This is a genomic window from Actinacidiphila rubida (assembly GCF_900110255.1).
In the GTDB taxonomy this organism is placed as follows: Bacteria; Actinomycetota; Actinomycetes; order Streptomycetales; family Streptomycetaceae; genus Actinacidiphila; species Actinacidiphila rubida.
The window spans coordinates 57,672-287,428 of sequence record NZ_FODD01000005.1 but is presented as its reverse complement, the minus strand read 5'-3'; the positions used below and the strand labels follow the sequence as shown (position 1 = coordinate 287,428).

Sequence of the window (229,757 nt, the reverse complement as noted above, 5' to 3'; positions counted from 1 at the left end):
CCTTCAGGGCCGCGGCCTTGGGCGCCGGCCAGCGCAGCAGGCGGCCCATGTGCTCCATCACCGCAAGGCTGACGTCGCGGTAGACCCGGATCTCGCTCATCGCGCACTCGCGCAGGATCCGCTGGATGGTGCGTCCGTGGCCGAGCGCCGCGAACCGCAGCAACTCCTCGTGGCAGTAGGCGAGATGGTTGTCCTCGTCCCGCGCGATGGCCCGGACCGCCTTGCCGATCTCCGGATGGTCGCCGAAGTGCTTGAGCAGCAGCGCCATCTGCTCCGACGCGCGCTGCTCGGTCACCCTGCTGTGCGACAGGTACGTGACGATGTCGGCCTCGGTCAGCGGGGTCTCCTGGCGCAGCCGGGTGTGGGCCAGGCCGATGCCGTTGCGCTCCAGCAGCATCGTGTAGTCCGTCTCCGGCGGCACCGGCACCGCCTCCACGCCGCGCTTGCGCATCAGCGCGGTGAAGATCCGGCCGTGCTTGTCCTCGTCCGCGCCGTGGCGGGCGATCTTGGGCGCGAGCGCGCGCTGCGACTCGGGCACGAGAGCGGAGATCCTGCCGTTCTCCCAGCCGCCCTGGGACTCGCCGCTCGCGGCGATCGAGCAGAAGAGCCGGAAGGACTCGTCGTCGTCGAGGATCTCCGTGAACAGGCTGCGGGGAGACAGCATCGCGTGGCTCCTTAGATCTGCCGCCGAGAGCACCGCCGGGGGCGCCGCCGAGACGGAACGGGTCGTCAACGAGTCAAGGTCGACCGCCGGATGGTCGCAACCGGGGGTGGCGGCGACTGCGCCGATCGGGGGAACGGGAATACCCCCCGGGGGTATAGGGTTGACGCGTGAGTACGGAGCGCTTGTCGACGAGGCGGAGGGGCGCCATGGAGACCACGGAACACACGCACGACGCGCACGGGCACGTTCACGCGGGGCACGGCGCCGGCCGGCACGGCGGTGCGAGCTGGCGCATGGCGGCGCACGCCACCCTGCACTGCCTCACCGGCTGTGCGATCGGCGAGGTGCTCGGCCTGGTCATCGGCACGGCGGCCGGGCTGCACAACGGCCCGACCGTCGCGCTCTCCATCGCGCTGGCCTTCGCGTTCGGCTACGCCCTGACCATGCGGGGTGTCCTCCGGACGGGTCTGTCGGCCCGGCAGGCCCTCAAGGTCGCGCTGGCCGCGGACACCGTCTCCATCGCGGTGATGGAGCTGATCGACAACACGGTGATCGTCGGCATCCCCGGAGCGATGGACGCGGGGCTGGCCGACGCGCTCTTCTGGAGCTCGCTGGCGGGGTCGCTCGCGCTGGCGTTCCTGGCCACCACCCCAGTCAACCGCTGGATGATGGCCCGCGGCCGCGGCGTCGCACACTCCCACTGACGGGGCCCCCGGCCTTGCCCGGCCGTCCACCGGCCGGTGGGTGGGTTCGGCCTCCGGGGTACCACGCGCTGCGCGCTGCCGTCTGCGGGTCTCGTCTCGGCCACGGCGGCAGGGCGGACGGGAACGGCGCCCCGGGGGCAGCCCGAGCCCCGCAGGGACGCGAGGAACTGCGCGAGCAACCACGCACCGGGCGGAGCACGGCGTCGGCGGCCCGGGAGCAACCCGGAAGCCGAGCCCGGGGACGTCAGCGCGCGGCCCTGCAACGCAGGCAAGGCCGCACGCTCTCTATGCTCCGTCGCATGAAGCTCTTTCGGTCGGACGACCGGACTGACGACCGCAGGAAGCGGACAACAGGCCCCTCCCTGATCGAGGCGCGGGCCGACTTGTGGGCGGGACGATACGCGGACGCGGAGGCAGGAGCGCGAGGAGTGCTCTCGGCCGCGCCGCGGTCTCGGAAGGAGACGGCCGGCGCCCTGTCCCTCACCGCAGCGGCCGTCAACGCCCAGGGACGCCACGTCGAGGCGCTCGCCGTCTTCGACGAGGCAGTGCCGTTCTTCGAGAAGGTCTTCGGCGCCAAGAGCGCGGAAACGCTGGCGCTGCGCTGCAACCGGGGCCAGGTTCTGGCCGTCCTATCACGACATACAGAGTGCGAACGGGAATGTGCGGACGTCGCCCGCACGGCGGCCCAAGGCAGAAGCCCGGCCATGTCCCTCATAGTGACCGCCGCGCAGAACGGGGTGGTCTACGCGCTCAATGGGCAAGGCCGTCACCGGGAGGCCGAGGCACTGGCCCGTGACACCCTTGCCGGCCCGGTCAGGCCCGGTCGCGCCGGGGTCGATCGGCTCGCCCTGGTGCTCCTCCTCGGCCTGGCCCGCAGCCTGAACGGTCAGGAGCGCTACGACGAGGCCCTCGCGGTGGCGGAGCGGGCCGACGAGCTGCGCCGCACGCTCACCGAGGACCTGCGCCGACCGGAATCCGGCACGGTCGAACTCATCATGGGCAACGCCTTCTTGGGGCTGGGCCGCACCGCCGACGCCCACGCCGCCGCTTCCGCGGCCCACGACGCCTGCCTGGCCACGTTCGGCCCCGAACACCACCGCACCGTCGAGGCGCAGACACTCCTCGCCCGGCTCACCACCACCTGACCAGCCACGCCCCCGGGCGCCGGGTCCTTGGGGTGAGGGGGTGGGGAGGAAGCGCTCCCCGCAGGAAATGTGCGCTCCCCTGGACACGGATACGTCAGCAGCCGCGATTCCACATCTCCGAGCAGACGCTCCCGGACCGCCCCGCCCCCCTACCGACGGCACGAAAACCAGGGGCGCGGGGTCCCCCAGCCTTCGGCCGGGAGGTGCCCCCAACGCGACCAGCCACGACGGCGCGGCACACGCCGGAACAGCCCCGGGGGCACCCCGGAAGGCGGCCCGGGACGTCAGCGCGCAGCGACCCCGCGGACCTGGAGGTTGTCCAGGAGTTCGGCGGTGGCGGCGGCGACCGCCGCCACCGCCGCGTCGAACGCCTCCTTGTTGTGCGCGGCGGGCGCGCGGAACCCGGAGATCTTGCGGACGTACTGCAACGCGGCAGCCGTGATGTCCTCGTCGTGGACTTCCGGCGTCATCGGCGGGCGCAGAGTCTTGATGCTTCGGCACATGTGACCAGTGTGGCGCGAGGTCTTGGCGAGCGGGGCCCGCAGTGCTTGAATACTCCGCATTGGTTAGGAACCTTTCCTAACGCAGCACTGAGCCTGAGCTCCCGCAGTTCCCGCAGTGGCCGTGTGACCGACGGCCGGAAACGGAGACGCACGTGCACTCTTCCCCCCACGCCCCCCGTACGCACCGGCGCCGCCCCTCCCGGCGGATAGCCGTGATCGCCGCGGCCGGCGTCCTCGCCGCCGGCGGCGGCTCGCTCGCCCTGGCCGGCACCGGCAACGCCGCGCCCGCCCCCCACACCTCCACCGCCGTCGCGCCGAAGGCGTCCGGCGCGGGCCTCGCCGACCCGCACAAGAAGGAGATCGCGATGGAGCTCGTCTCCTCCGCGGAGAACTCCTCGCTGGACTGGAAGGCGCAGTACAAGTACATCGAGGACATCGGCGACGGCCGCGGCTACACCGCCGGCATCATCGGCTTCTGCTCCGGCACCGGCGACATGCTCGAACTCGTCCAGCACTACACGGACATGGAGCCGGGCAACGGCCTCGCGAAGTACCTTCCCGCGCTGGAGAACGTCAACGGCTCGGACTCGCACTCCGGCCTCGGCAGCGCCTTCGTGAGCGCGTGGAAGACCGCCGCCAAGGACACCGTCTTCCAGCAGGCCCAGAACGACGAGCGCGACTCCGTCTACTTCAACCCCTCCGTGAACCAGGCCAAGTCCGACGGCCTCGGCACGCTGGGCCAGTTCATCTACTACGACGCCATCGTGATGCACGGCCCCGGCGACGACCCGGTGAGCTTCGGCGGCATCCGCAAGACCGCGATGAAGAAGGCCAAGACCCCGGCGCAGGGCGGCAACGAGACCACCTACCTCAACGCCTTCCTCGACGCCCGCAAGGCCGCGATGAAGACCGAGGACGCGCACGACGACACCAGCCGCGTCGACACCGAGCAGCGCGTGTTCCTCAACGCGGGCAACCTCAACCTCGACCCGCCGCTGAAGTGGAAGACCTACGGCGACTCGTACCAGATCCTGACCCTGCCGTAACGCACCGCGAGCCACCCGCGAGGAGGGCCCGCCGCCGCAGCCTGGGGGCGCGGCGGCGGGCCCTCGGTCTACCCTGGCCCCAGCAGACGTGTACGGATGTGTCAGGGGGAGCAGGCCGATGAGCGGCTGGATGTGGTGGTTGATCGCCCTTTTCGCGGTGGGCGGGTTCTCGTCGGTGACGGAGACGGTCCGCGGGGCGTTCCGTACCCGGCACAAGCACAAGATGCAGGTCCTGGAGGCCCAGCGCGAGGAGCGCCGGGCACTGGACGCGGCCAACCGCCCGCCCGAGCCGGTGTGCGGCTGCACCCACCACCTCGCCAAGCACGACAAGCAGGGCAAGTGCCACGAGGTCGTCGAGGTGCCGTCGGCGTGGGACGCCGACCGCAAGCCGATCCGCTTCGAGCCCGGCACCTGCAACTGCCAGCAGTACGTGGGCCCGCAGCCGCTCAGCAGCGTCTACGCCGACGAGATCACTGACCTCTGAGGGCGGCGGGAGTGGCCTCCCCGGCCCACCCGACGAACGCGGACCACGCGTCCGGCGTGAACGCCAGCGCCGGACCCGCCGGGTCCTTCGAGTCCCGCACGTGGACGGTGCCGGGGCAGGTGGCTATCTCGACGCACTGACCGCCGTTGTCGCCGCTGTAGCTCGACTTGCGCCAGGCGATGGCGACTTCGACGCACTGCCCGCCACTGTCACCGCTGTACGAGCTCTTGCGCCAGTCCAGCTGGGCCAGGTCAACGTTCATCGCTCTCCTAGCAGTTGCTCAATGAGATCCAGCGACGCGCTGGGCGGCAGAGCCTGCGCGCGGATGATCCCATATTTTAGATCGAGCTCGCGGACGCGCTTTCGATGCGTGTGGAGACGGCTCACATCCTGAACTTCGACGTAGCCGACCCGTCGTCCGTCTTCGGTCTCCATGAGAGAGAACGCTCCGTTCAAGCCAGCATGCTCTGCACAGTTGGTGGGCATGATCTGGATCTCCGCGAGACTTTCGCGGCCTACGTCCAGCAGATGTTGCCACTGCGCCTGGATCATTGCCGGGTTGGCGAACGAGCGCCTTAATGCCGCCTCCTCCAAGACGAAGCTCATGTCCGGCAGCGGGTTCCGCTCGAAGATGTCCTGCCGAGCCAGCCTGGAGAGAACCTGCTGCTCGATGACGTCACCGCGCGTCCGCGGCCTTCGCATCCGCAGCACCGTCCGGGCGTAATCCTCCGTCTGCAGAAGCCCGTTGATGACCTGCGTGTCGTACGCGTGCAACTCCACCGCCCGACTTTCGTACTTCCGCGCGTCGCGGAAGAACTTGGGGAAGCCCGCGCGTTCGACCTGCTCCTTCATGGCGACGAGGACGCCTCCGGCGTCTAAGACCTCGTCGGCGCGGTCGATGACGTCCGGCTGCATCACGCGGCGGCCGATCTCGATCGAACCGATCTGGCTCTCGCTGTAGTTGAGCGCGGAGCCCAGTTCCGCCTTCGACAGGCCGCGCCGGACGCGCAGCGCCTGGACCTGGCGGCCGAAGCTGCGGAGCAGTCCGTTCGTGGAGTCGTCGTCCAACTCCATGTCGTCGTCCTCTTCGGGCTCTCCGGCCAGCCGACCCTCTTCCGTCATGCCGTCCCCACCTCGTCGTGGTTCGGGACGACGCCAACCACACACGGCACGTGCCCGGTTGACGACCGTCCGTGGTCGTTCCTGATCGCCAGGCTAGAGCGGGGGACGGGAGGTGTGCGGGTATACCAGAGGAAAATGCACGCGTGATTGTTTCGCCTGGGGCCGGTGGGTGCTGCCGCGAACCGTCAACTGGCCCTTCAGGGGCGGTAGATGCACTCGGCGAGCGTGGCGTGCTTCTTCCAGCCGAGCGTCTCGTACAGCGCGCGGCCCGCGTCCGTCGCGACGAGGATCCCCGTACCGGCGCCGCGGTCGACGGCCTGGTCGGCGAGCGTGCGCATCACCACGCGGCCCAGGCCGAGGCGGCGGTGGGCCTCCTCGGTCACCACCTGGTCCACCACGGCGGCGTCTCCGACGATCGCGGCCTGTCCCCGGGCCGCCGGCCGGCCCGCCGCGTCCCGCACCCGGACGTGGACGACGCCGTCGCGGTGGTCGACGGCCACGGCGTAACCCCCGGGCGTGCGGGGCGCGGTGGGCGTCAGGTCGGTGGCCATCAGATGGCCGGTGCGGTCCCACGCCACGGCCCAGTCCGGCGGCATCCAGGCCTCGATGCCCCCGGGCTCGGCGGGCATCTTCATCCACGTCCGCGGGGCGGTGACGGAGGCGGCCGCGCGGCGGACCAGGGACTCCTCGGTCTCCGGGAGGACGTGGCGTCCCACTTCGGCGGGGTTGCCGGCCACGTCGACGTAGAGCCCCCACGGCTTCTCGACCGGAGGCGGTGTCCGCCGCGACACCGCCCAGCCCGCCACCCACGTCCTGACCGCGTGCGCCAGCATCGCGTCCCCCCGTCGCACGTGCCGCATCCACGGCTGAGTAATAGTCACAATAGCATTTCGAGTATTACCTCGTCGCCAGTGAGTAAAACACCCCTACACCAAGAGCCTCTTACGCGAAGGCGCCGCGCCGGCTCCGGCGTCACGGGTGGGAGATATGTTGTCGATGCGCCGGGGGGTTCCGTGCGCTGCCACGGCAGCAGATGCCGCCGTCCTGTGGGGGGACAGCACCATGCCCAGACAGTCGCGTGCCCTGAGACTCACGGCCGCCTGCGCGGTCACCGCGGCCCTGGCCGCCGGCACCCTCGCGGGAGCCGGAAACGCGAGTGCCGCGTCACCGTTCCTCCCGTACGTTCGCGACCAGACGCTGGGCCCCGGATACAGCTCAGAGGTGACCGGCGGCGCGGGCGGCATCGCCGACGGCACCGCGGTCTACGTGTTCAGCAAGAACCCCCTGACCGACGCCACGTGGGCCGGCGGCGGCCTGCCGACCGGTCTGAGTGCGTCGATCTCCGGCACCACCTGCACGGCGTACTCGGGAACGCCGGGCGTCTACACCTGCCCGGTCACCGAGGACAACCCGCTGGACTCACCGAGCGTCAAGGCCGCCACCAGCGCCGCGAACCACACCACCGCGTACGTCGGCGCCGCATACGCAGCACGCGGCACCAGCCTGGCCACTGCGATCAAGGCAGCGGAGATGGCCGGCACGGCCGCACCCTCGGAAGACGGGCAGACCGCGGCCGTCATCACCGTCCTGACGCCGGACGAGGTCGCCAAGAGCACCGTCCAACTCACCACCCCGGACGTGCCGCTGAGCTCGTCGACGGTGCACACGGTGCACGTTCACGCCGCCGATCCCGCGCACCTGGACGTGACCCTCGAACCCAGCCTCGACGAACGGTGGATGGACCAGAACGAGGTGGACGTCGACGTGACGGCGGTCGACGGCGGCCCGGCCGGGGCCTGCACCCACACCACCGGGTCATTGGGCGGGGCGTGGTGCGACCTGCCCGCGGGCGACTACACCATCACGTACACGCTCACCTCGGGGCCCGACGTCGAGGCGTGGAAGCTCGTCGCGGACGCCACGCTCCAGGTGGTCGACTACGGCAGCAGCAACCCCGAGACGACCAGCACCTTCCAGGTCCTCAGCCCGACCCCGGTGACCGAGCGCTACCGCATCTTCGGGCGGGCCTCGGCGGGAGACGTGCACTTTTACGACGGCACGGGAACGGCGACCACCCCGTTCCGCCCCGCTGACTACTTCCAGGACGGCTGGCAGAACTACAACGCCGCCACCGCGCTGTCCGCGGTCACCGAGCACGGCACCGGTGACGCCGTCGCCCGGGACACCGGCGGCACCCTCTGGTACTACCGCGGGACCGGCACCCACTACTGGGACATCTACCAGCCGCGCGACAAGGTCGGCGCGGGCTGGAACATCTACACCAGCATCGTCGGCGCGCGGGACCTGAGCGGTGACGGACGGGCGGACCTCGTCGCCCGCGACACCTCCGGCACGCTGTGGCTGTACAAGGGCACGTCCAGCACCACCGCGCAGTTCGCGACCCGCACGAAGATCGGCGCGGGCTGGAACATCTACAAGACGCTGACCGGGGCCGGTGACCTGACGGGTGACGGCAAGGCCGATCTCCTCGCCACCGACACCTCCGGCGTCCTGTGGCTGTACAAGGGCACCGGCAACGCGGCCGCCCCCTACGCGGCTCGGGTCAAGGTCGGCACCGGCTGGAACATCTACACCGTGCTGCTCGCGCCCGGCGATCTCTCCTCCGACGGGAAGACGGACCTCGTCGCGCGCGACTCCGCCGGCACGCTGTGGCTGTACCAGGGGACCGGCAACGCCACCACCCCGTACTCGGCGCGCACCAAGATCGGCGCCGGCTGGAACACCTACAACCTGATGTTCTGACCCGAACACGACGGCGGGCCGCACCTTTTCTGCTGGGGTGCGGCCCGCCGCGCGTCCGGCGCGGCCTACCGGCGCCAGGGCGCCGAGGCCTGCTCCTGCAGGAGCGCGGTGATCTGGTTGACGTCGTTGAAGATGCTGAGGAACGCGTCGAGGCTGGGGCTGCTCGCGCCGTTGACGCCGACGAAGAAGGTCAGCAGACGGCCGTCGTCGGTCTTCAGGTAGCCGGCCTCGTTCTGGGCGGCGACTTCGAGCTGCTGGTTGAGCAGGTCGTCGCCGATGATGGTGCCGGGCTTGGCGAACACCTTGCCCTTGGCCGGGCAGTCGGTGGTGCAGGAGATGGCGTTGGAGCCGTTGACGCCGAGGATCGGCAGCAGCAGCCGGAAGTCCGTGGCGCGCGGGGTGCGCAGCCAGTAGTCGAGGATCTCGACGAGGGCGCGCGGGGTGATCCGGTCGGCCGCCGTGCCGCCGCGGCCGTCGGAGAGCTGGAACTGGCCCGGGTCGATGTCCGCGACGCGTGCGAGGAAGTCACGCTCGACCGGGAACGCGTCGAAGCAGTTCCTGCTGCCGATCTCGACGGCCATGTTGCACAGGGCCAGGTTGGCGCCGAGGTTGTGGCTGACCTTGAGGATCAGCTTGGCGTACTGGCTGTACGGCGGGGAGACGTACGCGGCCACGCGCGGGTCGCCGCCGTAGGAGGCGGGCAGCCGGTTCTGCGGGTTGGGGCCGGTGGGCGGGGCCGTGACGGTGACGCCGGCGCGGGCCAGCGCCTCGATCAGCGCGGTGCGGGCGAAGGCGTTGGGGTCCTGGATCGGGGAGACCTTCAGCAGCGGCTGCGCGCCGGCCGCGATGGTGCCGGAGAGGTGGATCTTCGTGCCGTCGGGCGAGGTGGTCACGGTGATGGCGGTGGTCCCGCCGCTCGCGACGGTGCGCACGCCGGAGGTGACCTGGTAGGGCGCGACCTGGGGCCGCCAGAACAGCTTGGCCGGCCGTCCGGGCGTGGTCGGGGTGCTGAGCAGGTCGATGAGGTTGTCGTTGAGGATCATCGGCACGGGCTGCGGGCTCAGCGCCGGGGGTGTGAACAGCCGCGGGTCGATGATCACGTTGCCGTCCACTCGGCGGATGCCGGAGGCGCGGATCTGCGCGGCGATCCGGTTGATGCCGGCGAGCGGGTTCTCGGGGGTGAGGGTGGCGCCGGGGAGCGCGGCCTCGGTGTGGTCGATGTCGGTGTAGTCGACCGTGCCGTCGGGCCTGGTCCTTCCGCCCATGGTGAGGTCGCCCTGCGCGACCAGCGCGAGGTCGCCGTGCAGCGTCGGGCCGGTGCGGTGGCCGGTCGCCCGCACGGGGGTGGTGAAGCGGTGGTTCCAGCCCAGGGTGGTGAGGGCGGTGGAGATCGTGGCGAGCTTGGTGGTCGAACCCGGGATGAAGTACTGGTCCGCGAACTGGGAGTGGATGACCCTGCCGCCGACCGGGTCCGACTCCAGCACGCCCCACTGCGCGTGCTCGTAGCCGGGCTTGTGCATGATCGCCTCGATGGCGGGCCCGAGATCGTCGTCGTGCGCGGCGGCCGGCGGTCCGGCGGCGGCCGTGCCCGCGAGGGCCAGGAGGGTCGTTCCGGCAGCGGCCCAGGCGCACAGCCGGGCACGGGTCATCAGTCGCATACGTTCCGCCGCATCTGGAGTCCAGGATTCCCGGGTCGAAGGAGCCGGCGCGCGGGACCCGGCTCGCACGAGCCGGGTCCCGCCAGGCGCTTCTGGCCGCATCGTAAGGACGCGAACCGGGCATATGGGGTGATCGGATGACGCCCCGTCAGTCCCGGCGGCGAACTTCATCCGGGCGGCCGAGCAGCGGCTCCCCCGGGCGCCGGTGGCGTCCGGGGGACGCACGGCGGGTCCGGCACGGGGGCGGGGGGGGGTCAGACGGTGACGGGTTCCCAGACGGGGAGCCACACGTCGTTGGCGGCGCCGCCCGCGACGCAGTCGTACTGGATGAGCGCGTTGCCCACCCCGACGCCGCCCGCGACATTGAGGCACTTCCCGCTGGACTTGGCGACGACCTGGTAGCCGATGCCGGTGGGGACGAACTTCCACAGCTCGTTGTCGGAGCTGCCGCAGGTGTACTGGATGACCGGGGTGCCGTTGGCGCTGCCGCCGCCCTGGACGTTGATGCACTTGCCGCTGTCGACCGACTTGAACCGGTAGTAGCCGCCGAGCGCCGAGTCCGCCTCCCAGCGCTCGTTGGCCGTGCCGCTCCACGGGTACTGGATGATCGGCGCGCCGTCGGCCTTCGACGCACCGCGCACGTTCGCCAGCTGCCCCGGGTCGCTCGCCAGCCGCAGCGTGAGCTGCTGGGCGATGACCGCGCGCGGCGCCGCACCGGCGGCGCTGTCGGCGGCGGCCGGGCTGAACGAGCCCGACGCCATCGCCCCGCCGAGGGCGACGGCCCCCAGCCCCATCGCGAAACGCTTGGACGTCCTCATGCGCATTCCTCCGAGTCTCATGACTGTGTACCGCACATGCCGGAGCCATATGCGGTCGGACGAGCACAGAGAGTAGTCATGCCTGGTGGGCGGGAGCCGCCGTGGCGCCCGGCGCATTCGGGTGGTTCCGGCGGTTCACCGGCCGCCCGCCCGGCCGCCCGGTCATGCCGCGCGCTCCCGAGGGTGGCGAGAGGCGGCCGGCCGGATCTTGAAACGGCGGGCGGGCCGGTGAGACGGTGGGCCCCATGGATCTTGGGCTGGAGGGGAAGGCCGCGTTCGTGACCGGCGGCAGCCACGGAATCGGGCTGGCGATCGCCGAGGCGCTGGTGGCCGAGGGCGCGCGGGTCGTGGTGTGCGGGCGGGACGCGGAACGCCTCGCGAAGTGCGGGGTGCTGGGCGTCCAGGCGGACGTGCAGGACCCGGAGCAGCTCGGGCGCGCCGTGGACGAGGCGGCCGAGCGGCTCGGCGGGCTCGACCTGCTGGTGGCGAACGCCGGCGGGTCGTTCGGCGGCGGGCTGCTGGAGTCGACACCGCAGGACTGGGCCGACACGTTCGCGCTGAACGCCGGACACGCCGCCCACGCGATCCGCCGGGCCGTGCCGCACTTCGAACAAGGCGGCGGCGGCGCCGCGTTGATCATCGCGTCGATCACCGGGTGGAAGCCGGGCCCGCGTTCGTCGTACGCGGTGGCGAAGGCCGCGGAGATCCACCTGGCGGCCACGCTGGCCCAGGAGTTGGGGCCGCGGAACATCCGCGTCAACGCGCTGAGCCCGGGGTCGGTGGAGTTCGAGGGCGGCGGCTGGGCCTGGGTCCGCGACAACCGCCCCGAGGACTTCGCCCGTTTCACCCGCGAGGACTTCCCCCGCGGCCGCCTGGTCACCCTCCAGGAGGTCGCCGACACGGCCTGCTTCGTCCTCTCCCCCCGGGCGAGCGGCATCAGCGGCACCAACGTCTGCGTCGACGCCGCCCAGGACCACCCGAGTTCGGGCCGCTTCTTCCCGTAGGCCGGACGCCGGCGGCCTGCCCGGCCGCGCGGTCAGCCGCCGTCAGCCGCCGTCAGCCGCCGTCAGCCGCGGCGGACGATCAGGACGGTCATGTCGTCGGCGTGGTCGACGCCCGCGGCCGCGGTGAGGACGCGGTCGGCGGTGTGCTCGGCGTCCAGGCCGTCGCGCAGGGCGCCCGCGGCCAGGGTCCCGGCCCGGGCGAGCCCGTCCTCCAGGGTGAGTCCCGGGCCCTCGACCAGGCCGTCGGTGACCATCACCAGCGCGGCGTCCTCGTCCAGGGTGAAGGTCTCCTCGCCGTACTCGGCGTCGGGCAGGATGCCCAGGACCGGGCCTCCCGGCAGCACGTGCACGGTGTGGCTGCCGTCCTGGCGCACCTGGAGCAGGGGCACGTGCCCGGCGCTGGTGCCGGTGACGCGCCCGGTGCGCGGATCGATCCGCAGCATGGTGCAGCTGGCGAAGCGCGGGTCGTCGCGGGCGACCAGCAGCTGGTTGGTGCGCGTCAGCACGGTCCCCGGATCGCCTTCCCGGTCCGCGATGGCGCGCATCGACAGCTGCACCTGCCCCATGAACGCGGCGGCGTCCACGTCGTGGCCCTGGACGTCGCCGATCTCCAGGGCGACGGTGCCGTCCGCCAACTCGAAGGCGTCGTACCAGTCCCCGCCGATGTCCAGGCCGAACTGGCTCGGCCGGTAGCGGGCGGCGACCTCCAGGCCGGCGAGGTGCTCGGGGAGTTCGGGGAGCATGGCCCGCTGCAGCGCCACCGACAGCTGGACCCGCGCGTGCTGCAGCCTGATGCGCCGCAGCGCCTGGCCGGCCAGGTCCGCCAGCGTGCCGATGACCGTCCGCTCGCCCTGGGACGGCAGGCGCCCACCGTCGTAGGCCATCAGGAAGGCGCCCAGCGGCGGGTTGCCCGCCTCGCCGAGCGGGGTGATCGAGAAGGCGTAGCCGGCGCCGAGCCGGGTGAGTTCGGGCAGTTCGGCCGCGCGCGGCCACCTGCGGGTGAAGTCCCGCAGGTCGGCGATGAACAGCGAGCGACCGGTGCGGATCGCCTCGGGCACGGGACTCGGATCGTCCAGCGGCATGCCGTCGAGGAGATCGACCTCGAGCAGTCCGATCCCGGCATCGCTGGAGATGCTCAGGCGGTCCTCGTCGACCAGGGCGAGCAGCGAGCCGGCCGCGCCGAAAGCGGCCGCGAGCCGGGTCAGCACCACCTGCCGCAACTGCTGCTCGGTCCCCGCCGTGATCAGCGCGGAGGAGAACTCGGCCACTTCCGCGGACCGTTGCCGCTCGGCGAGCAGGGCCGCCTGCCGGCGCTCCTTGCGCCGGACCTCCTTGGTGTCGTCGCGGACCACCCCGAACGTGGCCTCGGGTCCGCCGTACCCGAGCCGGGTCCGGCGGGTCTGCACGGCCAGTTGGTGCCAGCCGTCGTGCTCGGTGCGATAGCGCACCCGCTCCCATGAGGACCGGGCCGTGGGCGTCCCCATCAGCCGCAGCAGCGTGTCCCGGTCGTCGGGTTCCACGGCCGCCGCCATGCTCGCCAGGGACATCGTCGGATCAGGGAAGAGGGCGCCCACGCCCGGTTCGCCGCCGAGCCACTCCAGGGTGGCGTCGGCGGAGGAGTACATCCACAGGCCGACGTGGGCGGCCGCCGCGGCCAGCCGGAACGGGATCAGCAGGCTCGCCATGTCCTTGTGGGTGTCCAGCGCGTGCACCCACACCCGGCGGCTGCCGTCCTCGCCGACCCGCACCCGCCGCGCCTCGATCAGCTCGACCAGGGACGCGCTGGGCGCCCCGGGGAAGTCCAGCACCCTCATCGCCACCGTCTTCTCGGTGACCGCGTGCGCGACCAGGCTCCTGGCCGACATCCGCTGGCCCTCCGGCCACAGCTCGCCGAAGCGCTGCCCGAGGCACTGCTCCTGCGAACGGCCCAGCGCCTCGGCCATCGCGTCGTTCAGGCCGACCACCGAACCGTCCGTCGTCAGCACGGCGGCCGGGCCCGCACCTGCGAGGAGTTCCTGCGAGGTCTCCATCCGCGCCTCCCGGGCGCCGCCGGGCGGCGGCCCTGTCCCTCCATGGTCGCGCATGCCCCGCACATCCTCAGCGCGGGAGCGCGCCGCCTCAGCGCGGGAGCGCGTGCCGCCTCAGCGCGGGAACGGCCCCCGCGAGGCGTCCGCACCCGCGTCCGGCGCCCTGCCCGCGTCCGGCCCGATGGGCTCGGGGGCCGTCCAGCTGCGGAGGAGGGCGAGGGCCTCCTCGCTCGCCGAGCCGGGTTCGACGTTGTAGACGCACAGGGTCTGCTCGGAGTCGCCGGGGACCTGGAAGGACTCGTAGTGGAAGTGGATCTCCCCGACGACCGGGTGCACGTAGTGCTTCGCGCCGTGGGTGCGGCGCAGCACCCGGTGGTCGTTCCACCAGCGCGAGAACTCCGGTGACTGGAGGGTGAGTTCGCCGACGAGGTCGGCGAGCTGGCGGTCGCCCGGGTAGCGGCCTGCCTCCAGCCGCAGCATGGCGACGGTCTCCCCGGCGATCTTCTCCCAGTCGCCCACCGTCTCGCGGGCCCGCGGGTCGAGCAGCAGGTAGCGCGCCAGGTTGCGCCGGTTCGCCGGCAGCGCGTCGAAGTCGGTGAGCACGGCCTTCGCCAGCTGGTTGGCGGCCAGCACGTCGCAGCGCCGCCCGGTGATGAACGCCGGCACGTGGCTGAGGGTGTCCAGCATCAGGTACAGGCCCGGCCGGACCCGCTGCGGCCGGGCTGGCGCGCGCCGCGCGGACTGGGGGCCCGGGATCAGCAGGTCCGTGAGGTGCTCGCGCTCGGACGCGTCGAGCTGGAGCGTGGTGCACAGGGCCTCCACGACCTCCGTCGACGGATGGCCGGCGCGCCCCTGTTCCAGGCGCGTGTAGTACTCGGTGCTCACCCCGGCGAGCCGGGCCACCTCGTCCCGGCGCAGTCCGGGCACGCGGCGCACCCGTCCGTCGGCGTCCAGCCCCGCCTGGTCCGGGGTGATCGCGGCACGTCGGGAGCGGAGGAAGTCGGCGATCTCCTTGCTGCGGTCCACCCCTCCAGTGTGGCGACCCCGCGGCGGGCTGTCCTCCGCGAAAGTGGCCCTGCCAGTACCAGCCCGAGGGGGGCCAGTTATGGCGTCCTGACGGGGCCTCCCGCCTGGTGTGCTGGAAAGGTGCCCGGGGCTGCCCGGCGGCACATCGGCTTCCTCGTCCGGAAGGTGCACTCCATGTCCACGCAGAACTCCGCTCAGCCGCTCCAGGGCCGCGTCGCGGTCATCACCGGTGCCTCCAGCGGCATCGGCGAGGCGTCCGCAGAGAAGCTGGCCGCGCTCGGCGCGCACGTCTACGTCCTGGCCCGGCGGGCCGACCGGCTGGCCGACCTGGTCGCCCGCATCGAGAAGGACGGCGGCAGCGCCACCGCGGTCACCGCCGACGTGACCGACACGGCGGCCCTGCAGGCGGCCGCCGACCAGGTGGCGGCCGAGCACGGCGGCGCCGACCTGCTGCTCAACAACGCCGGCGTCATGCTGCCCGCGCCCGTCGAGGAGCTGGCCACCGACCAGTGGCAGCACCAGATCGACCTGAACATCACCGGCCTGATGAACACCGTCGGCGCGTTCGTCCCGCAGCTGGTGAAGGCCGGGACCGAGCGCGGCGTCGCCGACCTGATCAACACCTCGTCGATCGCGGCCCAGAACATCTTCCCCAACTTCGCGGTCTACTCCGGCACCAAGGCGTTCGTCACGCACCTGTCCCGCCACCTGCGCGTGGAGCTGGGCCCGAAGAACGTCCGCGTCTCGGCGATCGAGCCGGGCATCGTCGGCACCGAGCTGCAGGACCACGTCACCGACCAGGGCGCCATCGACTGGCTGGAAGGCTCCAAGGGCGTCATCGAGTGGCTCACGCCGGGCGACGTCGCCGACACGATCGGCTTCCTCGCGTCGCTGCCGCCGCGCGCGAACCTCCAGCAGGTCACGATCATGCCGACGGCCCAGCCGTCCTGACCGGGAGGGCCGGCCCGCCCGACGGGACCGTTCAGCCCTCCTGGCTCTCCGGTCCCTCCTGGCTCTCCTGGACCGGCTGCCGGGCCGACGGCAGCCGGACGCGGAACGTCGCGCCCCTGCCGGGCAGCGTGTCCAGCTCGACGTGGCCGTGATGCGCGGTGACCAGCGCGGCCACGATCGACAGGCCGAGGCCCGCACCGCCGCCCCGGTGGCGGCTGCGCGAGGCGTCGACGCGGTAGAAGCGCTCGAAGACCCGGGCGGCCTGCTCGGGCGTGAGACCCGGACCGCTGTCGGCCACCTCCAGCACGCCGTGGCCGTCGCGGGTGCCGACGCCGATCCGCACCGCCGTGCCCGGCGGGGTGTGGGCGACGGCGTTGCCGACGAGGTTGGCCACGACCTGGCGCAGCCGCGCCTCGTCCCCGAGGACGTGCGCCGGCCCCGGCACCGTGCCCGGTCCGCCGGGTCCGGTGAGGACGACCGTGCGGGTCGGGTCCAGCGCGGTGGTGTCGTGCAGCGCGTCGACGGCGAGGGTGCGCAGGTCCATCGGCGCCACCTGCACCGGCCGCTGCTCGTCCATCCTCACCAGGGTCAGCAGGTCCTCGACGATGCCGCCCAGGCGCACCGCCTCGTTCTCGATCCGCGCCATGGTGCGCTTCACGTCGGCCTCGTCGGCCAGCGCGCCCATCCGGTACAGCTCGGCGAAGCCGCGGATGCCGGCCAGCGGGGTGCGCAGCTCGTGGCTGGCGTCGGCGACGAACCGCCGCATCTGCCCCTCGGACTCCGCGCGGGCCGCGAACGCCGACTCGATCTGCGCGAGCATGCTGTTGAGCGCGGTGGACAGCCGGCCCGGCTCGGTGCGCGGCGACGCCTCCGGCATGCGGTGGGACAGCGGGCGGCCGGCGGCGATCTCGGCGGCCGTCTCCTCGATCCGGCGCAGCGGCCGCAGCCCGGCCCGCACCGCGAACCAGCCCGCGACGCCCAGCAGCACCACCACCAGCCCGCCGATCAGCAGGAACGCGGTGCTGAGCCGGTTCGAGGTGGTCGACACGTCGTCCAGCGACGCGGCGACCACCACGCCGGCCGGCGGGGCCTGGCCCGCCTGGACGACGGCGTTGCCGCCGCCGGACCGCCGGGCGTCACCCCCGGCCGGGACGATCAGCACCCGCCAGCTCCCGCCGCCGTGGTCGCTGGCCACGTCGAACGGCTTGTTCAGGTGCGCCCGCAGTGCGTCGGCGTCCATCGTCGGCCACAGCGGCTGCGGGTCGTTGGCGGCGACGGGCTGCCGGAACTGCTCGGAGATCGTGCCGTCGGACGCCGCGAACGCCACCACGTACTGGCTGGGCAGCCAGGCGCGGGCACCGCTGCCGCCGGGCCGTCCGGACCGCGGCGGGGGTGTGCCCTCGGTGTCCAGGCGCTGCGCGAGCGGGCGGCCGAAGCGCTCCATCTGCTGGTCGACGCGGCTGACCATCTGGTTGCGCACCGACCCCAGCACCACGGTGTCGCTGACCGCGAGGCCCAGCAGCACCAGCGCGAGGGACAGCAGCACCAGCCGGGAGCGCAGCGACAGCGCGGACGGGCGCAGGGCCCGCGCCGCGCGCAGGAACCGCCGCACGCGCGGATCGCGGGGGAACCGGGTCGGGCGAGGGGGCCGCACGCCGGATCAGCCCTGTGCGGGCGCGGGACGGCGCAGCACGTAGCCGACGCCCCGCACGGTGTGGATGAGCTTGGGCGCGCCGGCCGTCCCGGAGTCGACCTTGCGCCGCACGTAGGAGATGTACGACTCGACGATGCTCAGGTCGCCACCGAAGTCGTACGCCCACACGTGGTCGAGGATCTGCAGCTTGGAGACCACCCGGTCGGCGTTGGTCATCAGGTAGGCGAGCAGCTTGAACTCGGTCGGGGACAGCGACACCTGGCGGCCGCCGCGCGTCACCTGGTGGCCGACCGGATCGAGCTCCAGGTCGCCGGCGACCAGCCGGCCGTCGCCCGTGGGCCCGCCGGTGCGGCGCAGGATCGCCCGGATCCTGGCGATCAGCTCCTCCAGGCTGAACGGCTTCGTCACGTAGTCGTCGCCGCCGGCCGTCAGGCCGCTGATCTTGTCCTCCACGCCGTCCTTGGCGGTGAGGAAGAGCACCGGCAGCCGGTCGTCGGGCCCCGCGCCCGGGCGGCCGAGCGGGCCGGTCTCCTCGCGCAGCCGCCTGACGACGGCGAAGCCCGTCATGTCCGGCAGCATCACGTCCAGCACCACCAGGTCGGGCCGCTCGCGGGCGACCGCGGCGAGCGCGTCGGCGCCGGTCGCCGCCGACACCACCTTGAAACCGACGAACCGCAGGGACGCGGAGAGCAGTTCGCGGATGTTGGGTTCGTCGTCGACGACCAGCAGGCTGGCCTCGGGCGTGTTCATGGCGTCCTCCTGGCCTGCGAGGGGCGGCCGGTGCTGCGGGTGCGGTACGGCGGGGGGGGGGGGGGGGGGGTGGGGGGATCGGGGGGGGCGGAACGGGGTGCGCGGGGGTCCCGACCACCGGTCGGGGCCCCCGCTGCGCACGGTACGGCCTGTTGCTGTGAAGCCCGGAGGTGTCAGTTCCCGCCGGTGCCGCCCGCGCCCCCGCCGCCGAAGCCCCCGAACCCGCCGAAGCCGGTGGCGGCGCCCTGGGTGACGGTGGTCGCGGCGATGTCGCCGTTCGAACCCGCGTCGCCGCGGACGGTCACGCTCTGGCCCGGCTGCAGGTCGGAGACCTTGCCGTCCTTGTTCTCCGTGACCTTGGTGGACTTGCCGGTGGTGACCTTGACGATGTTGCCCTGGGCGTCGGTGACGTAGATCGTGTTGCCGTCGACCAGCTTGACCGTGCCGACGGTCACCCCGGAACCGCCCGCGCCGCCCGGCAGTCCGGTGCCGCCGCCGGCGCCCGGGGCCGCGCCCGTCCCCGCGCCCGTCCCTGTGCCCGCCCCGGTCCGGCCCGTGCCCCCACCGCCGAAACCGCCGTAGCCGCCGAAGGTCCGGCCGGTGCCGGTGCCGCCGGCGGTGCGGTTCCCGGCGGCCGCCGGGAAGGAGCCGCGGCCGGTGCCCGACGAGCCGTTCAGGTGGTTCTTCTCCACCAGCGCGCCGCCCGCGAACGCGGCCGCCGCGACGACGCACGCCGACAGCACCAGCGTCATCCACGGCAGCTTGCGCCGCGGCGGTGCGGCCAGTTCCGCCGAGATGTCCCGGCTGTCCGGCGGCTCCGCGAGGACGTCCTCGGGCCGCTGGGCCGGCACCCCGCCCGGGCCGTGCACGATCTCGCCGGGCCCCTCGAAGATCTCGATCGTGCCGGGTTCCGGGACCAGCAGATCCGTGTCGGCGGCTGCCTTGACCAGCTCGCCTCGGCGTCGCGCCATCTCCGCTTCTCCCTTGTCCGTCTGTCGCGTCTGTCGCTTGTGCTGCTGCATGTCGGTCGGCGTTCTCACTCGTGCCGCAGGGCCTCGATGGGCCGCAGGCTCGCCGCGCGGTTGGCCGGGTAGCTGCCGAAGAACAGGCCGATGGCGACCGCGATGACGAACGCCCACACCACCGACTGCGGGATGACCACGGGGGTGATGCCGACGATGGTGAACCGCGAACCGACCAGCCCGCCGACCACCCCCAGCCCGCCGCCGACCAGGGACAGCAGCGTCGACTCGGCGAGGAACTGCCCGAGGATGACGCCCTTGGGCGCGCCGATCGCCTTGCGGATGCCGATCTCCCGGGTCCGCTCGGTGACCGTGACGAGCATGATGTTGGTGATGCCGATCCCGCCGACGAGCAGCGAGATCGCGGCGACCGCGCCCAGCAGCACGGTGAACGTCTTGTTCGTGGACGCCTGGGTGGTCAGCAGGGACGCCTGGCTGCTCACCCGGAAGTCCAGCGCGCTGGAGTCCTTGATGCCGTGCTGGGACATCAGCACCGTGGTGATCTCGTTCTGCGCGGGCGTGGTGGCGTCCGCGGACTTCGCCTCGACGAGGATCTGGCTGATCGGGCCGAAGCCGGTGAAGGCGTTCTGCACGGTCGGCAGCGGCGCGATCACCGTGTCGTCCGGGTCCTGGAAGCCGGTGCCGCCCTTGGTCTCCAGCACGCCGACGACGGTGAACGGGGTGCCGCCGACGACGATCTTCCTGCCGACCGGGCTCGCCGTCCCGAACAGGTCCGTGGCCGTGGTCGAGCCGATCACCGCCACCTTGCGGGAGTTGAGCACGTCGTCGGCGCTGAAGTAGTCGCCCTTGGCGACCTTGCTGTTGGACGCCTTGAAGTACGCCGGGTAGGTGCCGACGACCTGGTTCACGCTGTGCGAGGTCCCGTCGTACAGCGCCGTCTGCGACGTGGTCACCTCGGGCGCCACCGACTCGACGTCGGGCGCCGAGGCCGGATCGGCCAGCGCCCGCGCGTCGTCCACGGTCAGCGGCTTGGTGCTGGTCGCGGTGGACTGGCCGCCGAAGCCGCCGCCGGAGGACACCGTCAGGGCGTTGGTGCCGAGCTTCTCGATGGAGTCCTTGACCGCCTGCGACGAGCCGTTGCCGACCGCCAGCAGGATGATCACCGCGGCCACGCCGATGAGCACGCCGAGCATGGTCAGGCCCGAGCGGACCTTGTTCGCGGCCAGCCCCCCGACGGCGAACCGCAGGGTCTCGAAGGGGTTCATGGTCAGGAGCCTCCGCTCGTCAGGGCGTGCGGGGCATGGGCCGCGAACACCGCGGGGTCGCTCAGCGCGGGCGGCGGTCCGTCCACCGGTGCCTGCCGGACGTCCGCGACGACCTGGCCGTCGACGAGCCGCAGCACGCGCTTGGCATGCCGGGCCACCTCGTCCTCGTGGGTGATCAGGACGACGGTGCGGCCGGACGCGTTGAGCCGGTCGATGATCGCCAGCACGTCCTCGGTGCTGTGGCTGTCGAGGTTGCCGGTCGGCTCGTCGGCGAGCAGCATCGCCGGCGCGGTGACCAGCGCGCGGGCCACCGCCACGCGCTGCTGCTGGCCGCCGGACAGCTCGTTGGGCCGGTGGTCGACGCGGTCGCCGAGGCCGACCAGCTCCAGCGCGGCCCGGGCCCGGCGGCGCCGCTCGGCGGCCTTCACCCCGGCGTAGGCGAGCGGGAGCTCCACCTGGGCCAGCGCGGTCGTGCGCGGCACCAGGTTGAACGACTGGAAGACGAAGCCGATCTTGCGGTTGCGGACCAGCGACAGCTGGTGCTCGTCGAGCCCGCCGACGTCGATGCCGTCCAGCAGGTAGCGGCCGGAGGTGGGGACGTCGAGGCAGCCGAGGATGTTCATCAGGGTGGACTTGCCGGAGCCGGAGCTGCCCATGACGGCGACCATGTCGCCCTGCTCGACCACCAGGTCCACGCCGGGCGAGACGCCGGTGACCGGGTCCACCTCGCCGCCGAGCGCGCGCACGGTCGCGTCGCCGTGCCCGTACGTCTTCAGCAGCGACCGCACCTCGATCACCGGGGAGGGGCCCCAGGGGCTCTCCTCCGCGGCGGCCGTGACGGGATCGCCGACCCGGTGGCCGCCGGTCCCGTCACGGCCCAGCCGCCCCCTCAGGAGCTGCTTCATCGCCCGGCACCCCCGCCGCCGAAGCCGCGGGCGCCGGTGCCGCCGAATCCCCTGCCGCCGCCGGTGCCGAGGCCGCCGGGGAACGACCCGCTCGGGAAGCCGCCGTTGCCGGACGAGGCGACCGTCGGGATCTGCACCTGCTGGCCCTCGGTCAGGCCGCTGGTGATCTGGTCCGTGCTGTCGCCCTCGACGCCGACGGTGACGTCGGTGCGGGTGGTGGAGCCGTCCTTGCCGACGACCAGCACCGTGCGGCTCGCGCCGGTCCCGGAGACCGCGGCGGTCGGCACGCTCAGCGCGCCGGACGCCTCACCGGTGACGACCTGGATGCTCGCGCTCAGCCCGGTCCGCAGATTCGCGGTGCTGCTGGTGATGGTCAGCGTCGCCTCGTACTGCACGGCGCTGCCCGACGAGCCCGACCCGCCACCCGAGCCGGAGCCGCTGCTCACCGGCAGCGAACTGATCGACAGGACCTTCGCGTTGAGGCTGGTGCCGGACTCGGCGTTCAGCGAGACGGTGGCCGCCTGGCCGGCCTTGATCTTCAGCGCGTCGGTCTCCGAGAAGTCCGCCTTGACCTGCATCCCCGTGGGGTTCGTCAGGACGATGAAGCCGGACGGCGTGGAGGAGGACGAGGACGACGAGGACGACGACGAGGAGCTGTTCGCGCCGGACCCGCCGGACGAGCCGCCGGAGCCGCTGCCCGAGCCCGACGTGCCGGAGACTGTGTCGCCCTTCGCGGAGGACACCGAGGCGACCGTGCCGCCCACCGGGGCGGTCAGCGTGCAGCCGTCGACCGCGCGCTGCGCGGCGTCGACCGCGTTCTGCGCCTGGGTCAGCTGCGCCTGGGCCTGCGCGAGCTGCGCCGGGTCCACGGTCGGGGTGGGGCTCGGGGTGGGCGTCGCGGCGGCGCCGCGGCCGCCGGAGGAGCTGCTGGAGCCGGAGGAACCGGTGGAGGCGGGCACCTCGCCCTCCTCGACCTTCGTCAGGTTCGCCTGCGCGGAGGTCAGCGACGCCTCGTCCTCCTGCAGCGTCTCCTTCGCCTGCGTCGGGTCGACCTTGGCCAGCACCTGGCCCTTCTTCACCGTGTCACCGGGCTTGACGTAGACCTCGGTGAGCGTGCCGCCGGTCGTGAAGTTCAGGCCGGCGTCGCTCGGCGAGGTCAGCGAGCCCGAGCCGGACACGGTGGCCAGCACGGTGCCCTTGGTGACGGTCGCCACCCGCGCGGTGCCGCTGCCCGCCGAGGACTTGCTGTCGCCGCTGTGCACGGCCGCGTAGGCACCGCCGGCGCCCGCGAGGACCACCACGCCGAGCACCGAGTTGATCAGGACGGCCCTGCGCCGCCGTGGAAGCACCTTCATGCCGCGCATACTCGCCGCCCAGGCCTTTGATCCCCTGGGAGAAACCTGGGAGTTCGCTGGGAGCCGGAACACCCCGTGCGCCGCCCCGACACCGGGAAAACCGCCCCAATCCCGGCGAACCACCCCGCCGACCGGTGCCCGGCGGGTGACCGAGGGTGGCGTTTCCCCGGGAACTCACAGGCCGGTCCCCGACAGTCCCCACGTGGGTGCGGTTCAGTCCCATGCGTCGCCTGTGTGTCCGCCGTGCCCCGCGCGGGCCCGCCGGCGCCACCGCCCGCGCCGCAGCCCCGGCCGCGACGCCCTGCCAGAGGAGACCTTCGGCCATGACCAGGACCCCCACCAGGCCTTCCGCCGCGCTGCGCGCGGGTGTGTCCGTCGCCGCGCTCGCCGCGTCCGGGGCGCTGCTGCTCACCGCCTGCTCCTCGTCGTCCGGCTCGTCCGCCGACGCCAAGCCCTCCGGCTCGGCGTCCGGATCCCCGGCGTCGTCCAAGAACGGTGCCGCGTCCATGGAGGCGTACCGGCAGTGCCTCCAGCAGCACGGCGTCAACCTGCCGTCCTTCCAGGGCCGTTCACCCGGCCAGGGCCGTCCCAGCGGTGCGCCCAGCGGCCGCCCGAGCGGCGGCTTCGGCGGCCGGGGCGGCGGCGGCTTCCCCGGTTTCGGCGGCGCCTCCGCCGACCCCGCCACCCAGAAGGCGCTCGACGCGTGCAAGTCGCTGCGGCCGCAGTTCAACGGCCGGGGTGGCGCGGGCGGCGGCAGCAGCGCGTTCCAGGCGTTCGCCAGCTGCCTGAAGGACCACGGCGTCACCCTCCCCACCGCGTCCCCGGGCGCGACCAACCGCCCGGGCGGCGGCTTCGGCGCCCTCCGCGGCATCAACACCGCCGACCCCAAGACCGCCAAGGCCTACGACACCTGCAAGGCCCTCCTCCCCCAGCGCCCCTCGGGGGGCCCCTCGGGGAACCCGAGCCCGTCCGCGACGGCGTGAGGGCGGGGCGTGAGCGCCGCGGGACGGGGCCGGGGCGGCCCCGGGGAGGTTGTCCGTGGCGGGGTGGACGTTCGAGATCACGGGTGATTGGTGCGGGTTGAGGGTTGCGACTGGGCGTGATCGGTGCGGGCACTCCGCGGAGTGAACGCCCTGGCCCTTTTTTGCCGGCCTCTCGCCTCCGGGCCCTTGGACCCGGTGTCGACACTCGACCGTGCTCGACCCGCTCGTTCCTCACGGGCCTCCGCGCGCTCTCCCTTTCGACACCGGCGGGCCCTTCGGCTCGATGCCTACACCGGCGCACCCGGAGTCGTCGGTGCGGCTCCCCCGCCTACCCCAAGGCGCCCCGTGGAGTGGACCGGGGTGCCCGGGAAAGCTTGGGCGAACGGGATACCCCGGCCCGTTTTTGTAGCGGCCGAGCCAAAGGGCGCGCCGGTGTCGAAAGGGAGAACACGCGCAGGGAGCGAGGTACGAGCGACCGAGCATGATCGACCGTCGACACCGGGTACAAGCGCCCGGAGGCGAGGCCGCGGCATAAAAGGTATTAAGGGAAGGTGACCAGGCGGCGCAGGCGGCGGAGTGAGCGCGCCGAGCGCGACGGCCCGCCCGCGCGCCAGTACGGCGGCGTGCGAGCCCTGCTGAACGTGCGCAGCCTGGCCGGCCGGGTCTTCCTGCTGGAGATCGCGATCGTGGTCCTGCTGGTCGGCGTCGGGGCGGCCGCGCTGGCGCTGCAGTCGAATTCGGCCAACACCAACGACGCGCGGCGGGTGACCCGGGCCGTCGCCGAGTCCTTCGCGCACGCGCCGGGACTGATCCCGGCCATCAACAGCCCCGATCCGTCGAAGGTGCTGCAGCCGGAGACCGAGGCGATCCGCGGCCAGACCGGCGTGGACGCGCTCAACGTGTTCAACTCCGACAGCGTCCAGCTGACGTCCCCGGAGCCGTCGCAGATCGGGAAGGTCTACCACCAGCCCGACTACGTGCGGACCACCGTCGTCCCGCAGCTGCTGGAGGGCAACGCCGTCACGTTCACGGTGAAGGACGGGGGCGCCAACGCGATCGCGACGTCCGTCCCCGTGGTCGACACCGACGGGACGGTCGTGGGCGTGGTGACGGCGAACATCACCGTGCAGCGGGTGCACAGCATCGGCGGCAACCTGCCGCTGATGTTCGGCGGCGCGGCCGCCGCGGTGGCGCTGGCCGCCGCCGGAACCGCGCTGGTGGCGCGGCGGCTGCTGCGGCAGACCCGCGGACTGGGCCCGGCCGACATCACGCGGATGTACGAGCACAACGACGCGGTGCTGCACGCCGTCCGCGAGGGTGTCCTGGTGCTCGGCACCGACGGCCGGGTGGAGCTGGCCAACGACGAGGCCAAGCGGGTGCTCGGCCTGCCCGCCGACGTGGAACGCCGGCCGGTGTCGGAGCTGGGCCTGGACGACCACACCGTGGAGCTGCTGACGTCCGACGAGCCCGTGACGGACGCCGTGCACCGGGCCGGCGACCGCATGCTGGTGGTGAACAAGCGACCGACCGCGCCCTACGGCGGCTTCCCCGGCAGCGTGGTGACGCTGCGCGACTCCACCGAGCTGTACGCGCTCACCGGCCGCGTCGAGGTCGCCCGGCAGCGGCTGCAGCTGCTCTACGAGGCGGGCGTGGGTATCGGCACCACGCTCGACATGACCACCACCTCGCGGGAGCTCGCGCAGGTGGCGGTGCCGCGTTTCGCCGAGATCGTATCGGTGGACCTGCTGGAGGCGGTGGCCCGCGGCGAGGAGCCGGAGGCCGGCGGGCGGCGGCTGGTGCGCACCGCGCTGGCGGGGGCGGACGAGGGCTCGCCGATGCACGGGACCGGCTCGTCCCTCACCCTGGACCCGTCGACCCCGCAGGCGCGGAGCCTGGACAGCGGCACCCCGTTCCTGGTCGACGACCTGCCCGGCACACGCGACTGGCGGGCTCTGGACCCGCCGAACGCGGCGCGGATCGTGGACATGGGGATGCACTCGATGCTCGCGGTGCCGCTGCGGGCCCGCGGGGTGGTGCTGGGCCTGGCCGGGTTCTGGCGCGGCGCGGACTCGGCGCCGTTCGACCGGGACGACGTGACGTTCGCGGAGGAGCTGGCCGCCCGCGCGGCGGTGAGCATCGACAACGCGCGCCGCTACACCCGTGAGCACAACATGGCCACCAGCCTGCAGCGCAGCCTGCTGCCCAGCACCCTGCCCGAGCACACGGCCCTGGACGTCGCGTTCCGCTACCTGCCCGCGCACGCCGGGGTCGGCGGCGACTGGTTCGACGTGATCGCGCTGCCGGGGTTCAGGACCGCCCTGGTCGTCGGGGACGTCGTCGGCCACGGCATCACGGCCGCGGTCGCCATGGGCCGGCTGCGCACCGCCGTGCACAACTTCGCCGCCCTCGACCTGCCGCCCGACGAGGTGGTGGGCCGTCTCGGCGAGCTGGTCTCCCGGCTGGACAACGAGGCCAGCGGCACCGAGATCACCGGCTCCACCTGCCTGTACGCGGTGTACGACCCGGTGGACGGCACGTGCGTGTTCGCGCTGGCCGGGCATCCCGCACCGGCGCTGGTGTCCCCGGACGGGACCGTGGCGTTCCCGGAGCTCGCCGTCTCGGTGCCGCTGGGCGTCGAGGGCCACCCCGTGCGCACCACGGAGCTGGTGCTGGAGGAGGGCTCGCGGCTGGTGCTGTTCACCAACGGCCTGGTGGAGAGCCGCGAGATGGATCTGGGCACGGGCCTGGCGCGGCTGCGCGCGGTGCTGGCGGAGGACACCCGGCGCGGGCCCGACGAGATCTGCCAGGCCGTGACGGACGAGATGCTGGCGTCGCGGCCCGCCGACGACGTGGCGCTGCTGGCGGCGCGGACCCGGCTGCTCGAGGCGGACCAGGTCGCGGAGTGGGACGTGGAGCCGGTGCCGTCGGCGGTGGCGCCGATCCGCGCGGCCTGCGGCCGGCAGCTGGAGGAGTGGGGCCTGGCCGAGATCGGCTTCACCACCGAGCTGATCCTCAGCGAGCTGATCACCAACGCGATCCGGCACGGCAGCCCGCCGATCCGGGTCCGGCTGCTGCGGGCCGGCACGCTGGTGTGCGAGGTGTCGGACGGCAGCAGCACCTCGCCGCACCTGCGGTGGGCGGCCACCACCGACGAGGGCGGCCGCGGCATCTTCCTCGTCTCGCAGCTCGCCCACCGCTGGGGGACCCGCTACACCAACGACGGCAAGGTCATCTGGTCCGAGCAGGAGCTGCACCCCGCGCCCGGGGACCTCGGCCCCGGCCTCGCCGACACGCTGATGGAGGCCGAGGACCTCTAGGGCCTGTCGTGCGGCTCTCCGCGGCGTCGCGGCGATCCCCACGACAGACCCTCGGCGGCGCGCGACCGGCCCCGGGCGCGGGGAGTCACCAGGCGAACGCCTCGGGGGACGGGCCGGGGCCGGGGAAGATCTCGTCGAGGCCGTCGAGCAGTTCCGCGGACAGCGTCAGCTCCGCGGCGCGCAGCGCCGACTCCAGGTGCGCGGCGGTGCGCGGGCCGACGATCGGGCCGGTCACGCCGGGCCGGGTCAGCAGCCAGGCGAGGGCCACCTCGCCGGGCTCCAGGCCGTGCTTGGCGACCAGGTCCTCGTACGCCTCGACCTTGGCGCGCATCACCGGATCGGCCAGGCCCCTGGCGGACCGGCCGGCGGAGCTGCGCGAGCCGCCGCCCTCCCGCTCCTTGCGCAGCGCCCCGCCGAGCAGCCCCTGGTGCAGCGGCGACCAGGGGATCACGCCCAGGCCGTACGCCTGCGCGGCCGGGACGACGTCCATCTCGGCGCGCCGCTCCGCGAGGTTGTACAGGCACTGCTCGCTGACCAGGCCGACCATGCCGCGCCGGGCGGCGGCCTCGTTGGCCTGGGCGAGGTGCCAGCCGGCGAAGTTGCTGGACGCGGCGTAGAGGACCTTGCCCTGGCGGATCAGGACGTCGACGGCCTGCCAGATCTCCTCCCACGGCGTCGCCCGGTCGACGTGGTGGAACTGGTAGATGTCGATGTGGTCGGTGTTCAGCCGGCGCAGGCTCGCCTCGACCTCACGGCGGATGTTGAGGGCGCTGAGCTTCTCGTGGTTGGGCCAGGACGTCTCGTACCAGGCGCGGCCGTCGTTGGTCATGTTGCCGTACAGCTTGGTGGCGAGCACGACCTTGTCGCGGCGGCCGCCGCCCTGCGCGAACCAGCGGCCGAGGATCTCCTCGGTGAGGCCCTTGTGCCCGTCCCGCCCGTAGATGTTGGCGGTGTCGAAGAAGTTGACGCCGGCGGCGAGCGCCGCGTCCATGATCGCGTGGCTGCCGGCTTCGTCGGTCTCGGACCCGAAGTTCATCGTGCCCAGCACGATGCGGCCGACCGAGAGCCCGGTGCGTCCGAGCTGCGTGTACTCCATGCCCGCCAGCGAACACCTTGGAGTGCACTCGATGGCAAGGGGGCGGGGGCCGCCACATCCGGCGGTTTGGCCTTCCGAGGTCGGGTTATCCGTCCGGTATGAGTCATTCGTGCACCAACGGAGGTGAGCAGCCGTGGCGCAGGTGAACGGGCGGGTCAACGGCCACGCCAACGGCCACACCAAGGCCGGTGAGCGGTCGATCGGCACCCTGGTGAAACAGGGCTCGGAACAGCTGTCGACGCTGGTGCGGCAGGAGATGAAGCTCGCGCAGGCCGAGCTGACGCACAAGGGCAAGCGGGCGGGGATCGGCGGCGGCCTGTTCGGCGGAGCCGCACTGCTCGCCTTCTTCGGCCTCGCGTCCCTGGTCGCCGCGGCGATCGCCGCGATAGCGATGCCGCTGCCGCTGTGGGCCGCGGCCCTCATCGTGGGCGGCGGCCTGCTGCTCTGCGGCGGCCTGCTGGCCCTCGCCGGCCGCTTCGAGGTCAAGCGCGCGGTGCCGCCGATGCCCGAGGAGACGGTCGGCAGCATCCAGGACGACCTGGCGACGATCAAGGAAAGGGCGAAGCGATGAGTCGTGCGGAGCACCACACCGACCCCGCGCTGGCCGAGCTGGAACGGCAGATCGCCGAGACCCGCGAGCAGCTCGGCCAGACCGTCGAGGAGCTGGCCGCCAAGGTCGACGTGCCGGGCCGTGCCAAGGCGAAGGCGTCCGAGACGGCGGCGCGTTTCCGCGCGAGCGCGCAGCAGGCGGAGGACCGGACGAGGTCCCGTGCGATGCACGCCGCGGACCGCGTCAAGCACGGCGTCGCGCGCGGCGGCGGCCGGCACCGGGCCGACGACGCGGCGCCGGCGGCGCCCGGTGACGACGGATCCGGCGCGCATCTCGCGACGGACGTGGGCGCCGCACCGGCGGCGGATTCCCACGCGCCCCACGCCGCCCACGACAAGGAGCGCCTTGCCTACGGTGCGGCCGCGGTCGGCCTGACCGCGGCCACCGCCGGCGCCGCGGTCTGGGCCTCCCGCCACCCCTGACCCCCCTCGCGGCGCGACGGGGACGCGGAGGAGTGCGGGCGGTATCGCGCGAGCCGGAGCGGCGGCTACCTTCGGAGGATGAGTGACGCACGCATCATGAGGGTGAAGCCGGAACCGGGTTCGTACGCCTGGACGTTCGGAGGAGCGGAGCCCCTCGCGCGCGTCGCGCCCGGCACCGTGCTCGACCTGTTCACGGAGGACTGCTTCGCGGGACGGGTGCGCTCGGAGAAGGACCTCGTCTCCGAGGTCTGCGAGTTCCCGTTCCTGAACCCGCAGACGGGGCCGTTCCACGTGGACGGCGCGGAACCGGGCGACACCGTCGCCGTGCACTTCGTCTCCGTCGAACCGGCCCGCGACTGGGCCGCCTCCACCACCGTCCCCCTCTTCGGCGCGCTCACCTCGACGCACACCACGGCGACGCTGCAGCCGCCGCTGCCCGAGGTGGTGTGGATGTGGGAGCTGGACCGCGAGCGCCGCACCTGCGCGTTCACCACGCGCGAGGGCGGCGTCCGGATCGAGCTGCCGATGGACCCGATGCACGGCACCGTCGGGGTGGCGCCGGCCAACCTGGAGGTGCGCTCCGCGCTCGTGCCCGACGCGCACGGCGGCAACATGGACACCCCGGAGATGCGCGCCGGCACCACCTGCTACCTGGGCGTGAACGTCGAGGGCGCGCTGCTGAGCCTGGGCGACGGGCACGCCCGGCAGGGCGAGGGCGAGACGTGCGGGGTCGCCGTGGAGTGCGCGATGAACACCGTCGTGATCGTCGAGCTCCTCAAGGGCGTCGCCACCCCGTGGCCGCGCCTGGAGTCGGACACCCACATCATCACCACCGGCTCGGCGCGCCCGCTGGAGGACGCCTTCCGGATCGCCCAGCTGGACATGGTGCGCTGGCTGCAGCGGGACTACGGGCTCGCGGAACTCGACGCCTACCAGTTCCTCACGCAGGCGGGCGAGTCGCCGCTGGCCAACGTCTGCGACACCAACTACACGGCGGTGTCGAAGATCCGCAAGGACTGGCTGCCGCCCGGCACGCCGCACCGCGACCTGCACCGCAGCCTCCGGGAGCGGGCCGCCGCGCTGGGTGACCTGCGGCACCGGTGAACGCCGTCCCGGGCCGAAGGGATACGGTCGGCGGGTGACGACCTTCAGCGACAGCCACGCCGAACTGCCGGGCGCCGACGGCCCGTACGCCACCACCGAGGCGGACCCGCACGAGGTGGGCCGGGTGCGCACCGAGTACGCCCCCGCCCACGACGGCGACCCGGACCCGGGCGAGATCGTGTGGACCTGGGTGCCCTTCGAGGAGAACGACGGCCGGGGCAAGGACCGTCCGGTCCTGGTGGTGGCCCGCGAGGCCCAGGGGACGCTGCTCGCCGTGCAGTTGTCGAGCAAGCGGCACGACCACGACCGCGAGTGGGTCGCCATCGGCGCCGGCCCCTGGGACCGCGAGGGCCGCGACTCCTGGGTCGCCCTGGACCGGGTGATGCGGCTGCACGAGCAGGGCATGCGGCGCGAGGCGTGCGCGCTCGACCGCGGACGGTTCAACCTGGTGGTCAACCGCTTGAAGGAGCTGTACCGCTGGTCGTGAACGCGGCCGTGAATGCGGCCGTGAACGCGGACCGGTGACCGGCCTGGGAAGGCGGGTCACCGGTCACGGGCACGTGTGGGTGCGTCAGGCGTCGGCGGACGCGGAGTCCTTCGTCTCGGACTTCTCGTCGGACTTCGCGTCGGGCGTCGTCTCGGCCTCCTCGTCGGACTTCTCGCCGGCCTTCGCCTCGGACGTCTCGTCCTCGGGCCCGGCCTGCTCCTCGGAGCCGGCTTCGGCGGCCTCGGCGGACGGCTCGTCCGGCTCCTCGGCCGCCTCGGGCTTCTCGTCGTCGAACCGCACGTCCAGGACGGCGTCGAGCTCGGCGCTCCACTGCTTGAGCGTCGACCGCGACGGGGCCTCGACGTCGCACTGGAACCAGCGGCGGGCGGACGTGTAGACCGTCACGCCGAACCGCTTGCCGAAGCGCGGCGAGTCGACCTCGACCGCCCCGATCTCGTCCCAGCCGAACTCGGCGGTCTCGCCGTCGAGGGTGAAGGTGACGCCGTGCCGGTCCGCGATGATCGCGGCACGGCGGTCGGACGCCTCGAAGACGGGCTTGCCGTCGTCGACATCCTCCTCGGCGTCCTCCTCGGCATCGACCTCATCGGCGGCGGCGTCCTCGGCGTCGGCGTCCTCGACCGCTTCCGCGTCGTCCGCCGTCTCGTCGCGGTCCGCGGCCGCGGCCGCCTCCGCGGGCTCGTCGACGGCCGCCGGCTCGGGCTTCCGCCCGGCGGACCCGCGCAGGGCGGCCGGGACGGCGTCCCCGGCGGCCTCTGGCGCGTTCCCGGACGTACCGGGCGCGTCGGGCTGCGGCGGGACGATGCCGGAGAAGAAGGCCGGGTCCGTCCCGGCGGCGGGCGTCGTCGGTGTCACGTTCTGACCTATGGGCTGCTCCACGGCCAGCAGTATGGCCGACGAAGCTGTGCCGGCAACCGTCGCACGGCGACCGAACGCCGTCCGATACCGAGTTGTGCCGTTACGGCGGGGGGGATCGGGCGGTCCTCCCGCGTGGCGGATACCCGGGCGGGGTATCGTCGGGTTGCGCTCGCGCTCTCACACGGCCCGGGCGGTGAGGCGAGCGGAGAGGCCGGGCGATGACGGGTGGCAGCGCACACCGCGCCGGCCGGCTCGCCCTGTGGGCGCTGCTGCTCGGCCTGTTCCTGATGCACGGCTCGCCCTCCGCGGCCGCCGAGGGCTGCCACGGCGCCGCGTACAGCCCGCGCCCGGCCGCGGCCATGGCGATGCCCGCGCACGCCGCGCCGGGCCCGCACGCGGCCGTCAGGCCCGTCTCCCCCGCGGCCTCGGCCGGGCCCGCGCACTCCGGCGGCACGTGCACCGCGACACCCGCACGCGGGCGGACCGCGCCCGCCGCGGCAGGCACCGCGGCGGGCCCGCCCGTGCCCGCGCCCGCGGCGGCACCCGGGCCCGCCCCGGGTCCCGAGCGGCGCGGACCCCCGGGCGGCGGGCGGGAGTTGCTGCTCAGGGTGTCGGTCGCGCGCAGGTGAGGGCGCCGCCCCGCGGCCACGGCCGCGGGCCCGCGTCCCGCTCACCCGCGCGCCTCCGGGGCGCGCCTCTCACGAAAGCGACCCCCATGCACCGTTCGTCCTCACGCGCCGCCCTGCGCATGCTCGGCGCCGCGACCACCCTGGCCGCCCTGCTCACCGCCTGCGGCTCCGGCACCTCCGGCGGCTCCGCGCACTCCGGGCATGCGGCGACGCCCGGCATGACGCACACCGCCACCGCCGGGTCCGCACCCGTCACGTCACCCGTCACGTCACCCTCGGGAGCGTCCTCGGGGTCGTCCTCGATGTCGGGGATGCCCGGCATGGGCGACATGCCGGGGATGAAGGGCGGCAGCCACGACGAGGGCCTGAGCGACACCCGCGACGGCTACCGCCTGGCGTCCGCCACGGCCACCCTGCCCGCCGGGATCCCCGTGCGGTACCGCTTCCACGTCACCGGCCCGGGCGCGGCGCCCGTCACGGACTTCGCCGTCGACCAGACCGAGCGCCTGCACCTCTACGCGGTCCGCACGGACCTGACGGGCTTCCAGCACGTCCACCCCGCGATGGCCGCGGACGGCGGCTGGACCGCGGACCTGGCCGCGCTGACACCCGGCCGGTGGCGGCTCTACGCGTCGTTCACCCCGGCCTCCGGCCCGGGCGCGGGACAGGACTTCGTGCTGTCCCGCACGGTGACCGTGCCCGGCCGGGCGGCGTCCGTGCCGCTGCCCGCGGCGGCGCCGGCGGTCGCGGTCGACGGCTACACCGTCACCGTCGCCGGCGATCCGGCCGGCGGGGCGGCCCGGCCGCTGACCGTGCGCTTCACCCGCGGCGGCGTGCCGGTCACCGGCCTGGAGCCGTACCTGGGCACCTACGCGCACCTGACGGCGTTCCACGCGGGCGATCTGGCGTTCGCCCACCTCCACCCGGCGACGCCCGTGAACGGCGCCCACGGCGGCCCGCAGCTGGCGTTCCACGCGGAGCTGGCGAAGGCCGGCGACTGGCGGCTGTTCCTGCAGTTCCGGGCCGGGGGCACGCTGCACACCGCCGCGGTGACGCTGCACGTCGGCTGACGCCGGCTCACCGCGGCCTCCGGGTGCCGTCCGGCGCCGGCCCCGCGCGCCTCAGTCCGAGGCGGCGGGGCCGGCGCCCAGCAGGCGGCGCAGCAGCGACTCGTCGTCGGGGTGCAGGTCGTCCACGAAGCGCAGCAGGACGGTCGCGCGGTCCGGCTCGCCGTCCAGCGTCTGCCGCATCCGCCGCGCGGCCAGGCCGGCCGGGTCCGTGACCGGCGCGTACGCGTAGGCGCGGCCGCGCGGGGTGCGGACGAGTACACCTTTGGTGTAGAGGCGTGAGAGGGTCGTCACGACGGTGCTGTAGGCGAGGTCCTCCGGGAGGCGGGCCATCACCTCGGCAGGTGTGAGCGGCCCGGCGGCCGACTGCAGGACGTCCAGCACCTCGGCACCCAGCACGCCGTTGGCCTTACGGCGGGGCGGGATGCCGTCGGCGGTGCGCGGTGCGTCCGACGTCACGGCTTGGCCTCTCCTCCACCTGTCGTCTAGAGTCCCGTAGAACTTCTACGCGACTGTAGACGGACTGTCATCCACGAGTGTGCCACACGGCCCACCCGCTTCACCGCCCGCCGGAAGCCCGGGACGGGCGCCGAACTCCCGGGACGGACGCATTGAGCGCGATCAGCATCGGACAGGCGGCGGTGCTCGGTGTGGTCGAAGGTGTGACCGAGTTCCTGCCGGTCTCGTCCACCGGCCACCTCAAGATCACCGAGGGGCTGATGAACATCCCGGTGGACGACAAGGCGGTCGTCGGCTTCACCGCGGTGATCCAGGTCGGGGCGATCGGTGCGGTCCTCGTCTACTTCTTCAAGGACATCGCGCGGATCGTCAGCGCGTTCGCCCGCGGTCTGGCGGACAAGGAGCAGCGGTACCACCACGACTACAAGTTCGCGTGGTGGGTGATCTACGCGACGATCCCGATCGTGGTGGTCGGCCTGGCGGCCAAGCCCCTGATCGACGGGGCGCTGGCCTCGCTGTGGGTGGTCGCCGCGTCCCTGATCGTCGGCAGCGGCTTCATGTGGGCCGCCGACCAGATGGGCCGCCACAAGCGCGGTGAGGACGACACCGACATCAAGGACGCGATGATCGTCGGCGCCTCCCAGATCCTGGCGCTGCTCTTCCCCGGCTTCTCCCGTTCCGGCGCGACCATCTCCACCGCCCTGATCCGCGACCTGGACCGCCTGGCCGCGACCCGGCTGTCGTTCTTCCTCGGCATCCCCGCGCTCACCGGCGCCGGCCTGTACGAGCTGAAGGACGCGCTGGGCACCGGCGCCGGCGCCGGGCCGCTGCTGGTCGGCACGGTCATCTCGTTCGTCGTCGCCTACGCCTCCATCGCGTGGCTGCTGAAGTTCGTGGCGAACCACTCGCTCAACGCCTTCGTGGGCTACCGCATCCTGATCGGCGTCGCCCTCATGGGCATGCTGGCCACCGGCGTCCTGTCGGCCTGACGCCCCCGGCGGGTCGCCCGCCGGCACGCCCGCCCGCGCCTAGCCTGGGCGCATGGAGAACATGAGCCAGGCGGAGTGGATGGCGTTCGCCCTCGAAGGGACCCGCACCGGAAAGGTCGCGGTCACGCGGAAGGACGGGCGCCCGCACGTGACGCCCACCTGGTTCGTGCTCGACGACACCGACCCCGAGGACGTCCGGGTCGTGCTCAACACCGGCCGCGACTCCCTCAAGGGCCGCGCCCTGCGCCGCGACCCGCACTTCGCGCTGTGCGTCGACGACCAGCGGCCCCCGTACTCGTATGTGCTGCTGGAGTGCACCGCGGAACTCGTCGAGGACGTGGAGCAGATGAAGCCCTGGGCGGTCAGGATCGGCACCCGCTACATGGGGCAGGAGCGCGGCCCGGAGATCGGCGCGCGCAACGCCGTCCCCGGCGAGTACCTGGTCCGCGGCCGCATCGACCGCGTCACCGCGCACCGCGACGTGACCGGCTGACCGCCCCCGCCGCGCGCGGCGGCGGGGCTCAGCCGTAGGACAGCTTGGAGCAGGGGTTCGTGGCGGCGCTGCGGGCCTGCTGCGTGACGGTCTTGGGCAGGGCCTTGGGCGTGCCGGCGGCGGACTTGGCGAAGTCCTGGCCGACCACCAGGTTGATGCCGGTGATGTTCAGCGGCACCAGCTGGGCGCCGGGGAAGAGCTGGGCCAGGGAGCGCGCGTCGGCCGCGTGGGACGCGCCGTACTCGATGCGGGTCGTGGCGTGGTCCTGCGAGCGGGCCGTGGTCACCTGCGGCACCGTGAAGTGGTCGGCCTTGATCCGGTCCGCCGCCTTGCCGCCGAGCCCGTCGGTGAGCGTGCCGTTGTAGACGTCGACCGAGACCCCGGTGCCGTCGACCGTCGGGGCCGGGGTGGGCTTGGGCTGCACCTTGCCGGAGGCGTTGACGCCGTCCAGGGTGCGGTCGGCCCGCAGCTCGGCGAACAGGTCGTCGACGTCCGGGTGGACCAGGTCGATGCGCGCGCCGGCGTACTTCCACGGGGCGGTGACGAACTGGATGTTCTTCAGGTCGATGTTCTTCAGCGACATCCCGAACGACATCAGCTTCGCGGGGCTGCCCAGCCCCGGGTCGACGGTCAGCGACTTGGTAGCCGCGTCCGCCAGCGGCAGCAGCGTCGTCGGGTTCATTCCCTGGCCCTTGATCTTGGAGATCAGGGCGGACAGGAACGCCTGCTGGCGCATCATGCGGCCGACGTCGGAGTTGTCGCCGATGCCGTGCCGCACCCGCACGTAGTCCAGGGCCTTCTGCCCGGACAGGTTCTGCATCCCGGCCTTGAGCACGACCTTGCCCTGGTGGCCGAGGTTGGGGTTCATGTCCCCCTGGTACAGCGTGTTCGGCACGCAGACGTCGACGCCGTTGACGGCGGACGTCATGGCCGCGAAGCCGGCGAAGTCCACGACCATCGTGTGGTCGACCCGCAGGCCGGTCAGCTTCTCGATGGTGTTCTGGGTGCAGGCGGGGTTGCCCTTCTCCGTGTCGCCCACGGAGAACGCCGAGTTGAACATCGCCTTCGGCTGGTCCGGTGACCATCTGCCGCTGGGGAGCAGGCACGGCGGTATGTCCACCATCGAGTCGCGGGGTATGGAGATGCCCACCGCGTGCTTGTGGTCGGGATACACGTGCAACAGGATCGTGGTGTCCGAGCGGCCGATCGGGCCGGCCGCGGACCCGCCGAGCTTGCCGTTCTCGCCGGAGCGGGTGTCGGAGCCGATCAGCAGGACGTTCACCGGCTTGTCGCCGTTGGCGTCGGCCCGGGCCTGGGCAGGGCGGTTCTTGCTCAGCCCGGCCGAGTCGAACGTGGAGATGTTGGCGTTCAGCTTCAGATAGACCGCGCCGGCCGCGCCGACGACGAGCACCACGAGTGACACCGCGATCGCGATGATCCAGCGCTTGCGGCTCCGCTTGCGCTTCACCCCACGAACGCCCATTTCCACACCTTCGGTCCGGAGGCCCGCCCCATACGGCGAAGCCCCAACGTCTATCACTGGAAAGCCGGGGGAATGTATGACTCCAGTCACACGTGAACCCCGGTGCGGTCCCCTACCGCCCGGCGGGTGACCGTACCCGCGGAAATTCGGGATGCACAAAATGTGAGATGGCCGACGCGGCAAAAGCCCTTTCCGGCAGGTGCCGAAAAGGGCCCGGGCGGGCGGGACTCAGCTCTCGGTGGGCTCCTGCGCCAGGGCCTCGTCCAGGGTGGGGAACGGGCGGAAGACACCGTCGAGGCCGGTCATCGCGAGCAGCTTGCCGGTCGGCCGGTGGTCGCAGGCCATCCGGAGGCGGCCGCCCCGGTCCAGCACCCGGCGCCGGGCGCGCAGCAGCAGCGACAGCCCGAAGCAGTCGATGAAGTCCAGGCCGCACAGGTCGATGACCACCACCAGCGGCGCGGGCCACAGCGCGGCGGCCGACAGGTGCTCCTCGACGTCGTCGGCGGCGCCCAGGTCGATCTCGCCGGACAGCTCCACCACGGTGATCTCCTGCACCCGGTAGCTGCGCGCGTACGGCGTCGGCGGCGGGATGCTCTCGCCCAACCGGCGGGCGTACTCCGGCCGCTGCTCCCCGTCGTGGTGCACCGCACGTCCCCCTCGTACCGTCGGCCCCGCACGTGACCTGCAGTAACCGTAGGGGAAACGCAGCGTCACGCGGGAGGGTGCCCGGGGCATCAGGGGGCGATATTCACCCCGCGGGGTGAAGATCGCCTTCCGCTCGTGCGGTGCCTCCGCTCGCGCGGTCCGCGCTCACAGCTCCCGCTGGAAGGCGTGCAGCCAGTCCAGGGAGTCCGCGGGGTCGAGCGCCATCCGGTCCAGCGCGTCCATGGCCTTGGTGTACTCCACGACCTCGTCGTGCTTGTCGATGTAGAGCGCGCCGGTCAGCTGCTCCAGGTAGACGAGGTCGGGCAGGTCGGACTCGGGGAAGCTCAGCAGGGTGAAGGCGCCGCCGCCGGCGGGGTGCCCGCCGGTCGCGAACGGCAGGATGCGCACGTCGACGTTGGGCGCCTCCGCGGTCTCCAGGATGTGCCGGACCTGCTCGCGCATCAGGGCCGGGCCGCCGAACGGCCGGCGCAGCGCGCCCTCGTCCATCACCGCGACGAAGTGCGGCGCCCGCTCGGACACCAGGAGCTTCTGCCGCTCCAGGCGCAGCCCCACGCGCCGCTCCACCCAGGCCTCGGCGCCCTCGGGGTGGCCCAGCCTGATCACCGACCGGATGTACTCCTCGGTCTGCAGCAGGCCGTGCACGAACTGCACCTCGAAGGTGCGGATCAGGGCCGCGGACTCCTCCAGGCCGACGTACGTCTGGAACCAGGTCGGCATGACCTCGCCGTAACCGTGCCACCAGCCGGCCGCGTTGGCCTCGCGCACCAGGCCGAGCAGCGCCTGCCGCTCGGGCTCCTCGGTGACGCCGTAGAGCGTCAGCAGGTCGGCGACGTCACGCTCCTTGAAGGAGACCCGGCCCAGCTCCATGCGGCTGATCTTCGACTCGGAGGCCCGGATCGAGTAGCCCGCGTCCTCCCGGGAGATGCCCCGGGACTCGCGCAGCCTCCGCAGCTGCGCGCCGAGCAGCATCCGCCGCACGATGGAGCCGCCTCCCGGCTGCCCTGCGCTCATAGGTCACGCTCCGCCCTTGGTTCATCAGCAGTCTGCCACTAATGGACTGCGCGCAGTACCCATTCGGTCACTCTCCATCGACACGTGCATCAATTCCTTGCAGATGCACGTGCAGACGCTCTTGCAACACGGGGTGCTGATCCATGAGCATGGTGGTCGTGCAGATACCTCGGGGGCTCGCATGAGGGCAGAGGCAACAGCTGTGCTGGAACCGTTATGGCAGGGCGTGCTCGCACCGGAGCGGCTCGCCGCGGCCAACGGGGCCACCTGTGAGCTGCCGGCGGCTCTGGAGTCGGTGCGCGAGGCGCGCCGCTTCACCCGCGCGACCCTGCAGCGCTGGGACCTGACCCCGCTGCGCGACTCCATCGAACTGGTCTCGTCGGAACTGGTGACCAACGCACTGCGCTACGCGGTTCCCGTCGGCGCGCCCGGAGCGCCGGTACGGCTGAGCCTGGTCCGCTGGACCTCCCGCGTGGTGTGCGCGGTGCGCGACCCCAGCACGGTGGCGCCCGTGACCAAGGACGCCGACTACGTCGCCGAGACCGGCCGCGGACTGCACCTGGTCGACTCGTTCAGCGAGAACTGGGGCTGGCACCCGCTCAGCGGCGCCGGCAAGGTCGTCTGGGCGCTGTTCCTCGCGCCCGGCCCGCGCTGAACCGGCCGGGCCCCCTGCCGCGGATCGGTTCCGCAGCGCGCCGGATCAGCGTTCGGCGAGATGGTCGAACTCGCCGGCCTTCACCCCGATGATCATCGACTCGATCTCCGCTTTCGTGTATATCAGCGCGGGACCGTCCGGAAAGCGCGAATTGCGCACCGCGACCTCGCCGCCCGGCAGTGCGGCGAACTCCATGCACGTGCCATTGGCATTGCTGTGACGGCTCTTCTGCCAGACGACCCCATCGAGGTCTTCCGCCGACATTCCATTGTGCGTCCGGCGCATCAGTCACTCCCCATAAGTGCCGTGTCTGGTACGGGAGATGATAACTCGAAGGAAGAGCACGTGCATATGCACGTGCATGTGCACGTGCAGTCACTCCGCGTGATCCGCGGGCCCTGGTTCAGCGGGTGGTCACCGGCCCGAAAACCAGCCGGGCGCTCCCGTGCGGTCGGATACGATATTGACGGTCCGTAGAGGAATTCTTCACTCCGTGCAACGAATTGGGAGCAGCCTGCAATGGCTCGTCACCTCATCACCTCAGCCCTGCCCTATATCAACGGGATCAAGCACCTGGGCAACATGGTGGGGTCCATGCTCCCGGCGGATGTCTACTCCCGGTACCTGCGGCAGCGCGGCCACGACGTGCTCTACATCTGCGCCACGGACGAGCACGGCACCCCCGCGGAACTGGCCGCCAAGGAGGCCGGGCTGCCGGTCGACGTCTTCTGCGCGCAGGCGCACGACGCCCAGAAGGCGATCTACGACGGGTTCGAGCTGTCCTTCGACCACTTCGGCCGCAGCTCCTCGGCGGAGAACCGGGACATCACCCAGCACTTCGCCCGGCGGCTGCACGCCAACGGGTTCATCGAGGAGCGCGCGATCCGGCAGGTCTACTCCCTGACCGACGAGCGCTTCCTGCCCGACCGCTACATCGTCGGCACCTGCCCGCACTGCGGGTACGACAAGGCGCGCGGCGACCAGTGCGAGAACTGCACCCGCGTGCTCGACCCGACCGACCTCATCGAACCGCGGTCGGCGATCAGCGGGAGCACCGCGCTGGAAGTCAGGGAGACCAAGCACCTGTTCCTCCTGCAGTCGAAGCTGGCGGGCGAGGTCGAGTCCTGGATCGACGCCAACAGCGCGGACTGGCCGACGCTCGCGTCGTCCATCGCCCGCAAGTGGCTGACCGAAGGGCTCAAGGACCGGGCGATCACCCGCGACCTCGAATGGGGCGTCCCCGTCCCCGCCGACACCTGGCCCGAACTGGCCGCCGAGGGCAAGGTCTTCTACGTCTGGTTCGACGCTCCGGTCGAGTACATCGGTTCCACGAAGGAATGGGCGGACGCCGCGCAGGGCACCGATGCGGCGAACCGGGACTGGAAGTCCTGGTGGTACGAGGCCGACGCCGGTGAGAACCCCGTCCGCTACACGCAGTTCATGGCCAAGGACAACGTCCCCTTCCACACCGTGATGTTCCCGGCAACCGAGCTGGGCACCCGCGAGCCGTGGAAGAAGGTCGACTACGTCAAGGCCTTCAACTGGCTGAACTACTATGGCGGGAAGTTCTCCACCTCGCAGCGCCGCGGCATCTTCACCGACGCCGCGCTGGAACTCCTGCCGGCCGACTACTGGCGCTACTTCCTGATCGCCAACGCGCCGGAGTCCGACGACACCTCGTTCACCTGGGAGCTCTTCGCGTCCTCGGTGAACAAGGACCTGGCCGACACCCTCGGCAACTTCGTCAACCGCGTGCTGTCCTTCTCCCGCAAGCGGTTCGGCGACGACGTCCCGGCGGGCGCGCCGGCCGGCGAGGCGGAGGCGAAGCTCGGCGAGCAGATCGCCGGCCTGCTCACGGAGTACGAGTCGCACCTGGACACCCTCCAGTTCCGCAAGGCGGCGCAGGCGCTGCGCGCACTGTGGAGCGCGGGCAACTCCTACCTGGAGGAGAAGGCCCCCTGGATGGAGATCAAGACCGACCCCGAGGGCGCCGCGCTCACCCTGCGCACGGCGATGAACCTCATCCACCTCTACGCGATCGTGTCCGAGCCGTTCATCCCGTCCTCGGCGAAGGCCATGCGCGGCGCGTTCGCGCTGGCGTCGGACGACGCCGCGTGGGTGACCGCGGACGAGGCCCGCTCGCTGGCGTCGGTGCCGGCCGGCACGCCGTTCACCGTCCCGCCGGTGCTGTTCGCGAAGATCACCGACGAGGACCTGGCCGGCTACGTCGAGCGCTTCGGCGGCGACGACCAGGCCGCCTGACCCTCCGCGCGCCTCCTGCCGGCCCCGGCTCCCCGGGGCCGGCAGCGGCGTCTTGGAGGGTCTGCGCGGCCTCAGCGGGCCAGGGACGCGGCGTCACCCATCACCACGACGGGGTGCCGCGCCGGATCCAGGTCGCGCAGCAGGGTCCGCATCGCCTCGGGCGGCAGGCTCACGCAGCCCTCGGTCGGGCCGCCGTGGTCCACGTGCAGCCAGATGCCGCCGCCGCGGGACTGCCCGAGCGGGCGCGTCCAGTCGCGCGGGGACGTCCCCGGCTGGCGGTTGTAGTTGATGGCGATGACGTAGTCGAAGGCGCCCCTGAGGGGTTCGCCGTCGACGCCGGTCCCGTGGACGGTGAAGCCGATCGGCGCGTGGTCGTAGGTGAGCCGGGTGCCGGGGTCGGCCAGCCGGCCGCCGGCGTCGGTGAGGCCGAAGACGCCGACGGGACTGCGCAGGTCACCGGTGTGGTGGTCCGCGGTCCAGCCGTGGGCGGCGTTGTGCGCGGTCCACACCGGGCCCGCGGGCACCCAGCCCGCCTCCGGGTCGTGCCGGAAGAGGGTGACCTTCGCCGTCGTGGCGTCGCGCCCTGCACCCGTGACCAGCACCGCCTGCTGGGCGTCCGCGGGGATACCGGCGAGGGTCCGCGGGCCGACGCCGGGCAGCCCGGCGGGCTGCGGCACGGGCGCCTGCTTGCCGGCCCCGCCGACCTGCGGCGGCACGGTCCCCAGCGGCGCGACCTCGGAGACCCGGGACGGCTGCGCGCCGGAGGCGTCGCCGCCGCATCCGGTCAGCAGGGTGGACGCGGCGAGTGCGGCGAGGACGGCGGCGGCCGCGGGCAGGGTCACTCGGCGGGCTGTGCGCATGTTCGGAGAACGGCCTTTCACGAGGAAGGTCACGGCTGGGTCGGAGTCGGGGTGAACGCCGCCGCCCAGGGCGGCGGGCCGGACGCCCTCACGCGGCGTACGGAGGCGTGCGGGGGCGAACGGAGGGGAACGCGGTCAGGGGGCTCAGGACGGCACGAGGGCCGTGGACAGCACGGCCCGCACGCGGGCCTCCTGGGCGGGGCGCGGGTGCGCCATGCAGGCGGTCGCGGCGACCATCACGGGGGAGTCCGCGGCGCCGAGGATCACCGTGCCCAGCTGCTCGGTGCCGCCGACCGTGCGGCAGGCGGTCAGCACCGGCTGGACGCTGACGGCCGTGACGCCGGTGGTGTCGGCGGTCCCGCGCAGCTTGCCGGTCAGCCCCTTGCTGGAGACGAGGGAGAACTGCACCAGGACGCCGTCGTCCGCGAGGGTGCGGTCCAGCGGCGTGCAGAAGTCGTCGAGCTGGTGCTCGCAGCCGCCCTGGGGCAGGCCGAGGGACTGCGTGGAGACGTAGGCCCGGGTCGAGCCGACCGCGGAGAGCGCGACCCAGTCCGACGGCAGCACCAGCCGCAGGCCCGCGAGGTTGTCGAAGGGCATCAGGTCGTAGCCGGGCGGCACCGTCGGGAGGGGCGGTGAGGTGGCGGAGGCGCTGCCCGAGGCGGGCGGGGCCAGGCTGGCCGAGGCCTGCGGGCGGCCGCCGTCCCGGTCGCCGGCGCCGGGCAGCAGCAGTCCGGCCGCCGCGATCGCGACCACCGCGGTGACGGACACCCCGGCGGCCCGGCGCCTTCTGCGCCGCCGCACCCGTTCCCGTACGCTCTCCAGCCGCTGGGCGGGCGCGGGCAGTTGGGGCACCGCGCGCTCCAGCAGCACACGCAGCTCGTGCTCCGCGGCCTCGGCGGTGGTGCCGGGGCCCGGGCCCGGGCACAGGTCGTCGTGGTCAGTCACCGAGACCACCTCCGTCCGCGGCCACGGCGGCCGGCAGCCGGTCGCGCAGCGAGTGCAGCGCCTTCGACGCCTGGCTCTTGACCGTGCCCTCCGAGCAGCGCAGCACCTCGGCCGTCTCGGCGACGCTCAGGTCCTCGAAGTAGCGCAGCACCACGACCGCGCGCTGCCGCACCGGCAGCGCGCGGATCGCCGCGGCCAGGGCCTGCTCCAGGTCGACCTCCGCGAACGGGTCGTCCGGGCCGGCCAGGTCCGGCAGTTCGCCGTGCGGCAGCTCGCCCCGCCAGCGGCGGCGCCACCACGAGGCGTGGGTGTGCACCAGGGCCTTGCGGGCGTAGGCCTCCGGGTTCTCCCCGGCTATCCGGGGCCATTTGGGCCAGATCCTGGCCAGCACGGTCTGCAGCAGGTCCTCGGCGAGGTGCGCGTCGCCCGTGAGGAGCCAGGCGACGCGCAGGAGCCTGGGGCCCCTGGCCGCAACCCACTCCTCGAACCCGGGTTCGCTCACCGTGTGTCCTCTCCACACCCGTTGAACCCCGTGACCCCCCATGCGGGTTGCCCTACCCCGAAAACTTCTTCGCACGGCAGCACGAAAGGGGGCACCCGCCGTGGGTGCCCCCTTTCAGGTGCGTCGGGTCAGGACTTCTGCGGCGGCTTGCGCAGCGAGATGTGCAGCTCCCGCAGACGGGCCTCGGTGACCTCCGACGGCGCGCCCATCAGCAGGTCCTGGGCGTTCTGGTTCAGCGGGAAGGCGATCGTCTCGCGGATGTTGGGCTCGTCCGCGAGCAGCATGACCATGCGGTCCACGCCCGGGGCGATGCCGCCGTGCGGCGGGGCGCCGTAGTGGAACGCGCGCAGCATGCCGCCGAACTCGGCCTCCACGGTGGCCCGGTCGTACCCGGCGATCTCGAACGCCTTGTACATCACGTCGGGTTCGTGGTTCCTGATCGCGCCGGACGACAGCTCAATGCCGTTGCAGACGATGTCGTACTGCCAGGCCAGGATGTCCAGCGGGTCCTTGGTCAGCAGCGCGTCCAGGCCGCCCTGCGGCATCGAGAACGGGTTGTGCGAGAACTCGATCTGCCCGGTGTCCTCGTTGCGCTCGAACATCGGGAAGTCCACGATCCAGCAGAACCGGAAGACGTCCTCGTCGAACTGCCCGGCGCGCTTGGCCGCCTCGACCCGGACCGGGCCCATGATCTTCGAGACCTCGTCGAACTCGCCTGCGCCGAAGAAGATCGCGGTGCCCGGCTTGGCGCCGACCGCGCCCAGCAGCGCGGCGACGTCCTGCTCGGTGAGGAACTTGGCGATCGGGCCGGTCAGCGCGTTCCCGTCGCCGACGCGCACCCAGGCCAGGCCCTGCGCGCCGAGCGAGACCGCGTACTCGCCGAGCGAGTCGAAGAACTTGCGCGGCTGGTCGGCGGTGTCGTGCACGGCCAGCGCCCGCACGTGCTTGCCGGCGAACGCCTTGAAGCCCGAGTCCGCGAACACCGCGGAGACGTCGACGAGTTCCAGCGAGGTGCGCAGGTCCGGCTTGTCGTTGCCGTACTTCAGCATCGCCTCGCGGAACGGGATCCGCGGGAACGGCGAGGTCACCGTGCGGCCGTTGCCGAACTCGGTGAACAGGTCGGTCATGACCTTCTCGATGACGCCGAAGACGTCCTCCTGCTCGACGAAGCTCATCTCGACGTCGAGCTGGTAGAACTCGCCGGGCGAGCGGTCGGCGCGGGAGTCCTCGTCGCGGAAGCACGGCGCGATCTGGAAGTAGCGGTCGAAGCCGGAGATCATCAGCAGCTGCTTGAACTGCTGCGGCGCCTGCGGCAGCGCGTAGAACTTCCCGGCGTGCACGCGGGAGGGCACCAGGAAGTCGCGGGCGCCCTCGGGCGAGGTGGCCGACAGGATCGGGGTGGCCATCTCGTTGAAGCCGAGCGCGGTCATCTCGCGGCGCAGGAAGGCGATGACCTGCGTGCGCAGCATGATGTTGCGGTGCATGCGCTGGCGGCGCAGGTCGAGGAAGCGGTTGGTGAGCCGCATCTCCTCGTTGGCGTTGTCCTCCGGGAAGACCGGGAACGGCAGCTGGTCGGCGGCGCCGAGCACCTCGATGCCCGTCACCTCGACCTCGACCTCGCCGGTCGGCAGCTCCGGGTTGACGTTCTCGGCGGAACGGGCCAGCACCCGGCCGTCCACCCGCAGCACCGACTCCTTGGACTGCCCGGCGAGCTGGTCGTAGACCGGCGAGCCGGGGTGCACGACGAGCTGGGTGAAGCCGTAGTGGTCCCGCAGGTCGACGAAGAGGATGCCGCCCAGATCGCGGCGATTGTGCAGCCAGCCGGACAGGCGGACGTCGGAGTCGACGTCGGTGGCGCGCAGCTCTCCGCAGGTGTGGGACCGGTACCGGTGCATCGTTCGTCCAAGTCGGGTCGTCGCGATAGAGGGGGAACCCGCACAGCCTACCGGCGTGACGGGTCCCTCCCCCATCTGGATCGCTTGACCCAAATCTCACCTCTCCCCATAAACTGGGCAAATGCGCACCGAGGACGTCCTCGCCGCCGTCGGTCACGGACTGTGGCAGTGGGACGAGTCCACCGGCACGGTCACGGTCGACGGGCGCGCGGCCCGGCTGCTCGGGCTGTCCGGCGGCCCCGCCACGCACCGCTCGTCCGAGGTCCGCGCCTGCCTGCATCCCGCCGACTACGTGGCCCTGGCCGGCGCGGTCTCGCTGGCCACGGCCGAGGGCACGGTGGCCGAGTCGATGCTGCGCGTGGTCGGCGACGACGGCACCGTGCACCGCACCGTGCGCGCCCGGCTGCGCCCGCAGGGCCCGCTGCTCAGCGGCACCCTGCACGAGGTGCGCCACCGCGCGCAGCGCGGCGCCGCACCGGCCGGCGACTGGCGGCGGTCCCGTGAGGCGTTCCTGCTGGACGCCGGCCGGGCGCTCGCCGAGGCCGACTCCACCGCGGAGGTGCTGCGGGTCGCCGCCGGCCTGTCCATGCCCGGCTTCTCGCCCGACGGCCACGCCGTCTTCGGGGTCGAGGGCGACCGGCTGTCGCTGATCGGCCACCACGGCCAGGAGGTGCTGGACACCGCCCTGCTGGACGTGTCGCTGGAGGCCGAGTACCCCGCCGCGATGGTGGTCCGCACCGGTCAGGCGGTGTACGTGCACTCGCCCGAGGCGTACCAGGAGCGCTTCCCGTACAGCTGGCCGATGGTCAAGCCGTACGGCCGCACCTCGTGGGCGTACCTGCCGCTGGTCGTCGCCGGCTCCACGATCGGCGCGTGGATGGCCGCGTTCCGCGAGCCGGTGGAGTTCACCCCCGACGAGCGGTCGGTGCTCACCACCGTCGCCCGCATGCTGGCCCAGGCCCTGTCCCGCGCCCACCTGCACGAGTCCGAGCGGGCGCTGTCCGACGGCCTGCAGCGGACCATGCTGCCCGCCCGCGAGCCGGAGATCGACGGCATGGCGGTCGCCGCCCGCTACGTGCCGACCGGCGGGGGCCTGCAGGTCGGCGGCGACTGGTACGACGTGATCGACCTGCCGTCCGGCCGCTCCGCGCTCGTCATCGGCGACGTCCAGGGCCACGACGTGCGGGCCGCCGGGATCATGGGCCAGCTGCGGATCGCGCTGCGCGCCTACGCCGCCGAGGGGCACGGCCCCGACGCGGTGCTCTCCCGCGCGTCCCGCTTCCTGGCCGGCCTCGCGGACGAGGCCGCCTGGGACGATGTGCGCTTCGCGACGTGCCTGTACATGGAGGTCGATCCCGCCACCGGCACGCTGGACGTGGCGCGCGCGGGACATCCCGAGCCGACCATCCGGCTGGGCGACGGCACCACGATCCTGCGCCGGACCGCCGGCGGGCTCCCGCTGGGCGTCCGGCCCGACTCCGACTACCCCACGACCCGCCTGGTGCTGGAGCCGGGCGAGGTGCTGCTGCTGTGCACCGACGGCCTGATCGAGACCGGCGGCCACGACATGGACACCGGCTGGCGGCGGCTGGCCGAGGTGATGGAGGCGGGTCCGGCCGAGAAGCTGGAGCAGCTGGCCGACGCCCTCGTGGGCGCCGTGGCGGGCCCCGCGTCCCACCACACCACCGGCCCGCTGGCCGACCGCCGCGAGGACGACATCGCCCTGGTGCTGCTGCGCCGCGACCCCGACGGCCCCACCTGCGCCGTCCCGGTGCGCCGCACCGTGCTCACCGTGCGGCAGAACGACCCGGGCCAGATCCGCTCGGCCCGCCACGACATCGGCGCGATGCTGCACGACTGGTCCTCCGCCGACCAGCGCGAGTCCGCGGTGCTGCTGGTCTCCGAGCTGATCACCAACGTGCTGGTGCACACCGACGAGGACGCGACGCTGGTCGCGCAGGTCACCGGCATGCCGGGCACCCGCAGCCTGCGCGTCGAGGTCGGCGACCGCTCCGACGACATGCCGCACCGCCGCTCCCCCGGCGAGATGGCCTCCTCGGGCCGCGGCCTGCTGCTGATGGAGGAGCTCGCCGACGCGTGGGGCGTGGACCCGCGCGGCGACGGCAAGTCCATCTGGTTCGAGCTGCTGGAGGCGCGGCCGCCGCTGGACGCCGCAGCGGCGGACACCGCGGCCGACACGGCGGGCGCGACGGGCACGGACGCGGGCGGCGGGGCGACCGCGGCCGTCGCGGGCCTGACGAACCTCGACGCCATCGCGGGCTTCGAGGACGCGGACCTGGAGAGCCTGGAGGGCCTGGAGGCACTGGAGAACCTGCTCGACCCCGGGGGCGGCGGGCCCGACGGCGGCCCTGACGGCGAGGCGGACGGCGGCGGGGACGGCGGGGACGATCCCGGGGAGCGGCCGGCCGCGGACCGGTAGCCGACCTGGGGCGGACGGCGGCCGCTGATTGTCAGGAAAGATCGTTCGCTTTACCTTGGCCCCATGCCCCGGGTGCCCCAGGAACACACCGACGCGCGACGCCGGCAGATCCTCGACGCCGCGCGGCGCTGCTTCGCCGCCAACGGCTTCCACGCCACGTCCATGCAGGACCTGCTCGGCGCGATGGGGATCTCGGCCGGTGCCTTCTACCGGTACTTCTCCGGCAAGGACGAGCTGATCACCGCGATCGCCGAGGAGACCATCGCGCGGTCCGCCGAGGACCTGGCGCGCTACTTCGCGCAGGAGCCGCTGCCGCCGCTGCCCGAGCTGCTGTCCGGGGTGCCCAGCGCGCCCATCGCGCCGATGCTGGACGACGAGACGCAGGACGTGCTGCTGCAGATCTGGTCGGAGTCCATGCGCTCACCGCGGCTGCGGGCCAGCATCCAGGTGGGCTTCACCCGCCTGCTGGGCCTGCTGACCGAGCTGATGGGCCGCTACCGCGACCGCGGCGAGCTGCCGCCGGACGCGGACCTCGCGGCCTGCGCCCGCGCGGTGGTCGGCCTGATCCAGGGGTACGTGCTGCAGCGCAGCGTGTTCGACCTCGACGACCCGGCGCCGTTCAGCGACGGCCTGCGCACCCTGCTCACGCCGCGCCCGCCCGCATAGGACGGCGCCCCGGATCGCGGGCCCTGCCCCCGTCCGCCACCGGACCGCGGGCCCGCACGCCGTGCGCCCGCACGCGGCAGGGGCCGGGCACCGCGGTGTGCGGTGCCCGGCCCCTGCGCGGCGGTGCCACGGTGAGGTCAGTGGCCGTACGGCGAGTCCGCCGGGATGGTGCCGAGCCGGCCGGCCTGGAAGTCGTCGAAGGCCTGGGCCAGTTCGGCGTGGGTGTTCATCACGAACGGGCCGTACTGCATCATCGGCTCGCGGATCGGGCGGCCGCCGAGCAGGACCACCTCGAAGTTCGGCGAGCGGGACTCCTGCGACTCGTCGGCGCGGATCGTCAGCGACTCGCCGTTGCCGAAGACCACGGCCTGCCCCATGCGGAACGGCCGGCTCTCCGGGCCCGCGAAGCCGCGGCCGGCCAGGCCGTAGGCGAGGGCGTTGAAGTCGGACCGCCACGGCAGGGTGACCTGCGCGCCGGGGTTGACCGAGACGTGGATCATCGTGATCGGGGTGTGGGTCGCGCCCGGCCCCTGGTGCCCGCCGAGGTCGCCGGCGATCAGCCGGATCAGCGCGCCGCCGTCCTCGGAGGTCAGCAGCTTCAGCCCGCCGGCCCGGATGTCCTGGTACTTCGGCGGCATCATCTTGTCCGCCTTCGGCAGGTTCACCCACAGCTGCAGGCCGTGGAAGAGGCCGCCGCTCATCACCAGGGACTCCGGCGGGGTCTCGATGTGCAGCAGGCCGGACCCGGCGGTCATCCACTGGGTGTCACCGTTGGTGATGGTGCCGCCGCCACCGTGGCTGTCCTGGTGGATGAAGGTGCCGTCCATGATGTACGTGACGGTCTCGAAGCCGCGGTGCGGGTGCCACGGGGTGCCCTTGGGCTCGCCCGGCGCGTACTCCACCTCGCCCATCTGGTCCATCATGATGAACGGGTCGAGGTGCCGGTAGTCGACGCCCGCGAAGGCGCGGCGGACCGGGAATCCCTCTCCTTCGAAACCGGTGGGCGCCGTGGACACGGAGCGCGCGGAACGCGGTGCGGCGTCCGGCTCCGCGGTCACCCGCGGCAGCGCCAGCGGGTTCTCAACGGTCACTGCGGGCATGTGGGGTGCCTCCTTGCGGTGGTGTCTCCATCAAGTTAGTTGAACTCTTAACATCTCGCAAGGCGTAGCCATTCCCTCACGCGTGAGCGCGGTGCGATGGAGAGGAAGTGCAGGGGAAACAGCGAGAGAGCGGAGAGGAAGGGGCGAGGAAGGAGTGGGACGCAGGGGTGCCGCGCGGCAGCGCGTCAGCCGTACATCCGGCGCATGGTGAACTCGACCATCTGCTCGACGGCCTTCGCGTCGAACACCATGCGGTGCTGGCCGTCGATGTCGATCACGAAGCCGTAGCCGGTCGGCAGCAGGTCGAGCACCTCGGCGCCGGTGATCACGAAGTACTTGGACTCCTTGCCGGCGTAACGGCGCAGCTCCTTGAGCGAGCTGAACATCGGGATGACCGGCTGCTGGGTGTCGTGCAGCGCCAGGAAGCCGGGGTTCTCGCCGCGCGGGCAGTAGACCTTGGACGTGGCGAAGACCGCCTGGAAGTCCTCCGCGGACATCGACCCGGTGGTGAAGGCCCGCACCGCGTCGGCCAGCGACGGCGGCGACGGCTCGGGATAGGCCGGTGCGGGCTCCTGGTAGCCGCCACCCATGGGGCCGGGCATGGACGCACCACCCGGGACCGGTCCGCCGGGCCCAGGGTTCACGCTCTGCTCGTAGCCGTACACGGCCCCTAGCCTAACGAAGCCCGGCACCCCCCGGCCGCCGGGCGGCCGGAATCCCGCGGCGGGCGAGGGGACCGTCACATCGGACCGTGAGGGGTTGCGTCTTATTACTGACGGGTAGCATCATTTCGGTACAGCCACTCGTCTTCACTTCTTGATCACCTACCGACCAGTTGTGACAGCAGCAGCGATACGGAGCCGTCGTCATGGGCCACTACAAGTCGAACCTCCGCGACATCGAGTTCAACCTCTTCGAGGTACTCGGCCGCGACCAGCTCTACGGCACGGGTCCGTTCGCGGAGATGGACGTGGAGACCGCGAAGGACATCCTCGGTGAGCTGGCGCGCCTGGCCGAGAACGAACTCGCCGAGTCGTTCGCGGACGCGGACCGCACCCCGCCGGTCTTCGACCCCGACACCAACACCGCGCCGATCCCGGACACCTTCAAGAAGAGCTACCAGGCGTTCATGGACGCCGAGTACTGGCGGCTGGGCCTGCCCGAGGACATCGGCGGCACCACCGCGCCGCGCTCCCTGATCTGGTCCTACGCCGAGCTGGTGCTGGGCTCCAACCCGGCGATCTGGATGTACTCCTCCGGCCCGGCCTTCGCCGGCATCCTCTACGAGGAGGGCACCGAGGAGCAGAAGAGGATCGCCGCGCTGGCCGTCGAGAAGCAGTGGGGCTCCACCATGGTGCTCACCGAGCCGGACGCCGGCTCGGACGTCGGCGCCGGCCGCACCAAGGCCGTGCGTCAGGACGACGGCACCTGGCACATCGAGGGCGTCAAGCGCTTCATCACCTCGGGCGAGCACGACATGTCCGAGAACATCATCCACTACGTGCTGGCCCGCCCCGAGGGCGCCGGACCCGGCACCAAGGGCCTGTCGCTGTTCATGGTCCCGAAGTACGAGTTCGACTTCGAGACCGGCGAACTGGGCGAGCGCAACGGCGTCTACGCCACCAACGTCGAGCACAAGATGGGCCTGAAGGCGTCCAACACGTGCGAGATGACGTTCGGCGACAAGCACCCCGCCAAGGGCTGGCTGATCGGCGAGAAGCACGAAGGCATCCGGCAGATGTTCCGGATCATCGAGTTCGCCCGGATGATGGTCGGCACCAAGGCCATCGCCACCCTGTCCACCGGCTACCTCAACGCGCTGGAGTACGCCAAGGAGCGCGTGCAGGGCACCGACCTGTCGCAGTTCATGGACAAGACCGCGCCCAAGGTCACCATCACCCACCACCCCGACGTGCGCCGCTCGCTGATGACGCAGAAGGCGTACGCCGAGGGCATGCGGGCCCTGGTGCTCTACACCGCCTCCGTCCAGGACGCGATCCAGACCGCCGAGGCCACCGGCGAGGACGCCTCCCGCCTGCACGGCCTCAACGACCTGCTGCTGCCCATCGTCAAGGGCTACGGCTCGGAGAAGTCCTACGAGCAGCTGGCCCAGTCGCTGCAGACCTTCGGCGGCTCCGGCTACCTGCAGGAGTACCCGATCGAGCAGTACATCCGGGACGCCAAGATCGACACCCTCTACGAGGGCACCACGGCGATCCAGGGCCAGGACTACTTCTTCCGCAAGATCGTCCGCGACCAGGGCCAGGCGCTGACCTCGCTCAGCGAGGAGATCAAGAAGTTCCTCGCCGAGGCCGCGGGCGGCGAGCAGCTGGCCGCCGGGCGCGAGCAGCTCGCCAAGGCCGCCGCGGACCTGGAGGCGATCGTCGGCACCATGCTCGCCGACCTCGCCGCCACCGAGAAGGACGTCCGCTCGATCTACAAGGTCGGCCTGAACACCACCCGGCTGCTGCTGGCCTCCGGCGACGTCGTCGTGGCCTACCTGCTGCTGCGCGGCGCGGCCGTCGCCGCGGAGAAGCTGCCCGCCGCCACCGGCAAGGACGCCGCCTTCTACGCCGGCAAGATCGCGGCGGCGACGTTCTTCGCCACGCAGATCCTGCCGGGCGTCGGCGGCCAGCGGGCCCTCGCCGAGGCCGTCACCCTCGACGTGATGGACCTGGACGAGACGGCCTTCTGACCGTTCCGGACCTTCCCCGCCGGGCCCCCGGGCCCCGCGAGCGCACCGCGGCGGGCCGCCGTCCTCGATGACGGCGGCCCGTCGCGCGTGGCCGAAACTAAGCTGGCGGCCATGACTGCTCAGCCGCATGTGTTCGACCGCACCCACACCGACGACCTGGCCGCGTTCGTCCCGTCCGCACCGTCGCCGTACCACGCCGTGGCCGCGGCCGCCGCGCGGCTGGAGAAGGCGGGCTTCCGCCGGCTCGAGGAGACCGACCGCTGGGACGCGTCGGCCGGCGGGAAGTACGTGCTGCGCGGCGGCGCGATCATCGCCTGGTACGTGCCCGCGGGCGCCCGCCCCGAGACGCCCTACCGCGTCGTCGGTGCCCACACCGACTCCCCCAACCTGCGGGTCAAGCCGCTGCCCGACATGGGCTCCGCCGGCTGGCGCCAGATCGCCGTGGAGGTCTACGGCGGCCCGCTGCTCAACAGCTGGCTCGACCGCGACCTGGGCCTGGCCGGCCGGCTGTCGCTGCGCGACGGCTCCACCCGCCTGGTGAACGTCGACCGGCCGCTGCTGCGCGTCGCCCAGCTCGCCGTCCACCTCGACCGCGGCGTCAACGACAACGGCCTCAAGCTCGACAAGCAGCGGCACCTGCAGCCGCTGTGGGGCCTCGGCGACCCCCACGAGGGCGACCTCGTCGCCTTCCTCGCCGACGAGGCCGGCCTGGACGCCGCCGACGTCGTCGGCTGGGACCTGATGGCCCACGACGTCCAGCCGCCCGCCTACCTGGGCCGCGACCGCGAACTGCTCGCCTCCCCGCGGCTGGACAACCTGCTGTCCGTGCACGCCTGCCTGGCCGCCCTCACCGCGGCCGCCGCCGACGGCGACGCGCTGCCGTACATCCCCGTCATGGCCGCCTTCGACCACGAGGAGAACGGCAGCGAGTCCGACACCGGTGCCCAGGGCCCGCTGCTCGGCAACGTCCTGGAACGCTCGGTGCACGCCCGCGGCGGCACCTTCGAGGACCGGCAGCGCGCGCTGGCCGGCACCGTCTGCGTCTCCTCCGACGTCGGCCACGCCGTGCACCCCAACTACCCCGAGCGCCACGACCCCACGCACCACCCGCGGGCCAACGGCGGGCCGATCCTCAAGACCAACGTCAACCAGCGCTACGCCACCGACGCCACCGGCCGCGGCGTCTTCGCCGCCGCGTGCGACCGCGCCGGAGTGCCGTTCCAGCACTTCGTGTCCAGCAACGCGATGCCCTGCGGCACCACCATCGGCCCCATCACCTCCGCGCGGCTCGGCATCACCACCGTCGACGTCGGCGTGCCGATCCTGTCCATGCACTCGGCACGCGAACTGTGCGGCGCCGACGACCCGCACCTGCTGGCGTCCGCGCTGGCCGCCTTCCTCCAGGGCTGAGCCACCGGGCCCGGCTCCGCCGCGCGGGCCCGCGGTCCGGCTCCCGCGTGCCGCCGGTCAGCGGCAGGCGACCACGACGGGGGCCGCGGAGAAGTAGTCGCCGCCCTGCTCGACGTCCCCCACGAACGTCAGACCCTGCCGCGGGGAGCCACCGCCGAGGGCCCGGCTGCATGCCCGCGTCCAGCCGGGGCAGGCGAACCACCGGACCACTGGCGAACTCGACTTCAGGAGGCGGGCCTTGTGGGCATCGGAGGCTGCATCATCCTCATAGCCGTCGGCGCGATCGTCACCTTCGCCACCGACTGGCACATGAAAGGCGTCAACCTCGACCTCGTCGGGGTGATCATGATGGCCGTGGGCGCGATCGGACTCGCCACCTACGTCAGCATCTTCAAGCGGCGCCGCATGCCCCCCACCGCCGACGGCGACGTGCCGCCGGTGGTGGAGGAGCGCTACACCGAGCGCCGCTTCTGACCGGCGGGCGCGGGCGGCGCCGCGGCCGGAGCATCCGCTCGTCCTGCTCCGGCCACGGCGCCGCTCGGCCGCGTCATCCGCCCCGGCCGCGTCATCCGTGCCGGCCGCGTCGGCCCTCGGACGCCTACGCCCCGTCGACCCCCTCAGCGCCTTCAGCCCCTTCAGCCCCTTCATCGATGCCTGCCAGCACCAGCGCCAGGCGCGCCCCGGCACCGTCCACCAGCCGCACCGGCACACCCCAGTCCTGCTGGTGGACGTGGCACGCCGGGTACTCGTTGTCCGGATCGTCGTCGCACGACGCGGCCATCGCCGACACGTGCAGCACGCCCTCCGGCACCGCCGGGTCGAGGACCAGGTCCCGGAACAGGTCCGTGCCCTTGCCCGCGCCGTCCTTCAGCAGCTCCGGCGGCGTCGCGCTGACCAGCAGCCGCGTCGACGGCCCGTACCGCTCGTCCAGCTTCTGACCGGCCGGCGCGGAGAACACCACGTCCAGCCGGAACGGGCCCGGCGCCACGTCCGTGGCCTCCCGCTGCGTCCGGTGCGCGACCGCCTCGACCCGCACCGCCTCCTCCGGCAGGCGCATCCGCGTCAGCCGGTGCGCGGCCGACTCCACGACGACGATGTCGCCGTCCACCACCATCGCGTCCGACGGCTCCCGCAGATCCGTCGCCAGCGTCGACACCTCACCGCTCACCGGGTCGTACCGGCGCAGCGCGTTGTTGTACGTGTCGCTGACCGCCACCGACCCGTCCGGCAGCGCCGTCACGCCCAGCGGATGCTGCAGCAGCGCCTGGCCGGCCGCGCCGTCGCGGTGCCCGAAGTCGAACAGGCCCGTGCCGACCGCCGTCCGCACCACGTAGCCGTCACCGTCCGCCGACCGCTCCGCCCAGCGCAGCGCCGACGTCTCGGAGTCGGCGATCCACAGCCGCGCGCCGTCCGCGGACAGCCCCGACGGCTGCGCGAACCACGCGTCCCCCGCCAGCCCGTCCACCAGACCCTCGTTCGTCGTGCCCGCGGCGACCTCGACCCGCTCCCGCTCCGGGTCGTACGTCCACAGCTGGTGCACGCCCGCCATCGCGACCCACACCCGGTCCTCGAACCAGGCCACGTCCCACGGCGACGACAGGTCCACCTCACGGGCCGGACCCGACGTCGGCGACCCCTGCCACCACTGCCTGCCGGTACCCGCGACCGTCGTCACGCGGCCGGTCTCGACGTCCACCCGGCGCAGCGCGTGGTTCACCGTGTCCGCCACCACGACGCCGCCGTCCGGCAGCAGCGCCAGACCCTGCGGCTCGCTGAACCGCGCGGTCGCCGCGTCGCCGTCCTCCAGGCCGCGCTCACCGGTGCCGATCCGCCGGATCACCGTCTCCCCGTCGGCCGCGAGCTCCACCAGCGCGTGCCGCGTCGAGTCCGACACCAGGTAGTGCCCCGAGCCCGGCAGCACCACCGCCTTGCCCGGGAACCGCAGATCCGTCGCGACCGGCTCCGGCGGCACGTAAGGGCCGTCGCCGCGCCGCAGCGTCCCCTTCGCCGCGTGCTCCTGCTCCAGGCGGGTGACGAGCCGCTCCAGCGCGTGCGCGTGTCCCTCACCCGCGTGCTGGGCCACGACGTAGCCCTCGGGGTCGATCACCACGAGCGTCGGCCACGCCCGCACCGCGTACTGCCGCCACGTCGCCAGCTCCGGGTCGTCCAGCACCGGGTGGTGCACCTCGTACCGCTCGACCGCGTCCACCACGGACTGGTGCTCCGCCTCGTGCACGAACTTCGGCGAGTGCACCCCCACGATCACCACGGTGTCCTGGTGCCGCTCCTCCAGCTCCCGCAGCTCGTCCAGCACGTGCAGGCAGTTCACACAGCAGAAGGTCCAAAAATCGAGGATCACGATGGATCCACGCAGGTCCGCGAGGGTGAGCTGCTTGTCGCCTGTGTTGATCCAGCCGCCCTTGCCGATCAGCTGGGGGGCGCGGACGCGGGCGCGGCGCCGGGACGAGGAGGGTGCGTTCATGCCCTCCAGAGTGCCACCGCCGTGGCGGACTGCGCTGATCAGGGGCCCGGCCGGGTGGGGACGGCGGGGAGGGGGTAGAGGGGGAGGCATGAAGTTCGTGGTGCGGGAGAAGATGTTCGCCATCGGCGACGACTACTGGATCGAGGACGAGGCCGGGAACCGGGCCTTCTACGTGCACGGCAAGGTCCTGCGGGTGCGCGAGACGCTGGAGCTGCAGGACCCGTCGGGTGCCGTGGTCGCCGTCGTGCACAAGAAGCTGCTGAGCCTGCGCGACGCGATGACCGTCGAGCGGGACGGGCAGGTCCTGGTGACCGTGAAGAAGAAGCGGCTGGCGCTGCTGCGCGAGGTCTACCGGGCGGAACTGGCGTCCGGCGAGGAGCTGGAGATCCGCGGCGACCTCATCGACAAGGAGTTCGACATCGAGTACGAGGGGGAGCGGCTGGCCCGCATCTCCCGCAAGTGGTTCAGCGTGCGGGACGCGTACGCCATCGACGTGGAGCGGGAGGACGCGGACGCGGCGATGCTGATCGCGATCGCGGTGTGCGTGGACCGGCTGGTGGCCAAGGAGCACGGCCACGACGATCACTGAACCGACTCAACGGGCCAGGGCGCGCGGGGCGTCCCGGCTTCTCCGTGGCGCGGGGTCAGGGGGTGGGCAGGCCGAGGACGCGGTCGCGCAGGACGGGGAAGTCGGCGCGGGTGGCGGCGACCCTGGCCGGGTCGAGGTCGACGGTGAGGGACTGCTCGCCGGGGCCGGCCTCGGCGAGGATCTCGCCCCACGGGTCGACGGCCATGCTGTGCCCGGCCTGCTCGACGCCGGCGTGGGTGCCCGCGGTGCCGCAGGCGAGCACGTAGCACTGGGACTCCACGGCCCGGGCCTGCACGAGCAGCCGCCAGTGGGCGAGGCGTCGGGCGGGCCAGCCGGCGGGGACGACGAGGATCTCGGCGCCGGCGTCGACGAGCAGCCGGAACTGCTCGGGGAAGCGCAGGTCGTAGCAGGTGGCGAGGCCCAGGACGGCGTGCGGGAGGCGGGGCGCGACGATCTCGCGGCCGGCGGACATCAGCGCGGCCTCGCCCTCGTGGAAGCCGAAGCGGTGGATCTTGCGGTAGGCGGCGTGCAGTTCACCGTCGGGCGAGAACAGCAGCGAGGTGTTGTAGAGGGGTCCGTCGGGGTCCCGTTCGACGATCGAGCCGGCGTGCAGCCACACCCCGGCGTCGCGGGCGGCGGCGGACATGGCCAGGGCGGTCGGGCCGCCGTCGAGGGGTTCGGCCTCGGCCGCGAAGTCGTCGGCGGCGAAGGCGCCGACCGGCCACAGCTCGGGCAGGACGACAAGATCGGCGCCGCTGTGGGAGCGGACGAGCGCGGCCGCGCGCTCCCGCCTGTCGCCGGCCTTCTCCGCCGGGTCGACATCGATCTGGACAAGCGTTGCGCGCACCGGGTCACCGCCCATACGTTGGTCGTCTAGTCGGGCCTACCATCGTCACTCGAAAGCACTGCGTGGGCGCCCGCGCGCAGCGTAACTTAGGCGCCAGCCACCACGACCACGCACCGACCGTCGAGGGGTCCCGTGACCGTCCACAGCCAACTCCAGCCGTACATCGACGCCTGGACCCACTCCATAGAGTCCATCAACGATCTCGTCTCGCCGCTCACCGAGGGCGAGTGGAACCGGCCCACCGAGTGCCCCTACTGGTCGGTGCGGGACGTCGTCTCGCACGTCATCGGTTTCGAGTGCGAACTGCTCGGCGACCCGCGTCCCATCCACACCCTGCCCAGCGACCTGCGGCACATCGACAGCGAGATCGCCCGGTACACCGAGGTGCCGGTCGACACCCGCCGTCACCACACGGCGCCGGAGATGACGGCGGAGCTGGAGTACACGATCATCCGCCGCTCGCGGCAGCTGCGGAACGAGTCGCGGCAGCCCGACGCCGAGGTGCGCGCCATCGGCGGCGGCGAGATCACCCTCGAAGAGCAGCTGTGGGGGCGGGTGTTCGACGTATGGGTGCACGAGCAGGACCTGCGCCGCGCGCTCGACAAGCCGGCGAACCTGGCGTCGGCGGCGGCGGTGCTGTCCCGTGACTACGTGATGCGCGCGCTGCCGAAGCTGATCGCGAAGGACGCGGGGGCCGAGCCGGGTTCCGCGGTGGTGTTCGACGTGCACGGGCCGCTGGAGTTCATGCGGACGGTGCGGGTGAACGCGGAGGGCCGCGGCAGCATCGACTCCGCGGTGTCGCTGGGTCCCGCCGTGACGTTCATCGTGGACTGGGAGACGTTCCTGCGGCTGCTGTGCGGGCGGGTCCGGCCGGCGGCGGTCGCGGACAAGCTGAAGATCGAGGGCGACGCGGAGCTGGCGGACGTGATCCTGTCGCACCTCGCCGTCACCCGCTGACGGTCCGTCACGCGGCGCGGGCCGGGCGGCCGTCGGGACGGCGGCCCGGCCGCCACGGGGAGTGCGGGCCGGCCGGCGACGGGCCGCGGCGCCGCCCACCGGGGCGCGGTGCGGGTGCGGTGCGGGTCAGTCAGTCGGCGACGGGCGCGGGTGCGGTGCGGTGCACGCTCTCCACACGGCTGACGGCGATCCGTTCGCGTTCCAGGCGTTCGGCGCCGCGTCGCAGGCGCAGGATCTGGACGGTGCCCAGCACCTGCAGGACGAACACGCTGCTCCACGCGACGCGGTAGTTGTCGCCGGTGGCGTCCAGGAGGACGCCGATGGCCAGCAGCGTGATCACCGAGGCGGTGAAGCCGCCGATGTTGACGATGCCGGAGGCGGTGCCGAACCGTTCCGGCGGGTTGGCGGGCCGGGCGAAGTCGAAGCCGATCATCGAGCCCGGGCCGCACGCGCCGAGCACCACGCACAGCACGACCAGCAGCCACAGCGGGTCGTGGCCGCCCGGCCAGCCGAGCACGGCGGCCCAGGCGGCGGCGGTCGCGGCGATCACGCCGAGGGTCAGCGGCATCCGCAGCCCGTGGTGGCGGGCGATGAGCTGCCCGAAGAGCATCCCGAAGACCATGTTGGCGACGACGACCAGCGTGAGCAGCCCGCCCGCCGCGCCGCGTGACAGGCCCTGGTCCTCGACGAGGTAGGGCAGGCCCCACAGCAGCAGGAACACCATGCCGGAGAACTGGGTGGTGAAGTGCGTCCACATGCCGAGCCGGGTGCCGGGCTCCCGCCAGGCGGCGGTGATCTGCCGGCGGACGTACGCGGAGCCGGCGTGTTCGGCGGGCGCGGGCTCGTAGCCCTCGGGATGGTCCTTGAGGAAGAGCGCGACGAGCACCAGCACCCCGGCGCCGCCGAGCGCGGTGCCGAGGAAGGTGGGCGTCCATCCGGCGGAGTGCAGCAGCCGGGACAGCGCCACCGTCGAGACGAGGTTGCCGGCGACGCCGAAGAGGGCCGCGCCCTGCGCGACGAGGGGTCCGCGGCGGGCGGGGAACCAGCGCGAGCCGAGCCGCAGCACGCTCACGAACGTCATGGCGTCGCCGCAGCCGAGGACCGCGCGGGCGCCCAGCGCCATCCCGTAGGAGTGGGAGAGGGCGAACGCCAGCTGGCCGGCGGTGAACAGGGTCGCACCGAGCATCAGCACCCTCTTGGTGCCGAGCCGGTCGACCATCAGGCCGACGGGTATCTGCATCCCGGCGTAGACCAGCACCTGGAGGATGGAGAACGAGGAGAGCGCGGACGCGCCGATGTGGAAGCGGGCGGCGGCGTCGATACCGGCGACGCCGAGGCTGGTGCGGTGGACGACGGCGACGAGGTAGACGAGGGTGCCGACGCCCCACACGAAGGCCGCGCGGCGGCCGCCGGGCGGGTCGCCCGGCAGGGCCTTGGCGGTCACGACTCGCCCCGGGCGAGGGTGTTGACCCAGGACACGTGGCGGCCGACGGCCTCGACGGCGGTCTCGACCGCGCCGTCGCGCAGCGCCTGCAGGATCTCGGCGTGCTCGGCGACGTTCTTGGCGACGCGGCTGGGCTCGGCGTGCATCGTCGCGACGCCCATCCGCAGCTGGCGGTCGCGCAGCTGGTCGTAGAGGTGCGCGAGGATGCGGTTGCCGGCGGCGCGGACGATCTCGGCGTGGAAGCCGCGGTCGGCCGCGGCGAACGCGGCCAGGTCGCGTCCGGCGGCATGCACCCGCTGCTCGGCCAGCGACTCCTCCAGCCGCTCGATGAGCCCGGCGGGGACGCCCCCGGCGAACCGGCGGACCGCGTGCTGCTCGACCAGCAGCCGGGTCTCGACGACGTCGGCGATCTCCTGCGCCGACACCGGCAGCACCAGTGCGCCCTTCTTCGGATACAGCTTGAGCAGCCCCTCGGCCTCCAGCCGCAGCAGCGCCTCGCGCACCGGTGTGCGCGACACCCCCACGGCCTCCGCGAGGTCCCCCTCCGTCAGCAGCGTCCCGCCCTCGTAACTGCGGTCCAGCACCCCCGACTTGACGTGCTGGTAGACCCGCTCCGCGGCGGGCGGCGACTTGGCCGCGGGCGCGGCCGCGACAACGGTGGCATCCATGATGCGCACATCATAGATACAACAGATCCCTGCCCGATACACCCTTCCGCCATCCGGACACCCCACCCACCCGCCCCCTCACCGCCCGGCGGGGTCCGGGCAGGGTTTCTGGTGGGGGATCAACCTGGACGGATGGGCGGAAATGCCGAGAATCGGACCGCGTGTCAGGCTGGAGGCGGAGAGAGGAGCCCGGCATGACCACTGCAGATGTTCGTCGGGACGAGCGGGACGGTGATCCGGGGGGCTGGCGCACCGGGTGGACGGTGTTCGCCGGGGTCATGCTGATCTTCAACGGGGCGATGGCGATCCTCCAGGGCGCCGCCGCGATCGGCAAGGACGACGTGTTCGTCTCCACCCGCAACTACGTCTACAAGTTCGACCTCACCGGCTGGGGATGGCTCCACCTCTCCCTGGGGATCGTCGTGGTGCTCGCCGGCTGCGCCCTGTTCACCGGCGCGCTGTGGGCCCGGATCGTCGGCGTCGTACTGGCCGGCTTCTCGATGATCGCCAACTTCCTCTGGCTGCCGCACTATCCGTTCTGGTCGGTGATCATCATCGCCATCGACGCCTTCGTCATCTGGGCCCTGTGCACCGGCGGCGTCCGGCACGGCAGGGGATACGCGCGCTGAACCCGTCCGGCACCGGCCGCACCAGTCGTTCGTCTGAGACCTCGTCGGAGAAGACCCCATGCCCGCCGCGAAGCACACCCCGCCCCCGACCCCCCAGGAGCGCGCCGCGCTCGGCCGCAAGGCCCGCACCGCCGCGCCCCGGTCCAGCCACGCCGAGTTCGTCCCGGCCCGCGACCGTCCCGACGTGGTCGACGTCGTCGAGGAGCAGTCGGCGAACCGCGTGCCGGAACTCGTCCCCATCCGCTACGGGCGGATGACCGAGTCCCCGTTCCGCTTCTACCGCGGCGCGGCCGGCGTCATGGCCATGGACCTCGCCGACACCCCGCGGTCCGGCCTCAGGGCCCAGCTGTGCGGCGACGCCCACCTGCTGAACTTCCGGCTCCTCGCCTCGCCGGAACGCCACCTGATGTTCGACATCAACGACTTCGACGAGACCCTGCCGGGCCCCTGGGAGTGGGATGTCAAACGGCTCTCCGCGAGCCTGGTCATCGCCGCCCGCGCCAACGGCTTCGGCACGAAGGAACGCGCCGGCATCGTCCGCGCCGCCGTCCGCTCCTACCGCGAGCGGATGCGCACCTACGCGGGCATGACCAACCTGGCCGTCTGGTACACCCGGTTCGAGGAGCAGTGGGTGCGCGAGCAGCTCACCGAGAAGGTGGGCGCGCGCGGCCGGCGCCGCTGGACCGAGGCCGCCGAGAAGGCCCGCACCCGCGACAACCTGCAGGCGTTCGGCAAGCTCACCGAGGTCGTCGGGGGCGAGCGCCGGCTGGCCGCCGACCCGCCGCTGATCGTCCCGCTGACCGACCTGCTCGACGACGCCACCCGCGTCCGCCTGGAGGGCCAGCTGACCCGGCTCATCACCCGCTACGGCCGCACCCTCCAGTCCGACCGCCGGGCCCTGCTGCAGCAGTACCGGCCGGTGGGCATGGCCCGCAAGGTCGTCGGCGTGGGCAGCGTCGGCACGCGCTGCTGGATCGTGCTGATGCTCGGCAAGGACGACGAGGACCCGCTGATCCTCCAGGCCAAGGAGGCGGGGCCGTCGGTCCTCGAGCCCTACTGCGGCGCCGGCGGCCACCGCACCGAAGGCGAACGCGTCGTGGCCGGCCAGCGCCTGATGCAGGCGACCAGCGACATCTTCCTCGGCTGGGAGCGGGTCGACGGCCTGGACGGCCGCCGCCGCGACTTCTACGTCCGCCAGCTGCGCGACTGGAAGGGCATCGCCGAACCCCAGCTGATGCTGCCCGAGGGCATGCGCGCGTTCGGCGAACTGTGCGGCGCCACCCTGGCCCGGGCCCACGCGCGGTCCGGCGACCGGATCGCCATCGCCGCGTACCTGGGCGGCGGCGACGTCTTCGACCGCGCCCTCGCGCACTTCGCCGAGCTCTACGCCGACCAGAACGAGAAGGACTTCGACGCCCTGTCCAAGGCGGTCAGGACCGGCCGCGTCAAGGCCGAGTCGGCCTGACCGGATCCCGCGCGGCGGCCCGGAGAAGCCCGCGCCGGCCGGGGCGGCCCGGAGAAGCCCGGAGAAGTCGTACGGGAAGGAGGCCCGCGCCCCGTCCACGGACAGGGTGCGGGCCTCCCGCACGCACGGCACCTCGCGCGCGCTACCCGAGGATGCGGCGCTTCTGCTCCTCGAACTCCGCCTCCGTGAGCACGCCCGACTCCTTGAGATCACCGAGGTCCTTCAGCTGCGCGACCTTGGTGGACATCGCGTCCTCCTGGGTCTGGACCTGCGGCGCGGGCTCGGGCGCCACCTCCTGCTGGTAGCCCTCCTGGGCGGCCCAGCGGCCGGCCTGACGGCGCGATACGCGATTCGACACGGCGGTCGCGGTCCCGGCCACCACGGCCGTCCGCGCGACTCCCCTGAGAAGTCCCGGCATGGCTCAACTCTCCTTCCCGCGCCGGACGGCAGCCCGGCGCCACCCACCAACCCGCCCGCGACCTACGAGGCGGGCTCCAGCGCGTCGATCAGGTCCTGCAGCGGGATGCGGCCGCTCGCCACCATCTGCGCGCCGCTGCGCCGGAGCGCCGCCGCGAACGGCGCGGCCCAGGCGTTCTCGTAGACCAGCACCCCGGCCGAACTCCCCGGCTCGATGACGGACGCGGCCTCGGCCAGGTCGCTCTCGCCGAGCAGGCCCGTCGCGGCGCCCTCGAACACGGCGAGCTCGGGAACCCCGTCCCCGGTCGCGCCGCTGAGCTCCAGCGCCGTCAGCGATCCGTCCAGCTCCTTCTTGACGAACATCAGGTCGATGATCCGGATGATGCCGCGATCGACCAGGTCCACCAGCAGTGGCAGACCCTCACCGGTCATCCGGCTGCCCGGGAACTCGACCACCACGTAGTCGACGGGCCCCATCTCTTCGAGTTCCGTACTCACAGCCCTACCTCCGCTGGCAGTCCGCATGCCTCTACATTCCAGCACCCCCCTCATACCCCCGCATATCATCCTTCACCGGGCACGAACCCGCCTCCCGGCCGGGAACCCGTGGGGTTCCTGAGGCCTCCGGGTAACCTTGCGTGAGCACGCCGACACGAGCACGCGCCTCCGTGCCGGCCCGCCAGCGGGGAGGGGACACGACGATGGGCCACGCACTCGACACGGACCTGCGGCCGGGAGAAACCCTCGTCGCCAACTGCGCGGTGGAGTTCCCGAGCGGCCAGTACAAACGCGTCTGGGGCTTCCGCTCCTTCCGCGACTCCCAGGGCCGCGACATCTCCGCGGAGCTTCCCGGCTGGCCCCCCAGCAGCAAGCCGGCCGAGCCTCCGGCGAAGGGCTCGGCGAAAGGAGTGCTGCTCGCGAGTGCCTGGTTCGCGGGGGAAACCCTCGCAGTCGGGTTGGCGATCGCGGGGCTCGGAGCCCAGACCGCCACGAGCCCGGACCCCGAGGACCGCGACGACTACGCCGTCCTCCGCGCGGACCCCGGCACCCTGGCCCTGCGGGCCCCCTGGCAACTGGACCCCGGCCGCAACGAGGCCACGCCCCGCGTGATCCTCCATGTCACCAACCAGCGCCTGCTGCTCACCGACCCTGCGACCGGCGCACTGCTCTGGGCGATCCGCCGCCAGGACATCGCGTCCATGGACGAACGCGGGACCCTCCTGCGCTTCACCTTCGTGGACGGTTCCTGGATCCGGATCGTGCTGGCCAAGGACAAGGACGCCCTGATCGCGGACAGCGAGAAGTACTACACGACCAAGATGGTGAAGGGTGAGCCGACCCGCGTCTCCCTCACCAGCGAACCGCGTCTCAAGTTCGTCGGCACCCTCAACGAATTCCTCGCCGCTTCACCGTCCGAGTCAGAGTGACGGCTCCATCTGCTCGTCGGCGTCGGCCACTTCGTGGAACTCGATCCCCATGAGCAGGGTGCCCATCATGACGGAGAAGTTCTCCCAGTAGTCCATGGCGGGGGTGTCGAGGGTGAGTACGGCGAGATACGGCCCGGTCGGGAACGGCACGAACGCCTGGAGGCGCCCCATCCGTACTGTCACCGGCTCACCGGTGGCCGTGTACTCGCCGTCATAGGTGACCTCGGTGATCGAGATCCCGGTAACGGCCGGACCGCACGGCAGTTCCACGTAATCGGCTTCGGTGGAATCGGTGCGCGCGAGAATCTCGCGGATGCCGTGCGCGGCGATCTCGGCCGTCGGATGGTTCGACGGCGCGACAGCCAGGGTCAGGGCGCACTGGGCGACCTTGTCCGGCCCGTCGCCGAACAGGCCTATCGCGGCGAAGCTCAACTCCGCGTCGGCCATCATCGTGGTGGCGCCTTCGAACATGGGCGCGACCTGCTGCCACAACTCCGGGCCCGCTTGGGGATACACGGTTTCGACGAGGCCGGCGACGGCCCGCACGCGTGCGTCGCCCTCCGACGTGATGGGCAGTTCGTGGAAGCCCTCGGGAACGTCCACCGAGAAGGGAGGGAACGTCTCGGTCATCCCGGTCCCTCCGACACCACCCACGCAAGGGCTTTCGCCGCGGTCTTGATGTCACCCGCTGCCGCGGGATGGTCCCTGCTGAAGGTCTTCACGTCGTGGTGGATCTCGAAGGCGCCGGGGACCTTCGAGGCGAGCTTGACCGTGCCGTCGATGACCCGGGCCGAGCGCGACAGTCCTTCCAGGGGCTCGTGCCCGAACTTCTTGAGGGCAGCGCTGAGAGACTTGGTGCCCAGGTACTGGAGATCGCGTTCGGCTTGGATGGCGCCCTCGAACGCGGCCCGGCTGCGGCCGGCAAGACCGGTGCCCTTGATGACCACGTTCCACTCATTCGTCAACGGCCCGAAGAAGATGTACTTCTTCGCCTCGACGGCGTCGGCGGTCAGCCGTCCGCCGGCCGTGGTGATCTGTTCGGCTGCCTTCAGCGCCTCCGACTGGCTCAGGACCCTGCCGAACCTCGCGAGCTTCGCGCCCTTGGCGAAGCCCCCGATCCCGGGGAGCACACCGAAGACGTCGAGCCCGATCGTCGTCCAGCTCACGTCCGCGCCCGCCGCCATCGCCACCAGGTGGGTGGCGAGGGTGGCGGCGCCGGAGATGAGGGCGGCGCCGGCGAAGATCGCGCCGATCGGCTCGAAGGGCGCGGTGAAGATGGCGATCGCGGCGAGGATGCCGGTGAGGGCGCTGAGCGCGTCGCCGAGCATCTTGATGAGGTCGGCGTGGTCCTTCACCCAGGCGACGGTGTCGTTCCAGGCGCCTTCCACGGCGTGGGCGATCCGGTGGAAGAGGCCGGGCTTGTCGGGGGCGATGTCGCCGGCCTTGTCGAGTTCGTGGCTGACGGCCTTCGCGGCATGCGTGTAGCGCTGCTGGAGTTCCTCGGCACGGTGGCGCACACCGGCGAGCGCGTCGCCGGCGTCGGAGACCGCCTGCTTCTTCTTCGCGTCGTCGGCCGCCGCGCCGGGCGTCGGGGACGCCTCGGGCCGGGGGTTCGGCAGGCCGGACGGCGGGGCGGGGGTGAGGCCGGCGGCGGCCTTGGCCTGGTCGAGGGTGCCCTGCTTGGCGGCGGCCTCGCGCTCCAGGCCGTCGGCCTCCGCCTGGAATCCCTGAAGTTGCCCGGCCCAGCCGGACAGCGCGGCGGCCGCACGGCCGAACGACGCGTGGGCCTTCCTGATCAGCGGCGTGACGTCGTGGTCGATGTGGGCGACGAACGCGGTGGCCGCCTCGCCCTTCCAGTAACCGGCGTCGATGCGGTCCAGCTCGCCGACGGTCGTGGTCAGCTCGGCGTGCACGTCCTCGATGTCGCGGGCCAGGTCGCGCACCTTGCCGGGGTCGCCCGGCGTGGGGTCGAACCCGAGGTGCGGGAAGGAGCGGATCATCGCCGCACCCCTGCCGTGACCTGCGATGTCCACGGTTCGGCGCGGCCCCCGCCGCACGCGCGTGCTGGTGCGGGCATGCGGAAGCCCGTCGTGATCGTGCCCCCCACGGGTGATCTCCCCCTCGTTCGTTCGAAGCCTTCACACTTCGAGTGAGGAACCCTATGCGTGGCGTAGCACCACGAACAAGTGGCCCCTCGCGCACCAGGCGTTCCGCTTACGGGCGCGCGGGCCATCGTCGCGGGGCCCGGGACGGGCGGGCCTGCACGGGAGGGGTGGGTGCGGCGGGGGGCCGGCCGCGGGCGCCCTCAGGGGTGCATGGTGCCCAGCAGGTTCGCGGTCGAGGTGAGGGTCGACTGGATGGTGGGGGCCAGGCTCGTGGAGGCCAGGCAGAAGCCGAGCAGGACGCACACGACGGCGTGGCTGGGCTTGAGAGCACGGTTGCGCATCAGCATCGCTGCGAGCAGGAGCAGCAGCAGGACGACGGAGACTGAGACGGCCATACGGTCGATGCCAGCACAGATCGGGTCGGGCCCGGCGCCGCCACGCATGGCTGAGGGGCCGGACGTTTGTGCGTCCGGCCCCCCAGTCGTGCCGCCCCTCGGCGGTGGTGGTGCGTCAGGCCCAGGTCAGCAGCCGCTTGGGCTGTTCTAGGACCGCCGCCACGTCCGCCAGTACCTTCGAGCCGAGTTCCCCGTCGACCACGCGGTGGTCGAAGGACAGCGCCAGGGTGGTGACCTGGCGCGGCTTGACCTTGCCCTTGTGGACCCACGGCTGGAGCTTGACCGCGCCGAACGCGAGGATCGCGGACTCGCCGGGGTTGAGGATCGGGGTGCCGGTGTCGACGCCGAACACGCCGACGTTGGTGATGGTGACCGTGCCGCCCTGCATCGCGGCCGGCGACGTCTTGCCCTCACGGGCGGTGCTCACCAACTCGCCGAGTGCGGACGCCAGTTCGGGCAGCGTGCGGTCCTGCGCGTCCTTGATGTTGGGCACGATCAGGCCGCGCGGGGTGGCCGCCGCGATCCCCAGGTTGACGTACGACTTCTGCACGATCTCCTGGTTCGCCTCGTCCCAGGCCGCGTTGACGGCCGGGTTGCGGCGGATCGCGACCAGCAGGGCCTTGGCGACGAGCAGCAGCGGGCTGACCTTGAGGCCGGCGAACGCCGGGTCGGTCTTCAGCTCCTGCACCAGCCGCATCGTCCGCGTGATGTCGAACGTCACGAACTCGGTGACGTGCGGCGCGGTGAACGCGCTGGCGACCATCGCCTGCGCGGTGGCCTTGCGGACGCCCTTGATCGGCGTGCGGACCTCGCGTTCGGCCGCCGACCAGGCGGGGGCCGGCGCGGTGACCGGGGCCTGCCCGGCGACCGGCGGGGCGGCCGCGGCGGGCGCCTGCGCGGGTGCGGCCGCGGCGTGCACGTCGTCGCGGGTCACCACGCCGTTCGGCCCGGTGGGCACCACGGTCGCCAGGTCGATGCCCAGGTCCTTGGCGAGCTTGCGGACCGGCGGCTTGGCCAGCGGCCGCTCGCCGGCCGGCGCGCCCCCGTGCCCGTTCAGCGCGGCGGGAGCGGCGGGGGCAGCGGGGGCAGCGGGCTCGACGGCAGCGGCGGGCGCGGCGGGCGCCTGCCCGGCGGCCGCGGCCTGCTTGCGCGGGCGGCGGGTCGTCGAGGACGGCGCGACGCCGTAGCCGACGAGCACCGCCTGCCGCTTGGGCGCCTCCGGCGCCTCGGCGGGCGCGCTCTCCGCGACCGGGGCGGCGGCCGCGGGTGCCTCCGCGACCAGCTCCTCGGGGCCGCCGTCACCACCGGAGTCGACCACGATGATCGCCGTGCCGACGTCGACGGTCGTGCCCTCCCCGAAGCGGATCTCGCTGATCACACCGTCGTAGGGGATGGGCAGCTCGACGGCCGCCTTGGCCGTCTCGACCTCGCAGATGACCTGCCCGTCGGTGACGGTGTCACCCACGGCCACGTACCACTTGAGGATCTCGGCCTCGGTCAGGCCCTCGCCGACGTCCGGCATGCGGAACTCGCGAAAGCGCTGTGCCTGTGCGGTCATGACTGTCACAACCCTCTCCTCAGAACGCCAGCGCGCGGTCGACGGCGTCCATGACCCGGTCCAGGCCGGGCAGGTACTCCTCCTCCAGGCGGGCCGGCGGGTACGGCGAGTGGAACCCGCCCACACGCAGCACCGGCGCCTCCAGGTGGTAGAAACACCGCTCCGTGATCCGCGCGGCGATCTCGGCGCCCGCGCCGTAGAACACCGGGGCCTCGTGCACCACGACCAGCCGGCCGGTCTTCTCCACCGACGCCTGCACGGTGTCGAAGTCGATCGGCGACATCGAGCGCAGGTCCACGACCTCCAGGCTGCGGCCCTCGTTCGCGGCCGCCGCGGCCGCCTCCAGGCACACCTTGACCATCGGCCCGTACGCGACGAGCGTCAGGTCGGTGCCGGACTGCGCCACGACCGCCTTGTGCAGGTCGCCGGGGACCGCGGACGTGTCGACCTCGCCCTTGTCCCAGTAGCGGCGCTTCGGCTCGAAGAAGATCACCGGGTCGTCGCACTCGATGGCCTGCTGCAGCATCCAGTACGCGTCGTTGGCGTTCGACGGGGAGACCACCTTCAGGCCCGCGACGTGCGCGAACAGCGCCTCCGGGGACTCGCTGTGGTGCTCCACCGCGCCGATGCCTCCGCCGTAGGGGATGCGGACGACGACCGGCAGCTTGACCTTGCCCAGCGAACGGGCGTGCATCTTCGCCAGCTGCGTGACGATCTGGTCGTACGCGGGGAAGACGAAACCGTCGAACTGGATCTCCACCACCGGGCGGTAGCCGCGCAGCGCCAGCCCGATCGCGGTGCCGACGATGCCGGACTCGGCCAGCGGGGTGTCGATGACGCGGTCCTCGCCGAAGTCCTTGTGCAGGCCGTCGGTGATCCGGAACACGCCGCCGAGACGGCCCACGTCCTCACCCATGATGAGGACCTTCGGGTCGGTCTCCAGCGCCTTGCGCAGCGACTCGTTGAGCGCCTTGGCGATCGGCATCTGCGTCATGTCAGTGCCCCTTCCCGGGGACGGAGGCGTTCTCGACGTCCTCGAAGGAGGCCAGGTACTCCGCGAACTGCGCACGCTCCTCGTCGACGAGCGGGTGCCCGTCGGCGTACGCGTTCTCGAACATGGCCATGGGCTCCGGGTTCGGCATGTTCCGCACCCCGTCACGGACCCGCTTGGCCAGGGCGTCGCTCTCCGCGTCGATCTCCGCGTAGAACGCCTCGTCGGCCAGGCCCTCCCTCTCCAGGTACGTCCGCAGCCGCTGGATCGGGTCCTTCGACGCCCACTCCTCGCGCTCCTCGTCGGCGCGGTAGCGGGTCGGGTCGTCGGTCGTGGTGTGCGCGCCCATCCGGTACGTGAACGCCTCGACCAGCATCGGCCCCTGGCCGCTGCGGGCGTGCTCCATGGCCGCCCGCGTCACCGCCAGGACCGCCAGCACGTCGTTGCCGTCGACCCGCACGCCGGGGAAGCCGAAGCCCGCCGCGCGCTGGTAGATCGGCACCCGGGACTGCTTCTCGGTCGGCTCCGAGATCGCCCACTGGTTGTTCTGGCAGAAGAACACCACCGGCGCGTTGTAGACCGCCGCGAAGGTGAACGCCTCCGCCACGTCGCCCTGGCTGGACGCGCCGTCACCGAAGTACGCGATCACCGCGCTGTCCGCGCCGTCCTTGGCCACGCCCATCGCGTACCCGGTCGCGTGCAGCGTCTGCGAGCCGATCACGATCGTGTACAGGTGGAAGTTGTTCTGGTTGGGGTCCCAGCCGCCGTTGTTCACGCCGCGGAACATCCCGAGCAGGTTCAGCGGGTCCACGTCGCGGGTCCACGCCACGCCGTGCTCGCGGTACGTCGGGAAGACGTAGTCGTCCGGGCGGGTCGCCCGCCCCGAACCGATCTGCGCCGCTTCCTGGCCGAGCAGCGAGGCCCACAGGCCCAGCTCGCCCTGCCGCTGGAGAGTGATCGCCTCGCCGTCGAACCGGCGGGTCAGCACCATGTCCCGGTACAGGCCGCGCAGCTCTTCCGGCGTCAGGTCGATGGAGTACTCCGGGTGCTCGACGCGCTCGCCCTCGGGGGTCAGCAGCTGTACGAGCCCGGGCTCGCCCCCACGGCGCTTCGCGCCGCCGCGGGTCGTCCTCCGCGCGGCAGTGCTTTTCACGCTCACGTTCGCTCCTCCGTCTGTCCGGCCCCCGGGATCCGCCGGCGGCCAGCTGGGGTCTCCCCACCGATGGGGTGGGGAAGGCTCTCACCTGGTCCGACATGGCGCACGGGGTGTGTGCGGCACGGCCGGGCCAGGCGCGACAGTGCCCCGGCGACAGCCCGCAAGATAAGACGTTACCCATAAGTTCCGCCCTTGCGCGAAGCCACCCGACCTGCGGTTTTGCTTGGATTTCCTACTAGATTCGCGTTCCCGCAGGCCACCGGGACAATCGCACCGTATCCCGGATGCCGAAACTGCGTAAGAGGCAGCGGGATCACAACGGTGCGAGGCTTGGCCTGTGAGCGAAGTAGGAGATATACGAGTTTTCCTCCTCGACGATCACGAGGTGGTCCGGCGTGGCGTGCACGACCTGCTGTCGGCCGCCGAGGGCGTCCAGATCGTCGGAGAGGCCGGGAACGCCGCCGAGGCACCCGACGCGATACCCGCCACCCACCCCGACGTGGCCGTGGTGGACGTGCGCCAGCCGGGGCCCAGCGGCGTCGAGGTGTGCCGCGAGGTGCGCTCGCACGCGCCGTCCGTGGCCTGCCTGATGCTGACGTCGTTCGCCGACGACGAGGCGCTGTTCGACGCGGTCATGGCCGGCGCGGCCGGCTACGTGCCCAAGGTGATCCGCGGCGACGAGCTGATCCGGGCGGTCCGCGAGGTCGCCGCGGGCCACCGCACGATGGACCCCGCGGACACCGCCAAAGTGATGGAGCGGCTGCGCGGCGGCGGCACCAGGTCGGAGTCCGTACAGGTCCACGACCTGGGACTGAAGGAGCTGACCACCCCCGAGCGGCGGGTCCTGGACCTGATCGGGGAGGGCCTGACCAACCGGCAGATCGGCGAGCGCCTCGGCGAGCGGGAGCGCACCGTCAAGCGGCAGGTCGCCGCGATCCTCGGCAAGCTCGCCATCGAAGGCCACCAGATGCCCTGACCGGCGCCGCCCCCGGCCCGCGGGCGGCCGCGTGCCCCGGCCGACGCCCGGCCCGCAGTCCGCCCGATCCACCGCGAAGGGGCCATACGCGCCCGAACGGGCCGATACACCCCCGAGGGGGTGGCGCGCCACCCCGCCCGAACGGGGCCCGCCGGTGATCTACGCTGAGCCCCGTGACGGGCAGCACGGCGACGGAGCCGGCGGCGCTCAGCACTCTGCTGCGCCGCTACAACGACTTAGGCGACCCGCTGACCTGCGAAGCAGTGCCGCGCGGTCTGCTCAACCGCGGTTGGCGGGTGACGACCTCCCGCGGCCGGTACTTCGTCAAGCAGTACATCGCCGCCGACACCGCCGACCCGGTGGTCATCGGCCGCCAGCACCGCGCCACCAGGCGGCTGGCCCGCCTCGGCCTCCCCGCCGCCGCACCCCTGCCGGACCGCACCGGCGGCACCGTCACCGTCGTCGGCGGCACCGGCTACGCGCTGTTCCCGTGGATCGAGGGCCGCCACCGCGAAGGCACCGAACTCACCGAGGCCCAGTCACGCCGGCTCGGCGCCCTGCTCGGCCGCGTCCACACCGCCCTCGCCCGCGTCCAGCCGCCCCCGCCGCCCGGCCTGCATCCCAGCGCCGACCCCGAACGCACCCACGCCGACATCGGCCGGCTGCTCGCCCTGGTGCGCGCCAACCGGCCCGCCGACAGCCCCGACGCGGCGTTCGACGCGCTCGCCGAGCGCCGCCTGCTGGAACGGCGGGTGCTGCTGCGGGCCCACGCCCACCGCCGCCCGCCGGCCGCGCACGGCCCGGTCAGCGGCTGGGTGCACGGCGACTTCCACCCGCTGAACCTGCTGTACCGCGGCAACGAGCCGGCCGCGATCGTCGACTGGGACCGGCTGAGCGTGCAGCCGCGCGCCGAGGAGGCCGTGCGGGCCGCCGCGATCTTCTTCGTCCACCCCGTCGACGGCTGCCTGGACCTGCCGAAGGTCCGCGCCTACGCGCGCGCCTACCGGCGGGCCAGCGGCGCCACCCGCCACGAGGTCGCCGCCGCCGTGCACCGGGTGTGGTGGGAACGGCTCAACGACTTCTGGATGCTGCACTGGCACTACGGGCGCGCCGACCGCCGCTCCGACCCGCTCTTCCCGGCCGCGTCGGCGCTGGCCGTGTGGTGGACCGAGGAGTTCGCCGCGGTGCGGGAGGCGTTCACGCGCTGAGGGCGGGCGGGGCGCCGGCCCGGCCGGTGAGCCCGTTCCCTGCGGGGGACCGCACGGCGCGCATGCCCGTGCGGCCCCAGGAGAGGTGGCGTACGGCCGGGCCTGACCCGGACCGGCTCGCGACGACTAGTTGCCGCCGCCCGGCTGGGCCGTACCGGTCGCCGGAACCGAGGGGGTGTCCGTCGCAACCGGCGGCGTCGTGGTCGGCGGAGCCTTCGTCGGGGTCGTCGGCGGCGGGGTCGTCGGCGTCGCCTTCGTGGGCGTCGTCGGCGGGGTCGTGGTGGGCGTCGCCTTCGTCGGCGTCGTCGGCGGCGCCGTCGTCGTGTTCGTCGGCGCCGAGTCCGTCGGGCCGGTGCTGACCTGCCCGGTGTCCGTGGGCTGATCGCTCGGCGTGTCCTGCTGCTGCGCGGTGCCCTGCGTCACCGACGGCGGGGTGGTGTCGGCGGGCGTGTTGCCGCCGTGGTGGGTGTGCGTGGCGAAGTAGACGCCCAGCACCACGGCCGCGACCGCCGCGATCGCGAACATCACCGGCTTGATCCAGCGGTTCCCGCCGCGGTCACCGCCGCCCGGCCGCTCGCCGTAGCCGTGCACGTCGTCGCCGCCCGTGCCGCCGATACCGGCCAGCAGCGGCGGGCCGAGCTGCGCGGTGGCACCCGACCGGTCGCCGAGACCGCCGGGCTGCACCCTCGTCGCCGCCGTGCCGGGACCCGGCGCGGCCACACCCGCGACCGGACCGGTGCTCCACGCGCCGTTCGTCCAGCCACCGAGCTGCATCAGCGACTGGTGCGCGTACCCGAGGACGCCCCGGAACTCCTCCGCGCTCTGGAAACGGTCCTCCGGCTGCTTGGCGAGCGCCCGCAGCACCATCCCGTCCAGCTCCGGCGGCACCCGGTCGTTGATCTCCGACGGCAGCCGCGCCTCGTCCTGGACGTGCTGGTACACCACCGACAGCGGGGTCTCCCCGACGAACGGCGGGCGCAGCGTCAGCAGCTCGTACAGCAGGCATCCCGTCGCGTACAGGTCACTGCGGTGGTCGACGGTCTTGCCCAGCGCCTGCTCGGGCGACAGGTACTGCGGGGTGCCCATCACCATGCCGGTCTGCGTCATGGTGCTCGCCGCGCCGTGCAGGGCACGGGCGATGCCGAAGTCCATCACCTTCACGGCACCCGTGGTGGTGATGATCACGTTGGCGGGCTTGATGTCGCGGTGCACGATGCCGTGCTGGTGGCTGTACGCCAGCGCGTCCAGCACGCCCGACACGATCAGCAGCGCCTGGTCCACCGGCGGCGGCGTCGGCCCGCTCAGCAGATCCCGGATGGTGTGGCCCTCGACCAGCTCCATCACGATGTACGGGACCGCGCCGGTCGGCGTCCGGTCCTCGCCCGAGTCGTAGACCGCGACGACCGCGTGGTGGTTCAGGCCCGCCACCGACTGCGCCTCGCGCGTGAAGCGGGCCTTCGCCGTGGGGTCCTCGGCCAGGTCCGTGCGCAGCAGCTTCACCGCGACGATCCGGCCCAGCCGTACGTCCTCGGCGGCGAAGACCTCGGCCATGCCGCCGCGGCCCAGCTTGCCCGTCAGGCGGTAGCGGCCGTCGCCGACCATCGCGCCGACACCCCACTGCCCGGAGGTCTCCGAGGCTCCGGTGCCGGCGGTCGTCTCATTGGGGTCGACCATCAGTCCTCGCCGTCGTTCGTCCCTCGGCCGCTGTGCCGTGGTCTGCTCGTCATCGTCTCTGGTGCGCCACCGTACCGTGTTTCACCGACCGGCCACGGCCCGTCCACAGGCCGGGCAGGATACCCGCAGATGCCGCGGCCTGCGGCGGCCCGCCGGGATGTCGCAGGGACCATGCCGGAACACCTGCTCCCGGCACGCCCGCTCAAACGTTCCGGCGCGTGATCGCGCGGAGCCGCCGTCGCACGCGCCCGCGAAACGTTCCGGAGGAGCTCGCCACCGCGTGTCCGGGCGTTGGCCGAAGCGTCACCGCCCGCACACCTCCCGCCTCCCCGGGCACCGTCTCCGTGCACCGTCCCCGCACCGCTCAGAACGCCCCTCCGAACGCCCCCGCACGCCTCACGGCCGGCCTCCGCCACCGCCGCGCGGCGTGCCGTCACACCCTTGTGCGCGCACGATGCGCATCAGGTGACGAGATGGTCAACGAACTTGACGCCACGGTGCGATCGGCCAGACTTGGCGGGCAAGCTTGGGGGCAGGTCTGTCCCGGATCACCTTTGACGGGGGTAGCGGTACTGATGAGCGGGGATCCCACGCAGGGCGGGTTCACGGGGCGCTCGGTCGGCGGCGGGCGGTACGTACTGCACGACCTGCTGGGCCAGGGCGGCATGGCCTCCGTGCACCTGGCCCATGACACGGTGCTGGACCGGCCGGTGGCCGTCAAGACCCTCCACACCAACCTCGGCAACGAGCAGTCCTTCCGCGAGCGTTTCCGCCGCGAGGCCCAGTCCGTCGCCAAGCTCAACCACACCAACATCGTGTCCGTCTTCGACTCCGGCGAGGACACGATCGACGGCCAGCTCGTGCCGTACATCGTCATGGAGTACGTCGAGGGCAAGCCGCTGGGCGACGAACTGGCCGCCGACATCGCCCAGTTCGGCGCGATGCCCGCCGACAAGGCCCTGAAGATCACCGGCGACGTGCTGGCCGCACTGGCCGTCAGCCACGAAATGGGCCTGGTCCACCGCGACATCAAGCCCGGCAACGTCATGATCACCAAGCGCGGCGTCGTCAAGGTGATGGACTTCGGCATCGCCCGCGCCATGCAGTCCGGCGTCACCTCCATGACGCAGACCGGCATGGTCGTCGGCACCCCCCAGTACCTGTCGCCCGAGCAGGCCCTCGGCCGCGGCGTCGACGAGCGCTCCGACCTGTACTCCGTCGGCTGCATGCTCTTCGAACTGGTCACCGGACGGCTGCCGTTCGACGCGGACTCGCCGCTCGCCATGGCCTACCAGCACGTGCAGGAGACACCGCCCGCACCCTCGTCGTTCAACTCCGCGCTCGGGCCCGGCATCGACGCCGTCGTCGCCCGCGCCCTGCGCAAGAACCCCGCCGAGCGGTTCCCGACCGCCGACGCCATGCACGACGAGACCGACCGGGTGCTGGCCGCCACCGCCCGCAACACCATGCCGCTCATCACCGGCGGCGGCCACGCCACCGGACGCGGCGAAGGCGTCGCCGCCGCCGTGTTCCCGTCCGCCGGCGGAGGCGTGCAGACCCCGCCGCCGCACATCCAGACCCCCTACGCCCCCGCCCCCAGCCCCTACGGGCCGGGCACGCCGTCCACGCCGCCGCCGTCCGCGTACGGCTACCCGCAGCAGGGCCCGCAGACCCCGCCGCCCACGCCCGCGTACAACATGTCGGCGCCCGCCACGCCCCTGCCGCACCAGCGCTCCGGCGGTCCCGGCACCGGCGGTGGGCCCGGCGGCGGCCGCTCCTCCAACATGCCGGTGATCCTCGGCTCGATCATCGCGGCCGCCGCGGTCGTCGTCATCATCGTGATCCTCGTCGCCATGTCCGGTGGCGGCGGGGGCGACAACGCCAACGGCGACCACACCACCCCGCCCGCCACCGCCACCACCACGGCCAGCACCGCGCCCACCGGCAGCAGCGGCGGCGACATCGTCAAGGGCGACCAGAGCCGCACCATCGACGCCGGCCAGTGCACCAACGCCCACAACAACCTGATCAACCCCGACAAGCCAGACGTCATCACGATGCCGAACGTGCAGTTCCTGTACGTCGACTCCGTCGTCGCCTGCTTCAAGGCCGCCGGCTGGTCCTACACGGTCAAGCACGTCGACGAGCAGCAGTGGGGCCAGGGCACCGTCACCGACCAGTCCCCGAAGTACCTGGACGACTACAAGCCCAAGTCCGGCCAGAAGATCACCATCTGGGTGTCCACCGGCAAGGGCGCCAACTGACCCGCCCGCCGAGCCGCCGGTGAATGCCGCGGGCCCCCTCCCGGACGGGAGGGGGCCCGCGGCACGTTCACCGTGCGCCGTGCACAGGGGCCGCCGGGGCGCCGGACCGCCGGGTAGCCGGACCGCCGCCTACAGGTAGGGGCCGCCGGAACGGCCCTGGTGACCGCCCGGCTGCTCCTCGTCCTGCCCGCCCAGCCCCGGCGGCAGCGCGCGGCGCATCTGCTCCAGCTGCGCCCGCGCCGCCATCTGCTGCGCGAACAACGCCGTCTGGATGCCGTGGAACAGCCCCTCCAGCCAGCCCACCAGCTGCGCCTGCGCGATCCGCAACTCCGCCTCGCTGGGCACGCTCTCATTGGTGAACGGCAGCGACAGCCGGTCCAGCTCCTCCACCAGCTCGGGCGCCAGACCCTGCTCCAGCTCCTTCACGGAACTGGCGTGGATCTCCTTCAGACGCACCCGGCTCGCCTCGTCCAGAGGCGCGGCCCGCACCTCTTCCAGGAGCTGCTTGATCATGCTGCCGATCCGCATGACCTTCGCCGGCTGCTCGACCATCTCCGTCACCGGGATCTCACGGGGCTCGTCGCCCTCCCCCGCGGGGGCGCCGCCCAGGGCCATACCGTCCGGCCCGACGACCAGGACCTGCGGATTCTGAGAGTTCTCCGGCGAGCGTTCGTTCATCGGCATCTCCATGTGCCCATTGTCCCGCACCCCCCCTAGCCCTCGGCGCGGCGGGTCACCTGGGGACGGCTCCGCGTGACCGCCGCCGCCAGCAGCATCGCGCCCAGCGGCACGGCCACCAGCAGCAGCGCCAGCGTCGGCCACGGCACGACCACCGGCACGTGCGGCGCCCTCTCCGCCGCGCCCCAGCCGCCGTCGACCGCCGAGTGGTACGCCTTCCAGTCCTGCCGCAGCTGCGCCCGGCGCAACCCCACCGCCGGCAGCACCCCCGCCACCGATCCCAGCAACACACCCATCGCCGCGATCAGCCCGCACTGGAAACCCGACAGCCTGCGCCGCACACCCGGCGCCGCGCCTATCGCCGCCAGCGTCTTCAGATCCGGCTCCGCATCCGCCTGCGCCAGACCCGTCGCGATACCCGCCGCACCCACCGTCACCAGTCCGGCGAAGATCGACAGCGCCAGCAGCACCAGGCTCGCCTTGCTCTCGTAGCCCTTCTCCAGATGTGCCTGCGCATCCGAGCCGAACTGGGCCAGATCGGCGGCCAGCGCCTGCTGCTGCGCCCCCGACGGCATCCGCGACGTCGTGAAGTACGACCCCAGCGGCACCGTGCGGAACCCCGCGGCCACCGCCGCCTTCTCCGGCATCACCACGACCAGCCCGTACGGCACCTTCTCGGCCGCCACGTGCACCGGCACCCTGGTCAACGGGCCCGCCACCGTGTCATCGCCCAGCGTCGCCTTCGACATGTCGGGGATCAGCCCGAACGCGATCGTGCCGTGATCGACGTACCGACGGTCGAACAGCACCGTCTCGCCCCGCGCCAGCGCCCGCTCCGCCGCACCGTCCCTGATGCCCAGCGCGTGCAGCACCGCCGGCCCGCCGACCGTCACCCCGTCCTCGGTGTCCATCGCCGGCTGCACGTACGAGCCCGCGCACCGCCAGTCCGAAGCCAGCGACCGGCGCACCGCCAGGCTCAGCTGCGACGGGTCCGTCGTCCGCTCCGCCGGGCACACGTTCGCCGGCGGCACCCGCAGCTGGAACCCGCCGCAGCCCGCGCCGTCACTGTGCAGATCGCACGTCTTCGGCCCGTACACCAGACGCGACACGTCCACCCGGCCCGACACCGGGAAGTGCTTCTCCACGGCCGCGCGCACCGCGCCCAGCTCCCGGCCCTGCTCGCTGCCGCTGCTGACCGCGTACACGCCCCGCGGCGCCCGCGCCTGGTACGCGTCCCGGTCCTGACGGTCCTGGCTCGCCGCGAACGTCGCGACCGCCACCGTGCCCGCGACCGCCGCCAGCACCGCCGCCACCGCGGGCGCCGTACGGCCCCGGTTGCGCACCGCGTCACGCAACGCCAGCCGCGGCGCCGTCGGCAGCCACCGCCCCAGCCGGCCGAACGCGCCGACCAGCAGCGGCGTCAACGCCACCACGCCCAGCTCCGCGAGGGCGGACCCCGCGCCCACCACCACGACACTGTCGCTGCGCGCCGCCCCCACCACCGCGAGACCCGCGCCCAGACACACCGCGGCCAGCCCTATCACCGGCATCAGCCGGCCCGCCCGCCGCACACCGCGCCGCCCCGTCAACGACGACAGCACGCTCTGCCGAGACGCGTTGACCGCCGGCACCACCGCCGCCAGCAGACCCGTCAGTACCGCCAGGCCCGCGATCGCCAGCAACTCCAGCGGCCGCACCGTCAGACCGCCGAACCGCTTGCCGACGTAGTCCTCCAGCACACCTCGCAGCAGCGCCGTCAGCACCAGGCCCAGCACCGTGCCCACCACGGCCGCGACCACACCGATCACCAGCCCGCCGGACAGCACCACCGCCCGGATGTGCCTGCGGTCACCGCCGTTCGCCCCGATCAGACCCAACTGCCGCCGGGAACGCCGCGCCCCCACCGCGAACGCCGGGCCCGCCAGCAGACACACCTCCAGGATCGCCAGCCCGCCCACCGTCGCCGGCACCGCGAGCGCCGTCGCCTTGGACGTGCTGCTCTGGACACCGCCCCCCGTGCGGCCCGCCGCCCGGTAGAACGGCACGTCCTCGTCCGCCGGGGGATGCAGCAGCACCGCCCGCGAATCGACGATCACACCAAGGGAGTTGGCATGCTCCACCATCGGCCACGAGAACACGCCAGGAACCGACACCAGATACGACGGCGGGCCGCCCCCGCCGTCGTACGACCCGCGGGCCGCCTTCATCGCCGTCGCGTACGCCGCGATGAACGACCCCGGCAGCGCCGTCAGCTGCTCCGTGTCCAACGCATCCGGCAGCTCGTACGCGCCCACGATCCGGTACGTCCGGTCGAAACCGCGCGTCCGCACCAGCGAACCCACGTGCAGACCACTGGACTTCAGGAACGCCCGGGTCGCGATCATCTCGTTCCCCGACCGCGGAAACCGCCCCCGGTCCAGGGTCAGCATCCCCACGGCGATCGGATCGTCCGCCTTCATCTCCCGGACCCATGTGTCCAGCAGACCCGACGGCGTCCTGACCCGCGCATAGGCGCTCTGGTCACTGATCCAGTGCGCACCCGGCGGAAGCGCCACCCGCGGATCGACCTGGTCGGCCGCGATGCCCGCCGCCGACACCGGCCCGTCGTCGCCGCTCTTCTGGTCCGCTGGCATCGACGCACCGTCCACCGGCGACTGCAGCAGCGCGCGGTGACCCATCCCGCCGCTCGTCAGCCGGGCATCCGCGGCACCCATCTCCCGCGTGATCTGCTGCGGCTTCGTCAACTCCGAGCTGCGGATGCTGATGTCGGCCGCACTCACGCCCACGATCGGCAACGCGATCATCGACAGCACCAGCGCACTGCGGCCCTTGTACCGCCACGCGTCCCGCCGCGCGATACGGATCGCCGCCCGCCACGCGTGGAAGCGGCCCGCCTCCGTACCCCCCGTCCGCCCGCTCACGACGCCGCACCCCCGGCCAGCAGCGACTCCGCCGACGAACGCAGCGTCATGTCGACCACCGACCCGTCCCGCAGGAACACCACACGGTCCGCCCATGCCGCGAACCGCGGCTCGTGCGTCACCAGCACCCCCGCCGCGCCCGCGTCACACCGCGACCGCAGCAGCGCCAGCACCGCCTCACCCGTCTCCGAGTCCAGCGCGCCCGTCGGCTCGTCCGCCAGTACCAGCCGCCGATCGCCCACCAGCGCACGGGCGATCGCCACCCGCTGCTGCTGACCGCCGGACACCTCGTCCGGGAACCGGTCGGCGATGTGCCCGAGCCCCATCTCCTCCAGCGCCGTCAGCGCCTCCCTGCGCGCCCGGCGCGCCGACACCCCGTCCAGCTCGCGGGGGAGTGCCACGTTCTCCACCGCCGTCAGGGCCGGGATCAGGTTGTAGTCCTGGAAGACGTAGCCGATGCTGCGCCGCCGCAGCGCCGCGAGTTCCTTACGGCTCGCCGTCGTCAGATCCGTGCCCTCGACCACCACCCGGCCCGCCGTCGGCAGGTCGAGCCCGCCGGCGATCGTCAGCAGCGTCGACTTGCCCGAGCCCGACGGGCCCATCACCGCGACCAGTTCACCGGGAAACACGTCGAGATCGATGCCGCGCAGCGCGTGCACCTCCGTCGCGCCACTGCCGTGCACCCGCGTCAACGACTCCAGCCGCAGCACCGGCTCCACCGCCCGGGACGGCTCGCCGGGCAGGGACAAGGAAGAAGGGGAAGGGGAAGGAGGAGAAGAAGAAGGGGCCGGCGACGACGACCCCGACGCCGACCCCGACGGGAAGGCTGACGCGGAGGCTGACGCGGACCGCGACGCCGCCGCCCCGGCCGTCTCCCCGTCGGCCGGATCCGGCCGGTCGCGGCCGTCGGGCTGGTTGGACTGTGTGCTGGACATCGGAACTGCTCCCCCTGCTCGTGAACTTCTGGCACCGTGACCGGAACCGGGTCGAGCCCCGGCCGGCACGCCGGCGCTCACCGGCGTGCCCCTTACTCCCTCGTGCGCGCCGCCCGGGCGGTGGTCAGCCGCCCGGGCAGCGCGTTCAGCGCCGCTTCCCCGTTCTGCCGGACGCCCCGGCCGCACGGCCGTCCCGTCCGGCCGGGGCGGCCTGCGCCTCTTCCTGCGATCCGGCCTGCGCCTCCGCCGGACTCCCCGCGGATCCGCCCTGCGGCGGCGCGGCGCCCCAGCCCGGACTCGACGCCGCGATCCGCGCGAGCCGCGTCTCGCAGTGGTCGAGCCAGCGGGCCTCGGCCTCCGCCTGGAAGATCATCTGGTCCAGGACCAGTTGCCAGGCGACGTCGTCCCGATCCGGGGCGCTCTCGCCCCGTGTGACGGCGTCCAGCGCCTGGGCCTTCAGCCGCGTGTAGTCCTGCATCGCCTTGATCGTGTGCACCCGCTGCGCCTGGATGACCGCGCGTACGTCCACATCCGGCGCGCCCACGGCCATGGCGAGCTTGATCGCCAGCTCGTTGCGCGGCGGACTCGCCCGGTCGACCGGGCTGGCGTACCAGTGCCGCAGCTCCGAGCGGCCGCCGTCGGTGATCGCGTACAGCGCGTGCCCCGCCTCGTCCTCGCCGGCGGGCACCACGAGGCCGTCCCGCTCCAGGCGGGCCAGTGTGGTGTACACCTGCCCGACGTTCAGCGGCCAGGTGGAACCGGTGCGGGACTCGAACTCGGTGCGGAGCTGGTAGCCGTAACGCGGCCCCCGTTCGAGGAGGGCCAGCAGGCCGTGACGGATCGACATACCGAGTATGTAATACCGAGTATGGTCGCCTCCGCAAGGCCCTCCCGCCCGCCGAGGGTCCACTTCACACGAACGAGTGATCGAATCCGGCTCCGCGATGAACAGCCCCCGCCAGCGGTTATCCCCGTCTCAACCGCAGTCCCAGAAAGCCCAGTCCGAGCCCGACGAGCGCGAGCCCGGCGCCGAGCGGCAGCACCCGCAACGCCCGCCGGGCCGTCCCGTACACCGAGTCCGACTCCGGATCGGGCCGCGGGGACGGCACCGCGACGGGCGGCTGCACCGCTACCGGGCCCGGCCCGGACGGCACGGACGCGAGCGGCGGCTCGTACTCGCCGCGCCCGCTCCGGTACGGCCGCTCGAACAACGAGCCCGCGCGGCCCGGGCGCCGGCCGGGCGGCGCCGTCGCGGACGTCGACGGACGTGCCGCGGGCGGCCGCGGCGCACTCGCGGGCGGCGGCACCGCGGCGCTCGGCCGCGGCGCCCCCGCTTCGGGCCCGCCGCCCGCGGCCTGCTCGGGCTCCTCCGGACGTCCGGGCGCCGGCTCCTCCGGCCCGGGATGCCCGGGCTCCGGACGGTGCGGCGGCCGCGAAGGCCGCGCGGGGAGAGGGGAGGGCCGGGAGGCGGGGTGGGTGGGGCGGGAGGGGGAGGGGGGAGCCCCCGGAGGCGAACTGCCCGCACCGGGACCGGAATCCGTCCCGGCGCTTGAGTCCGAGGCCGGACCCGAGCCCGGCCCCGAGCCCAGACCGGGACCCGAGCCCGCCGGCCTTCCGCCAGGCGGCACGGCCGTGACGCTGCCCGGCAGGGCCGGCAGTGACGGCAGGTCGAGGGACGGAGGGGCCGGGACGAGCACTGGCCGCCGCAGGAAGTCGTCGGGATCGGGGATCGGGGAGGCGCCGGGCGCCGGCGGCGGTTGCTGCGCCGCGCCGGCGGTCGAGCCGCCGAGCACGAGGCAGCACGCGGCGGCGAGGGAGAGGACGGCGACGCGGGCGGCGCTGCGTGCGGTCGACCGTCCCGCCTCCCGGCCGTCGCCCACTGCCCGTCGCACGCGTCCACCTTCCGCCGGGCCGCCGGAATCCGTGGTGACCGTGTGCCCTCACGGTCACATGCGGGGGCAATTCCCGCATCCCGGGCGCCAGATGGGCGAAGGACGCGGGGCGTGGTCGCTCCGCGACTGCGCGCCGTCGCGGACGGCCTTCCCGTCGAAACGCGCTGATCTGGGCGTTCTTACGGTTCGACGACCCGACGACCACATGACCTGATGCTGGGACGAACCGGTGATCCGATCTCCCGACCGTCGGGTGGGCTGACCGTCGGGTGGACCGACGAGCGTACGGACCGACAGAACGACAGAACGACGGACCGACTACCGGGGGATGTACGACCGTACGGTCACACCGCACGACAAGACACACAGTCGCACCGTCACACAGCATGGTGACCCGACGAGCCGAAGATCCGAAAGCCCGACCGGCCGAGGAACGGAAGAGCCGAAGAGCGGACGACCCGAAGTGGTGACCTGCGGACAGTGCGACAGGAGCATGGTCCGACGTTCGGACATGACGACGTACCGGCCGCCGGTCCAGCCCTGGGTCCGGTCGCCCGTCGACGGCCGAGCGGCTCCGGGTCCGGGTCCGGCCGGCATCAGATCCGGGCTGATCCGGAGCTCTGATCCGAGGCCCTGATCCGGGGCCCTGATCCGGACGTCAGAAGGTCAGCAGCACCTTCCCCACGTGGGCGCCTTCCAGCGCGCGGTGGGCCTCGGCGACTTCGGCGATCGGCAGGACGCGGTCGATGACCGGGCGGACCACGCCCGCGTCGATGAGCGGCCACACGTGTTCGCGCACGGCTGCGACGATCGCGGCCTTCTCCTCCAGCGGGCGCGGCCGCAGGGAAGTGGCGGCGACGGCGGCCCGCTTGGTCAGCAGGGTGGCGAGGTTGAGCTCGGCCTTGATGCCGCCCTGCATGCCGATGATGACGAGCCGGCCGTTGACGGCGAGGGCGTCGACGTTCCGCTCCAGGTACTTGGCGCCGATGATGTCGAGGATGACGTCCGGGGTGACGGCGGTGGCGAAGTCCTCGTCGCGGTAGTTGATCAGGATGTCCGCCCCGAGGTCGCGGCAGGCCTCGAGCTTGTCGGCGCTGCCCGCGGTGACGGCGACCTTCGCGCCGACGGCCTTGCCGAGCTGTACGGCCATCGTGCCGATGCCGCTGGCTCCGCCGTGGACCAGCAGCGTCTCGCCGGGGCGCAGGTGGGCGACCATGAAGACGTTGGACCAGACGGTGCTGGTCACCTCGGGGAGCGCGGCGGCCTCGACGAGGTCGACTCCCTTGGGGACGGGCAGGAGTTGTCCGCTGGGCACGGCCACCTTCTGGGCGTAGCCGCCGCCGGCGAGCAGCGCACACACCTCGTCGCCGACCTCCCACCCACTGACGCCGAGGCCGACCTCGATGATCCGGCCCGAGCATTCCAGTCCGGGGTAGGGGGAGGCGCCGGGCGGCGGGTTGTAGAAGCCCTGGCGCTGGAGCAGGTCGGCCCGGTTGACGGCGGTGGCCGCGACCTCGACGACCACCTCGCCCTCGCCGGCCACGGGGTCGGGCACCTCGGCCCAGGTGAGCGCTTCCGGCCCGCCCGGCTGCGGAATCGTGATGGCGTACATGCGGGCGAGGCTACTCCGGCCCGCTCGCGCCCCCCGCGGCGCCGGCGTACCCGCGGCGAAGCGCCGGTCCGGGCCTCCGCTCAGCCCTCCGGCGGCTGGTAGGGCTGGAGGTCGCCGGTGCGCTTGCCGTCGTCGGGGTCGGCGGTGCGGGCCTCGGTGCGCTGGGCGCGCTCCAGATAGTCGCGGACGATCAGTTCGACGGCGTCCTGCGGATTCCTGGTCCCGGTCAGGAGCATGACCTCGATGGCGAGGTGGGCGTCGATGCTGACGTTGACCCGAGCGGCCATGGCGACTCCTCAGCGACAGTGCGGGCTCGTGCGCGGGCGGACGGTGCGGTGCGGTGGCTCGGTGCCGTGGTTCGGTGCGGTGCGGTGGTGCGGTGCCGTACGCAGCACCCGGTGCCATGCCGCCTCGGCGGCCGTGGCGGCGACCGTGGGGTGCCGTAGGCCCACCGCGCACCCCGTCGTCTCCAGGCTGTCGTGTCCAGGCTAGGGAATCCGGGCGGGGTGCGGGCGGGATCGGGCGGGGTCAGCCGCCGCTCCCCCAGGACGGTCCGAGCGCGCCGGTGTCGAGCACGGCCGTCTCGTCGCCGGCGCGGGCGCCGCCGGGCGGGATGACGGCCATGCCGTCGGCGGCCGCGAGCCCGCGGAGCATGGCCGGTCCGGCGAAGTGCAGGGGGCGGGCCGCGGATTCGTCGTCGAAGACGACCGGCACGAGGCGGGTGTCCTGCGGGTGCCCGTGGACGTCCTCGGTGAGCGGTGCCGCGTAGGGGGCCGGTACGGGCCGGCCGCCTAGGGTGCGCAGCAGGGGCGCGACGAGGGTGAGCACGCCGGAGACGGCGGCGAGCGGATTACCGGGGAGTCCGATGAGATGACGATCCTTGCGGCCGTCGGCTCCCGACGTTCCGCTCGGCAGGGCGGCGAGGAGCATCGGGTGTCCGGGGCGTACGGCCACGCCGTCGACCAGCAGGCGCGCGCCGATGGCCGCGAGCACGGGGTGGACGTGGTCGACGGGACCGCTGGCCGTGCCGCCGGTGGTGACGACGAGGTCGGCGCCGCTCGTGGTGACGGCGTCGTGGAGCGCGCCGGCGTCGTCCACGAGGCGTCGCACGTCCGTCACGTCGGCGCCGAGGGCTCGCAGCCAGGACGGCAGCATGGGGCCGAGCGCGTCGCGGACCCGGCCGGAGCGGGGCAGGCCGTGGTCGAGCAGTTCGTCGCCGAGGACGAGGAGTTCGACGCGCGGCCGGGCGGTGACGACCAGGTCGTCGTATCCCGCCGCGGCGGCCAGGCCCAGCACGGTGGGCGTGACGAGGGTGCCGGTGGGCAGCAGTTCGTCGCCGCCGCGGCACTCCTGACCACGATGCCGGATCTCCTGGCCGGGGCCGGGGGCGAGGTGTGGGGCCCGCGGCTGCAGCCAGGTCCCGTCGGTGCGTTCCTCCGTGCGGCCGTGTTCGCTGCGCAGGACGGCGGTGGTGCCGGGGGGCAGCGCGGTGCCGGTGGCGACGCGGAGGGCGTGGCCGCCGTGCAGCGCTCCCCGGTGCCGCTGGCCGGCCAGCACCTGGCCCTTCACCAGCCAGGGGCCGGGCCCGGCGACGGCCCATCCGTCCATGGCCGAGGAGTCGAAGGACGGCAGGTCCGTGAGGGCGACGAGGCCGCGGGCGAGCGACCTGCCCAGTGCCTGCTCCCCCAGCGGCACGGCCTGCGGCGCGAGGCGGCGGCCGGCCTGGCGCGCGAGGCGCCGCGCGTCGGGCCACGGTGTGGCGGGGTGGGCGTGGGGATCGCGGGCCTCCCGCCGGGCAGGGGGTGGGCCGGGTGACGTGGTGGAGGGCGCGGACGTCGTCGGTGTCGTGCCGGGCCGCGGGCGCGCGGGGGTCGCGCCGGACACACCGGTGCCGCGGGCGGCCGGGGGAGTGGCGCCCGGATTGCGGGGGTCCTGGACGGTGGCGCGCCGCTCGTCGTTCGGCGACATCTCGTTCAGCGACATCGCCACGTCGACGGGGTCGACGGGGTCGGCGGTGGTGGCCCGCCGGGACGGGTCCGCGTGTCCGCCCTGCCAGGTGGGCGGACGGTCGTCGCGGCCGGCCCCGAACAGCACGGCCAGCGGGTCGGACGCGTCGCGCCGCCCGGCGGCGGCCCGGGGCGTGGGTGCGGCCGCGGCTGCCGGTTCGGGGGCGGGTTCGGTACGGGCGGGTTCGGTGCCGGGCGCGGGGCGCGGTGGGTGCGCGGGCGCCGGGCGGGCGGCGGCGCGTGGCCTCGCGGGGGCGGCGGGCTCGTGGCCGAGGGCGACGGCCAGCGGGTCGTTCGGTGGCGGCCCGGCGGGCTCGCCGTGCGTGTCCCCCGCGTCCCGCGCGGCGCGGCGGCGGGGCTCGTTGGCCAGCGCGAGGGCGTCGTCGAGTGCGCGGTCGGCCGCGTCACCGCCGGGGCGGCTCATCTGGCGGCGTCCGCGGCGTCCGCGGCATCCACCGCGTGCTCGGCGTTCGTGACGGGGCCGGGGTCCGTGACGGTCGGCGCGTGCGCGGCGGGGCCGTCGGGGCGGCCGGGCTGCTCGTCGGCCCAGCGCTGGGCCAGGGCGGCGGCCTTGGCGGCGGCTTCGCGTACGGCGTCCGGGCCGCCGCCCGCGTGCGCGGCGGCGTACCCGACGAGGAACGTGGTCAGCGGCGCCGCCGGGCGGGCGACGCCGTGCGCGGCGTCACGGGCCAGGTCGAGCAGGACGCGGGTGTCCACATCGAGGTCGATGCCGAGTTCGGTCTTGGCTGCGGCGATCCATTCGTCCAACACATGCCTATGGTCGCCGATCCGGGCGCCCGTGGAGGAGAGGCTCACGACGGGGTTCCACCGTCCAGCCGGGCGCGGGCGGCCGCGACGTCCTCCCAGGTGTCGCAGTCGAACGATGCGTCGCCGGTCGGGTCGGCGATCCGGTGGAGGTCGAGTTCGCGGGTGAGCAGGCGCAGCGGCAGGCCGGTGAGGTGGCCGTGTTCGGCCCGGAGCAGGGCGAGTTCGCGGTTCAGCGGCTCGGCGCGGTACGCGGCGGCGAGCGGCTGGTCGCGGCCGCCGGCGTCCGTGAGCAGCACTCCTTCCCGGTCGCCGGTGAGGGCGTCGACCAGGGCGGACGTGGTGGCGGTGGTGAGGAACGGCAGGTCGGCGGCGAGGACGAGGACGGCGGTGGCGCCGTCGTCGAGGGCGGCGAGGCCCGCGGCGAGTGCGGGCAGGGGCCCGCCGCCCGGCGGGTCCTCGCGGGTCCACCGCACCGGCCGGACGGTGGGACGGCGCGGCCCCACCACGACGGTCGTGCGCGCGTCGTCGCAGGCCGCGAGGACACGGTCGAGCAGCATCCGCCCGCCGATGGGCAGCGCGGGCTTGTCCGTGCCGCCGAGCCGGCGCGCGGCGCCGCCCGCCAGGACCAGCGCGTCGTAGCTCCTCGTCATGCCGCGAAGTATCCCTCCGCCACGTTGCGCTCTCGTAGGCACCGGCTCACCGCGGGCCTGCGCCCGTGGTGAGCCGCGGCCGGCCACGGTGCGACCCCGCCGGCCCGGTGACGATCCGCTCCCCCGCCACCCCTGCTCGCACTGGGGCACCCCCGGCAGTGCACCTGGCACCGTCCTCCCGGCGGGCCCGGGAAACGGGTCCGCCGGGAAGCCCGTCCACCGGGAAGCGGCTGCGCCGGAAAGCGGGTCCGCCGGGAGGTGGTGCCGGTGTCAGAGCGTGGCGAGGAGCAGCGCCGGGGTTTCGACGCAGTCGGCGACGAAGCGGAGGAAGCCGCCGGCGGTGCCGCCGTCGCAGACGCGGTGGTCGAAGGTGAAGGAGAGCTGGACGACCTGCCGGACGGCCAACTCGCCCTGGTGGACCCAGGGCTTGGGCGTGATCCTGCCGACTCCGAGCATGGCGGCCTCGGGGTGGTTGATGATCGGGGTGGAGCCGTCCACTCCGAACACTCCGTAGTTGTTGAGGGTGAACGTGCCTCCGGTGAGGTCGGCGGGGGTGAGCGTGGCGCCGCGTGCGGCGTCGGTGAGCCGGCGGATCTCCGTCGCCAGCTCGGCCGTGCTCCTGGCCTGGGCGTCGCGGACCACGGGGACGACGAGACCGCGGTCGGTCTGGGCGGCGAAGCCGAGGTGCACGGCGGGGAGCCGTACGATCTCGCCGCGTTCGGTGTCCACGGTGGCGTTCAGCTCGGGGTACCGGGCGAGCGCGGCCGTCGTGATGCGGGCGAGCAGCGCGAGGACCGGGACGGTGTCGCGTCCGGCCGCGGTGAGCGCGGTGTTCATGGCCGTGCGGGCGGCGAGCAGTTCGGTGGCGTCGGCGTCGACCCAGCAGGTGGCGTCGGGGATCTCCCGGCGGCTCCGGGTGAGCTTGTCCGCGACGGCGCCGCGTATGCCGCGCAGAGGGACGCGCTCGGCGCCGTTGACGGGTGCCGGGGCCGAAGTCGCCGGCACCGCGGTGGTGGGGCCCGCGGTCAGGGCGCGCTCGACGTCCGACCGCAGGATGAGCCCTTCCGGACCGGACCCTGTCAGCGCCCGCAGGTCCAGGTCGTGTTCGCGGGCCAGGCGCCGGACCAGGGGCGAGATGACCGCGACGGGCCCGTCGGCGACGCCCGCCACGGGAGCGGCGGGGGCAGCGGGTGCGGCCGCCCGGGCCGGCTGTTCCGTGGCGGGTGCCGGCGCGAGGGGTGCCGTTGCCGCGGCCATGGCGGCGGCCGGGGCATGGGGGGCCGCCGCGGGGTGCCCGGCCGCGGCGCTGACCGCGCGGACGCGGTTGCGGCGGCGGGCGGTGGCGGCTCCGGTGCCGTAGCCGACGAGGACGTTGCCCGAGCCCTCGTCGGACGCGGTGTCCGTGCCGGAACCGGTGCCGGTGCCGTCCGTTCCGCTGCCGGAGCCGACGGCGACGGTCACCAAGGGGCGGCCGACCGCGAGGGTCTCGCCCTCTGCCCCGAACCGTGCGGTGACGACGCCGCCGTAGGGGCAGGGGACCTCCACCACGGCCTTCGCGGTCTCGACCTCGACGACCGGCTGGTCGACGGCGACGACCTCGCCGACCTCGACCATCCAGCGGACGATCTCCGCCTCGGTCAGGCCCTCGCCCAGGTCGGGCAGGGTGAACTCCTTGACGACCGCCATCACGCCTCTTCCCACTGCAGGCGGCCCACGGCGTCGAGGATCCGGTCGACTCCGGGCAGGTGATGGCGTTCGAGCATCGGCGGCGGGTAAGGGATGTCGAATCCGGCGACACGCAGGACCGGCGCCTCCAGGTGGTGGAAGCAGCGTTCGGTGATTCGTGCGGCTATCTCGGCACCGGCGCCGCCGAAGCCTGACGACTCGTGGACGACGACGGCGCGGCCCGTGCCGCGGACCACGGCGGCGACCGTCTCCTCGTCGAAGGGGACGAGGCTGCGCAGGTCGACCACCCCGAGGTCCCAGCCCTCCTCCTTGGCGGCCTCGGCGGCCTCAAGGCACACGGGCAGGGAGGGGCCGTAGGTGATGAGGGTGGCGGTGCGTCCGGGGCGGCGCACGACGGCCCGGCCGATGGGCTCGACCTCGGCGGGCTCCTGCGGGGACCACGGGGACTTCGACCAGTAGAGCCGCTTGGGTTCGAGGAAGACCACCGGGTCGTCGGAGGCGATGGCGGCCCGCAGCAGTCCGTAGGCGTCCTCGACGGTCGCGGGGGTGACGACGTGGAGGCCGGGGGTGTGCAGGTAGTACGCCTCGGAGGAGTCGCTGTGGTGCTCGACGCCGCCGATGCCGCCGCCGTAGGGGATGCGGATCGTCAGCGGCAGCGGCATGGCGCCGCGGGTGCGGTTGCGCATGCGGGCGACGTGGCTGACGAGCTGTTCGAACGCCGGGTAGGCGAACGCGTCGAACTGCATCTCCACCACGGGCCGCAGCCCGTACATGGCCATGCCGACGGCGGTGCCGAGGATGCCGGCCTCGGCCAGCGGGGTGTCGGTGCAGCGGTCCTCGCCGAACTCCTTGGTGAGCCCGTCGGTGATGCGGAAGACCCCGCCGAGGGCGCCGACGTCCTCTCCGAGGATGTGGACGGCCGGGTCGGCGGCCAGGGAGTCGCGCAGCGCCTGGTTGAGGGCCTGCGCCATGGTGGCGGGTTTGCGGGCGGGCGTGCCGGTGCGCCCGGGCGCGTGGGTGGCGGTGGTCATGACTGCCGCTCCGCTTCCAGTTCGGCCCGCAGCTGCGCCTGCTGTTCACGCAGTTGGGGTGTGGGCTCGGCGTAGACGTGGGCGAACAGGTCCATGGGGTCGAGCTGCGGGTCGGTGTGCATCCGCTCGCGCAGGGACGCGGCCATCTCCTCGGCGTCGGCGGCGGTGCCGCTGCGCAGGGCGTCGTCGAGCAGCCCGCGGGAGGTGAGTTCGCGTTCGAGCAGGTCGATCGGGTCGTGGCCGCGCCAGGGGGTGATCTCGGCCTCGTCGCGGTAGCGGGTGGCGTCGTCGGCGTTGGTGTGGGCCTCGATCCGGTAGGTGACGGCCTCGACGAGGGTGGGGCCGCCGCCGGTGCGGGCGCGTTCGACGGCTTCGGTGAGGACCTGGTGCATGGCGGCGGCGTCGTTGCCGTCGACCAGGCGGCCGGGCATGCCGTAGCCGACGGCCTTGTGGGCGAGCGTCGGGGCGGCGGTCTGCTTGGCCAGGGGCACGGAGATGGCGAAGCCGTTGTTCTGCACGAGGAAGACCACCGGGGCCTGCCAGACGGCCGCGAAGTTCAGCGCCTCGTGGAAGTCGCCCTCGCTGGTGCCGCCGTCGCCGACCATGGCCAGGGCCACCACGTCGTCACCGCTGAGCCGCGCGGCGTGCGCGAGGCCGACGGCGTGCGGCAGCTGGGTGGCCAGCGGGGTGCTCAGCGGCGCCACGCGGTGGGTGTGCGGGTCGTAGCCGGTGTGCCAGTCGCCGCGCAGCAGGGTGAGGGCCTCCACGGGGTCGACGCCTCGGGCGACGACGGCGAGGGTGTCGCGGTAGCTGGGGAACAGCCAGTCCTGGGGCTGCAGCGCGAGGGCGGCGGCGATCTCGCACGCCTCCTGGCCGGTGCTGGACGGGTAGACGGCGAGCCGGCCCTGTTTGGTCAGAGCGGTGGCCTGCGCGTTGTACCGGCGGCCGCGGACCAGTTGCCCGTACAGCGCGCGGAGCAGGGCGGGGTCGAGTGCGGCGGCTTCGGGGGTGCCCAGCAGCCGGTAGGGCTCCGGGTCGGGCAGCAGCGGCGCGGCGTCGGTGCGGGGGCGCCAAGCAGGGGTGTCCAGCACGGTCATCGCGAGCACCTCCTTGTGATCGGCGACCGGGGTCGGGTCGGGTGCGAGCGGGTCTCGCTCTCCCAACCGATTGTTCGGTCGCCGGAGGCATTTTGGCTACGGGGTGGTTCCGCCTGTGGACAAACGGTTCTGCACAGCCTGAGATGGAGCCAGTACGTCCATGGTAGGGAGCCCCGGGGGGATGGCGAGAGAACAGATGGCCGAAGAAGAACCGCCGGTCCGGCCGCTGGACCCGATCGACCGCACGATCCTGCGGCTGCTGCAGGAGGACGGGCGGGCGTCGATCCGGTCCGTGGCGGAGCGCGTGCACGTGTCACGGGCGAACGCGTACGCCCGCATCAACCGGCTCATCGACGACGGTGTGATCCGAGGCTTCACAGCACGAGTGGACCACGAGCGGGCGGGTCACGGCGCGTCGGCGTACATCACGCTCAAGATCGTCCAGAACTCGTGGCGGACGGTCCGCGAGAAGCTCGTCACCCTTCCGGGGGTCGTGCACATCGCGCTCGTGAGCGGCGATTTCGACGTGCTGCTGCTGGTCCACACCGTCGACAACCGCAGCCTGCGGGAGCTGGTGCTGACCAGGCTGCAGGCCATCGAGGAAGTGCTGAGCAGCCGGACACTGCTGGTCTTCGAGGAGACGGACCTGGTCGTCGGGGACTGACGGGGCCGAGCGGCCGCCGGGGCGGGGCGGGGCGGGCCCCGCGGTCCCGCGTCGGGCGCAGGCCCGGGCGGGTCAGCTGCCGTACTTCTTCAGGAAGTCCTTGACCTTGGTGTAGTTGGTCTCGTCGTTCAGCATGCTCACGCCGTGGTTGGTGCCGTCGACGATGGTGAGGTCGTTCTCCTTGGCCTTCTTCGTGTCCTTGTGGAGTTGCCTGGCCGCGTCGGCGAAGTCGGAGTCCAGGTCGGAGGCCATGTAGAAGACCGGCATCGCCAGCTTCGGCACGACCGAGGCGGCGTCCAGGGTGCCGTAGGAGAGGGGCGCGGACAGCGACACGACCGCGTCGACGGGCGGCGTGATGGATCCCGCGGCCTCCAGGACGGCGGTGGCGCCCTTGGAGGCGCCGACCAGCAGCACCTTCGCGGCGCCCTTGGAGCGCGCGTAGCGCACCGCGGCGGTCACCTCGTTGACGTCGTCCCCGGCCGAGTCGACGGCGACGACCCGGTAGCCGTCCTGAGCCAGCTCCATGGCGTGCGGCACCCACTGGCAGACGTCGCCGTCGGCCTGGTGGGTGAGGACGAGGGCGGTGTGGCCGGTGCCGGCGGTGAACGCCTCGACGTCCTGGCCGCTGGCGCTCCGGAAGGTCACCGAGCCGGTCCTGGCCTGTTCGGGTGACAGGCAGCCGAAGTTGTCGGCGGTGGCGGTCGGGGTGGCGGCGGCGGTGGGCCTGGCGTCGCCCCCGCCTCCGCCGCAGCCGGCGAGCAGCAGGAACGACACGGCCACCCCGGCGGCGGCGACGGCGCGGACCGGGGTCCTGGCGGGCAGGCGGAGTCGTACGGATGAGCGAGCCGTCAGCATGGCCGGATCCTGTCGGTGTTGACCACTCGCGGTCAATGGTCTGGACCGCAGCGTCGACGGACGTCCAGGTCAGCGCGGCGCGCGTCTACGCACGCAGTCCGTCGAAAGCGAGACGCACGACGGCGTCGACGACCTGATCCGCGCCCTCGGCACCCCGGCCGTCCGGGCGGTACCACTCCACCAGCGAGTTGATCATTCCGAACAGCAGCCGTGTGGCCAGCCTGGCTTCGACGTCGGCCCGCAGATCGCCTTCCGCTACCGCGTCCTTGAGCAGTTCCGACACCCGCTGGTCGAACTCCCTGCGCCGCTCCATCGCCCGCCGCTCCGTCGGGGTGTTGCCGCGGACCCGGAGCAGCAGCGTGACGTAGGGAAGTTCGTCCATGAGCACCTCGGTCGTACGCCGGGTGACGTACTCCAGCCGGAGCACCGCGCGGCCGTCCCGGGCGCCGCGCTCGTCGAGGATGCCGAACAGCCCCTCCAGTGCGCGGCCCACGGCCCGCTGCAGCAGTTCCTCCTTGCCGCGCACATGGTGGTAGATCGAGGACTTGGAGATGCCCGCGGCGCGCGAGAGGTGCTCCATGGAGGTGCCGTCGTACCCCCGCTCGTTGAAGACCTGGACGGCCACGGCGAGCAGTGACTCCGGCGTATAGGTGTCGCGCTTGGACATGGTCATGAGGAGATCACACCTTGGCCGGCGGCCGCACGCCGCCTCAGTTCCGCACCCGGTGCGTAGCGTCCGGTGGGGTACCAGGCGTGCAGCCCGTCGAGCACGTCCCGCACATAGGTGGCGGTCAGCAGCTCTCCCCACTCCACGGGGCCGAGGGGGTAGTTGACGCCCAGCCGCATCGCGGTGTCGACGTCCTGCGCGGACGCCACCTCCTTGGCGACGGCGTCCAGCGCGAGGTCGACCAGCAGCGCGACGGTGCGGGCGACGACCATCCCGGGCACGTCCCTGATGACGCTGACCTGCTTGCCCATGGCCTGGAAGAGGCCGGTGGCCTGGGCGACGGCCTCCGCGCGCACGCCCGCCGAGGGCGCGACACCGATCCGCGAGGCCGTGCGGTAGTCCAGCGCCAGGTCGAACTGGATCGCCGGCTCCCCCGGCAGGCGCCCGTCGGCCAGGTGCAGTGACGTTCCGCCGGGCAGCACGAACGCACCGCGCGAGCCCGCCGCCCCCGGCTCCCCGCGCACCTCGATCCCGGCCGCCTCGGCCAGCTCGGCGAGGACGCGGGCCGGCCCGAGGTCACCGCGCAGCGTGACGTGCGCCGGGACGGCCGCGGGCTCCGCGGTGTGCGGCTCCGGCGCCGGGTCGGCCGGCCCCGCGCCGTGCTCGTACGGGAACCAGCCCCGGCCGCTCTTGCGGCCCAGGCGCCCGGCCTCGACCAGGCGGCGCTGGGCCAGCGACGGCGTGAACTTCGGGTCGTGGAAGAACGCCTCCCACACCGAGCGGGTGACGGCCTCGTTGACGTCCTGGCCGATCAGGTCCATCAGCGCGAACGGGCCCATGGCGAAGCCGCCGCTCTCGCGGAGCAGCGCGTCGATGGTGGCGGGGTCGGCCGCACGCTCCTCGTAGACGCGCAGCGCCTCGGCGTAGAAGGGGCGGGCCACGCGGTTGACCAGGAAGCCCGGGGTGTCGGTGCAGCGCACCGGCGTCTTGCCCCAGGCGGCGGCGGTGTCGAAGGCGTCGGCCACGGCCTGGGGGTCGCCGGCCGCCCCCGCGACGACCTCGACCAGCGGGAGCAGCGGCGCCGGGTTGAAGAAGTGCAGGCCCACCAGGCGGCCGGGGAGCCGCAGGCCGCCGGCGACGGCCGTGACCGACAGGGACGAGGTGTTGGTCGCCAGCAGGCAGCCGTCGCCGACGACGGCCTCGAGCTCCGCGAACAGCTGCCGCTTGACGGCCAGGTCCTCCACGACGGCCTCCACGACCAGCGCGCAACCGGCCAGATCCGCGACGCCCTCCACCGGCAGCAGCCGGCCCAGCGCGGCCTTGTGGTCGGTCGGGCTCATCCGTCCCTTGGCCACGAGCCGGTCGAGCCGGCCGCCGACACCGTCCGCGGCGGCCTGGGCGCGCCCGGGCTGCGCGTCGTGGAGCAGGACGCGGTGGCCCGCGAGCAGCGCGACCTGCGCGATCCCCTGGCCCATGGTCCCGGCGCCGACGACGGCCACGGTGGTGGTGCTGTCAAGTGCGGTCACGGTTGATCGACTCCCTGCCGATTCAGGTCCCGGTGCCCCGGCTGCGCTCAGCCGGGCTCAGGAGTGTCCCGAAGTTGTCCACAGGCCGGGATGGTTCCCCTTGTCCCGACCGAACATTCGGTTAATCTATCGGTGTCTCAGCCACTCAGCCCAGCTCGACGAGGAGTTGGTCCCATGCCAGCCGAACTGTCCACCGTGCTGCTGGTCGAGCGCCACCGCGGCACCCTCGACAAGGCGCTGGAGGCCGTCAGGACCCGCGCCTACTGGTCTCCCTACCCCGAGCACCCCAAGGCGTACGCGGACGCCGACGAGGGCCGCGCCGCGTTCGAGGCGCTGCTCGGCCACCGGTTCCCCCTGGAGCAGCCCGGCACCGACGAGTGGACGGACGGCGAGCACTCGCCGTACGGCCTGGAGCTGGGCGTGGAGTACCCGCACCCGGACGTGGAGGTGCTGCTGCCCGCGATGCGCGCCGGGATGGCGGCGTGGCGCGACGCCGGGCCCGAGGCCCGCGCGCTGGTCTGCCTGGAGATCCTGGCCAGGATCAACGCCCGCACCCACGAGTTCGCCCACGCGGTCATGCACACCAGCGGCCAGGCGTTCACCATGTCCTTCCAGGCGGGCGGGCCGCACGCGCAGGACCGCGGCCTGGAGGCAGTGGCCTACGCCTACGTCGAGCAGGTCCGCACACCCGAGTCCGCCGACTGGGTCAAACCCCAGGGCAAGCGGGACCCGCTGAGCCTGCGCAAGGCCTTCACCGCCGTGCCGCGCGGCATCGGCCTGGTCATCGGCTGCAACACGTTCCCGACGTGGAACGGCTACCCCGGCCTGTTCGCCTCCCTGGCCACCGGCAACGCGGTACTGGTCAAGCCGCACCCGCGGGCGGTGCTGCCGCTGGCGCTCACCGTCGCCGTGGCCCGCGACGTGCTGGCCGAGGCCGGCTTCTCGCCGGACCTGGTGTGCCTGGCCGCCGAGAAGCCCGGCGAGGGCCTGGCCAAGACGCTGGCGCTGCGTCCCGAGGTCAAGGTCATCGACTACACCGGCTCCACCGCCTTCGGCGACTGGCTGGAGGCCAACGCCCGGCAGGCGCAGGTGTACACCGAGAAGGCCGGCGTGAACACGGTGGTGATCGACTCCACGGACGACTACCGCGGGATGCTCTCCAACCTGGCGTTCTCACTGTCCCTGTACAGCGGCCAGATGTGCACCACCCCGCAGAACCTGCTGATCCCCCGCGACGGCATCACCACCGAGTCCGGGCCGCGCACCTATGACGAGGTGGTCGCCGACATCGCCGGCGCCGTCGAAGGTCTGCTCGGTGACGACGCCCGTGCCAACGCCCTGCTGGGCGCGCTGGTGAACCCCGAGGTCAAGGCGCGGCTGGACGCGGCGCCGGGCATCGGCGAGGTGGCGCTGGCCTCCCGCGCCGTCACCCACCCCGAGTTCCCCGACGCCGTGGTGCGCACGCCCGCGCTGCTCAAGCTCGACAGCGCCAAGCCCGAGGCCGAGGCGGCGTTCATGGTGGAGTGCTTCGGACCGGTCTCCTTCGCGGTGGCCGTCGACTCCACCGACGCCGCCCTGGCGCTGCTGCGCCGCACGATCCGGGAGAAGGGCGCCATGACGGTCGCCGCCTACACCACCTCGCCCGAGGTGGAGCGCCAGGTGGAGGAGGTGTGCTGGGAGGAGTGCGCCCAGCTCTCGCTGAACCTGACCGGCGGGGTGTACGTCAACCAGACGGCGGCGTTCTCCGACTTCCACGGCTCGGGCGGCAACCCGGCGGCGAACGCGGCGCTGTGCGACGGCGCGTTCGTGGCCAGCCGTTTCCGGATGGTGGAGGTACGCAGGCCCGCCTGAGCCGCCGGCCCTCCGCAACTCCCCGCCGCCCGCGCCGCGGCGCTGTGCCGCTCGCCGCGGCTCAGTGCCCGGCGGGCCGCGGGACGCGGGGGGACGCGGAGGTCGCCGACCAGTGGAAGAGGGCCATGCCCACGCTGGTGGCGAGGTTGTAGCTGGACACCTGGTCCCGCATCGGCAGCGCCACCAGCGCGTCCGCCCGGCCGCGCAGTTCGTCGGAGACACCGTGCCGCTCGGAGCCGAAGACGATCAGCGCGTCGTCGGGCAGCGCAGTGGCGCGGATGTCCCGCCCCTCGGGGTCGAGGACGTACAGCGGGCCCGGCGGCAGCGCCGCGGCGTCCTGTCGCTCGACGGCGGTCGCGAAGTGCAGGCCGGCTCCGGCGCGCACGGCGTTGGGGTGCCAGGGGTCGAGGTCGCCGGTGGTGACGACGCCGGACGCCGCGAACCCCGCGGCCAGCCGGACCACCGCGCCCACGTTCCCCAGGTTGCGGGGGCTGTCCAGGACGATCACCGGTGCCAGGCGGGGCCGCAGGGACAGCGCCGCGAGGTTCGCGTCGCGGCCGGGGCGGGCGGCGAGCGCGGCGACGGCGGTCGGGTGCACGCGCGCCATCAGGTCGCGCAGCACCCCGGCGGGCACCTGCACCAGGAGGTCGGCCAGCGGCCCGGCCAGGTCGGGCGCGAGGTCGGCGGCCAGCCGCAGCGTGGCCGCCTTGTCCCCGCACAGCGCGACGTGCACGTCGGCGCCGAAGCGCAGCGCGTGCTTGAGGGCGTGGAAGCCGTCGAGCAGCACCGCGTCCGGGCCGGCCGCATGCCAGCGGCGCACGGCCCGTTCGGCCTCGCCCTGGTGTTCCGGTGCGGGTGCCGCTGCTGCCGCGTCGTCGTCCATGGCGTCACCCTACGGGCCGCAACCCGCGGCCCCCGGCCCGTCGTCGGTCAGGTGACGGCGGTGCTCGGCGGCGTCGGTCCGGCAGCCGGTTCCGCCGCCGCTCCGGACGCCTGGCCCGGCGTCAGTGTCTCGGCCGGGTCGGGCGTGCGCGGACGGATCACCGCGGCGGCGGGCGTGCGCCGCGGCCGTACCGCGCGCCCGATCTCCTGACCGGCCCAGCGCAGGAACCCGGTCGGCAGGAAGACGGCGTCGGCGGCGATCATCGCCAGCGAGAAGAACGGCAGCCCGAGCACGATCGCGATCGACGCGTGCTCGACCATCATCCCGGCCAGCAGCACGTTCTTCACCCGGCGGTTGAACAGGGTGAAGGGGAAGGCGACCTGCACGATGACCGTGCCGTAGGTGATGAGCATGACCATCACGTCGTTGCCGGCCAGGGCGTGCGACAGCGCCGGCCAGGGCGTGAAGTCGTCCAGGTGCAGCGGGTAGTACAGCGCGGTGCCGTCCTCCCAGCGGCTGCCCTGGATCTTGTACCAGCCGGCCGTGGAGTAGATCAGGCACACCTCGGCGACGATCACGAGCATCGCGCCGTTGTGGACGATGTCGCCGAGGACCTCCATCAGCGTCTTCGGCTCGCCCGGCGCGTAGCGGCGCACCGCCCACCACAGGGCCTGCCCCAGCCAGCACAGCCAGAAGATCACGGCCCAGCCGGTGCTGAGCTTGCCGGCGGCCGACGCGGCGACGAGCGCCGCCCCCAGCACCGCCCACAGGGCGATGCCGACCGGGTCGACACCGGAACCGTCGCGGACGGACCGGACGCCGGAACCGGGGCCGGTGCCGGATTCGGAGGCGGCGACGGAGTCGGCGTCCGAGCCGGCGTCCGAGCCGGCATCGGCGGCGGCGTCGGTGTCGTGCTGCCGGGCCGCCCTGCGCGCCGCGAGCCGCCGGTCGAGCGACCAGACCTGCCCGCAGCGGGTGAAGGCGAGGTAGATGGCCATGATGTGGATGACGTTGTCGCCGCCGTCGCCCACGAAGATGCTGCGGTTCTGCAGCGACAGCACGCCGACCATGAACAGGAGCGACGAGGTGCGGGTGCGGTAGCCGAGCATGAGCGTCGCCGAGGAGACGACCGCGACGGCGTAGACCAGCTCGAACCAGCCGCGGCTGTCACTCCACATCAGCACGCTGAAGGCGTGGTTGCTGGACAGCAGCCGCTTGGCGAGGTCGAAGCCCCAGGGGCCGTTCGGCCCGTAGAGCTCCTGGCGGTGCGGGAACTCGCGCAGCAGGAAGAGCATCCACGTCAGGCCGAAGCCGATCCGCACGATCGCGCTCTGGTACGGCGCGACGGCGCTGCCGGTGACGCGCCGCAGGCCGCGGGTCAGGGCCCGGTCGAAGCCGGCGCCCAGCGAGGCGAACGGCGAGGGGACGGACTCGGCGCCGGTCCCGCCGCCCGCCCCGCCCGCTGCCGGCGGCGCGGTCGCGGGGGCCGTGCGGTCGGCGTCGGGGAGGTGGGCGCCTCCCACGAGGGGGCTGCCGGAGGTGCTCACGAGGACTTCTCCTGCCCGGTCGAGGCGGTGTCGACGGCCCACCACGGAAGCTGCCGGTACTGCGTGCTGGTGCTGCCGGCGGCCGCCCCCGGCTGGGGGACCGGGGTGGTCGCGGCCCGCGCCTGGATCCGGACGACCTGCCCGCCGTTGATCGTCGGCCCGAAGCGGCGCTCGATGATCCGCAGCAGGTACGTGCTGCTGAGGTCACTCCGGTCGCCGGCGGTGGCCTTCTCGGACGTGTCGTGCGTGTCGCTGTAGAACGACCAGGCGCGGCGCAGCTCGTTCTGCTGCGTGTGGCTGGGCAGCGGGTCGTGCCGCATGGCGGCGATGTCCATGCCGGTCAGGTCGACCCAGCCGGTGGTCTCGGTCCCGCCGCCGGGCTTGCGCACCTCGGTGCGGGCCTGGATGTGGATGTTCTGCTGCAGGGGATCGGGAGCGAACAGCTTCCAGTTCTGCTCGAACTCCGGATAGATGTAGTCGTTGACCGCGGTCGCGTGCTGCTTGCTCAGCGTGTTCGACGGTGCGACGTGCAGGAACACCATCGCGAGGTGGTACGCCGCGGCCACCGCCACCGCGCCGAGCGTCACGGCCACGGCTATTCGCGCCGGCAGGGACAGCCCTGCCACCCGCGACGGCGGCCCCTCCAGCGAGTCCATCGTCCCTCCGCTCTCCCCTTGCGTTGCGCACGATCGGCCGCGCACCCGGTCCGGCTCTGGTCGTGTGCCGCCCCGGGCGGACGCCCGGCTGCCGCCAGCACGCTACCGACGACGGGCTCCGGCGGCTGACCTTACCGAGTTATCCACAGCCTCTGGAATGGCTTGACACCCCATCTCCCGCCATCGACCATGGAAGCAACCGAACGATCGGTCGGTTGACCGTCCAGTAATCGACTACCGGTCGGCGGCGAGCCGACCGCAGGCCGGCAGCAAGCCGGCTGGGAGAGCACGAGGGGCAGCCCGGCCCGGTGCGCGCCACACTGCGCACAGAACCGGGCGATCCGGGCGAACCGTCCGCTGGGGCCGCGCGTGCGGCGCCCGCGGACGCTCCACCGGACAGGCACACGACGGACGACACGACGCACGAGCGGACCGACGAGAGAGGGAGGGCCCGATGACGACCACGGCAGAGCCGGGCGCGGCACCCGCGCAGGCGGGGCCGGACCAGGACGCCCTGGACGCCCTGCTGGCGGAGTTCGACGCCGCGGTGGCGGCGGACAGCAGGATCGAGCCCCGGGACTGGATGCCGGACGCCTACCGGGCCACCCTGGTCCGCCAGATGGCGCAGCACGCCCACTCCGAGATCATCGGCATGCAGCCGGAGGCGAACTGGATCACCCGCGCGCCCTCACTGCGCCGCAAGGCGATCCTGATGGCCAAGGTGCAGGACGAGGCGGGCCACGGCCTGTACCTGTACTCGGCCACCGAGACCCTCGGCGTCAGCCGGGACGACCTGCTGGACAAACTGCACGCGGGGCGCCAGCGCTACTCCTCGATCTTCAACTACCCCACCCTCACCTGGGCGGATGTCGGCGCGATCGGGTGGCTGGTGGACGGCGCCGCGATCACCAACCAGGTCCCGCTGTGCCGCTGCTCCTACGGGCCGTACGCCCGCGCGATGGTGCGGATCTGCAAGGAGGAGTCCTTCCACCAGCGACAGGGCTACGAGCTGCTGCTCGCCCTGAGCCGCGGCACCGCCGCGCAGCACGCGATGGCGCAGGACGCGGTGAACCGCTGGTGGTGGCCGTCCCTGATGATGTTCGGCCCGCCCGACGACGCGTCGGCGCACTCCGCCCAGTCCATGGCGTGGAAGATCAAGCGCCACTCCAACGACGAGCTGCGGCAGCGCTTCGTGGACATATGCGTCCCCCAGGCCGAGGTCCTCGGGCTCACCCTCCCGGACCCGGACCTGCGCTGGAACGAGGAGCGCGGCGCCCACGACTACGGCGTCATCGACTGGAGCGAGTTCCAGGAGGTGCTGCGGGGCAACGGCCCGTGCAACGAGCAGCGCCTGGAGCGCCGCCGCACCGCGCACGACAACGGCACCTGGGTACGGGACGCGGCCGCCGCCTACGCGGCCAAGCACAGGAAGGCACAGGCATGACAGAGCAGGCAGGGGAGCCGGCGGAGTCGGCCACGGGCGGTCAGTGGCCGCTGTGGGAGGTCTTCGTCCGCAGCCGGCGCGGGCTGAGCCACAGCCACGCGGGCAGCCTGCACGCCCCGGACGCGCAGATGGCCCTGCGCAACGCCCGCGACCTGTACACGCGGCGGGCCGAGGGCGTCTCGATCTGGGTCGTGCCCTCCGCGGCCGTCACCGCCTCCTCCCCCGACGAGAAGGACCCGTTCTTCGAGCCGGCGGGCGACAAGGCCTACCGCCACCCGACGTTCTACGAGATCCCGGAAGGGGTGAAGCACCTGTGACCGCCACCGAGCAGACGACGACCGGCCCCGGCACGTCCGAGCGGACGGCGTCCGGGCACGCGCCGGCGGCCGCGGGGGCCGCTACCGCGGGAACCTCCCCGGCAGCGGGCGCGGCGGAGCTGTCCGGGGCGGCCCGGGCCGCGGCCCGGGCGCTGGGCGACGACGCGCTGGTCCTCGCCCAGCGGCTGGGGGAGTGGGCGGGCGACGCACCGGTGCTGGAGGAGGACGTCGCCCTCACGAACATCGCGCTCGACCTGCTCGGCCAGGCACGCACCCTGCTGTCGATGACCGGCGACGAGGACGAGCTGGCGTATCTCCGCGAGGAGCACGAGTTCCACAACGTGCAGCTGGTGGAGCAGCCCAACGGGGACTTCGCGGTCACCATCGCCCGGCAGCTGTACTTCTCCGTCTACCAGGAGCTGCTGTACGCGGCGCTGGCCGCGCGGGGCGGGGAGCTGGCGCCGCTGGCGGCCAAGGCCGTCAAGGAGGTCGCCTACCACCGGGACCACGCCGAGCAGTGGACGCTGCGGCTCGGCGACGGCACCGAGGAGAGCCACCGCCGGATGCAGCAGGCCCTGGACGGGCTGTGGCGCCACACCGGCGAGCTCTTCGCACCGCTCGACGGCCTCGGGGTGGACCTGCCCGCGCTGCACGAGGAGTGGCGGGAGCGGGTTGCGGCCGTGGTGGAGCGCGCGACACTGACCCTGCCGCAGGGGCCGGACCGCACGCCGTGGGCGGCGGGCGCCGGCCGGCAGGGCGTGCACACCGAGTCCTTCGGGCGGCTGCTGGCGGAGATGCAGTATCTGCACCGCGCACACCCGGGGGCGTCATGGTGACCGTCCGCACCTCACCCGGCCCCGCCCTCGCCCCGGGTGAACTCAGCTCGCTGGAAGAGGAGTTGCTGCGTCTGGCCGGTGAGGTGCCGGACCCGGAGCTGCCCGTGGTCTCGCTTGCCGAACTCGGGGTGCTGCGCGGCATACGCGTCGTCGGCCCGGGCCGGGTCGAGGTGGAGCTGACGCCGACGTGGACGGCCTGCCCCGCGCTGGAGTCCATGGCCGAAGACGTGTCCGAGGTGCTCAAGGGCGCCGGGATGTCGGAGGTCACCGTGCACAAGGTGCTGTCGCCGGCCTGGTCCAGCGACGCCATCAGCGCGGAGGGCCGCCGCAAGCTCGCCGAGGCCGGGGTGGCGCCGCCGCGCCCCCAGACGCTCGGCGGGCCCGCCGGGTCGGGCCCGGTCGCGGTGGACCTGGCGATCCGCTGCCCGCACTGCGGCTCGACGGACACCCGGCTGCTGAGCCGGTTCTCGTCCACCGCGTGCAAGTCCCTGCGCCGCTGCGAGTCGTGCGGGGAGCCGTTCGACCACTTCAAGGAGGTGTGAGTGTTCCATCCGCTCCGGGTGGCGGAGGTCCGCCCCCTGACCGACGACTCGGTGACCATCACCTTCGAGGTGCCCGAGGACCTGCGTGCCGAGTACCACTACGCGCCGGGCCAGCACATCGCCATCCGCCGGCAGGTGGACGGCACGGAGACCCGCCGCACGTACTCGCTGTGCGACCCCGCACCGGCCGCGGCCGATCCGGGACCACTGCGGCTACGGGTGGGCGTGCGGCTCGTCGAGGACGGCGCCTTCTCGACCTTCGCGCTCAAGGAACTGGCCGCGGGCGACGTGCTGGACGTGATGACGCCCGCCGGACGGTTCGTGCTGCAGCCGCGGCCCGGACGGTTCGCCGCGGTGGTCGGCGGCAGCGGCATCACCCCGGTGCTGTCGCAGATCGCCACGGTGCTCGCCAAGGAGCCGAAGGCCCGGTTCTGCCTGGTGCGCAGTGACCGGACGGCGGCGTCCACGATGTTCCTGGAGGAGGTCGCGGACCTGAAGGACCGCTGGCCCGACCGCTTCCAGCTGGTGTCCGCGCTGTCCCGCGAGGAGCAGCAGGCGGGCCTGCCGTCGGGCCGGCTGGACTCCGACCGGCTGGCCGGGCTGCTGCCGGCGGTCCTGCCGGTGGGCGAGGTGGACGGCTGGTACCTGTGCGGGCCGCTGGGCCTGGTCAGTTCGGCCGAGCGGGCGCTGCGGACCCTGGGCGTGCCGCGCTCCCGGGTCCACCAGGAGATCTTCCATGTGGACGAGGTGCCGTCGGCGCCCGCGTCCGCACCCGCGGTGGAAGGCGGGGCGACGATCCGGGCGACGCTCGACGGACGGGGCGGCAGCTGGCCGTCGCAGGGCGGGGAGTCGCTGCTGGAGACGGTGCTGCGCAACCGCTCGGACGCCCCCTACGCCTGCAAGGGCGGGGTGTGCGGGACGTGCCGCACGAAGCTGGTATCCGGCGAGGTGCGCATGGACCGCAACTTCGCGCTGGAGCCGGAGGAGACCGAGGCCGGGTACGTGCTGGCCTGCCAGTCGCACCCGGCGACGCCGGTGGTCGAGGTCGACTTCGACGCCTGAGCGGCCAGCGGTGGCCCGCGCGACCCCTCGGTGCGGGTCGCGCGGTGCGGCCCTGCGGAGGGCCGCCTACCACGGGGCCGCCTGCGGCAGACCCTAGAGGACGTAGCCCTCGGCGCCGGTGCCGTCGACGACCGGGCGGCCGGCCGCCTCCCAGTCGAGCATGCCGCCGTTGACGTTGACGGCGTCCACGCCCTGGGCGATCAGGTACTGGGTGACCTGGGCGGAGCGGCCGCCGACCCGGCACACGACGTGCACGCGGCCGCCCTCGGGAACCTCGGCGGCGCGGGAGACCACCTCGCTCATGGGGATGTGGACCGCGCCCTCGGCGTGCCCGGCCGCCCACTCGTCGTTCTCCCGGACGTCGAGCAGGATCGCGTCGGCGGGCACGGCGGCGGCGTCCACCGCGGGGATCTGGGAGCGGAACATCGGAAGCGGGCCTCCACGGAGACGGGGGCGTGGCGGCCGCGCCGGGCGCGGTCCACGCACAGGGAACCCGGCCAACGTACCTCAGGCGCCGCCGGAGGCGGCGTCCCCCGCCTGGGGGTCAGCCTGCGGCTCCGCCGGTCCGTCCGGGTCCGGACTGGCCGCGGGCTCCGCCGTGGCCGCGGGGTCCGCCGTGGCCGCGGCAGCCTCCGCGGCGTCCGCGGGCGCCGCGGGCTTCTTGCGGGTGGAGGGGCGGCGGACGAGTTCGGCGAGGCGGGCCTCGCGCTGGGAGACCTGGGTGAGCAGCTGTTCGGCGATCTCGTTGAGGAGGGCGTCCGGGTCCTCGGGAGCCAGCCGCATCATCTGGCCGATCGCGCTCTCGTCCAGCTCGGCCGCGAGGGCCGCGAGCTTCTCCTTGCGCTCGGCGAGCCACTCCAGGCGCGCGTAGAGCACCTCGGCCTGGCTCGGCGGCGCCTCCTCCGGCTGCGGCCCGGCCTCCCACTCCGCCGACAGGGCCCGCAGGGCCTCCTCGTCCGCGTACGCGTACGCCTCGTTGACGCGGGCGATGAAGGCGCTGCGGCGCTCCTTCTCGGCGTCGTCCTGGGCCAGGTCGGGGTGCGCCTTGCGGGCCAGCTCGCGGTACAGCCGCTGTGCCTCCCTGCCGGGACGGACCCGGCGGGGCGGGTTGGGGTCCTCCACCGGCCGCACCCCGTCGGAGCCCAGCAGCCCGCCGAACAGCTCCTCGACGCCGGGCATGGGCAGGACCAGGGCCCGGGCCTCCCAGGCCCGCTCGATGTCCGCGCGCTCGCCACTGTGGGCGGCGACCGTCTCCGCGATGAGGGCGTCCAGCTCGTCGAGACGCGCGTACATCGGGCCGAGGCGCTGGTGGTGCAGCCGGGAGAAGTTCTCCACCTCGACCCGGAAGGTCTCCACGGCGATCTCGAACTCGATGAGGGCCTGCTCGGCAGCGCGTACCGCCTTGGCCAGCCGGTCCTCGCCCTCGGTGGAGGGGGCGGACGCGGTGGCCGACGATTCGGTTCCGGAGGAGTTCGTCACCCGGACAGCCTAGGGCCTGTCAGCCGCGTCCCGTTCTGATCACCACGCGGGCGGACCGGCACAGAGCGCCCCGTTCCGGGCTGACCAGCGGTGCGGCCGCTCGGCACCCACCACCGAGCGGCGCCCGCCACGACGCCGGCGCCGGACCACCGCGGATTCCGTACCCGCGCTCCCCGCCGGAACGGGCCGCCGGCACCCGACGCCGCCGGCGCCCAGCACCCCGCGCCACCCACGTCCCACGCCGCCCGCGCCCGCGCGTCCGCGTCCGACCGCCGCGTCAGGCCACCGCGTCCTACCGCCGTGTCAGGCCACCACGTCCGCCGCGAGGCGGCCCGCGCGTATCGCGGCGAGGAGCTCCGCGTGGTCGGCCTCGGTGCGGTCGGCGTAGGCGACGGCGAAGGCGGCGAGCGCCTCGTCCAGTTCACCGTTCTTGCCGCAGTAGCCGGCGATCACGCGGGGGTCGGCGCTGTGGGCGTGGGCCCGGGCCAGCAGGGCGCCGGTCATCCGCGCGTAGTCGTCGAGCAGGTGCGGGGAGAGGAGGGCGGGGTCGACGCTGCCCTTGCGGTTGCGGAACTGCCGCACCTGGAAGGGCACGCCGTCGATGTCGGTCCAGCCCAGCAGGACGTCGCTGACCACCTGCATCCGCTGCTGGCCGAGGACGATGCGGCGCCCCTCGTGCGCGTGATGTTCCACGTGGAACCCCGCCGCGGCCAGGTACGGCACGAGAGCCGACGGCCGGGCCTCCTTGACCTGGAGGACCAGCGGCTCGCCGTGGTGGTCGAGCAGCAGCACCACGTAGGAGCGGGTACCGACGCTGCCGGTGCCGACCACCCGGAACGCCACGTCCTGCACGGCGTAGCGCGCCAGCAGCGGCAGCCGGTCCTCGCCGACGGTGGTGAGGTAGCCGCCGAGGGCGCCGGCGACGGACGCGGCCTCGGCGTCGCCGACGCGGCGCAGCACCGGCGGGGCGTCGGTGAACCGCCGTCCGCCGCCCTCCACCGCCTCGGTCGCCCGCGCCGCGAACTTCGCGCTGGTGTTGCGCCGGGCCTTGGCCGACACCTCCGCCAGGGTGGCGGACAGGTCGCGGGCGTCGGCGTGGGCGACCAGGTCCCCGTCGGCGATGGCGTTCCAGGCCTCGAGCACCGGCAGCCGGGCCAGCAGCCGCATCGTCAGGCGGTAGGCGCCGACCGCGTCGCAGGCCGCGGCCCGGCACAGGTCCTCGTCGGCGCCCGCCTCGCGCCCGGCCAGCACCAGGGAGGCCGCGAGTCGCTTCAGGTCCCACTCCCACGGGCCGTGCACGGTTTCGTCGAAGTCGTTGATGTCCATGACCAGGCCGCCGCGGGCGTCGGCGTACAGGCCGAAGTTCGCGGCGTGCGCGTCACCGCAGATCTGGGCGCCTATGCCGGTCACCGGGGCGTCGGCGAGGTCGGCAGCCATCAGTGCCGCCGAGCCGCGCAGGAACGCGAACGGACCGGCGGCCATCCGCCCGACCCGCAACGGGACGAGGTCGGGGATCCGTCCCGCGTTGGACTCCTCGACGGCCGCCACCGCGGCCCGGGCCCCGTCGCGCCGCTCCCGCCACGTCCAGTGGGCGGGCGTACCGTGCGCGGCCCGGGGCAGTTTCGCGCGCAGTGCCTTGCCCGTCTTCTTGGCCGCCGACTCGTGCGGCCATGGCGCGAATCCCGCCACTTCAGGCACCCGTGAACCCACTGTCACCCTCCCCCCGGACACCCGCGTCAGCGGACGTCCCGTCACCATCGCACCGCCGGGGGGCAATCCGGCAATTCGGTCGCCCTGGCTCGCGCTTTCGTGCTTGCCTTAGGTCAGGACCCTACTCAAGCGCCGAACCGCAGGTGCAGGACGTTGGACGAGATCACCCGGCTCCCCGAAGCCCACGACGCGGACCCTCCTGCCGAGCGTCCCGCCGGCCACCCACAGCGCGACCACCGGCAGCCGCACCTCCCGGTCAGCGGGCAGAACGACCCACCCGGCACCGGGCATCCCGACGGCCACACCGGGCGGGCCGCCCCGCGCGCCCAGTCCGCCGTGCCGCCCGCGCATGCCCTGCCCGAGGGCCCGGCGCTGCCCGCCCGGCCAGGGGACCGTGCCTCCGCCCCGGCGGCCCCGCCCGCCGCCGCGCTCCCGGCGATGGGCGCGACAGCGCCGGTGGCCGCGACACCGCCGGACATGGGCGCGTCCCTCCTGTCCCCCGGGCTGTCCGGCCTGTCCGCCGCCATCCCGGATCCCGAAGTGGCCGCGCTGCTGCGGCTGGCCGTGATCAGCGTGGATCCGGACGGCCGGGTCGCGTACTGGAACCGCGGCGCCGAGGAGCTGTTCGGCCACCGCTGGGAGCACGTCTTCGGGCAGCGTGCCTCCGGTCTGCTCACGGCGATGCGCTCGCACGGCGGGCCCGGCACCGGCCGCCCGCCGGCCCCGCACCTGGACACCCTCGACCTGCTGGACGACCTGACCAATCCGGCGTGGGCCGGCGCACTCGCCGCCACCGACCGCGACGGCACCCTGCGCGACGTGCTGTGGTGGACGTACCGGCTGGTCGAGCCGGTCGGCCGGAGCCTGCTGGCCATCGCGACGCACGCCAAGCCGCTGCGCACGGGCGGCCTGCGGATCGCGCTCGGCGGGCGGCTGCTCCCCTACGTCGCGGAGGGGCCGCAGCGGCAGGACATCGCGGTCGCCGCGGTGCTCAGCAACGCCGCCGACCCGGACCGCGGCCTCGTGCAGGCGGCCCGCTTCCGCGAGGTCCTGCCCGGCGCCAGCCCCATGCGGCTGGATCGCATCCTGCGCCAGATGGTGCCGCTGGGCCTGCCCGCGCTGGAGGTCGAGGGCGGCACGCGCCTGCCGATCGTCCCGCACGACTACCAGCGGGCCGTCACGGCCGCGCGGGCCGAGCGCTCCACCCGGCGGGAGCTGCTGCCCGGCCCCCGGCCCACCGGGCCGCCGGCCGGCGGCACCGCGTCCCAGACCGGCGACCTGTCGCGGGCCTCCGCCCTGACCGCGGTCCCCCCGCCCGCCCTCGGCTCGCCCACGACCGCCCAGGACGCGGCACCGGGCCCGGCCCACGCCCGGCGGGGCGCCCCGGGCACCGCCGCGGACCCCGGCACGCCCGGCACCGCCGCCCACGGGCCCTCGACGGCCGCCCGGCCGCCCGCCGACCGCGATCCGCTGGCTGCGCGTGAGGCGGGCACGCCCGCCGGAGACACCGCGCCGCGCGGCAACGCCCTGGACGAGCAGCTGGCGCTGCTGCGGGAGACCGGTGCCGTCGTCGGCTCCACGCTCGACCTCCACACCACCGCTCGCGAGCTGTGCGCGGTGACGGTGCCGCGGTTCGCCGACGTCGCGGCCGTCCTCGTCGTGGACCAGCTGTTCTCCGACGCCGAGCCGCCCAAGGACGACCGGCCGTCCGGCAGCGTGCTGGTCCGCCGGATCGCCATCGCGGCCCACGACGGGCCGCCCGGGGTGTGGGAGAACGCCCTGCCGGAGGGCGAGTTGCTGGCGCTGGCCGCGGACCAGATCGTGCCGCGGCTCGGCGACCCCGTCCTCGTGCCGGTCGTGGACCCGGTGCTCGCGCCGGGCATCGCCTTCGACATGGGCGTGCCGGGGCTGGCCGGACTGCTGCCCGGGTACTCGCTGATCGTCGCCCCGCTCACCGCCCGCGGCACGATGCTCGGCCGGGTGTGCTTCCTGCGCGGGCCGCAGCGGCGCCCGTTCGACGCGCGCGACGCGGCCACCGCCGCGGAGGTCGCGGCCCGCGGCGCGGTGCACATCGAGAACGCCCGGCTGCACCGCCAGGAGTCGCGCGCCGCGGCGACCCTGCAGCGCTCGATGATGCCCACCCGGCCGCCGCGCCTGCCGGGCGTGCGGATCGCTCACCACTACATGCCGGGCGACCGGCAGGCGCAGGTCGGCGGCGACTGGTTCGACGCGATCCAGCTGCCGGGCGGCCGCGTGGCGCTGATCGTCGGCGACGTGATGGGGCACGGGCTCCAGGCGGCCGCGGTGATGGGGCAGTTCCGCACCGCGGTGATCACCATGGCCGCGCTCGACCTGCCCCCGGCCCAGCTGCTGCGGCACCTGGACAACCTGGCCCACCGGCTCGGCACCGAGCACCTGGCCACCTGCGTGTACGCGGTCTACGACCCGATCCTGCGCACCCTCACGCTGGCCAACGCCGGCCACATCCCGCCGGTGCTGGCGGGCTACGACGGGCGCAGCGAGCTGCTGCAGATCCCCGGCGGCGCGCCCATCGGCGTCGGCGGGGTGCCGTTCGAGACGGTCGAGCTCCCCGTGCCGGACGGCAGCTGGCTGGTGCTGTGCACCGACGGCCTGGTCGAGGTGCGCGGGCAGGGCATAGACGCCGGGCTGGCCGCGCTGTGCGCGAACGTCATCGAGCCGCAGCAGACGCCCGAGGACGTGTGCGGGCAGATCCTCGCCCGGGTCCACACCGAGGACCGCGCCGACGACGTGGCGCTGCTCGTCGCCCGGTTCGAGGGGATCGCGCCGGACGACGTGATCAGCTGGCGGCTGCGCCTGGACCAGGAGGAGGTGGCCTCGGCCCGCCGGCTGACCCGCCGCCAGCTGTCCGCGTGGGGCCTGGAACGGCTCAGCGACACCGCGGAGTTGCTGGTGAGCGAGCTGGTGACCAATGCGATCAGGGCGGCGTCGTACGAGGTGGAGCTGCGCCTGATGCGGGTCGGCAAGCTGCTGGTCGAGGTGAGCGACGACAACCACAACCTGCCGCAGCTGCAGCGTGCCGAGGCCGACGACACCGAGGGGCGCGGCCTGGCGCTCGTCTCGCACCTGTCCAGACGGTGGGGGACCAGCCGGAAGGCGGTCGGCAAGGTCGTCTGGTTCGAGCTTCCGCTGCCGGCCTGATATCGTTGCACTCTACAACTCTTCCGAGCCTCAGGAAGGCGGGAGCAGCAGCGATGACCGCACGGAACGCCGCGCTGGAGACGATCCAGCGCGAACTGACGGCGATCGCCCGGCGGGCGCGCGCGACCGCCGCGCAGATGCACCCCGAGCTGTCGCTCGTCGCGTACACCATCCTGGCGCACATCGAGGAGCAGCAGGGGTGCCGCGCCACGGATCTGGCGGCCCACTACCTGCTGGACAAGTCCACGGTCAGCCGCCAGGTGGCCGCGCTGGAGCGGCTCGGGCTGATCGAACGGCGGGTGGACCCGTCGGACCACCGGGTGCAGGTGCTGCATCTGGCCCCGCACGGCAACGAGATCCTGACCACCGCCCGGGCCAGCCGCCGGGAGACCTTCGAGGAGCGCCTGGCCGCCTGGGACCAAGGCGACCTCACGCGGTTCGCCGACGACCTGGTGCGCTACAACGCGGACGCCGCGTCCCACCCCTGACGACGCCGCACCTCACCGCGGAGAACACCACGCCTCACCCCCGAGGACACCGCGTCCCGGCCCTAAGCCCGGGCGTCCCGCGCTCGGGCCCGCCGAAGAACGCCCCGGCTCAGGCCGCGCCGTCGCGCGGGTCGGTGAGCATGCTGTCCGCACTGACCAGGCTTTCCGCGACGCACGCCTCCACCTCGGTGCACGAGGCGCTGTCCGGCAGGTACTGCTCGGCCCACTTGCCCAGCTCGTACAGCGCCGGGCGGATCGCCCGCCCGGCCTCGGTGAGCCCGTAGCTGACCCGCAACGGCGGCCCCGGGTCGACCTCGCGCACCACGAGCCCGGCGTCGACCAGCTCCGAGAGCCGGTCGGAGAGCATCCGCTCGCTGATCCTGGGCAGCGCCCGGCGCACCTCGCCGAAGTACGCGGGCCGCTGTGTGAGGACGGCCACGATCAGGCCGGTCCACCGCTTGCCGAACAGCTCGAAGACCCGCGTGAGCGCGTCGTCCACGCCCACACAGGGCACACCTCCCGGCGCCTGCGGTCCCCGTTCCATGCCAACAGGGTACCCGGCTCGGCCTCTCGTGCTGCAAAAAAGTAAGCTGCTGTGTTATCAATAGCTACGTACGAAGTCGCGGCACTCCTGACGTCGTACGACGCCGTTCCGGCGTGCCCGCGACCGCTCAGAACCACCCCCGACACAGCGAATGAGGCTTCCATGGCCACGCTTCTGCACCTCGACTCCTCCGCCTTCCACGAGCCGTCGGTCTCGCGCGAGGTCACCGCGGCGTTCCGCCGCACGTGGGAGAGCAGCCACCCCGACGGCACGGTCATCTACCGCGACCTGGCGAAGGACCCGCTGCCCCACCTCGACGCCGACGGCATCGCCTCCGCCTTCGCGCCGGCCGACTCCCACACCCCGGGGCAGGCCACGGCCGCCGCGCTGCGCGCGGAGCTGGCGGACGAGCTGGAGCGCGCCGACGCGATCCTGATCGGCACCCCGATGTACAACTTCACGATCCCGTCCACGCTGAAGGCGTGGCTGGACCAGGTCATCATCGTCGGCCGGACGGCGGGCGAGGGCGGCTCGGTGGCCGGCAAGCCCGTCACGGTGGTGGCCGCGCGCGGCGGCGGCTACGGCCCCGGCACCCCGCGCGAGAGCTTCGAGTTCGTGACGACGTACCTGGAGAAGGTGCTCACGGGCATGCTCTCGCTGGACGTGGAGTTCATCGTCCCCGAGCTGACCCTGGCCAAGACCCAGCCGCAGATGGCCGAGCTCATCCCCGCGGCGGAGGCGTCCCGCGCCGAGGCCGTGCAGACCGCGACGCAGAAGGCCAAGGCCCTCGCCGAGCGCTTCGCCGCCTGAGCCGGGCGGGCGACAGCCGCGGGGCGGAGCCCCGGGGCGTGGGGGGAACGGGGGCACGGAGAGGCCGGGGGGGCGACGTACCCCCGACCGTGCGCGGACGGCGCACGCACGAAGGCCGTGTGCACCGGGCGGTGGAAGCGCCCGGTGCACACGGCCGTCCGTGAGCCGGGGCGCGGTGCACCGCACCGCGCCCCGGCGTCGCGTCACGGAGTGACGCCGGCGTGTCGCGTCAGAGGTTGACGCCGAAGTCCTGCGCGATGCCGCGCAGGCCCGAGGCGTAGCCCTGGCCGACCGCCCGGAACTTCCACTCCGCACCGTTGCGGTACAGCTCGCCGAAGACCATCGCGGTCTCCGTCGAGGCGTCCTCGGTCAGGTCGTAGCGGGCGATCTCGCTGCCGCCGGCCTGGTTGACCACGCGGATGAACGCGTTGCGCACCTGGCCGAAGCTCTGCTGGCGGCTCTCCCCCTCGTAGATCGAGACGGGGAAGACGATCTTGTCGACGTCGGTCGGGACCGACGCCAGGTTCACCTTGATCGCCTCGTCGTCGCCCTCGCCCTCACCGGTGAGGTTGTCGCCGGTGTGCTCGACCGAGCCGTCCGGGCTCTTGAGGTTGTTGAAGAAGACGAAGTGTTTGTCCGAGACGACCTTGCCCGCCGCCGTGAGCAGCAGCGCGCTGGCGTCCAGGTCGAAGTCCGTGCCGGTGGTCGTGCGGACGTCCCAGCCCAGGCCGACGGTGACCGCCGTGAGACCGGGGGCCTCCTTCGTCAGCGAGACATTGCCGCCCTTGGAAAGGCTGACACCCATCGTGGCTCTCCCTGCTCGGTACGGCGCGGGCCGCGCCGCTTGACGATTCCTTTGCCCAATGGCTCCAACGGACACCACCCTGCCCCGGTTCCCGGCCGCGTGCCACCGACGCGCCCAGGCCGAACGTCAGGACCCGGCACCCCGCGCACCCGGCACCCCGCGCACCCGGCACCCGGCACCCGGCACCCGGCACCCGGCACCCGGCACCCGGCGGATCGTCAGGACGCCGGGGCCGTCCGGGACTCGATCCGCGCCGGCGCCCACCGCGCCCAGTCCTCCTGCAGGGGGGGAGGGCACGGCGGGTGAGGGTCAGGCCGGCCGGCGGAGGCCGCGGGTGCGCGCGCTCAGCCCAGCGGCAGGCCCTGCTCCTGCTCCAGCGGCGCGAACGCGCCGAACACACCGTCGTGGTGGACCAGCGGGCGGGCGGCCCGCCGGGCGGACGGCACGGTGCCGGGCACTCCCCTCCCGGCGCCCGCGGCGACGACCCTGCCGATGACCAGCGCGTGGTCCCCGGCCGGCACCACCCGGTCCAGGGCGACGGCCAGCCAGGCCAGCACGTCGTCGAGCACCGGCAGTCCCAGCGCGCCGCGGTGCCACCGCGTCGCCGGGCCGAAGCGCGCCGCCCCGCTGCGGGCGAACGTGCGGGCCAGCTCCTCCTGGTCCTCGGCGAGCAGGTGCACCACGGCGTGCTGCTCCCGCTCGACCGTCGACCAGGCCGACGCGGCCTTGCCCACCGTGAACGACACCAGCGGCGGGTCGAGCGACACCGAGCTGAGCGACGTCGCGCAGAAGCCCACCGGCGCCTCCCGGCCCGCGGTGATCACCGCCACGCCCTTGGCGTGGTGCCGCATCACCGAGCGGAACGCGCCCGGCTCGACGGCCTCCCCGGGCCCGGCGGCCGCGGCGTCCCCGCGCGCCGCCGCGCTCCCCTGCGCGACCGGCCCGGCCGACCCGGCCGCCGGTGCCGTCCCCGGCCCCGGCGGGCCGACGGGCCTGGACGGGCTCGCCGGGCCGGCCGGGCCGGTGAAGGTGTTCGCCTCGCTGACCGCAGTCATGCCGCGCTCTCAGCGAGCCCGCGCAGGTCGGCGGCGAACGGCGAGGCCTCGCCCAGCTCCGCGTAGGCCGCCAGGTGCGCGGCGAAGTCCGCCCTGGCACCCTCGGCGTCGCCCAGCGCGCGCCGGGCGGTGCCGCGCCGGTAGAGCAGGTCGGGGTCCTCGTCGGCGAGCGCCGGCACCGCGATGTCCAGGTCGGCGAGCGCCCGGGCGTGCTCGCCGAGTTCCTGGAGCGCCAGCGCGCGGTTGGCCCGCAGCATCGGGTCGTCGGCCAGCGCCACCGCGTGGTCCAGGTCGTCCACCGCGTCCTCGGGGCGGCCCGCGGAGTACGCGATGATCGCGCGGTTGGCCCAGGCGGCCGCGAACTCCGGGTCGGCCTCCAGCGCGGCCGTGAAACTGGCGAACGCCGCCTCCGCCTGCTCGGACTCGGCCAGCAGCGTGCCCTGCGCGCACAGCAGCCGGACGTTCTTGGCGTCGAGCGCCAGGCCGGTGCGCACGTCGTCGGCGGCCCGGTCCAGCTCGCCGAGCGCGATCAGCAGGTCGGCGCGGTTGACCAGGGTGTCCACATGGCTGGGGTCGAGGATCGCCGCGTAGTCCAGGTCGCGCAGCGCGGCCTCGTCCTCGCCCATCTCCCGCAGCATGTCGGCCCGGTTGAAGTGCGCCTCGTGGAAGGGCGGGCTGAGCCGGATGGCCTCGGCGTAGTCCTCCAGCGCCGCGTCGTAGCGTCCCGCGGCCCGGCGGCCCCCCGCCCGCTCGAAGTAGTAGTCGCCGTAGTCCGGGTCGCGGCTGATGACGAGGTCGTAGTCGGCGAGCGAGCCGTCGTGGTCGCCGAGCGCGGCCAGGATCTGCGCGCGGTTGTAGCGCAGCACCGAGCGGTGCAGCAGCTGCTCGTCGGGCCCGAGGTCCGCGTCGGTCATCGCGATCGCGTCGTTCACCAGGTCCAGCGAGGCCGGCAGGTCGCCGCGGTGCAGCTCCACCAGCGCCTTCGCGTTGCGCATGAACGCCCCGACGAACACCCGGCGGTGCGGGTCGGGCCGGCTGTCGGCGAAGGCGATCGCGGTGTTCACCCACTCGGTGGCCCGGGTCTCGTCGTGCATGTTCTTGGGCAGGTGGCGGGTGTACAGCATCGCCATCATGTAGCAGCTGTTCATGTGGATCTCGGGGTCGGTGCTGCCGGCCCGCAGCTCCGCGAAGTACGAGAAGCCCTTCTCGCCGCGCCGCAGGTACGACAGGCACGCGCCGGTCTTGTTGGTGAGGTTCCAGTACGGCTTGGGCCGCTCGTCGCCGAACAGCGCCCGGCCGCGGACCGCCATGTCGAGCGCGGCCTCGTAGAAGCCGCCGTCGAAGCAGACCTCGCAGCCCTCGACGAGCGCGTTGCCCGCCGCCATCGCGTCCGAGCCGTGCTCCAGGTGGTACAGCCGCGCGCCCAGCGCGGAACCGGGCTCGCCGTGCTCGGCCAGGTACGCGGCGCGGGCGTCGTGGCGGGCGGCGCGCTCGGCCGCGGGCAGCGCGTCGTAGGCGCCGGCCAGCCGCGGGTCGGTGCTCGTGCACTCGCCGTCGATGAACAGCTGCGCGGCGTCCGCGCCCGCCGGCGGCTCGATCCGCGCCGCGGCGGACGCCTCGGCACGCTCCGCGTACGTCCCCAGCGCGCGGGCGAGTTCGTCGTCGGCGATGCTCGGCGCACCGATGCCCTGCGCGGCCGCGGCCTCGGCCTCGGCCAGCTCGCGGGCGGCCGTCTCCGGGTCCAGGGCGTTGGCCGCCTCGTCCACCACCACGCGTATCAGGGCCGGGTCGCAGCGGCGCAGCAGCACCGAGACCAGCTCGCGGTCGGTGGGGTCGGCCCGGTCCAGCTCCCGGAACCGCAGCTCCACCCCGTCCGGGTGGAGGGCACGGGCCCAGTCCACCAGCAGCTCGGTGATGCCGTGGGCGACCCGCAGCGTGCGGGCCACGGAGTAGAAGCGGGTGCGCTCGGCCCGGCTGGCCAGCGCGGTCAGGGTCTGCGGCGCGATCGGCACCATCGGCGCCAGGTCGGCCGCGAGCGCGATCACCTCGGTCGCCCGGGCCTCCAGCAACGCACCGTGCCGCTCGGCGAGTTCGGGCACCACCGCCCGCATCAGCGCGCCGCCGCCGGTGTAGGGGCCGCGCAGCCGCCGATGACAGCGCACCTCGTAGACCGGGCGGCCTGGCAGGTCCCCGGGCGCCGACCGCTCGGCGCCGCCGGGCGCCGGCTCCGTGCCGGGCCCGCCGGCGGCGGCCGGGCTGATCCACAGGTGGCGGCCGGGGGACGGGGACCACGAGGTCGAGGTCATGACGGTGCTCCTTCGGTAGAGGTGGCGCGGGCGGCACGCCGGTCCCGCACGGTGACGTAGAGCAGCAGGCCGATCTGGAGTCCCGTCAGGCCGACGAAGCTCACCGCGTCGAGGAGCCCGCCGGTGGGGGTGCCCGAGCCCCGGAAGCGGTCGCTGACCAGCGACCAGAAGTGCACGGTGGTCGGTATGCCGGCCCACGCGAGGCTGCCGAGCGAGAAGCCGTAGCCGACCACCAGCAGCGGCGCGTACCAGCGGGCCATCGCCCGGTCCCGCTCCGACCACTGCTCCTCGAAGCCGTCGCCCTCCGCGTCCGGCCCGTCGGCGCCCGTCCCCGTGCCGGCGGCCGCCCGGTCCTCGTCCCGGGCGGCGGCGACGGCGGTCGCGGGCACGGCGTTCGCGGGCACGGCGGTCACGGCCGTATCGGTTGACGCCAACGGTCCGCCGGCCTTCGCCGCGGGCCCGCGCCGCAGGCCGGGCCGGGGAAGCCCGCGGGTCACGTCCCGGAAGCGCCGCCGCACGTAGGCGCGGGTGGCGTTCTGCAGGTCGGAGCAGCGCAGGGCGTTGGTGACGACGTAGTAGAGGTCGGTCTCCAGGTAGAACATGAACTGCCAGAGCAGGCGCATGACACAGGTGAACGCGACCGCCAGCAGCAGCGCGGGCACCCAGTGCGGCACACCGTGCCCGCGCAGGGCGACCACCAGCAGGTCGAGGCCGGCGATCAGCACCGCGTCGGCCAGCATGCCCGCCAGGAACGGCAGATAGCGCCGCCGCCGCTCCACGCTGAACAGCGAGTCCAGCCGCGTCTCGGCCACCAGGTAGTACAGGCGCCGGCTGATGGTGAGCGTCGAGGGCAGGCCGAGCCGTCGCCCGGACAGCGCGTGGTACCCCTCGTGGACGAGGATGCAGGGGATCTGCACGACCGTCAGGGTGATCGGGATCAGCGCGAGATGGCTGGTGAAGAACACGTCGTGGTAGGAGGGCCGCAGCGACGCGTCGCGCACCCACTCCACCGCCGCGGCCACCAGCAGCACCGTGTAGACCAGCCAGGCGGGGCGGGAGAAGGTCCAGCGGCCCAGCCGCTGCCAGCGCACCGGAGCGGCGGGCGGCGGCGGTTCACCGTCCTCGGTCACGAAGCCGAGGTCGCCGAGGACCTCCAGGAAGTCGTCGACGTCGAGGGTCTCGCCGCAGGTCCGCTCGTACCAGTCCGCGACCTCGCCCAGCGGGGTGCCGCGGTCGAGCATCCGCAGCGCCTCGGCGCCCTCCTCGGGGAACAGCGCGTAGGAGGCGGTGTCCGGCCGGCCGACCATCACCCCGTCGTCCTCGGGGACCATCGTGAGCCGGTGCAGGCGGACGGTGGTGACGCGGTCCGGTGGCGTGACGGTCATGCGGCACGTCCCTCTCTGCGCGGGATGGCGTCGGGGCCGGGCGGCCGATGCCGGGCCCGGCCCCGACAGTGGGGCTCCTTACAGCGCGGAGCAGCAGTAGTACGCGGAGCTGGTCAGCCGAATCGGGCCGGCCTTGCGGATCGACATCTTCTTCATGGTTTTGCCTCCCTCCGGTACTCGTACGGAATTGACCCGGCTGCAGCGGCCACCGGTCTTGGCCGGAGGTCCTTGCCGGAACGGGCCCAATTCTTGGCAGCGGAAACGGAGTTGACGTCGGCAACATGACGTACGCGCGCGGGGGGAAAATGACTAGGCGGGTCGTCACAGGGCGAACAACAGCCACTGCCGTCCCGGTTTCCCCTGGTCATTCCGATGATTACCAGACTGCGAACGGCACGGGACGACGCTTTCCGGCACCCGCGCGCGCCGTCCCCACAGGCGTCCCACAAGGCACGAAACCCCGCACGGGCACTCCGGGGGTAGCCCTCACCAGCCACGACGAGAAAGGCTTGTTCGGAACGGAATGGCCCCGCGGAGCGGAATGGGCCGGTCGACAGTCCGTTCCGGCCTGCACACAATCTGCACATGACCACTTCAGCACCCTTAATCGGACGCGCCGCGGAACGGGGAGAGCTCGCGGCGGCCTTCGCGAAGGCGGCGTCCGGACAGGCCCACGTCGTCCTCATCACGGGGGAGGCCGGCATCGGAAAGACCAGGCTGGCCGAGGAGTTGGGGACGATGGCCCGGGCGGCGGGCGGCCGGCTGCACCTGCGGACCGGGGAGTCGGTCCCGCTGAGCGGCACCACCCTGGCCTACGGGCCGTTCGCCGCCGCGCTCCGCGACCGCGTCGAGTGGCTCTTCGCCGACGACCTGCCCGGCGACCCGACGGCCGCGCGCCAGCGGCTGTTCGAGCGGATGCTGGCGCTGCTCGGCGAGCTGTCCGCCCGCTCGCCGCTGGTGCTGGTGCTGGAGGACCTGCACTGGGCGGACGCCTCCACCCGCGAGTTACTGGCGTTCCTCGCCGTGCGCCTGCGCCGGCAGCGGGTGCTGCTGGTCGCCACGCTCCGCGAGGAGGACCTGGTGCCCGACGCCCGGCGGTGGCTGGCCGAACTGGTGCGATGTCCCCGGGTGAGCCGCCTGCGGCTCACCGGACTCAGTGACACGGAACTCGCCGCACTCGTCCGCGGGCAGCTGCCGGACGTCGGACACGCGGCGGCCGACGACGACGTGGCCGCCGCCGTCGCCGCGGCCGAGGGCAACCCCCTGTACGCGCAGGAACTGCTGCGGGCCGGCCGCCACTGGCCGCCGGTCTCCATATCCGAGGTGGTGCTGGCCCGGGTGGGCTGCGTGGCCCGGCCGGTCCGCGAGGTGCTCGACCAGATGTCGGTCGCCGACGGCGGCATGTCCCACGACCTGCTCGCCGCGACCGTGCCGCTCTCGGAGCGGTCGCTGCTGGCCTCGCTGCGGCAGGCGGTCACCCACCGGCTGCTGACCGCCACCGGCGACGGCTACGCCCTGCCGCACGGCCTGATCCGGCAGATCCTGTACGCCGACCTGCTGCCCGGCGAGCGGCGGCGGCTGCACCGCAGGTACGCCGGTGCGCTCGCCGAACGCAAGGACTCCGACCCGGCGTGCGTGGCCCGCCAGTGGTACCTGGCCGACTGCCCCGACCGCGCCGCCGAGTCCGCGCTCACCGCGGCACGGCTCGCGGTCGCCGCCCGCGCCCACCCGGAGGCCGACCGGCTGTACGCCCTGGTCGTCGAACTCGCCCCGTGGCTGGCGGAACGCGGCCCGGCCGTCTGGGAGGAGGCGGCCCGGGCCGCGAGCTGGGCCGGGGAACCCGGCCGCGCCTGCGCCTACATGGAGACGGCGCTGGCCGTCGCGGACCGGGCGGACGGCAGCCCCGGCGCGGACGGCCAGCACGGCGGTGACGGCGCCGACGGCGCTGACGGCACGTTGGGCCCCGTCAGCGTGGTCGGGGCGGTGCAGGGTGCGTCGGCCGGCGCGGTCGGCCCGGCCGGCCCGGTGCGGCATGCGGCGGCCCGTCCCCTGACAGGGAACCCGGCTCCGCAGGACCGGCTCGCGCGTGCCGCGGAACGGGCCCGGCTGCTGGAGCGGTTGGGCCGCTACCGGCGGGAGACCGGCGACCTGCGGGGCGCGCTGGAGGCCACCGAGGAGGCGGTACGGCTGCTGGACGGCCACGCGCCGTCCGCCCTGCAGGCGCGGGTGCTGGCCGCCACCGGCTGCAGCCTGATGCTGCTCGGCCGTCCCGCCGAGGCGATGCCCCCGACCGAGCGGGCGCTCGACGTCGCCCGCAGCGTCGGCGCACCCGCCGAGCACGCCCACGCGCTCACCACCCTCGGCGTGATCCTCGCCCAGAACGGCGACCTCGGCGCCGGCCTCGACGCCCTGCGGACCGCCCGCGGCATGGCCCTGCGCAGCGGCGCCGTCGAGGACGTGCTGCGCTCGGCCACCAACCACATGTACGTCCTGTGCACCGCCGGCAGGTTCACCGAGGCGTGCGAGGTGGCCCGCGACGGCCGCGACGCGGCCGCGGAGCTGGGCGCGCCGCCCTCGCTGACCGCCGTGCTCGACTTCAACACCGCCGCGGTGCTGGTGGCGACCGGAAAGTGGGACGAGGCCGACCTGCTGCTGACCGGACTCGCCGGCCAGGCGGCCCTGCACGACCGCCGCTTCCTCGACCTGCTGCGGCTCGAACTGGCCGTGGCCCGCGGCGAGGACGTCCGCGTCGCGGAACTGGCCGCGGGCTTCGGCACCGCGCCCGACGACCCGCGGCTGCTCGCCCCGCTGCACGCCTGCCTGGCCGAGCAGGCACTCGGCCAGGGCCGGCAGGCCGCGGCGGCCCGCCACCTGCTGCGCGGCCTCGCGGCGATCGAGGGCGGCTCGATGGCCGAGGACGAGATACGGCTGCTGGCGTGCGGAACCCGGCTGGTCGCCGACCTGGCGCTGCTGCCGCAGGCCGCACGGCCCTGCGACCTGCCCCCCGGCTGGGCCGCGGCCGCGGGGACGTTCGCCGGGCGGGCCCGCGGCACCGCGGAGAGCCGGGGCAACGAGCCGGTGGTCGCCGCGTACGGCGCGCTGGCCGCGGCCGAGCACGCCCGCCGCCACGGCAGCGACGACCGGGCGACGTGGCGGGCCGTCGCCGACGCGTGGCGGGCGGCGCAGCACCCCTACCGGGAGGCGTACGCGCGGCTGCGCGAGGCGGAGACCGCGGCCAGGTCGGGCCGCAGGGAGCAGGCGGGCCGGGCGCTGGCGGCCTGCGAGGGCCTGGCCGGGCCGCTGTCCGCCGCGCCGCTGCTGCTGCTCGCCCGCCAGGTCGCGGCCCGCGGCCGGCTGACGCCGCAGCCCGACCGGCCGGAGCCGGCGGCCGCCGTGCACGCCCGCTTCGACCTGACCGAGCGCGAGACGCAGGTGCTGGCACTGATCTCCGACGGCAACAGCAACCGCCAGATCGCCCGGTCCCTCTTCATCAGCGACCGCACGGTCGCCGTGCACGTGTCCCACATCCTCGACAAGCTCGGCGTGCGCAACCGCACCGAGGCCGCCCTCGTCCACGCCGCCGCCCGCACCCGACGCGTCGCCGACCCGGACGCCCTCCCCCGCACCTGACGCCCCGGCCCGCCCGGCCGCCGGCAACCCGCCGTCGACGGCCCACCGCCACCACCTTGCGCCCGCACGACGAAGCGGGCCCCCGGCTGCGACTTCCGTCACTGCCGAGGGCCCGCTCACGGGTACCTCTGGTGCGCGAGGGGGGAGTTGAACCCCCACGCCCTTTCGGGCACTGGAACCTGAATCCAGCGCGTCTGCCTATTCCGCCACCCGCGCATGGGTGCTGCCGTTCGATACTCACACATCCGGTGGACTGGCTTGTCCTTGCGGTGTGGGAGCGCGTCCCGACATGCAGAAGATTAGCACGCTGTACGCGGTGCCCTCACATCCGTTTCCGTCCCGGGCCACCGGGCGGGACCACGCGGTGACGGGACCCCGCGGCGCGCGTCACACGCACAAGGAGGCGGGAGGAGTGCATGGCGTGCGGGACACTGGACAGGCGATGCCGGGGAGCGCCGGGCCGCGGCCGGTGAACAGGGGACCGGCGGCGGACGACGCCCCTACCATCGCTGAGGGCAGGGGAAGCCAGGGGACTCGGGACGGGCGCGGTGTGAGGGTTGACACTGGCCTGCCCCGCACGATCGGGGAACCACTGGTTTTTCCCATGCGTGGATACGATCAGTAAGCAGTATCGACATGACTCGAAGGACGGCCCCGAGGAGGGAGGTGCCCGGTGGGTGTACTGAAGCGCTTTGAGCAGCGGCTGGAGGGCCTGGTGAACGGCACCTTCGCCAAGGTGTTCAAGAGCGAGGTGCAGCCCGTCGAGATCGCGGGCGCGCTGCAACGCGAGTGCGACAACAACGCCACGATCTGGAACCGCGACCGCACCGTGGTGCCGAACGACTTCATCGTGGAACTGAGCGGCTCCGACTACGAGCGGCTCAGTCCCTACGCGCTGCAGCTGGGCGACGAGCTGGCCGGCATGGTCAGGGACTACGCCAAGCAGCAGCGCTACAGCTTCATGGGCACCATCAAGGTGCACCTGGAGAAGGCCGAGGATCTGGACACCGGCCTGTACCGGGTGCGCAGCCGCACGCTGGCCTCCAGCGAGTCGCAGCACCAGCAGGGCGGCCAGGCCGGCTACCAGCAGGGCCCGCCCCAGGCGGCCCAGAGCTACCAGCAGCAGCCGCCGCAGCGCTCCGGCCCCCCGCAGGGCGGTCAGGGCGCCCCGCCGCGTCCCGACTCGGCCCCGCCGATGCCCAGCGCTCCGCCGCCGGGACGTCCCGCGGGCGGCGGCAACGTGACCCGGCTGCCCGGCACCGGCTTCGCGCCCGGCTCCCCGGCCGCGGGCGTCCGGCGCTGGGTGGAGATCAACGGCACCCGCCACCAGATCACCCGCGCGACGCTCGTCCTCGGCCGTTCGACCGAGGCCGACGTGCGGGTCGACGACCCCGGGGTGTCCCGCAAGCACTGCGAGATCCGGGTCGGCACGCCTCCCGTGGTCCAGGATCTCGGCTCCACGAACGGCATCGTGGTGGACGGGCAGCACACCCAGCGCGCTACGCTCCGCGACGGCTCCCGCATTGTCGTGGGGAGCACCACCATCGTCTACCGGCAAGCCGAAGGGTGAAGCGGGGCCAATGTCAGAGCTGACCCTCACGGTCATGCGGTTGGGTTTCCTCGCCGTGCTGTGGCTGTTCGTCATCGTCGCGGTGCAGGTCATCCGCAGTGACCTGTTCGGGACGCGGGTGACCCAGCGCGGCGGCCGCCGCGGGGACACCGGATCGCGTCCGCCGCAGCAGCGCCAGCAGCAGGCACAGCAGGCGCCCCGGCAGCAGCAGCCGCCGCAGAACAACCGCCAGCGGCGCGGGGCGCCGACCAAGCTGGTGGTCGCCGAGGGCTCGCTGGCCGGCACCACGGTCGCGCTCCAGGGCCAGACCATCACCCTGGGCCGCGCGCACGACTCGACGATTGTGCTCGACGACGACTACGCGTCCAGCAGGCATGCCAGGATCTACCCGGACCGCGACGGCCAGTGGATCGTCGAGGACCTCGGATCCACGAACGGCACCTATCTGGACCGGAACCGGCTGACCACGCCGACGCCGGTTCCGCTGGGTGCGCCGATCCGCATCGGCAAGACCGTCATCGAGCTGCGGAAGTAGTCGCACAATGGGCGAGCGGAGCCACGACGCGCGAGCGAGAGGGTGGGCAGCGTGCGGATGTACCCGGAACCGACGGGGGAGGTACGCATGTCGTTGAGCCTGCGTTTCGCCGCCGGTTCGCACAAGGGCATGATCCGCGAGGGGAACGAGGACTCCGGCTACGCCGGCCCCCGTCTGCTCGCGATCGCCGACGGCATGGGCGGCCAGGCCGCCGGCGAGGTCGCCTCCTCCGAGGTGATCTCCACCATCGTCTCGCTCGACGACGACATCCCCGGGTCCGACATCCTCACCTCGCTGGGCACCGCCGTGCAGCGGGCCAACGACCAGTTGCTGCAGATGGTCCAGGAGGACCCCCAGCTGGAGGGCATGGGCACCACGCTGACCGCCCTGTTGTGGACCGGTCAGCGGCTCGGCCTCGTGCACGTCGGCGACTCCCGTGCGTACCTGCTGCGCGACGGCGTCCTCACCCAGATCACCCAGGACCACACCTGGGTGCAGCGCCTGGTCGACGAGGGCCGCATCACGGAGGAGGAGGCCACCACGCATCCGCAGCGCTCGCTGCTGATGCGCGCGCTGGGCAGCGGCGAGCACGTCGAACCCGACCTCTCCATCCGCGAGGTGCGGGTCGGCGACCGGTATCTGATCTGCTCCGACGGACTGTCCGGTGTCGTCAGCCACCAGACCCTCGAGGACACCCTCGCCGGATACCAGGCCCCGCACGAGACCGTGCAGGAGCTGATCCAGCTCGCCCTGCGCGGCGGCGGACCCGACAACATCACGTGCATCGTCGCCGATGTCCTGGACACCGACGACGGCGACACGCTGGCGTCGCAGCTCAATGACACCCCGGTGGTCGTCGGCGCCGTCGCCGACACCCAGCACGCGCTGCACGACCCGCGGCACCTGCAGACCCCGGCCGGCCGCGCCTCCGAGCTCGGCCGCGCGCCGCACCAGGCGGGCCCCTCGGGCGCCTTCGGGCCGCCCGGGAGCGGCGACCCGGTGCCGGGCGGCGTGCTCGGCACTTTCGGCACGTACGACGAGTCGTACAACGAGAAGGACCAGCCGAGCGGCCGCAAGTGGCTCAAGCGCGGGCTCGTCGCGGTGGTCGTGCTGGCGGTGGTCGGCGGCGGCCTCTACGGTGCGTACGCCTGGACGCAGACCCAGTACTACGTCGGCGCCAAGGACGACCACGTGGCCGTCTACCAGGGCATCGACCAGAAGCTGGCGTGGCTGAACCTGTCGCGCGTGCACAACGACCGCACCGACATCGAACTCAAGTACCTGCCGTCCTACCAGCGCAAGCAGGTCGAGGACACCATCGCGGTCAGCAGTCTCGGCCAGGCCAAGGACAAGGCCGACGAGCTGGCGGCGCAGGCCGGCGTCTGCAAGAAGGTCGCGGACGCCGGGACCGGCACGGCCACGACGCCCAAGGGCACCAGCCTCACCGGCAAGGCCACCGACGCCGCGAAGGCCGTCGAGGGCAGCGTCGGCACCGCGGCCGGCAGCAAGACCACATCCGGGACGAAGAAGTCCACGACCACCACCGCCCCGACCACACCTGCCCCCACCCCGACCCCGTCCCTGTCGCCCGACGAGAAGAAGCTGGCCGAGCAGTGCGGCACGGGCCAGCAGTGACGCCGGGACCAGCAGGAGGAGCCGGCACTTCATGAGTTCCAGCAACACCACCACCATCACGTCGATCGGCGCCCCCAACCGCCGCAACACCGAGCTGGCCCTGCTCGTCTTCGCTGTGGCCATCCCGGTGTTCGCGTACGCCAACGTGGGCCTGGCGAAGCACGGCTCGGTCCCGGCCGGCCTGCTCGGCTACGGCCTGGGCCTCGGCCTGCTCGCGGGCATCGCGCACCTGCTGGTGCGCAAGTTCGCGCCGTACTCCGACCCGCTGATGCTGCCGATCGCGACGCTGCTCAACGGCCTGGGGCTGGTGTTGATCTGGCGGCTGGACCAGGAACCGGTGCTGGGTGCCGCGATGGCGCCCAAGCAGCTCATGTGGTCCACGCTCGGCGTGGCGCTCTTCGTCTGCGTGCTGGTCTTCCTCAAGGACCACCGCATCCTGCAGCGCTACACCTACATCTCGATGTTCGTGGCCCTGGTCCTGCTGGTGCTGCCGGTGTTCTTCCCCGCCGTCTACGGCGCGCGGATCTGGGTCACCCTGCCGGGCATCGGCTCGCTGCAGCCGGCCGAGTTCGCGAAGATCATCATCACCGTCTTCTTCGCCGGCTACCTCATGGTCAAGCGGGACGCGCTGGCCCTCGCCAGCCGACGCTTCATGGGCCTGTACCTGCCGCGCGGCCGCGACCTCGGCCCGATCCTGGCGATCTGGGCGATGAGCCTGCTGATCCTGGTCTTCGAGACCGACCTCGGCACCTCGCTGCTGTTCTTCGGCCTCTTCGTGATCATGCTGTACGTCGCCACCGAGCGGACCAGCTGGATCGTCTTCGGCCTGCTGCTCAGCGGCGCCGGCGCGGCCGTGGTCGGCAGCTCGGAGCCGCACGTCAAGGTCCGCGTCCAGGACTGGCTGCACCCGCTGCAGCTGGCCTCCAACGGCGGTGTGACCGAGACCGCGCAGTCGATGTACGCCTTCGGCTCAGGAGGCCTGTTCGGCTCCGGCCTGGGCCAGGGCTACTCCCGCCTCATCGGCGGCATCGCGCCCAAGAGCGACTACATCCTGGCCACCGTCGGCGAGGAGCTGGGACTGGCCGGCCTGATGGCCATCCTGCTGCTCTACGCGCTGCTGATCGAGCGCGGCATCCGGACGGCGCTGGCCGCCCGCGACCCGTTCGGCAAGCTGCTGGCCATCGGCCTGTCCGGCGCGTTCGCGCTGCAGGTCTTCGTGGTGGCCGGCGGTGTGACCGGGCTCATCCCGCTGACCGGTATGACGATGCCGTTCCTGGCCCAGGGCGGTTCCTCGGTCATCGCGAACTGGGCCCTCGTCGCGATCCTGCTGCGGATCAGCGACACCGCCAGGCGGCCGGCGCCCAGCCCCGCCCCCTCCCCCGACGCCGAAGCGACCCAGGTGGTGCGTAGCCAGTGAACAAGCCCCTGCGAAGGGTCGCGGTCTTCTGCGGCCTCCTCGTCCTCGCCCTGCTGGCGCGGGTGAACTACGTGCAGTTCGTCCAGGCCGACCAGCTGTCCAGCGACATCCACAACCGTCGGGTGGCCATCAACCAGTACGCCCAGCCGCGCGGCGACATCATCGTCGACGGCAAGGCGATCACCGGCCACACCACCACCACGGGCAGCGACTTCAAGTACAAGCGGACCTACGTCAACGGACCGATGTGGGCGCCGCTGACCGGCTTCGCCTCGCAGGCGTTCGGCACCAACATGCTCGAGGGCGTCGAGGACAAATTCCTCACCGGCAACGACGACCGGCTGTTCTTCAACCGCACCATCGACCTGCTGACCGGCAAGGAGAAGAAGGGCGGCAACGTCGTCACGACCCTGAACGCCAAGGCCCAGGAGGCCGCGTTCAAGGGACTCGGCGACAAGAAGGGCGCGGTCGCCGCGATCGACCCGCGCACCGGCGCGATCCTCGCGCTGGCCAGCACCCCGTCGTACGACCCGGGGTCCTTCGCCGGCAACTCCAAGACGGACAGCAAGAACTGGACGGCCGTCGACAAGACGAACGACACCGACGACCCGACGCTCAACCGGGCGCTGCGCCAGACGTACCCGCCGGGTTCGACGTTCAAGCTTGTCACCGCGGCGGCCGCGCTGGAGAACGGCCAGGACACCGACATCGACGCGAACACCAAGACGCCGAACCCGTATCCGCTGCCGGGCACCCGCACCAACCTGGTGAACGAGGGTCACATCCCCTGCAAGGACGCCAGCCTGAGGGTCGCCCTGCGGTACAGCTGCAACACGGTGTTCGGCAAGCTCGGCGCCGACCTCGGCCAGCAGAAGATGCTGGACGAGGCGGAGAAGTTCGGCTTCAACTCCGAGCAGTTCATCCCCGTGCGGGCCGCGGCCAGCAACTTCGACAAGAAGATGAGCCCGGACCAGGTCGCCCTGTCCTCCATCGGCCAGTTCGACACCGCCGCCACCCCGCTGCAGATGGCCATGGTCGCCGGCGCGATCGCCAACAACGGCACGCTGATGAAGCCCTACGAGGTCGACAAGCTCGTGGCGCCCAACCTCAGCACCATCGCGCAGACCAATCCCAGCGAGATGAGCAAGCCGCTCACCCCGGAGAACGCCCAGAAGCTCCAGTCCATGATGGAGACGGTCGTCAACCAGGGCACCGGCACCAACGCCCAGATCCCCGGGGTCCGGGTGGGCGGCAAGACCGGTACCGCGCAGCACGGCGTCGGCAACGACAAGGCGCCCTACGCGTGGTTCGTCTCCTACGCCATGACCGACCAGGGCTCCCCGGTCGCCGTGGCCGTGGTCGTCGAGGACGGCTCCGCCAACCGCGACGACATCACCGGTGGCGGCCTGGCCGCGCCCATCGCCAAGAAGGTCATGGAGGCGGTCCTCAACAAGTGACGGGCGAGTGAGACGGACATCACGTCCCTGACGGGCGGCGGCCAGGTACCGGTCAGGTATCAGCAGGACGCTTGGACGAGGTTGCATGCGACACGCCCGGTAACCTATGCCGGTGCAGGCACAGGGCACGGGTTTACGGACACCGGTTGAGAACGGGTTTAGGAGAGGGCAGAGCTATGGAAGAGCCGCGTCGCCTCGGCGGCCGGTACGAGCTGGGCTCGGTGCTCGGCCGTGGTGGCATGGCCGAGGTCTACCTCGCCCATGACACGCGCCTCGGCCGTACCGTCGCTGTGAAGACCCTGCGGGTGGACCTCGCCCGCGACCCGTCCTTCCAGGCCCGGTTCCGCCGAGAGGCCCAGTCGGCCGCCTCCCTCAACCACCCGTCGATCGTCGCGGTCTACGACACCGGCGAGGACTACGTCGACGGCATCTCGATCCCGTACATCGTGATGGAGTACGTCGACGGCTCGACGCTGCGTGAGCTTCTTCACTCCGGGCGCAAGCTGCTGCCCGAGCGCGCCATGGAGATGACCGTCGGCATCCTCCAGGCGCTGGAGTACAGCCACCGGGCCGGCATCGTCCACCGGGACATCAAGCCCGCGAACGTCATGCTGACCCGCACCGGCCAGGTCAAGGTCATGGACTTCGGCATCGCCCGCGCCATGGGCGACTCCGGCATGACCATGACCCAGACCGCTGCGGTCATCGGCACCGCCCAGTACCTGTCGCCCGAGCAGGCCAAGGGCGAGCAGGTCGACGCCCGCTCCGACCTGTACTCCACCGGCTGCCTGCTCTACGAGCTGCTGACCGTGCGGCCGCCGTTCGTCGGCGACTCGCCGGTCGCGGTGGCCTACCAGCACGTGCGCGAGGACCCGCAGCCGCCGTCGGTGTACGACCCCGAGGTCACGCCGGCGATGGACGCGATCGTCCTCAAGGCGCTCACCAAGGACCCGGACTACCGCTACCAGTCCGCCGACGAGATGCGGGCCGACATCGAGGCCGCGCTCGACGGCCAGCCGGTCGGCGCGACCGTCGCCATGGGCGCGATGAGCTACGGCTACCCGCAGCAGTACGGCGACGGCGCGGCCACCACGGCGCTGCCGCAGCAGGGCGCGGACCAGCACACCTCGATGCTGCCGCCGATGCGCGACGACGACGGCGGCTACGGCTACGACGAGCGGCCCGACCGCCGCCGGCAGAAGAAGAACAACAGCACCTCCACGGTGCTGCTGGTCGTCGCCGGCGTGCTGGTGCTGATCGGTGCGATCTTCCTCGGCAAGGCGCTGTTCGGCGGCAAGTCCCCGGGCAGCGACGCGGCCGTGCCGAACTTCGTCAACAGCTCGTTCGAGGACGCCCAGAACAAGGCGGGCAACGTCAACCTGACGCTCAAGAAGGACGGGGAGGCCTACTGCACCAACACGCAGCAGGGCTTCATCTCGGCCCAGACGCCGGCCGCGGCCGCGGCGGTCCCGAACGACAAGACCGTCCACGTCACGGTCTGCAAGGGCGCCGCCCCGATCGAGGTCCCGGACGTCAAGAACGACCCGATCGACGCGGCCCGCGCCAAGCTGATCGGGCTCGGGTTCCAGGTCAATCAGACGGCGCAGACCACCACCACCCAGGACCCGGGCATCGTCCTCGGCCAGGACCCGGCCGCCGGGTCCAAGAAGGCCAAGGGCTCGACGATCACGCTGACCGTGTCGCAGCAGCCGAAGCAGCAGCAGGTGCCCGACCTGACGGGCGTGCCCTTCGACAACGCGAAGGCCCAGCTCAAGGGCCTGGGCTTCACCAACATCAGCAGGTCGCAGCAGGACCAGCCGTCGGACACGGCCGCCAAGGGCAGTGTCGTGTCGCAGACGCCGGACCCGAGCGGCGGCCCGGTCTCACTCGACACCCCGATCGTGCTGACCGTCTCCTCCGGCCCGCAGCAGCAGCAGCCGCAGCAGACGATGCCGGACTGGCAGGGCAAGTCGGTGGGCGACATGAAGCAGATCCTCAACGCCATGAACCTGAACCTGCAGATCTCGGCGGTCGGCCCCGCCGGCAACCCGGTCGGCGACAACGCCCGGATCTACGGCAGCAACGTGCAGACGGGAACCCAGCTCCAGGAAGGCCAGCAGATCCAGTTCCAGGCGATCGGCGGCGGTGGCAACGGGGGCTGACCCCGGCATCACCCGCACGCACGAAGGGGCGGCCCGCACGGTGTGATCCGTGCGGGCCGCCCCTTTGTGCGCCGCCCCGGGGTGCGCCGCCCCCTGGCGGTGCGGCCGGCGGCCCGGCGGTCTAACGAAGCTCGGGAGGCAGGGTGCGCTGGGCGTCGACCTTCTGGGCGCGGACCAGCTCGCCCCAGACGATGTAGCGGTAGCGCGAGGTGTAGACCGGGGTGCAGGTCGTGAGGGTGATGTAGCGGCCCGGCTGGTTCTTGCCGGACTCCTTCGGGACCTGGTCGGTGACGTGCACGTTGTACTTCGAGGTCTGGTCGAGGACCTTGTAGACCTTGTAGACGTACCAGGTGTCCTTGGACTCGAAGACGATCGCGTCCCCGAGGTGGATCTTGTCGATGTTGTGGAACTTGGCGCCGTGGCCGTCGCGGTGCGCGGCCATCGTGAAGTTGCCGGTCGGGTCCCAGGGCATCGCCGAGGCGACGGGCTTGGTGTAGTAGCCGGCCACACCCTCGTTGAGCACCTTCGTGGAGGTGCCCTTCTTCACCAGGACCTCGTAGTTCTTCCCCATGGCCGGGACGTGCAGGAAGCCGATGCCGTCCTTGGTGTCCAGGCCCTTCGCGGGTATCTGCGGATGCTGTGCCCACTGCTGCCGGACCGTCTGCCCGGCCTTCTTCTCGTGGCGGTCGGCTATGACGTTGGTCCACCACAGGGAGTAGACGACGAACAGGGCCAGGATCAGCCCCAGGGTGATGAGTATCTCGCCGATGACACTGATCGTGGCCGCGATCGGTCCCCGCCCGCCCCGCTTCTCGCTGGTCACACTCTTCCGTTCTTGGTCGGTGTCGTCCCGCCCGGCTCAGCCCTTGCTGAGCAGCGCGTCTGGCTTGCCCTTGCTGCGCGGCCGCTCCTCGATGAGCTTGCCCCAGACGATCAGCCGGTTCTCGCTCGTGAACTCGGGCGTGCACGTGGTGAGCGTCAGGTAGCGGCCGGGTGTGGTGAATCCCGAGCCGACCGGGACGGGCTGCAGCACGCTCGTGTTCGTCGGCGGGGTGGACGCCAGCGAGCTGGTGACCTGGTACGTGTAGTACGTCGTCGCCGTCTCCACCACGACCTTGTCGCCGGGCACGAGGTGGTTGATGTAGCGGAACGGCTCGCCGTGGGTGTTGCGGTGCGCGGCGACCGCGAAGTTGCCCGTCTTGTCCCAGGGCATCGCCGTGTTCAGGGAGCCGTCGTAGTGCCCGATCATGCCGTGGTCGAGCACCTTGGTCTTGGACACGCCCTGCGCGATGGGGGCCTTGACGTCCAGCTTCGGGATGTACATGATCGCGAATCCCTGGCCCGGCTGGAAGGCGCCGGGCGCCCGGTTCGGGTCCTGGGACCCGGTCGCCCACTGCTGCTCGAGGTGGTTCGAGGCGCTGTTGGCCTGCTCGTGGGCGCGGACGTTGGTCCACCACAGCTGGTACGTGACGAAGAGCAGCATCACGACGCCGGCCGTGATGAACAGCTCACCGACGACGCGGCTGATGACGACCGCGGGGCTGTCCTTGGCGGCCTTGGCGGCCCGCCGGGCCTCGACCCGGCTCAGCGGCGCGGACGACGGCTGCGCGGCGGCCTCGGCGGCCGCGGGTGCGCCCGTGCGGGCGCGGGCCCGGTGGCCTCCGCCGCCCTGCCGCGCGGCCTTGCGGCGGGCGGCACGCCCGCCGTCCGCGGGCGGCGGTGCCGGGGCGGCGGCGCCCGGCGGCTCCTCCTCCGCGGAATCCGGCTCGGCCGGGTCCGGCCGCGCCTGCGGCCGGTCCGGGGGTTGCTGCGGGCCCTGCGGGTGCTGCGGCTCGGTGAAGGCCTCGAAGACCGCCGTCGCCTCGGCCCCCGGATCGGTCAAGGTCCCGAACGCCGTGGTGGTCTCGGCCTGCGGCTCGCTGTAGGCCTCCCCGTACGGCGTCGCGGCGGTGACGGGCCGCGGGGGCCGCGGGGGCTGGGCCTGAGGCTGCTGCGGCGACTGCGGCTGCGCGTACGCCTCCGCCGGCTGCGCCTCCTGCCGCGGCTCCGCGTACGGCGTGGGCGGAGCCGCCGGCTGCGCGGGCCGGGCGTACGGCGTCGCGGCCGGTGCGGGCTGCGGGCGGTCCGGGGCCGGGGTGCGGAACCAGGGCGAGGTGCGGCCGTCGGCGGGCTGGGCGTCGGTCGCCGCGTCGGCCGGTGCGGGGGGGGCCTCGGTGGGCGGCGTCGCCTGCTGCCCGGTGCCGGGCCGGGCGGCGGCGTGTTCGGGGGCCGCGGGCGGGCGGCCCGGCAGCGGGTCGTTGAGGGGGTCGTCGAGCTGTTCGACGACGGCCTTGAACTGCCCGGTGTCGTCGTACGACATCGGGCCGTCGGCGGGACGCTCCGGTCGGAGCGTGGTCACGCCCCGGCCCTCCCGGCGAGCCCGCTCGCCCCGACCACCGGGGCCAGTCCCCGCGAGCGGTCCACCGCGCCGGGATCGCCGCACTCGGCCAGCCAGTTGGCGAGCATCAGGTGACCCCATTCGGTGAGCACCGACTCGGGGTGGAACTGCACACCCTCGACGGCGGCGTCGCGGTGCCGCAGCCCCATGATGATCCCGTTCTCCGTCCACGCGGTGACCCGCAACTCGTCCGGCAGCGTGGCCCGTTCGACCGCGAGCGAGTGGTAGCGGGTCGCCGTGAACGGCGTCGGCAGCCCGGCGAAGACACCGGCTCCCTCATGGGTGACCAGGGACGTCTTGCCGTGCAGCAGCTCGGGCGCCCGGTCCACCACGCCGCCGTACGCGACCGCCATCGACTGCACACCGAGACAGACGCCGAACACCGGGACTTCGGTTTCCGCGCAGTGCCGGACCATGTCGACGCAGACCCCGGCCTCCTCGGGCGTGCCGGGTCCGGGCGACAGCAGCACGCCGTCGAAGCCGTCCTGAGCGTGTGCCAGTTCCACCTCGTCGTTGCGCAGCACCTCGCACTCGGCGCCGAGCTGGTACAGGTACTGGACGAGGTTGAAGACGAAGCTGTCGTAGTTGTCCACGACCAGGATGCGTGCGCTCATCGGACGGCGGCCATCCCGTTGTCGACGGTCACGTCGTTGAAGGGCAGCAGCGGCTCCGCCCACGGGAAGACGTACTGGAAGAGCAGGTACACCACGGCCAGTGCCAGCACGAGTGAGATCACCGCCCTCGCCCAGGCGTTACCCGGCAGATGCCGCCAGATCCAGCCGTACATGCCCTGCCTTCCCTGCCCTCAACGTCCTTGACTGCTCCCCGGAACAGAGTAAGGGGAGATCGGCCGCCAAGGGGGCCCGGCAGGACAAAGCTTCGGCATGGGCCGAGACCGGTAACAACGCGTCTGGTCAGGGCGTGGGCACAGGTTTCGCATAGGTCAGGTCGACGGAGCCGGAGTACCCCGGGAGGGTGACCCGGCTCTGCGAGCCGACCTTCCAGCCGAGCCCGTACGCCTGGACGTACTGGAGGTAGTTCTGGATGGCCGGACTGTCGTTCAGGGCCTTGCGGAGCTTGTCCTGGTCACCCACGGCGGTGATCCGGTAGGGCGGCGAGTAGACCCGGCCCTGGAGGATCAGCGTGTTGCCGACGCAGCGCACCGCGCTGGTGGAGATCAGCCGCTGGTCCATGACGCGGATCCCCTGGGCGCCGCCCTGCCACAGCGCGTTCACCACGGCCTGCAGGTCCTGCTGGTGGATGACCAGGTCGTTGGGCTGCGGGTCGGGCACGCCGGGGACCAGCGGCACCGCGTTGGGCGGGGCGTCGTTCAGGGTGACGCCGAGCGCCGGGCCGGTGAGCGGCGTGGTGCCGGCCGCCTTGTCCAGGGCCGCCAGCCGCTGCTTCTCGGCCGTGGTCAGTCCGCTGTCCGCGCCGGCGAGGTGATCGACGTCACCGCGCGCCGCGGCGACCTCGTTCTCCAGGCGTGCGTTCTGCGCGCTCCTGGCGCGGACGTTGTCCGAGAGCTTCGGCAGCGGGTCGTCGCTGCGGATGTCGACGCCCTTCGCGGTGTCGAAACTGGTCCAGAAGATCAGTCCGGCCAGCGCGAAGACTCCCGCACTGAGCACTCGCAGCGCTACCGTGCGGTGAGCAGGACGGGAAGAGGGGGTGGGGGAGGTGCCACCGGTTCCGGTCACCAAATACCCTGTCTCCTTAACAACCCGAGGAAGCACTACGCTAACGGACGCCCGGGAGCGAAAGCGCATCCGATAAGTCCCAGAATCCGCCCGGACACCCACCACACCCGCGCGGTTACGCAGCGCATCGACAGGAGAGTCCCTCGTGCCGAAGTCACGGATCCGCAAGAAGGCCGACTTCACCCCGCCGCCCTCGAAGAACGCCACCGCCATCAAGCTCGGCAACCGCGGCTGGGTCGCGCCGCTGATGCTCGCGTTCTTCGTCGTGGGCCTCGCCTGGATCGTGCTGTTCTACGTGACCCAGGGCAGCCTGCCGGTGGACGCCCTCGGCAACTGGAACATCGTGGTGGGCTTCGGCTTCATCGCAGGCGGGTTCGTCGTCTCCACCCAGTGGAAGTAGGCGCCCGTGCGCGCCAGCGCACAGCGCTTGTCCACACGGTTATCCACAGTGGGGAAAAGGTCGGAAGATCTGTGGATAACCTCTACGAGGTTGACGCCGGTACGACCGGTGGCCGCACGACGGGCCACCGGTCGTTCGTGCGTTCCGGGGTGATCTTGCCCGCTCTTTCCAGGGCAAACCCGTCACGGTGACCCTCCGCACAGCCGTTCCCACGTGCTGTGCACAACAGGGGGAACCTCACCCACCCGCTGTGGATAACGTGTGATCAACGTCAGGGACACGGCCTGGCGCAGAGTCAGGACGTGACCTGTGCCACAGCGATGGCGGAGACGGCGAGCGACACGACGAGCATCGCGGCGCACGTACCCCACTGGACCAGGTCCCGGCGGTTCCGCGGGGCGTAGAGCATCCCTATGGCCACGATCGTGCCGGTGACCAGACCGCCGAGGTGCCCCTGCCAGCTGACGTTGGCCCACGTGAAGCTGAAGACCAGGTTCAGCACGAGCAGCGCGACCACCGGCCGCATGTCGTAGCGCATCCGCCGCATGTAGACGGCGGTCGCGCCGAACAGGCCGAAGATCGCGCCGGACGCGCCGATGGTGAGCGAGCCGGGGGCGATGGCCAGCACCGCGGCGCTCGAGCCGAGCGCGGAGACGAAGTACAGCGCCAGATAGCGGGCGCGGCCCAGGCGCTGTTCGAGCGGGGCGCCGATCCACCACAGCGAGAGCATGTTGAAGAGCAGGTGCACCGGGCTCGGCTGGTTGTGGACGAACGCCGACGTCAGCACGCGGTACCACTCGCCGTCGGCGACGCCGCAGCCGAAGGTCGGCGTCCCCGGCCCGTGGCTGCACTTCGCGTACAGCCCGAGGTCGAGGGCCAGCCGGTCGCCGATCGCCAGTTCCAGGACGAAGACCAGGACGTTCAGGCCGATGAGGATCTTGGTGAACAGGAACGGGTCGGCGGCGATGCTGCCGCCGGCGATCGTCCGGGCCTGCACGTGGGTGCCGCCCTGCTGGCTCACGCAGTCCTTGCAGTGGAAGCCCACCGACGCGTTGACCATGCACTCCGGGCAGATCGGCTTGTCGCACCGGGTGCAGCGGATGCCCGTCTCCCGATCCGGGTGCCGGTAGCAGCAGACCGTCTGGTCCATCTCTCGTCCACTCCCCTGGGCGCGGCCCGCCCTGTGCGGCCGCTGAGCACTTTCGCGCCCCGTCCACAAGGACGAGCGGACGGGGCGCGGTGTTCCCGAAGGGTACGGGATCGGGGGGCCGGGACGGTCGGGAGGTGGCCCCCGCTCCCGGGGTCAGGAGGTGCGCTTCTCCACGACCACCGTCTCGATCACCACGTCCTCCAGCGGCCGGTCGGTCCGCGGGTTGGCCGGGGCGGTGACGATGGAGTCGACGACCTTGCGGCTGGCGTCGTCGGCGACCTCGCCGAAGATGGTGTGCTTGCGGGTCAGCCACGTGGTGGGGGCGACCGTGATGAAGAACTGGGAGCCGTTGGTGCCCGGGCCGGCGTTCGCCATCGCGAGCAGGTAGGGGCGGTCGAAGGCCAGATCGGGGTGGAACTCGTCGGCGAACTCGTAACCCGGGCCGCCGGTGCCGTTCCCGAGGGGGTCACCGCCCTGGATCATGAAGCCGGAGATCACCCGGTGGAAGACCGTTCCGTCGTAGAGCTTGGCCGTGGACGGCTCTCCGGTCCGCGGGTCCGTCCACTCGCGGGTGCCCTCGGCGAGCCCCACGAAGTTCGCCACCGTCTTGGGGGTGTGGTTCGGCAGCAGCCGGATCACGATGTCGCCGTGGTTGGTCTTGAGGGTGGCGTAGAGCTGCTCGGCCACTGTCTGCCTTCCATAGATCTGTGGTCAGTGGGCACAAATCCTCGCACGCGCGTCCCGCGGCCCGGCGCGTTCCCCCCGCGCCGAGCCCGCCCGGACCCGGTGAACTAGGCCGACTGACCCGGATGCCTTGCCGCACATGCCGTACCCGGGGCGGCCGGGCATGATTTCAAACCGGGTGGAAAGGCGAAAACCGTACGCCACCGAGGAGGAGGTTCCTGTGACCCGCAACGACAGCGTGCGCCGCGCGACCGATGTGACGAAGGACAGCGTGCGGCACGCCGCGGAGGTGGCGGCACCGTACGTGGCCACGGCCCGGGAGAACGCCGTGCTCTACGGCCGGCAGGCCGGCGTCTACGGTCGCCAGGCCGGCGTGCTCGCCCGGCAGCAGTACGACGCGCGGCTCGCCGCCCGAGTCGACCAGGCGCGCGCCCAGGCGCTGGCGGCCGTGCCGCCGAAGGCCACCGAGGCGGTGGAGACCGCGGCCCGCCGCACCCGCGACGGGGCGAAGGCGGCGGCCGACTACACCGCCCCGCGCGCCGCCGCCGCGGTCGCCCAGACCCGCGCGGTGGCTGGCCCGGCCAAGGACGAGGTGGTGGTGCGGGGCGCCGCCGCCCTGCAGGCCCTGCGCGGCCAGGTCACCGCGGCCGACATCGACCGGCTGGTGCGGCGCCGGATCCGCCGCCAGAAGGCGGGCCGCGCGATGCGCGGGATGCTCGTGATGACGCTCGCCGGCGGTGCCGTCTTCGCGGCCGCGAAGTGGTGGAGCAAGCAGGCCAACCCGGACTGGCTGGTGGAGCCGTCCGAGCCGACCGAGGTCAGCGACCGCGTCGAGCGCGGCACCACGCTGACCGTCGTGGACACCCTGGAGGAGACCGGGTCGGTCAACGGCTCCGGCCCGAAGGTGGACCGGGTCGACGGCTCGCCCGACGCGGGGCTCGACGCCGAGGTGGAGGCGAAGCAGGCCGAGGCCGACCGCAAGGACGACGAGGACCACTAGCGGCGCGGGCGCCCCGCCCGGGCGCCGGGTCCGCACGCCGGCAGGCGGTGGGCACCCCGCGAAGGGTGCCCACCGCCCGCCGCTCCACGGGGCGTTCGGACGGGCCGCCGCGGCCCGCCGCCGCTGTCCCGCCGTTCCGGCGTGCCGCCCGTCACACCGCCGGCACCGGCCGGTCCTGCCCGCCGTCGCCGGCGCGGGCCGCGGACGCCTCACCGGCGCCACCGTGCCCGGTGTCGCCCTCGCCGTCCTGCGGCTCCGGCAGCACCGCGGGGACGTTCCGCAGGCTCACCAGGGCGGCGGCCGCCCCGAGCGCCATGATCGCGCCGGCGATCACCGTGGTGGCGTGCAGGCTGTCCAGGAACGCCTGCCGTGCCGCGTCCGCCACGTGCTGGCCGGTGGAACCGGCCACCTGCGCGCCGGTCAGGACGCCGCCGCTCACCGACTCGCGGGCCGCCGAGACCTGAGCGCCGCTCAGCCCCTCCGGCAGCGTCAGGTCGCTGCGGTAGAAGGCGCTCAGCACCGAGCCGAGCACCGCGATGCCCAGCGCGCCGCCGAGCTCCATCGCCGTCTCCGAGATCGCGGCGGCCGCGCCGGTGCGGGTCCGGGGGGCGCTCGCCAGGATCGTGTCGGCGGTGACGGAGAAGGTGAAGATGATGCCGACGCCGTTGAGGACCAGCAGCGGCAGCAGGTGCGCGTAGCCGGTGTGGGCGCCCGACATGCCCAGGCCCACGGTGCTGACGGCCATCAGGGCCAGGCCGATGGCGACGGTGCGGGCCCGCCCGATCCGGGCGATGAGCACCGCGCACAGCGGCGCCGCGAACGCCGCGGACAGCGGGCCGGGCAGCAGCGCCAGCCCCGCGGTGAGCGGCGACCAGCCGCGCACCACCTGGAAGTACAGGGAGAAGCCGAGCGACAGCGTGGACGAGGTGAACATCGTGACGACGTTGGCGCCGATCGCACCGGAGAACGCGGCGTTGCGGAACAGCCGCAGCTCCAGCAGCGGTTCGGCGATCCGTGTCTGGCGGCGGAAGAACGCGGCGAGGGACACGGCGCCCACCGCCGCCGCGATCCACACCGCGTGGGAACCGGCGCCGTCGCGGGCCGCGGTCTTGATCGCGTAGATGACGCCGAACAGGCCGGCGACCGACAGCGGCACGCTCGCCCAGTCCAGCCGGCCCGGGCGCGGGTTGCGCGACTCGGGCAGCACCAGCACGCCCGCGACCAGGACCAGCGCCATCACCGGCACGTTGATCAGGAAGACCGAGCCCCACCAGAAGTGGTCGAGCAGCAGGCCGCCGACGACCGGGCCCAGGGCGAAACTGGCCGCGGCCACCCCGCTGCTCACCCCGATCGCGGTGGTGCGCTCCCTGGGGTCGGTGAACGCGGCCCGCACCAGGGACAGGGTCGACGGCATGATCGTCGCACCCGCCAGGCCCAGCAGCGCCCGCGCGGCGATCAGCGTCTCGGGACTGCCCGCGTACGCGGTGAGCGCGGACGCGGCGCCGAATCCGGCGACGCCTGCCAGCAGCAGCTTCTTGCGGCCGATCCGGTCGCCGAGGTTGCCCGCGACGATCAGCAGGCCGCCGAGGACGAAGCCGTAGACGTCGACGATCCACAGCAACTGGGTGGAGGAGGGGTGGAGCCGGCGGGCCAGCGACGGGACCGCGTAGTTCAGGACGCTGTTGTCGATGCCGAGCAGCGCCGCGGCCACGCAGCAGATGGCCAGTACGGCCCAGCGGCGGGCCCCGGCGGCGGCCTGCGGGGCGTCGGAGGTGGGGGCCTGCGCCCGCGGGTCGGGGGTCCTGCCGTTCGTCTTCGATGTCATGCCCCGGAGCATGCGGGGGCCCGCTGACCGGGTCCTGACCGCCCGCGCACCGCCCGCGCACCGCCCACCGTGCCCGCGGTCAGCCTGCGGTCAGCGGGCACGGTGGGCCATGCGCGGGTCAGCGCGCCCTGCGGGGCAGGTCGGCGGCGGATGCCGCCACCGGTGCGTGGAGACCCCCACGCGGGCCCGGAGGCGGCTCCCATGCCGACGCGGGCCTGGGGCGGCGCTCAGCGCGCTCGGACGTACGCGGTGACCAGGGCGGCGGCCTCGTCGCGCGGCAGGCCCGTGGCGGCGGCCGTGGCCGCCGCGTACGCCGCTTCGCCGAGCGCGTCGCGGGCCGCCTCGGCCGACGCGGCGGCGTCGGGACCCTTGAGCGCGCCGCCGCGCAGCGCCTCCGCGGCGCCCAGCAGCACCGCCGCCCGGTGCGGGTCGCCCTCCAGCAGGGCGAGGGCCGCGGCGGCCGCGGCGGTCTCGGAGCCGGCCAGCGGGAACTGCAGGGCGACGATGTCGATGGCGGCCGCCTCCCGGATGCGAGTCCTGGCCGTGTCCGGGTCGCCCTCGGCGACGGCGATCCGGCCCATGGCCACCATCACCTTGGACCGGGTGGAGTTGGTGGAGAACCAGCCCACCGGGCACTCCGCCAGCGCCTGCGCGCACAGCGCCCGCGCGGTGTCCAGGTCGCCGCGCAGGCGGGCCGTCTCGGCGAGGCCCAGGTGCGCCATGGCGAGCGTCTCAGGCGCTCCGGCCCGCCGGGAGAGCTCCACGGCCCGTTCGCAGGACGCCGCGGCCGTCCCGAGGTCGCCGGCCTGGCGGCTGTAGGCGGCCCGGTTGCAGAGGAGTTCGGCCATGTCGAGCGCCGAGTCGAGTTCCTCGGCCATGACCAGGGCCTCGCCCAGCAGGTCGGCGGCCTGCCGGACCTCGCCGCGGTAGTCCGCGAGGTCGGCCAGCACGTTGAGGCAGGTGATCATGCCCCAGCGGTCGCCCTGCCGCTTGAAGCCCGCGAGCGACAGCGTGCACTCGCGCTCCGCCAGTTCCAGGTCGGCCGCCACCATCCAGGACTGGAAGCCCAGTCCGAGGTGCCCGAGCGCCCGGAACCAGGGGTCGTCGTCGCCGGCGAGGAAGTCCTCCAGCGCGCCGAGGGTGTCCACGCCGTCCTCGGGCACGCCGGCGAACGGCGCCCACAGCAGCGTGAGCACGGGGAAGCGGCGGGCGAGGCGGGACATGTCCTCGACCACGACGGTCGCCGCCGCGACGTGCTCGGTGAAGCCCTCCGGTCCCGACAGCGTGCTGAGCACCGCCATCACGCACAGGGCGTACTCCTCCTCCCTCCCCTCCGGCGCGTGCGGGCCGAGGGCCGCCAGCACCCGCCGGGCGTGACCCGCGCCCTCGTACCGCACGCCGCGCAGCAGCCAGTACGTGGACAGCGCGGCGATCAGCCGCATCGCGGTGGGAACGTCGCCGGAGTCCAGGCAACGGTGCAACGCCGCCTGGAAGTTGTCGCGGTCGTCGGACAGCAGCCGCAGCCAGTCCAGCTGGGCGGCGGTCCGCAGCCACGGGTCGGCGGTGAGCGCGAGGTCGAGGAAGTACGCGGCGTGGGCGCGCAGGAGCGCGTCGGTCTCGCCGGCCTCGGCGAGGCGTTCCGCTCCGTACGCGCGGATGGACTCCAGCAGCCGGTAGCGGACGCCGCCGGAGCCGTCCGGCTGCTGCACGGTCACCAGCGACTTGTCCACGAGCGCCGCCACCAGGTCCAGCACGTCCTCGGGCGCGATGGCACCGTCCGCGGTCCCGTCCGGGTCCGGATCCGCGCACACCGCCTCGGCCGCGGCGAGCGTCCAGGTGCCGGCGAAGACCGAGGCGCGGCGCAGCACGGCCCGCTCGTCGTCGGGGAGCAGTTCCCAGGACCAGTCGACCACCCCGCGCAGCGAACGCTGCCGCGGCTCGGCGGTGCGGCTGCCGCGGGACAGCAGCCGGAACAGCGCGTCCGGGCGCACCCCGAGGCTGTACGGGTAGCCCTCGTCGCCGGGTCTCTCGGGCGCGGCGCCGAGCCGGTCGGCGATCTCGGAGACGGACAGCGCCCGCAGGCGGGCCGCCGCCAGCTCGATGGCCAGCGGCAGGCCGTCGAGCGCGGTGCACAGCCGCAGGACGGCGGCCGTGGTGGCCGCGTCGGCGGCGGGGTCGAAGCCGGGCCGGACCGCGGCGGCGCGCTCGCGGAACAGCCGCACCGCGGGGGAGGCGAGGGCCTGCTCGCGGGCGGAGCCCGGGGGCGGCACCGGCAGCGTCGGGACCGGGCTCAGCACCTCGCCGGCGATCCCCAGCGCCTCCCGGCTGGTCGCCAGGACGCGCACGCCGGGCGCACCCGCCAGCAGCCGCTGGGCGAACCGGGCCGCCTCGTCCACCAGGTGCTCGCAGTTGTCGAGCACGAGCAGCAAGGGGCGGCCGTCCAGGGACGCGGTGATCCTGGCGACCGCGTCGGGCACCGCCGCCGACGGCGCCGGCCCACCCGGTGCGCCCGGACCACCGGCACCCGCCGGACCGCCCGGGCGCAGCCCGCCTTCCCGCAGGCCGAGTGCGCCCAGGACGGCCTGCGGCAGCTCGTCGCCGCCGGTGAGGCCGGCGAGTTCGACGAACGTCGCATCGTGGGGACAGCGGCGGGCCGCCTCGACCGCGAGCCGGGTCTTGCCCGCACCGCCCGGACCGATCAGGGTGACCAGGCGCCCGCCCGCCAACTGGTCGTCAATCCGGTCGAGTTCCTCCTCGCGGCCGATGAAGCTGGTGATCGGCGCGGGAAGTTCATGGCGTGGGGCCAGCGACTCCGTGACGGCCGGGGCATACGGGGCGGCCGATGTTTCACGTGAAACATGACGCCCTGTGCCGGTCATGCCGGATTCGGGCCGTACCGCCCCATCCATCGATGTTTCACGTGAAACATCGCCTGGCCGGGCGCTCGGGCGCGGCAGCAACTCCGGGTCCCCGCGGAGCACCGACAGGTGCACCGCCGCCAACTCGGGCCCCGGGTCGGCCCCCAGGGTGTCGGCCAGGGCGCGGCGGGCGGTCTCGAACGCCTCCAGCGCTTCGCTCTGGCGGCCGCTGCCGTACAGCGCCCTCATCAACTGGGCCCGCAGCCGCTCGCGGAGCGGGTACGCGGTGACGAGTTCACCGAGTTCGGCGACGAGTGCCCGGTGGCCGCCCAGGGCGAGTTCGGCCTCCACCCGGTCCTCGACGGCGCTGAGCCGCAGCTCTTCCAGGCGGACCGCCTGCGCGGGGGCGAAGGGCGCGTCCCCGACGTCGGCCAGCGCGGGGCCGCGCCACAACCCGAGCGCCTCCCGCAGCAGGTCCGCGGCCTTCGCGGGCTCGCCCGCGTCCAGGGCGTCCCGGCCCCGCACGGCGGCCCGCTGGAAGCGATGGGCGTCGACGTCGACAGGATCGACGGCCAGCCGGTAACCGGCGGGGTGGCCTTCGAGCGGCACCGGCAGCACCTGGCGGAGCCGGGAGACCTGGGACTGCACCGCGTTGCCCACGCCGGCCGGCGGCTCCTCGCCGTACAGACCGTCGATCAGCCGCTCGACGGTCACCAGCCGGCCCGCGTCGAGCAGCAGCAGGGCGAGCAGGGCGCGCCGGCGCGGCCCGCCGAGCGCGACCTCGCCGCCGTCCGCGCCGATGACCCGGGTCGTCCCGAGGATGCCGAACATCACCCCCCGATTCTGTCGCACCGCCCCTGCCGCGGCTCCGGGATCGGCGAGGGCGCCGTCACTCCGCGGTCGGCTGCCCCGCCGGCCGGTCGCCGAGCGGGCTGCGGCCGGGCGCCCCCGACGATCCGTCACCCCGCCGCCGGCTGGACCCGTCCGGCGACCCTCCTTGGCCTGGCCGCCGGAGTCCTGCTGCTGGCGGCCTTCGTCCTCGTCGAGCGGAGGGTCGCCGCACCGCTCGTCCCGCTGCGGACGCTGGGCCGCCATGGTGACCGCCACCAGCAGCCTCCCGGACGCCGAACAGGGCCTGGCCGCCCTCTTCCTCCGCACCCGCGCGCCGCGCGCACCCGTGACCGGTTCCGCCGCCAGGGGAGGGGCGGCCGGAGCGGGACCGGCACACCGCCGCGCGCAACGGGGCGGCGGTGTGCGCCATCTGGCGTGGACGGTCCTGCGGCGGTGCCGTAGGACAGGAGCACCGCAGTTCTGCGGGTTCGCGGGGAGGGCGGATGACTGGCGAAGCGCTGCACCACTGGATCCTGGTGCTGGACCTGGAGACGTTCAGCACCAGGTCCGATCCCCTGCAGAAGTCCCTGCGGGCGGCCATGTACGAGGTGCTGCACACCGCGTTCGAGGACGCGGGCATCGACGCGCGCGAGATCGCGCTGGAGGACCGCGGCGACGGCGTCCTGATGCTGGTGCCGCCGACGGTGCCGCCCGTGCGCCTCGCGGGCCCGCTGGTGCGCGCGCTCGACGACGGGCTGCGGGAGAAGGCCGGCGTGCACAGCGCGGCCCACTCCCTGAGGATGCGGGTGGCGCTCCACCAGGGGCTCGCCGTGCGCGACCCCCACGGCTGGTCGGGCGACGCGGTCAACACCGCGTTCCGGCTGGTCGACGCGCAGCCGCTGCGTGACGTGCTGAAGGCGGCCACCCTCGCCCACCTGGCCTTCGTCGTCTCCGAGCAGGTGTACGACAGCGTGGTGCGGCACGGCCACCGCGGCCTGGACCCGGCGGCCTACCTGCCGCTGCGCTTCACCACCAAGCACGGCGAGACGATCCGCGGCCGGGTCACCGTGCCCGGGTACAGCGCGCCGCCGGGGCTGCCCGCCGAGCACACCGAGCACGCCGAGAGCACTGCGTACGCCGGGAACCCTGGGAACGCCGGAAACCCCGGGAACACTGCAACCGCCACGAACGCCGGGAACACAGCCGACGCCCGCGGCACCGCCGACGCTGACGGCACGTCAGCCCCGGACGCCGCCGCGGCGCCGGCCGCCTCCGGTGCCGCGTCCGCCGCGCCGCGGGGCGCCGCGCCCTCCGGCCGGGTGACCCACATGCAGATCACCACGGTGCACGGCGACGTCGTCGGCCAGGACAAGCACGTCCACGGCACGGGACCGGTGTCGTGACCACAGCGACCACCACAGGAGGCACCCCGCCGCCCGGCGGCGGGGCAGCGCCCGGGGCGTCGGGGGTCGCTCCGGGCGCCGGGGGAACGCCGGCCCCTCCGGCGCAAGGAGCCACTCCAACGGGCTCCGACGCGGGAGGGGCCGGCGCTCCGGACACGCAGGCCCACGGGGGCGGTGCCGACGGCGCGGGCGGTGCGCCAGCGTCCGGCCCCGGCGCCGACCGGGTCGGCCCCGGCGAGGACGCCAGCGCCGCCACCGACCGCCTGGGCCAGGGCTCGCACCTCCACAACCACCTGCGCAACGCGTTCGCGAACGTCGAGGGCGACGTCGTCGGCGGCGACAAGTACATCTACCTGCTCGGCGGCCGCCGGGACCGGCTGCGCCCGCTGTCACCGGCGGTGCGCGACCGCATCCGCCACGCGTACGAGGACGCGCCCGGCATCGAGGACGCCCGTGCGGCGCTGCACCGGGAGGGCATCGTCATCCTGCGGGGGCCCGCGGGATCGGGCAGGACCGCCACCGCCGTGCGCCTTCTGACGCCCTGCCGGGGGACCATCTACCACCTGGACAGCCAGGTCGACTTCGGCTCGCTCGTGGACCGGATCGACAGCGGCGAGGACGGCGCCGCCACCGGGGTCGAGGCCGGCGCGGGCTTCCTGCTGGACCGGCCCGCCGACGTGGCCAACCTGCGCGGCGAGGTCTACCAGCGGCTGCAGACCTCACTGGCCGCCGCCGGCGCCTTCATGGTGGTGGTCGTGGCGGACACCGACGTCGCCGACAGCGAGGTGCTCTCCGGCGTGGTGGACCTGACCGGGCCGCCCGATCCGCGCGGCATCGTCGCCCGCTACCTGCGGTGGCGGCTGGGCGTCGCCGCCACCGAGCAGATCCTCGCCGACCGGGACGTCGAGGCGCTGCTGGACGAGCACCTGGACCGGGGGCCGTCGTGCCGGGTCGCCGCCGACCTGGCGACCGCGCTCCACGACGAGTTCTCCTCGGGGGACCCCGACCTGGGCCTGATCAAGGAGCGGATGGCCCGCAAGGGCCTGGAGACCTTCGAGATCTGGGCGGACGGCCTGACCGAGCCACCCGTACGCTGCCTGTCCCTCGCCCTGGCCGTGCTGAACGGCCTGCCGCAGGAGGAGATCGCCCGGGCGGCCCGCGCGCTGCTGCGGCGGCTGGACGCGACGCGTTCGCCGGCCCACCCGGGACAGGACGAGGCCGGCTACACGAAACTGCCGCCGCGGGACCCGATGGGCGTTCCGCTGCGCAAGACGCTGGCCCGGCTGCGCGCCCGCCGGACCGTCGCCACCGCGGGCCGGCGGGACGGCAGCCCCACCGGGGGGGCTCCCGTGGTGTGCCTGGCCTACCAGGAGCCGGACTACCCGCGCCGGGTGATCGCCCACGCGTGGTCCGAACTGTCCCTGCAGGAAACGCTGCTGGAGTGGCTCGGCGAACTCGTCGGCGGGGCGTCGCAGGAGGTGTCGGTGTACGCGGCGGTCGCCCTGGGCGGGCTGCTCGCGGACGCGTTCCCGTACATCGCCGAGAACGTGCTGCCGCGCTGGGCGCACCACGACGACTTCCGGTACCGCAACGCGGTCGGCTACGCGCTGGCCGCCGCGAGCCGCAACCCGGCGCTGCTGCCCGACATCAGGGCGCTGGTCGGCGAGTGGTACGCGAACCGGTCGCGTCCCCTGGGCCAGGCGACCGCGGCCCGCGTGCACGGGCTGACGCCGCTGTCCGCGGACACCAGCCAGTCCGTCAACGCCCTGTCGCGGCTGTCCCAGGTGGACCACGTGAAGGTCGCGGTGGCGATCGGCTACGCCTACACCGACCTGCTCGCCGAGGACAGCCACGCGGCGCCCTTCGTGCTGAGCGCGCTCACCTCCGGCCTCGACGACCCGCTGAAGCGCCCCACCTGCCTGCTGGCCTTCCTCGTCGTCGCCGTGCAGTCGGTGGTGGACGACTCACAGCCCGGCGCCCCGGACGGGGACGGCTGGCCGATGCTGCTGTCGCTGCGGTCGAGCCGGCCGGAACTGGTCGTGCCGCTGCGGGTGTTGTGGCGCGAGGCGCTGAGCCGGCCGTACTTCAACCGCCAGGCGGAGTCGACGCTGAAGACGTGGGCCGGGCTCGCCGAGGCGGACGAGCGCCTGCGCCCGGTGTTCCTGGCGATGCTCGAGGACGTGGTGGCCGGCGACCGCCGCTCCACCGCGATCGTCCGCCGCTGCGCGGAGACGTGGAACGACCGCGAGGAGCTGGCGCCGCTGCCGCTCACCGCGTGGGCCGTGAACAAGATGCTCGTGCAGAGGGGACTGACATGACCGCGCCGCTGCCGCTGATCTCCAGCGTCGATCTGGTGCCGAGGGATCGCTACCGGGAGTGGTGGGACGAGCACCGCAACGTCGCCATCGTGCACCGGGCGGTGGACGGCACGCTCACCGTCGGCACCAGCACCACCCCGTCCTTCTGGGACAAGGTGTTCGGCCGGGCGGGCACCCGGCTGGCCGTCGACGTCAGCGACCACCGGCGGCAGGCCGCGGTCACCCGCACCCCGCTGCCCTGCAGCGACCAGGCGCACCGTTTCGCCGCCCGCTTCGACGTCGGCTTCCGGGTGCACGACCCCGCGAAGGTGGTGAGCCGCAACATCCCCGACGCGCTGCCCGTCGTCTACGGGCACGTCGTCCACCAGATCCGCACCATCGCGCGGGCGTTCCCGATCGACGAGGCGGGCCGGGCCGAGGACGCCGTCAACCGCGCCTTCCAGCACGGAGTCGAACTGCCCGAGGGCATCACCATCTACCTCTGCCAGGTCCACATCGAACCCGACCAGGCCGCGACCGAGTACGTCAGGGCGCTGCGGACCGCGCAGCGGGACCGCACGCTCGGCCAGCACCGGCACGACTCGCTGGTGGCGGCCGCGAACTCGGAGCAGGCCCTCGAGGACATCAAACTCGACGGCGAAATGGCCCGCGACCACCGGCGCGGCGCCGCCCTGGCCGGGATGAGCTGGGACATCGAGGGCCTGATCAGGCAGCACCTGATCAAGCACCCCCAGGACACGGACCGGGCGATGCAGCTGCGCATCGAGTGGGAGAGCGGCCAGGCGGCCCGCTGGGAACTGGGCGCCGAGCGCAACGAGCAGATGTTCCGGTTCCTGGTCGAGAAGGACTTCTTCCGCCCGGCCGACGTGGCGGCGCTGTACTCCGGCGGTTCCGGCGGCGGCTCGCCGTGGACGCCCCCCGCGGGTATCGCGCCCGCCCCCGACGGGCCCCGGCCCGCCCCGACCGCGCCGGTGCTGTGGGGCAGTGCCGCACCGGCCGGTGCGGCGCCCGCCGGCGGCGGCCCGGCGAAGCCGGCGCTGGTGGTGCCGGTCTACGTGCTCGTGGACGTGTCGCAGTCCGCTGCGCCCTTCACGGCCGGGTTCAACGACGCGCTGAGGTCGCTGCACACCGCGCTCGCGCAGAGTCCCGACGTGGCCGCCGGGATCCGCCTGTCGGTGGTCGGCATCGCCGAACGCCCCGACATGCGACTGCCGTTGACGCAGATCGGCTGGGGCACCGATGTCCCGCACCTGTCGGCGGGCGGCGGCCTGAACCTCGGCGCGGCCTTCGACGCGCTGCTCGACCTGCTGCCCGGTGACGTGGACGCGCTCAAGCACGGCGGCGGCCGCGCGCACCGGCCGGTCGTGTTCCTGGTGACGGCCGCCCCGCCGCAGGACGGCGCCGCGTGGCCGCAGGCCCAGCAGCGCCTGGGCGGCCACCCCTACGCGCCCCGGATCGTCGCCTGCGGCCTGGGCGAGAGCGACGCGCGCGCGGTGCTGCGCTGCGCCTCCTCACCCGAGCTCGCCTGCGTCGCCGTCCCGGGCGCCGACGTGGCGGACCAGGCCGCGGCCTTCTCCGCGCTGCTGCAGAACACCGTGCTCCGCCTGGGCCGCGGAGTGCTCGCCGGTCACCCCGACCTCGTCGCGGAGTGCCCCCAGGGGCTGCGACCGGCCGCCTCCGCCACCTGACCGCGCGGCGTCAGCCCGCCGCTTCCCGCCGCACCAGACCGAAGGATCACCGCCGTGTCCGACAACCGCGGGTCTCTGCTTCCCGTCTACGTACTCGCCGACGAGTCCGGGTCGATGACCCCGCACCTCGGCGAACTCAACAAGGGGCTGCAGTCCCTCTACGAAACGATGCTCACCGAGCCGATGGCCGCGGCCAAGGTGCGGCTCACCGTGCTCGGCTTCGCCGACGACGTCGCGACCTACACCGAACTCGCCGACCTGCGCAGCGAGTACAAGCCGCCGGAGCTGTCCACCCGCGGCAGCACCAGCTACGCGGCCGCGTTCACCGCCGTGCTCAACCGGCTGCCCCACGACATCGGCCGGCTCAAGGCGGAGGGGTACCGGGTGCACCGGCCGGCGGTGTTCCTGCTGAGCGACGGGATGCCCAACGCCGGGCAGGACTGGCGCACACCGCACCGGCAGCTCTGCGACCGCGCCACCACCCCGGCCGCGCCGAACATCGTGGCGTGCGGCATCGGCGGGGCGTCGCCCGAGGTCATGCTGGAAGTGGCCTCCACCGCGGAGTTCGCGCTGGTCTCCAAGCCCGCCGCGGATCTCGGCAAGGCCATCTCCTCGTTCTTCGTCGCCCTCACCAAGAGCATGGTGGAGTCGGGCCGCAGCCTCGCCGCCGGCAACGCCGAACTGATCGTCACCAAGCCCGAGGGCTTCAGCATGGCGATCGACGAGGTCTGAGATGCCGGAACCGTACGGCCCGGATCCGCGCGACGAGGGCCTGGGCATCAGCGACTGGGAGCGCAGCGACGGCTGGCGCGCGGACTTCGACCCGCCGGCGCCGGCCGACTCGCCGGCGCCGCCCGCCCTTCCGGCCTGGCCGCGGCCACGGCCGCGGCCGCAGTACGACCCGCCGGAGGATCCGCGGCCGGCACCGCCCGGCGCGCCGCCGTCCGACCCGCAGCGGTTCGCCGGCCCGCGCGCCGGCGAACCGCGCGCCGACGACCTGCCGGGCGGCGGACCGCACGGCGGGCCGCACGACAGGCCGCACAACGCCGCGCGGGCCGAACCGGCCGTCCCCGACTGGTCGGTGGTCGAGGTCGGCACGCCCGGCCACGTCTTCGAGGCCCGGCCGCCGGCCGGGTCCCCGTACCGGCCCGACACGGTCGTGGACGGCTGGTCGACCGACCTGGTGACCATGCGCCTGGCCTGCGTCCGCGGCTACGGACACCGCTACAGCGGCACGCCCCGCGAGGACGACTGCGCGGTGGCGGTGCACGAGGCCACCGGATCCGTCGTCTTCGCGGTGGCCGACGGCGTCTCGGCGGCCCCGCAGTCCGCGACGGGCGCGGCGCTGGCGTCCCGCGGCGCCGTCACCGACCTGCTGCGGCAGCTCGACGCGGACGTTCCCGCGCTGGACTGGACGCACGTGGTGCGGACCGCCGCGTGGAGCCTGGTCGCCCGGGCCGCCGGCGGCCGCGAACCCGAGTCCGCCTACGCGGAGGAGGCCGAGCGGCTGTACGCGACGACGCTGGTGGCCGGCGTGGTGCGGGCCGACCGCTACGGCGTCCCCGAGGTCCACCTCGTGCAGGTCGGCGACTCGGGGGCCTGGCTGCTGGACCGAGGCGACGGACGCTACCGGCGGCTGCTCGCCACCAAGGACTCCCACGGCCGGGAGGTGCTCTCCTCCGGGGTGACCCCGCTGCCGCGGGTGCCCTCGCCGCTCGCGCAGCAGTCCGTCGCGCTCGGCCCGTCCTCCGTCCTGCTCGTCGGCACCGACGGCTTCGGCGACGCGCTGGGCGACGGGGAGGGCGCCGTCGGCCGGCTCTTCCACCGCGGCCTGTCCGCGCCGCCGCCGGTCCTCGGCTTCGCCCACCTGCTGGACTTCTCCCGGGAGACCTTCGACGACGACCGCACGCTGCTGGCCGTGTGGCCGCGGCACCTGCTGCCGGAGCCCCGGCGGTGAGCGGCACGACGCCCGGCACTACGCCCCGGGTGCGGCTGGGCACCCTCGTCCGGGACGAGTCCCTGGGCAAGGGCGGCCAGGGCGAGGTGTGGGCGGTCAAGGAACGGAAGATCAACAACGAGTGGCCCATCGCGTACAAGCAGTACGAGCCGCCCTTCCGGGCCACGGCGGACTTCGCGGCGCTGCAGGCCATGGTGGACCTGATCCCGTCGCTCGACCCCCCGGTGGGGCGCTGGCTGTGCGAGCGCAGCGCGTGGCCGGCGGCGGTGGTCGAGGACGACCGCGGACCGTGCGGCTTCCTGATGCGCAAGGTGCCCGACGCGTTCACCCTCCCGCTGCCGGCCCCCGTCGGCCGCAGGGCGCTGTCCGCCTTCCAGTTCCTCTTCAACAGCCAGGCCTACCTGGACCGGATGGCGATCCGCGTCACCGACCTGCAGCGGCTGCTGCTGCTCCAGGACCTGGCCGGGCTGATGGGCCGCCTGCACGAGCTGGGCGTGGCCGTCGGCGACCTGTCGGCCAACAACCTGCTGTTCTCCCTCGACCCGCGGCCGGCCTGCTTCTTCATCGACTGCGACGCCATGCGGCTGCGCGGACGCAGCGTGCTGCCGCAGGTCGAGACCGCGGGCTGGCACGTGCCACAGCCGAAGACCGAGGAACTCGGCACGCCGCAGAGCGACCGCTACAAGTTCGCCCTGCTCGCCCTCCGGCTCTTCCTGGGGGAGCAGGAGGGCACCGACACCGGTGAACTGGCGCGGGTCGATCCGGCGCTGGCGCAGCTCGCGACCCGGGGGCAGTCGGGTGACCGGGACCAGCGGCCGGCGATGGGCGAGTGGGCCGCCGCGCTGGAGCAGGCGATCGCCCGCAACCCCCAGGGCCGCCCGCCCCGCACGGTTCCCGCGGCGCCGCGGCCGGCCACCCCGCCGGCCGGGCACGCCGCGACGGGGGCGCGGGCCGCGGCCGGCGCGACCGTGCCGCCGCAGCGCGTGCCGCCGCGGGCGACCGGCGGGCCCGGCGGTACGGCGCCGCCGAAGAAGAGCCGGGCGGGTGCGACGCTGGCCTTCGTGCTGGGCGTCGTGCTGCTCCTGTTCGGCCCGCCGCACCTCTGGGCGCACCTGGCCCACGCGACCGCGGGCTCCGGAAGCACGACCAGCGCGGGAACGGACGGCAGCACGCTCTCCGGCGACGGCGGGGGCGGCGGATCGAGCACCGGCGGGTCCAGCGGCTCCGGCGGCACGAGCTCGGACGGGTCCAGCGGGTCCGGCGGGTCCGGCGGCTCGGACGGCTCCGCCGAGCAGGCCGAGGCCACCGCCGTCGACCAGCTGCTGCAGAAGAACGCCCACACCCGCGCCGCCGTCGGAGCCGCCGTCGCCTCCGTCATGAAGTGCGAGTCGCTCTCCGACTCCGCCGGGCTCTTCTCCCAGGCCGCGTCGTCACGCCGGGAACTCCTCGACGAGCTCGGCGGCCTCGACGTCAGCGACGTCACCGGCGGTTCCGACGCCGTCGGCAGCCTGAACACCGCCTGGACGGCCTCCGCGGAGGCCGACGACCACTTCCAGGCGTGGGCCGAGGGCCTCGAGAGCGACGGCTGCGACCCGAACAGCACCGCGCACGCCCCGGGCTTCCAGGAGGCCCAGGACGCGAGCGGGCGGGCCACCGCCGCCAAGCAGGCGTTCGTCGCCGCGTGGAACCCGATCGCCGACCGGTCCGGCCTGACCGACTACACCTGGGACGCCGTGTGAGCGGCACCCGGGAGCCGGATGAGCGGCGGCTACCCGTACCGCGGGGGCGGCCGGGGCGACAGCCGCGGGCCGGAACCGCGGAGCTCCCCGGGCGTGTTCGCCCGCTCGCGCAGCGCCCGCAGGTCGGCGAGTTCGAGGACCTGGCGGCCGGTGGTCAGGATGCCCTCGCGCCGCCAGTGCTCCAGGATCCGGCTGACCGTCCGCAGCGAGCTCACCAGCAGCCCCGCCAGGTCCTCCTGGGACAGCGGGAGCTCGATGCGCACCGAGCCGTCCGCGGTCCGGACGCCGTACCGTCCGGCGAGCTGGATCAGCAGTCCGGCGAGCCGCGACTCCGGCGAGGCCGACCCGACGGCCGCGCGCTGCCGGTCGGCGTCACGCAGCCGCTGCGAGAGCACCTGCTGCACGGCGTGCGCGACCACCGGACTCGCCTTCAGCATCGCGCCGAACCGCCCGGCGGTCACGACCAGCGCCTGGACCTCGATCAGCGCGCAGACCGACGCCGAACGGGGCCGGCGGTTCAGCCCCGACTGCTCACCGACCAGGTCGCCGGCGCTGCGCAGGGCGAGCACCGCGCGGTAGCCGGTGTCGCTGTCGGTGTAGACCTTCACGCAGCCGCTGCGCAGCACGAAGATGTGGTCGGAGCGGTCGTCCTGCCGTAACAGCAGGGTCCTGGGCGCGTACGTCCGCAGATGGCCGGCGGCGCGCAGCGCGTTCCTCGTCGGGGCGTCGAGGAGCGACCAGAAGGACTGGTCGGCTGCGGTTCGACGGTCGGACGTCGGTTCCTCGTGGGGCGTCATCGGTCAGCCCGTCGCCACCGCCAGCCCGAGCAGCCCGGCCCCGGCCACCGCGAGCAGCAGGGACTGGCGCACGCGGCGGTGCTTGGCCCACATGATGGCGCTCATCGTCACGATCTGCCCGGTGAGCGCGGTCAGCGGGTCGGCCTGCCCCAGCCGTTCGGCGAGTTCCTGCGGCGTCCACCGGTGCAGGTCACCGTAGAAGAGGTAGTCGTCGGGCCCCGGCCCCGGCCGCGGCGCGCGGGCCGGACCCACCCTCGGCAGCACCGCGAGCACGGCGGCGATCGCCGACAACGTCAGCAGTGTGACACCGGCCCACAGTTCGGCATGGGCCCACCAACCGGACAGCCCGCCGAACCCGCGCCCCGTGCTCGACGTCGCCCCGACCCCCGCCAGCAGGGCGGACTCGATCGTCAGCGCGAACGACGCCTTGGCGTCGATCCGCCCGGTCCACTCGGCCAGCGAGGCGTGTAATCGCCAGGCCGTAGCCACGGCCTCCTCCTGCCCCATCGCGCCCTCGTTCCTCCCCCAGCGCCGAACTTTCATCATAGCGACGGCAGTTCACCCGCACCTGTGCCGAACGAGGAAGTGGATCCGGACCAACCCCGTGTGCTATCGGGGCGCGCGGCCGGGCGGGGGCGCGAGAGGCGGTCTTATGGTGGAAGGACAGGTTGCCGGCGCGCGTCCCCGCCGCCATCTACCGGAGCGGCCCCTCGGACAGCGCCCCGTCGGAGAGGTGATGCCACCATGGCCACGCCCACGAACACCCCCGTGCTCGACACCATCGCCGCCATGACCGTCGACTCCATCGAACGCTGCGGTCTCGACGACCGCGCTCTCGTCCTCACCCGGATCGCCGCGCTGGCCGCCATGGACGCCCCCGCGATCTCCTACGCCGCCCACATCGGTCCCGCCCTGCAGGCGGGACTGACGTCCGAACACCTCCAGGACGTGCTGGTGGCCATCGCCCCGGTCGTGGGCACCGCGCGCGTGATGGCGGCCGCGGGCAACATCGCCGAGGCGCTGGGGATCGCCATCGCGGTGGCGGAGGACGAGGCCGGGTCCTGACCCGGCCCGCCCTTGGCAGGCCCGCCGCGGTACCGCCGGCACGGTGGCCGCGCTCCTGAACCCCCTGTGTCGCCGCCGCGGTGGGGAGAGCGCCTTCTAGGCTGATGCGCCCCGCAGGTCCCGCATCCCACGAAGGGCAGGGCGCCCCGCATCGACCGTGAACGCCTCCTCAGGAAGCTGACGTTCTGGCTGCGTCCCTCGTTCGTGCTGCGCGTCCTCAGCCGCTTCCAGAAGATCGTGGGGTTCGACCGCTCGATGGCGCTGGCGTCCAGCGCGCTCACCGGACTCGCCCCGCTGCTGATCCTGACCGGCGCCGTCCTCGGCAGCGACGTCGCCGACCAGATCATCTCGCGCTACCGGCTGACCGGGGGAGGTGCCGAGGCAGTCAGGTCCGTGTTCTCCGGCGAGAACACCGGCGCCGGCGTCAGCGTCTTCGGCGCGGTCCTGCTCGCCATCTCCACGCTGAGCTTCGCGCGGGCCGCCCAGCGGCTCTTCGAGCAGACCTGGGAGCTCAAGCCGCTCGGCGTCCGCAACACCCGCAACGACCTCGGGTGGATCCTGGCCCTCGCCTGCTACACGGCGGTCACCGCGACCGTCTACGCCGCACTCGGCGGCAGCCGGCTGGGCATCGCGTCCGCGGCCTGCGAGGCACCCGTCACCGGCGCGTTCCTCGTCTGGAGCGGCCGCGTGCTCACCGCGCGACGGCTGACCTGGCGGGCCCTGCTGCCGTTCGGGGTGACCGCGGCCGTGCTGACCGCGGCGTACTCGGTGGTCGCCACCGTGTACTTCCCGCGCCTGTTCACTTCCCAGGCCTCCCGCTACGGCGCGGCGGGCGCGGTGTTCGGGACGGTCTCGGCGCTCTTCGGCGGCATGCTCGTCATCGTCGCGTCCGCGGCGCTGGGCCGGGAGGTCCGCGACGAACTCGACCGCATCCGGCAGGGGCGGCGGCCCTCGGAGGACGAGGTGCGCCGCCAGTGGGACGCCATCGTCCGCCAGACGCGCTCCCGCTGGAGATCGGCCCGCAGGCAGGTCCGCCGGGAGGCCGGCGACCCCGACCGGTGAGCCGAGGACGACGGTGGAGCCTAGGGGATTCGAACCCCTGACATCTGCCTTGCAAAGGCAGCGCTCTACCAACTGAGCTAAGGCCCCGTGACGCAGACAGCGTACCGGTTTCCCGGGGCGGGGCCGACCGGGTATCGGCGTCCGTAGGATGGTTTGCGATTTCGCGGACGCAAAGAGGAGTGTGCATGGAGACGCCCGCACCGGAGCCGGCCACCCGCGCGCGGGAGGCCAGGGAGCTGCAGCGGGGGTGGTACGGCGAGCCGCTGGGCGACCTGTTCCGCAGGCTGATCGCCGACCTCGGGCTGCAGAACCAGGTGCGCCTGGCGGGAGTGCTGGGCCTGTCCGCGCCGATGCTGTCGCAGCTGATGAGCGGGCAGCGGGCGAAGATCGGCAACCCGGTGGTGGTGCAGCGCCTCCAGATGCTCCAGGAGCTCGCCTGGCAGGTGGCCGAGGGCAGCACGGGGCCGACGGAGGCCGGCGCGCGGATGGACCAGATCAGGAAGTGGGGCGGCGCCTCCGTGCTGGGCACCGCCCACTCCACGGCCGGCCGGCCGGGGGCCGCGTCGCCGCGCGAGGTGGTCCACGGCATCCAGGCGGTGCTCCGCTCGGTGGCCTCCGCGGACGAGATCGCGGACGCCGCCCGCGCCCTCGCGCCCTCGCACGCGCACCTGGCAGAGTTTCTCCGTGTCTACGGCACAGGGCGCACCGGTGAGGCCCTGGAGCACTTCAAGGCGCACCAGGACTGAGCGGACGAGGGGGCGGACGCACACCATGGGCGAGGTCTTCGCGGGCCGGTACGAGCTGGTGGACCCCATCGGACGCGGCGGCGTCGGCGCGGTCTGGCGGTCCTGGGACCACCGCAGGCGGCGCTACGTGGCCGCCAAGGTCCTCCAGCAGAGCGACGCCCACGCGCTGCTGCGCTTCGTCCGCGAGCAGGCGATGCGGATCGACCACCCCCATGTGCTGGCGCCGGCGAGCTGGGCCGCCGACGACGACAAGGTGCTGTTCACCATGGACCTGGTGCGCGGCGGTTCGCTGGCGCACCTGATCGGCGACTACGGCCCGCTGCCGCCGCGCTTCGTGTGCGTGCTCCTCGACCAGCTGCTCGCGGGCCTCGCGGCCGTCCACGCGGAGGGCGTCATCCACCGTGACATCAAGCCCGCGAACGTGCTGCTGGAGGCCACCGGCACCCGCACCCCGCACGTGCGGCTCTCCGACTTCGGCATCGCGATGCGCAAGGGCGACGCCCGGCTGACGGAGGCCGACTTCGTGGTCGGCACTCCGGGCTACTTCGCGCCCGAGCAGATGAGCGGCGACGAACCGGACTTCTCCGCCGACCTGTACGCGGTCGGCCTGGTGGCGCTGTACCTGCTGAGCGGCCGGAAGCCGGACGCCCAGGCCATCGTCCAGCGGTTCGAGGCGGACGGCATGCCGCCGGCGCCGGTGGGCGTGCCCGCACCGCTGTGGCAGGTGGTGGGCACGCTGCTGCAGCCCGACCCGCGGGTGCGGTTCCGCACCGCCACCGGGGCTCGCAAGGCGCTCGCGGCGGCCGTCGAGCTCATTCCCGAGCCGGGGCCGGACGAGGAACCGGTCGAGGTCTTCGACCAGATCGGGCCGCTGCCCCCGGGGTTCGGCCCCGACGGTCCCGAGGGTCTCGAAGGTCCCGAAGGCGCTGCCAGGTCCGACGGGTCCGGTAGGGCTGGCAGGTCCGACGGCTCGCCCGCGCCCGGCGGCGGTGCCGTTCCGGCGCCCGCGCAGCCGCGGCCGCGGCCGCCCCAGCCGCGCGGACGCCACGCCGCGCCGCTCCCCGCGCACGAACCGCTCACCCACACCAGGACGCAGGTCGAGGCCCCCGCCGCCCGCCCGCTGGCCGGGCCCCTGCCACAGCCGCAGGCGCCCGAGCCGGGGCCGGGCCCCGGGCCGGTCCCCGCGTCCGCGGCCGACACCGCGTCCGTCCAGAGCCCGGCCGTCCCCCGGCCGCGACCGGGCCCGCCCGCCAAGGTCGTGATCCCGGTCCTCGTCCTCGCGGCGCTCTGCTTCGCGGTCGGCATCACCGCGCTCGTCCTGTCCTGACCCGCCGAACGGCCGCCCGCGGACCGGACGCCCGCTCCGGCGGCCCGGGGGCCGGTCCGGCACACGACTCCGTCCGCCCGCGGGGCAGGCGGGACGGGTCAGACCGCCGCGGTGGCGCGGCGGCGCGCCACCGCGGACCAGACCGCGAGAACCAGCAGCAGCGCCGTGCCCGTCCCGAACGCGGCGAACGCCACGAGCCGCAGGGCCGCGGCGTGGCCGGCCCCGCCGCCCGCCGTGGCCGCGGCGCCGTCCGCCGACGCCATGTCGTGCGGGCCGACGCCGATCCCGGCGGCCCGCGCGTCCCCGTCGTAGGCGGGCCCGGGCTGCGCCGCGCCCGCGACCTCGACCCGCAGCGTCACCGGCAGCGGCCCGTCCACGGCCTGGGCCACGCCGGGGTGGACGGTCACCGCGAAGTAGTACCAGCCGGCGTACCGCACCGCCGCGACCCGGCTGTCGTACGCGGTCCTGTTGCCGTACGCGACCCGTGCGAGCTGCTCGTCGAGCGAGACGGGCCGGCCCGCGTACGAGCGGTTGCCGCCGTCGACGAGCTGCCGGACGGGGCTGTAGGCGGTCAGCCGCACCCCCGAGGCGACGAACGCGCCGGCGTCCCCGTCGGGTGCGCTGGAGAAGTCCGCGAAGACGGTGACCTGCTGGCCCCAGTCCACCGGCACCTTGTAGAAGCGGGTCGCGCCGGCCGGCACCCGGTCCCGCCAGATGCCCGTCCTGACCGCCGCCGCCGTGTCGAACGAGGTGCCGCCGGACGCCTGGTGCGGGGTGCCGGTGATGAGCGGGGTGGGCGAGGCGCCGCCGATCACGGCGGGCGCCGCGGACGCGGCGGTGCCGGGCGCCAGTGCGGGCTCGGCGAACGAACGCAGTTCGAGCGGCCACGCCTCCGGGTCGGCGGCGCCGTCGGACGTCCGGTGCACCTGGAGCGTGTACTGGTCGGCGTCCTGGCAGACGTCCAGGCGGTGCCCGGTGATCAGCCGGGAGACGGCGGTGCCGATGGGGCGCGCGTCGCCGTCGTCCTCGAAGTGCGCGGCGCTCTGGTCGCAGTCGGAGCCGTCCGGGCCCTGCAGCTTCAGCTCGATGCCGTCCCGGAAGGCGACCCGCGCGCCGGCCGGGGGCACGGCGAACGCCGAGACGCTGGTGGAGGTCCTGGCGTCGAGGGTGATCCCGTAGAACCGGGTCTCGCCCGGCTTGATCGTGTCGCGGTAGGTGACGCCCGGCCGCATCGCGGGAGGGTCCGCGGTGGTCGCCGCGCCGGCCAGGACGGTGCCGCGCGGCTGCCAGCTGGCCGGGGCCCCGGGAGTCCCGTCGGCCGCCGCCCGCCCCTGGAGGGCGGCCAGCGCCAGTAACGCGGCCACCGCGGTGAACGTCGTGTGCCTCATGCCCCACCCCTGTCCGTTGGACCGCGGACCCGCCCCAGACCTCCTCGGACCCGCCTCGGACCCGCCGCGGACCCGCCGCGGACGCGCCGCTCGCGTCCGGCAACGACGAAGGCCCCGGCCGCTGGTGCGGCCGGGGCCCGAGAGCGCTCCGACGCCTTCCGGCGTCTCAGCGGGCTCTCACACGTTCGCGCCGGAACCCGCCGGGACCGTGTCAGTGGCTTCCGTCCACAGGTCCTGCTCGGCGCGGTCCGCCTGAATCTGTCGGTAGACGAACAGCCCGGCAACGGCGGCCAACGCGATCAGGAGAATCTTCTTCATGACGTGACCTCCTCCTTCTAGCGTGGGGACAGCATCTGACGCGCCCGACTATACACAGCAGCCGATACCGAACGGTGACCTGTACCCCCGGCACGCGGACACCCGCGGCCCCGGAACGCCGAACGGCCTCTCACTGGAATCAGTGAGAGGCCGTCCGCGCAAGTGGGGCTACCAGGACTTGAACCTGGGGCCTCTTCCTTATCAGGGAAGCGCTCTAACCGTCTGAGCTATAGCCCCGCGCTGCACCGAAAGATTAGCGCACGTGGGGCCCGTGCCCCAAATCGGTTACTCGTCCTCGGCCAGGGTGAGCTCGACGCCGCCCACAAAACCCGCGGAGAGGTTGTAGATGAAGGCGCCGAGCGTGGCCAGAGCCGTGGCCAGGACCACGTCGATGACCGCTATCACCGTGGTGAACGTGAGCACCCGGGGCAGGGACAGGAACGACACGAGGTCGAAGCCGCCCTTGCCGCCCTCGGACGTGGTCGCGTCGCTGATCGTGGAGCCGACGGTGCTGAAGACACCGATGGTGTCCAGCACCATCCACAGCACCGCCACGGCGATGATCGTGCAGATGCCCAGCGCGATGGACAGCAGGAAGCTGACCTTCATCACCGACCACGGGTCGGCCTTGGCCACCCGCAGCCGCGCCTTGCGGGTGCGCGGCGCGGTCCGGGCCGCGGGCCGCGGCCGGCGCACGCCGGCCGCCGCCGCGGGAGTGCTCCCGGGCGTGCCCGAGGGCGGCGGGGGCGCGTACGCCGACGGCGGATGGTGCGGCTGCGGCGGCTGTCGCGTGTCCGTCACAGTGTGTCCCCCCTGCTGCTGGCCGCTGACGTTGGCGGAGCCATGGGAACCCCCGGTCCTCCCGGTCCCATCCGCGGCGCCCGTGGCTCCACTCACGGCTTACTCCTCCGGTTCACCGGCCGCGGGCGCTTCGCCCTCGGCCCCTGTGTCGTGCTGGTCCTGCTCGTCCTGCTGATTGTGCAGGCCGTCCTCGTCCTGCTCCACCCCGACGGAGTCGAGGACCGTCTCCGGATCATCCTCCGCCTCGGCGTTCCGCGCGATACCGACCACGGCATCCCGCTTCCCCAGGTTGATCAACTGGACGCCCATGGTGTCACGGCCGGTTTCCCGGACCCCGCTGACCCGCGTGCGGATCACTCCGCCGCTGAGGGTGATCGCGAGGATCTCGTCGCTCTCCTCGACGACGAGCGCCCCCACCAGCGAACCACGGTCCTCCACGATCTTCGCCGCCTTGATGCCCAGGCCACCGCGCCCCTGGATCCGGTACTCGTCGACCCGGGTCCGCTTGGCGTAGCCGCCGTCGGTGGCGGTGAAGACGAACGTACCGGGCCGGACGACGTTCATGGAGAGAAGTTCGTCACCCTCGCGGAAACTCATGCCCTTGACTCCGGACGTGGCCCGGCCCATCGGCCGCAGCGCCTCGTCGGTCGCGGTGAAGCGGATGCACTGCGCCTTCCGGCTGACCAGCAGCAGGTCGTCCTCGGAGGAGACCAGCTCGGCGCCGATCAGCTCGTCGAAGCCGCCTTCGACCGGGGCTTCCCGCAGGTTGATCGCGATCACGCCGCCGGCCCGCGGGGAGTCGTAGTCCTTGAGCGCGGTCTTCTTCACCAGGCCGGACTTGGTGGCGAGCACCAGGTACGGCGCCGCCTCGTAGTCCTTGATGGCCAGGATCTGGGCGATCCGCTCGTCGGGCTGGAAGGCCAGCAGGTTGGCCACGTGCTGGCCGCGGGCGTCGCGGCCGGCGTCGGGCAGCTCGTAGGCCTTCGCGCGGTAGACCCGGCCCTTGTTGGTGAAGAACAGCAGCCACTGGTGGGTGGTCGTCACGAAGAAGTGGTCGACGATGTCGTCCTGCTTCAGCTTCGTGCCGCGCACGCCCTTGCCGCCGCGCTTCTGCGACCGGTAGTCCTCGGTCTTGGTGCGCTTGACGTAGCCGCCACGGGTGATCGTGACGACGATGTCCTCCTCGGCGATCAGGTCCTCGATGGACATGTCGCCGTCGAAGGGCACCAGCTTGGAGCGCCGGTCGTCGCCGAACTTGTCGACGATGGCCTGCAGTTCCTCGCTGATGATCTGCCGCTGCTTCTCCGGGGAGGCCAGGATCGCGTTGTACTCGTTGATCTTCGCCTGCAGCTCGTCGTGCTCGGCGACGATCTTCTGCCGCTCCAGGGCGGCCAGCCGGCGCAGCTGCATCTCGAGGATCGCGTTCGCCTGGATCTCGTCGATCTCCAGCAGGCCCATCAGGCCCTCGCGCGCGATCTCGACCGTGTCGCTGCGGCGGATCAGCGCGATGACCTCGTCGATCGCGTCGAGCGCCTTGAGCAGGCCGCGCAGGATGTGGGCGCGCTCCTCGGCCTTGCGCAGCCGGAAGCGGGTGCGCCGGACGATGACCTCGACCTGGTGGTTCACCCAGTTGCGGATGAACGCGTCCAGCGACAGGGTGCGCGGCACGCCGTCGACCAGCGCGAGCATGTTCGCGCCGAAGTTGGTCTGCAGGTCGGTGTGCTTGTAGAGGTTGTTCAGCACGACCTTGGCGACCGCGTCCCGCTTGAGGACGATGACCAGGCGCTGGCCGGTGCGCGAGGACGTCTCGTCGCGGACGTCCGCGATGCCGCCGACCCGGCCGTCCTTGACGAGGTCGGCGATCTTCTGCGCGAGGTTGTCCGGGTTGACCTGGTACGGCAGTTCGGTGACGACCAGGCACTGCCGGTTCTGGATCTCCTCGACCTCGACGACCGCGCGCATGGTGATCGAGCCGCGGCCGGTGCGGTACGCGTCCTCGATGCCCTTGCGGCCGACGACCAGCGCGCCGGTCGGGAAGTCGGGGCCCTTGATCCGCTCGATCAGGGCCTCGAGCAGTTCCTCGGGCTCCGCCTCGGGGTTCGCCAGGAACCACTGGGCGCCGTCGGCGACCTCGCGCAGGTTGTGCGGCGGGATGTTGGTGGCCATGCCGACCGCGATGCCCGCCGAGCCGTTGATCAGCAGGTTCGGGAAGCGGGCCGGCAGGACCGTCGGCTCCTGGTTGCGGCCGTCGTAGTTGTCCGTGAAATCGACGGTCTCCTCGTCGATGTCGCGGACCATCTCCATGGCCAGCGGCGCCATCTTGCACTCGGTGTACCGCATGGCCGCCGCCGGGTCGTTGCCCGGCGAGCCGAAGTTGCCGTTGGAGTCCACCAGCGGCATCCGCATCGACCACGGCTGCGCCAGGCGGACCAGCGCGTCGTAGATCGAGGAGTCGCCGTGCGGGTGGTACGTGCCCATCACGTCGCCGACGACGCGGGCGCACTTGTAGAAGCCCTTCTCCGGCCGGTAGCCGCCGTCGTACATCGCGTACAGCACGCGGCGGTGCACCGGCTTGAGCCCGTCGCGCACGTCGGGCAGCGCGCGCGAGACGATGACGGACATCGCGTAGTCGAGGTAGCTGCGCTGCATCTCCGTCTCGAGCCCGACGGGCTCGATGCGCACCGTCTGGCCCTCGTCGGCGGGGATGCCCTCAGGCATGACAGGTGGGATCTCGTCGGCCATGGGTGGTGTTCAGTCCTTTCGCGGGGTGCGGCAGTGGTCGGCCGACTCAGATGTCGAGGAAGCGGACATCCTTGGCATTGCGCTGGATGAACGAGCGTCGCGCCTCGACGTCCTCGCCCATCAGCACGGAGAACAGGTCGTCGGCCTGCGCCGCGTCGTCGAGCGTGACCTGGCCGAGCACCCGGTGGTCCACGTCCATGGTGGTGACCCGCAGCTCCTCGGCGTTCATCTCGCCGAGACCCTTGAAGCGCTGGATCGAGTCCTCGCGGATCCGCTTGCCGCTCTGCTTGCCCAGCTCGATGAGGGCGTCGCGCTCGCGGTCGGAGTACGCGTACTCGAAGTCGTCCCGGCCCCACTTGATCTTGTACAGCGGCGGGCGGGACAGGTAGACGTGCCCGGCCTCGACCAGCGGCCGCATGAAGCGGAACAGGAAGGTCAGCAGCAGGGTGTTGATGTGCTGGCCGTCGACGTCGGCGTCCGCCATCAGGATGATCTTGTGATAGCGCAGCTTGGAGATGTCGAAGTCCTCGTGCACACCGGTGCCGAAGGCCGAGATCAGCGCCTGGATCTCCTGGTTCTGCAGGATCTTGTCCAGCCGCGCCTTCTCCACGTTGAGGATCTTGCCGCGGATCGGGAGGATCGCCTGGTACTGCGGATTGCGGCCGGACTTGGCCGAGCCGCCGGCCGAGTCGCCCTCGACGATGAAGATCTCGCACTTCGTCGGGTCGTTGGACTGGCAGTCGCTCAGCTTGCCGGGCAGCGACGCGGACTCCAGCAGCCCCTTGCGGCGCGTCAGGTCGCGCGCCTTGCGGGCCGCGACCCGGGCGGTGGCCGCCTGGATCGACTTGCGGATGATGTCCGCCGCCTCGTTGGGGTTGCGGTCCAGCCAGTCGGTGAGGTGCTCGTGCACGACCTTCTGCACGAACGTCTTCGCCTCGGTGTTGCCGAGCTTCGTCTTCGTCTGGCCCTCGAACTGCGGCTCGCCCAGCTTCACCGAGATGATCGCGGTCAGACCCTCGCGGATGTCCTCACCGGTGAGGTTGTCGTCCTTCTCGCGCAGCAGCTTCTTGTCGCGCGCGTACCGGTTGATCAGCGAGGTCAGCGCGGCGCGGAAGCCCTCTTCGTGGGTGCCGCCCTCGTGGGTGTGGATCGTGTTGGCGAAGCTGTAGACACCCTCGCTGTACTGGGTGTTCCACTGCATCGCGACCTCGACGGACAGCAGCCGGTCCTTGTCCTCCGCCTCGATGTCGATGACGGTGGGGTGGACCAGCTCGCCCTTGCGCGAGTTCAGGTACGTCACGTAGTCCACGAGGCCGCCCTCGTAGTGGTACGCGACGGAGAGCGGCTTGCCCTCCTCGTCCACGTGGTCGGCGCGCTCGTCGGTCAGCGAGATCCGCAGGCCCTTGTTGAGGAACGCCATCTCCTGGAAGCGCCGCGAGAGCGTCTCGAAGGAGTAGTCGGTCGTCTCGAAGATGTCGCCGTCGGCCCAGAAGGTGACCGAGGTGCCGGTCCGGTCCGTGGCCTCGTTCCTGGCCAGCTCCGCGGTGGGCACACCCAGCTTGTACTCCTGCGTCCAGCGGTAGCCGTCGGTGTGGACCTCGACCGCGACCCGCGTCGACAGCGCGTTGACCACCGAGACGCCGACGCCGTGCAGACCACCGGAGACCGCGTAGCCGCCGCCGCCGAACTTGCCGCCGGCGTGCAGCACGGTCAGCACGACCTCGACGGCCGGCTTGCCCTCGGAGGGCACGATGCCCACCGGGATGCCGCGGCCGTTGTCCACGACGCGCACACCGCCGTCGGGGAGGATCGTGACGTCGATGGTGTCGGCATGGCCGGCCATCGCCTCGTCGACGGAGTTGTCCACGACCTCCTGGACCAGGTGGTGCAGGCCCCGCTCACCGGTCGAGCCGATGTACATGCCGGGACGCTTGCGCACCGCGTCGAGTCCCTCGAGCACGGTGATGGCGTTGGCGTCGTAGGACTTGGGGGTGTTCTCGTTGGGGTTGCCGGAATCGGCCACGAAGCGCCCTTTCTGGCACAGCACGGGCCGCCTCCCGCCGAGCGGGATCGGCCGTGTCGTCTAGCTGTCGTTCGACATGTTCCGCTGGGGCCCCTGCCGGTTGTGCCAGGGGAGGGCGGGTCTCGGATCAGTCTACCGGTACCGACGCCGCGAATGGGGCTTTGGCGGTACCTCAGTTCCCATGTGCCGCCCAAAACCGCCGTCGTCCGACTCCCTCCACGCGGACCCGGGCTCAAAACGGCTCACACGGGCGTCCAGGGCTTCCGGCTGTCAACCCGCGGCTACGCTGAGCACGGGCGCTCGCACACCAGGGGTACCAGGCCGCTCACCAGTACGAACGCGCCGAGGCGCGCGGCGGGTGGCGGTGGGGACGGGACGGGCGCACGGGGTGCGGGAGGCGGCGGACCGGGACGCGCCGCGGCCGCCGGATATCCGCGGGCTTGCCGGATATGAGACCGGTCACCCGTAGGTGTCACCGGGGCCGCGGCTGCCCGGTGCGCGCAGCCGGCCGTAGCTCCGGGGGGGACCGGCCGGGCCCAGCACCTTGATCGTCCGGACCGTGCCGTGCCCGAGATCGGCGTTCAGCCGCGCCACGAGCGTCGGCGCGAGCAGGCGCAGCTGGGTCGCCCAGGCCGTCGAGTCGCACTGCACGGTGAGCACCCGCTCGTCCTCGTCGTACCGGTCGGGCGCGCAGTGCAGCGCCACCTCGGGTCCGACCAGTTGCGGCCAGCGGCCCATCACGCCGCCCACCGCCGCCGGGGCCTCCCAGCCGCGCTCGGTGATCAGGCGGCTGATGGCCGCGCCGAGCGGCAGCGGGTCCCGGCCGTCGGCGCGGGCGCCGCTGCGCAGCCCGCCCCGCCGGGCCTGCTTCTTCTGCACGGCGGCCGCGCCCCGTGCCCGGGCCTGCTCCTTCGCGGCCCGCAGCGCCACCCGCGCCAGGTCCACCCCGGCGGGCTCGGCGCCCGCGGGCTGCTGGCCGGCGGGCTGCCCCGCCCGCGCCGCGCCCCCGGAGCCGTTCCCGGCACCGCCGGCCGAGCTCTTCCCCGCGCCGCTCCCGGCGTCCCGGTCGTGCGTCATCGCCGCTCCACCGTCCCGTCCTCCACCGTGAAGCGGGTGCCGGCCAGCACGTGCGGCACGTCGTCGTCCACCGCGGCCGTGACGAGCACCTGCTCCCCGGGCGCGACGAGTTCCGCCAGCCGCTCCCGGCGCCGCGCGTCCAGCTCGGCGAACACGTCGTCCAGCACGAGCACCGGCTCGCCGCCGTCCGCGCACAGCAGTTCGTAGGAGGCCAGCCGCAGCGCCAGCGCGTACGACCAGGACTCGCCGTGGCTGGCGTAGCCCTTGGCGGGCAGCGCGCCCAGCTTGAGGAGCAGGTCGTCGCGGTGCGGGCCGACGAGGGTCACCCCGCGCTCGATCTCCTGGCGGCGGGCCTCGCCCAGCGCCTCCAGCAGCCTGCCGTACAGGTCCTCGCGGCCGGCGGCCGCGCTGATCGCCTCGTCGCCCATGGAGCTGCGGTACTCCAGGCCCACCGGGCCGCCGCCGGGCGCCAGTTGCTCGTACGCCTTGTCGGCCAGCGGCTGCAGCGCGGCGACCAGGTCCAGGCGCTGCGCGAGCAGTTCCGCGCCGACCCTGGCCAGGTGCTGGTCCCACACGTCGAGGGTGGACAGGTCCGCGCCCTTGCCGCCGTGCCGGCGGGCCATGGCCGCGGTCTTCAGCAGGGTGTTGCGCTGCTTGAGCACCCGCTCGTAGTCGCTGCGCACCCCGGCCAGGCGCGGGGCGCGGGCGGTGATCAGCTCGTCGAGGAACCGGCGCCGCTCACCGGGGTCGCCCTTGACCAGGGCCAGGTCCTCCGGCGCGAACAGCACGCTGCGCACGATGCCGAGCACATCGCGCGGCCTGACCTGCGAGGAGCGGTTGATCCTGGCGCGGTTGGCGCGGCCGGGGTTGATCTCCAGCTCGACCAGCTGCTGCCGGGCGTCGTCCTGGGCGCCGCGCACGACCTGCGCACGCAGGATCGCCCGGTCGGCGCCCATGCGGACCAGGGGCGCGTCGGAGGACACCCGGTGGCTGCCGAGGGTCGCCAGGTAGCCGACCGCCTCCACGAGGTTGGTCTTGCCCTGGCCGTTCGGGCCCACGAAAGCCGTGACGCCCGGGCCGAGAGGGACCTCGGCCCGGGCGTAGGAGCGGAAGTCGGCGAGCGACAGGTGCGCTACGTGCATCGCGTGCTTGGCGCTGCCGCGCCGACCTCCCTGCTGTGACGTGCGGTGTGCGGCGGTCGCCCGCCGCGGGGCCTACTCGGCCGCGGTGACCGCGTGGCCGCCGAACTCGTTGCGGAGCGCGGCGATCATCTTCATCTGCGGCGAGTCTTCCTGGCGGGACGAGAAGCGGGCGAACAGCGACGCGGTGATCGCCGGCATCGGCACGGCGTTGTCGATCGCCGCCTCCACCGTCCAGCGTCCCTCGCCGGAGTCGTCGGCGTAGCCGCGCAGCTTCTCCAGGTGCTCGCTCTTGTCCAGGGCGTCCACCGCCAGGTCGAGCAGCCAGGAGCGGATCACCGTGCCGGACTTCCAGGAGCGGAACACCTCGCGCACGTCGGTGACCGAGTCGACCGCCTCCAGCAGCTCCCAGCCCTCGGCGTACGCCTGCATCATCGCGTACTCGATGCCGTTGTGGACCATCTTCGCGAAGTGCCCGGCGCCGACGCGCCCGGCATGCACCGAACCGCAGTCGCCCTCGGGCTTGAGCGCGTCGAAGATCGGCTGGGCCTTGGCGACGTCCTCGGCGGTGCCGCCGTACATGAGCGCGTAGCCGTTCGCCAGGCCCCACACGCCGCCGGAGACGCCGCAGTCCACGAAGCCGATGCCCTTGGCCGCCAGCTCCTCGGCGTGCTTCTCGTCGTCGGTCCAGCGGGAGTTGCCGCCGTCGACCACGAGGTCGCCGGGCGACAGCAGCTCGCCCAGCTCGTCGATGGTGGACTGGGTCGCGGCGCCCGCGGGCACCATCACCCACACCACGCGCGGTCCCTTGAGGGAATCCACAAGCTCCTTGAGGCTGTGGACATCGGCGAGATCCGGGTTCCGGTCGTACCCGATGACGGTGTGGCCGGCGCGGCGGATGCGCTCGCGCATGTTGCCGCCCATCTTGCCGAGACCGATGAGACCGAGCTCCATCACAAATCCTTCGTTCGAAGCGTTGGACACGTGCCTGCCTGACCTGAGCACGAGCCTACGTCGGCGGGTGCGTGCGCACTCAGCGGGTGGGCGGGACCTGGACCACCGGGCGCCCGGTGGGCGCCGTACGGGACCCACCCGGCACGACGCCGGTCCCTCGTGCCGGACTCAGCCGGACAGGCGCACCGGCATGATCAGGTACTTGTACGCGTCGTCCGCCTCGGCGTCGACCGCGGGGCGGCCGCTGAGCAGCGCCGGCTTGGTCGAGGTCGTGAACGACAGCTGGGCGGCGGGCGAGTCGATGGCGCTCAGGCCGTCCAGCAGGAACGTCGGGTTGAAGGCGATGGAGATGTCGTCGCCCTCCAGCTTGGCGTCGACCCTTTCCACAGCCTGTGCGTCGTCGCTGGAACCGGCCTCGAGGGTCAGCACGCCCTGCTCGAAGCTCAGCCGGACCGGGGTGTTGCGCTCGGCGACCAGGGCGACGCGCTTGACGGCCTCGACGAAGGGCGCGGTCTCGATCACCGCGACCGAGGCGAACTCGGTCGGGAAGAGGGTGCGGTACTTCGGCAGGTCGCCTTCGAGCAGGCGGGTGGTGGTGCGCCGGCCGGCGCCCTCGAAACCGATCAGGCCCTCGCCCGCACCGGCTCCCGCAAGGGCGATGGAGACGGTGTCGCCGCTGGTCAGCGACTTGGCGGTGTCCAGCAGGGTCTTCGCGGGGACCAGCGCGACGGCGGAGATGTCGCTCTGCTCGGGCTTCCACAGGAACTCGCGGACGGCGAAGCGGTAGCGGTCGGTGGCGGCCAGCGTGACCGTGTCGCCCTCGATCTCGATCCGGACGCCGGTGAGCACCGGCAGGGTGTCGTCGCGCCCGGCGGCGATGGCCACCTGGGCGGCGGCAGCGGCGAAGACGTCACCGGGGACGGTGCCGGAGGCGGTCGGCATCGCCGGCAGCGCCGGGTACTCGTCCACAGGCAGGGTGTGGAGTGTGAATCGCGAGCTGCCGCAGACCACCGTGACGCGGACGCCGTCGTCGGCGATCTCCACAGGGCGGTTGGGCAGGGCGCGCGAGATGTCGGCGAGCAGGCGGCCGGAGACGAGGACGGTGCCCTCCTCGTCCACCTCGGCCTCCACCGAGACGCGGGCCGAGACCTCGTAGTCGAAGCCGGAGAGGCTGAGCTTGCCCTCCTCCGCCTTCAGCAGCAGCCCGGCGAGGACGGGCACCGGAGGACGGGCCGGGAGGCTGCGGGCTGCCCAAGCCACTGCCTCGGCGAGTACGTCGCGCTCCACCCGGATCTTCACCGGAACCGCCTCCTGCTTGTTGCTGGCTGTCGGAGAACAGTCTGACGCACCGGACCGACACTCGGTGCGGGTTGGCGTCAAGCCGGGACAAGGCGGCGGTTCGCGTCCGGGCCGAGTTGTGCACAGCCCCCGCTTCGAAGCTTGATTCCCGCTCTCTACGTGTAGCAGTAGTAGTAGGGGGTGTGGATACCGTGGATAACCGGTTCCCCCGCAGGTCAGGCCACGTTTTTTGTCCACCGCGCCTGTGGGTGGGGGACGTGGACAACCGGGCCGTGCTGTGGACGGGCGGAAGTTGTGCACACCCGATTCACAGGGAGCCCGGGGTTCTCCCCAGCGCTGTCCCCAGAAATACCCGCGTTCTCCCCAGCCCAACCCACCTCCTTGGTGTGACGCCTTTCACTCGTGGGTGGGACAGGGTGCGTCGCGTTGCCGAACAGTGGACACAGATGTGGAGAAGCGGGCCTGAGCTGTGCACAACCCCGGGCATCCTGTGGGCGGGCGGTGGACAACCTTCGTTCCGCCCCGGGGGATGTCCGATCCGTCCACAGTCTGTGGATTCGCGTTGCCCACATATCCCCAGGCCGCTGAGCTGGGGATACGCTGCCCGGGAGCGGCGCACTGTGGAGGGAATCGGGACAACTCCGGTGTCCCCAGCCTGTGGACGACGGTTTCGCCCGGCATCTGTGGAGAAACGCCCGCAGGCGAAGAGAAATCGAACAGCGGGTCCCCGCGGGGGTGAACAACGAGAAGCGCCCCGGGAGTTGGACTCCGGGGCGCTGGGTTGTACACAGGGGGTGGATGGGTCTGTGGGGCCGTCGGGGGCCGTAGAACAGCCGTCAGAAGGCCGTAGGGGGCCGTAGGGGGCCGTTGGAGGCCCCGGGAGGACTCCCGCTCAGCTCTTGATGCGGTTGGTGAGCTCGGTCACCTGGTTGTAGATGGACCGCCGCTCGGCCATCAGCGAGCGGATCTTGCGGTCGGCGTGCATCACCGTGGTGTGGTCGCGGCCGCCGAACAGGGCGCCGATCTTCGGCAGCGACAGGTCCGTCAGCTCGCGGCACAGGTACATGGCGATCTGCCGGGCGGTGACCAGCACGCGGCTGCGCGAGGACCCGGACAGGTCCTCGACGGCCAGCCCGAAGTAGGCGGCGGTCTCCGCCATGATCGCGGTGCCGCTGATCTCCGGCACCGAGTCGTCGCCGCCGGGGATGAGGTCCTTCAGCACGATCTCGGTGAGCTGCAGGTCGACCGGCTGCCGGTTGAGGCTGGCGAAGGCGGTGACGCGGATCAGCGCGCCCTCCAGCTCCCGGATGTTGCGCGAGATCCGGGAGGCGATGAACTCCAGCACCTCCGGCGGCGCGTTCAGCTGCTCCTGCACGGCCTTCTTGCGGAGGATCGCGATCCGGGTCTCCAGCTCGGGCGGCTGGACGTCGGTGATCAGGCCCCACTCGAAGCGGTTGCGGAGCCGGTCCTCCAGGGTGATCAGCTGCTTGGGCGGCCGGTCGGAGGACAGCACGATCTGCTTGTTGGCGTTGTGCAGGGTGTTGAAGGTGTGGAAGAACTCCTCCTGCGTCGACTCCTTCTGCGCCAGGAACTGGATGTCGTCGACGAGCAGGATGTCCATGTCCCGGTACCGCTTGCGGAACGCGTCCGCCTTGCCGTCCCGGATGGAGTTGATGAACTCGTTGGTGAACTCCTCGGAGCTCACGTAGCGCACGCGGGTGCCCGGGTAGAGGCTCCGCGCGTAGTGCCCGATCGCGTGCAGCAGGTGCGTCTTGCCCAGGCCGGACTCGCCGTAGATGAACAGCGGGTTGTACGCCTTGGCCGGCGCCTCGGCGACCGCCACCGCCGCCGCGTGGGCGAAGCGGTTGGAGGCACCGATGACGAAGGTGTCGAAGAGGTACTTCGGATTCAGGCGGGCCGTCGGCTCCACCGCGCCGTGGGACGAGCCGGAGCCCCCGACGCCGCCCGGCGAACCGTGGCCGCCGTGCGATCCGCCGCCGGCCGGGCCGCCGAGGTGGCTGCCGCGTCCGCCGGGTCCGCCCGGGCCGCGGTGCGCGCCGGGTCCGCCCGGGCCGCGGTGCGCGCCGGGTCCGCCGAGCGGGTCCTGGCCGCCGTGCCCGCCGTGCCCGTCACCGTGGCCGCCGCCCGCGCCGCGGGGCGGCATCGGCGGCTCGCCCTCGCGGCCGCCCTGCTGGTACCCGCCCGACGGCGGTCCGTACGGCTGGTGGCCCTGGTGCGGGACGGTCGGGTAGTCGTAACCGTCGCGCCGGCTGTCGTAGGCGTCGCGCCGGCTGTCGTAGGGGTCGCGTGGGTCGCGCGGGTCGCGCGGGTCGCGCGGGTCGCGGTCGTCGTAGCCGGACGGCGAGGGCACGCCCCAGCTGCCGAGCCGGGGCTGCTGCCAGTCCTGGTGCTCGGGGTAGGCCGGGCGCATCCGGGGGCCGTCCGGGCCGTCGCCCGGGTCCTGGCGGTCCGCGTGCTCCCCGTGTCCGGGGTGCGCGAAGGGGTCCTGGCGCTCGGGCCGGGCGTAGGGGTCGGGGCGCTCGCCGTGCTCCTGGGAGGGGATCGACGTGCCGGGGGCGGGGGGCGGCGGCCCCTCCTGGTCGCCGCCGGAGGCCACCGCGATGGCGATGCCCACGGAGTGACCGAACTCACGGCTGAGCACGTCGGTGATCAGCGGCAGCAGCCGGCCCTCCAGCACGCTCTTGGCGAACTCGTTGGGCGCGGAGAGCACCGCGGTGCCGGCCACCAGGGCCAGCGGCTGGGTGCGCTTGAGCCACTCCACGTCCTTGGGCTTCAGGTCCTCGCTCTCCACCAGCAACTTCTGGAGAACCCGCGGCCACACTGCGGCAAGATCAGCAGTTACGTCGGCCACAGTTGCACGCTCTCTCGGTCGCTGTCCGGTGCTGAGGAACTCCCGCGAAAGTGTGGTTCCGGGAAGGGGCGGGAAGGGTACGGAGTTCAGCCACGGTAGTCAGGGCGGCAGGCGTGGTTCAAGTCGTTGTCCACAGGGTGTGTACAAATGGCGGGGTCGGCGTGTCCCGGGTTTGACCGGATGGCCTAGCCGCACGTACCGTATCGAGGTCGAGTTGTCGATGGCTGCTGCCGCCTGCCTACCGATGGGCGAAGGTCCTCCGGGTGCTCCTGGAAGATCGTTCAAAGCGGTGCACCTCTGGTCCGCGAACTTTCGTGGGCGCACGGTGACAGCCAAGCGACGTTCCGCAGGACACGATTTCTTCTCTGGAGCCCCCGAGTGAGCAAGCGCACCTTCCAGCCGAACAACCGCCGCCGCGCGAAGACCCACGGCTTCCGTCTGCGTATGCGCACCCGCGCCGGTCGCGCGATCCTCGCGACCCGCCGCAGCAAGGGCCGCGCCCGTCTGTCCGCCTGATCTCCTGACCACCTCAGGATGAGGCTGTGCTGCCCACCGAGAATCGGCTGAGGCGGCGGCAGGACTTCGCAGAGGCGGTTCGCCGCGGACGCCGGGCGGGCCGCCCGCTTCTGGTCGTCCATCTGCGTCGTGACGCCACTGACCCGCATGTGCCGGGGGGGAGCGCCCCTCCGGCACGTGCGGGTTTCGTCGTGAGCAAGGCCGTCGGCGGCTCGGTCCAGCGCAACCTGGTCAAGCGTCGGCTACGTCATATCGTCCGGGACCGTCTGTCGCTGCTGCCCCCCGGTAGCCTGGTGGTAGTACGCGCACTGCCCGGAGCGAGCAGTGCGGACCACACACAGCTGGCCCTCGACCTGGACGCCGCGCTCCAGCGGCTACTGGGGCGAAGCACCCATGGCGAAGCCGAGGGGAGGGTGGCGCGATGAAGTATCCGCTGCTGGCACTGATCAAGTTGTACCAGTGGACGATCAGCCCGCTGCTCGGTCCGGTGTGCCGGTACTACCCCTCGTGCTCGCACTATGGCTACACGGCCATCGACCGGCACGGCGCGATCAAGGGCACGGCCCTGACCGCGTGGCGCATCCTCCGCTGCAACCCCTGGTCGCCGGGTGGCGTGGACCACGTCCCGCCGCGTAAGCGACCGCCTTGGCACGATCGGCTGCGCCGCTACCTGCGGGGCGGCTCCGACGGGCCCGTCACGCCCGAGCCCACCGGACCCTCTCACGCACAAGGAGCCTGACCGTGGGGATCTTGAACCCCCTCTACGATGCCGTCTCGTGGATCATCGTCCAGTTCCACTCGTTTTACGGCCTGATCTTCGACAAGGACAGCGGCTGGGCGTGGGGTCTGTCGATCGTCTCGCTGGTGGTCCTGATCCGGATCGCGCTGATTCCGCTGTTCGTCAAGCAGATCAAGTCGACGCGGAACATGCAGGCGCTCCAGCCCAAGATGAAGGCGATCCAGGAGCGCTACAAGAACGACCGGCAGCGTCAGTCCGAAGAGATGATGAAGCTGTACAAGGAGACGGGCACCAACCCGCTCTCCTCGTGCCTGCCGATCCTTGTGCAGTCCCCGTTCTTCTTCGCGCTGTACCACGTGCTCAGCAACATCGCCAAGGGCAAGCCGATCGGCGTCATCCACGAGAACCTCGTGGCGAGCGCCCAGCAGGCCCACATCTTCGGCGCCCCGCTGCCGGCGAAGTTCGTCGACAGCGCGGCCACGCTGGCCCACTTCGGCGCCTCGGTCACCGAGGTCCGCATCGTCACGATCATCATGATCATCCTGATGTCGGCGTCGCAGTTCTACACGCAGCGCCAGCTGATGACCAAGAACGTGGACATGTCGGTGAACACGCCGTTCATGCAGCAGCAGAAGATGCTGATGTACGTGTTCCCGCTGATCTTCGCGGGCTTCGGCATCATCGCCCCGGTCGGTGTCCTGCTGTACTGGCTCACCACCAACCTGTGGACCATGGGTCAGCAGCTGGTCGTCATCCGCCGCAACCCCACGCCGGGCAGCCTGGCCTTCGAGCAGCGCCAGGAGCGGCTGCGGGCCAAGGGCAAGCTGGTGGAGTCGCCGGAGGAGGTCGCCGCCAAGGAGGCGGTGGAGACCGCGCGCGCCAACCGCACGCAGCCCAAGCGGCAGAGCAAGTCCCAGCGCAGTGGTCACGCCACGCACGGCACGGGTTCCGGCTCGGGTTCGGATGCGCAGAAGGCCTCCGGTGAGGACCAGACCGCCGACGCCGAGTCCGGCGGCTCCCCGTCGGGCGGCGCCAAGGCCCAGGGCGGCGGCAAGCCTCAGGGCGGCACCCCGAAGCAGTCGGGCGGCGGTGCCAAGGGTTCCGGTGGCGGCAAGACCTCCGGTTCGCCGCGGGCCGGTTCGCCGCGGGCGGGCGCCAACAAGGGCGGTTCCCCCAAGGCGGGTCCCAAGTCCAAGCCGGGCAACCTGTCGAAGAAGAAGTAAGAGGAGAGTCCAGGCGTGAGCGACGTCAACACCAGCACGGCACCCGACAGCGGCTCGTCCGCCACCCTGACCCGCCTGGAGCAGGAGGGTGAGATCGCTGCCGACTACCTCGAGGGTCTGCTGGACATCGCCGATCTCGACGGCGACATCGACATGGACGTCGAGGGTGAGCGCGCCTCGGTCTCGATCGTCGGCGACACCTCGAGCCGGGACCTGACCAAGCTGGTCGGCCGGGACGGCGAGGTGCTGGAGGCGCTCCAGGAGCTGACCCGGCTCGCGGTGCACCGGGAGACCGGCGAGCGCAGCCGCCTCATGCTGGACATCGCCGGCTTTCGCGCCCGCAAGCGCGCCGAGCTGGCCCAGCTGGGCTCCGAGGCCGCGGCCGAGGCCAAGGAGACCGGCCAGCCGGTCAAGCTCGACCCGATGACCCCCTTCGAACGCAAGGTCGTGCACGACGCGGTCGCGGCGGCCGGCCTGCGGAGCGAGTCCGAGGGTGAGGAGCCGCAGCGCAGGGTGGTCGTCATCCCCGTCTGACCGGCTCGTGCCTGACCCGTCGGCCCCGTCTGTTCGCAGGCGGGGCCGAATCTTGTAAGCCTGGAAGTCGACCCACCGGACACCCGGGAGCCCGGGGCGTCCCAGCCAAGATCCCAGCGAAGGAAAGGACGGCCCCCCGTGACGGAGGCAGCAGCGGAGCTTCCCGTGCCGCCGGAACAGGCCGGAGCGGTCTTCGGTGACCGGTTCGCCGACGCCGTGCGCTACGCCGAGCTGCTCGCGGACGCGGGTGTGCGGAGAGGTCTCATCGGGCCGCGTGAGGTGCCGCGGCTGTGGGAGCGGCACCTGCTGAACTGCGCGGTGCTGTCCGAGGTGATCGGCCCCGAGGTGTCGGTCTGCGACGTGGGGTCCGGCGCGGGACTCCCCGGCATTCCGCTGGCACTGGCCCGGCCCGATCTGGAGATCACGCTGCTGGAGCCGCTGCTGCGCAGGACCACCTTCCTGGAGGAGGTGGTCAGGCTGCTGGGGCTCGACAACGTGACGGTGGTCCGGGGCCGCGCCGAGGAGGTGCTGGGCAAGCTGCCTCCGGTGGACGTGGTCACCGCTCGCGCGGTGGCGCCCCTGGAGCGTCTGGCCGGCTGGGGCCTGCCTCTGCTGCGCCCGCACGGCGAGATGGCGGTACTCAAGGGCGACACGGCCGAGGAGGAGCTGAAGGCGGCCCGGGCCGCGCTGAGCCGGCTCGGTGCGGTGGAGGCGACGGTCGTCCAGGTGGGTGACGGCGTGGTCGATCCGATGTCCACGGTGGTGCGTGTGCTGGTCGGCGAAAGCCCTGGCGGTGTGCGTGCCGCGACCCGCAGGGCGAAGGCGGCCCGCGCGGCCAGCCGCGGCCCGCGGAACACCGGCGGGCGCAGGCGCCGGTGATCGTCACGGCCGGCGGGTGCTCCCCGGCGGCCGCCGCGGTCCACTCCCCTGGGCTTTCTACGCCATACAAACGGGCATAAGTGCACAATTCGGAGTGTCTTCGGACATTGTGCTGATGGCCTGTGCATCGTGTTCCACGTGAAACGTCGTTCGCTGCTCCCCGGAGTCCTCAGCCGTGGTCGCGCCGCGGCCGAGGCGCGTGCCAAAAAACCTGCTAAAACGACTGGCCCTGTGGATAGTTCTCGGGATTTATCCACAGGTAGCCGGGGCTCGCTGGTTCATCACCCCTCGGGCATGGCAGGCTCTTCTCGTAGCGAGCCTGAAGTCGAGGAGTGTGAGTCCTTGCGGTCCGACGCCAACATCGCGGGGCCGATGGCCGATCCGGTCCCCGGTCCCCGATCAGCTGAGCAAGCCGGGGGACCCTATTCGGGGCCCCCGGGGTTCGGAGGCGATGTTTCACGTGAAACATTGCCTCCCATGGATGACACCCCCATCGGTCGCGCCGCTCAGTTGGCCGTTGAGGCGCTGAACCGCACGGGTGAGGGGCTGCCCCGGCCTCCCCAGACCCGGGTGATGGTCGTCGCCAACCAGAAGGGCGGTGTCGGCAAGACGACCACGACGGTCAATCTCGCGGCCTCCCTGGCACTCCACGGCGGCCGGGTGCTGGTCATCGACCTCGACCCGCAGGGCAATGCCTCGACGGCGCTGGGGATCGATCACCACGCCGAGGTGCCCTCGATCTACGACGTCCTCGTGGAGAGCAAGCCGCTGTCCGAGGTCGTCCAGCCCGTCGCCGATGTGGAGGGCCTGTTCTGCGCGCCCGCCACCATCGACCTCGCGGGTGCCGAGATCGAACTGGTCTCGCTGGTCGCCCGGGAGAGCCGGCTGGAGAAGGCCATCGCCTCCTACGAGCAGCCGCTGGACTACGTCCTGATCGACTGCCCTCCGTCACTCGGCCTGCTGACCGTCAACGCGCTGGTCGCCGGCGCCGAGGTCGTCATCCCGATCCAGTGCGAGTACTACGCGCTGGAGGGTCTTGGACAGCTCCTGAAGAACGTGGACCTGGTCCGTGCCCACCTCAACCCGAAGCTGCACGTCTCGACGATCCTGCTGACGATGTACGACGGCCGTACCCGGCTCGCGTCCCAGGTCGCCGAGGAGGTGCGCACCCACTTCGGCAAGGAGGTGCTGCGCACCAGCATCCCGCGTTCGGTCCGTATCTCGGAGGCTCCCAGCTACGGCCAGACCGTCCTCACCTACGACCCGGGTTCCAGCGGTGCCCTGTCGTATCTGGAGGCGGCCCGGGAGATGGCGCTGCGCGGCCTGCCCGGCCATGTGGCAGCCGAGTACGACCAGCAGGACGACCAGCACAACGAGCACAACCCGCACAGCATGTCGGAGGGGATCCAGTGAGTGATCGACGCAGAGGGCTCGGCCGTGGTCTCGGCGCGCTGATCCCGGCCGGACCGCCGGCGACCGGCGCGTCCCCGGCAGGGACGCCGGTCTTGACGTCGGAGCGTGGCGTGGCGGCCGCCAAGGTGGCCGGCCTGACAGACCGCAGGGCGCCGGAGTCGGCGCCGCCCGTGGTGGACATCCCGGTTTCACGTGAAACAGAGCCCGATCTGTCCAGCGTGAAGGTGCCGACCACCGGTGCCTACTTCGCCGAACTGCTGCCGGACTCCATCACTCCGAACCCGCGCCAGCCGCGTGAGGTGTTCGACGAGGACGCCCTGAATGAACTCATCACCTCCATCAAGGAGGTGGGTCTGCTGCAACCGGTCGTGGTGCGGCAGATCAGCGGGGACCGCTATGAGCTGATCATGGGTGAGCGGCGCTGGCGCGCCTGCAAGGCCGCCGGGCTGGAGCGGATTCCGACGATCGTCCGTGCCACGGACGACGAGAAGCTTCTCCTGGACGCCCTCCTGGAGAACCTGCACCGGGCCCAGCTGAACCCGTTGGAAGAGGCGGCGGCATACGACCAGTTGCTGCGGGACTTCTCCTGCACCCACGAGCAGCTGGCGGACCGGATCGGCCGCTCGCGGTCCCAGGTCTCCAACACCCTGCGGCTGCTGAAGCTGTCGGCTCCGGTCCAGCGCCGGGTCGCGGCCGGCGTGCTCTCCTTCGGGCACGCGCGCGCACTCCTGGCCGTCGACGACGTCGAGGAGCAGGACCGCCTGGCGCACAAGATCGTCGCCGAGGGGCTGTCCGTGCGCGCGGTCGAGGAGATCGTGACGCTGATGAACAGCGAGCCGAAGGCGGCCCGCAAGGTCTCCAGCCCCCGGGCCGGCCGGCGCGTCTCCCCGGCGCTCACCAACCTGGCGACGCGGCTCTCGGACCGTTTCGACACCCGGGTGAAGGTCGACCTTGGCCAAAAGCGCGGAAAGATCGTCGTGGAATTCGCCTCGATAGACGATCTGGAGCGCATCCTGGGGGCGATGGCCCCTGGCGAAGGCCGAGTTCTGGAGACCAAGCTCGACGACGAGGTCGACGAGGACGAGGCCGAGTGACACAGGGGCACCCCGGCGCGGATCGCCGGGGTGCCCGCGGGCTGTTCGGTTCGCGACAGAAATGGGGTCTGAGCCAGATGGGACGCCGGCTCGTACCGCTCACCCTGGACAACCTTCCGGATCTGCCCAAGCCTTGCCGCCACTGCGTCTTCTGGGAACTCGACCCGGTCAGCGGAGAGGCGGCCGTCCAGGCGGGAAAGCCCGAACTGGAGAAGGAAGCCTGGATCTCCGCCGCGCTCCTGGAATGGGGCTCGTGCGGACGCGTCGTCTATGTGGACGAGGTCCCCGCAGGCTTCGTGCTCTACGCCCCCGCCGCCTACGTCCCGCGGTCCACCGCCTTCCCGACGAGTCCGGTGTCCGCGGACGCCGTCCAGCTGATGACGGCGCGGGTGCTCCCCGGATACCAGGGACAGGGACTCGGCCGGGTCCTCGTGCAGACGGTCGCCAAGGATCTCGTCCGCCGCGGCTTCAAGGCCATTGAGGCTTTCGGCGACGCGAAGTGGTCCGGTCCCTCGTGCGTCCTGCCGGCCGACCATCTCACCGCGGTCGGCTTCAAGACCGTCCGCCCCCATCACCGTTACCCCCGGCTGAGGCTGGAGCTCCGCTCGACGATCTCCTGGAAGGAGGACGTCGAGATGGCGATCGACCGGCTGCTCGGTGCCGTTCAGAAGGAGCCGGCGCTGCGCCCCCTCTGAGCGAGGCGCCGGGACCCGACGGAGCCCGGACACGACTGAGGCGGTGTGCTGTTCCACGTGGAACAGCACACCGCCTCAGTCTTTGCTGCGGGTAGAGAAACCCAGGCTCCGGACTCAGCCGATGTAGTCGGCCAGGTCACGCTCCAGGGCGGCACGCGGCTTCGCGCCCACGATGGTCTTCACGACCTCGCCGCCCTTGTAGACGTTGAGCGTCGGGATGGACATCACGCCGTACTTCGCCGCGGTGACCGGGTTCTCGTCGATGTTGAGCTTGACGATGGTGATCTCGTCCGCGTGCTCCGCCGCGATGGCCTCCAGGGAGGGGGCGATCTGACGGCACGGGCCGCACCACTCGGCCCAGAAGTCGACCAGGACGGGCTTGTCGCTGGCGAGCACCTCCTGGGCGAAGGTCGCGTCGGTCACGGGCTTGGTGTTGCCGGCCACGGCAGTCTCCTCGGGTCTTGATGCGTGCTGGAGGGTGAGGGTCAGGTTGGGTCAGGCGGTCTTCTCGGCGTCGGCGAGCGCCGCAAGGTAGCGCTCGGCGTCCAGAGCGGCGGAGCAGCCGGTGCCGGCCGCCGTGATCGCCTGGCGGTAGGAGTGGTCGACGACGTCGCCGGCGGCGAACACACCAGGAATGTTGGTGCGCGTGGTCGGCGACTGGACGGTGAGGTAGCCCTCGGCGTCCAGGTCGAGCACGCCCTTGAAGAGTTCGGTCCGGGGGTCGTGGCCGATCGCGATGAACAGACCGGTCACCGGCAGCTCGGACGTCTCACCGGTCTTGGTGTTGCGCAGGGTCAGACCGGAGAGCTTGCCGTCGCCGTGGATCTCGGCGATCTCGCTGTCCCACACGAAGGAGATCTTCGGATCGGCGAAGGCACGCTCCTGCATCGCCTTCGAGGCCCGCAGGCTGTCACGGCGGTGGACGATCTTCACGGACTTGGCGAACCGGGAGAGGAACGTCGCCTCCTCCATCGCGGTGTCACCGCCGCCGATCACGGCGATCTCCTGCTCACGGAAGAAGAAGCCATCACAGGTGGCACACCACGAGACGCCGCGGCCGGAGAGCTGGTCCTCGTTGGGGAGGTTCAGCTTGCGGTGCTGCGAGCCGGTCGTGATGATCACGGCCTTCGCCCGGTGGACCGTGCCGGCCGAGTCGGTGACCGTCTTGATGTCACCGGTCAGGTCGACGGCCACGACATCGTCCGGGACCAGTTCCGCGCCGAAGCGCTCGGCCTGGGCGCGCATGTTGTCCATCAGATCCGGGCCCAGGATGCCGTCACGGAACCCCGGGAAGTTCTCCACGTCGGTCGTGTTCATCAGGGCGCCGCCGGCCGTCACCGAACCCTCGAAGACCAGCGGCTGGAGGGAAGCACGTGCCGTGTAGAGCGCCGCGGTGTACCCCGCGGGCCCCGAGCCGATGATGATCACATTACGGACGTCGCTCACGGGTGTCTTCCTCGTCTCTGCGAACTGCGGTGGGGGCCCTGGCTGGACTCTCGTCCTGCCTAACGGATCCTACGGGTCCGGCATTCCCGGGGCACCGCACCCGCCCGCGCCCTGCCGCGGCAGACGTCCTAACGGGGATAGGTCCCCTGGAAGAGCACCGCGCCAGGGCTGGAGACGGTGCACGACGCGTTGAGGACGAAGGCGTCCACCCGGCTGGCGTCGTTCGGGTGAGGCAGGACGACGAGATAGGACGGGGTGCCCTGGAAGAGCTCCCGCTCGGCGGCCAGCGGGGGCTGGGAGCGGTGCGTGGCCTTGAGGACACACGAGGGCACGGGCACGGTCGCACCGTCCGGCTGCGTCACGGACCCGGTGCTGTTGGGTTGCAGCATCGGGGTGTTTCCGCCCGGGGACTGCTTGGTGGTGCTGTGGTGCGGTCCGGCCAGGAGCTCGCGCACCTGGCTGCCCACTGCCGCGGTCGTGCTTCCGGCGGCCGACGTCTGCCGTGCGCTGTCCAGGCTGGACCCGGCTGAGCCGGTCCCGGAAGCTGCCGTGTAGATCACACCGCCGAGGAGGGCGGCTCCCACGGCGCCGGCGACCGCCAGGAGTCCCCGCCGTCGCCTGGACGGCGACCGCTCTCCGGGGCGCCCGCCACGGCCAGGACCGGTCGTTCCGCCGGGGTGCCCGCCCGGCGAGGTGGATGTTTCACGTGGAACGTCCTTCCCGGTTTCACGTGGAACACTCATCCCGCGCTCCGGGGCGGCTGACGGCTCCGCCGATGTTTCACGTGGAACATGCGGCAGGGTGGCGTCGAGAAGGGCCTCGGCGGCGAGCGCCGCGTCGATCCGGCCCGCGATGTCGGCGGGCATCCGCTGCGGCCCCGGGAGCGTGCCGAGCAGCCCCCGGATCTCCTCCAGGGAACGCAGGACGTCCCGACAGAGCTCGCACGTGTCGAGGTGGGCCCGGATGGCCCGGCCGCGGTCAGTCCCCACCAAGCCCTCGGAGAAGTCGGAGATCTCCGAGACCTCGGGGTGCGGGTCCATCCCCGTCGTCATCGGTGGCCACCTCCGCCCTGTTCCGTACCCGTCTCTGGGACGGGCGTGCCCCCCGTCGGGTTCCTTCCCCGGCGACGATCACCCTTATCCGTCTCCGCCGACCGCAGATGGGTCAGCAGCGGGAGCAGCCGGGCCCGTCCTCGGGCGCACCGGCTCTTCACGGTTCCGGTGGGGACGTCCAGCACGGCCGCCGCCTCCGCGACCGGGTAGCCCTGCATGTCCACGAGCACCAGGGCCACCCTCTGCTCGGGCGGCAGGGTGGCCAGCGCGGCGACCAGTTCGCGCTGCAGCTCCTCGCGCTCGGCGGGCGCCTCAGCGGACTCGTGCGGTTCCATGAGCGCCTCGAAGTTCTGCTCGTCCGCGACGGGTGACGTCCGCCGGCTCGCGGCCCGCCGGACTCGGTCCAGGCAGGCGTTCACAGTGATCCGGTGCAGCCAGGTGGTGACGGCCGCCTCTCCCCGGAAGCGGTGGGCGCTGCGGAAGGCGGACACCAGGGCGTCCTGGACCGCGTCCGCGGCCTCTTCGCGGTCGCCCAGCGTGCGCAGGGCGACCGCCCACAGCCGGTCGCGATGACGGCGGACGATCTCGCCGAAGGCGTCGGGATCGCCCGCCACGTGCCGGGCCAGGAGTTCGGCGTCGGAGACCCCGCTGAGCGGGTTCTGCTCCATCGCTGCCCTCCCCCGGGATTCCGCGGTGCGTTCGGCTCAGCCGGTCACGCTGATCTCGCCGATCTTGCCACGGAATTGGCCCGCTGACATGGGTGGGAGCTTGGTCAACCAGACGAGGAGGTACCGCGAGGTCACCTTGGTGCTGGGAGTGAACGTCACCTGCTCGCCGGACCCCTGGGCGACCGTCGTGAAGTCATCGAAGCTGCTCGGCATCGAGGAGTCTTTGGTCGTCAGCAACTGCGCGCTGGTGGACCCTATGAAGTCCACCTTCACGTTGCTGATGTTCTTGGCGCTGCCCAGATCGACGATGACGCCGACGCCTGGCTTGAGACCGCCGAGGTCCGCCCCCAGGTAGTACTGGGTCTGCCAGTAGGTGCCGGGGTTCCCGTCGTAGACCTTGGACACGAGGTCCGGGTTCTCCTTCCCGTCACCGAGCGGGTCGAAGTCCTTGGCGCTCACGATCGGGATCGGCTTCGGCGCCGGCGGGGTGGTGTTCTGGCCGGCCTTCTGCCCCGTGGGGGTGTGCTTGGTGGGCTGGTCCTCGTTCGACTTCAGCGCGTCGGCCAACTGCCAGCTGCCGAGGCCGATGGCGACGATCACCAGGGCGGCCACCGCCCACTTCAGGACCTGGCCCGTCCGGCCCGGCAGGGCAGGCGGCGGCACCGGTGCCGCCGCGGGGGCGCGGGTGGCGCCGTGCGGCGGCGCGGAGTTCTTCGGGAACTGCGAGTACGGAGCGGGCCGGTAGACCGGCGGTGCCTGCTCCGGCGGCCGGATGCGGGGCATCGCGGCCACGGCCTTGGCGAGTTCCTCGGGAGTGGTGCAGGGAGGTTCCTCGCGGGAGGCGGTCGCGCCGTCGTTGACCAGAGCCCGCATGGCGAGCTCGGACAGTCCGCGGTGGATCCCGGCCCGGACCTGGTCGGGTGCGACCAGGCCGACGCGCTTGGGCAGCCCGGCCAGGCCGTGGGCGTCGTCCTCGTAGGGCCACCGCTGGGTCAGCGAGGCGTAGAGCAGTGCGCCGATCGCCTCGGTGTCCTGGCGCTGCGGGCGCTCGGCCTTGAGGCCGCGCAGGGCGGCCGCGACGGCGAGCCCGCGGATCCGGTACTGGCCGGACACGGTGCGCAACACGGCACCCGGGTCGAGCCGCAGGTGCGCCAGCCCCTCGCGGTGGGCGGCGGCCATGCCCTGGGAGACCTGGCTGACCATCTGGTACGCCTCGTGCGGCTCCAGTGGAGCGGTGGCCAGCTGGTCGGCGAGCGAGGTCGCGTCCGGCAGCCACTCGTGGATGACGTACACCAGGTCGTTCTCCTCGACGGCGTCGAGGACCTGGACGAACCGCGGGTCGCCGAGGAGCGCGGCCGAGCGGGCGGCCGCGAGCACCTGGCGGGCACGCGCGTGGTCGGCGGGCAGGATGTGGATGCCGACCGCACGACGCAGTTTCTCGTCGACCGCGCGCCAGCTGCTGAAGCCGTCGACGCGGGTGACGCACTCCTCCAACTGGTAGCGGCGGGCCAGCTTGTGACCGCTGTGCAGCTCCGGCTGGGCGGTGCGGACCGGCCGGGGCACTGACTTGGGACCTGCCTTGGGCTCCGCCTTCGCCTTCGCCTTGTCCGCGGGCGTGGGTTCGGCCTTCGGCTCGTCTGCCGGCGTGGGTTCCGCCTTCGCCCCGTCCGCGGGCTCCGCCTTGGCCTTCGGCCCGTCCGCCGGCTTGCGCTCGGGGGCGGACGCGGTCTTGGCGGCGGCCTGCTGCGTGGGCTCCGCTCCCGCGGCCAGCTTCATGGTGGCGTCCGGTGCGTCCGGGGCGCTGTTGTCCGTGGAACGTGTACGGGAGGCGTTGGTGTCGGCGTCGGAGGGGGCGTCCGCGGTCGCGTCCGCGGTCGTCTCGGCCACGGTGTCCATCAGGGCGTCAGGTTCGGCTTCCTGGGAGGCCTGCGGCTCGGGCGCAGACGGCTTGCTGCGGGGCTGGGAGTCGGTGTCCGGGGTGACGGTGTCCACAACGGTGTCCGCGTCGTCGTGAGGGGCTTCAGCGGGCTTCTCGGCAGGTTCTGCGCTGGCGTCAGGCTGGTCCTCGCCGGTCGTCCCGGCCGCGTCGGCCGTCCCGGCTGTGTCTGCCGCGTCGGTCGCGGGCTTGCCGTTGCTCTGGTCGTCCGTCGTCGTCCCGCCGGGAGTGGCTTCGCTCTGCTGAGCGCCGGGCGACTCTCCGCCCTCGCTGGCCACTCCGACGGCGGCCGTGCTCCGATCCGCCACCGTCGTTCCTGCCTCCCCATCCGTTGCGCGATCTCACGTCGAGCCGATGACAATTGTGCCCACACTCCGGCTCTATGCACGACACGCGGTGGCCCGCGATGGTTGCGCGGCAGCGGGCCGCGGGCGTCCGAGGACCGGCGTCAGCGCCCGAGGCGCCCTCGGACCATGCCGATCATCGCGGTCATCTCCTGGATCCTCATGCGCTTGGCGGCCAGCACGAACAGGCCCATCAGCAGCCCGCCGCCCACGACGAGGGCCGCCAGCGAACCGACCGCGCCGCTGCCGAGGGACTTCATGATGACGTAGACCGCGGCACCGGCGATCCCCGCGGCCGGGACGCACGCGCCCACCAGCCGCGCGTACGTGCGCACCACGCGCCGCCCGTCGATGTCCCCGGCCAGCCTGCCCCGCAGGCGCTTGGCCGCGACGCCGACCCCCACCGCGTAGGCGAGGCCGTAGGAGAAGGCCATCCCGACCACGGCCCAGCGTGCGGGCAGCACCAGGAAGCAGATCGCGGAGGCGGCGGCGTTCACGGCGGCCACGATGACCGTGTTGTAGAACGGCGTCCTGGTGTCCTCGAAGGCGTAGAAGCCGCGGAGGATCACGTACTGGACCGAGAACGGGATCAGGCCGACGCCGAACGCCATGAGGATGAAGCCGATGTTCTGCGCGGACTCGGCACCGGTGCTGGCGTAGAGCAGGCCGCACATCGGGACGCCGAGCGCGAGGAACGCGAAGCCGGCCGGCACCATGGCGACGGCCGATGTGCGCAGGCCGTAGGAGATGTCGTCGCGGACCGCCGAGATGTCGCTGTCGGCCGCCGCCCGGGAGATCCGGGGCAGCACGGCGGCCATCACCGAGACGGTGATGATGGCCTGCGGCATCTGCCAGATCAGCAGGGCGTTGTTGTAGGCCGTGATGCCGGTGCCCTGGTAGCCGTCCTTGTCGGCGTTGGAACCGGCCCAGGTGGCGAGCTGGGTGACGGCGATCAGGCCCGCCTGGTTGGCCAGCACGAAGAAGAACGTCCACTTCGCGAGCTTGGCCGCGTGGCCCAGGCCGTGGCCGCGCCAGTCGAAGCGCGGCCGGAACCTGAAGCCGGCCTCCCGCAGGTACGGGAGCATCGCGAGCGACTGCACCACCAGGCCGAGCAGGGTGCCGATGCCCAGCAGGCGGGTCCCTTCGGGCGTGATGGTCGTCGCGTCCATGTGGGTCGTGCTGTAGGAGCCGTAGACCCAGATGAACATCAGGAAGGTGAAGATCACCACGATGTTGTTGAGGACCGGGGTCCACATCATGGCGCCGAACTTCCCGCGGGCGTTGAGCACCTGGCCCATGACCACGTGGACGCCCATGAAGAAGATCGTCGGCAGGCAGTACCGGGCGAAGGTGATCGCCACGCTGTAGGTGTCCGGGTTGTCGGCGATCTTCGCGGACATCAGGCGGATCAGCAGCGGGGCGCCGAGCACCGTCACCGCGACGATGCCGCCCAGGATCACCATGACGACGGTCAGCAGGCGGTTGGCGTACGCCGCACCGCCGTCGTCGTCGTCCTTCATCGCGCGGACCAGCTGCGGGACGAACACCGAGTTGAGGCCGCCGCCGATGGTGAGGATGTAGATCATCGTCGGCAGGGTGTTGGCGACCGCGTAGGAGTCGCCGAGGGTGGCGACGCCGATCGCGGCGGCGATCACCAGGGTGCGGACGAAGCCGGTCACCCGGGAGACCAGGGTGCCGGCGGCCATCAGCGCGCTGGACTTGAGGATGCCGCCGCCGCGGCCCGCCGCAGGCGCGGTCGGTGCGGCGGCGGGCATCTGCCCGGTCGCGTCCACCGCGGGCATCTGGCCGGTACCCGGCTGCTGCGTGTGCGGCATCTGATGCTGGGTCTGGGCCTGCTGCTGCGGGGGGTACGGCTGCTGCTGCTGGTACCGGGGATCCGCGTAGCGCGGGTCCGGGTCGTGGTACGGCTGCTGCTCGGTGCCCTGGTAGTACGTGGCCTGCCCGTAGGGCGGCTCCTCGTAGACGGGCTCGGAGTAGCCGGTGCCCGAGTTGTCGGCGGGCACCTGGGGATAGCCGTACTGCTGCTGGCCGTAGTCCTGCGGGGCGCCGTACTGCTCCTGCGGGTACCCGCCCTGCGGCTGCTGGTAGTAGCCCTGCCGCGGGTCCTGCTGCTGCGGCTGCCCCTGCTGCGGGGGGTACGGCTGCTGACCCTGCGCCTGGCCCTGTCCCTGGCCGTAGGGCTGCTGCCCCTGGGCGTACGGCTGCTGGGCCTGCGGCGGCTGCTGGCCCTGCCCGTACTGCTGCTGGGGGTACCCCTCGGGGCTCTGGTCGCGGAACAGGTGCTGGTACGCGTCGTACTGCTGCTGCTCCTGGCCGACGTGCCCGACGAAGTCGTCGACGCCCAGGTACTGGGTGGCGGGGTTGTCGCTGTACGGCATCTGCGGGTACATGGCCTGCTGCCAGTGCTGCTGGCCGTACTGCGCGGGCGGCGGGTGTGCGGCCCGGTCGTAGAGCGCCTCGTCGACGGGGTCCTGCGCCGACGGATCCTGCTGCTGGTACGGATCGTAGGCGTAGGTGTTCTGCAGATACGGGTCAGGTGGAGTGGGACGCTCGTCGGGCGAGGGAGGCATCTGGCCCGCAGCGTCGCGATCACCGTCGTACGGCGCGTTCATCAGTGCCCCACCTTATTAGCCGCTGTCTATCCGTCCACCTTCTCACCTGCCGGCGACGGCTCCGGGGTGTCCAGGCCGGTGTCCCTGGCAGCGTCACCCGGCTGCCCTGGATTGCCGTCCTCGGGCCGGCCTCCGCTGCCGTCGTCCCCGCCGGTGCCGTCGTTCGTGCCGTCGCCTCCGGAGCCACCGTCCCCGCCGCCGCCGGCCGCCTGCCGCTTACGTTGACGGTAGATCCGGACGCCGGCGAGCACCAGAAGCAGCAGTCCGGCACCGATGATCAGCATCACCAGGTCGGTGACCTTGGTGATCTTCACATCGAACCGCACGATGCCGCCGTACAGGCCGCCGTTCTGCGTGTACAGGTGGGCGGTGATCCTGACGGTGCCGTTGCCGTTGGCCTTGGTCTGGAACTTCAGGGTACGGGTGTGGCCGCCGTCGATGGTGATCGGCTGATTCGGGTTGCGGATCTCCAGCCGGATGTTGGTGCCCGAGGTGAGCCGCAGCACGAGCCCGGTGATGGGCTGGCCGAGGTCGTTCTTCACCGTGACCGGGATCGTGCCGCTGCGGCCCGAAAGCGTCAGCGTGGTCTTGTCGAGGATGTGGACCGCGTTGATGAGGTCGTACAGATAGGCGCCGATCGCGTCGCGGAAGTCGGCGGCGCCGTCCGCGTCACCGCGCCACTCCGTCGACATCGACCGCAGCACCGCGTTGCCGAACGGCACGGTCACCCGGTCCTTGACCGTGAGAATGACCACGAACTCGTTGAGGTGGATCTGCGTCTCGTGGATCTGCTGGAACGCGTTGGTGGACAGCTCCTGCTTGCGCAGCGAGGACGGGTAGGCGCTCGACGGCGGGACGCGGTGGGAGGCGTGCGCGTCCGGGTGGGCGGCCAACGCGATGTCGAGATCCACCGACTGCGTCCACGGGCTGGCGTCGGTCGTGGCGATCGCCTCGGCCAGCGCCTGCGCCTGCGAGACGGTGGGGATCCGCTGCGGCGCCACCACGAGGGAGCGCTGCTTGTCGGGCGCCTGCATGGTGATCAGCAGGGTCTGCGCGACGAAGCTCTGCACCGACAGGTTGGCGTTCTCCTCGTGGAGCATGTCGCCGGAGAACGCGGTGGACAGCGAGGCGTCGGTCACCACGCCGGTCATCCCGCCGTCCAGCGGCCGGGCCGCGGTCGGCGTGTACGACAGGTCGTTCTCCGGGAAGGTGTCGCTGCGGGCGATGATCCGGTTCATGCCGCCGCTGCGGGCCACCGAGACGATCGACGGGTCGATCGCGCCCTGCACCGGCCAGGCGACGTTCGCCGAGGACTGGACGCCCAGGATGGTGTCCACGGTGTTCTTGCCCAGGGACACGGCGTCCTTGACGTGGCTGACGCTCCCCTGCACGGACTTGCCGTGGTGGGCGATCGAGGCGAGGTCGGTGTCGCCGAAGGGCAGCGCCATGACCTGGGCACCGCCCACCGCGGACTTCAGTGAGTTGAGCCACTGCCGGGCGACGGCGGAGCCGGTGCCGGGCGTGGTGTGGGCCACGTCTCCGTCCGGACCCGCGACCCGGTAGCTCTTGAGCATCGCCTCGACGGTCGCCAGCAGGTCGGGGTCGATGACCCAGGTCACCGGCAGCTGCTTGGCCAGCTGCACCATCTGGTCCAGGCGGCCGCCGGGTGCGAGCTCCTGGGCGAGGTCGTCGTCGAGGAAGATCGGGCTCTGGGCGGTGTCGGTGTCACCGCGAGCCGAGATGTGCGACCGGTCGGTCAGCGGCCACAGGTAGGTCATCTCGGTGGCCTTGGCGGCCTCACCGTCGGCGTACCAGGGCAGGAACGTGCGCTTGATGCCCAGGACGTGCGACCAGGGCTCCCCGGTGTCCTGGCCCTGCAGGGTGACCCCCAGCTGGTACACGCCGGTGGCCGTGAGGCCCAGGGCGCTCACGGGGACCTTGATGGTGTAGGCGGCGCTGCCGCCCGCGGGGATGGTCGGCACGTGGACGGCGTCACCAAGGATGTCCGAGCCGTCGGCCTGCGAGGTGAACCCGACGCGGTTGGCGGCGCTCTTCATGGCGCTGCGGGACTGCAGGGGGCCTCCTGGGCCGATCCGGACGCCGATGTCGGCGTCGGTGATCGCGGACTTCCCGTCGTTCTGGATCGTGCCGGACACGGTCACGGTGGCGTCCTTGGTGGGCACCCGCGGGGTGAGGCTGTCGATGGACAGCACGGCGGTCCGCGAGCCTATGGGCGCCTTCGCCCGAGCGTCGGCCTGGGAGCCGGTGGCGAGGACGCCCTGGAGCAGGCCCGCCAGGAGTGTGGCGCCGGCCACGGCCGCCGTCGCCCGGAGCCACCGCCGGCGGCGCGCCGGCGGAGCCGTCCGGGGTGCCTGTGCCGCCTCGCCCACGCGTGTCGCCGTCCCTCGTCGTCGTCGGTAGTCGGTGGTTCATCGGAAGTGCGTGCTGGCATGTTAACGAGATCCGCTGTGCCCGAGTGCTGCGGAGTCCATCATCCGGGAGCCCGGTTTGGCCGGGGCTCGGCGCAAACCGGGGCGCCGGGGACCGGCCTGGACCCGTACCCTTTGACGTTGTGCCGAATGCCACTAATGCCGCCCAGACCCCGCAGGCCCGCCACACGATCGCACCCGTGGCCGAGGACCTCGGCCGGCGCTTCCAAGACGCCGGCTTCAAGCTCGCCCTCGTCGGGGGCTCGGTCAGGGACACGTTGCTCGGGCGGCTCGGCAACGACCTCGATTTCACCACAGATGCCCGCCCGGATGACGTGCTGACGATTCTCCGGCCGTGGGCGGACGCGGTCTGGGAGGTCGGGATCGCCTTCGGCACGGTCGGGGGGATGAAGGACGGCTACCAGGTGGAGGTCACCACCTACCGTTCCGAGGCCTACGACCGCACGTCCCGCAAGCCCGAGGTCTCCTACGGCGACACCATCGACGAGGACCTGGTCCGCCGGGACTTCACGGTGAACGCGATGGCGGTCGCCCTGCCGGAGACCCACTTCGTCGACCCGCACGGCGGCCTGGACGACCTGGCGGCCCGCGTGCTGCGTACGCCCGGCACTCCGGAGTCGTCCTTCTCCGACGACCCGCTGCGGATGCTGCGGGCCGCCCGCTTCGCCGCGCAGCTCGACTTCGAGGTCGCGCCGGAGGTCGTGGCGGCCATGACCGCGATGGCCGACCGCATCGAGATCGTGTCCGCCGAGCGCGTGCGGGACGAACTGAACAAGCTGCTGCTGTCGGAGCACCCGCGCAAGGGCCTGCGGCTGCTGGTCGACACCGGGCTGGCCGACCGCGTGCTGCCTGAGCTGTCCGCGCTGCGCCTGGAACGCGACGAGCACTTCCGGCACAAGGACGTCTACGAGCACAGCCTGACCGTGCTGGAGCAGGCGATCGACCTGGAGGCGGACGGACCGGACCTGGTGCTGCGGCTGTCCGCGCTGCTGCACGACATCGGCAAGCCGAAGACGCGGCGGTTCGAGTCCGACGGCCGGGTCTCCTTCCACCACCACGAGGTCGTGGGCGCCAAGCTGGTCAAGAGCCGGATGACCCAGCTGAAGTACCCCAACGACATGATCAAGGACGTGTCCCGGCTGGTGGAGCTGCACCTGCGGTTCCACGGTTACGGCGGCGGGGAATGGACCGACTCCGCGGTACGGCGCTACGTGCGCGACGCCGGACCGCTGCTGGACCGGCTGCACAAGCTGACCCGCTCGGACTGCACGACCCGCAACAAGCGCAAGGCGGCGGCGCTGTCCCGCACCTACGACAGCCTGGAAGCGCGGATCTCCGAGCTCCAGGAACAGGAGGAGCTGGACTCCATCCGCCCGGATCTGGACGGCAACCAGATCATGACCATCCTGGAGCTCAAGCCCGGACCGATGGTCGGCAAGGCCTACCAGCACCTGCTGGAGCTGCGGCTGGAGCACGGCCCGCTCGGCGAGGAGGCGGCCGTCACCGCCCTCAAGGAGTGGTGGGCCGCCCAGCAGTAGCCTGCTCCCCACGCAAAGCCGGGGCGATGTTCCACGTGGAACATCGCCCCGGCTTCTTCCGTCTCCGCGCATGACCGATGTTCCACGTGGAACATCGACGCCGATGTTTCACGTGGAACATCGGTCGCCGGTGGCGGCGCGGAGCCGGAACGGGCTCAGCGTCGCGGTGTGAGACAGAGGGCGAAGTTGTCGGGCCCGGTCTCGTCGTACTCGGCGTAGCTCTTGTCGCACGCGTCCCCGTCGTGGCTGCCGCTGACCTTCTTCGCCACGGTGAATCAGGCGTCGGACGACGAGCAGTCCACCATCTTCACGTCCGGGTTGGAGGCGGTGCCGGTGACGTTTACGCAGTCCCCTGGTGACGCGGCGCCGGCGCTGTGGTCCGGGAGGGAGGCGGCGACGACGAACACCACGATCACCGCGAGCGGGATGGCGGCACCGAGGGCGCCGGCCCGCAGGAAGATCGGCTTACCCGGATCCCGGGGCGGCCGGACGCTTCCGGAGGGAACGGGGAGCTTGGTGAACTTCCCCCGCGTGATGAGGTTCATCACGACGGTGATGGGCGTCACGATGAACGAGCCGATGCCCCACCAGCCCTGGTAGAGGGTCTTGGTGGTCATGTCGCGGTGGGTGGCGATCCCGCAGGTGCGGCAGAAGTTCCCCGGGAGCTTCAGGAACCGCATCATGACGAGGAAGCCCTGGTGTCCGCGCACGGTCGCCCGCACCGCGGGGTAGCCCCCGCAGAACGTGCAGGGTTGCCACGAAGTCCCCCTACGAGCACCGGCGTTACGGACGTACGCCGGTCTCTGACGTGTCCGGCGCCGCCTGGCTCACGCGGGTCATGGCTGCTGCCACCACTGCGTAGACCAGCGACAGCGCGATGATCACTGCGGATGAGCGGCCGTCCGAGGGCAGAAGCAGGGCGCAGACCGCTGCCGCGCCGACGAAGGCCACGTTGAAGGCGACATCGTAGAGGGAGAAGACACGGCCCCGGTATCGATCCTCGACATGGGTCTGCACCACGGTGTCGGTGGCGATTTTCGCGCCCTGCGTGGTGATGCCGAGGGCGAAGGCGGCGAGCATCATCGGGCCCGCCTCGAAAGGCAGGCCCAGCGGCGGCAGGACCAGCGCGGAGGCGGCGGAGCACGCCGTGATCCACCCCGCGACGCCGAGACGTCCGGTGGCCCAGGGCGTGACGACGGCCGCCAGGAAGAACCCCGCGGCGGACAGGCCGACGGCCAACCCCAGCAGCGCCAGCCCGTGGTCGCTGTCCGCGGGGTCGGCCCAGGCGTAGCGGCACAGCATGAGCAGCATGACCGTGAGCGCGCCGTAGCAGAACCGCATGGCCGTCATCGCGACCAGCGCGCGGCGGGCGGCCCGTCGTTCGCCGAGGTGCCGCAGCCCGTCGAGGAGTCCGCGGCCGGTGGAGGCGACGGCGGCCGTGAGCCGCGGGACGCGTTCGGCGGTGTCGGGTCCCAGCGCGTCGCTGCCGAGCGCCAGCGCGGACAGGCCGGCGCAGGCGTAGAGGAGGGCGGCCAGCGAGACGGTGGCCGCGTCGGCACCCGCGCCCGCGGACAGGAAGAGATGGACGACGAAGGCCGCGCCGCCTCCTGCCGCCGCGGCGAGCGTGCCGGCCGTGGGCGAGAGGGAGTTGGCGGTGACCAGTTGCCGCGTGTCCACGACGCGGGGCAGCGAGGCCGACAGGCCGGACAGCACGAAGCGGTTGATCGCGGTGACCGACAGCGCGGACAGATAGAACAGCCAGTCCGGCACGTGCAGCAGGATCAGCGCCGCGGTGCCGCAGGACAGGGGGGCCCGCAGGAGGTTGCACCAGAGCAGGACCTGGCGGCGCCGCCAGCGGTCGAGGAAGACACCGGTGAAGGGCCCGAGGAGCGAGTAGGGCAGCAGGAGCACGCCCAGGACGGCGGCCACCGAACCGGGCGACGTCTGCTTCTCCGGGGAGAAGACGACGTACGAGGCGAGCGCGACCTGGAAGACGCCGTCGGAGAGTTGGGACAGCAGGCGCACCGTGAGCAGCCGCCGGAAGTCCGGCAGCCGCAGCAGCACGCGCAGGTCGCGCACAACATGCATGGACCCACCCTCACATGACGGCGAGGCCCCGGGTGCACGACCCGGGGCCTCGCCGTGGTCTCCGTCCGCCGTCGGCCGGCAGGCGGAGGGATGATCAGCGGACGGTTCAGCGGCCCTGACCGGGCCGGTTCACCGTCCGGTTCAGCGCTCGACCTCGCCGCTGATGAACTTCTCGACGGCCTCGCGGGCCTGGTCGTCGAAGTACTGCACCGGCGGGGACTTCATGAAGTACGAGGACGCCGACAGGATCGGGCCGCCGATGCCGCGGTCCTTGGCGATCTTCGCCGCGCGCAGCGCGTCGATGATGACACCCGCGGAGTTCGGGGAGTCCCAGACCTCCAGCTTGTACTCCAGGTTCAGCGGGACGTCGCCGAACGCGCGGCCCTCGAGGCGGACGTACGCCCACTTGCGGTCGTCGAGCCACGCCACGTAGTCGGACGGGCCGATGTGGACGTTCTTGGCGCCCAGGTCGCGGTCGGGGATCTGCGAGGTGACGGCCTGCGTCTTGGAGATCTTCTTGGACTCCAGGCGCTCGCGCTCGAGCATGTTCTTGAAGTCCATGTTGCCGCCGACGTTCAGCTGCATGGTGCGCTCGAGGATGACACCGCGGTCCTCGAACAGCTTGGCCAGCACGCGGTGCGTGATGGTGGCGCCGACCTGGGACTTGATGTCGTCGCCGACGATCGGGACACCGGCCTCGGTGAACTTGTCCGCCCACTCCTTGGTGCCGGCGATGAAGACCGGGAGGGCGTTGACGAACGCGACCTTGGCGTCGATGGCGCACTGGGCGTAGAACTTCGCCGCGGCCTCGGAGCCGACCGGCAGGTAGCAGACGAGGACGTCGACCGCGCGGTCCTTCAGCACCTGGACCACGTCGACCGGGGTCTCGGAGGACTCCTCGATGGTCTCGCGGTAGTACTTGCCGAGGCCGTCGAGGGTGTGGCCGCGCTGGACGGTCACGCCGGTCTGCGGCACGTCGGCGATCTTGATGGTGTTGTTCTCGCTGGCGCCGATGGCGTCCGCGAGGTCGAGACCGACCTTCTTCGCGTCGACATCGAAGGCGGCCACGAACTCGACGTCACGCACGTGGTATTCGCCGAACTGCACGTGCATGAGACCAGGCACCCTGCTGTCCGGGTCGGCGTCCTTGTAGTACTCGACACCCTGCACCAGCGACGTGGCACAGTTGCCGACGCCAACGATGGCTACGCGAACCGAACCCATACCGGTTGCTCCTTGTGAAATCGTCACGCGGTTCCCCGGTCCCCGGGTCGGCCGCCGTTCTCTTGGTTGTTGTCGTTGTCGTCCCGCCCGGTGGCCAGGCGCTCGCCGCGCCCGGCCCGTTCGGTCTCGATCAGCTCGTTGAGCCAGCGGACCTCGCGCTCCACCGATTCCATGCCGTGCCGCTGCAGCTCGAGCGTGTAGTCGTCGAGCCGCTCACGGGTGCGAGCCAGTGAGGCGCGCATCTTCTCCAGGCGCTCCTCCAGGCGGCTGCGCCGCCCTTCGAGGACGCGCATCCTGACGTCCTTCGACGTCTGGCCGAAGAAGGCAAAACGAGCGGCGAAGTGCTCGTCCTCCCAGGCGTCGGGGCCGGAGTGGGCCAGGAGCTCTTCGAAGTGCTCCTTGCCCGCGGCCGTCAGCCGGTAGACGATCTTCGCCCGGCGGCCGGCCAGGGGGGCGGCGAGCGGATCAGCGTCCGCGGCCGTCTCCTCGACCAGCCACCCCTGGGTGACCAGCGTCTTCAGGCACGGGTACAACGTCCCGTAGCTGAAGGCGCGGAACACCCCGAGTGAGGTGTTGAGCCGCTTGCGCAGCTCGTAGCCGTGCATCGGGGACTCGCGCAGCAGGCCGAGTACCGCGAACTCGAGGATTCCGGAGCGCTTGCTCAATGCGGCGTTCCCATCGTCTCCTCGTTCGCGTAGCGAGCGACCTGCGGGCGCTCGTCCCGGCCCGGCCAGCGTGTTCAGCATGGTGTTTCCAGACCGTCTCGACTCGATGTATCGAGTCGATACATCGTGACGATAGAACGGCCCGACACATCTCGCAAGGCGCGGATGGGTGACCGGCGTCACATCGTCCAGTCTGTGAGCCATCGCACGCCCGATATGTTCAGGATCGGGGGATCGTGTGTCTTTTGCGGCTGCGTACTCTGTTCGCCATGCGTAGCGCCGGGAACCTCTGGACGTCAGGAAGCGTCCTGAACCTTGGTGCGGTGCGACTTGACACGGTCGCACCCAGGGGGACCCGATCGACTGTCACCGAAGCCTTCAGGCGATCCCGCCTGTCGAGGAGTAGCTGTTCATGAGCGAGCACCGTCGCAAGTTGCCGCAGACGCCGCCGCCGAGCGGCCGCGCTGCCGCCCGGCGCGGGGGACAGCAGCCGACGCCCCCTCCCCCCGCCGGCCGACGGGCGGCGGGAGGCTCCCCACTCGGGTCACCGAGCGGTACCCCCACCGGCTCACCCAGCGGACCCGTCGGCCCCCCGAGGCCGGCCGGCGAGCCCTATCAGGGCCGCGCCGCCGCCCGCCGAGCGGCACAGGGCCGCGGCGGGGGCCGTCGCGCCGCCGGAGGTTCGGGAGGTCCGGGAGGTCCGGGCTCCCGGGGCCCGGCCGGGCGCGGCGGGCGCGGACCCGCCCGTCCGGGGAAGAAGCGCTTCATCGACTACCCCCGCTTCGGCAAGGAGGGCTGGCGCCACTGGGTCCCCTCGTGGCGGCAGGTGACGGCGGTGTGCGTCGGCTTCTTCGGTGCCCTCATCGGAGTGGTCGGCGTCGCCTACGCGACGGTCAGCGTCCCCAACGTCAACCTCGCGGCGACCGCCCAGAACAACGTCTACTACTGGGCGGACGGCTCGCAGATGATCGCCACCGGTGGCGAGAACAGCGTCAACCGGCAGATCATCACGATCGACGAGATCCCCAAGGGCATGCAGAACGCCGTCGTCTCGGCGGAGAACAAGACCTTCTGGACGGACAAGGGTGTCGACCCGATGGGCATCACCCGCGCCTTCTACAACATGGCGCGCGGCGGTGAGACCCAGGGCGGTTCGACGATCACCCAGCAGTACGTGAAGAACACGCGGCTCGACCAGCAGCAGACGTTCAGCCGCAAGTTCAAGGAGCTGTTCATCTCCATAAAGGTCGGCGCGACCATGAAGAAGTCCGACATCATGGCCGGCTACCTGAACACCTCGTACTTCGGCCGCGGCGCCTACGGCATCCAGGCCGCGGCCCGCACGTACTACGGCGTCGACGCCGTGAAGCTGAACGCCAGCCAGTGCGCCGTCCTCGCCGCCCTGCTCAAGGGCCCGACGTACTTCGACCCGGCCGGCAACCCGAGCATCGACCCGAGCGCGACCGCGGCGAACAACCTGAAGAACTCCTCGGAGCGCTGGAGCTGGATCCTCGACCAGGAGGTCAAGGACGGCCGGATGACGGCGGCCGAGCGCGCGAAGTTCACCAAGTACCCCATGCCGGAGGCGCCGAAGAAGAACGCGCAGATGGCCGGGCAGATCGGCTACCTGGTGGACCTGGCCCAGCACTCCGTGATCAACAAGGGCACCCTGACGCAGGACCAGCTGGCCAAGGGCGGCTACCAGATCTACACCACCTTCCAGAAGTCCAAGGTGAACGCCCTGGAAGCCGCGGTGAAGAAGGTGCAGAAGCAGTACATCAAGCCGGGAGGCAAGCACGTCTCCAACGGCGAGGACATGGACAAGTTCGTCCAGTTCGGTGGGGCCTCGGTCAATCCCAAGGACGGAGCCATCGAGGCCGTCTACGGTGGCACCGACTACACCAAGCACTTCACGAACAACGCCGACGAGACGGGCGCTCAGGTCGGGTCGACGTTCAAGCCGTTCGTACTGGCCGCGGCGATGACCCACGGCATCCGCGACCCCAAGCTCGGGCGGGTGCAGAGTGACGACAGCCGGCAGAAGGTGTCGCCGGACAGCTGGTTCAGCGGTAAGAACAAGCAGCAGATCATGGACTACAACGGCAAGCCGTGGTACAACAACGACGGCCAGCCGTGGTACCAGCCGAACGACGACGGGGACAACCTCCCCAAGGTCACCCTCCGGACGGCGCTCGACAAGTCGCTCAACGCCCCGTTCGTCCAGCTCGGCGTGGACGTCGGCACCGACAAGGTCCACGACGCCGCCCTCGCGGCCGGCCTGGTCGCCAGCAGCCAGAACGCGCTGAACGACTACCAGAACAGTGTCACGTACTCCATCGGCACCTCCTCGCCCAGCGCGATCCGGATGGCCGGTGCGTACTCGACCTTCGACAACCACGGGGTGCAGAACGACCCGTACTCGGTGACGAAGGTGGTGCACGAGGGACAGGTGATCTACCACCACGAGCTGAAGTCCAACCCCGCCTTCGACGCCAACGTCGCGGACACGATCACCGGGATGCTCACCGACGTGATCAAGAAGGGCACCGGTACCACGGCCCAGCTGCCCGACGGGCGGCCGGCGGCCGGCAAGACCGGTACCACCGACGACAACAAGTCGGCCTGGTTCGACGGCTACACCCCGCAGCTGTCCACGTCGATCGTGATGTTCCGGCGCGACGACCAGACGCACACCGACAAGGCCGGCAAGGTCCTCAACAACCCGTTCCTGAAGATGTACGGAACGGGTGGCGCGGCGAAGATCCACGGTAACTCCTTCCCCGCGCAGATCTGGAAGGACTACATGACGACGGCGCTGAACGGGCAGCCGCAGGCGCAGTTCCAGCAGCCGTCCGGTGACGTCGGCCAGGTGGTCTGGGGCAACGTCAAGAGCCCGACGCCCACGCCGACCGACACGACGCCGACGGCCACCGCGCCCACCACCACGCCCATGACGACGCCGCCGACCAGCCCGTCGTGGACGCCGCCGACCGGCCCGACCCCCACGGGCACGCCGACCAAGCAGTGCTTCCCGTGGGATCCCAGCTGCAACTCCACCACCACCCCGCCGACGCCGACGGACACCGCCACCACACCGGGCGGCCAGCCGACACGGCACACGAAGGGCCCGACGGGCGGCTGACGGCCGCCGCGGCGCAGCCCGCGCACATCCAGGAGAGCCCCCACGGCGAATCGTCGCCGCGGGGGCTCTCGCGTACACAGTCGCGTACGGCAGGATGGCGCCATGACGAGCGTGCGCGACCGTGAAGACGACGACCGGCGAGAGCTCCGGGTGCGCCCCACCGACGAGGACCCGGTGGCCGCCTCCGGCAGCGAGTTCATCGGCGGCCCGGCCGGCCGGCGGATCCTGATCGGCGGCTCCCGCTGGTGGAACCCGCTGCGGGTGATGGCCCTGGTCGTCATCGGCATGTTCGCGCTCGGCATGGCCCAGAAGGCGTCCTGCTACACCCAGGACTGGTTCCTGCCCGGCGACCTGCAGTACGCGCACGCCTGCTACTCCGACATCCCGCACCTCTACGACCAGCGCGGCTTCGGCTCGGACCTGGTGCCGTACTTCGACAGGATCCCCGACTCCGTCAGCGGCTCGGGCTCCGTCCACTACCTCGAGTACCCGGTGCTGACCGGGCTGTTCATGGAGGTCGCCTCCTGGGTGACCCCGCACGACACGGCCACCAAGAGCGCCCAGGCGTACTGGATCGCCAACTCCGCGATGCTCATGGTGTGCGCGGTCGTGCTGGTGGTGTGCGTGGCCCGGACCAACAAGCGCCGCCCCTGGGACGGCCTGTTCGTCGCGCTGTCACCCGCCCTCGCGCTGACCGCCACCATCAACTGGGACCTGTTCGCGGTGGCGCTGACGGCCGCCGGGATGATGCTCTGGTCGCGGGGCAGGCCGGCCGCCGCCGGTGTGCTCATCGGCCTGGCGACCGCCGCCAAGCTCTACCCCGTGCTGCTCCTGGGCGCCCTTCTCGTGCTGTGCCTGCGGGCCGGGCGGCTGCGCTCCTTCGGCGCGGCCCTGGGCTCGGCGGCCGCCGCCTGGCTGATCGTCAACCTGCCCGTGATCCTGCTCGCGCAGCACGGCTGGGCCGAGTTCTACACCTTCAGCCGCACCCGGCCCACCGACTACGGGTCGCTGTGGCTGATCATCTCCGAGCGCGCCCGCATCCCGCTGAGCAACGTCAACGCGTACGCCACCGCCATGATGCTGGTGCTGTGCGCGGGGGTGGCGGCCCTGGCCCTGTTCGCTCGGCGCCGCCCCCGGATCGGGCAGATCGCGTTCCTGGTGGTGGCGGCCCTGATCCTCAGCAACAAGGTCTACTCGCCGCAGTACGTGCTGTGGCTGCTGCCGCTGGCCGTGCTGGCCCGGCCGCGCTGGCGCGACCTGCTGATCTGGCAGGCGACCGAGGTGCTGTACTTCCTCGGCATCTGGATGCGGCTGGCCTACGTCACCGGCACCAAGCACCACGGCCTGACCTCCGACGCCTACCACCTGGCGATCGCCGCGCACCTGCTGGGCGTGCTGTACCTGTGCGCCATGGTCGTCCGGGACATCCTGCTGCCCCAGCACGACGTGGTGCGGCAGGACGGCGCCGACGACCCGGCCGGCGGCGTCCTGGACGGCGCCCAGGACGTGTTCGTCCTCGGGGCCGCGCCGCACGAGCCCAAGCACGCGGCGCACGCCGTATCGGGCCAGCACCTCACCTGACGGGACCGGCCCGCGACGGGCCGGAACCCGGACCGTGTCCGGACACGTGTAGGGCCCGCCACCCATGGGGTGGCGGGCCTTACACGTGCACACGTACGCCGGGCGCTCCTGCGCGTCCCCGCAGGGCCTTACGCGGGCTGGCGGTCCACGACCCGGTCGACCTGCGTGGTGGTGTGCCGCAGGTGGGCCACCAGCTCGTCGCCGACGGCCGGCGGGGCCACGTCGGCCGGCAGGTAGAGGATCGACACCTGCATGTGCGGCGGCTCCGCGAACCAGCGCTGCTTGCCGGCCCACACGAACGGGGACAGGTTGCGGTTGACGGTGGCCAGGCCGGCCCGGGCCACGCCCTTGGCCCGCGGCATCAGGCCGTGCAGCGCCTTCGGCGCCTCCAGGCCGACACCGTGCGAGGTGCCGCCCGCGACGACCACCAGATGCCCGTCGGCGGCCGCCTTCTCCTGCCGGTAGCCGTAGCGCTCGCCCTTGGCGATGCGGGTGACGTCGAGCACCGCGCCCCGGTACTCCGTCGCGTCGTGGTCGCCCAGCCACATCAGGGTGCCGATCCGGGCCCGGAACCGGGTCTGCGGGAACTGCTGCTGCAGCGCGGCCAGTTCGGGCGCCTTCAGGTGGCTGACGAACATCGTGTGCAGCGGCAGCCGTGCGGCCCGCAGCCGCTCCATCCAGGTGAAGACCTCCTCCACCGCGTCGCTGCCGTCGGTGCGGTCCAGCGGCAGGTGGATGGCGAAGCCCTCCAGACGGACGTCGTCGATGGCGGTGTGCAGCTTGACCAGGTCGTCCTCGGCCACGCCGTGCCGCCGCATCGAGCTCATCACCTCGATGACGACGCGTGCGCCCACCAGGCCGCGCACGCCCTCCACCGAGGACACCGAGCGGATCGCCCGGTCCGGCAGCGGCACCGGTTCCTCGCCGAGCCGGTACGGCGTCAGCACCAGCAGGTCGCCGCTGAAGTAGTCCTTGATCCGTGCGGCTTCGTACGTGGTGCCCACGGCCAGCATGTCGGCGTGCAGCCGGGTCGCCTCGTCGGCGAGCCTCTCGTGCCCGAAGCCGTATCCGTTGCCCTTGCAGACGGGCACTATGCCGGGGAACTGCTCGGCCACGGAACGGTGGTGGGCACGCCAGCGCGCCGAGTCGACGTACAGAGTGAGCGCCATCGCCTGGTCAGGACCTTTCGTGCAAGTCGGCCGTCAGCGGCGCGACATGTAGATGTCGAGTGCCTTGTGCAGCAGCTTGTTGAGCGGGAAATCCCACTCGCCCAAGTATTCGGCAGCCTGGCCGCCTGTGCCCACCTTGAACTGAATGAGTCCGAACAGGTGGTCGGTCTCGTCCAGGGAGTCACTGATGCCGCGCAGATCGTAGACGCTCGCGCCCATCGCGTACGCGTCGCGCAGCATCCGCCACTGCATCGCGTTCGACGGCCGCACCTCGCGCTTGTGGTTCGCGGAGGCGCCGTAGGAGTACCAGACGTGGCGGCCCACCGTGAGCATGGTGGCCGCCGCCACCGCCTCGCCCTCGTGGACGGCCAGGTACAGCCGCATGCGGTTGGGGTCCTCGCCGTTGAGCTTGGTCCACATGCGCTGGAAGTACGACAGCGGGCGCGGCCGGAAGTGGTCGCGCTCGGCGGTGATCTCGTAGAGCTGCTGCCAGATCGGCAGGTCGTCGTAGCCGCCCTGGACCACCTGGACGCCGGCCTTCTCGGCCTTCTTGATGTTGCGGCGCCACAGCTGGTTGAAGTTCCGCTGGATGTCGTCCAGGGAGCGGTTCTCCAGCGGGACCTGGTAGACGTACCGCGGCTGGACGTCGCCGAAGCCCGCGCCGCCGTCCTCGCCCTGCTGCCAGCCCATGCGGCGCAGGCGGTCGGCGACCTCGAAGGCGCGCGGCTCGATGGACGTGGCCTCCACGTCGCGCAGGCGCTTGACGTCCGGGTCCGCGATGCCGGCCTTGACCGCGGTCGCGTCCCACCTGCGGATGATGACCGGCGGCCCCATCTTGACGGTGAAGGCGCCCTGGGACTTCAGGTGGCTGAGCATCGGCTGCAGCCACTCCTCCAGGTTGGGCGCGTACCAGTTGATGACCGGGCCCTCCGGCAGGTACGCCAGGTATCGCTTGACCTTGGGGATCTGCCGGTACAGGACCAGGCCGGCGCCGACCAGCTGGCCGCTCTTGCCGTCGAACCAGCCGAGGCTCTCCGACCGCCACTCGTTCTTCACATCAGCCCATGCCGGGACCTGGCAGTGGCTCGCCGACGGCAGGCTCTGGATGTACGCCAGGTGCTGCTCGCGGCTGATGGTCCTCAGGGTCAGGCTCATGCGGGGCGCTCCCCATGCTCACGACTGCGGGCTTACTGGCCCGAAGCCTACTGCGCATGGGGAGCGCCTCCGCTATGGACCGCGGGGTCCTTTCAGCCGGTTCGTCTCCCGGTTCGCCGGGGCGGCGGATCGGTTGCCCGGCTACCAGAGCCCGCCGTGCGCCACTCCGAGGAAGAAGCCGAGCCCTGCCATGCCCAGGCCGATGATCAGGACGAACCGCTCCGCGGTGGTGGCCGAGATGAACTGGCCGTAGCCGCCGGTGACGATTCCCACCAGCCCCGTCCACGAGGCGAGGAGGTGGAGGCTGTAGAAGCCGGCTGTCGCGACCGAGATGATTCCGAGCACCACGGTGACGGCGACCAGCGTGTTCTCCAGGGGATGAGGCTGGCCGTCGGTGTTGAAGGTGAAGTGATGGGTCCGTTCCAGCGCCATGGGGCACCTCCGTGACGGAGTCGTTGCGCGCGGTAGCGCGGTCACACCCGATGTGTACAGATTGCGGGCATTAGGCACCGGATTTCAACCCGGGGGACCGTCCCGGGTAGTCTGTACTTTCTGCAACGGTGTCCGCGTGGACGCCCGGGTCCGCCCGGGGTCGCCCTCCGACGACGGCGACGGCGGCCGGCGATGTCCTCGGACGTCATCCGCGCTGTCAGTGCCCCGCGCTACCGTTGCGACGCAAGCACAAACCCTCCTGCCACGGAAACGCCGTGGCCGCTGAGTCCAAAGGAGGTGGGTTCCACTATGCGTCACTACGAGCTCATGCTCATTCTCGACCCCGATCTTGAGGAGCGCGCTGTCTCCCCGCTGATCGAGTCCTTCCTGTCCGTCGTCCGCAACGGCGGCGGCAGCGTGGAGAAGGTCGACACCTGGGGCCGTCGTCGTCTCTCCTACGAGATCAACAAGAAGCCCGAGGGCATCTACTCGGTCGTCGACCTCAAGGCCACGCCTGAGGTCATCAAGGAGCTCGACCGTCAGCTCAACCTGAACGAGTCGGTGCTGCGGACCAAGGTCCTCCGTCCGGAACTTCACTAGTCCGGACTTCGAGTAGCAGTCACCAGCACTGCCCACAGCCAGTCGAGAGGTCATCCCATGGCAGGCGAGACCGTCATCACCGTCGTCGGCAATCTCGTCGACGACCCCGAGCTGCGCTTCACCCCGTCCGGTGCGGCGGTCGCGAAGTTCCGTGTCGCGTCCACTCCCCGCACCTTCGACCGGCAGACCAACGAGTGGAAGGACGGCGAGAGCCTCTTCCTCACGTGCTCGGTCTGGCGGCAGGCGGCGGAGAACGTCGCCGAGTCGCTCCAGCGAGGCATGCGCGTCATCGTGCAGGGCCGGCTGAAGCAGCGGTCGTACGACGACCGTGACGGCGTCAAGCGCACGGTCTACGAACTGGATGTCGACGAGGTGGGCGCCAGCCTGCGCAGCGCGACGGCCAAGGTCACCAAGACGAGTGGTGGCGGCGGTCGTGGCCAGCAGGGCGGCGGCTACGGAGGCGGCGGCCAGGGCGGCGGTCAGGGCGGCGGCCAGGGCGGTTGGGGTTCCGGCTCCGGCGGCCAGGGCGGCGGCGCTCCTGCCGACGACCCGTGGGCGACCAGCGCACCGGCCGGCGGTGGCCAGGGTGGCGGAGGAGGTTGGGGCGGCGGCTCCGGCTCCTCCGGTTCCTCCGGTGGCGGCTACTCGGACGAGCCGCCCTTCTAAGGGCGGACCCTCACACTTCTTGATCGCATAGGAGAAACACCATGGCGAAGCCGCCCCCGCGCAAGCCTAAGAAGAAGGTCTGCGCGTTCTGCAAGGACAAGACCGTGTACGTGGACTACAAGGACACCAACATGCTGCGGAAGTTCATTTCCGACCGCGGCAAGATCCGTGCCCGCCGCGTGACCGGCAACTGCACCCAGCACCAGCGTGACGTCGCCACGGCCGTGAAGAACAGCCGTGAGATGGCGCTGCTGCCGTACACCTCGACTGCGCGCTAAGGGAGGATGAACCAGTATGTCCAAGATCATCCTCACTAACGAGGTCAGCGGCCTCGGTGCCGCCGGCGACATCGTCGACGTCAAGCCGGGCTACGCCCGCAACTACCTGATCCCGCGTGGCTTCGCCATCGCGTGGACCAAGGGTGGCGAGAAGGACGTCGAGCAGATCCGTCGCGCGCGTCGGATCCGTGAGATCCACTCGCTCGAGGACGCCACCACCGTCAAGGGCCAGCTGCAGGGCGTCAAGGTCAAGCTGGCCACCCGTGCCGGTGACACCGGCCGCCTCTTCGGGTCCATCACCCCGGCTGACATCGCCACGGCGATCAAGTCCGCGGGTGGCCCGGCGGTCGACAAGCGCCGTGTCGAGATCGCCTCGCCGATCAAGACGCTCGGTGCGCACAAGGTCTCGGTGCGCCTGCACCCCGAGGTCGAGGCTGTCCTCGACGTCGAGGTCGTGGCTGCGTAACGCGGCATTTGTTCCACGTGGAACATTGGGCCGGCTCCCCGGAAACGGGGGGCCGGCCCTTCGCCGTCGGGGGCGGTACTTGGGGGCTACGGGTACTTGGCGCGGCGTGGCACGGCCCAGTGCGGTCCGCGTGCGCGGTCTGCTCCCGACCGGGCCAGGTCAGCGCGTGGCGCCGGTGACCACCCAGCGGCCCGAGCGGGCCCGCAGCCACAGGGCCGCGAGCCGGGTGGCCATCATCAGTGTCAGCGCCCCCCACAGGGCCGCCAGGCCCGCGCCCAAGGCGGGCACGGCCAGTGCGGCGGGCGCGAAGACCGCGAGCGTCACCAGCATCGACCAGGCGAGGTACGGTCCGTCGCCCGCGCCCATCAGCACGCCGTCGAGCACGCAGACCACCCCGGTCACCGGCAGGCCGACGGCGACGACGAGCAGCGCCGAGGAGAGGGCGCTCTGCACGGCCGGGTCGGAGCTGAACGCCGGCCCGATCAGCGGGCGCGCGAGCGCGACCAGCACGCCGAGGACGACCCCGCAGGCCACACCCCACTCGATCATGCGGCGGCAGGCCGCCCGCGCCCCGGCCGCGTCGTCCGCGCCGAGGTAGCGGCCGATGATGGCCTGGCCCGCGATGGCGATGGCGTCCAGGGCGAACGCCAGCAGCGACCAGACGGTCAGGGTGATCTGGTGCGCGGCGATGGCGGTGTCGCCCAGCCGCGCGGCCACCACGGTCGCGAGCAGCAGCATGGCCCGCAGGCTGACGGTGCGGACCAGCAGCGGAGCCCCGGCCCGCGCGCAGGCGCGGATCCCGGCGGCGTCCGGCCGCAGCAGGGCCCGCCAGCGGGCGGTGCCGTCGCCGGCTCGCTCGCCGGCCCCGTCCGCGTGGCCGCCGGCGAGGGCACCTGAGCCGGACTGCCTGCGGATGCCGCGTACGACGACCCACAGGTAGACCGCGGCCATCGCGTTCTGGGTGATGACCGTGCCCCAGGCGGAGCCGGCGATGCCGAGTCCGGCTCCGTAGACGAGGGTCGCGTTGAGCCCCGCGTTGGCGGTGAAGCCCGCGACGGCGACGTAGAGCGGGGTGCGGGTGTCCTGCAGGCCGCGGAGGACGCCGGTGGCGGCCAGGACCACGAGCATCGCGGGGATGCCGAGCGCGCTGATCCGCAGGTAGGTGGTGGCGTAGGGGGCGGCGGTGGCGGAGGCGCCGGACAGGTCGGCCAGGGCCGGGGCGGCGGGCAGCACGCCGGCCACCACCAAGGCGCCGAGCAGCAGCGCGAGCCAGATGCCGTCCACGCCCTGCTTGAGGGCCGCGGTCAGGTCGCCGGCGCCGACGCGGCGGGCGACGGCCGCGGTGGTGGCGTAGGCGAGGAAGATGAAGACGTTGACGGCGGTGGTCAGCAGGGCGGCGGCGACGCCGAGGCCGGCGAGCTGGGCCGTTCCGAGGTGGCCGACGACCGCGCTGTCCACGATCACGAAGAGCGGTTCGGCCACCAGGGCGCCGAACGCGGGGAGCGCGAGCGCGAGGATCTCGCGGTCGTGGCGCGAGGTGCGGACGGTACGCCCGGGCCGGGAGGACCGGAAGGACCGGAAGGACCGGCTGGATCCGGTGGGGGGAGCGGGGTGTCCGGAGCCGATGGGACCGGTGTCGCCGGCGGCCGTCGCCGAGGGCACCGGGGGCCGTTCCGAGGGAGTGCCCGAGGGAGTGGTCGCCGCATTCACGGGATCAGCATAATCGTCCACAGGTAAGAGGTGATGTAGCTTGTGGATCATTACGAGTGACTGCGTAGAGTGATCTCCTCCGCGTCGTTTGTCGCGATCTTGATCCAGCGGCCAAACTTTTTCTCCTGCACAGGCTATGGATGAAGAAAGGCCAGGTCAGAAGGGATCACGCGGGCCGACCGCCGCCTTGTCCACAGCACTGTCCCAAGGGCTGTACACAGGTTGGGGGCACTTCTCCACAGGTATGCCGCCGTCGTCCACATCCCCTGTGGATAACGAGGTTGGTGCGACCGCCCGAGGGGCCTACCGTGGACCGTCCCCCGACGCGCGGAGTGCGGATGCCGGGAGGCGCAGTTGTCGTCAGTCGCGCCGTGAAAGAGTGGCACGCACGCGGGTCCCGCGGACCGGTCGGAGGGGAGGAGGTGGCCGATATGAGCCAGCCCGAACCCGACGGTCCCTGGAACGACCTCCCGCCCGACGGCCCCCCGCCGGTCAGCCAGTTCCGCAAGAAGGGCGACCGCGGAGGCGGCGACGAGGGGCGGTTCAGCGAGGGCGGCAACGCCTTCGAGCGCGTCCCCCCGCAGGATCTTGACGCCGAGCAGTCCGTGCTGGGCGGCATGCTGCTGTCCAAGGACGCGATCGCCGACGTCGTCGAGGTGCTCAAGGGCCAGGACTTCTACCGTCCGGCCCACGAGACGATCTACACCGCGATCCTCGACCTGTACGCACGCGGCGAGCCCGCGGACCCCATCACGACCGCGGCGGAGCTCACCAAGCGCGGCGAGATCGCCCGCGTCGGCGGCTCGCCCTACCTGCACACCCTCGTCAACGCGGTGCCCACCGCCGCCAACGCCGAGTACTACGCCGAGATCGTCCACGAACGCGCTGTCCTGCGGCGCCTGGTGGAGGCCGGCACCCGCATCACGCAGATGGGGTACGCGGCCGACGGCGACGTCGACGAGATCGTCAACAGCGCGCAGGCGGAGATCTACGCGGTCACCGAGCAGCGCACCTCCGAGGACTACCTGCCGCTCAGCGACATCATGGAGGGCGCGCTCGACGAGATCGAGGCGATCGGCTCGCGCAGCGGCCAGATGTCCGGCGTGCCGACCGGCTTCACCGACCTCGACTCCCTGACGAACGGCCTGCACCCCGGCCAGATGATCGTCATCGCCGCCCGCCCCGCCATGGGCAAGTCCACGCTCGCCCTGGACTTCGCACGCGCCTGCTCGATCGCCAACAAGATGCCCAGCGTCATCTTCTCCCTGGAGATGGGCCGCAACGAGATCGCGATGCGCCTGCTGTCCGCGGAGGCGCGGGTGGCGCTGCACCACATGCGTTCGGGCACCATGACGGACGACGACTGGACCAAGGTCGCCCGCCGGATGTCCGACGTCACCGAGGCCCCGCTCTACATCGACGACTCCCCGAACCTGTCGATGATGGAGATCCGGGCCAAGTGCCGCCGCCTGAAGCAGCGCAACGACCTGCGCCTGGTCGTCATCGACTACCTGCAGCTGATGCAGTCCGGCGGTTCGCGCCGCCCGGAGTCCCGCCAGCAGGAGGTCTCCGACATGTCCCGGAACCTCAAGCTCCTCGCCAAGGAGCTCGAAGTCCCGGTCATCGCCCTCTCGCAGCTGAACCGAGGCCCCGAGCAGCGCACCGACAAGAAGCCGATGGTCTCCGACCTCCGCGAGTCCGGCTCCATCGAGCAGGACGCCGACATGGTCATCCTGCTCCACCGCGAGGACGCCTACGAGAAGGAGTCCCCCCGCGCCGGCGAGGCCGACCTCATCGTCGCCAAGCACCGCAACGGCCCCACCGCCACCATCACGGTCGCCTTCCAGGGCCACTACTCCCGCTTCGTGGACATGGCCCAGACCTGACGGTTGCCCGCCCTGTCGGTGCCCGCGGGACGGGTGGCCGGATCAGGAGTGGAACTCGGTCAGGTCGATGGCGTGAACGTGGAGGGGATGGCCGTACACCGGATGGGTCGTCTCGCGTTCCAGGACCATGCCGAGCTTGCGCATCACGTTCTCCGAGGCGTCGTTGCCCACCCTGCTGATGCTGATGACGCGATCGAGACCGCGGTCCTGGACGGCGAACTCCAGGGCGGCGTGGGCGGCTTCGGAGGCGTAGCCCTGGCCCCAGTACTGCCGGCCGAGGCGCCAGCCGATCTCCACAGCGGGCAGCACCTCGGGCAGGAAGTAGGGCACGGACAGGCCCGCGAAGCCGGCCAGCTCGCCCGAGGCCAGCAGCTCGACGGCGAAGAGACCGAAGCCCTCCTCGTCCCACTCCTCCTCCCAGCGTTCGATGTCCGCCGCCGTCTGGTCCGGATCGCGGACGGAGCCGTCCCCGATCCAGCGCATGACCTGCGGGTCCGCGTTGATCTCCGCCATGGGCGGGAGGTCGTCGTCCTGCCAGCGGCGGAGGATGAGGCGAGGGGTCTGGATCTCGGTCATGGCACCCATCCTGCCGAGTGCACCGGCCTCGGCGGTAATCGCGTCGTGCGGGCGCTCACGCGGTGGGGTACCGCGTCCGGCGGGCGTCGAAGGTTAGGACGCGTCAGGCTCGTGTCGGCGGGCGCGGTCAGGCGCCGGCGGGTGCCGTTCGTGGCGGGCGGGCTCTTCCGCCGGGCCGGACACGGCTGCCAGGATCGGGGGATGGTGACGCTTCGGCATGCCGTGACGCTGGAGCCCGTGCCGCGCGACTGGTTCGAGGACGCACTGCGCGCCGTGGTCGACGCGGTGGAGGAGCTCCGGGAGGAACGCAAGCGCCTGTTCGCGGGCGGTGAGCGGGTGCCGGCGGTACGGCTCGCGGCGGGGCACCACATCGGGCGCGGCGCCCGCTATCTGATCGAGGACGTCGACGACGCGGGCGTCGTGGCCTTCACGCATCGCGTGGACGTGCGGGCCTGGGACCGCTCGGCAATCCGCCTGCGGTACGAGGGGACGTCCGCGGAGCTGCGGGTGCGGGGGGAGGCGGAGCTCCGCGGGGTGGACAGCCCCGCGGCCCTGAAGTGGTCGGGGGACGTCCGGGGCTCCGGGTCGCGGTACCGGCGTGGCCGGGTGAAGGCCGCGCTGGACCTGCGCGCATGGTGGGGCCAGACGCCCGGCGGCCCGGCGCCGCTGACCGCCGACCTGCGCCACCCGCTCGTCAGGGCGGCCGTGCGGGTCACGATGACGCGGGCGAAGGACGGCCGGTGGCGGACCGTCGTCGCGGTCACCTCGCGGGGCCGCGGCTGGGCCCGTCCGCCCGCCGCCGTGGCCGCCGTCCTGGGCGGCTTCTTCCTCCGCCGCGCCTACCGGCGCGGCCTCGACGACTTCGCGCGGGAGTGGAACGCCGAGGTCCCGCGCATGACCTCCCGCACACCGGGGGAGCTCAAGGCCGAGTTCCTGCACGGCCTGGCCGCGGGCCCGGCGGACGCGGGGACCGCGGACTGACCGGACCGGATGAACGGCCCGGACTGACCGGCCCGGGCCGGCGTCACGCGGTGAGGACGCGCTGGATCGCGGCGCGGGTGAAGGCGCGGGCCTGGCGGGCGCGGCGGACGCGCTGGGGGGCGGTCAGGGGCTGCGGGGTGCCGTAGCGGCGGGCGCGGATGTCGTCGATGAGGTCGGGCGGGGCGCCGAGCGCGGGCAGGACGTCGAGGGCCTCGCCCTTGCTGATCAGGCGCCCGTCGGTGAGGGTGACGCCGGCCCTGGCGGTGGTGAGGGCGCCGAGGTCGACCCAGATGTCCTGCAGCCAGCGCACGGGCTTGCCGGTGGCCGGCAGCCAGAACGTGCGCAGGTCGCGGCGGACGAAGTCGGCGAGCTCGGCGTCGGTGACCTCGGGCAGGAGGGCGCTGGGCGGCGGCCCGGACAACGACAGGTCGCCGGTGCGCAGTTCGCGCCTGCTGACCGGGGTCACCGTCCGGTGCATGAGCTCGCGGTGGGCCCACGTCAGGTGGCGTACGTCGTGGTCGGGGAGCCGGTCGCGCACCACGTACGAGCAGTGCAGCTTCTCGGCCTGCGGGTGGGCGGCCTCCAGTTCCCGGTGGAGGTCCTGCAGCCGGTCGCGCTGTGCGGCGTCGGGCGCGCAGCGGACCACGGCGATCATGTCGAGGTCGCTGCGTCCGGGCTGGAAGTCGCCGAGTGCCAGGGAGCCGTGGGCCCACAGGGCGTCCAGCGGGACCGCCTCCTGGATCCCTTCGAGGAAGCGGTCGAGGAGTGCCTCCACGCCGTCGGCCATGGCTCGACTATCGCACGGGCGCGGGCCGGCCGGGCAGACGAAACCCGGTCGGCCCGCGCCCGGTTCACGCGGGTCGGACGGCCGCCGTGCGGCGGCGCGCCGTCAGGTGACCGTCCACACGAAGGTGGCGGCGCCGCTCGCGCCCGAGGCGCCGCGGGCGGTGACCGTCACGGTGTAGGTGCCCTTGGCGGTGCCCGCGCCGGTGAGCCGGCCCGACGCGTCGACGGTGACACCCGGCGGCAGGCCCGTCGCGGTCCAGGACGTGCCGGCCGCCGCGTTCGGGTCGAGGACCCAGTCGACCGCGTGGTGCAGCGGGCTGCTCATGCCGTACGGGTTCGGCACGGACAGGCCGGCCGCGGCGGTCGCCGTTCCCGCCGCCGTACTCGCCGCCGTGCTCGTCGCGCCGCCGGCCGCCTTCGCCATGACGGAGGCGGGGGCGGCCGCCGGGGCCGCGGCCCCGTTGACGGTGGTCGGCACGGTGAGCGTCCCGGACACCGGCAGGTTGCGCGAGGAGTCGCCCAGCAGGATCTGGTAGGAGCCGGCCGCGGTCGTCCAGTTGCTGCTGCCGGTGTTCCAGTAGGCGAGGTCGTGGGTGCTGACGGTGAACGTCAGGGTCTGCGCCTGGCCGGGGTTGAGGGTCACCCGCTGGAAGCCGCGGAGCTGGTGCACCGGCTCGCCGGTGGACGCCGGATCGCCGACGTACAGCTGGGCGACGTCGGTGCCGGCCCGCGATCCGGTGTTGGTGACCGTCACGTGCACGGTCGCGGTGTTCCCGCTGAGCGCGCCCACCTGGAGGTTGCTGAACCCGAAGGTGGTGTACGACAGGCCGAAGCCGAACGGGAAGAGCGGCGTGATGTTCTTGGTGTCGTACCACTTGTAGCCGACGTTCAGGCTCTCGCTGTACTGCACCTGCCCGTTGGTGCCCGGCCACTGCGCCGGGGTGTTCGCGGGCACGTCCGCGAGCGACTTGGGGAAGGTGACCGGGAGTTTGCCCGACGGATTGACGTCGCCGAAGAGCAGCGCCGCCATCGCGGTGCCGATCTGCTGGCCCGGGTAGAACGCCTCGAAGACGCCCGCGACCTGGTTCAGCCACGGCATGTTGATCGCCGAGTTGTTGTTCAGCACCACGATGGTGTGCGGGTTCGCCGCCGCGACCTGGGCGATCATGTCGTTCTCGGCGACGGAGCCGCCGCCGTTGTTCGGCAGGTCGAGCGTGGTGGTGTCGTGCTCCTCGTTGCCGTAGTTGTCCGACGCGTAGACGATCGCGACGTCGGAGCCGCGGGCGAGGCTCACCGCCGACGCGAGGTTGGTCGCGTCGTTGTACTGGACGGTGGTGCCGGTGCCGGCGACCCGGTTCTGCATGCCGGTGATCGGCCACACCGTGCCGGGGCTGGTGACCGTGGCGCTGCCGCCGCCGATGGTCTGCACGCCCGCGCCGCCGTCCCAGCCGATCACCGCGATCGAGTGGGTGGTGGCGGTGGACAGCGGCAGGATGCCGTTGTTCTTCAGCAGCACCGCGCCCTCCTCCGCGCCCTGCAGCGCGACCTGCGCGTGGGCCGGCGTGGTGACGGTGGCGTCGTTGGAACCGCTGGGCGCCTTGTCGAACAGGCCGAACGCGAAGAACTGGGTGAGCAGCCGGCTGACCATCGTGTCCAGCGTGGCCTGGCTGACGGTGCCGCTGGCGACGGCCTGGGCGAGGAAGTCGGCGTAGAAGTAGCCGTTGGGCATCTCGACCGTCAGGCCCGCGTTGGCGGACTCCACCGTCGAGTGGGTGCCGCCCCAGTCGCTGGTGATGAAGCCGCCGAAGTTCGCCTGCTGGTAGAGCCCGGTGTTCATCAGGTCGGGGTTCTGGCAGGCGGGGACGCTGTTGACCACGCTGTAGGCGCACATCGCCGCCGCCGGCGAGCCCTGCTGCACCGCCGCCTGGAACGCCGGCAGGTACAGCTCCTGCAGGGTGCGCTTGTCGACGACGACCGTGCCCGCCGGATTCTCGATGTTGTAGACGGCCACGTGCTTCATCTCGGCCATCACGCCCTGGCTCTGGATGCCGCGGATGTCGGCGGCGGCCAGCTGCCCGTTGAGGTACGGGTCCTCGCTGAACGTCTCGAAGGACCGGCCCCAGCGCGGGTCGCGCACGATGTTCAGCGTCGGGCCCAGCGCCACCTGGACGCCCTTGCCCGCGAACTCCGCGCCGATCGCCGATCCGTACTGCTGCTCCAGCGTGGTGTCCCAGGTCGCCGCGGAGGCGTTGGCGGAGGGCATCTGCGTGACGCCGCCGAGCCCGTCGCCGACACCGTGCGGGCCGTCCTGGAGGCCGATGTCGGGGATGCACAGCGAGGGGATGCCGGTGATGTTGCCGATGTACGGCGAGGAGTTGTTGTTGCCGTGCAGGATCGACACCTTCTGCGCCGTGGTCATCTGCGCCATGACCTGCGCGACGCGGGTGGCGACGGGCGCGGTGGAGCCCACCCAGGGGCAGCTGCCGTCGCCGCCGCCCGGCGGGGTGCCGGTGCCGCCCGGCGTGAGGATCGTGAACTCCCAGAGGGAGTAGCCGTACTGGGTGGCGCGCACCGTGCCGTACATCCGCACGTAGCGGCCGGTGGCGTCGAAGCTCAGGTTCTCGGTGCCGCCGGGCCCGGTGGTCGTGGAGTACACGGTGTGCCAGTCGTTGGCGTTGCCGGTGTCGGAGACCTGGATCTGGTACGCCTTCGCGTACGCGGTCTCCCAGATCAGCTGCGCGCCGCAGAGGGTCTGCGAGGAGCCCAGGTCGACCTGGACCCACTGCGGGTCGGAGGCCGCGCTGGACCAGCGGGTGCCGGCGTTGCCGTCGAAGGCCGCCGAAGCGGGCGTGCCCGCGTTCTCCGTGGACGACGCGGTGGCGGGCTTGCCGAGTGCGGCCGTGGTCGTGCCGCAGGTGGCCGGAGGGGTGCCCGAGCCACCGTAGACCTGGAACTCCCAGAGCGAGTAGCCCCATTGGGTGGCCCGCTGGGTGCCGTACATGCGCACGTAGCGGCCCGATCCGGAGACGGTCAGCGTCTGGGTGCCGCCGGTGCCGGTCGTGGTCGAGTACAGCGTGTTCCACGTGGAACCGTCGGTCGAGGCCTGGATCTGGAACGCGGTCGCGTACGCCGTCTCCCAGTTCAGGACGACCTGCGTGAGCGGCTGGCTGGATCCCAGGTCGACCTGGAGCCACTGCGGGTCCGCGGCCAGGCTCGACCAGCGGGTGCCGGTGTCGCCGTCCACCGCGGCGTTCGGGGTGAAGGCGTCCTGGACCGAGGAGGCCGTGGCCGGCTTGCCCTGTGAGAGCAGCGTGGGCGTGGCCGCGTGGGTGGAGGTCGGGGCGAGGGAGAGGTAGAGGGAGGCGATCAGCGCGAGGGCGAGCAGGAACACGCTCTGAGGTGATCGTCGGAAACGTTTACGGCCAGGCAGGAGGTCGCGTGGGGTGACCCTCATGTCGTGGGCTCCTCTGTCGGATGTCGGCTCTGGTGGGGGGTGAACCGCTGCGCTGTGCTGAGAGCGCTCTCTGACCGTCGTGATATCTACGCCCGCGCTGAGGGAGTGTCAACCTTTCTCACATCGCCCGCACCGGTGGGAGCCTGAGGTCATGTCAGAGGAGAACGGCAGGATCAAGGTCGCGTTGGAAGGCGTCCCCGAGACGCTGCTGTGGAATCTGTACAACCGGGCGGCCGAGGCCCGGCGGCCCGGCTCGCGGCTGCTCGACGACCCGCGGGCCGTCGAGCTGGTGGACCGCATCGACTACCCCTTCGAGCGGTTCGGCACCGCCATGGCGCAGTGGCACGCCCTGCGGGTGCGCTGCCTGGACGACGAGGTGCGGCGCTTCGTCGCGGAACGCCCCGGTGGCACGGTGGTGGCACTCGGCGAGGGCCTGGAGACGCAGTTCTGGCGGGTCGACGACGGCCGGGTGCGCTGGCTCACGGTCGACCTGCCCGAGACCGTCGAGGTGCGCCGGACACTGCTGCCCGACGATCCGCCGCGCCGCCGCAGCCTCGCCTGCTCGGCGCTGGACCTGCGCTGGATGGACGAGGTGGGCGCCGACGTGCCCGGCCGGGACGTGCTGGTGACCGCCCAGGGACTGCTGATGTACCTGCCGGAACGGGACGCCAAGGGCCTCATCGCCGCGTGCGCCGAGCGCTTCCCCGGCGGCCGGTTCCTCTTCGACGCACTGCCGCGGGCCATGGTGGCCCGCAACCAGGCCGGCGCGATGGACCCGGCCGACGGCGGCTACCGGGCGCCGCGCTGGGAGTGGGGGATGGACGTCAAGGAGTACCGCAAGGTGGCCTCGGCCTCCCCGTACATCGCCGGGGTGCGGAGCCTGCGGCTGGGCCGGGGCCGCGGCCCGTACGCGATCGCGCCGCTGTCGCACCTGATCCCCGGCCTGCGTGCGCTGCGGATGTCGATCGTCGCCGTCCGTTTCCGTGAGGAGACCGGGACGGCCGATTAGCATGACGGCCGTGTGCCCCGCGTGGGTGCGCGGCCGGGCCCACCGCGGGCGCGGCACGGGCCCGGCCGTTGCTGCGCCGGGCCGTCGACAGCGACAGGAAAGGCGAACAGTTGGCAGTTGAGCCCCAGTTCCCGAGCGGCACCGACTCCCCGCAGGCGTACGCGGGCGGCCTGCTGCCCGCCACCCGGCGGGCCCTGATGCACCGGGTGGCCGTCGGCCAGGCCGAGGGCCGCGCGCCCTCGCTGGTGGCGGCGGTGGTGCGCGACGGGCAGCCGGTGTGGACCGGCTCGCAGAGCATGGTCGAGGGTCATGCGCCCGACGCGGACACCCAGTACCGGATCGGTTCGATCACCAAGACGTTCGTCGCGGTGCTGGTGATGCGGCTGCGTGACGAGGGGAGGCTGGAGCTCACCGACCCGGTGGGACGTCATCTCCCGGTGGTCGACGGGGCCGCCGGTGTGACCGTCGGCCAACTCCTCGCCCACACCTCGGGCCTGGCCTCCGAGACGCCCGGCCCCTGGTGGGAGCGCACGCCGGGTGAGCTGCGTCCCGAACTGGCCGACGTGCTCGGTCCGGAGCCGGCCAAGCTGCAGCCCGGCCGCCACTACCACTACTCCAACCCCGGATACGCCCTGCTGGGCGCCGTGGTGGAGCGGCTGCGCGGGATGCCGTGGGGCGAGGCGCTGGCCGCCGAGGTGCTGGAGCCGCTCGGCATGGACCGGACCACGCTGCTGCCGCACCAGCCGGCCGCGGGCGGGTTCGCGGTGCACCCGTGGGCCGACGTGATGGTGCCCGAGGCCGTGCAGGAGACCGGACGCATGGCGCCTGCCGGGCAGTTGTGGTCGACGGCCGCGGACCTGTCCCGCTGGGCGGCCTTCCTGGCCGCCGGCCGTGACGGGGTGCTGAGCGCCGGCACCCTGGAGGAGATGCGGCTGCCGGCCGCGCCCCCGTCCGCGGTGGACCCCGACGGGGGCTACGGCCTCGGCCTGCAGCTGGCCCGGCGCAACGGCCGTCAGCTGGCCGGGCACACCGGCTCGATGCCGGGATTCCTCGCTGCGCTGTGGATCAGCGAGGAGGACGGGATCGGCGCGGTCACCCTCGCCAACTGCACCTCGGGGCTCGCCATCGGCGGGGTGGCCGCGGACCTGCTGGCGATCGCGGCTGACGCCGAGCCCGCCTTCCCCGCGCCCTGGCGGCCGGACCCGGACCTCGATCCGGCGCTGGTGGACCTCGCCGGCCCCTGGTACTGGGGTACGTCCGGCCATGCCCTGCGGGTCAGGCCCGGCGGCGAGCTGCACCTCGCGCCGCTGACCGGCCAGGGCCGCGGGTCACGGTTCCACGTGGAACCCGACGGCACCTGGACCGGTCGTGAGGGCTACTACGCGGGTGAGACGCTCCGCGTGGTGCGCCGGGCCGACGGCTCGGTGAGCCATCTCGACCTGGGGTCCTTCGTGTTCACACGCGAGCCGTACGATCCGTCGGCCCCGGTGCCGGGGGGTTTCCCGGGCTGGCGCTGAGCGTCCGGTCCACGGGCCCGCGGACCGCGGGCCCGTGCCCACCGGTCCGGCCGTCGGCCGGCCGGGCCGGGGGGCGCAGCAGCGCCGCGGCGATGACGGTGGCCGCGGCCAGCAGGCCGGCGGCGGTCAGGAACGCCAGGTGGTAGCCGCTGGTCAGGGCCTGCGGGAGAGGGGCGCCCGCGGCCAGCCGGTGGTCGGTGCGGGCGCCGGCGAGCGAGGCCAGCACCGCCAGGCCCAGGGCACCGCCGATCTGCTGGGCGGTGTTGAAGACCCCCGAGACCAGGCCGGAGTCGGCCGGTGTGGCGTCGGACATGCCGAGGGTCATGAGCGAGGGCATGGCCAGACCGAAGCCCACGCCGAACACCAGGATCGCCGGCAGGATGTCCACCGCGTAGGAGGCGTGCGCGGACGGTGCCCTGGCCAGCAGCAGGAAGCCGGAGGCGAACAGGGCCAGGCTGGGCAGCAGTACCGCGCGCTGCCCGAACCGGGCGCCGAGCCGCGCGGACAGCGCCAGCGACATCACCCCGATGACCAGGCCGGTCGGTGCGATGGCCAGCCCGATCTCCAGCGGGTCGTAGCCCAGCACGCGCTGGAGGTAGAGGGCGGACAGGAACTGGAAGCCGAAGCCGGCGGCCACCATCAGGGCCTGGACGAGGTTGGCGCCGGAGACGATCCGGGAGCGGAACAGCCGTAGCGGCAGCAGCGGTTGCGCGGCCGTGGCCTGCCGCAGCAGGAACGCGGCGAGCAGGACCAGCGACAGGGCGCCGGTGATCGCCGTGGAGGCGGCGGTCCAGCCGAGGTCGGCGGTGCGCACGATGGTGGCGACCCCGAGCATGAGGGCGGCGGTGACCAGCACCGCACCCGGTGCGTCGGCGCCGCGCAGCGAACGTGCCCGGCCGGTGCGCCCGTTCGGCCGGTCGTCCGGCAGCAGGCGCAGGCTGAGCAGGGCGGCGGCCGCGCCGATGGGCAGGTTGACGAAGAAGATCCAGTGCCAGTTGACGGCCTGGGTGAGGATGCCGCCGAGCAGGAGCCCGAGGACGCCGCCCGCGGACTGGGTGAAGCTGTAGACGCCCATCGCCCGGGCCCTGCCGCGGGGTTCGGGGTAGAGGGCGATCACCATGCCGAGCGCGACCGCGGAGACCATGGCCCCGGCTGCGCCCTGGACGAAGCGTGCGGCGATGAGCAGGCCGGCCGAGTCGGCGATGCCGCACAGCAGCGAGGCCGCGCTGAACGCGGTGAGCCCGGCGACCAGGAGGCGCCGCCGGCCGAGCAGGTCCCCGATGCGGCCGGTGAGCAGCAGCAGCCCGCCGAACGCGATGAGGTAGGCGTTGACCACCCACGCCAGTCCCGCCTGGGAGAAGCCCAGGTCGCGCTGGATGGACGGCAGTGCGACGTTCACGATCGTCCCGTCGAGGATGATCATCAGGGTGCCGGCGCTCAGCACGGCGAGGGCTGCTCCGGGCGAGCGGGGCGCCGGTGCGGCGAGCGGCTCGGGCAAGGGCTGTGGCATGGGAAGTCGCCTCCTGGCGGGATCGAGTGCCAAGACCGACCGTAGCAGATGGTTTTGTTGGAGACTATCTATCTCGGACTCAAGGGTGTTCGCGGTTCGCGGTTCCCCCTGGTCGCGGGTGAAATAGGTCCGCTAGCGAATAATCCCGTAGCGGATCTCTTTGCTAGCCTTGGCGGTATGACCGCGCAGACCGTGCCCGCAAGCCCCGTCGGGACGCCCGACCTGTCGTACCTCATGCAGCACACCGCACATGTGCTGAGTACGCAGATGACGGCGGCGCTCGCGGAGATCGGCATGTCGCCGCGTGCGCACTGCGTGCTCGCCCACGCGCTTCAGGCGGAGCGGACGCAGGCCCAGATCGCGGAACTCTCCGACCTGGACAAGACCACGATGGTGGTCACCGTCGACATGCTGGAGCGCAACGGGCTGGCGGAGCGGGTGCCGTCGGCCACCGACCGCCGGGCGCGGATCATCAAGGTCACGCCGAAGGGTCAGGAGATCGTCGCCGCAGGCCAGGGCATCGTGGACCGGGTCCACCGGGACCTGCTCGGCGCTCTGCCCGACGACGAACGCGCGGTTTTCGTCTCGGCGCTGAACCGTCTGGCCACGGGCCACTGCGCGGTGCCGGCCGAGAGTCCCGAAGGCGCCCAGGGCGTGCGCAGGCCGCGCCAGTCGCGGAAGTGAGGCCCCCGGTTCCCCGGTGACGCTGAGTGTTCCACGTGGAACATCGCGTCGTGATGCGCGGAACAGGGGCACGAATCGTACGCGCCCCGCCGTCCCCGGGGGCCGACCTTCTCGCAATTCACACGATGCGGTGGGTGCGGCTGGCACGCTCGACACCATCATGGACGCCAAGCCGCCGTCGCCGGACGCCTTCCTCATCCGGCGCACCATGGATGAGATCGCGCCGGTCGCGGACAAGGCGACCTCGTACTTCTACGCGTTGCTGTTCCTCCGCCGTCCCGACCTGCGTGACCTGTTCCCGGTCGGGATGGAGGCCCAGCGCGACCGGTTGTTCAAGGCCCTGCTCACCGCGGCCGACCGGATCGACGACCCGGCCGCGCTCACCGAGTACCTGGCGCAACTGGGCCGCGGCCACCGCAAGTACGGCACCCAGGCCCACGACTACCCGGCCGTCGGCGAGGCGCTGATCGGCGCCCTGGCCCGCTACGGCGCGGCGGTGTGGACCTCCCAGACGGAGGCCGCCTGGATCCGGGCCTACACCGTCGTCTCCCAGGTCATGATCGACGCGGCGGCGGCCGACGAGCAGACCGCGCCCCCCTGGTGGGACGCCGAGATCGTCGCCCATGAGCGGCGGACCCCGGACGTGGCCGTGCTGACCGTGCGTCCCGGGCAGGCGTACCCCTTTCTCGCCGGGCAGTACACCTCCGTGCAGACGCCGTGGTGGCCACGGGTCTGGCGGCACTACTCCTTCGCCTCCGCACCCCGTGCCGACGGCCTGCTCACCTTCCACGTCCGCGCCGTCCCGGCCGGCTGGGTGAGCAACGCGCTGGTCCACCGGGCCGGCGCCGGCGACGTGATCCGCCTGGGCCCGCCGGCCGGCAGCATGACCGTCGACCACTCCAGCGGCGACGGCCTGCTCTGCCTGGGCGGCGGCACCGGCATCGCCCCGATCAAGGCCCTGGTCGAGGACGTCGCCGGGCACGGTGTCCGGCGCTCGGTCGACGTCTTCTACGGGGCCCGGCACACCCGCGACCTGTACGACCTGGACACCATCCTCGCGCTCAAGGCCCGGCACCCGTGGCTGTCGGTGCGCACGGTCGTTTCCGACACCCCGCCGGACGCGCGGTCCGGGCCGCTGCCCGAGGCCGTCGAGGAGTTCGGGCCGTGGGAGGCCTACGACGCGTACCTGTCCGGGCCGCCGGGGATGATCCGCAGCACCGTCGACACCCTGGTGCGCATCGGGATGCCCTCGCACCGCATCCGGCACGACCTCGTCCACGAACTCGTGGCCGCCGGGGACTGACCGGACGTCACCCCAGGTCGGGACCGAGCAGCCCCAGCACGCCCTCGATGTTCGCGTCCAGGTAGTGCCGCAGCGTCAGCGGGACGATGTCCACCGAGGCCAGTCCCATCCTGCTGAACGGCACCCGCACCACCTCGTAGTCGCCGCGCGGCTCGTCGACCTCGGGGCCGTGCCGCCGCGCCGGGTCCATCGACTCCAGCCGGCACACGAAGAAGTACTGCACCTTCACCCCGTGCGAACCGTCGTCGGCGATGTGCTCGATGGTGTCGACGAACGCCGGGACGGCGTCGGTGATCTTGCCGCCGAGTTCCTCGTCGATCTCGCGGTGCAGCGCGGCGAGGACGTTCGGGTCCTCGTCCTCGACGCCTCCGCCGGGGGTCACCCAGTACGGGGCGATGCCGGGCTTGGTCCGCTTGATCAGCACGAGGTGGTCGCCGTCGAGGATGATCGCGCGGGCGGTGCGCTTGACGACCGGGCGAGCGGTGGCACTGGGAGGCGAGTCCGGGGGCATGCCTGAGATCTGCCGCGGCGAGCCGGGGGGCAAACGTGTCACGGCCGCCCAATCACGGGACCGCTGGTGGGGGGCCGTGGCCCCGGCCACCGGCCGCGCCGGGTCCCCCGACCCGGCGGCGCGGGCTCAGCCCGCGGCCTCGTCCAGGGCCCGCAGCACGTCGGCCACGATGTCGTCCGGATCCTCGATGCCCACCGAGAAGCGGACGAACCCGGGCGGAACCGCGTCCCCGCCCCAGCGGCCGCGCCGCTCGGCCGTGCACTGCACGCTGCCGAAGCTCGTGGCCTCCGCGGTGAGCCGCAGCGCACCCAGGAAGCGCTCGGCGTGCGCCTGGTCGGGCAGGGTGAACGACACCACGCTCCCGAACCGGCGCATCTGCGCGGCCGCCACCGCGTGCGAGGGGTCACCGGGCAGGCCCGGGTGCCGCACGTCGGCGACCTCGGGACGAGTCAGCAGCGCCTGCGCCAGGGCCATCGCGTTGCCCGCCTGCCGGTCCACCCGCAGCGCGAGCGTCGCCAGGGACCGGTGCGCCAGCCACGCCTCCATCGGTCCCGGGATCGCGCCGACGAGCTTGCGCCACTTCCGCACGCCCGCCGCCAGCCCGGCGTCCCGCGTGGTCACGTACCCCATCAGCAGGTCGCCGTGCCCGGACAGGGCCTTCGTGCCGCTGGACACCGAGAAGTCGGCGCCCAGCTCCAGCGGCCGCTGCCCCAGGGGCGTGGCCAGCGTGTTGTCGACGGCCACCAGCGCCCCCGCCGCGTGCGCCGCGTCGGCGAGCCGCCGGATGTCGCACACGTCGAGACCGGGGTTGGACGGCGTCTCCAGCCACAGCAGCCGGGCACCCTCCAGCGCCCGTACCTGGGCGTCGCCCGCGGTGGGCGCGAGGCGCACCTCGACGCCGAAGGACTCCAGGCGCTCCTGCAGCGCGCGGGTCGCCTGGTAGCTGTCCGACGGCAGCACGACCGTCTCGCCGGACCGGACCTGGGACAGCAGCACGGCGGCGACCGCCGCCATGCCCGAGGCGAACGACACCGTCGCCGCCGCGCCGTCCCCCGGCGCCTCCAGGCCGGCGACGGCCGTCTCGAGCAGGTCCCACGTCGGGTTCTCGTCCCGGCCGTAGGTGTAGGGCCCGGCGGCCTCCCCGGGCAGGTGGTAGTGCGAGACGAACACCGGGCCCGGCAGGCTCGGCTCGTAGGGGGTGGCCGGCGGACGGCCGGCGTGCACGCTGCGCGTGCTGTCGCCCGGCCCCGCGGGCCCCTCCGAAGCGGAGCCCGCCGCGCCCGCGGTGTGGTGCGTGTGGTGTGTCCCCCCGGTTCCGGCGCTCACTCGTCGTCCGGGAGCACGACGTGCAGCGCCCAGGACACGATGCTGATGATCAGGCCGCCGAGGACCGCGGTCCAGAAGCCGGAGACGTGGAACTCCAGGTTGAGCTTGCCCGACAGCCACGACGTCAGCAGCAGCATCAGGGCGTTCACCACGAGGGTGATCAGGCCCAGGGTGAGGATGAACAGCGGGAAGGCCAGGACCTTCACGAACGGCTTGACCAGCCAGTTCACGAGGCCGAAGACCAGGGCGACCAGGATGAGGCCCAGGATCTTGCGACCGGTGGAGTCGCCGGTGAGCGTGATGTCCTTGAGCAGCCAGATGGCCACGGCCAGGGCCCCGGCGTTGGCCAGGGTCTTGACGATGAAATTCTTCATGGTGTGATCGTCGCAGAACCGATCACCAGGACAAGAGACCGGACAGAACCGTAGCTGTACCGCAGCCTAGGAGTGGCGATGAAGGTGTTCCGGCTGGACGACCTGGACGCGGAACGCGCGGCCAACCAGGGCGCCTACCTGCGCTTTCTCAAGGAACGCAGTATGTCGGCCGGGCTGTACGCGCTGTCCGCGGGGCAGCAGGACCCGCAGGCCCCGCACGCCCAGGACGAGATCTACCTGGTGGTCAGCGGCCGCGCCTCGCTCACCGTGGGTGACGAGACGACCGCGGTGGCGCGCGGCAGCGTGGTGTTCGTCCCGGCCGGGACGGCGCACCGCTTCCACCACATCAGCGAGGACCTCAGGGTCGTCGTGGTGTTCTCGCCCCCGGAACCCTAGGGGTGCGTTCAGGGTCGGACGAGGGCTCCCGGGCCTCCGCGCGGGGTCGGGATGGCCCTACTCTCGAAGTACCGGAACGCTACGGCAAACAAGGAGACTACGAGCGTCATGGACAACCTGCTGAAGAACCTGCCCTGGTGGGTCAAGTGGATCGGCATCCCGGTCATCGCGCTGGTGGTCTTCGGCGGACTCATCGCGAGCCTGATCAGCATCGTGGTCGGCCTGCTGTTCAAGGTCATCGTCTTCGTGATCCTCGTCGGCGCCCTGGTCCTCGTGGTGAAGCGGGTCACCGGGGGCGGCGGGTCCAAGCGCGACTGGTGACACCCCGGTGAGCGCCGTCCGCGGTGGCGGGGCGCTCACTTCGCCCGGCGGCGGTGACTGCCGCCGCCCGAGCCCCCGGGGCGCCCCGCGCCCCGGACCCCGGCCGGCTGCCCCGGCACCGCGGGACCTCCCGCGAGCGGGCGGCCGGCGGTCGTGTGTCCGGACCCGCTGCCGCGCAGCCCGCGGTCGGCGCCGACCACGAGCGCGGCCAGTGCCGTCGTCACCGGCACCGACGCCACCAGCCCGATGCTGCCCACCAGGGTGCGCACGATCTCCTCGGCGACCAGCTCGCTGTCCGCCACCTGCACCACACCGCTGCGGGCGATCGAGAAGAGCAGCAGCAGCGGCAGCGCCGCACCGGCGTACGCCATCACCAGGGTGTTGACGACAGACGCGATGTGGTCCCGCCCGATGCGCATCCCCGCGCCGTACAGCGTGCGCCAGCTCGCCCCCGGATCGGCGTCCTTCAGCTCCCACACCGCGGCGACCTGCGTCACCGTCACGTCGTCGAGCACGCCCAGCGAGCCGATGATGATCCCCGCCAGCAGCACGCCCTTGATCTCGATGTGCGGGTACAGCGTGTGGATCAGGCCGGTCTCGTCCGAGGTGTTGCCGGTCAGGTGGGCCCAGCCGATGAAGGCCGAGCCCAGCAGGCCGATCAGGAACAGGGAGCACAGCGTGCCGATCACCGCGACCGAGGTGCGGGCGTTCAGGCCGTGGCACATGTACAGCGCGGCCAGCATGATGGCGCTGCCGCCGATCACCGCGACCAGCAGCGGATCGTCGCCGCGCAGGATCGCCGGGAGGATGAACAGCGTCAGCACCGCGAACGACACCGCGAGCGCGACCAGCGCCATGACGCCGCGCAGCCGTCCCACGACGATCACCGCCAGCGCGAAGATGCCGGCCAGCAGCGCGAGCGGCATGCCGCGCTGGATGTCGACGACGGAGTAGTGCTGGCCCGGCGGAGCCTTCGGCGCGTAGGCGAGGACCACGCCCTCGCCCCGCGTGTAGCGGCGGGTCTGGTCCGGCTGCACGATCTCGGTGAAGCGCGCGCCCTTGTCCGGACCGGCGGTCACCTCGATCGTGGCCTTCTGGCACGCGTCGCTGACCGGACCGCCCGAAGCGGGCTGGTCGGGCAGGGCGTTCGCCGCCTTGCAGGAGATGCCGACCAGCGCGACGACCGTGCCCTTGCGGGTCTGCTGGTCGAAGCCGACGCCCGTGCGGTCGTGCCCGGGAGCGCCGCCCGGCCACAGCAGCACCAGGCCCGCCACCACCGCGGCCGCGAACGGCACCAGGATCGCGGCGATCACCTTCCGCAGGTGCTTCGAGACCGGCGGCACCGGCCCGTGGCTGTGCCCGTGACCGTGCCCCGGGCCGTGACCGGTGCCGTGACCGGTGCCGTGGCCTGTGGCCGGCGTGCTGCCGGGACCGTGCTCGTGAGCGGGGCCGTGCGCGGCGGCTGGGGAGGAGTCCACGCGCCGATCATCGCAAGGCCTCTGGTGTGTGTCCGCAACCGTTCGCTACCGTTGGGGCCACCTTTGCACAACGCGGGAGCTCGGAGCACCGGGCTGAGAGGGCGCTGGATCGCGAAACGCGACGGCTGCGCCGACCGCCGAACCTGTTACCGGGTAATGCCGGCGTAGGGAGTAGGTCTGATGACCATGCAGGATGCGCGCACGCGTGAGATCGGCTGGCACAAGTCGTACCTCACCGGATCACGGCCGGACCTTCTGGTACCGGTCCGGCAAGTGCACCTGACCAACGGCCGCGACGTGACGCTGTACGACACGTCCGGCCCGTACACCGACCCGTCCGTGGAGACCGACGTCCGGCGGGGCCTCGCCCCGCTCCGCGACACCTGGATCACCGGGCGCGGCGACACCGAGGAGTACCCCGGCCGTCCCGTCCGCCCCGAGGACGACGGCATCAAGCACACCGCGCCCCGCGGCGGGCTGCGCAACCTCGACGCCGTGTTCCCCGGGCGTCCGCGGCTCCCCCGCCGCGGCCGCGACGGACGGCACGTCACCCAACTCGCGTACGCGCGGCGGGGCGAGATCACCCCCGAGATGGAGTTCGTCGCCCTGCGCGAGAACGTCCCGCCGGAGGTGGTGCGCGACGAGATCGCGGCGGGCCGGGCGGTGCTGCCGGCGAACGTCAACCACCCGGAGACCGAGCCGATGATCATCGGCAAGCGGTTCCTGGTGAAGGTCAACGCCAACATCGGCAACTCCGCGGTCACCTCCTCCATCGAGGAGGAGGTGGAGAAGATGACGTGGGCGACGCGGTGGGGCGCGGACACCGTGATGGACCTGTCCACCGGCCGCAACATCCACACCACCCGCGAGTGGGTGCTGCGCAACTCCCCCGTCCCCATCGGCACGGTGCCGCTCTACCAGGCACTGGAGAAGGTCGACGGGCGCGCCGAGGAGCTCAGCTGGGACGTCTACCGGGACACCGTCATCGAGCAGGCCGAGCAGGGCGTCGACTACATGACGGTGCACGCCGGCGTGCTGCTGCGGTACGTGCCGCTGACCGCCCGCCGCAAGACCGGCATCGTCTCGCGCGGCGGCTCGATCATGGCCGCGTGGTGCCTGGCCCACCACAAGGAGTCGTTCCTGTACGAGCACTTCGAGGAGCTCTGCGAGATCCTCGCCGCCTACGACGTGACGTTCTCGCTCGGCGACGGGCTGCGCCCGGGGTCGATCGCGGACGCCAACGACGAGGCGCAGTTCGCCGAGCTGCGCACTCTCGGCGAGCTCAACACCATCGCCAAGCGGCACGACGTGCAGACGATGATCGAGGGCCCGGGCCACGTGCCCATGCACAAGATCAAGGAGAACATCGACCTCCAGCAGGAGATCTGCGAGGAGGCGCCGTTCTACACGCTCGGCCCGCTGACCACGGACATCGCCCCCGCCTACGACCACATCACCTCGGGCATCGGCGCCGCGATGATCGCCTGGTGGGGCACGGCGATGCTCTGCTACGTCACGCCCAAGGAGCACTTGGGCCTGCCGGACCGCGACGACGTCAAGACCGGCGTGATCACCTACAAGATCGCCGCGCACGCCGCGGACCTGGCCAAGGGCCACCCCGGCGCGCAGGCGTGGGACGACGCCCTGTCCGACGCGCGCTTCGAGTTCCGCTGGGAGGACCAGTTCAACCTGGCCCTCGACCCGGACACCGCGCGCTCCTTCCACGACGAGACACTCCCCGCGGAGCCGGCCAAGACCGCGCACTTCTGCTCGATGTGCGGCCCCAAGTTCTGCTCCATGAAGATCTCCCAGCGCATTCGCGACGAGCACGGTGACGGGTCCAGCGCCGTCGCGTCGGGCTACGACGCCGAGGCACTGGCCGGGATGGCCGCCAAGTCCGAGGAGTTCGCGGCCCACGGCAACCGTGTGTACCTGCCGCTGGCCGAGTAGCCCCACTCCACCGACGCTTCCCGAGGGGTCCTGGCCACGGCCGGGGCCCCTCGGGCGTGCCCTGCTGAGTGCTGCCCGGCTGGTGGGACGCGGCGCGGGCGTTCGATCCCGCGATGTTACGTTCGTGGTGTTCACGCGCGACCGCACCTGCCTTCGGCAAGGACGCCGAACCAGCACGCCGGACAGCGGCACGGAGGTGGGTTATGGACCGGGGCACGCTCGGCCCGCTGCTGCGCGAGGCGCGGCAGCGTTCGCTGCTGACGCTGGAGGGCCTGGCCGAGGCGTCCGGGGTGAGCGTGCGGGCCATCAGCGACATCGAGCGCGGCAAGCGGCTGCCGCGCCAGTCGACGATGAACGAGTTGCTGGACGCCCTGGAGCTCGACGAGGACGGACGGCGCCGGGTGGTGCAGGCGTCCGCCCGGCGTACCGGGCGAACGCCGCAGCAGCTGCCGCCGGACCTGGCGGTCTTCCGCGGCCGGGAGCGCGCGCTGGAGGTCGTGCGCGCCTTCGGCTCGCCGGCGGCCGGGCAGGCCGTGATCTGCGTGATCGGCGGCATGGCCGGGGTGGGCAAGACCGCGCTCGCGGTGCACTGGGCGCACCAGGTGGCGGACCGCTTCCCCGACGGCCAGCTGTATGTGAACCTGCGTGCCTTCCAGGACACCGGCAGCCCCCTGGATCCGGGTGAGGCCCTCGGCGGATTCCTGACCGCGCTGGGGGTGCCCAGCAGCGACATCCCCCGCCACACCGAGCAGCGCAGCGCACTGTTCCGGGAACGGACCGCCTCCCGGCAGCTCGTCGTGGTCCTGGACAACGCGCGCGACGCCGAGCAGGTCAGGCCGCTGCTCCCGGCGTCGGCCGGGTGCCTGACCATCGTCACCTCCCGCGACCAGCTCCCCGGGCTGGTGGCGACCGAGGGCGCCTCGCTGATCAGCCTGGACGTGTGGACGCCGGCCGAGGCCCTGGCCGGGCTGGCGGCCCGGATCGGTGAGGGGCGCTGCGCGGCGGAGCCCGAGGACGCCGCCGAACTCGTCGAGCTGTGCGGCTTCCTCCCGCTCGCCGTCGCCATCGTCGGCGCGCAGCTGACCGCCGCGCCGGGGATGCCGCTGCGGGTCGGTGTGCGCGAACTGCGCGAGTCCCAACCGCGGTTGGACGCACTGGCGGCCGACGACCGCCGGGTCGACGTGCGTGCCGTCTTCTCCTGGTCCTACCGTGCGCTCACGGCCGAGACCCAGCAGTTCTTCCGCTACCTCAGCGTCCATCCCGGCCCGGCGCTGTCCGCCGAGGCCGCCGCCTGCCTGCGGGGGACGCCGATGGCCACGGCCCGCCAGCACCTGCGCCGGCTGACCTCCGCCAGCCTGCTGTCCCGCGACGCCGACGGCCGCTACGTCCTGCACGACCTCGTGCGCGCCTACGGCGCGGAACTCATGGACCGGGAGGGGGACGACCGGGCGGGCGCCGAGATCCGCCTCCTGGACTACCTGCGGCACAACGCCCACGCCGGCAACCGGTTCCTGTGGGACTACCCCTCAGGACTGCCGGACGTCCCGGTGCCGGGTGTGGTGTCCGTCGCGATCGAAGGTCGCGAGGAGGCCCTGGACTGGTACCGCCAGGAGGAGTCGACGGCCGCGGCCGCGCTGCGCTCCCTGGACGGTCCGCGGCTGCGGCGCCACCGCGTCGACGTGGCCCTGGAGTGGACGCGCTACCACCAGGCCGCGGGCCGCTGGGCCGAGGAGATCGCCGCCCAGGGCCTCGCGCTCGCCGCGGCCCTCGCCCTCGACGATCCGGTCGCGATCGCCTCGATCTGCCACCACCTGGCCCATGCGGCGGTGATCGGGCCGGGGGACGCGGAGGAGGCCGAGAGGGCGATCGACCTCATGCTCGCGTACCTGCCCCGCCTGCCCCTCGAACAGCAGGTGCGCTTCGAACACCGCGTCTGCACGCTGCGCGACCACCAGGGCCGGTATCCCGAGGCCCTGCGGCACGCGCGGAACTCGCTGGCGATCGCCCGCGACCTCGGCCGGCCCGCCGGGATCGCCCGCGGGCTGAGCGCCGTGGCCTGGTTCCTGGCCCTGCTCGACGCGTACCAGGAGGCCGTGGACGCGTGCGAGGAGGCCCTTCCGATCCTGCGTGAACTCGGCGACCGCGGCCACGAGGCCGGGACCTGGGACACCCTCGGGTACGCCCGGCAGCGCCTGGGTGATCTCGACACGGCGATCGCCGACTACCGCACGGCGCTGGGGATCTGCGAGGAGCTCCAGCTCGGATTC

Annotated in this window: 195 protein-coding genes, 3 tRNA genes and 5 pseudogenes (2 of these 203 cut by a window edge); 87 read left to right on the top strand and 116 right to left on the bottom strand. The window is 72.6% G+C overall.

Annotation, left to right across the window (positions count from 1 at the left end; genetic code table 11):
- Positions 1-664: the 5' portion of a ferritin-like domain-containing protein gene (locus BMW99_RS07285; protein ID WP_075016448.1), read on the bottom strand. 116 nt of this gene lie to the left of the window's left edge; 664 of the gene's 780 nt are visible here — the first part of the coding sequence; it begins with the start codon at positions 662-664; its stop codon lies beyond the left edge, outside the window.
- Between the two features lie 206 nt (positions 665-870).
- Here BMW99_RS07285 and BMW99_RS07280 point away from each other — a divergent pair, with 206 nt between their 5' ends.
- Together BMW99_RS07280 and BMW99_RS07275 are read left to right on the top strand one after the other, a co-directional pair.
- The gene (locus BMW99_RS07280; protein ID WP_069464938.1) at positions 871-1,368 is read left to right on the top strand and encodes a DUF4396 domain-containing protein; all 498 of its coding nucleotides are present in this window, start codon (positions 871-873) and stop codon (positions 1,366-1,368) included.
- A gap of 299 nt (positions 1,369-1,667) precedes the next feature.
- Positions 1,668-2,513 carry a tetratricopeptide repeat protein gene (locus BMW99_RS07275; RefSeq protein WP_069464939.1) on the top strand — a complete coding sequence of 282 codons (846 nt, stop codon included), beginning with the start codon at positions 1,668-1,670 and terminating at the stop codon, positions 2,511-2,513.
- Positions 2,514-2,797: 284 nt separating this feature from the next.
- On the opposite strand, the gene BMW99_RS07270 is transcribed toward BMW99_RS07275, so the two are convergent.
- Positions 2,798-3,016, bottom strand: a complete 219-nt coding sequence (locus BMW99_RS07270) for a DUF2277 domain-containing protein (RefSeq protein ID WP_079175968.1) — start codon at positions 3,014-3,016, stop codon at positions 2,798-2,800.
- A gap of 152 nt (positions 3,017-3,168) precedes the next feature.
- Here BMW99_RS07270 and BMW99_RS07265 point away from each other — a divergent pair, with 152 nt between their 5' ends.
- Positions 3,169-4,062, top strand: coding sequence for a chitosanase (locus tag BMW99_RS07265; RefSeq protein ID WP_075016446.1), 894 nt, complete (start codon positions 3,169-3,171; stop codon positions 4,060-4,062).
- A gap of 118 nt (positions 4,063-4,180) precedes the next feature.
- Positions 4,181-4,546 (top strand): hypothetical protein, encoded by a 366-nt coding sequence (locus tag BMW99_RS07260; protein ID WP_069466383.1) that lies wholly within the window; start codon positions 4,181-4,183, stop codon positions 4,544-4,546.
- Here the strand turns inward: BMW99_RS07260 and BMW99_RS07255 are convergent.
- The 3 genes from BMW99_RS07255 to BMW99_RS07245 form a co-directional block, all read right to left on the bottom strand.
- Positions 4,533-4,808: a DUF397 domain-containing protein gene (locus tag BMW99_RS07255; protein WP_069466384.1), complete on the bottom strand. Its 276-nt coding sequence runs from the start codon at positions 4,806-4,808 to the stop codon at positions 4,533-4,535. The genes BMW99_RS07260 and BMW99_RS07255 overlap by 14 nt on opposite strands.
- On the bottom strand, positions 4,805-5,668 hold the full coding sequence (locus BMW99_RS07250) for a helix-turn-helix domain-containing protein (RefSeq protein ID WP_069466385.1): 864 nt from the start codon (positions 5,666-5,668) through the stop codon (positions 4,805-4,807). The genes BMW99_RS07255 and BMW99_RS07250 overlap by 4 nt, the downstream gene beginning before the upstream one ends.
- A 197-nt stretch (positions 5,669-5,865) precedes the next feature.
- Positions 5,866-6,519 carry a GNAT family N-acetyltransferase gene (locus BMW99_RS07245; protein ID WP_245791259.1) on the bottom strand — a complete coding sequence of 218 codons (654 nt, stop codon included), beginning with the start codon at positions 6,517-6,519 and terminating at the stop codon, positions 5,866-5,868.
- A gap of 211 nt (positions 6,520-6,730) precedes the next feature.
- Between BMW99_RS07245 and BMW99_RS07240 the strand changes: the two genes are divergently transcribed.
- A complete protein-coding gene (locus BMW99_RS07240) occupies positions 6,731-8,431 on the top strand; it encodes an FG-GAP repeat domain-containing protein (RefSeq protein ID WP_069466387.1) in 1,701 nt (566 codons plus the stop codon).
- 65 nt (positions 8,432-8,496) lie between these two features.
- On the opposite strand, the gene dacB is transcribed toward BMW99_RS07240, so the two are convergent.
- On the bottom strand, positions 8,497-10,089 hold the full coding sequence (gene dacB, locus BMW99_RS07235) for a D-alanyl-D-alanine carboxypeptidase/D-alanyl-D-alanine endopeptidase (protein ID WP_079175967.1): 1,593 nt from the start codon (positions 10,087-10,089) through the stop codon (positions 8,497-8,499).
- Between the two features lie 254 nt (positions 10,090-10,343).
- The gene (locus BMW99_RS07230; protein WP_069463429.1) at positions 10,344-10,907 is read right to left on the bottom strand and encodes an RICIN domain-containing protein; all 564 of its coding nucleotides are present in this window, start codon (positions 10,905-10,907) and stop codon (positions 10,344-10,346) included.
- Positions 10,908-11,152: 245 nt separating this feature from the next.
- Between BMW99_RS07230 and BMW99_RS07225 the strand changes: the two genes are divergently transcribed.
- Positions 11,153-11,911, top strand: a complete 759-nt coding sequence (locus BMW99_RS07225) for an SDR family NAD(P)-dependent oxidoreductase (RefSeq protein ID WP_069463430.1) — start codon at positions 11,153-11,155, stop codon at positions 11,909-11,911.
- 62 nt (positions 11,912-11,973) lie between these two features.
- On the opposite strand, the gene BMW99_RS07220 is transcribed toward BMW99_RS07225, so the two are convergent.
- Positions 11,974-13,941 carry a SpoIIE family protein phosphatase gene (locus BMW99_RS07220; protein ID WP_069463431.1) on the bottom strand — a complete coding sequence of 656 codons (1,968 nt, stop codon included), beginning with the start codon at positions 13,939-13,941 and terminating at the stop codon, positions 11,974-11,976.
- A 111-nt stretch (positions 13,942-14,052) separates the two neighbouring features.
- A complete protein-coding gene (locus tag BMW99_RS07215) occupies positions 14,053-14,964 on the bottom strand; it encodes a helix-turn-helix transcriptional regulator (RefSeq protein WP_069463432.1) in 912 nt (303 codons plus the stop codon).
- A gap of 174 nt (positions 14,965-15,138) precedes the next feature.
- On the opposite strand from BMW99_RS07215, the gene BMW99_RS07210 reads away from it, so the two are divergent.
- Positions 15,139-15,915: an SDR family oxidoreductase gene (locus tag BMW99_RS07210; RefSeq protein ID WP_069463433.1), complete on the top strand. Its 777-nt coding sequence runs from the start codon at positions 15,139-15,141 to the stop codon at positions 15,913-15,915.
- A gap of 31 nt (positions 15,916-15,946) precedes the next feature.
- On the opposite strand, the gene BMW99_RS07205 is transcribed toward BMW99_RS07210, so the two are convergent.
- From BMW99_RS07205 to BMW99_RS07180, 6 genes are all read right to left on the bottom strand, one after another.
- Positions 15,947-17,527 (bottom strand): sensor histidine kinase, encoded by a 1,581-nt coding sequence (locus BMW99_RS07205; RefSeq protein WP_245791257.1) that lies wholly within the window; start codon positions 17,525-17,527, stop codon positions 15,947-15,949.
- A 48-nt stretch (positions 17,528-17,575) separates the two neighbouring features.
- On the bottom strand, positions 17,576-18,319 hold the full coding sequence (locus BMW99_RS07200; protein WP_075016444.1) for a response regulator transcription factor: 744 nt from the start codon (positions 18,317-18,319) through the stop codon (positions 17,576-17,578).
- 173 nt (positions 18,320-18,492) lie between these two features.
- Entirely contained in the window at positions 18,493-19,290 is a 798-nt protein-coding gene (locus BMW99_RS41220) for a hypothetical protein (protein WP_177226061.1), read from the bottom strand.
- 65 nt (positions 19,291-19,355) lie between these two features.
- A complete protein-coding gene (locus BMW99_RS07190; RefSeq protein ID WP_075016442.1) occupies positions 19,356-20,567 on the bottom strand; it encodes an ABC transporter permease in 1,212 nt (403 codons plus the stop codon).
- Positions 20,568-20,569: 2 nt separating this feature from the next.
- Positions 20,570-21,472 (bottom strand): ABC transporter ATP-binding protein, encoded by a 903-nt coding sequence (locus tag BMW99_RS07185; protein ID WP_079175966.1) that lies wholly within the window; start codon positions 21,470-21,472, stop codon positions 20,570-20,572.
- Positions 21,469-22,827: an efflux RND transporter periplasmic adaptor subunit gene (locus BMW99_RS07180; RefSeq protein WP_075016464.1), complete on the bottom strand. Its 1,359-nt coding sequence runs from the start codon at positions 22,825-22,827 to the stop codon at positions 21,469-21,471. Before BMW99_RS07180 ends, BMW99_RS07185 begins: the two co-directional genes overlap by 4 nt.
- A 323-nt stretch (positions 22,828-23,150) precedes the next feature.
- On the opposite strand from BMW99_RS07180, the gene BMW99_RS39960 reads away from it, so the two are divergent.
- Together BMW99_RS39960 and BMW99_RS07170 are read left to right on the top strand one after the other, a co-directional pair.
- A complete protein-coding gene (locus BMW99_RS39960) occupies positions 23,151-23,810 on the top strand; it encodes a hypothetical protein (RefSeq protein ID WP_075016441.1) in 660 nt (219 codons plus the stop codon).
- A 551-nt stretch (positions 23,811-24,361) separates the two neighbouring features.
- Positions 24,362-27,127: a SpoIIE family protein phosphatase gene (locus BMW99_RS07170; protein WP_107451394.1), complete on the top strand. Its 2,766-nt coding sequence runs from the start codon at positions 24,362-24,364 to the stop codon at positions 27,125-27,127.
- Positions 27,128-27,212: 85 nt separating this feature from the next.
- Here BMW99_RS07170 and BMW99_RS07165 read toward each other — a convergent pair whose 3' ends face one another.
- Complete coding sequence (locus BMW99_RS07165) at positions 27,213-28,223, bottom strand: aldo/keto reductase (RefSeq protein ID WP_069461760.1); 1,011 nt, start codon at positions 28,221-28,223, stop codon at positions 27,213-27,215.
- A 133-nt stretch (positions 28,224-28,356) separates the two neighbouring features.
- On the opposite strand from BMW99_RS07165, the gene BMW99_RS07160 reads away from it, so the two are divergent.
- The 4 genes from BMW99_RS07160 (at position 28,357) to BMW99_RS07145 (ending at position 30,846) form a co-directional block, all read left to right on the top strand.
- Positions 28,357-28,794 carry a phage holin family protein gene (locus tag BMW99_RS07160; RefSeq protein ID WP_245791255.1) on the top strand — a complete coding sequence of 146 codons (438 nt, stop codon included), beginning with the start codon at positions 28,357-28,359 and terminating at the stop codon, positions 28,792-28,794.
- Positions 28,791-29,255 carry a DUF3618 domain-containing protein gene (locus tag BMW99_RS39955; RefSeq protein WP_075016440.1) on the top strand — a complete coding sequence of 155 codons (465 nt, stop codon included), beginning with the start codon at positions 28,791-28,793 and terminating at the stop codon, positions 29,253-29,255. Before BMW99_RS07160 ends, BMW99_RS39955 begins: the two co-directional genes overlap by 4 nt.
- Before the next feature lie 78 nt (positions 29,256-29,333).
- Positions 29,334-30,359 (top strand): acetamidase/formamidase family protein, encoded by a 1,026-nt coding sequence (locus tag BMW99_RS07150; protein ID WP_069466646.1) that lies wholly within the window; start codon positions 29,334-29,336, stop codon positions 30,357-30,359.
- A gap of 34 nt (positions 30,360-30,393) precedes the next feature.
- Positions 30,394-30,846 carry a type II toxin-antitoxin system PemK/MazF family toxin gene (locus tag BMW99_RS07145; RefSeq protein ID WP_069466645.1) on the top strand — a complete coding sequence of 151 codons (453 nt, stop codon included), beginning with the start codon at positions 30,394-30,396 and terminating at the stop codon, positions 30,844-30,846.
- 84 nt (positions 30,847-30,930) lie between these two features.
- Here the strand turns inward: BMW99_RS07145 and BMW99_RS07140 are convergent, their stop codons facing one another.
- Positions 30,931-31,743: a hypothetical protein gene (locus BMW99_RS07140; protein ID WP_069466644.1), complete on the bottom strand. Its 813-nt coding sequence runs from the start codon at positions 31,741-31,743 to the stop codon at positions 30,931-30,933.
- Between the two features lie 197 nt (positions 31,744-31,940).
- Here BMW99_RS07140 and BMW99_RS07135 point away from each other — a divergent pair, with 197 nt between their 5' ends.
- Positions 31,941-32,351, top strand: coding sequence for a hypothetical protein (locus BMW99_RS07135; protein ID WP_069466643.1), 411 nt, complete (start codon positions 31,941-31,943; stop codon positions 32,349-32,351).
- Between the two features lie 86 nt (positions 32,352-32,437).
- Positions 32,438-33,421, top strand: coding sequence for a hypothetical protein (locus tag BMW99_RS07130; RefSeq protein WP_075016439.1), 984 nt, complete (start codon positions 32,438-32,440; stop codon positions 33,419-33,421).
- 51 nt (positions 33,422-33,472) lie between these two features.
- Here the strand turns inward: BMW99_RS07130 and BMW99_RS07125 are convergent, their stop codons facing one another.
- The gene (locus tag BMW99_RS07125; protein WP_245791253.1) at positions 33,473-33,877 is read right to left on the bottom strand and encodes a BlaI/MecI/CopY family transcriptional regulator; all 405 of its coding nucleotides are present in this window, start codon (positions 33,875-33,877) and stop codon (positions 33,473-33,475) included.
- Between the two features lie 152 nt (positions 33,878-34,029).
- Here BMW99_RS07125 and BMW99_RS07120 point away from each other — a divergent pair, with 152 nt between their 5' ends.
- Entirely contained in the window at positions 34,030-34,866 is an 837-nt protein-coding gene (locus BMW99_RS07120) for an undecaprenyl-diphosphate phosphatase (RefSeq protein WP_069464534.1), read from the top strand.
- Between the two features lie 52 nt (positions 34,867-34,918).
- Positions 34,919-35,359 carry a PPOX class F420-dependent oxidoreductase gene (locus tag BMW99_RS07115; RefSeq protein WP_069464533.1) on the top strand — a complete coding sequence of 147 codons (441 nt, stop codon included), beginning with the start codon at positions 34,919-34,921 and terminating at the stop codon, positions 35,357-35,359.
- Between the two features lie 28 nt (positions 35,360-35,387).
- Here BMW99_RS07115 and BMW99_RS07110 read toward each other — a convergent pair whose 3' ends face one another.
- The 3 genes from BMW99_RS07110 to BMW99_RS07100 form a co-directional block, all read right to left on the bottom strand.
- Complete coding sequence (locus BMW99_RS07110; RefSeq protein WP_069464532.1) at positions 35,388-36,842, bottom strand: LCP family protein; 1,455 nt, start codon at positions 36,840-36,842, stop codon at positions 35,388-35,390.
- Between the two features lie 228 nt (positions 36,843-37,070).
- The gene (locus BMW99_RS07105; protein ID WP_245791252.1) at positions 37,071-37,487 is read right to left on the bottom strand and encodes an anti-sigma factor antagonist; all 417 of its coding nucleotides are present in this window, start codon (positions 37,485-37,487) and stop codon (positions 37,071-37,073) included.
- Between the two features lie 165 nt (positions 37,488-37,652).
- On the bottom strand, positions 37,653-38,519 hold the full coding sequence (locus BMW99_RS07100) for a helix-turn-helix domain-containing protein (protein WP_069464531.1): 867 nt from the start codon (positions 38,517-38,519) through the stop codon (positions 37,653-37,655).
- Positions 38,520-38,721: 202 nt separating this feature from the next.
- Here BMW99_RS07100 and BMW99_RS07095 point away from each other — a divergent pair, with 202 nt between their 5' ends.
- On the top strand, positions 38,722-39,174 hold the full coding sequence (locus BMW99_RS07095; protein ID WP_069464530.1) for an ATP-binding protein: 453 nt from the start codon (positions 38,722-38,724) through the stop codon (positions 39,172-39,174).
- A gap of 45 nt (positions 39,175-39,219) precedes the next feature.
- Here the strand turns inward: BMW99_RS07095 and BMW99_RS07090 are convergent, their stop codons facing one another.
- Positions 39,220-39,459, bottom strand: coding sequence for a DUF397 domain-containing protein (locus BMW99_RS07090; RefSeq protein ID WP_069464529.1), 240 nt, complete (start codon positions 39,457-39,459; stop codon positions 39,220-39,222).
- Positions 39,460-39,693: 234 nt separating this feature from the next.
- Between BMW99_RS07090 and metG the strand changes: the two genes are divergently transcribed.
- Positions 39,694-41,436, top strand: coding sequence for a methionine--tRNA ligase (metG, locus tag BMW99_RS07085; protein WP_069464528.1), 1,743 nt, complete (start codon positions 39,694-39,696; stop codon positions 41,434-41,436).
- Positions 41,437-41,507: 71 nt separating this feature from the next.
- Here the strand turns inward: metG and BMW99_RS07080 are convergent, their stop codons facing one another.
- From BMW99_RS07080 to aspS, 4 genes are all read right to left on the bottom strand, one after another.
- Positions 41,508-42,278 carry a L,D-transpeptidase family protein gene (locus tag BMW99_RS07080; RefSeq protein WP_245791250.1) on the bottom strand — a complete coding sequence of 257 codons (771 nt, stop codon included), beginning with the start codon at positions 42,276-42,278 and terminating at the stop codon, positions 41,508-41,510.
- A 162-nt stretch (positions 42,279-42,440) separates the two neighbouring features.
- Positions 42,441-43,241, bottom strand: a complete 801-nt coding sequence (locus BMW99_RS07075) for a hypothetical protein (RefSeq protein WP_075016437.1) — start codon at positions 43,239-43,241, stop codon at positions 42,441-42,443.
- Positions 43,234-43,785: a SigE family RNA polymerase sigma factor gene (locus tag BMW99_RS07070; protein ID WP_069466672.1), complete on the bottom strand. Its 552-nt coding sequence runs from the start codon at positions 43,783-43,785 to the stop codon at positions 43,234-43,236. The genes BMW99_RS07075 and BMW99_RS07070 overlap by 8 nt, the downstream gene beginning before the upstream one ends.
- Positions 43,786-43,871: 86 nt before the next feature.
- Positions 43,872-45,638, bottom strand: coding sequence for an aspartate--tRNA ligase (gene aspS / locus BMW99_RS07065; RefSeq protein ID WP_069466673.1), 1,767 nt, complete (start codon positions 45,636-45,638; stop codon positions 43,872-43,874).
- Positions 45,639-45,759: 121 nt separating this feature from the next.
- On the opposite strand from aspS, the gene BMW99_RS07060 reads away from it, so the two are divergent.
- Together BMW99_RS07060 and BMW99_RS07055 are read left to right on the top strand one after the other, a co-directional pair.
- On the top strand, positions 45,760-48,078 hold the full coding sequence (locus BMW99_RS07060; protein ID WP_075016436.1) for an ATP-binding SpoIIE family protein phosphatase: 2,319 nt from the start codon (positions 45,760-45,762) through the stop codon (positions 48,076-48,078).
- A gap of 63 nt (positions 48,079-48,141) precedes the next feature.
- Complete coding sequence (locus BMW99_RS07055; protein ID WP_075016435.1) at positions 48,142-48,744, top strand: TetR/AcrR family transcriptional regulator; 603 nt, start codon at positions 48,142-48,144, stop codon at positions 48,742-48,744.
- Positions 48,745-48,881: 137 nt separating this feature from the next.
- On the opposite strand, the gene BMW99_RS07050 is transcribed toward BMW99_RS07055, so the two are convergent.
- Together BMW99_RS07050 and BMW99_RS07045 are read right to left on the bottom strand one after the other, a co-directional pair.
- The gene (locus tag BMW99_RS07050; RefSeq protein ID WP_069465999.1) at positions 48,882-49,844 is read right to left on the bottom strand and encodes a pirin family protein; all 963 of its coding nucleotides are present in this window, start codon (positions 49,842-49,844) and stop codon (positions 48,882-48,884) included.
- Between the two features lie 185 nt (positions 49,845-50,029).
- Complete coding sequence (locus BMW99_RS07045; RefSeq protein WP_069465998.1) at positions 50,030-50,509, bottom strand: SseB family protein; 480 nt, start codon at positions 50,507-50,509, stop codon at positions 50,030-50,032.
- A 203-nt stretch (positions 50,510-50,712) separates the two neighbouring features.
- On the opposite strand from BMW99_RS07045, the gene BMW99_RS07040 reads away from it, so the two are divergent.
- Positions 50,713-52,539 (top strand): acyl-CoA dehydrogenase, encoded by a 1,827-nt coding sequence (locus BMW99_RS07040; RefSeq protein ID WP_069465997.1) that lies wholly within the window; start codon positions 50,713-50,715, stop codon positions 52,537-52,539.
- A gap of 111 nt (positions 52,540-52,650) precedes the next feature.
- A complete protein-coding gene (locus BMW99_RS07035) occupies positions 52,651-53,949 on the top strand; it encodes a M18 family aminopeptidase (protein ID WP_075016434.1) in 1,299 nt (432 codons plus the stop codon).
- 57 nt (positions 53,950-54,006) lie between these two features.
- Here the strand turns inward: BMW99_RS07035 and BMW99_RS41215 are convergent, their stop codons facing one another.
- Positions 54,007-54,159 carry a hypothetical protein gene (locus BMW99_RS41215; protein WP_176735811.1) on the bottom strand — a complete coding sequence of 51 codons (153 nt, stop codon included), beginning with the start codon at positions 54,157-54,159 and terminating at the stop codon, positions 54,007-54,009.
- Between the two features lie 30 nt (positions 54,160-54,189).
- Here BMW99_RS41215 and BMW99_RS07030 point away from each other — a divergent pair, with 30 nt between their 5' ends.
- On the top strand, positions 54,190-54,423 hold the full coding sequence (locus tag BMW99_RS07030; protein ID WP_069467714.1) for a DUF6458 family protein: 234 nt from the start codon (positions 54,190-54,192) through the stop codon (positions 54,421-54,423).
- A 124-nt stretch (positions 54,424-54,547) separates the two neighbouring features.
- Here the strand turns inward: BMW99_RS07030 and BMW99_RS07025 are convergent, their stop codons facing one another.
- Positions 54,548-56,431, bottom strand: coding sequence for an NHL domain-containing thioredoxin family protein (locus tag BMW99_RS07025; protein WP_075016433.1), 1,884 nt, complete (start codon positions 56,429-56,431; stop codon positions 54,548-54,550).
- An 88-nt stretch (positions 56,432-56,519) separates the two neighbouring features.
- On the opposite strand from BMW99_RS07025, the gene BMW99_RS07020 reads away from it, so the two are divergent.
- The gene (locus BMW99_RS07020; protein WP_075016432.1) at positions 56,520-57,020 is read left to right on the top strand and encodes an LURP-one-related/scramblase family protein; all 501 of its coding nucleotides are present in this window, start codon (positions 56,520-56,522) and stop codon (positions 57,018-57,020) included.
- A 55-nt stretch (positions 57,021-57,075) separates the two neighbouring features.
- On the opposite strand, the gene BMW99_RS07015 is transcribed toward BMW99_RS07020, so the two are convergent.
- Positions 57,076-57,867, bottom strand: a complete 792-nt coding sequence (locus tag BMW99_RS07015; RefSeq protein ID WP_069462204.1) for a carbon-nitrogen family hydrolase — start codon at positions 57,865-57,867, stop codon at positions 57,076-57,078.
- A gap of 132 nt (positions 57,868-57,999) precedes the next feature.
- Here BMW99_RS07015 and BMW99_RS07010 point away from each other — a divergent pair, with 132 nt between their 5' ends.
- Positions 58,000-58,824 carry a maleylpyruvate isomerase family mycothiol-dependent enzyme gene (locus BMW99_RS07010; protein WP_069462201.1) on the top strand — a complete coding sequence of 275 codons (825 nt, stop codon included), beginning with the start codon at positions 58,000-58,002 and terminating at the stop codon, positions 58,822-58,824.
- A 130-nt stretch (positions 58,825-58,954) separates the two neighbouring features.
- Here the strand turns inward: BMW99_RS07010 and BMW99_RS07005 are convergent, their stop codons facing one another.
- Both BMW99_RS07005 and BMW99_RS07000 read right to left on the bottom strand, forming a co-directional pair.
- Entirely contained in the window at positions 58,955-60,268 is a 1,314-nt protein-coding gene (locus BMW99_RS07005; protein WP_069462202.1) for an MFS transporter, read from the bottom strand.
- A complete protein-coding gene (locus tag BMW99_RS07000) occupies positions 60,265-60,936 on the bottom strand; it encodes a GntR family transcriptional regulator (RefSeq protein WP_075016463.1) in 672 nt (223 codons plus the stop codon). Before BMW99_RS07000 ends, BMW99_RS07005 begins: the two co-directional genes overlap by 4 nt.
- A 194-nt stretch (positions 60,937-61,130) precedes the next feature.
- On the opposite strand from BMW99_RS07000, the gene BMW99_RS06995 reads away from it, so the two are divergent.
- Entirely contained in the window at positions 61,131-61,565 is a 435-nt protein-coding gene (locus BMW99_RS06995) for a DUF7144 family membrane protein (RefSeq protein WP_069467777.1), read from the top strand.
- A 58-nt stretch (positions 61,566-61,623) separates the two neighbouring features.
- Positions 61,624-63,030 carry a DUF2252 domain-containing protein gene (locus BMW99_RS06990; RefSeq protein WP_075016431.1) on the top strand — a complete coding sequence of 469 codons (1,407 nt, stop codon included), beginning with the start codon at positions 61,624-61,626 and terminating at the stop codon, positions 63,028-63,030.
- Positions 63,031-63,172: 142 nt separating this feature from the next.
- On the opposite strand, the gene BMW99_RS06985 is transcribed toward BMW99_RS06990, so the two are convergent.
- Both BMW99_RS06985 and BMW99_RS06980 read right to left on the bottom strand, forming a co-directional pair.
- Positions 63,173-63,448, bottom strand: coding sequence for an SHOCT domain-containing protein (locus BMW99_RS06985; RefSeq protein ID WP_069466150.1), 276 nt, complete (start codon positions 63,446-63,448; stop codon positions 63,173-63,175).
- Positions 63,449-63,510: 62 nt separating this feature from the next.
- Positions 63,511-63,945, bottom strand: coding sequence for a DUF6325 family protein (locus BMW99_RS06980; protein ID WP_176735637.1), 435 nt, complete (start codon positions 63,943-63,945; stop codon positions 63,511-63,513).
- A 203-nt stretch (positions 63,946-64,148) separates the two neighbouring features.
- Between BMW99_RS06980 and BMW99_RS06975 the strand changes: the two genes are divergently transcribed.
- Positions 64,149-64,874, top strand: coding sequence for a hypothetical protein (locus tag BMW99_RS06975; protein ID WP_069466152.1), 726 nt, complete (start codon positions 64,149-64,151; stop codon positions 64,872-64,874).
- Here BMW99_RS06975 and BMW99_RS06970 read toward each other — a convergent pair.
- The 6 genes from BMW99_RS06970 to pdhA (BMW99_RS06945) form a co-directional block, all read right to left on the bottom strand.
- Complete coding sequence (locus tag BMW99_RS06970) at positions 64,866-65,504, bottom strand: hypothetical protein (RefSeq protein ID WP_245791249.1); 639 nt, start codon at positions 65,502-65,504, stop codon at positions 64,866-64,868. The two genes, BMW99_RS06975 and BMW99_RS06970, sit on opposite strands and share 9 nt — an antisense overlap.
- The gene (locus BMW99_RS06965) at positions 65,501-66,874 is read right to left on the bottom strand and encodes a putative T7SS-secreted protein (protein ID WP_075016430.1); all 1,374 of its coding nucleotides are present in this window, start codon (positions 66,872-66,874) and stop codon (positions 65,501-65,503) included. Before BMW99_RS06965 ends, BMW99_RS06970 begins: the two co-directional genes overlap by 4 nt.
- A gap of 305 nt (positions 66,875-67,179) precedes the next feature.
- A complete protein-coding gene (locus tag BMW99_RS06960) occupies positions 67,180-67,374 on the bottom strand; it encodes a hypothetical protein (protein WP_075016429.1) in 195 nt (64 codons plus the stop codon).
- Positions 67,375-67,489: 115 nt separating this feature from the next.
- Entirely contained in the window at positions 67,490-68,932 is a 1,443-nt protein-coding gene (locus BMW99_RS06955; protein ID WP_177226060.1) for a dihydrolipoamide acetyltransferase family protein, read from the bottom strand.
- Between the two features lie 19 nt (positions 68,933-68,951).
- Complete coding sequence (locus tag BMW99_RS06950) at positions 68,952-69,926, bottom strand: alpha-ketoacid dehydrogenase subunit beta (RefSeq protein WP_075016427.1); 975 nt, start codon at positions 69,924-69,926, stop codon at positions 68,952-68,954.
- A gap of 1 nt (position 69,927) precedes the next feature.
- Complete coding sequence (pdhA, locus tag BMW99_RS06945) at positions 69,928-71,082, bottom strand: pyruvate dehydrogenase (acetyl-transferring) E1 component subunit alpha (protein WP_069465549.1); 1,155 nt, start codon at positions 71,080-71,082, stop codon at positions 69,928-69,930.
- A gap of 334 nt (positions 71,083-71,416) precedes the next feature.
- On the opposite strand from pdhA (BMW99_RS06945), the gene BMW99_RS06940 reads away from it, so the two are divergent.
- Positions 71,417-72,055 carry a response regulator transcription factor gene (locus tag BMW99_RS06940; protein ID WP_069465550.1) on the top strand — a complete coding sequence of 213 codons (639 nt, stop codon included), beginning with the start codon at positions 71,417-71,419 and terminating at the stop codon, positions 72,053-72,055.
- Positions 72,056-72,228: 173 nt separating this feature from the next.
- Complete coding sequence (locus BMW99_RS06935; protein WP_079175963.1) at positions 72,229-73,263, top strand: phosphotransferase; 1,035 nt, start codon at positions 72,229-72,231, stop codon at positions 73,261-73,263.
- A 126-nt stretch (positions 73,264-73,389) separates the two neighbouring features.
- Here BMW99_RS06935 and BMW99_RS06930 read toward each other — a convergent pair whose 3' ends face one another.
- Entirely contained in the window at positions 73,390-74,937 is a 1,548-nt protein-coding gene (locus tag BMW99_RS06930; RefSeq protein ID WP_069466745.1) for a protein kinase domain-containing protein, read from the bottom strand.
- Positions 74,938-75,512: 575 nt separating this feature from the next.
- Here BMW99_RS06930 and BMW99_RS06925 point away from each other — a divergent pair.
- Positions 75,513-77,201, top strand: a complete 1,689-nt coding sequence (locus tag BMW99_RS06925) for a Stk1 family PASTA domain-containing Ser/Thr kinase (RefSeq protein ID WP_075016425.1) — start codon at positions 75,513-75,515, stop codon at positions 77,199-77,201.
- A gap of 129 nt (positions 77,202-77,330) precedes the next feature.
- On the opposite strand, the gene BMW99_RS06920 is transcribed toward BMW99_RS06925, so the two are convergent.
- From BMW99_RS06920 to pdhA (BMW99_RS06860), 11 genes and pseudogenes are all read right to left on the bottom strand, one after another.
- The gene (locus BMW99_RS06920) at positions 77,331-77,891 is read right to left on the bottom strand and encodes a bacterial proteasome activator family protein (RefSeq protein ID WP_069465749.1); all 561 of its coding nucleotides are present in this window, start codon (positions 77,889-77,891) and stop codon (positions 77,331-77,333) included.
- 23 nt (positions 77,892-77,914) lie between these two features.
- On the bottom strand, positions 77,915-80,683 hold the full coding sequence (locus tag BMW99_RS06915; protein ID WP_079138777.1) for an FtsX-like permease family protein: 2,769 nt from the start codon (positions 80,681-80,683) through the stop codon (positions 77,915-77,917).
- Positions 80,684-80,796: 113 nt separating this feature from the next.
- A complete protein-coding gene (locus BMW99_RS06910) occupies positions 80,797-81,549 on the bottom strand; it encodes an ABC transporter ATP-binding protein (RefSeq protein ID WP_245791248.1) in 753 nt (250 codons plus the stop codon).
- 331 nt (positions 81,550-81,880) lie between these two features.
- On the bottom strand, positions 81,881-82,582 hold the full coding sequence (locus tag BMW99_RS06905) for a PadR family transcriptional regulator (protein WP_075016423.1): 702 nt from the start codon (positions 82,580-82,582) through the stop codon (positions 81,881-81,883).
- Positions 82,583-84,285: 1,703 nt separating this feature from the next.
- Positions 84,286-85,239 (bottom strand): NAD(P)H-quinone oxidoreductase, encoded by a 954-nt coding sequence (locus tag BMW99_RS06895; protein ID WP_069461968.1) that lies wholly within the window; start codon positions 85,237-85,239, stop codon positions 84,286-84,288.
- Positions 85,240-85,319: 80 nt separating this feature from the next.
- The gene (locus BMW99_RS06890) at positions 85,320-85,526 is read right to left on the bottom strand and encodes a hypothetical protein (protein ID WP_069461967.1); all 207 of its coding nucleotides are present in this window, start codon (positions 85,524-85,526) and stop codon (positions 85,320-85,322) included.
- A gap of 241 nt (positions 85,527-85,767) precedes the next feature.
- Positions 85,768-87,222 (bottom strand): molybdopterin molybdotransferase MoeA, encoded by a 1,455-nt coding sequence (locus BMW99_RS06885; RefSeq protein ID WP_407640268.1) that lies wholly within the window; start codon positions 87,220-87,222, stop codon positions 85,768-85,770.
- Positions 87,223-87,665: 443 nt separating this feature from the next.
- Positions 87,666-88,663: pseudogene (locus BMW99_RS39140) on the bottom strand (NTP transferase domain-containing protein).
- A gap of 270 nt (positions 88,664-88,933) precedes the next feature.
- A complete protein-coding gene (locus BMW99_RS06870; RefSeq protein WP_075016419.1) occupies positions 88,934-90,349 on the bottom strand; it encodes a dihydrolipoamide acetyltransferase family protein in 1,416 nt (471 codons plus the stop codon).
- Complete coding sequence (locus tag BMW99_RS06865; protein WP_069467007.1) at positions 90,349-91,380, bottom strand: alpha-ketoacid dehydrogenase subunit beta; 1,032 nt, start codon at positions 91,378-91,380, stop codon at positions 90,349-90,351. Before BMW99_RS06865 ends, BMW99_RS06870 begins: the two co-directional genes overlap by 1 nt.
- Entirely contained in the window at positions 91,377-92,477 is a 1,101-nt protein-coding gene (gene pdhA / locus BMW99_RS06860) for a pyruvate dehydrogenase (acetyl-transferring) E1 component subunit alpha (protein ID WP_069467006.1), read from the bottom strand. The genes BMW99_RS06865 and pdhA (BMW99_RS06860) overlap by 4 nt, the downstream gene beginning before the upstream one ends.
- Before the next feature lie 181 nt (positions 92,478-92,658).
- Here pdhA (BMW99_RS06860) and BMW99_RS06855 point away from each other — a divergent pair, with 181 nt between their 5' ends.
- Positions 92,659-93,141, top strand: a complete 483-nt coding sequence (locus BMW99_RS06855) for an Lrp/AsnC family transcriptional regulator (protein WP_075016418.1) — start codon at positions 92,659-92,661, stop codon at positions 93,139-93,141.
- A 72-nt stretch (positions 93,142-93,213) separates the two neighbouring features.
- Here the strand turns inward: BMW99_RS06855 and BMW99_RS06850 are convergent, their stop codons facing one another.
- The 3 genes from BMW99_RS06850 to BMW99_RS06840 all read right to left on the bottom strand — a co-directional run bounded on the left by BMW99_RS06850 (position 93,214) and on the right by BMW99_RS06840 (position 96,189).
- Positions 93,214-93,996, bottom strand: coding sequence for an alpha/beta hydrolase family protein (locus BMW99_RS06850; protein WP_075016417.1), 783 nt, complete (start codon positions 93,994-93,996; stop codon positions 93,214-93,216).
- Between the two features lie 85 nt (positions 93,997-94,081).
- Positions 94,082-94,669, bottom strand: a complete 588-nt coding sequence (locus BMW99_RS06845) for a TetR/AcrR family transcriptional regulator (protein ID WP_069464620.1) — start codon at positions 94,667-94,669, stop codon at positions 94,082-94,084.
- Positions 94,666-96,189, bottom strand: a complete 1,524-nt coding sequence (locus tag BMW99_RS06840; RefSeq protein ID WP_075016416.1) for a 3-hydroxyacyl-CoA dehydrogenase — start codon at positions 96,187-96,189, stop codon at positions 94,666-94,668. The genes BMW99_RS06845 and BMW99_RS06840 overlap by 4 nt, the downstream gene beginning before the upstream one ends.
- 174 nt (positions 96,190-96,363) lie before the next feature.
- On the opposite strand from BMW99_RS06840, the gene paaN reads away from it, so the two are divergent.
- Complete coding sequence (gene paaN / locus BMW99_RS06835; protein WP_069467471.1) at positions 96,364-98,040, top strand: phenylacetic acid degradation protein PaaN; 1,677 nt, start codon at positions 96,364-96,366, stop codon at positions 98,038-98,040.
- A 61-nt stretch (positions 98,041-98,101) separates the two neighbouring features.
- On the opposite strand, the gene BMW99_RS06830 is transcribed toward paaN, so the two are convergent.
- Genes BMW99_RS06830 through BMW99_RS06820 form a run of 3 tightly spaced genes read right to left on the bottom strand, consistent with a single transcriptional unit; the run spans position 98,102 to position 101,126 of the window.
- The gene (locus tag BMW99_RS06830; protein ID WP_069467472.1) at positions 98,102-98,923 is read right to left on the bottom strand and encodes a TrmH family RNA methyltransferase; all 822 of its coding nucleotides are present in this window, start codon (positions 98,921-98,923) and stop codon (positions 98,102-98,104) included.
- A gap of 47 nt (positions 98,924-98,970) precedes the next feature.
- Positions 98,971-100,470: an HTTM domain-containing protein gene (locus BMW99_RS41975; RefSeq protein ID WP_407640265.1), complete on the bottom strand. Its 1,500-nt coding sequence runs from the start codon at positions 100,468-100,470 to the stop codon at positions 98,971-98,973.
- Positions 100,467-101,126, bottom strand: coding sequence for a DUF5819 family protein (locus BMW99_RS06820; RefSeq protein ID WP_075016415.1), 660 nt, complete (start codon positions 101,124-101,126; stop codon positions 100,467-100,469). The genes BMW99_RS41975 and BMW99_RS06820 overlap by 4 nt, the downstream gene beginning before the upstream one ends.
- Before the next feature lie 454 nt (positions 101,127-101,580).
- Here BMW99_RS06820 and paaA point away from each other — a divergent pair, with 454 nt between their 5' ends.
- The 5 genes from paaA to BMW99_RS06795 all read left to right on the top strand — a co-directional run bounded on the left by paaA (position 101,581) and on the right by BMW99_RS06795 (position 105,327).
- Entirely contained in the window at positions 101,581-102,570 is a 990-nt protein-coding gene (paaA, locus tag BMW99_RS06815) for a 1,2-phenylacetyl-CoA epoxidase subunit PaaA (protein ID WP_069464718.1), read from the top strand.
- Positions 102,567-102,887 (top strand): 1,2-phenylacetyl-CoA epoxidase subunit PaaB, encoded by a 321-nt coding sequence (gene paaB / locus BMW99_RS06810; RefSeq protein WP_069464717.1) that lies wholly within the window; start codon positions 102,567-102,569, stop codon positions 102,885-102,887. Before paaA ends, paaB begins: the two co-directional genes overlap by 4 nt.
- Positions 102,888-103,006: 119 nt before the next feature.
- Complete coding sequence (paaC, locus tag BMW99_RS06805; protein ID WP_069464719.1) at positions 103,007-103,723, top strand: 1,2-phenylacetyl-CoA epoxidase subunit PaaC; 717 nt, start codon at positions 103,007-103,009, stop codon at positions 103,721-103,723.
- Positions 103,717-104,265: a 1,2-phenylacetyl-CoA epoxidase subunit PaaD gene (gene paaD, locus BMW99_RS41210; protein ID WP_069464716.1), complete on the top strand. Its 549-nt coding sequence runs from the start codon at positions 103,717-103,719 to the stop codon at positions 104,263-104,265. Before paaC ends, paaD begins: the two co-directional genes overlap by 7 nt.
- Entirely contained in the window at positions 104,266-105,327 is a 1,062-nt protein-coding gene (locus BMW99_RS06795) for a 2Fe-2S iron-sulfur cluster-binding protein (RefSeq protein ID WP_069464715.1), read from the top strand.
- 93 nt (positions 105,328-105,420) lie between these two features.
- Here the strand turns inward: BMW99_RS06795 and BMW99_RS06790 are convergent, their stop codons facing one another.
- From BMW99_RS06790 to BMW99_RS06780, 3 genes and pseudogenes are all read right to left on the bottom strand, one after another.
- Positions 105,421-105,753, bottom strand: a complete 333-nt coding sequence (locus BMW99_RS06790) for a rhodanese-like domain-containing protein (RefSeq protein ID WP_069464714.1) — start codon at positions 105,751-105,753, stop codon at positions 105,421-105,423.
- A 252-nt stretch (positions 105,754-106,005) separates the two neighbouring features.
- Positions 106,006-106,806: pseudogene (locus BMW99_RS06785) on the bottom strand (hypothetical protein); the annotation flags it as partial.
- 303 nt (positions 106,807-107,109) lie between these two features.
- Positions 107,110-108,564 (bottom strand): DUF2252 domain-containing protein, encoded by a 1,455-nt coding sequence (locus BMW99_RS06780; protein ID WP_075016414.1) that lies wholly within the window; start codon positions 108,562-108,564, stop codon positions 107,110-107,112.
- A gap of 105 nt (positions 108,565-108,669) precedes the next feature.
- Between BMW99_RS06780 and BMW99_RS06775 the strand changes: the two genes are divergently transcribed.
- Both BMW99_RS06775 and BMW99_RS06770 read left to right on the top strand, forming a co-directional pair.
- Positions 108,670-111,696, top strand: coding sequence for an ATP-binding SpoIIE family protein phosphatase (locus tag BMW99_RS06775; protein ID WP_245791247.1), 3,027 nt, complete (start codon positions 108,670-108,672; stop codon positions 111,694-111,696).
- Positions 111,697-111,749: 53 nt separating this feature from the next.
- Entirely contained in the window at positions 111,750-112,184 is a 435-nt protein-coding gene (locus tag BMW99_RS06770; RefSeq protein WP_069467492.1) for a MarR family winged helix-turn-helix transcriptional regulator, read from the top strand.
- A 109-nt stretch (positions 112,185-112,293) separates the two neighbouring features.
- Here BMW99_RS06770 and BMW99_RS06765 read toward each other — a convergent pair whose 3' ends face one another.
- Positions 112,294-112,728: a winged helix-turn-helix transcriptional regulator gene (locus BMW99_RS06765; protein WP_079139103.1), complete on the bottom strand. Its 435-nt coding sequence runs from the start codon at positions 112,726-112,728 to the stop codon at positions 112,294-112,296.
- 162 nt (positions 112,729-112,890) lie between these two features.
- On the opposite strand from BMW99_RS06765, the gene BMW99_RS06760 reads away from it, so the two are divergent.
- On the top strand, positions 112,891-113,538 hold the full coding sequence (locus BMW99_RS06760) for an FMN-dependent NADH-azoreductase (protein ID WP_069467491.1): 648 nt from the start codon (positions 112,891-112,893) through the stop codon (positions 113,536-113,538).
- A gap of 229 nt (positions 113,539-113,767) precedes the next feature.
- Here BMW99_RS06760 and BMW99_RS06755 read toward each other — a convergent pair whose 3' ends face one another.
- From BMW99_RS06755 to BMW99_RS06740, 4 genes are all read right to left on the bottom strand, one after another.
- Positions 113,768-114,343 (bottom strand): TerD family protein, encoded by a 576-nt coding sequence (locus BMW99_RS06755; protein WP_069466762.1) that lies wholly within the window; start codon positions 114,341-114,343, stop codon positions 113,768-113,770.
- Positions 114,344-114,687: 344 nt separating this feature from the next.
- Positions 114,688-115,194: a flavin reductase family protein gene (locus BMW99_RS06750; protein ID WP_107485341.1), complete on the bottom strand. Its 507-nt coding sequence runs from the start codon at positions 115,192-115,194 to the stop codon at positions 114,688-114,690.
- 200 nt (positions 115,195-115,394) lie between these two features.
- Positions 115,395-117,704, bottom strand: a complete 2,310-nt coding sequence (locus BMW99_RS06745) for a tetratricopeptide repeat protein (RefSeq protein ID WP_075016413.1) — start codon at positions 117,702-117,704, stop codon at positions 115,395-115,397.
- Positions 117,701-119,089 carry a hypothetical protein gene (locus tag BMW99_RS06740; protein ID WP_069466068.1) on the bottom strand — a complete coding sequence of 463 codons (1,389 nt, stop codon included), beginning with the start codon at positions 119,087-119,089 and terminating at the stop codon, positions 117,701-117,703. The genes BMW99_RS06745 and BMW99_RS06740 overlap by 4 nt, the downstream gene beginning before the upstream one ends.
- A gap of 585 nt (positions 119,090-119,674) precedes the next feature.
- Between BMW99_RS06740 and BMW99_RS06735 the strand changes: the two genes are divergently transcribed.
- Entirely contained in the window at positions 119,675-122,719 is a 3,045-nt protein-coding gene (locus BMW99_RS06735; protein WP_075016412.1) for a helix-turn-helix transcriptional regulator, read from the top strand.
- Positions 122,720-122,848: 129 nt separating this feature from the next.
- Here the strand turns inward: BMW99_RS06735 and BMW99_RS06730 are convergent.
- Positions 122,849-122,935 (bottom strand) — tRNA-Leu (locus BMW99_RS06730).
- Positions 122,936-123,392: 457 nt separating this feature from the next.
- Between BMW99_RS06730 and BMW99_RS06725 the strand changes: the two genes are divergently transcribed.
- From BMW99_RS06725 to pknB, 6 genes are all read left to right on the top strand, one after another.
- Positions 123,393-124,289 (top strand): FhaA domain-containing protein, encoded by an 897-nt coding sequence (locus BMW99_RS06725; protein ID WP_069461949.1) that lies wholly within the window; start codon positions 123,393-123,395, stop codon positions 124,287-124,289.
- A gap of 10 nt (positions 124,290-124,299) precedes the next feature.
- On the top strand, positions 124,300-124,824 hold the full coding sequence (locus BMW99_RS06720; protein ID WP_069461950.1) for an FHA domain-containing protein FhaB/FipA: 525 nt from the start codon (positions 124,300-124,302) through the stop codon (positions 124,822-124,824).
- Positions 124,825-124,881: 57 nt separating this feature from the next.
- Positions 124,882-126,459, top strand: a complete 1,578-nt coding sequence (locus tag BMW99_RS06715) for a Stp1/IreP family PP2C-type Ser/Thr phosphatase (RefSeq protein WP_177226062.1) — start codon at positions 124,882-124,884, stop codon at positions 126,457-126,459.
- Positions 126,460-126,490: 31 nt separating this feature from the next.
- The gene (locus BMW99_RS06710; RefSeq protein ID WP_075016410.1) at positions 126,491-127,876 is read left to right on the top strand and encodes an FtsW/RodA/SpoVE family cell cycle protein; all 1,386 of its coding nucleotides are present in this window, start codon (positions 126,491-126,493) and stop codon (positions 127,874-127,876) included.
- The gene (locus tag BMW99_RS06705) at positions 127,873-129,333 is read left to right on the top strand and encodes a peptidoglycan D,D-transpeptidase FtsI family protein (protein WP_069463525.1); all 1,461 of its coding nucleotides are present in this window, start codon (positions 127,873-127,875) and stop codon (positions 129,331-129,333) included. The genes BMW99_RS06710 and BMW99_RS06705 overlap by 4 nt, the downstream gene beginning before the upstream one ends.
- 176 nt (positions 129,334-129,509) lie before the next feature.
- The gene (pknB, locus tag BMW99_RS06700; protein ID WP_069463524.1) at positions 129,510-131,495 is read left to right on the top strand and encodes a Stk1 family PASTA domain-containing Ser/Thr kinase; all 1,986 of its coding nucleotides are present in this window, start codon (positions 129,510-129,512) and stop codon (positions 131,493-131,495) included.
- A gap of 121 nt (positions 131,496-131,616) precedes the next feature.
- Here the strand turns inward: pknB and BMW99_RS06695 are convergent, their stop codons facing one another.
- The 5 genes from BMW99_RS06695 to BMW99_RS06680 form a co-directional block, all read right to left on the bottom strand.
- Complete coding sequence (locus tag BMW99_RS06695; RefSeq protein WP_069463523.1) at positions 131,617-132,318, bottom strand: class E sortase; 702 nt, start codon at positions 132,316-132,318, stop codon at positions 131,617-131,619.
- Between the two features lie 36 nt (positions 132,319-132,354).
- Complete coding sequence (locus tag BMW99_RS06690; RefSeq protein ID WP_245791245.1) at positions 132,355-133,893, bottom strand: class E sortase; 1,539 nt, start codon at positions 133,891-133,893, stop codon at positions 132,355-132,357.
- Complete coding sequence (locus BMW99_RS06685) at positions 133,890-134,546, bottom strand: aminodeoxychorismate/anthranilate synthase component II (protein WP_069462475.1); 657 nt, start codon at positions 134,544-134,546, stop codon at positions 133,890-133,892. Before BMW99_RS06685 ends, BMW99_RS06690 begins: the two co-directional genes overlap by 4 nt.
- On the bottom strand, positions 134,543-134,719 hold the full coding sequence (locus tag BMW99_RS39940; protein WP_107451478.1) for a hypothetical protein: 177 nt from the start codon (positions 134,717-134,719) through the stop codon (positions 134,543-134,545). The genes BMW99_RS06685 and BMW99_RS39940 overlap by 4 nt, the downstream gene beginning before the upstream one ends.
- A 127-nt stretch (positions 134,720-134,846) precedes the next feature.
- Complete coding sequence (locus BMW99_RS06680) at positions 134,847-135,560, bottom strand: DUF881 domain-containing protein (protein ID WP_069462476.1); 714 nt, start codon at positions 135,558-135,560, stop codon at positions 134,847-134,849.
- Positions 135,561-135,774: 214 nt separating this feature from the next.
- Here BMW99_RS06680 and crgA point away from each other — a divergent pair, with 214 nt between their 5' ends.
- Positions 135,775-136,029 carry a cell division protein CrgA gene (crgA, locus tag BMW99_RS06675; RefSeq protein WP_069462477.1) on the top strand — a complete coding sequence of 85 codons (255 nt, stop codon included), beginning with the start codon at positions 135,775-135,777 and terminating at the stop codon, positions 136,027-136,029.
- Positions 136,030-136,324: 295 nt separating this feature from the next.
- Here crgA and BMW99_RS06670 read toward each other — a convergent pair whose 3' ends face one another.
- Positions 136,325-137,179: a rhomboid family intramembrane serine protease gene (locus BMW99_RS06670; RefSeq protein ID WP_069462478.1), complete on the bottom strand. Its 855-nt coding sequence runs from the start codon at positions 137,177-137,179 to the stop codon at positions 136,325-136,327.
- A 153-nt stretch (positions 137,180-137,332) separates the two neighbouring features.
- A complete protein-coding gene (locus BMW99_RS06665) occupies positions 137,333-137,866 on the bottom strand; it encodes a peptidylprolyl isomerase (RefSeq protein ID WP_069462479.1) in 534 nt (177 codons plus the stop codon).
- 217 nt (positions 137,867-138,083) lie between these two features.
- Here BMW99_RS06665 and BMW99_RS06660 point away from each other — a divergent pair, with 217 nt between their 5' ends.
- Positions 138,084-138,863 carry a DUF5324 family protein gene (locus BMW99_RS06660; RefSeq protein WP_075016408.1) on the top strand — a complete coding sequence of 260 codons (780 nt, stop codon included), beginning with the start codon at positions 138,084-138,086 and terminating at the stop codon, positions 138,861-138,863.
- Positions 138,864-139,014: 151 nt separating this feature from the next.
- Here BMW99_RS06660 and BMW99_RS06655 read toward each other — a convergent pair whose 3' ends face one another.
- On the bottom strand, positions 139,015-140,688 hold the full coding sequence (locus BMW99_RS06655; RefSeq protein ID WP_079175971.1) for an MFS transporter: 1,674 nt from the start codon (positions 140,686-140,688) through the stop codon (positions 139,015-139,017).
- A 227-nt stretch (positions 140,689-140,915) separates the two neighbouring features.
- Positions 140,916-144,377: an AfsR/SARP family transcriptional regulator gene (locus BMW99_RS06650; RefSeq protein ID WP_218159300.1), complete on the bottom strand. Its 3,462-nt coding sequence runs from the start codon at positions 144,375-144,377 to the stop codon at positions 140,916-140,918.
- 503 nt (positions 144,378-144,880) lie between these two features.
- Here BMW99_RS06650 and BMW99_RS06645 point away from each other — a divergent pair.
- The 6 genes from BMW99_RS06645 to BMW99_RS06620 are packed head-to-tail and all read left to right on the top strand — an operon-like array spanning position 144,881 to position 153,482.
- Positions 144,881-145,780 (top strand): nucleotidyl cyclase domain-containing protein, encoded by a 900-nt coding sequence (locus tag BMW99_RS06645; protein WP_069462701.1) that lies wholly within the window; start codon positions 144,881-144,883, stop codon positions 145,778-145,780.
- Complete coding sequence (locus BMW99_RS06640) at positions 145,777-148,098, top strand: hypothetical protein (RefSeq protein ID WP_069462702.1); 2,322 nt, start codon at positions 145,777-145,779, stop codon at positions 148,096-148,098. The genes BMW99_RS06645 and BMW99_RS06640 overlap by 4 nt, the downstream gene beginning before the upstream one ends.
- Positions 148,095-149,786, top strand: coding sequence for a vWA domain-containing protein (locus BMW99_RS40645; protein ID WP_079175959.1), 1,692 nt, complete (start codon positions 148,095-148,097; stop codon positions 149,784-149,786). Before BMW99_RS06640 ends, BMW99_RS40645 begins: the two co-directional genes overlap by 4 nt.
- A gap of 54 nt (positions 149,787-149,840) precedes the next feature.
- Positions 149,841-150,518, top strand: coding sequence for a vWA domain-containing protein (locus BMW99_RS06630; protein ID WP_069465492.1), 678 nt, complete (start codon positions 149,841-149,843; stop codon positions 150,516-150,518).
- A gap of 1 nt (position 150,519) precedes the next feature.
- Positions 150,520-151,743: a protein phosphatase 2C domain-containing protein gene (locus BMW99_RS06625; RefSeq protein WP_069465493.1), complete on the top strand. Its 1,224-nt coding sequence runs from the start codon at positions 150,520-150,522 to the stop codon at positions 151,741-151,743.
- Entirely contained in the window at positions 151,740-153,482 is a 1,743-nt protein-coding gene (locus tag BMW99_RS06620; RefSeq protein WP_143080516.1) for a hypothetical protein, read from the top strand. The genes BMW99_RS06625 and BMW99_RS06620 overlap by 4 nt, the downstream gene beginning before the upstream one ends.
- A gap of 29 nt (positions 153,483-153,511) precedes the next feature.
- On the opposite strand, the gene BMW99_RS06615 is transcribed toward BMW99_RS06620, so the two are convergent.
- A complete protein-coding gene (locus BMW99_RS06615; RefSeq protein WP_069462182.1) occupies positions 153,512-154,279 on the bottom strand; it encodes a Crp/Fnr family transcriptional regulator in 768 nt (255 codons plus the stop codon).
- A gap of 3 nt (positions 154,280-154,282) precedes the next feature.
- On the bottom strand, positions 154,283-154,768 hold the full coding sequence (locus BMW99_RS06610; protein ID WP_141726002.1) for a Pycsar system effector family protein: 486 nt from the start codon (positions 154,766-154,768) through the stop codon (positions 154,283-154,285).
- 255 nt (positions 154,769-155,023) lie between these two features.
- Here BMW99_RS06610 and BMW99_RS06605 point away from each other — a divergent pair, with 255 nt between their 5' ends.
- Together BMW99_RS06605 and BMW99_RS06600 are read left to right on the top strand one after the other, a co-directional pair.
- Positions 155,024-155,344, top strand: a complete 321-nt coding sequence (locus BMW99_RS06605; protein ID WP_069462180.1) for a carboxymuconolactone decarboxylase family protein — start codon at positions 155,024-155,026, stop codon at positions 155,342-155,344.
- 204 nt (positions 155,345-155,548) lie between these two features.
- Complete coding sequence (locus BMW99_RS06600; RefSeq protein ID WP_069462179.1) at positions 155,549-156,406, top strand: YhjD/YihY/BrkB family envelope integrity protein; 858 nt, start codon at positions 155,549-155,551, stop codon at positions 156,404-156,406.
- 14 nt (positions 156,407-156,420) lie between these two features.
- Here the strand turns inward: BMW99_RS06600 and BMW99_RS06595 are convergent.
- Positions 156,421-156,493, bottom strand: a tRNA-Ala gene (locus tag BMW99_RS06595).
- 98 nt (positions 156,494-156,591) lie between these two features.
- Between BMW99_RS06595 and BMW99_RS06590 the strand changes: the two genes are divergently transcribed.
- Both BMW99_RS06590 and BMW99_RS06585 read left to right on the top strand, forming a co-directional pair.
- A complete protein-coding gene (locus tag BMW99_RS06590; RefSeq protein WP_069462178.1) occupies positions 156,592-157,152 on the top strand; it encodes a DNA-binding protein in 561 nt (186 codons plus the stop codon).
- 25 nt (positions 157,153-157,177) lie between these two features.
- Complete coding sequence (locus BMW99_RS06585; RefSeq protein ID WP_069462177.1) at positions 157,178-158,479, top strand: serine/threonine-protein kinase; 1,302 nt, start codon at positions 157,178-157,180, stop codon at positions 158,477-158,479.
- Between the two features lie 98 nt (positions 158,480-158,577).
- Here the strand turns inward: BMW99_RS06585 and BMW99_RS06580 are convergent, their stop codons facing one another.
- From BMW99_RS06580 to dnaA, 11 genes are all read right to left on the bottom strand, one after another.
- Positions 158,578-159,867 carry a hypothetical protein gene (locus tag BMW99_RS06580; protein ID WP_075016404.1) on the bottom strand — a complete coding sequence of 430 codons (1,290 nt, stop codon included), beginning with the start codon at positions 159,865-159,867 and terminating at the stop codon, positions 158,578-158,580.
- A gap of 177 nt (positions 159,868-160,044) precedes the next feature.
- Positions 160,045-160,185: a DLW-39 family protein gene (locus BMW99_RS41205; protein WP_176735396.1), complete on the bottom strand. Its 141-nt coding sequence runs from the start codon at positions 160,183-160,185 to the stop codon at positions 160,045-160,047.
- A gap of 163 nt (positions 160,186-160,348) precedes the next feature.
- Positions 160,349-160,422 (bottom strand) — tRNA-Ile (locus BMW99_RS06575).
- 48 nt (positions 160,423-160,470) lie between these two features.
- Entirely contained in the window at positions 160,471-161,082 is a 612-nt protein-coding gene (locus BMW99_RS06570; RefSeq protein WP_075016403.1) for a DUF3566 domain-containing protein, read from the bottom strand.
- Positions 161,083-161,085: 3 nt separating this feature from the next.
- Positions 161,086-163,728, bottom strand: a complete 2,643-nt coding sequence (gene gyrA, locus BMW99_RS06565; RefSeq protein ID WP_069462174.1) for a DNA gyrase subunit A — start codon at positions 163,726-163,728, stop codon at positions 161,086-161,088.
- A 46-nt stretch (positions 163,729-163,774) separates the two neighbouring features.
- Positions 163,775-165,775, bottom strand: coding sequence for a DNA topoisomerase (ATP-hydrolyzing) subunit B (gene gyrB / locus BMW99_RS06560; protein ID WP_075016402.1), 2,001 nt, complete (start codon positions 165,773-165,775; stop codon positions 163,775-163,777).
- A gap of 435 nt (positions 165,776-166,210) precedes the next feature.
- Positions 166,211-166,828, bottom strand: coding sequence for a DUF721 domain-containing protein (locus BMW99_RS06555; RefSeq protein WP_245791243.1), 618 nt, complete (start codon positions 166,826-166,828; stop codon positions 166,211-166,213).
- On the bottom strand, positions 166,825-167,970 hold the full coding sequence (gene recF / locus BMW99_RS06550) for a DNA replication/repair protein RecF (protein WP_075016401.1): 1,146 nt from the start codon (positions 167,968-167,970) through the stop codon (positions 166,825-166,827). Before recF ends, BMW99_RS06555 begins: the two co-directional genes overlap by 4 nt.
- A 72-nt stretch (positions 167,971-168,042) precedes the next feature.
- Positions 168,043-168,924, bottom strand: coding sequence for a phosphogluconate dehydrogenase (NAD(+)-dependent, decarboxylating) (gene gnd / locus BMW99_RS06545; protein ID WP_407640264.1), 882 nt, complete (start codon positions 168,922-168,924; stop codon positions 168,043-168,045).
- A gap of 165 nt (positions 168,925-169,089) precedes the next feature.
- Positions 169,090-170,220, bottom strand: a complete 1,131-nt coding sequence (gene dnaN / locus BMW99_RS06540; RefSeq protein WP_069464066.1) for a DNA polymerase III subunit beta — start codon at positions 170,218-170,220, stop codon at positions 169,090-169,092.
- An 892-nt stretch (positions 170,221-171,112) separates the two neighbouring features.
- A complete protein-coding gene (dnaA, locus tag BMW99_RS06535) occupies positions 171,113-173,032 on the bottom strand; it encodes a chromosomal replication initiator protein DnaA (RefSeq protein WP_245791242.1) in 1,920 nt (639 codons plus the stop codon).
- A 438-nt stretch (positions 173,033-173,470) separates the two neighbouring features.
- Here dnaA and rpmH point away from each other — a divergent pair, with 438 nt between their 5' ends.
- The 9 genes from rpmH to BMW99_RS06490 all read left to right on the top strand — a co-directional run bounded on the left by rpmH (position 173,471) and on the right by BMW99_RS06490 (position 180,185).
- Entirely contained in the window at positions 173,471-173,608 is a 138-nt protein-coding gene (gene rpmH, locus BMW99_RS06530) for a 50S ribosomal protein L34 (RefSeq protein ID WP_003975051.1), read from the top strand.
- A gap of 26 nt (positions 173,609-173,634) precedes the next feature.
- Positions 173,635-174,033, top strand: a complete 399-nt coding sequence (gene rnpA, locus BMW99_RS06525) for a ribonuclease P protein component (RefSeq protein WP_075016399.1) — start codon at positions 173,635-173,637, stop codon at positions 174,031-174,033.
- A complete protein-coding gene (gene yidD / locus BMW99_RS06520; RefSeq protein ID WP_075016398.1) occupies positions 174,030-174,347 on the top strand; it encodes a membrane protein insertion efficiency factor YidD in 318 nt (105 codons plus the stop codon). Before rnpA ends, yidD begins: the two co-directional genes overlap by 4 nt.
- A 2-nt stretch (positions 174,348-174,349) precedes the next feature.
- The gene (gene yidC, locus BMW99_RS06515; protein WP_075016397.1) at positions 174,350-175,570 is read left to right on the top strand and encodes a membrane protein insertase YidC; all 1,221 of its coding nucleotides are present in this window, start codon (positions 174,350-174,352) and stop codon (positions 175,568-175,570) included.
- A 15-nt stretch (positions 175,571-175,585) separates the two neighbouring features.
- Positions 175,586-176,104 carry a Jag family protein gene (locus BMW99_RS06510; RefSeq protein ID WP_075016396.1) on the top strand — a complete coding sequence of 173 codons (519 nt, stop codon included), beginning with the start codon at positions 175,586-175,588 and terminating at the stop codon, positions 176,102-176,104.
- A 138-nt stretch (positions 176,105-176,242) separates the two neighbouring features.
- The gene (gene rsmG / locus BMW99_RS06505) at positions 176,243-176,983 is read left to right on the top strand and encodes a 16S rRNA (guanine(527)-N(7))-methyltransferase RsmG (protein ID WP_069464753.1); all 741 of its coding nucleotides are present in this window, start codon (positions 176,243-176,245) and stop codon (positions 176,981-176,983) included.
- Positions 176,984-177,277: 294 nt separating this feature from the next.
- Complete coding sequence (locus tag BMW99_RS06500; protein ID WP_075016395.1) at positions 177,278-178,396, top strand: ParA family protein; 1,119 nt, start codon at positions 177,278-177,280, stop codon at positions 178,394-178,396.
- The gene (locus BMW99_RS06495; RefSeq protein WP_075016394.1) at positions 178,393-179,490 is read left to right on the top strand and encodes a ParB/RepB/Spo0J family partition protein; all 1,098 of its coding nucleotides are present in this window, start codon (positions 178,393-178,395) and stop codon (positions 179,488-179,490) included. The genes BMW99_RS06500 and BMW99_RS06495 overlap by 4 nt, the downstream gene beginning before the upstream one ends.
- Positions 179,491-179,567: 77 nt before the next feature.
- On the top strand, positions 179,568-180,185 hold the full coding sequence (locus BMW99_RS06490; protein ID WP_069464751.1) for a GNAT family N-acetyltransferase: 618 nt from the start codon (positions 179,568-179,570) through the stop codon (positions 180,183-180,185).
- Between the two features lie 114 nt (positions 180,186-180,299).
- Here BMW99_RS06490 and trxA read toward each other — a convergent pair whose 3' ends face one another.
- The 7 genes from trxA to BMW99_RS06455 form a co-directional block, all read right to left on the bottom strand.
- Positions 180,300-180,629 (bottom strand): thioredoxin, encoded by a 330-nt coding sequence (gene trxA, locus BMW99_RS06485; protein ID WP_069464750.1) that lies wholly within the window; start codon positions 180,627-180,629, stop codon positions 180,300-180,302.
- Positions 180,630-180,680: 51 nt separating this feature from the next.
- Positions 180,681-181,631, bottom strand: a complete 951-nt coding sequence (gene trxB / locus BMW99_RS06480; protein WP_069464749.1) for a thioredoxin-disulfide reductase — start codon at positions 181,629-181,631, stop codon at positions 180,681-180,683.
- A 128-nt stretch (positions 181,632-181,759) separates the two neighbouring features.
- The gene (locus BMW99_RS06475; RefSeq protein ID WP_069464748.1) at positions 181,760-182,683 is read right to left on the bottom strand and encodes an anti-sigma factor family protein; all 924 of its coding nucleotides are present in this window, start codon (positions 182,681-182,683) and stop codon (positions 181,760-181,762) included.
- Positions 182,680-183,351, bottom strand: coding sequence for an RNA polymerase sigma factor SigM (gene sigM / locus BMW99_RS06470; protein ID WP_069464747.1), 672 nt, complete (start codon positions 183,349-183,351; stop codon positions 182,680-182,682). Before sigM ends, BMW99_RS06475 begins: the two co-directional genes overlap by 4 nt.
- A 36-nt stretch (positions 183,352-183,387) precedes the next feature.
- A complete protein-coding gene (locus BMW99_RS06465; protein ID WP_245791266.1) occupies positions 183,388-185,127 on the bottom strand; it encodes a protein kinase family protein in 1,740 nt (579 codons plus the stop codon).
- A 608-nt stretch (positions 185,128-185,735) separates the two neighbouring features.
- Positions 185,736-188,264 (bottom strand): murein biosynthesis integral membrane protein MurJ, encoded by a 2,529-nt coding sequence (murJ, locus tag BMW99_RS06460; protein WP_069464745.1) that lies wholly within the window; start codon positions 188,262-188,264, stop codon positions 185,736-185,738.
- A 26-nt stretch (positions 188,265-188,290) separates the two neighbouring features.
- The gene (locus tag BMW99_RS06455) at positions 188,291-190,579 is read right to left on the bottom strand and encodes a DUF6049 family protein (protein WP_245791240.1); all 2,289 of its coding nucleotides are present in this window, start codon (positions 190,577-190,579) and stop codon (positions 188,291-188,293) included.
- A 257-nt stretch (positions 190,580-190,836) separates the two neighbouring features.
- On the opposite strand from BMW99_RS06455, the gene BMW99_RS06450 reads away from it, so the two are divergent.
- Positions 190,837-192,252, top strand: coding sequence for a CCA tRNA nucleotidyltransferase (locus BMW99_RS06450; protein ID WP_075016393.1), 1,416 nt, complete (start codon positions 190,837-190,839; stop codon positions 192,250-192,252).
- A 155-nt stretch (positions 192,253-192,407) separates the two neighbouring features.
- Here BMW99_RS06450 and BMW99_RS43320 read toward each other — a convergent pair.
- From BMW99_RS43320 to BMW99_RS06430, 4 genes and pseudogenes are all read right to left on the bottom strand, one after another.
- Positions 192,408-192,797, bottom strand: a pseudogene (locus tag BMW99_RS43320) (LppU/SCO3897 family protein).
- Between the two features lie 238 nt (positions 192,798-193,035).
- Entirely contained in the window at positions 193,036-194,340 is a 1,305-nt protein-coding gene (locus BMW99_RS06440; protein ID WP_069465916.1) for an MFS transporter, read from the bottom strand.
- 141 nt (positions 194,341-194,481) lie between these two features.
- Positions 194,482-195,564 (bottom strand): inositol-3-phosphate synthase, encoded by a 1,083-nt coding sequence (locus BMW99_RS06435; RefSeq protein ID WP_069465915.1) that lies wholly within the window; start codon positions 195,562-195,564, stop codon positions 194,482-194,484.
- 23 nt (positions 195,565-195,587) lie between these two features.
- Positions 195,588-196,229, bottom strand: a complete 642-nt coding sequence (locus BMW99_RS06430) for a PadR family transcriptional regulator (RefSeq protein ID WP_069465914.1) — start codon at positions 196,227-196,229, stop codon at positions 195,588-195,590.
- An 835-nt stretch (positions 196,230-197,064) separates the two neighbouring features.
- On the opposite strand from BMW99_RS06430, the gene BMW99_RS06425 reads away from it, so the two are divergent.
- Positions 197,065-199,371: a transglycosylase domain-containing protein gene (locus BMW99_RS06425; protein WP_245791238.1), complete on the top strand. Its 2,307-nt coding sequence runs from the start codon at positions 197,065-197,067 to the stop codon at positions 199,369-199,371.
- 102 nt (positions 199,372-199,473) lie between these two features.
- Positions 199,474-200,952, top strand: coding sequence for a glycosyltransferase family 87 protein (locus BMW99_RS06420; protein ID WP_069465912.1), 1,479 nt, complete (start codon positions 199,474-199,476; stop codon positions 200,950-200,952).
- Between the two features lie 128 nt (positions 200,953-201,080).
- Here the strand turns inward: BMW99_RS06420 and BMW99_RS06415 are convergent, their stop codons facing one another.
- From BMW99_RS06415 to BMW99_RS06405, 3 genes are all read right to left on the bottom strand, one after another.
- Entirely contained in the window at positions 201,081-202,121 is a 1,041-nt protein-coding gene (locus BMW99_RS06415; protein WP_069465911.1) for an alanine racemase, read from the bottom strand.
- A 33-nt stretch (positions 202,122-202,154) separates the two neighbouring features.
- Positions 202,155-203,276, bottom strand: a complete 1,122-nt coding sequence (locus tag BMW99_RS06410) for a lipid II:glycine glycyltransferase FemX (RefSeq protein WP_069465910.1) — start codon at positions 203,274-203,276, stop codon at positions 202,155-202,157.
- A 141-nt stretch (positions 203,277-203,417) separates the two neighbouring features.
- A complete protein-coding gene (locus BMW99_RS06405; RefSeq protein WP_069465909.1) occupies positions 203,418-203,708 on the bottom strand; it encodes a hypothetical protein in 291 nt (96 codons plus the stop codon).
- A 309-nt stretch (positions 203,709-204,017) separates the two neighbouring features.
- Here BMW99_RS06405 and rpsF point away from each other — a divergent pair, with 309 nt between their 5' ends.
- From rpsF to rplI, 4 genes are read left to right on the top strand one after another with little or no spacing between them, the layout of a single operon-like run.
- On the top strand, positions 204,018-204,308 hold the full coding sequence (rpsF, locus tag BMW99_RS06400) for a 30S ribosomal protein S6 (RefSeq protein WP_069465908.1): 291 nt from the start codon (positions 204,018-204,020) through the stop codon (positions 204,306-204,308).
- Between the two features lie 57 nt (positions 204,309-204,365).
- On the top strand, positions 204,366-204,974 hold the full coding sequence (locus tag BMW99_RS06395) for a single-stranded DNA-binding protein (protein ID WP_069465907.1): 609 nt from the start codon (positions 204,366-204,368) through the stop codon (positions 204,972-204,974).
- Between the two features lie 41 nt (positions 204,975-205,015).
- Positions 205,016-205,252, top strand: coding sequence for a 30S ribosomal protein S18 (rpsR, locus tag BMW99_RS06390; protein ID WP_031512678.1), 237 nt, complete (start codon positions 205,016-205,018; stop codon positions 205,250-205,252).
- 16 nt (positions 205,253-205,268) lie between these two features.
- Positions 205,269-205,718, top strand: a complete 450-nt coding sequence (gene rplI / locus BMW99_RS06385) for a 50S ribosomal protein L9 (protein WP_069465906.1) — start codon at positions 205,269-205,271, stop codon at positions 205,716-205,718.
- A gap of 159 nt (positions 205,719-205,877) precedes the next feature.
- Here the strand turns inward: rplI and BMW99_RS06380 are convergent, their stop codons facing one another.
- Positions 205,878-207,479, bottom strand: a complete 1,602-nt coding sequence (locus tag BMW99_RS06380) for an MATE family efflux transporter (protein ID WP_079138810.1) — start codon at positions 207,477-207,479, stop codon at positions 205,878-205,880.
- A gap of 380 nt (positions 207,480-207,859) precedes the next feature.
- Here BMW99_RS06380 and dnaB point away from each other — a divergent pair, with 380 nt between their 5' ends.
- Entirely contained in the window at positions 207,860-209,314 is a 1,455-nt protein-coding gene (dnaB, locus tag BMW99_RS06375) for a replicative DNA helicase (protein WP_069465905.1), read from the top strand.
- 42 nt (positions 209,315-209,356) lie between these two features.
- Here dnaB and BMW99_RS06370 read toward each other — a convergent pair whose 3' ends face one another.
- Complete coding sequence (locus BMW99_RS06370) at positions 209,357-209,890, bottom strand: GNAT family N-acetyltransferase (protein ID WP_069465904.1); 534 nt, start codon at positions 209,888-209,890, stop codon at positions 209,357-209,359.
- Positions 209,891-210,091: 201 nt separating this feature from the next.
- Between BMW99_RS06370 and BMW99_RS06365 the strand changes: the two genes are divergently transcribed.
- Entirely contained in the window at positions 210,092-210,871 is a 780-nt protein-coding gene (locus tag BMW99_RS06365) for a hypothetical protein (RefSeq protein ID WP_069465903.1), read from the top strand.
- 43 nt (positions 210,872-210,914) lie between these two features.
- Here BMW99_RS06365 and BMW99_RS06360 read toward each other — a convergent pair whose 3' ends face one another.
- The 4 genes and pseudogenes from BMW99_RS06360 to BMW99_RS43305 form a co-directional block, all read right to left on the bottom strand.
- On the bottom strand, positions 210,915-211,658 hold the full coding sequence (locus BMW99_RS06360; RefSeq protein WP_069466343.1) for a nucleotidyltransferase domain-containing protein: 744 nt from the start codon (positions 211,656-211,658) through the stop codon (positions 210,915-210,917).
- Between the two features lie 102 nt (positions 211,659-211,760).
- Positions 211,761-211,982, bottom strand: coding sequence for a putative Ig domain-containing protein (locus BMW99_RS43315; RefSeq protein WP_456049146.1), 222 nt, complete (start codon positions 211,980-211,982; stop codon positions 211,761-211,763).
- Positions 211,983-212,177: 195 nt separating this feature from the next.
- Positions 212,178-213,974: pseudogene (locus tag BMW99_RS43310) on the bottom strand (beta-glucosidase); the annotation flags it as partial.
- 171 nt (positions 213,975-214,145) lie between these two features.
- Positions 214,146-215,111 (bottom strand): annotated as a pseudogene (locus BMW99_RS43305) (discoidin domain-containing protein); the annotation flags it as partial.
- 151 nt (positions 215,112-215,262) lie between these two features.
- Here BMW99_RS43305 and BMW99_RS06350 point away from each other — a divergent pair.
- The gene (locus BMW99_RS06350; protein ID WP_069466344.1) at positions 215,263-216,120 is read left to right on the top strand and encodes a class I SAM-dependent methyltransferase; all 858 of its coding nucleotides are present in this window, start codon (positions 215,263-215,265) and stop codon (positions 216,118-216,120) included.
- 197 nt (positions 216,121-216,317) lie between these two features.
- Entirely contained in the window at positions 216,318-217,637 is a 1,320-nt protein-coding gene (locus BMW99_RS06345) for a serine hydrolase domain-containing protein (protein ID WP_069466353.1), read from the top strand.
- Here the strand turns inward: BMW99_RS06345 and BMW99_RS06340 are convergent.
- Positions 217,576-219,147 (bottom strand): DHA2 family efflux MFS transporter permease subunit, encoded by a 1,572-nt coding sequence (locus BMW99_RS06340; RefSeq protein ID WP_079138882.1) that lies wholly within the window; start codon positions 219,145-219,147, stop codon positions 217,576-217,578. The genes BMW99_RS06345 and BMW99_RS06340 overlap by 62 nt on opposite strands.
- 177 nt (positions 219,148-219,324) lie before the next feature.
- Here BMW99_RS06340 and BMW99_RS06335 point away from each other — a divergent pair, with 177 nt between their 5' ends.
- Complete coding sequence (locus BMW99_RS06335; protein WP_069466346.1) at positions 219,325-219,831, top strand: MarR family winged helix-turn-helix transcriptional regulator; 507 nt, start codon at positions 219,325-219,327, stop codon at positions 219,829-219,831.
- Positions 219,832-219,961: 130 nt separating this feature from the next.
- Positions 219,962-221,134: a globin domain-containing protein gene (locus BMW99_RS06330; protein WP_407640263.1), complete on the top strand. Its 1,173-nt coding sequence runs from the start codon at positions 219,962-219,964 to the stop codon at positions 221,132-221,134.
- Positions 221,135-221,141: 7 nt separating this feature from the next.
- On the opposite strand, the gene BMW99_RS06325 is transcribed toward BMW99_RS06330, so the two are convergent.
- The 3 genes from BMW99_RS06325 to BMW99_RS06315 all read right to left on the bottom strand — a co-directional run bounded on the left by BMW99_RS06325 (position 221,142) and on the right by BMW99_RS06315 (position 223,345).
- Positions 221,142-221,645: an NUDIX domain-containing protein gene (locus BMW99_RS06325; RefSeq protein WP_069466347.1), complete on the bottom strand. Its 504-nt coding sequence runs from the start codon at positions 221,643-221,645 to the stop codon at positions 221,142-221,144.
- A gap of 126 nt (positions 221,646-221,771) precedes the next feature.
- A complete protein-coding gene (locus tag BMW99_RS06320; RefSeq protein ID WP_075016391.1) occupies positions 221,772-222,971 on the bottom strand; it encodes a cystathionine gamma-lyase in 1,200 nt (399 codons plus the stop codon).
- The gene (locus BMW99_RS06315) at positions 222,968-223,345 is read right to left on the bottom strand and encodes a phage holin family protein (protein ID WP_069466348.1); all 378 of its coding nucleotides are present in this window, start codon (positions 223,343-223,345) and stop codon (positions 222,968-222,970) included. The genes BMW99_RS06320 and BMW99_RS06315 overlap by 4 nt, the downstream gene beginning before the upstream one ends.
- A 78-nt stretch (positions 223,346-223,423) precedes the next feature.
- On the opposite strand from BMW99_RS06315, the gene BMW99_RS06310 reads away from it, so the two are divergent.
- Entirely contained in the window at positions 223,424-223,741 is a 318-nt protein-coding gene (locus tag BMW99_RS06310; RefSeq protein WP_069466349.1) for a cupin domain-containing protein, read from the top strand.
- A 108-nt stretch (positions 223,742-223,849) separates the two neighbouring features.
- Entirely contained in the window at positions 223,850-224,062 is a 213-nt protein-coding gene (locus BMW99_RS06305) for a DUF5326 family protein (RefSeq protein ID WP_069466350.1), read from the top strand.
- 35 nt (positions 224,063-224,097) lie between these two features.
- On the opposite strand, the gene BMW99_RS06300 is transcribed toward BMW99_RS06305, so the two are convergent.
- Positions 224,098-225,540, bottom strand: a complete 1,443-nt coding sequence (locus BMW99_RS06300; protein WP_075016390.1) for a YibE/F family protein — start codon at positions 225,538-225,540, stop codon at positions 224,098-224,100.
- Between the two features lie 180 nt (positions 225,541-225,720).
- On the opposite strand from BMW99_RS06300, the gene thiC reads away from it, so the two are divergent.
- Both thiC and BMW99_RS06290 read left to right on the top strand, forming a co-directional pair.
- Positions 225,721-227,490, top strand: coding sequence for a phosphomethylpyrimidine synthase ThiC (gene thiC, locus BMW99_RS06295; RefSeq protein WP_069466351.1), 1,770 nt, complete (start codon positions 225,721-225,723; stop codon positions 227,488-227,490).
- Between the two features lie 203 nt (positions 227,491-227,693).
- Positions 227,694-229,757 carry the 5' portion of an ATP-binding protein gene (locus BMW99_RS06290; RefSeq protein WP_069461847.1) on the top strand. 195 nt of this gene lie beyond the right edge of the window, so 2,064 of the gene's 2,259 nt are visible here — the first part of the coding sequence; it begins with the start codon at positions 227,694-227,696; its stop codon lies beyond the right edge, outside the window.

Coding starts and splice junctions, on each gene's coding strand:
- BMW99_RS07280 (WP_069464938.1), top strand. CDS start 871: ATGGAGACCACGGAACACACGCACGACGCGCACGGGCACGTTCACGCG.
- BMW99_RS07275 (WP_069464939.1), top strand. CDS start 1,668: ATGAAGCTCTTTCGGTCGGACGACCGGACTGACGACCGCAGGAAGCGG.
- BMW99_RS07270 (WP_079175968.1), bottom strand. CDS start 3,016: ATGTGCCGAAGCATCAAGACTCTGCGCCCGCCGATGACGCCGGAAGTC.
- BMW99_RS07260 (WP_069466383.1), top strand. CDS start 4,181: ATGAGCGGCTGGATGTGGTGGTTGATCGCCCTTTTCGCGGTGGGCGGG.
- BMW99_RS07255 (WP_069466384.1), bottom strand. CDS start 4,808: ATGAACGTTGACCTGGCCCAGCTGGACTGGCGCAAGAGCTCGTACAGC.
- BMW99_RS07250 (WP_069466385.1), bottom strand. CDS start 5,668: ATGACGGAAGAGGGTCGGCTGGCCGGAGAGCCCGAAGAGGACGACGAC.
- BMW99_RS07240 (WP_069466387.1), top strand. CDS start 6,731: ATGCCCAGACAGTCGCGTGCCCTGAGACTCACGGCCGCCTGCGCGGTC.
- dacB (WP_079175967.1), bottom strand. CDS start 10,089: ATGCGACTGATGACCCGTGCCCGGCTGTGCGCCTGGGCCGCTGCCGGA.
- BMW99_RS07230 (WP_069463429.1), bottom strand. CDS start 10,907: ATGAGGACGTCCAAGCGTTTCGCGATGGGGCTGGGGGCCGTCGCCCTC.
- BMW99_RS07225 (WP_069463430.1), top strand. CDS start 11,153: ATGGATCTTGGGCTGGAGGGGAAGGCCGCGTTCGTGACCGGCGGCAGC.
- BMW99_RS07220 (WP_069463431.1), bottom strand. CDS start 13,941: ATGGAGACCTCGCAGGAACTCCTCGCAGGTGCGGGCCCGGCCGCCGTG.
- BMW99_RS07210 (WP_069463433.1), top strand. CDS start 15,139: ATGTCCACGCAGAACTCCGCTCAGCCGCTCCAGGGCCGCGTCGCGGTC.
- BMW99_RS07200 (WP_075016444.1), bottom strand. CDS start 18,319: ATGAACACGCCCGAGGCCAGCCTGCTGGTCGTCGACGACGAACCCAAC.
- BMW99_RS41220 (WP_177226061.1), bottom strand. CDS start 19,290: ATGGCGCGACGCCGAGGCGAGCTGGTCAAGGCAGCCGCCGACACGGAT.
- BMW99_RS07190 (WP_075016442.1), bottom strand. CDS start 20,567: ATGAACCCCTTCGAGACCCTGCGGTTCGCCGTCGGGGGGCTGGCCGCG.
- BMW99_RS07185 (WP_079175966.1), bottom strand. CDS start 21,472: ATGAAGCAGCTCCTGAGGGGGCGGCTGGGCCGTGACGGGACCGGCGGC.
- BMW99_RS07180 (WP_075016464.1), bottom strand. CDS start 22,827: ATGAAGGTGCTTCCACGGCGGCGCAGGGCCGTCCTGATCAACTCGGTG.
- BMW99_RS39960 (WP_075016441.1), top strand. CDS start 23,151: ATGACCAGGACCCCCACCAGGCCTTCCGCCGCGCTGCGCGCGGGTGTG.
- BMW99_RS07165 (WP_069461760.1), bottom strand. CDS start 28,223: ATGGAGTACACGCAGCTCGGACGCACCGGGCTCTCGGTCGGCCGCATC.
- BMW99_RS39955 (WP_075016440.1), top strand. CDS start 28,791: ATGAGTCGTGCGGAGCACCACACCGACCCCGCGCTGGCCGAGCTGGAA.
- BMW99_RS07150 (WP_069466646.1), top strand. CDS start 29,334: ATGAGTGACGCACGCATCATGAGGGTGAAGCCGGAACCGGGTTCGTAC.
- BMW99_RS07135 (WP_069466643.1), top strand. CDS start 31,941: ATGACGGGTGGCAGCGCACACCGCGCCGGCCGGCTCGCCCTGTGGGCG.
- BMW99_RS07130 (WP_075016439.1), top strand. CDS start 32,438: ATGCACCGTTCGTCCTCACGCGCCGCCCTGCGCATGCTCGGCGCCGCG.
- BMW99_RS07115 (WP_069464533.1), top strand. CDS start 34,919: ATGGAGAACATGAGCCAGGCGGAGTGGATGGCGTTCGCCCTCGAAGGG.
- BMW99_RS07110 (WP_069464532.1), bottom strand. CDS start 36,842: ATGGGCGTTCGTGGGGTGAAGCGCAAGCGGAGCCGCAAGCGCTGGATC.
- BMW99_RS07100 (WP_069464531.1), bottom strand. CDS start 38,519: ATGAGCGCAGGGCAGCCGGGAGGCGGCTCCATCGTGCGGCGGATGCTG.
- BMW99_RS07090 (WP_069464529.1), bottom strand. CDS start 39,459: ATGCGCCGGACGCACAATGGAATGTCGGCGGAAGACCTCGATGGGGTC.
- metG (WP_069464528.1), top strand. CDS start 39,694: ATGGCTCGTCACCTCATCACCTCAGCCCTGCCCTATATCAACGGGATC.
- BMW99_RS07070 (WP_069466672.1), bottom strand. CDS start 43,785: ATGGGGGGTCACGGGGTTCAACGGGTGTGGAGAGGACACACGGTGAGC.
- aspS (WP_069466673.1), bottom strand. CDS start 45,638: ATGCACCGGTACCGGTCCCACACCTGCGGAGAGCTGCGCGCCACCGAC.
- BMW99_RS07060 (WP_075016436.1), top strand. CDS start 45,760: ATGCGCACCGAGGACGTCCTCGCCGCCGTCGGTCACGGACTGTGGCAG.
- BMW99_RS07055 (WP_075016435.1), top strand. CDS start 48,142: ATGCCCCGGGTGCCCCAGGAACACACCGACGCGCGACGCCGGCAGATC.
- BMW99_RS07050 (WP_069465999.1), bottom strand. CDS start 49,844: ATGCCCGCAGTGACCGTTGAGAACCCGCTGGCGCTGCCGCGGGTGACC.
- BMW99_RS07040 (WP_069465997.1), top strand. CDS start 50,713: ATGGGCCACTACAAGTCGAACCTCCGCGACATCGAGTTCAACCTCTTC.
- BMW99_RS07035 (WP_075016434.1), top strand. CDS start 52,651: ATGACTGCTCAGCCGCATGTGTTCGACCGCACCCACACCGACGACCTG.
- BMW99_RS07025 (WP_075016433.1), bottom strand. CDS start 56,431: ATGAACGCACCCTCCTCGTCCCGGCGCCGCGCCCGCGTCCGCGCCCCC.
- BMW99_RS07020 (WP_075016432.1), top strand. CDS start 56,520: ATGAAGTTCGTGGTGCGGGAGAAGATGTTCGCCATCGGCGACGACTAC.
- BMW99_RS07000 (WP_075016463.1), bottom strand. CDS start 60,936: ATGGATGCCACCGTTGTCGCGGCCGCGCCCGCGGCCAAGTCGCCGCCC.
- BMW99_RS06995 (WP_069467777.1), top strand. CDS start 61,131: ATGACCACTGCAGATGTTCGTCGGGACGAGCGGGACGGTGATCCGGGG.
- BMW99_RS06990 (WP_075016431.1), top strand. CDS start 61,624: ATGCCCGCCGCGAAGCACACCCCGCCCCCGACCCCCCAGGAGCGCGCC.
- BMW99_RS06985 (WP_069466150.1), bottom strand. CDS start 63,448: ATGCCGGGACTTCTCAGGGGAGTCGCGCGGACGGCCGTGGTGGCCGGG.
- BMW99_RS06975 (WP_069466152.1), top strand. CDS start 64,149: ATGGGCCACGCACTCGACACGGACCTGCGGCCGGGAGAAACCCTCGTC.
- BMW99_RS06970 (WP_245791249.1), bottom strand. CDS start 65,504: ATGACCGAGACGTTCCCTCCCTTCTCGGTGGACGTTCCCGAGGGCTTC.
- BMW99_RS06965 (WP_075016430.1), bottom strand. CDS start 66,874: ATGATCCGCTCCTTCCCGCACCTCGGGTTCGACCCCACGCCGGGCGAC.
- BMW99_RS06960 (WP_075016429.1), bottom strand. CDS start 67,374: ATGGCCGTCTCAGTCTCCGTCGTCCTGCTGCTGCTCCTGCTCGCAGCG.
- BMW99_RS06955 (WP_177226060.1), bottom strand. CDS start 68,932: ATGACCGCACAGGCACAGCGCTTTCGCGAGTTCCGCATGCCGGACGTC.
- BMW99_RS06950 (WP_075016427.1), bottom strand. CDS start 69,926: ATGACGCAGATGCCGATCGCCAAGGCGCTCAACGAGTCGCTGCGCAAG.
- BMW99_RS06930 (WP_069466745.1), bottom strand. CDS start 74,937: ATGGTCGACCCCAATGAGACGACCGCCGGCACCGGAGCCTCGGAGACC.
- BMW99_RS06925 (WP_075016425.1), top strand. CDS start 75,513: ATGAGCGGGGATCCCACGCAGGGCGGGTTCACGGGGCGCTCGGTCGGC.
- BMW99_RS06920 (WP_069465749.1), bottom strand. CDS start 77,891: ATGGAGATGCCGATGAACGAACGCTCGCCGGAGAACTCTCAGAATCCG.
- BMW99_RS06915 (WP_079138777.1), bottom strand. CDS start 80,683: ATGATCGCGTTGCCGATCGTGGGCGTGAGTGCGGCCGACATCAGCATC.
- BMW99_RS06905 (WP_075016423.1), bottom strand. CDS start 82,582: ATGTCGATCCGTCACGGCCTGCTGGCCCTCCTCGAACGGGGGCCGCGT.
- BMW99_RS06895 (WP_069461968.1), bottom strand. CDS start 85,239: ATGTACGCCATCACGATTCCGCAGCCGGGCGGGCCGGAAGCGCTCACC.
- BMW99_RS06890 (WP_069461967.1), bottom strand. CDS start 85,526: ATGGCCGCTCGGGTCAACGTCAGCATCGACGCCCACCTCGCCATCGAG.
- BMW99_RS06885 (WP_407640268.1), bottom strand. CDS start 87,222: ATGTCGCTGAACGAGATGTCGCCGAACGACGAGCGGCGCGCCACCGTC.
- BMW99_RS06870 (WP_075016419.1), bottom strand. CDS start 90,349: ATGGCGGTCGTCAAGGAGTTCACCCTGCCCGACCTGGGCGAGGGCCTG.
- BMW99_RS06865 (WP_069467007.1), bottom strand. CDS start 91,380: ATGACCACCGCCACCCACGCGCCCGGGCGCACCGGCACGCCCGCCCGC.
- pdhA (WP_069467006.1), bottom strand. CDS start 92,477: ATGACCGTGCTGGACACCCCTGCTTGGCGCCCCCGCACCGACGCCGCG.
- BMW99_RS06855 (WP_075016418.1), top strand. CDS start 92,659: ATGGCGAGAGAACAGATGGCCGAAGAAGAACCGCCGGTCCGGCCGCTG.
- BMW99_RS06850 (WP_075016417.1), bottom strand. CDS start 93,996: ATGCTGACGGCTCGCTCATCCGTACGACTCCGCCTGCCCGCCAGGACC.
- BMW99_RS06845 (WP_069464620.1), bottom strand. CDS start 94,669: ATGACCATGTCCAAGCGCGACACCTATACGCCGGAGTCACTGCTCGCC.
- paaN (WP_069467471.1), top strand. CDS start 96,364: ATGCCAGCCGAACTGTCCACCGTGCTGCTGGTCGAGCGCCACCGCGGC.
- BMW99_RS06830 (WP_069467472.1), bottom strand. CDS start 98,923: ATGGACGACGACGCGGCAGCAGCGGCACCCGCACCGGAACACCAGGGC.
- BMW99_RS06820 (WP_075016415.1), bottom strand. CDS start 101,126: ATGGACTCGCTGGAGGGGCCGCCGTCGCGGGTGGCAGGGCTGTCCCTG.
- paaA (WP_069464718.1), top strand. CDS start 101,581: ATGACGACCACGGCAGAGCCGGGCGCGGCACCCGCGCAGGCGGGGCCG.
- paaB (WP_069464717.1), top strand. CDS start 102,567: ATGACAGAGCAGGCAGGGGAGCCGGCGGAGTCGGCCACGGGCGGTCAG.
- paaD (WP_069464716.1), top strand. CDS start 103,717: ATGGTGACCGTCCGCACCTCACCCGGCCCCGCCCTCGCCCCGGGTGAA.
- BMW99_RS06790 (WP_069464714.1), bottom strand. CDS start 105,753: ATGTTCCGCTCCCAGATCCCCGCGGTGGACGCCGCCGCCGTGCCCGCC.
- BMW99_RS06780 (WP_075016414.1), bottom strand. CDS start 108,564: ATGGTGACGGGACGTCCGCTGACGCGGGTGTCCGGGGGGAGGGTGACA.
- BMW99_RS06770 (WP_069467492.1), top strand. CDS start 111,750: ATGACCGCACGGAACGCCGCGCTGGAGACGATCCAGCGCGAACTGACG.
- BMW99_RS06765 (WP_079139103.1), bottom strand. CDS start 112,728: ATGGAACGGGGACCGCAGGCGCCGGGAGGTGTGCCCTGTGTGGGCGTG.
- BMW99_RS06760 (WP_069467491.1), top strand. CDS start 112,891: ATGGCCACGCTTCTGCACCTCGACTCCTCCGCCTTCCACGAGCCGTCG.
- BMW99_RS06755 (WP_069466762.1), bottom strand. CDS start 114,343: ATGGGTGTCAGCCTTTCCAAGGGCGGCAATGTCTCGCTGACGAAGGAG.
- BMW99_RS06750 (WP_107485341.1), bottom strand. CDS start 115,194: ATGCGGCACCACGCCAAGGGCGTGGCGGTGATCACCGCGGGCCGGGAG.
- BMW99_RS06745 (WP_075016413.1), bottom strand. CDS start 117,704: ATGACCTCGACCTCGTGGTCCCCGTCCCCCGGCCGCCACCTGTGGATC.
- BMW99_RS06740 (WP_069466068.1), bottom strand. CDS start 119,089: ATGACCGTCACGCCACCGGACCGCGTCACCACCGTCCGCCTGCACCGG.
- BMW99_RS06735 (WP_075016412.1), top strand. CDS start 119,675: ATGACCACTTCAGCACCCTTAATCGGACGCGCCGCGGAACGGGGAGAG.
- BMW99_RS06720 (WP_069461950.1), top strand. CDS start 124,300: ATGTCAGAGCTGACCCTCACGGTCATGCGGTTGGGTTTCCTCGCCGTG.
- BMW99_RS06715 (WP_177226062.1), top strand. CDS start 124,882: ATGTACCCGGAACCGACGGGGGAGGTACGCATGTCGTTGAGCCTGCGT.
- BMW99_RS06710 (WP_075016410.1), top strand. CDS start 126,491: ATGAGTTCCAGCAACACCACCACCATCACGTCGATCGGCGCCCCCAAC.
- pknB (WP_069463524.1), top strand. CDS start 129,510: ATGGAAGAGCCGCGTCGCCTCGGCGGCCGGTACGAGCTGGGCTCGGTG.
- BMW99_RS06685 (WP_069462475.1), bottom strand. CDS start 134,546: ATGAGCGCACGCATCCTGGTCGTGGACAACTACGACAGCTTCGTCTTC.
- BMW99_RS39940 (WP_107451478.1), bottom strand. CDS start 134,719: ATGTACGGCTGGATCTGGCGGCATCTGCCGGGTAACGCCTGGGCGAGG.
- BMW99_RS06670 (WP_069462478.1), bottom strand. CDS start 137,179: ATGGACCAGACGGTCTGCTGCTACCGGCACCCGGATCGGGAGACGGGC.
- BMW99_RS06655 (WP_079175971.1), bottom strand. CDS start 140,688: ATGACATCGAAGACGAACGGCAGGACCCCCGACCCGCGGGCGCAGGCC.
- BMW99_RS06650 (WP_218159300.1), bottom strand. CDS start 144,377: ATGTTCGGCATCCTCGGGACGACCCGGGTCATCGGCGCGGACGGCGGC.
- BMW99_RS06645 (WP_069462701.1), top strand. CDS start 144,881: ATGACTGGCGAAGCGCTGCACCACTGGATCCTGGTGCTGGACCTGGAG.
- BMW99_RS40645 (WP_079175959.1), top strand. CDS start 148,095: ATGACCGCGCCGCTGCCGCTGATCTCCAGCGTCGATCTGGTGCCGAGG.
- BMW99_RS06625 (WP_069465493.1), top strand. CDS start 150,520: ATGCCGGAACCGTACGGCCCGGATCCGCGCGACGAGGGCCTGGGCATC.
- BMW99_RS06615 (WP_069462182.1), bottom strand. CDS start 154,279: ATGACGCCCCACGAGGAACCGACGTCCGACCGTCGAACCGCAGCCGAC.
- BMW99_RS06605 (WP_069462180.1), top strand. CDS start 155,024: ATGGCCACGCCCACGAACACCCCCGTGCTCGACACCATCGCCGCCATG.
- BMW99_RS06590 (WP_069462178.1), top strand. CDS start 156,592: ATGGAGACGCCCGCACCGGAGCCGGCCACCCGCGCGCGGGAGGCCAGG.
- BMW99_RS06585 (WP_069462177.1), top strand. CDS start 157,178: ATGGGCGAGGTCTTCGCGGGCCGGTACGAGCTGGTGGACCCCATCGGA.
- BMW99_RS06580 (WP_075016404.1), bottom strand. CDS start 159,867: ATGAGGCACACGACGTTCACCGCGGTGGCCGCGTTACTGGCGCTGGCC.
- BMW99_RS41205 (WP_176735396.1), bottom strand. CDS start 160,185: ATGAAGAAGATTCTCCTGATCGCGTTGGCCGCCGTTGCCGGGCTGTTC.
- gyrA (WP_069462174.1), bottom strand. CDS start 163,728: ATGGCCGACGAGATCCCACCTGTCATGCCTGAGGGCATCCCCGCCGAC.
- BMW99_RS06555 (WP_245791243.1), bottom strand. CDS start 166,828: ATGACGCACGACCGGGACGCCGGGAGCGGCGCGGGGAAGAGCTCGGCC.
- recF (WP_075016401.1), bottom strand. CDS start 167,970: ATGCACGTAGCGCACCTGTCGCTCGCCGACTTCCGCTCCTACGCCCGG.
- yidD (WP_075016398.1), top strand. CDS start 174,030: ATGAAGTATCCGCTGCTGGCACTGATCAAGTTGTACCAGTGGACGATC.
- BMW99_RS06500 (WP_075016395.1), top strand. CDS start 177,278: ATGGCAGGCTCTTCTCGTAGCGAGCCTGAAGTCGAGGAGTGTGAGTCC.
- BMW99_RS06490 (WP_069464751.1), top strand. CDS start 179,568: ATGGGACGCCGGCTCGTACCGCTCACCCTGGACAACCTTCCGGATCTG.
- BMW99_RS06475 (WP_069464748.1), bottom strand. CDS start 182,683: ATGACGACGGGGATGGACCCGCACCCCGAGGTCTCGGAGATCTCCGAC.
- sigM (WP_069464747.1), bottom strand. CDS start 183,351: ATGGAGCAGAACCCGCTCAGCGGGGTCTCCGACGCCGAACTCCTGGCC.
- BMW99_RS06465 (WP_245791266.1), bottom strand. CDS start 185,127: ATGAAGCTGGCCGCGGGAGCGGAGCCCACGCAGCAGGCCGCCGCCAAG.
- murJ (WP_069464745.1), bottom strand. CDS start 188,264: ATGAACGCGCCGTACGACGGTGATCGCGACGCTGCGGGCCAGATGCCT.
- BMW99_RS06440 (WP_069465916.1), bottom strand. CDS start 194,340: ATGCATGTTGTGCGCGACCTGCGCGTGCTGCTGCGGCTGCCGGACTTC.
- BMW99_RS06435 (WP_069465915.1), bottom strand. CDS start 195,564: ATGGGTTCGGTTCGCGTAGCCATCGTTGGCGTCGGCAACTGTGCCACG.
- BMW99_RS06420 (WP_069465912.1), top strand. CDS start 199,474: ATGACGAGCGTGCGCGACCGTGAAGACGACGACCGGCGAGAGCTCCGG.
- BMW99_RS06415 (WP_069465911.1), bottom strand. CDS start 202,121: ATGGCGCTCACTCTGTACGTCGACTCGGCGCGCTGGCGTGCCCACCAC.
- BMW99_RS06410 (WP_069465910.1), bottom strand. CDS start 203,276: ATGAGCCTGACCCTGAGGACCATCAGCCGCGAGCAGCACCTGGCGTAC.
- BMW99_RS06405 (WP_069465909.1), bottom strand. CDS start 203,708: ATGGCGCTGGAACGGACCCATCACTTCACCTTCAACACCGACGGCCAG.
- rpsF (WP_069465908.1), top strand. CDS start 204,018: ATGCGTCACTACGAGCTCATGCTCATTCTCGACCCCGATCTTGAGGAG.
- BMW99_RS06395 (WP_069465907.1), top strand. CDS start 204,366: ATGGCAGGCGAGACCGTCATCACCGTCGTCGGCAATCTCGTCGACGAC.
- rpsR (WP_031512678.1), top strand. CDS start 205,016: ATGGCGAAGCCGCCCCCGCGCAAGCCTAAGAAGAAGGTCTGCGCGTTC.
- rplI (WP_069465906.1), top strand. CDS start 205,269: ATGTCCAAGATCATCCTCACTAACGAGGTCAGCGGCCTCGGTGCCGCC.
- BMW99_RS06380 (WP_079138810.1), bottom strand. CDS start 207,479: ATGATCCACAAGCTACATCACCTCTTACCTGTGGACGATTATGCTGAT.
- dnaB (WP_069465905.1), top strand. CDS start 207,860: ATGAGCCAGCCCGAACCCGACGGTCCCTGGAACGACCTCCCGCCCGAC.
- BMW99_RS06370 (WP_069465904.1), bottom strand. CDS start 209,890: ATGACCGAGATCCAGACCCCTCGCCTCATCCTCCGCCGCTGGCAGGAC.
- BMW99_RS06365 (WP_069465903.1), top strand. CDS start 210,092: ATGGTGACGCTTCGGCATGCCGTGACGCTGGAGCCCGTGCCGCGCGAC.
- BMW99_RS06360 (WP_069466343.1), bottom strand. CDS start 211,658: ATGGCCGACGGCGTGGAGGCACTCCTCGACCGCTTCCTCGAAGGGATC.
- BMW99_RS43315 (WP_456049146.1), bottom strand. CDS start 211,982: ATGAGCAGCCCGCTGCACCACGCGGTCGACTGGGTCCTCGACCCGAAC.
- BMW99_RS06350 (WP_069466344.1), top strand. CDS start 215,263: ATGTCAGAGGAGAACGGCAGGATCAAGGTCGCGTTGGAAGGCGTCCCC.
- BMW99_RS06345 (WP_069466353.1), top strand. CDS start 216,318: ATGCACCGGGTGGCCGTCGGCCAGGCCGAGGGCCGCGCGCCCTCGCTG.
- BMW99_RS06340 (WP_079138882.1), bottom strand. CDS start 219,147: ATGCCACAGCCCTTGCCCGAGCCGCTCGCCGCACCGGCGCCCCGCTCG.
- BMW99_RS06335 (WP_069466346.1), top strand. CDS start 219,325: ATGACCGCGCAGACCGTGCCCGCAAGCCCCGTCGGGACGCCCGACCTG.
- BMW99_RS06325 (WP_069466347.1), bottom strand. CDS start 221,645: ATGCCCCCGGACTCGCCTCCCAGTGCCACCGCTCGCCCGGTCGTCAAG.
- BMW99_RS06315 (WP_069466348.1), bottom strand. CDS start 223,345: ATGAAGAATTTCATCGTCAAGACCCTGGCCAACGCCGGGGCCCTGGCC.
- BMW99_RS06310 (WP_069466349.1), top strand. CDS start 223,424: ATGAAGGTGTTCCGGCTGGACGACCTGGACGCGGAACGCGCGGCCAAC.
- BMW99_RS06305 (WP_069466350.1), top strand. CDS start 223,850: ATGGACAACCTGCTGAAGAACCTGCCCTGGTGGGTCAAGTGGATCGGC.
- thiC (WP_069466351.1), top strand. CDS start 225,721: ATGACCATGCAGGATGCGCGCACGCGTGAGATCGGCTGGCACAAGTCG.